The organism is Haloplanus sp. GCM10025708, from assembly GCF_042663985.1.
Classification (GTDB): domain Archaea; phylum Halobacteriota; class Halobacteria; order Halobacteriales; family Haloferacaceae; genus Salinirarus; species Salinirarus marinus.
Genome location: NZ_JBHSZA010000011.1, coordinates 667,914 through 889,746, shown reverse-complemented (window position 1 = coordinate 889,746; position 221,833 = coordinate 667,914). Strand labels below are relative to the sequence as shown.

The window sequence follows — 221,833 nt, the reverse complement described above, 5'->3', positions numbered from 1 at the left end:
AGCGCTCGACACAGCCTGTTTATCGGCGCCGCGAGGCGTGCAGCGCGCGACAGCGTGCGCGGCGTGATTCAGCATGCCTGGTCCCGATCCGCACGACGACACGAGTGCCAACTACGAACAGTTCGAGCGAGCACAGCTCGCTCAGGACCGCGACGCCGCCGGCGTCGACACGGCGGACGTCGACGACGAGACGGCCCAGCGCCTGGTCAGCGACCTTGTCGACGCGGACGTCGTCACTCCGGTTCCCGAGGATCAGGTTCTGGTTCACGAGCCGAGCGGCACCGCGTTGGATTCGACGATACAGCTGGCCGTCTTCCATCGGGGCTGGACGGCCGGTCGCGACGCCGACGGGGAGGGCGAGTGATGCAGCAGACCCTCGTTGGCTGTGCGTTCTGCGATGCGCCGCCCGGTACCGAGACTGGCGAGGCCCACACCTGGGGACAGGACGAGCGGGTTACCCACCCGATCTGCGTCGACTGTGCCATCCAGATGGAGTCGGATCCCGACGAGCGCGATCACGTCGCCTGTGACGGCTGTGGACTGGTCGTCGACACGCGGCGCTCACGCGGTTCCGAGTGGAACTCGGGCATCTTGAAGGTCCGTTGCAGCTGTGCGAACGGTGTAGTCCGAGCGGACTCGCGACGTATTGGACGCGCAATCTCGAGGAGCATCTCGTTGCGACACCGGCGGAGTGACCCTCTCCCGAATCTCTGGCACGTAAACTCGCCCATCCAAAGTAGCAAACATACCAAACAACTATCTTCCAACATCCCCAACACCCGTCTATGTCGAGTGGCACCATCGATATCGAGGAGTTCGAGAACGCCGATGCCGACGACTTTGAGGAGCGGACCGACACCGAGCGGATCGTGGTGTTTCTCGATGAAAACGACGACCGTGCGTGGAAGGCCGCGACGATCGCTGAGCGACTCGGACTGGAGACAGACGCCGTCAGCGCGATCCTCTCACGGTTAAAGGAACGAGGGCTCGTGCGGCACAAGCGCCCGTACTGGGCAATCACGGACGACACGGAACGGCTCCATGCTGCCTACCGGCTCCACCGCCACCACGAGACAGCAGCCGACCAGTACGGTGAGGAGCGTCTCGAAGAGCTCCAGACCGACGAGATGGAGGACGTGCAGTGACGGCGTTCGAAGATCTGGGCGACATCATACCTGCTGAAGCCGATCCGCGATGATTTCGAGGCCCTCCCAGAGAACACCGACCGGCGCCGTCGCTGCAAGCGATACTTCGTCGTAGTCGTACTCGTCGGTTGGTGACGCTCGTTCCTGATAGTGGAGGTGGCCGTCGACGTGTGGGTTCGGTTCGAGATGGACTCCGCAGTCGAATCCCGACGACTCGCTATAATGGATCTTGAAATTCGACGTGAGTGATGTCCGACGACGGTCGTCGAGACTCGTCTCCGGTGGGATGTGCAGATTCGGCTGCCACGTCACCCGTAGCGACGCCGATTCAACATTGCGCCCGAACTGTGCCGGGTCGACGTCCGCCTCGAGTTCAGCATACTGTCCGTCCGGGCTCCCCCACGCGGAGATGATGGCTGGATGGCGTTCGAGTTGCTCGCGCAGCGATCGCAGAATCCGGTGACGTTTCTCAACGTCTTCCTGCGTCGACTCCCAGCCGCCATCTGGTCGCTGTGGCTGACGGCCGGGCCCACGATCGACGGCAGGCTGCACACTACCGTCATCAGTTCCGTCCACGTTAGTCATGCGGACGCGGGCGGCCGGGCAGTATACGTCTCGTAGTGGTCGATCGCGTCCCGAAGCAGCGAGAGTTGGTACTGTGCGGACTCCCAATCTGCCGCGATACGCAACCGCTGTTGGGCGTCCTCGACCGAGACGTCTTCCGTGACGGACGCACGAAGCGACCGCGGTGACTCGACATCATACTCCGCTTTCCAGGACTCGATATCTGCTTGGATGGCTGTTGCCTGTTGGGTGAGGTCGGCTTCGGAGTTCTCTGCAACGAGTTCCTGTATCGCAGTCAGGCGCGTGTAGACCGGGTCCGGATAGTACGTCTTGCCTCGTGCTGACTCGTCGGTGACGAGCACACCGAGGTCGACGAGACGTTCGAGATGATTCCGCGTCGTCGGTTCAGAGACATGTGCTTCACCGGCGATCCAGCCCGCTGTCCGCGGTTCCTCGAGGGACGACGCAACCGACCGTACTCGGTCAAATCCCGTTGTTGCGTCCTTCCACTGCGAGATATATGCCGGTTCGTCTTCCCCATCACGAGAGTCCGCCATACCCAACACCACGCCGCGGAAGAACATAATATTTTCCATAGCCAAAATAATCTACTCTAGATTTCCTGTGGCAGATTTCGAAGAACAAGCCGGTTTGTGGGCCCCAAGGCGGTGAAGGCGTTCGTCCTTCTCCCTATGTTACTCAGCCATCGCCAGCACGACCAGCGCCACATCGCCAAAGACCTCACAGAATACCGAAAGAGCACGTATTTCGACGCAACGGGCCGACCGACACCACGAATTCGTCCTCGGCAGAGTTCTCGTCCCGGTCATCGAATTTCGCCACCGAACCGAAGCAACGCGTTCAGGCCAGCAGTAATCCACGCATCCTTTACTGATTCGCTGTAAACTGTAAGTAAGAACGATCCGTGTCACGTACCTCACATCGCGCCGACGGCGACATCGTCCGCGACTTTCTCGCGGTCGCGGACCTCCTCGAGGAGCCACAGCTCGCCCAGCTGTACGCGTATCTCGCCCGGGAGGGCAAGGCGACTGTCCAGGACGTGATGGCCGACCTCGAGCTCGCCCAGGGGACCGCCTACAGCTACGTGAACCAGCTCGTCGACGCCGACGTCGTCGACGTCACCGACGACGAGCAGCCACGCCGGTACGCTGCCCGGGAGATCGACCTGACCGTGACGACGGCTGCCGGCGACCGCGAGTACACGATCACGCCGGCGCTCATCGACGCCGTCGGCCGCCGAGAGACGGACGCCGACATCGACACGTACATCGACCGCCACGGCGTCGCCGGCCTTGCGACCGCGCTCACCTACGCGGTCGCTCGAGAGCGCGGCGAGGTGACCCATCGGCTGATGGCCGAAGACCTCGATATCTCCCCGCTGGCCGCGGAAATGATTCTGCAGGCGCTCCGGCCCGTCGTCCACGAGCACTACGACATCGAGGAAGCAGGGACGGGACTCGACGAGTTGGATATCGACGACGGCGACGCGGCTGACGACGTGTGAGCGCGCTCCATATCGCCGACACCGGCCTGTTCGTCGCGATGGGGCAGCCCTCGAACAGTCGGTACCAGGCCGTTCGGCGGTTCGCTCGCCGGAACGACGTCACCTTCGTCCTGCCCGAACGGGTGTACGAGGAGCTGACTGTCGACGATCCGGACGTCGAAGCTCCGCGCGTCGACACCGCGATCGACGAGGCTGGGCGACGGTTGCGACGCCGCTGGAGTTCTCCGAGCCTGTCGTCTCGCGGGTGATGGACGGCGTCCAGCGGTACATCGCGAACGCCGACGACCGCCCTGCCGACGAGGTCGAGCGTGCCGACGCGGCCCTCGCTGCGCTGCTGTCCAACATCTCAGCGCGGGGACGGCGACCGAGGTGTACATCTACACGACCGATATCGCGGCCGGCGAGGGGGCCGAAACCGTGCTCGCGAGTGAGGGGTACGGTGACTCGGTGACGTTCGTGAACGGCTTCCGGTTCATCGAGGACCTAGTCGCCGGCAACAGCTGACTGATTGCTAATCTGGTTCGTAGGGGACGATACCCGAAAGCCCTCGGCCGTTCGACGTCCTGTACCGGATGAGACGCCATCTCGTCATCTCTGTGACTGCCCACGTGAGCAGCGAAGGAGCGTAAGTTGTAGGTTCAATTTAACCAATAACTCGATGGGATGCGGTCAATTTGTAGGTTAAGACCCTATTGTTTCAGTATCGCCGGGCTACCTGCATACTGGCTGTCGTGTGAACAACAGCTCGTCCCCAGCCCCGGATATCAGAGAACCGGCGTAACAGCGTCTCTTTCTACAAATGAAATCCGATCTTGTTCACACGAATATCGCCGTCTCGTGTGTACATTTCGGAAACCGTCAGTCAAGACGTGAAACCGAGAGGGGAAATGTGGAGAACTAGATAGCCGCTTCTCCGGCGTAGATGTCCGCAATAAACTCACGGTCGGTGAATGCGGTCGCGTTAAGTTAGTGGATGAGGCGGACGAGTTCCGAGTGTCTATGCCAGAATTCGACCGCCTCAATGGATGTATCGAGTGGATCGACTTGTCGTTTGTGGAGCGAAAGCGGACTCCCGAGTGGGCGATTCGAGTGGGCATCCGGTGTCATCTCGCCGGTATGTCAACGAGGGATGCCAGTCAGTTTCTCGATGAATTGGGAGTCAAACGCAGTCACGTTGCGGTTCATAATTGGGTGCACAAGGCCGATCTACAGCCGATTTCGATGGTGAGTGCGGATCAACTTGCGGTCGACGAGAAGGTGATCCGCATCAACGGCGACGACTACTGGCTGTACGGTGCCGTCGATCCCCAAACGAACGAAATCCTGCAGTTTAGGCTGTTTTCGACGACGACGAAACAGACAACGCGGTGGTTTCTGGCCGAGCTACACCGACGAAATCAACTCGATGGTGTCGAATTTCTCGTCGATGACGCCGATCATCTAGTGAACGTCCTCGACGAAGACGGGTACCGATTCCAGATGATTTCACACGGGAATCGGAATGCCATCGAACGCGTCTTTTGGGAAATAGAACGACGAACTTCCTCGTTTGCAACTAGTTTCAGCCATGTCGAACCGCAGACAGCAGAATCGTGGCTCCAAGCTCTCGCCGTCCGGCACAACTCACGCCAAAGTTAACACGACCTGCGAGAGGGGCCTTGATGATGTACTTGATAGTGCCCGTATTCTTCCCCTATTTCCTGGATCCTGAATCCCACTACAATCCGATATTCCCGAACAAGCATTTAGCCCGACAGGGTTGTCTAATAGGATCCTGTAAGAGACCAACATTGGGTCACTGCTCGGCGAAGCTGCTCTACTCAAACGAACGGCAACTCCCGACATCGAGGAGCATCCTGCAGGCTAATTATTTTCTGGGAGGGCGCTGAGATGCGGATTATGAGTGACAGTTTCGAAGCCGATCTCACCGCCTCGTTAGAAGATCGATTTCCGGAGGGGAACGATGAAGTTTCGGATGTAGTTGAACGAGTCAAAGAGGCTCAAGAATACGAGTATACGTCGCATCTAGACCTCCATGATATTGAGAGCGTCATTACCGGAATCGAGAACTGGTCACAAGATCAGGGAATAACTGCGGGATGGAATCGGTGGATAACCGTCGGAGTCCCAGATACTGATACGAGCCATCTGAAGGTGTAGGTGGTTTTACGGACAGATGGGACCGCGTCTCGCATAACCCCGATAATAGTCACAATTCGAGATCGGCGATAATGGCAGCGTGGTCACTGCAACTCTGGGCATCGTGATCGTAGATGCACGGTGTGCAGTGAACGAGTCGGACGCGAACAAGTGATCGAATCGCTTGGTATTCCAACTCGTCTCCACGACGTCGACAGCTCTGTAGCCGTGCTGTGCTCGAAATACATCGAGCATCCCCCGATGACCGAGTCCGGGAACGTCACGCCAACGACTGTCCGGACACATCACGAGACGTTAGAGAAGCAGGTAGCCTGACAACACCCCTGTACAAGCATTGGCGTTAGATAGTTTTCCCAGGAAATTATTTGTTCTTTGACTGCGTAGCACCCAGTATGACCGAGACGTGGGATGACGTCAACGAGCAGGTCAAAGCGGACTGGAAAGAGGAGACCACGCCGTTCGAGCGGGTGTACGAAATCGTCGAACAGACTCACGACGGGCAGTCGGCCGCCGAGATCGCCGACCGAGCCCTCGTAAGCGAGCCGACGGCACGTCGACACTGCAAGACACTCGTGACCACGGGCTTCGCCGAGACAGAACAGGACGGCCAAACAACGCTGTACAAGCGAAACAGCGATCGGATCTTGATGTCGAGGATCCGCGAGCTCCGTGAGGAAGTCGATCGGCCGGAGTTGCTCGACAGTATCCAGGAGATGAAGGCCGAAATCCGGCGCTTCGAAGACCGATACGGCGTGGTATCACCGGAAGAACTCGCCCAGCAACTTGACGCCGACGAGACGGAGGGCTGGGACGATCTCACGGCATGGCGCACGACGCGGCAGAATCTCGCCGTCGCCCAAGCAGCACTCGCCTACGACGAGGCCAGCCACCAGCTCGCCGTATGAGCGATGACGACCGTGCCGGCGAGTTCGGGCCGATCTATCTCCCGGCGCTCCAGCGGATTCGTGACTTCTGGCTCGAACTTGAGCCGTTAGTCGACGCAACCTCGTACGATGACGCCGTCGCACCCACGGAACTGCAGATCAGTCTCAGCGACGGCCTTGGAGACGCCGACGCTGCGCGACTCGATATCCAGTGGAGCGAACTGGGGATGTATTCGTTTCATTACGTCGATAGCGAAGACGTCAACTGGCGATTCGATCGGCACCCGAATACACACTCTCCCGAGATCCATTTCCACCCCCGTCAGCGGCCACCACGACGGCTGCCGAGCCGTCCTGTATCGACGTGACTGAGGTCTCCCTCGTCACGCGTGCCGTCCATGCGATGTGGCGAGCAGCGTACGAGAACGACGACGTCGAGCAGCTGAATAGCGTATCAAACCCGCCGTGAGGCGGCATTAGCGCATGGTTCGGTCAGCTACGTTGATCCTCTGTTCGCGAGCGGCTTCAACATCCGAGTAGAGTGCCAACGCGTGCTTGATAAGCCGACGGTCTTCCAGATTCTCCTCCCAGCGCGTAATCACGTCGCGGCGGTCGCGGAGCTCGGCACTTGCGAGGTCACCATCGGCGAGCGACTGTTCGAGCTCCTCCCACGTCTCGACGCCGTAGGTCGCCTGCCACTCCTCGATCTCCTCGGTGATTGCGGCCAATTCGTTGCGAAGCTCCTCGCGCGTGTTCTCCTCGATGAGCGTGCGGATTTCCTCGAAGAGCAATCGCGTGTAGTCCGGCTGGTAGCGCGTCGTCTCGCCGGCTTCGACGCGACGCAGCTGGCCCTGCTCGACGAGAGCCTGGAGTTCCTCGTTGGTCGTACTCCAAGCGGCGTCGGCCTGCTCGCTGATCCAGTTGACTGATCGGGGTTCGCGAAGCGCCTCAGCGACCGCCCCAATGCGTTCACGGGCGCTCATCGTGTTAGTCCACGACTGGACGCCATTTCGTGAGGATTCGGACATGCTTGGCACCTCTAGTCACGATTACGATATGGGAGCGTCGTCACGTCGAACGCATCGTAGTGCCGGTCGTACGTGAGGATGTGATCGACCGCCAGCTCATCCATGTGTGCCGCGACGACGAAATCGGTGAACGAGGCATCCAGGTCGGTCCACTCGACGAACGTCGCTTTCGCGTCATCGAAAACGTCCTCGGGAACGGATTCGAACTGATAGAGCGTACTCTCGTCGAGCGTCGTCAGGAATGACGCGGCGTTCCGCATCGACGCCTGTTTTTTCAGCCGCGTGGCCGCCTCGTCAACGATGTGATCGTTGACGATAAGTCGACGATAGGGAAGATCGCCGTCGCGAACGAACGCCATGAACGCCCGCGAGACTGCGTGCATCTGATCCTGGGGATTGAAGAGCGCGTACAGGAACTTCGAACCGACGACGACCTGATGACGGACGTGACCTGGGCGAAAATGCTCGGGTGTGACCGTCCCGGTCGGGGTATCAACTGGTTCAGCCATCCGAATTCAGGATTTCGCGGACGGGTCGTCGGCGAGCGTGAAGGACTCGTCGCTACCGTGCCACTCGTCAACGATATCGTCTTCCTCGCGGGCATCCGTCGCTGCCGACGCTGGAAGCGATTCGTCCTCGAGGTCGTCGAGGACGGTGAACGCCGGGTCATTGGGATCCGCTTGCTGCCGGCGTTCGATCCACTCGATGAGCGCCTCGTGCCCGGCTTCTTTGAGCGAGAGGCCGTGTTCCTGTGCGAACTCCCGGAAGCGTTCGTATTCGTCCTCGGTCAGTTCAGTTTGAACGTACTTGGTGTCGTTACTGCTCATAGGAACCCCAGTTGCTACTCCCGTCTACTTGCTCATGAAGTATAAGATGTTCGCATGGCTTAGTTCATGAACTATGTGCAAGCGGACAACGGGGCGGACTACTGGCCCTGAAATTGAAATACGAACCCGGAACAAACCACGGTCCAATCGATGCATGATCGCTATCTAGATTTCAAGGAACTGCGGCTGACCGGCGAGGCGTCCCACATTCCGGACACGAAGCTGGACAACGAACATGATTGTAACCCCAGACAGCCAAGCGAAATGCCGGTTCTGCCTCTTGACCTCCTCCCCCGTGAGCGGAGGGCATCCCACCACGGGATGTCAGGCCGAGCGAAGCGGCCGATTGGTTTTGGTTTCAAGACGTATCTGTTCCAAGCGTCGCCTGCTGAGTTTCAGCATCGGCTTGGCTATCTTGCGGCCCGGTCAATGAGGCCCCATCCGTAGCCGAGTCATCGACACCAGCCTTCTGCCGGGAAGTCTGGTCGTTTTGGCGGTGACTCTCTCCACTACGGTAGCGATCTGCAATGTTTATCGCCCCGTTCACGTCGGCTTGATACTCACCGACCCAACAGCCGTTATTCGAGCATTTGAACGTCGCCCGTCGTGGCCGGTAGCCGTGTTCACCGCAGGCGTGGCATGTCTTCGACGTGTTCCGGGGATTCACCGTCTCGACGGGAATGCCTTTCTCGGCGGCTTTGTAGCGGATCTGTGCGTGAAGCTTGGCAAAGCCCCACCCGTGTAACCGTCGATTCATGTACTCGCCGTAGTCCAATTCGGAGTGAAAGTGAAATTGAGCGCAACAGAACGCTACGTCTTTGCAGAACTATCGACGATCGAATATTAATTCACTTTACTTTCGCCCGACTAGAGGAATCAATCCTTTCTTCCTATATTTCAGGACTATACCCACCAGCACGGACGGGGCAGCGTCGACGACGCTCCTCGGCATCGTCCACCTGGTCGTCAAGTCGACCACGTTCTACGGCGCCGTGGCGAAGGGCGCCGCGGCGAACCTCCTCTCTGCCAACGAGGCGGAGCCGGCCGTCGACGACTACACGCTCATCTATGACCTCAACGAGGCGCCGGCGCGCCAGCTGGCCGAGCAATGGCCCTCACTCCCCGACGCGGTACAGGTGTCGTCAGCGGAGGAGAGCAGCTTCTCAGAGCCGCCCGTGACCGGACTGGGTGGCACGGGCAGGGAGCGTCAGGAGCAGGGCCCGACGCGGCTCTACGATCAGCGTGGGGACGGCGTCCGCGATGCGTCGCGTCTCGACGCGATCCTCGACGGCGCCGACGACGCGGTGTGGCTGGTTCCAGCGATGGCGCTGACCGAATCTACTGGTGAGGCTGCAGCTGATCGCCAAGTGTCGTCGGTACCGACGACTCAGGAACTCGACCGTCAAAACTGTGGACGAGTGACCGACCATCGGTTCAAGACCCACGAGTCGATCCCGGATGAGGCGTGGACGGGACAACCGATCTGGGAGTACCGGGTGTGTAGCTCGGCTCGCTACGGACCCAGTCTCGAGTAGCTCCGTAGAGGGCGTCGATTAACCAACATCCTGCACGTAGTGCCGAGCTTCGTTGGTTAAGACCGTGACCTCCTCCAACCCCAACGCCAGTCTCGGTGGGGGGACTTTCCGCGTCGGCGAGCGGTGAGGTGCTTCCGATGGACCAACAGTTCAAACAGAGCTACCGGATGCATCGTGTGCTCAGCAATCTCAACCGACTCGACGTCGACCGATTGGACGACGCGGATCGAGAGCGAGTCGGAGACCGACAGGAGCTGCTCATTCCCAACCCCGATCACAATCCGGTTCGACCCGATTAAGGGTTGTACGGTTCGACGACCTCCAGTACAGCGGGGGCTTCATACCGCCGGTTGCGCTGTTGACCGGTTGTCTCTCGCAACACGTCGTCATCCCAGAGACGCCGGATAGCCTGATTGACCGCCGGCTGTGACCGGTCGAGTGCTGTGACTGCCTGTGGTTCGGTGAGATAGGGATGTTCGATGATGAAATCGATAAGCTCACGAATAACTGCACCCTGCCCCTGATACTGTTCTCGATACCGGTCCCGCAGAGCAAGCAGTTCACGGGCGACTGTATAGGCCTCGCGGCCCTGCTCGGCGATCGCCTGCACGAAGAAGGACACCCACTCTGTCCAAGCCCCATCGCGACTCACGGCCAGCAGCCTGTCAAGATAGGCATCCCGGTTCGCATTAAAATATGATGATGGGTAGAGGTAAGGACCGGGCAACAGATCCCATTTGTAGAGCGCCAGCATCACGAGGAGACGACCGAGTCGTCCGTTTCCGTCCTGAAACGGATGGATCGTCTCGAACTGGTAATGGATGAGCGCTAAATCAATCAGCGGTGCGTACGTCGGGCCTGATCGGATGTACTGAAGTAAACTCCGGAGAGCATACGGAATGATTGCCGGTGGAGTCGGCACGAATCGCGCCTCACTAAGCGGCGTCCCTGGTTCGTCGATGCCCACGAGATCAGTGCGAAACTCGCCCGGGTTCTTTTGCTCACCACGGGCCCCCTGCAGCAATATTTCGTGGAGTCGGCATAGCAAGTCCCGATCTAACTCGGCTCCGTTTCGGAGCGCCTCAATGCCGACTGTAATCGCCTCGACGTAGTTTTGTGCCTCGGTAATATCCGCTCGTTCCGTCTCAGTTTGTCCAGGCTCTTCACCGGCTTCTCGCCGATAGATATCTGAGAGCGTAAGCCGCGTCGTCGTCTCGATGTTCGAGGAATCAACAGCCTCACGATGGATGAGCGGGCTCAGAACGACTTCTGGCGAATCAAGCCACCGGTCTAAATCCGAGAGCTGTCCCACAGCGTACATCGCATCCCCATTCTCGGTAAGAAGGTCGTGTGTTGCCTCGAGATCAGGAGGGAGTGGATCCGGGCTGAATGCGAAGATCCCATCAACCATCTCGACCTCGCCGGGTGGATTCTCAGCAAATTTTTCAGGCCGCATTGTTATCCAAGACGCCCGCCCACACAAATATAGATAACGGAAGCAGATACTATCTATCTAATTCGGTCGGAATATCTTCTAAGATAAACCTGGCCGAATTCTCTATCCAAACTATCCAGAGGTTCGTGTGTAGAATTGCGTGGCGTAGCTCACTTCTATATTCGCAGATCGATCTGCGTCGAAGCAGATAGTGGTTTTTCTGGGGCAGAAAGGACTGAGCCCCATCGTAGGCTCTTTGATGCCCGAGAAACCATACGACGACCCGTTTCACGACTGCGAGTTAGGTCCCGACGCGGTCCTCGGGACACACACGTTCGAAGACGTCCTGTTCACCGACGAGATGGAAACTCCGGTGAACGTGCTCACCGGCGAGACACCGGCACATTCGCGAGCGACAGTCGAGGAGGCAAAGGAGTTCGCTGCGAGTATCGACACGGAGACGCCCCAGATCGCGCTTCCGGCTTCCGTCGAGTCGCAGGTCGAAACACAGAGCAAGCCCTACACGGCGGCCGCGTTCTTCCACTTCAAGGCGACTGGCTCGCTCGAACACCACCGCGCCTACCACACCACCTACGAAGCGGACGTGTTCGTTGTCGACTTCGAGGCCGACTACGAATCGGGCGACCTGACCATCACTGTCGAACGAGTGGAGGAGGCCTGAGACTCGGCTGTCGCGAAATGGGGATTTTTCGAGCGCCGGCGATGGGTGCTGGCGCAGCTGGAGCGAGCAACGACACCCAGTGCGTCGGCGTTTCGAGGTGTTCGAAATGCACATGGTGATTTGCGCACTGGTAGAGGCATCGACGCACGACGACGCGCTGGCCACCGGAAAGTCGGTGTTCGACCGCCTGGTCGGCGCGGACCCACGCCGTCTTCGACTACTACGTCTGTTTTGATGAGGAAAACACGACGGTCGCGAGCAAGGCGCGATGGGGTGAGCTCCCGACCGCGGCTCCTGTCGACTCCGATGACGGCCAGGATCTCCTCGAGCGTGGCTGGGAGGCGACGAAGGAGGAATTCGAGCGTAATCTCGATCGGGTGAAAGAGGCCATCGAGGAGCTCTCCGACGAGGAGATCATGCGCGACGAGGACCTCGCCCGGCACGCCTTCCACAAGGTCGGTGCGTACGACGGCCCGACGATCTTCCTGTACACCGAACACGGAACCGGCATTCGCCACCGTGGACAGCTGGATCGACTCCTCGATGCGAGTGAGGAACTCTGGATTGTGCCCGCTGACGTCCACTTCTAACCAATGCCCAGGATTACCAATTGGCAGCGGGAGAGCGGGTCGACGACGCTCGCGTATCGGAACACCGAGACCGGTGCGCGAGCCGTCCTCCATCGAGCGCCGGATTCCTACCGGTACAAGTGGCGTGGAGCAATCATCGCCGACGGCTACCCGGTGTGGTCGCGGGGGTACGAGACTAAAGAAGCGAAGTCATTCCGTGACGAGCTCCGGGAGCGGCCAATCCCGGCACTCAGCTGTCCGGAGTGCCCGAACGACGACGTTCGCGTCGGCAAGAAGGCAGCAGACGGGGCGAAAGTCCAGCGGTGGTACGACTGCCCCGACTGTGGATACGAAGCCCCCTCACGCATCGTCTACGGCACCGAACGGTGAGTGAGAGCTGGGCGCTGTTTTTCGGCCGGGCACGAGGTGGTGGCCCGGGACGGCCGGGTTAGTCAACCAATGAGTCTCGAAGTACTTGACCGACACAGTGAGGCACTGTTCGAGTTCCTCTGGTGTCCCGTCTGCGGGCAGGAGGTCTTCACTCACATCCCCTTCGAGGGGGTGTTCTGCAAGAACTGCAACACCCAGGTCGAACTCCAAGAATCCCGAGAAACACGCGGCTACGAGGAGACCGTGCTCGCCCGCTTCGATTCTACCACGACCTGGAACCTCCACGCCGACGAGAAACTGCGCCGCGACCTGCCTGATGGGTCGGCGCGCGTGAAGATCCTCGGCACACCGGGCGCCTACGAGATCGACTGGTGGAGTCCAGAGCCTGGTGAGGACTGGGAACCTGTGGAGCGTGGAGAGTTCGACGACGTCGAGGAGCCAGACGAGGTGTCGCATCTGGCGTAGTGGCCTTGATATAACGACATGAGATGACAATTCACAGATACCCTACTGAATACAGAGCGCGAATGCAGCATCGGTGGATCGTTCGATTCACACCATAGGAAAAAGTAAAGTTCTTTACACGACATAAATTCAACTTCTCCCCGCTAGCGGACGGCAAGAGTACGACCTGACGGCCGCCCAGCGGACCGTCCTGGAGCTGGCGACCACCCGGGGCTACTTCGGGTCCCCCGTGACGCCACCCAGGACATCGACTGTGTCGTCTCCGATTACGAGATGCCCGGCCGGACCGGCCTCGACTTCCTCGATGACGTCCGCGAAGAGCATCCATCCCTTCCGTTTATTCTCTATACCGGAAAAGGCTCGGAGGAGGTCGCCAGCACGGCGATGTCCAGGGGCGCCACCGATTACCTCCAGAAAGAGCAGTGCACCGACCACTACGAACTGCTGGCCAACGCCATCGAGAACGCCGTCTCGCAGTTCCGGGCCGAACGGCGTGCTGCGACGATAGAGCGCCGCTACCAGGCCCTGTTCCAGCAGTCCGAAGCCGCCATCGCGTGGATCGAATACCAAAACGACGCGCCGATCATCCGAGACGCAAATCCCGCATTCAAAACGATGTTCGGTGCGGCCGGCGAGGAGATCGTCGGTTCGGGTACTCGACCGCAGTTCGTTACAGCGACCGTCACAGCGAGCGGAGAATGATCTCCTCGAGATCGTCCTGATCGACGCGCCGGGGTTCCCCGTGAGGAGTCGCTGGAGGGTGCTGGCTCGCTCGGCAACGTGTTCGACGTCGTCCTCGCTGACGTCGAGCGTCGAGAGGCCGCCCTCGATGCCGACGTCCGCGGAGAGTCGTTCGACGGCGGTCGCGGCCGCCTCCGCCGCCTCGACGCGACTCATTCCGCTCGTGTCCTCACCGAGCAGCTCGGCGACGTCGGCGTACCGGTCGAACGCGCTGGATGCGTTGAACCGCATAACCTCGGGAAGCGTCAACGCGATAGTGACGCCGTGGGGCGTGTGGTGGATCGCTCCGGCGGCCATCGCAATGGCGTGGGTCACACCCAGCCCGGCGTTGGTGAACGCGATACCGGCCGTGAGACTTCCAAGCGACATCTTGCGCCGAGCCTCGAGGTTCTCTCCGTTGTTGACCGCGTTGCGCAGTCCCCCGCCGATACTCTCGATGGCTTTCTCGGCGAACAGGTCGGTGACTGGTGACCGGCCGTTGTAATCGGGTCGGTCCGACCGGCTCTCCGGTGCCGGTTTCGCGTCGTAGCGACGCGTGACGTACGCTTCGATCGCGTGACATAGCGCGTCCATCCCCGACGACGCGGTCGGTCCCGGCGGGAGCGACACGGTCAGCCCCGGATCCACGAGCGCGGCGTCCGGCCGCTGGTGTCGGCTCGAGATCCCGACCTTGAGGTCCTCGTCGGGAAGAGAGATGACGGTCACTGGCGACGTTTCGGAACCTGTCCCGGCGGTCGTGGGGAGACAGACCGTCGGCACGCCGGGACCGGGAACGGCCTGTCCACCGCCGGTGGGCGGTGCGACGTAATCGAGGATATCGCCACCGTGTTCGTGGACGACGCTCGTCGTCTTCGCGACGTCCATCGAACTGCCACCACCGACGCCGACGATAACGCCGGGGTCGACGGCCGCCGCCGCGTCGCGCGCGGCCTCGAAGACGTCCAGTGACGGGTCCGGCTCGACGTCGTGGAAAACGGTGACGCTGTCGGGGTCCAGCGTGTCAGTCACGTCGTCGACGACGCCGGCCTCCATCACGCCCGCGTCGGTGACCACGAGGATCGACTCCGCGTCGTACTCCTCGACGACGTCGCCGAGTTCGTCCGCCGCTCCCAGGCCGAACGTCACGTTCCGTGCTGTGCTGAACTCCCACACCGATTCGGGTTCGTACGCCATACGGTATGATATCGGTTCGCGTAGGAACACTGAAATAGTTTATCGATCGGAGTGCTCCGGCGAAGGGTATGCATCTCGTCGTGTCCATCGGCAGTAGTCCAATATCGATAGCATTTCGTCGATCTATCGACAGAATCTTGTTGCCTCTATCGATAGTACCCCTATGCACGATCCACCTCGCGTGTACGTGACGCGGCAGATTCCGGCTGCTGGGATGGACCGACTCGAGGACGAGTGTGAGGTGTTCGTCTGGGATGATCCGGACGCCCCGCCCCGCGATCATCTCGTCGACCGTCTGGCCGATCTCAAAGCGGACGGCCTGTTCTGCAACGTCGCGGACACGGTCGACGCCGAGGTGATCGACGCGTCGCCGAACCTCCGTTCGATCGCGACGATGTCGGTCGGCTACGACCACATCGACCTCGAGGCCGCGGCTGAACGCGACGTCACCGTCGGTCACACGCCGGGCGTCCTCTCGGAGACGACTGCCGACCTGGCCTGGGCGCTCCTGATGGCCGCTGCGAGACGCATTGTCGAGGCTGACCAGCAGGTCCACGATGGCAAGTGGAACGCGTGGGGGCCCACGATCTTGCTCGGCCGGGACGTCCACGATGCGACGCTCGGCGTCGTCGGTCTCGGACGGATCGGCACAGCCTTCGCTCGACGAACGGCCGGCTTCGATATGGACGTGCTCTACACACACACGAGCCGGAACGAGGCGGCCGAGTCGGAGCTCGCAGCGTACGGAATCGACGCGGAGTACTGCACGCTCGAGGAACTGCTCGACCGCGTGGATTTCCTCTCGATTCACGTCCCCCTCCTGGAGGAGACGAAAGGACTGATCGGTGCGGACGAACTTCGCCGCATGGACGACGAAGCGGTCCTGATAAACACCGCACGCGGGGAAGTCCTCGATATGGACGCGCTCGACACCGCCCTCGAAAACGACAGGATCCGTCACGCGGCCCTGGACGTTACGGACCCGGAACCGCTGCCACCGACTCACTCACTGCTCCGTCACGCTCCCGAGAAACTGACCGTCACCCCGCACATCGGCAGCGCCTCGATCGAGACTCGGGGCGAAATGGCAGCGATGACCGCGAACAACCTGCTGGCCGGCCTCGACGGTGAAACGCCGCCGCATTCAGTGTTCGACGACGCGGGGGACGAGTAGGTTCGAATGCCTTTGGAGCCTCGCGACCGGATCTGCTGGTCAGTCGACCCGATACTTCTCGATGGCGTCCTCGTCGACTCGAGCCCGAGGCCGGGCTTCTCGGGTAGCTTGATGACCAGCCTACACGTAGATATTCTCGCCTAACGGTTCAGATTACAATTTGCTCTACACGGTAAGGGCGGAACGGATCCCGCCTTCCAGTGGGCCATCGAGTGGGCGCGTCACCTTGCGACGGACACAGCCAGCGATGTCGAGCGGTTCGACGCGTACCTCGAGTACCTCGTCACGGTCGACTTCGCTGATGAGAAGGAAGCGCTTCGCTGATCAGAGCTCGTAGCAGGCGACATCCTCAGCCCCACAGCTTGGACACTCTTCGGCGTCCTCTGAGAGTGTCTCCCCACAGTTTCGGCACTCCCACAGGGTCGATGACCCCCTTCGACGGCCCTGCGGAGTGTACTCAAGAGACCCATTCTGGCTTATCTGATGTACTTGCGGTTGTTAACACCATCCCCTGACAGCCACCCCGACTTGAACGAAGTCGCGAAGGCGTGTTTTTCTGCGCCCCTGAGGGGTGCGGCGCGGTCTGAACAGACGCAGTCGCCGTGACCTCGATTCGGTGAACACAATGGCTACGACCAGTGACTCGTCGGTCTCCTTCGAGGAAACCGACACGCGATCAGACGAGATGAACAGCACCATCGAACAATGGATCGACGACCTCGTCGCCGGCGTCGACGACGCGCAGGCCAGCGCGGAATTCCAGGAGTGGCTCGACGTCCAGAGTCGGTTCCACGACTATTCGTATCGGAACACGCTGCTCATCAAGCGGCAGTGTCCCGAGGCAACCCGCGTGGCGGGCTACCGGACGTGGCAGGAGGAGTTCGACCGGCACGTCAAGGAGGGCGAATCGGCCATCTGGATCTGGGCGCCGATCATCACCAAGCAGTGTCCGGAGTGCGAGAATTCGCCGAGCTACCACGAGGACAGTGACTGTGAGTACGACGAGACGTCGCCCGAGGAGTGGTCAGAGGGCCTCGTCGGATTCAAGCCCGCGCCGGTGTTCGACGTCTCTCAGACCGAAGGCGAACCGCTTCCTGATCTCGATACAGAAGCCACCGGGGACGCTGGCGACCTCGTCGGTCGGCTGACTGGAGCCGCCGACGAACTTGGCGTGACGGTTCGGATCGTTCCGGAAGCGGAGTGGACGCACGGCGAGGCGAAAGGCATCTGCGAGCAGCTGAGCCTCGTCGATATGCAACCGCGTGTCGAGGTGCGTGATCGGGAGAACGATGCCGACCTTGCGCGGACGTTGATCCACGAGTACGCGCACGCCCTGCTCCACTTCGACGTCGACGACGACACCGAGCGGTCGAAACGCGAGGTCGAGGCCGAGGCTGTCGCCTACGTCGTCGGGCATTACTGTGGGCTTGACACCAGCGGGTCGGCGTTCTACCTGGCCGCGTGGGAGTCGGACGATCCCGAGGTCGTTCGCGAGCGACTCGGTCGGATCAGTCAGACGGCAGAAGAACTCATCGGCGTCCTCGAAGACGAATCCCCTCGCCAATTTAGTTGACCAACAGAGAGGTGGATTTACTTTGGTCTGTTAGTTAAAAAGTAGAAAGAACGCGGTTTCGTCATTCAATTCTAATCTCGAAACAGAGGGTTTGGATTCGGTAAATAGCTCCTGCGGATTGAGCAGATGTTGACTACAGTGCAAGATAGGGCCCGACGACAATGAGTACAATACCTAGTATCACTTTTAACCTCGCAGGGGTAATCAGGTGAGCCACCTTCCACCCGACGACAACGCCTGTGAGCAATGGGAAGCCAACTAACGCTGCGAGTGGCAACGACACGTTGCCTTGGATGAGGTATCCTGTAGTTGCAAACGCTGCAATGAAGATTGATTGTACCTGAGCGACAGCAAGAGCCAGCAACATTGGGACACCAATTAGGATCAGTGCCGGAACTGCGATCACAGGCCCCCCGACACCTAATAAACCGCTGGTGACTCCGAGAGCGAATCCTAAGACGCCGAGGACGACCTGTCCCTCTCGTCTTGCTACATTTAGCTGGTACAACGGACTGAGATCACGCCGTTCACGATAGACGATAGTGATACCAGTCGCCATCGCAACGATACCCAATAGAAGCCCGAAGATTGTTCTCGAGACGAAGGAGTTCACGTATGCACCGAGGAGGGCCCCAATAATACTCGAGAGACTGAGTAAAAGCGCCATCGCGCGTGCTTCACCGGTTTTCATCTCTCCAGAGTAAACATATGCAGTACTTCCGACGAGACCAGTCGCAATAAACGTAGTATGTGCAGTTCCCGCAACTGTGCCCGACGAAACGGGTGTGAGCGAATATAATACAATCGTCACAAAAATTCCGCCCGGGCCAATTGTCGTAATGCCGATGCCAGAGAGGAATGCGATCACCACTAGCACGATGGTGAGCGGGAAACCTATTGCAAAATCGAACATCCTATTCAACCCGTTTCATTGATACGAGATAGTCTCTGTGAACGTAGTAACAGGGAGATACAAAAAGGCCCATCTATGAGCCAGATATTGGAGATTGTCTGCCACCGCCAAAGTTTACTGGCGTGGGAGGAGATAACACATCAATTCGAGTTTGTATTTTCCGGTTGCTTATCTCAGAGAATAGGACAAAATCCAGAGATACGCGGTTCGAAGTGTACGTTCTGTGTCTATCTGCAGTTCCACAGTTAATTCTGGATGAAGAAAACAGGCTATCAGTTACGGTGAGTTTTTTCTGCACCCGCCGAGGGGCGGAGGCGCATCTCGACCTCCGTCGAACGATGACTGGCCACTATCTCAAATCGGTCCTCGAGGAAACCGAGCACGTTGCCGAGCACCACGACCAGGTCGCTCGTACGACAGACAACCAAGCCCACGAGTACCTCCGATACGCCGTTCTTCGGGTGCTCGAAGGCGAGGCGGACCACCTCCCGGCAGACTGGACGCCGATCGGCGGCGTGACCGTCGGCTACGGGAGCGACGAGGCGATGTTCGATAGCTGGGGCTCAAGCGAAGACTGGTGGGAGACCGTCCCGCCGAAAGAAGCGTGTACCCGGTTCCGGGTGTTCTTCCCGGCCGACCACCAGACGGTTCCCCGCGACATCGTCGACGTGATGGCCGCGCTCGGTGCCTGCCGCGTCTGGGCCGGGAGCGCAGCCGCGTGCGGCTCCTACGACCATCGCAAGCGCCGTGAGGTCCACTACCTCTGGCCGGGAGGCCATCCCGTGGAGGAAGTGCTCCACGAGCGGCTCACTGGCCCTGCGGAAGCCGTCGCTCCGGACGGGGGCCGAACGGGCGACGTTCGCGACCGACTGGTCGTCGACGAGAACGCAGAGTCACAGGACGATCTCGAGCCCCGCACGAAGCGTGCCGTCGCCGAAGCGATGGACGTCTCACTCCTCTCGAAAGGTGGCCGCTACGAGGTACAGTCCGCGTCCGGCAACAGGTACGAAGTCGACGTCATCGACGAGTCGTGTACCTGTCCCGACTGGCAACAGCGCTCACCCGAAGGCGGCTGCAAAAATCTGCGTCGCGTCGACCACGAGATCAAACGGGGCCGTGTTCCTCGACCAGACGGCCGGATCCCAACGATCTCAGGGTAGATTACCATCTTCTTCGTCGGAATCGCTCTTATGCTACGGGGTAGTGTGGCGGCACACAGGCTTTTCACGGCCGATCACATACCGGGAGGTATGAGCAGCGACAGAATCGACGCCGAAAGTAAGGTGTCGGGAAACCAGGCAAACATCCCCGCCCGGATTCGGCGTGAACTCAATATCGACGATGGTGATCAGCTCCGTTGGCATCTCGAAGACGACGGCAGCATTCGGGTCCAAGTCATCCAACAGCAAACGGGCACGTTCGCCGACTTCGACGGCTACGCTGGTGAGGAGTCGACCGAGGTAACGAGCGAGCACGACGCTTGGGGCGTCAACGTCGAGTGAATGCCTCGGACACTCATCGATACGACAGTCCTCTTTGCCGCCGCATACCGGCGGGATGGATCTCACGATGCCGCGCTTCCCGTGCTCCAAGGCATCGACAATGGAACGCTCCCGGAGGCAGTCGTCCTCAACTACGTTCTCGCGGAAACACTCGACGGCCTCACGACCCACGCCGGCCACGACGCAGCCGTTGATCTCCTCGATCGCATCGAAGAAAACGCCCGCTTCCACATCGACTCACTCACCACCGACGCCCTCGCGACGGGGAAGGCCCTCTTTCGCCAACACGAACCCCTCTCCTTCGTCGATGCCTGCACTGTCGCGTATATGCAAACCGAGGGGCTCGGCTACCTGTATGCGTTTGACGACGATTTTGACGCTGTCGAAGAGGTCTATCGGCTCGATACAGCAACGAATCCCTACGACCCAAAGTAAACTACCCCACCCTACTTCGCTCGGTCTGACGACCTCGCTTCGTCGAGGGAGGGGCTTTCGCGTGGACTCCCGCTCTGGCCGGACTCTTCGGCAGGAGGGTTATACTCTCCGTTCGCGTTCAGCGTCCCGCGATTCAAGCGCACGCCTACGGGTGCGCCTCCGCCGTCCCCGGTTTGGTTACGACGGAGATACCGCAGTCCGATGTTCTTGGCCGCGTTGTAGTCGGCGTGGTTCTCGTACCCGCATTTCAGGCACTCGAATTCCTCGCCGTCGCGGTTGTCCAGATGGGTGAACCCACATGTCGAACATCGCCGTGAGGTGTTCTCCGGGTCTACCTGCTCGACGGCGATACCACGTGGCTCGGACTTGTATTCGACATACTCGTACAGTCGATCGAAGGCCCGCTCGTGGCCCCACGACGCACCGGGCAGTCGGTCACGGATGCCGGTCAACTCCTCAAACGCGATGACCGTACAGCCGTTCTCGGCAGCTTCTGCGATGATACCATTCCCAATCCGGTGGAGCATCATCTTGAACCGACCCGTCTCTTTCCGACCGACTGCCTGTATGTTCTCGTGTGCGTGGCGACTTCCACATTGCTGGAGTGATGCCCGCCGCTTCCCGTACTCTCGCCGCCAATGGTCAAACTCGTGACCGCTCCAGAACACCCCCGTCGAAGTGACTGCGAGTTGGTTCACGCCGAGGTCAACGCCGAGGACTGTGCTGTGCTCGGTCGTCGCCTGTTCCGGCGTGTCAGTCTCCATCTCCGCCTTTGTTCGAAGATGAAGGACCCACTCGCTGCCTCTGTGGTGCAGTTCCGCGCCCGTCACTTCGTAGTCGTCGTTATCGAGATACCTGCTGTGTGGCGTGTCACGGTCATCGTCAAGAAGGACGTACTCGACTTCAATACGCCCATCAACGGTTGCCAGCGAGACATACTCGTCGTGGAAGGTAGCACACCGCTTGTCGTACACGGCGGTCAGGGTCGAGAAGTGCGGTTTCCCCGCGTACTCGCCTTGCTTCCAACGGGCGACGACGCTCTGTACGGCGTCTGCGGCCTTGTTGCGAGTGTTCTGGACCGAGATTGGCGTGCAATCGCGTCTGGTCACGCACGTCGTCGTAGGTTTCCTCCTGTAACTGGGCCTTGCTCGTCGTTTTGTATTCGCCCTGCCAAGCGTGGTCAACGACGTAGTCGGCGGCCCACAGAAATTCATCGACGGTTTCACGGAGAAGTGCGGCGTCGTCGCTGTCTACGTCGAGTTTGATCGGGACAGTCCGCCGCACCTCCATATGTCAGATGTGTGCCTGATAGTTTATTAGCGTTGGGAGAAAGGACGGCAACAGTCGGTCGAATGTGGTGGAGTTGTCGGCTTCTTCTCCGGCCTACACGTTCGCTTCGCTCACTCCTTGGGCCGGATATTCCGCCTCGGATACGCTGATCAGGGTACGAAGTCGGCGTACCTTCAGTCTTCGGCGTTGAGAACGGTGCTGTTCGATGACGAACTATCGGTCTGTGCCACCATCAACGGCGTCGAGATCGGGCTCGTCAAATTCGAGTGCTTCCGCGACAGCGTCCGGAAGTTCCGGGCGTGGCGCCGATTCGTGGCGTTCGATTTTCTCGGTTTTACGCGTGTTTTCGTAGAGAGCGCGTGCGACCGGGAGCCCACGGAGATACTTGTAGTCGTGGAGGACCTCGACGCCTCGCTCAGTGAATCCGTAGAACTGAGAGGGGAGATCACGTTTTCCCTCACTTGGGTCGTACGTGTAGCGTGCGAGGAGCCCGGCGTCGATCAGTGTCTCCAGCTGGTCTTTGATGGCCGCTTGACTCTTTCCGGTCATATACTCGAGTTCGGCGAGCGACATCAGATGGGCGGGGTGGCCCAGCAGCTCCTGGATGATGAGATGGCGCGTATCCTGGGACAGCAGCTTGAACAGCCGCTGTTGTTCCGCAAACGGCCCCGCATCGGCCGCGCTAGTGTCAGTTTCGCTCATACGTGATGTTACGAGGAGGGACGCTATAACAGTTAGGGTCGTCCAAGTTGGTTAAATCAGAAACAATCAAAGTGATTCAGAAGGGATAAGGTGTTGTGGTTTGAATCGGCACCTAATGACCGATCCAAGCCCTCCGCCGGAAGCGGGGGCATTATGACAGTCGTTCACGAGGCCGTCGGGGGCATCGAACTTGAACCAGCGGAGAAACGGGAGATCTGGCGGTTCGCCCAGCGTGAATTGCCGTATCTCTGGAGTCAGCGGACATCGTATTTCATCCTGGGGAGCTATCGCGACCCCTATCTCCGCCGGCTCCGCGCCGTCCAGAACGAACTCACGAAGCAACTCGGGGCCTATCCGTTCATCATGGGTGATCTCCTCGGACTCCCGACTGACCGGCTCAATACGTTCGATATCATGTTTTCGTTGCTTGCGACATACAGCGACTACATCGTCGGTGTCTTCGAGAAGGAGAGTGGTGGAGAGGCCCCTGAATTGGGCGAGATCGATGACCCACCGTATTTCGACAAGTCGTACGTGTTCCCGCGTGATTACGCGTGGGTGACTGACGCGAACCTTGACTCGAAACAGCACGTCATTCAGGCCGCCCTCGAGATCGCGTTCGCAGACGATTTGTCGGCGGATGAAGTCCAATCAAAGGTCGAGTCGCTCGTTGATCGCGCCCAAGAGAGAGGTCTTGACATCGACGAACAGGAGGTTTGGGGTGTGATCGACGACCGGGCAGATGAGGGCGAAGAGCCAGCAACGTACAGTTGGGTCCATCTCAACAAGTTCCGCAAATTCGAACTCCACGATCGGTGCTTCCCGTGGACGACAGAGGACGAACTTCGAACTGCGGTTGACGAACTCCCGTCCCCGACGCCACGTCCGGAGTGGGAAGCGAGTGGGGAACGGTGAATTATCCTGCCCTACTCGCTTGGCTATACACTTATCAGAGTGAGTCGGCTTGGTAGTTTACTCTCGGTTAAACTACTTTACTACGCCGGTCAAACACATCGTTATGGACGCTGGTTCGAGTGTCGGCGACGCCACGACATCACGTGAACTCATCCACTTCATTACACAGCAGACACGGTTTTCGCTTATCACCGATATTCTCGCTCACCCCCAACAGCTCCCATCGATGTACAAACTCGAAGAGTTGAATCCCAGTGTGAGCGATGCGACCGTCTACAAGCACATCCAGAAGCTGATCGATGCCGGCATCGTGAAGGAAGTCACCCTAGATGACGACCAGCGCCGACAGGGCTACCCCTGGAAGTTCTACGGCCTCACCGAAGACGGCCGCGAATTCTTGGAGACGCACAATCTGCTCGCCGCGGAGAAGACGCTCCAGCAGATCTACGAGGCCATCTCGGACAAGCCCGAGAAGATGGTCAAGTACGAGAACGCACCTCGGCCTGACGGCGTCTAGCGGCACGTTCTATTTTGAATAGTTTGCTATTCGTACTCTTCAGAGGGTGATAAGCCAATATACGATTAACCAACAAAACTAAGCATTAGGCACTTTGTTGGTTAACACGAAGGACCCCTGATGTCCTACGAGCCACCGACGCCGCCGGCGGAACTCCCGACAGACCTCGTCAATACGCTCAACGGGTACTCGTCAGAGCAGCTCCAGCACGTCGCACGCTACGCCGAGGAGCTGGCAGAGCACAAAGCTCGCGAGGCCCGTCTCGAAGAGGATTCGGAGGAATACGAGATCGATAAGCGGCCCGACGACTTCCCGGACGACGTCCCCTCAAAGGCCACGATTACGATCAAGGAGATCAACGACAACCGTTACTACTACTGGCAGTGGCGGGATGGCGAGAAAATACGATCCAAGTACAAAGGACCAGTCAGTCCGGACGAGTAGCCGCTTCCTCGCAGTATTATCAGTGACAGGGTTGCCATCATGGGAGGCTGGTGGACCAGGCAGAACCCGGGCTGAGAGACGATGAGTCCTGATCGAGAATGTATCATGACAAGCCTCAACCCGAAAACGGGTTTCGACCTTGCTGAAACCCTCAATCAGAGATAGGTTACAGTTTGCGTGCTGAATACAGGGCGCTTAGCTTGTAGATGTCTTTTCGAGGGATTTGCTGTTTAGGAGTTGTACGTATATATCGACATCAGATCGGGTGGGTGATCGTACGGGTGTTCAAGATAGTCCTACCGATAAGCAGCCCTACTGTTATCCGCCTGGCCCCCTACCGTGGTATATGGCAGATGATAAACAGGGCCGAGATGAGCAAGCGGATCGTGAAGAAAAGCGCCAGCGTGAGCGGGAGGTAGAGGAGGCCCGAACCCGCGGCGATGAAAAGGAACCGATGGGCGATGATCCAAGCGAGCGGCTTGGTGATCTTGACGAAGCGCTCAAATCTCACGACTATCCAGCCACGACAAATGAGTTGGTTGAGGCCTATGGCGATTATGAACTTGAAACTCAGGGCGGCAAGAAATCCCTGGAGGACGTACTCTCTGCAACTGATGATCAAATATATGACTCAGCCGATGACGTTCGCAGACGGATACTAGGACTCATAGGCCGATAGCACAACGGCCCAACACACTCATCTCGCAAATTGGACCGCCCGTGCTGAGATAAACTTCGTCTGTAGTTACCTCTCTGCCGAATCCGTTCTCTATATTCAGTACTCGGATCCTTCCAGAGTCCGGATAAGTCTTTGAGAGCGTGCTGAATATAACGCGCGTATCTGGTATCGTAGTAGTCCATCGATTCGCTTTTATGCGAATCTCATACTCTGCCGGTCGAGGGTCTCTGGACCTCCGACCGGCTACCATAATCCCGATTAGTCCACCCCTGAATCATCCTCTTCGCGTTCGTGGACCCTGACTGTCGAAATTCGGGTCCCCTCAACGCTCGTCACCTCAACGACGTACCCGTCGACCTCAACGCGATCGCCACGTTCTGGCGCACGGTTGAGTTGCTCGAGTACCAGTCCACCGATCGTTTCGACCTCTTCACTTGTGAACTCTCCCTCAATCATGTCGTTGATTTTCGACAGCGGGACGCTCCCGTCAATGTCGTACCCCTCATCGCCACGGCTTCGAATCGAGGGTTCACGCTCGTCCATATCAAACTCATCTCGGAGGTCTCCAACGAGCGCCTCGACGACATCTTCAACCGTTGCGATCCCTTCAAATGCCCCCACTCATCGATAACTGCGACCATTTGCTGTTGATCTTCCCTGAACTGTCTCAGGAGATCGCTCAGTGCCATCGTCTCGGGAGCGATGACGATCTCGCGGGCGATGTCGCCGACTACCTCGGCGTCCCCGCCTTCCACCTCAGCTCGTAACACGTCCTTGACGTCCACGAATCCGATCACCTGGTCGCCGTCGTCGGCATCAAGAACTGGATAGCGCGTATGACCAGCCTCGAGGATGATCGACTGGAGGTCGGAGAGGGGGCATCCGCCGGAACGCTCACCACGTCCGGTCGTGGAACCATGACCTCTCGCACCACGATGTCGTCGAGATCGAAGACCCGCTCGATCATCGTCACTTCCGCAACGTCGATGTCCCCTCCCTCGCCCGACCGTGTTAGTACTCGTAGGAGCTCTCGCTCACCGAGTGTCTCATCCGTTTCGGAAGCGGGCGGCACACCGAGCGACCGCGTGAACGCGTTGGCTGCCCCGTTGAAGACCACAATTCCCGGATAGAGTACGTAATAAAAGAACTTCATTGGCGGGGCGAGAAACAGCGAGAGTCGCTCGGTCTGGGCGATCGCGAGCGTCTTCGGTGCGAGTTCACCGAAGACGACGTGGAGGAACGTGATGAGACTGAAGCCGATTGCGAACGCGACGAGATGGATGAGACCCGCCGGGAGAATCGGTTCCAGTACGGGTTCGATGAGCGCCGCCACGGCTGGTTCGCCGACCCACCCCAACCCGAGCGATGCGATGGTGATGCCGAGTTGCGTCGTGGCGAGGTAGTTATCGAGATTGGTCATCACTCCTTGGAGTGTCCCCGAACCCGGGCGCCCCTCCTCGACGAGCTGGTCAACCGATGTCCCCCGAATCCGAACGAAGGCGAACTCTGCAGCGACAAAAAAGCCGTTGAGAACCACGAGAAACAGCGCTAAGACGAGTTGTCCCACGGAGAGCGCGACGTTTACCATCGGTACTCCCAGAACGGACTGCCGTTCGATTGTAGTGTGTCCATAGCTATGCATCTCGTTCCGTTTACTAAAACCATCTACAGGAGTCGCGGGTGATCGACTACTGTCAATAGGACCTCGACATTCAGTAGGCAAATTAGACGTCGGGGTTCGAGTTCGAGGACGTGATGGACTCTATCTCGGCTACGAGAACGCCCGATGGGCCGAGTGAACGGCCGACGTCCGCGTTACCCACCCTCGTCGCCGACCCCTCGCTCTCTCCGCTCTTCGCTTCGGGTTCGCCCCAGTCGAGATCGCGGGATCGGTCGGTCTCTCGGAGGATGAACGGCCCGATGGAGAGCGTGCGCTTCGTCACGGTGACGATGCGGAGGATGTAGGATAATAGGAACGCGAACGGTAGCAGGGAGACGGCGACGCCCGCGCTCACCACCACGACGAGCGTGCGCACGCCGAACACGGTCTCCGGGAACAGCGCCGGTTCGAGGTAGACGACGCCCGCGACCGCCGTGAGGAGCGCGGGGATGGACGCGTACAGCATCGTCCGGGAGAGGTCGATAAGCGCCCACTGGAAATACAGCGTCTTGAAATGCTCGCGCGCCGGTCCGAACAGTTCGAGCGCGTTGATGAGTTCGTCGAACGCGTGGTGCGCTTCCTCGGTGAGCACGTCCTTGTTCTCTGCGCGAATGCGGCGCGCCGCGTACAACTTCCACGAGTAGTTGTAGTTCAGCGCGGAAAACACCACGTCAAACTCGCCGAACTGGGAGCCTTCGAGATTGCTCTGGACGGCGTCCGCGTTCCGCTTCACGTTCTCTGTGAACGCGGCCACCTGGTCGTTCAGGTTGTCGTCGTCGATGTCTGCGATGGCGTCCTGGAGGGCGTCCGTGTGGCGCTTCGTGAGTTTCACGAGCGACCGGAGGAACGCCGAGGGTTGGGCGGGACTCACAGGCTCCTCGATGACATCCTCGACGTCCTTCCGGAACGCCATCGCGCCCTCCATGCGTTCGCGCTGGTCCCCGACCGGCCCCTGTTCCTGGGAGAGGACGAGTTGGCTGAGCGTGAGCACGAGCGTGACGCCCGTGATGATGGACGTGAGCAGCCCCTGGAACAGCGTCTCGATAGGGTCCGCCTGGCTGAACAGCGCCGGCGTCCCGGTCGGGTGGAGGTGCCCGATGATGGCGAGCGCGAGGAACACGCCGCCCGCGATTCCAGCGGCGACCAGCCACCGATTCGCGTTCAACAGCAACCAGAACTTCCGACTGCTCTCCGGCACGCGCTCCCGCATCGTGTCGCTCGGACGACTTCCATCACTGTCGCTCATACCGGCCGTACTCCGCTCACGATTGAAAAACTGGCTGCCGAACTCGGGTCAGGCCAGGTCGACGAGCAGGGACTCGGCCGCGATCCGCCATCGGTCCGGCACGCGTCCACGTCCTGAGACGGATAACCCGTCGGTCGTCGAACCTCCTGGCATACAACAGGAGACCGTACTGGTTCCTGGCGGCCACGACGTGGAAACGCCCTTCGACGCGCCCGCCGTCTCGCCCGCGTAAATAGACAATCACCGGAGAAAACAGCTGTTCGGAAGATCTTACAGTAATGCAAGGCGAAAGCCCACGGCTTGAGTCCTGTCTCTTACCCATAAGTCTCAGGAGTTCAGTTCGTATCCCTCTGCCCAGGTCTGAAGTTTCTTGAGGCCTTTCCACATCGTCTTCCAGCCGGGCGGTGGATCGGAACTTCGGTCAAGGTAACCGCCGATCTTCGCAACCGCAATTGCGTACGTTTGAGCCTCGTTGTCGGTCAATTCTGGAAATTTGGATTGGACTCTGTCTCCTTGGATTCGGCATCCTCTATGTGCGCCAATAAGATGTCCCGAAAGGGTGCTGGATAGGTACTCGCCGTGTTCACGCAGTCATTCTCCGTCGCTACTTCCGAAGAGAATCACCGAGGATAACGAATCGAGCTACGATCCACGCCACCGGGCAAGCACTCCCACAAGGAACACCACTATTCCAGCAATAAACGTTCCGGGAACTGGGAGCAAGAATAGGATCGCACCGACCACAAAGATAAGTGTTGAGAGTTTCATCTGACAGTACTTTGAGATTCAAGTGGTTACGTGTTACGCCCATTCATGTTCGGTTCTGCAGGAAAGAGGGAAACCAACCGGCGTCGTATGAGCGTTGGAGAGAATCCAGGTAGCACAACCTCTCTCTACGCGGTTTTTGAGATAAGCTCATCAAGACGTCGGCGTCTGTCGGATTCGCCCTTTAACCGAACACGGATGCTGCTGCAACCTAACGGCTATCGCATCATCAGCTAAGCCGTCGACTGGGATTAGTCGTGAGCGACAGTTGTGTTTCGCAATGGCCCACCACAGTCGGGACACTCATCTTCATGTTCCGGGTTTTCGACACCAGCTCCACACTCTTGACACACATACAAAGTAGACTCGGCGGGGTCAGGATCAGTTTCTACCATTATCAATAGTTATGTTTGCGGGCAGATAAAGTATGGGGTCTAATCATCGCGATACCTTAGCGACGGAGTATCAATCCATACAACGTTGGGATAAGTTGGTGACTGCTCACACTACATCTAACGATTAGCTACACCAGACCTGTTCGCGACTGAGGAATTCAACAGAGCTACCGAAACCGCTATACAGGTAAGTTAGATGGACTCTTGAGTATGTCCGGGATATCCATCCGTAGTGGTCGCGACTCGCGAGTCTCGATGCAGTGTCTTTCGACGAATCGCACACCAGCAGCACGTCGAGTGGCCCGCATATGACTCGACACCGCTGTACGATCGAACCTCGCTCGCCGGGGTAGAATCGGACATCCGGGTCGTCTCGGAAGTCTGGTTTACTCACCACGAACACGACTCACTCGAGCAGTTCGTCTGCGAACTCCCAATAGCCTACTTCAGATTCGAGGCTCACGATCGCTACGGGAATTCGACACGCTACGAGATGGATACCCTCTTTCGCGTGTTCGTGTTGAAAGAACTCCACGGATGGGACCACGAAACAGCACTACTCAAGTACCTCGATAGCTACTCCGACCTCTGTGAGCGCTTAGAGTTGGGGACGGTCCCTAATCAATCGACATTGTGGCGCACCTGGAACGAGCGCTTCACCGATGAGCTTCGGGAGACGGTCCAGAAAGCCGCTCGAGCAATTCTGATCAAAGCCCAGAATGCGGATGTCGTCGTGCCACGCGAACCAGAACGGAGTCTCCCGGATCGAGGCGACGCCGCCGCTGAATCGGACCCAAATGATCAAGCCATTCTCGACAAGGTAGGGACGATTACCAAGCACGTCAATCGAGTCGTGTTCCCCGAGTTCTCGCTCAATCGTGGCGAGGACTGGGAGATACACGAGAACGCCTACTGGGGCTTACAGACCTATCTGGGGCTCCGTGAGAACTTGGCGGCTAACGAGGGCGCTCGGAGCTTCATTCACGAATCAACGCGTGATCGAACACCCCTCGGGCACGGTCATCGCGACCAGATTCGTGATATCCCTGTCGAGCAAACTCGCGAGATGTACCGACAGGCGGTCCAGCAACTCATCGACGAGCTCGCGGAGACGGAGGAGTTCTTCCGGGCGGGTATTGTCGCGATCGACATCACCGAGGACGATCCCTTTACGGGCGACCGCACGGGCCACGAAGACGAAATCATCGGGACGAAGGAGAAGAACGACGAGTACGCCTACCAGTGGGCGACAGTCCAGCTCGTGGACAACGCTGTCCCACTTGTGCTTGATGCGCGGCCAGTTCGACGAGGCGAGTCACGCAAAGAGATCGTCGAGGACTTGCTGGATTCGGCTGAAGAGCTCGTTCACGTCGATAACGTGCTAATGGACCGGGAGTTCGACAGCCAGCACGTTCTGGAGATGATCAGCCAGCGTGGGCTCTCCTACGTCGTGCCGAAGCGGATGCAGACTAGCGAGAAAGCTCAGGCGAAGCGGTTGCTCCAGCGCGATCAAGACCGGTACGAGACCGATCGGAAGCTCCATCTCGGGAAGAACGAGTGGCACGAGACGACTCTGATCTACCGCCGGAAAGACGATTCTGAGCATGACGACCATCGTCAGTACTCGGTGTTCATGTCCAATCGGGGCGGTAGTTTCCTCAGTGAGTACGGCTATCGGTGGGAGATTGAGAGCGGCTATCGGTCGATCAAGCGATTCATGGCTGCGACAATCTCGACAGATTTCGGGCTCCGGTTCTTCTACTTCGCGTTCGCCTGTTTGTTGTACTCGATTTGGCGAGCGGTCAATCTACTCGTGCAGGTAGATTTGACCGGGGAATACGAACGGTCACCGATGGTGACTGCCGATAATACGCTCACGCTGTTGAAGAAGGAGACAGGAATCGGGTAGTAAGGTGCTCTCCCCGTGATAGAGCGTCGTCTGAGTGGCAACGCTACCGAAAGTTGCAGAAAATCGCCCATATGATAGGAGTTTCAACAAGAATGGACGTTCGGAGAGCGACCTGCAGCAGTTTCCACTCATCGATTCGGTCGAAATAACGCATCACAGCCCCGCTAAACCCGCCGTAGTCTCAACTTCCCAGGCCCGACAGTAGTTGAGGACGGTCATCTCAATGCATATGCCTCAAGCCCTCTCTGCTCAGTCGTTCAGAGTTGGTCGATCGGCCTGTTGATGATCTGGAAGACTTCGCTCGCCCGGTAGAACCGATTCCGACCTTTCCCGGTGAGTTCTTCGAGTATTCCGTCATTTTCGAGCTGTCCGTTCAGTCGGTTGGCTGTGCTGTATTCGACATCCAACCAGTCGGCTGCTGTGTTCACGTCCAAGTACGGATCTTCGAAGAGCCGCATCACCAGTTCGAGGATATTCTCAGACCGCTCGCTCTGATAGCGCTGTTGATAGTCTTCTCGGGGTCGACTAGCAGGCCCCTTCGATGTCGTCGTGGGAACGATCTCTCCGGGCGCTGCCTCGTCGAAGTCATCTCGTTCCATTAGTGGTAACCCTACGAATACGCCCACCACTATTGGTATTCGTGGTACTAAATCAAAATAACAGCCTGGCTGATTGCACCGTCACAACTACTCTGGATCTCTGGGGACAGGTTTGGAGACACATATTTTTCTTCGCTGGTTTTGCGGGGGAACACCTGCTCAGTGTGTCTGCGGACTCGTCATCCTTGTGCCCGTGTTTTGATGCTGTGATATCAGGCAAAAATATATTATCAAGAGTGTTATCCCTCTGTTCGTAACAATGTCGCGCACGACGGATCGTCGTTCGGTACTCAAATTCCTAGGCGCAACAGCTACCGCCGGTCTGGCGGGCTGTTCCGGAAACAGCACCAATACTGAAAACACCACCGAAGGTGGGGAAACCGGGACCGCGGAGCCCGGGACAGAGGAAGAGACGACAGAGGGCCCGACTTTTGTCGAGGACACCCCATCGGATCTCCTCCACGATGCAACAAGCGTGGAGGGCGATCTCGTCTATACTGAAGGAGCTTCTGACGAGTTCGAGGAGAAACGGGCCGTCTTCAACGGCGAGACACACCCATTCTTCTCTGAGGTCGGTAACTTCCATCTTGGGGACGATGGTCTCATCTACAAGGCCCTCGACGGGAGAGGACCCAATAGCGAGTCCGTCCTGATTGACGGCGGCGAGGAACTGGCACGAGGAGACGAGCCGATCATCCTCGAAGATATTGCCGATGATAAGCCCGTATGGCGAGCCGATGAAGAACCATCTGTCTTCTACCACGGAGAGGAAGCGATCGAGACGGATTACCAGCGGTTGAAGGAGGTCGAATACATCGATGATGGTTTCGCCTTCATCGGCCGGTTCCAGAACGATCAAGGCCGGTTCCAGGAAGAGGTCGTCCACGACGGCGAGGTGATCGATGAAGGTGGTCTGTTCGAGAACCTCACAGATCTCGATGGGACCCCGATGTACAGTGCAGCCAAAGGCAACGGCGAGCAGGTCACCATCGGCGACCGGACGGTTGGAACGCAGTACACGCATCTGTCCGGCGGTGAGGTCAATGAGGTAGCTTCCTTGAGGGCCGCTCGATGTTCGTCACCACCGTCCACCCCGACGAGCAAGAGCGTCCTGACCTCCAGGAAGAGAAGGTCCTGTGGTTCGATGGGGACGAGATCGGCCGCTATTCCATGGTACCTGAAGCCGATGTCGTTGGCGGCGAGTTCGCCTACCTCTACATCGGCCCTGAGGAAGACGAAGACGGTATCAACTGCCGCTACGGTGGGGAAGAGGTCGGCCAGGAATACGAGAACGTCAGCAAGCTTGGGGACATCGACGGCGAACTTGCCTACCGGGTCAAACTCCCTGATGATCGGGTCGAGGGTGAGAAAGACGCCGCCATCGTCTACCAGGGCACAGAGACGGACGCCTACAGGTCCATCCATGATGTGTTCGAGGTGGACGGATCGGCCACCTTCCTGGCCCAGACGGGTACAAAATTTACTTCGAACGTCCTCGTCCGGGAGGAGTAGCGGGGTACACATCCCGCCTCCTTTTTTGCTGTGTTACAACCGGGGACTCCAGTGACAGCGTAGATCGCGTAGGGGTACACGGTCAAAGCACATTGTTCCCCGCCAAACCGGATGAACCCCGATATATCCGATACGACGGTGAAACATACCGATATAATGGAGAATTTGAACAGGCATGATCTGAGAGAAAACGCTCAATAAACGGACTGCACTGACCGACTGTCAGGCAGTAACCAGACGCGATCTCTAACTGCTCAGTGTGGATGCGAAAGTACCGTCTACGATTTGGACTCGACAGTTGAATCGGGGCGAGAACGGTATCCTGTGTATGCGTAGTATGAGACGATTCCGATGAATACTGCCAGAGCGATGAGTCCAACAGTATACACGGGATCAACACCCGCTATTGGCTCACCGAACACGAGATCGCCCGTGGCAAGAAGTGCTAGTAGTTGACCGACAAGTCAGCGATAATCCACACTTGGAAATCTTTGTGATTGTGAATATACTTTTTGGTCAAACGGTGACCTGTATCGAGCAGTTAGACGAATACTCGAGCATGTCGTTGGCACCGTCCCTCCGTGACCCCGACACGTGAGTCTCGCCGCACCGTCTTCCGGCAGATCGCCCACCTATCCGACGTCGACTGGCCCACCTACGAGTCGAGCCCGCTGTTCGATCGTACGTCACTCCCCGGATTAGAATCGGATGTTCGCCTCGTTGCGGAAACATGGTTTCAGCATGACGATCACGAGGGTGTTGATCAATTCGTCCACGCAGTGCCGCTCGCATACGTCCAGTTCGATGCCCACGACAGGTACGCAGGCTCGACGAGCTACGAGATGGAGACACTGTTTCGCCTGTTCCTGCTGAAAGAATGCCATGGCTGGGACCATGAGACTGCCCTCGTCGAATACTTCTCTCAGCACCCCGATCTCTGCAATCGACTTGGCCTGGAGTCGGTGCCAAATCAGTCCACACTCTGGCGCAGCTGGCACCATCGGTTCACTGCTGATCTCCAAGATACTGTTCAGACCGCAGCGCGAACCATCCTCATCAAAGCCCAGAACGCGGGCGTTACAGTCCCGCGCGAGCCAGACCGACAGAGCCGCAGACACGGTAGCGAGAGTCCGAAATCGGACCCTGACGACCAGACCGTATTGAAACAGGCCGAGACAGTCACTGGTCGCGTCAGCGATGTTGCGTTCCCAGCGTTCGCACTGGACCGAGGCGAGGGCTGTGAAATTCACGAGAACGCCTACTGGGACCTCCAGACGTACCTCGGACTTCGAGAGAACCTCGCCGTTAATGAGGGTGCCCGGAGCTTCATTCACGAATCGAATCGAGATCGAACACCGCTCGGCCACTCCCATCGCGAGCATGTGCGGGACCTCTCCATCGAACAAATTCGGGAGATGTACCGGCAAGCCGTAAGTCGCCTTTTAGATCGGGTCGCAGAGACTGAGGAGTTCTTTCGGGCCGGCATCGTTGCGATCGACATTACCGAATCTGACCCCTTCACAGGCGATAGAACGGGCTACGAAAACGGGATCATCGGAACCAAAGAGAACACCGACGAGTATGCCTATCAGTGGGCGACAGTCCAGCTGGTCGGGAATGCTGTCCCAATCGTTATAGACGCACGGCCAATACGCAAAGGCGATACGCGTAAGGAGATCGTCGAGGACCTCTTGGACTCGGCTGAAGCGGCTGTTCACGTTGATAATGTGCTGATGGATCCGGAGTTCGATAGCCAACACATCCTGGAGATGCTCAGCCAGCGCGGGCTGTCCTATGTCGTTCCGAAGCGAATGCAGACCAGCGAGAAAGCCCAGGCCAAGCGATTGCTCCAGCGCGACAAGGATCGGTACGAGACCGACCGGAAGCTCCATCTCGGCGATAACGAGTGGCACTCAACGACGCTAATCTACCGGCGGAAAGAAAACTCCGAATACACCGATCATCGGCAGTACTCGGTGTTCATGACGAATCGGAAGAGTGGCCTTCTCACTGAGTACGGGTACAGATGGGAGATTGAGAGCGGGTACAAGTCGATCAAGCGGTTCATGGCCGCGACAACCTCGAAGAATTTCGGCCTGCGGTTCTTCTACTTCGCGTTCGCGTGCCTATTGTACTCGATTTGGCGGGCGGTAGACCTACTTGTGCAGGTCGAATTGACTGGAGAATACGAGCACTCGCCGATCGTGACGGCTGATAACACGCTGACGCTGTTGAAGAAAGAAACGGGAATCGGATAGTAACGGAACTCTCCCCTGGTAGCCCGGCGTCTGAGTGGCGACACTATCCGGAGTCTCGGAAAGTCCCCGAATTAGTTGTCTGGGGAACAGGAATGGCCGTTCAGAAAGCGATCTGAAGCAGATTCCGCTTATCGATTCGGTCGATACCACGCATTACAGGCCCGCTATACCCGCTGTAGTCTCATCTTCCCAGCCCCGAGATTTTGTATAGCGTTATACGATATCTAATTTCCCATAGTGCGGTATTCCGGAGCTAAGAGACTCCAGATCCCCGAATTCTTCCGATGGGTCGAATACAGCAAGTGGTCGTGATTACCCCAATAATCACGACCACTTTAGGGTACCCCGTCGCCGTCGGTGAAGCACGAATGCTGCAACCGCCGCACGTTGTCGCTTTCCCGAGGTAGAGTCGCTGCAAGCGACTGTCCCTCCCTGACTATGTTTTGGTTGCGAGGTTCGATCCATCGCCGGAAGTCTTATAACGAATTATCGATAATTCGTAATTGAGATGGCGCAATCACCTCCCCGGTCGGGCCAGCCACCAATTCAGCAGCTTCAGACGGTGGCTGACCTTCTCGAGACGCCGGCACTCGCTCGGATTTATGCCCACATCTTGCAACACGGTCCGGTCACTGTGTCCGATCTCGTCGGCAAACTCGACGTTCCACAAGGAACTGCCTACGACTACGTTCAGAACCTCGAAACCGCGGGCTTGGTAGAGAAAACCCGTGAGCAGCGTCCGTATGAATACGACGCCGAGTCGATCGTACTCACGCTCTCGACGGACGGCGAAACCCAAACGATCACGCCTGCACTTATCGCTGCCGTTGCCCGCCGTGATGAGGACGAGGATATCGACGTCTACATCGAGCGCCACGGTCTCGACGGCCTTGCTGTCGCTCTCGAGTACGCCTACGAATACGTTGACGGCACGGTCAACCATCGGATTGCGGCTCGGGAACTTGATCTTTCACCACTTGAAGCTGAGATCATTCTTCAGGCACTGGAGTCGGTTGCTACCGAATATGCCGACGCGGCTGTATGACGACTGTCTATATCGCCGATACCGGCGTCTTCGTCCGGTGTGGTGGGCCGGACAAGGACAAATTTCAACGACTACGTCGATCTCTCCGACAGGGTTAGAACGGGGTTTCCGTCTTTTCACTGGCCCCACTGTCCGTGGGATTCTCGGCCTTCCCGATTAGCACTCTGAATTCGTCCGGATCGCGCTGGCGGTACGCCCAGCGGAATTCCGGTCCCGCCTCGGCCTCGAACTGATGATACAGCGGCTTCGGGTCGTGATCGTTCACCAGCACGAATCCCGTCCCGGTATCTAATTCGTCGTATGCCTCGTATACGCGTCCGTGGCGCTGAGCCGGTGGGAGATCCCTGACATCGTGTTCCTCGACGATTTCGATTCGCTCCTCGTCCGACGGCGATGCCGTCACGTCGTCGCCGGGGTCGGTTTGATTGGTGTTTTCTTCGGTGCTATCGCTGTTCGTGATTTGGACTCGGCAGCGCCCCGGTTCTGATTCGACAACCTCCCAGACGAACGAGTCGCCGTAACGCTGGCTGAATTCCCGATGCAGCGGCTTTGGTTCGTGGGGAGCGATGAGTTCTAACGTCCCTCCTTCGGGAAGCATCCCATACCGATGGTGAATCGTGGGGTGGCGTTCCTCCTTGGGGATGTCGCGGACATCGTACCGCGTGACGATATCCTCATCAGTGACCTTGGAATCGCCAGTTTTGATGATTTCGACCCGCCAGTCTCCGGACCCGCGACTTATGTATTCCCAGTCGACAACTTCACCGTGCATCGATCGGAGTTCGTGGTATAGCGGCTTCGGGTCGTGATCGTTCACCAACACGAAGCCTTCGCCTACCCCCAGTTCATCGAATATCTCGAGGAGGGCCTCGTGTCGCCGCTGTGGCTTCAGGTCACGGACGTCGATAGTCCCGAGCGAGTCGTCGAGGGATTCCCCGACAGTCACCTGGAGTTCCCTGGGTTCCGCGTCGGGATCCGCGTACTCCCAGTCAACTGCGCGGTCGTGTTCGATCTGGTAGCGAACGAGGTGCGTATCGATGTCATCGTCGGCCACGACCCCGAAATCGTCCCCTGGTTCGGCTTCATCCAACGTATCGAAGAGTTGTGTGCGATGGTCTTCTTTCGATCGGTTACGTAGGTCGAGTTCGTCGATCATCTAGTAGAGGGTATTGGAGCAGATGGAAGACCTCTGTGCCGAAGCGATTCGGGCGTTCCACGAGATGCCCGGCCCCGCCCCCGCCAGCTTGGACGATGACAGACTGATCGAATTATGCCTGTGGCCCTCACTCACGTAGTGAGACACCCGTAGACCGAATTATACCCACCATCGTACCCGTCCAACGTAAAATGGAGTTCGGGATATTATTCGACTGAGTATTCATACGTCTACACCACGGCTTACTAGATCCTATGGACGTAGTCGACCCGTCGACCGGCACTCGGATCGAAACGTACGAAGAACACACCGAGAGCGACGTAACGGAAGCGTTGGACCATTCGACCGAGGCGTTTGATGACTGGCGTACTCGCTCGATTCGGGACCGCGAGCAACTCCTCGAAACTGCAGGTGAGGTCCTCCGAGATAACAAACGGGAGTACGCCGAGACGATGACTCGGGAGATGGGCAAACCGATCACGCAGGCTATCGCGGAAGTCGAGAAGTGTGCCTGGGTCTGTGACCACTATGCGGAGTATGCGAGTACCTATCTTGATTCGAACCCACATCCGAGTCCCCCCGGATCGACGGTCAAAACCGAATATGAACCGCTTGGACCCGTCCTCGCGGTGATGCCTTGGAACTTCCCGTTCTGGCAGGTGTTCCGGTTCGCCGCCCCTACCTCACGGCCGGGAACGTCGGCCTACTCAAACACGCCTCGAACGTACCGGGGTGTGCGCTCGCGATCGAAGACGTGTTCCGAGAAGCCGGTTACCCGGAGGGGTCTTCCAGCCGCTCCTGATTCCGTCGGAACTCGTCGACGACGTCATCGCAGACGATCGCGTCCGGGCGGCGACACTGACTGGGAGTGGTCCGGCCGGGCGAGCTGTCGCCGCAACAGCCGGCGAACATCTCAAGAAGACAGTGCTGGAACTGGGCGGGAGCGACCCGTTCATCGTTCTGAACGACGCCGATATCGTATCTGCTGCCGAGACCGGCGCGTGGGCACGGAACTTGAACGGCGGTCAGTCGTGTATCGCTGCGAAGCGCTTCATTGTCCATACGGACGTATACGACGATTTCCTCGATGCGTTCGTCGACGAAGTCGAGTCGCTCGTAGTCGGTACCCCGATGGACGAGGAGACCGATATCGGCCCTCAGGCCCGGCAGGATCTCATGGATGAGTTACACGAACAGGTTGCGGAGAGCGTTGCTGCTGGGGCAACGGTCGTTACTGGCGGCGAACCGATCGACCGTAAAGGGATCTTTTACCCACCCACAGTTCTGACCGACGTTCCCGAGGGATGTCCTGTCGACAGCGAGGAGACGTTTGGTCCCGTCGCCACGGTCTACGAGGTGGCTGATGAGGATGAAGCGATTAGCAAAGCCAACGACACGAACTTCGGGCTCGGGGCGAGCATCTGGACCGAAAACCGCGACCGTGGTGAACGGATTGCTGGCCACATCGACGCTGGCTGTATCTACGTGAACCAGCTGGTAAAATCGGACCCCCGAGTTCCATTCGGTGGCGTCAAAGACTCGGGCTATGGACGTGAACTCTCCGAAGCAGGAATCAAGGAGTTCGTCAACCGCAAAACGGTGTGGGTCGAATGATGAAAGCCTCGGACCTGCTGGTCGCTTGCCTCGAACGCGAGGGCGTCGACCACGTGTTCGGCGTCCCCGGCGAGGAACTAGCGGATCTGCTGTTCTCCATTCGGGACTCCGGAGTGACGTTCATCCCGGTCCGTCACGAACAGGGAGCCGCGTTCATGGCCGACGTACACGGCCGCCTGATCGGTGATGCGGGTGTCTGTCTCGGGACGCTCGGTCCGGGTGCGACGAACCTCCTGACGGGCGTCGCAGACGCCCATCTGACAAAAGTCCGTTGGTCGCGATAACTGGGCAGGGCGGGCTCGAACGGCTCCACCAGGAGAGCCACCAGGCTATCGACGTGCTCCGGACGTTCGAACCGGTGGCCAAGTGGAACACACAGCTCGATAGCCCGGATATCGTCCACGAATCCGTCCGGAAGGCGTTCAAGGTCGCCGAGTACGAGAAACTCGGTGCGACCCATCTGGAACTCCCCGAAGACGTCGCTGCTGAAGAACTCGAGATGCGTCCGCTGGCTTCTCGGGACCGAGTTCCGTTTGCTGCGCCGAATCCCGATACGCTGGCTCAGGTCCAAAAACACCTCCGAAAGGCAGAACGACCAGTCGTGATTGCTGGAAACGGGGCCGTCCATACGCAAGCCGCGACGCAACTCCGCGAGTTCGTCACGGAGACTGGTATCCCGGTCGTCTCGACGTATATGGGGAAGGGAGCGGTATCGGATGCCGATGAGCAGACACTGATGACGCTTGGATCCGGAACCGGTGGTGAAGCCGCAGTGGCCATCTCACGAGCGGATCTTGTCATCACAATCGGTTACGACATCGCCGAACACGACCCGGCCGATTGGGACGGGACAGCGCCGCTCGTCCACTTGGACAGCAAACCCGCAGAGGTGTACGAAGCGTATGATCCCGATATCGAGGTGATCGCGGACAGCGGGAGGACGCTTCGGAATCTCACCGTCTCGCCCGACACGCCTTCCATCAGGTCGGCGCGTACGAAGGGCCCTCGATCCCGATGTACGACCAGCACGCGATGGGGATTCGCCATCGCGATCAGCTCAACCGAGTCCTCGAAGAAGACGAGGACAGCCAGACGCTCTGGATCGTCCCCGCAGACGTCCACTTCTAATCGACGATGCCACGGATCACAAACTGGTCACGAGAGAGTCGTACACCAACACTCGCGTATCGAAACACCGAGACCGGTGCCCGAGCTGTCCTGCACCGGGCTCCAGACTCATACCGATACAAATGGAGAGGAGCGATCCTCGTCGACGGCTACCCGATCTGGTCGCGAGGCTTCGAGACGAAGGAGGCGACAACGTTCCGGGATGTGCTTCGAGAGCGGCCAGCGCCCGAACTGAACTGTCCGGAGTGTCCGAACGACGACGTCCTCATCGGCGAGAAGACAGCTGATGGAGCGAAGGTACAGCGCTGGTACGACTGCCCGGACTGTGGGTACGAAGCCCCCTCGCGCATCGTCTACGGCCCTGAACGCTGAGAACGTACGCACGCAGGGTGTTTTTCGGCCGGGGCGGAGAGAGTGACCCGGTCGAACCGGGTCGGCCCAACAATGAGTCTCGAAGTACTCGACCGACACAGCGAGGCACTGTTCGAGTTCCTCTGGTGCCCCGTCTGCGGGCAGGAAGTATTCACCCACATTCCCTTCGAAGGAGTGTTCTGCAAGAACTGTAACACGCAGATCGTCCTCCGAGAGTCCCGAGAAAACCGAGGCTACGAGGAGGCCGTCCTCGCCTGCTTCAACACTGACTCGACGTGGAACCTTCACGTCGACGAAAAACTGCGTCGCGACCTGCCTGACGGCTCGGCACGGGTGAAAATTCTCGGCGCACCGGGGGCCTACGAAGTCGACTGGTGGAGTCCAGCACCGGGGGAGAATTGGGAGCCGGTCGAGCGTGGTGAATTCGACGACGTGGAGGAACCAGACGAGGTGTCACATCTCGCGTAGCGGATTGCAATCCCGCTACGACTGCGTGGTGTTGTTTCAGCGCCGGCGATGGGTGCCGGCGCACACGCGCCGGCGAGTACCGATATCGACACGGAGTCAACTCCGATTCGTCCAACGAGTCGAACAGACCGATGAGACAGATGGCGGCGCCGATCGCGTCGCGCAGGTGTACCGGCATTCGGACGGCTATCCGGGGAGCGTCCTCCGGGATCTGACACAGCTGAAAGAGCTGCTCGATGCGACCCGCGCAGAGCGCGGACCGGGTTACACGGCGGCGACGTTCGTGTTCCTTGACAAGCTCTCGACAGTCGACCTCTATCTGGATGGCGACCCAGAGCGAACGATCGACGCGGCTCAGCCAGCGGATCTCCTCGAGCCGTCCAATATGGAGCACCTGGACCAGCCGCTGTTCCTGCTGGGCCACGGCGTCGAGAATCCGGCCGACGGCATCCACGGCGACGAGGAGTACCTCTACGTCGTGGAACTCCCGACGGAGAACCCGTTCGACGAGCCGACCGAGTGGACAGTCAAAGTGAGCGGTCACTCCGCATTCCCCGTTGGGACGGCCCGACCGACGAGGCCTTCGAGCGGGCGAGCTGGCAATTCCACGGGTCACTCGAGGACGCGCTCGCAGAACTGGTCCGGGACGAAGCAGTCGTCAAGTAAAAACCCAAATCGTATTTATATAGTTAGGATTTAGAAAGACTCAGATGATTACGAAGGCCGGACTCGCCGTGCTTGACGCGCTGAGTGCCGGCCGTGAAGCAACACCGGAGGAACTCGCGGCTGAAACCGAGTACTCACGAGAACATCTGTACGACGTAATCGACGAATTACTCGCAGCGGGATTGCTCGCAGAAACCCGTGGCCCCAGCAATCAGCGTCGTGTCCGCATCGCGGAACATCCCGTCGCCGAAGCGTATCGAACGCTCCAGCCGGAGTTCAGCCACGTGGACTGGACGGAACTGCTCTCCCCAGCCACCCTCCGCGTGTGTTGGTATCTCGATAGACCACGACACATCGCTGATATCGCCAACCGACTCGGAATTACCCGACAAGGTGTCCACAGCGCGTTATCACCGCTCAAGCACCGAGCACTACTCTCCAGATCCGATTCGAAGTACGCCCTCCGTGACGAAGTCTCGCCGCTGTTGGCGTTCGCCCGGGCTACTGTAGAGCACGAACATCGATCACGAGTCCGGGAAATCGCCCCCAGCGCCACGATCGCGTGGTGCGATCCGAACCGATCCCTCGTCCGCGTACAGACCGCTGAGGATACGGACGCACTCCAAGCAGCTCCGGACTGGGAGATGACCGGACTGGGTCGGTTTGCAGCGTATGGTCTACAGTTTTTCCTCGCCGGCGAGCCTCCGTTCTGGTATGCTCCAGACGAAGACCTAACGCCTGCTGAAGTCGTGTGCCATACGCTCCTTCTCGATACCGGATCCCGGCGAGTCAGTTATTCGATGCTGCTGATCGAGGCGGAGGATGTCGATCAGAGGACACTCATCGAGACCGCAGGGTGGTACGATCTAGAACCTACTGTGAAAGCATTGTATCGGCCACTTCAAGGTGACTTCGACGGGACAGATGATCTGCCCGTCATCCTCCCGAAGAAGGACGAATATATGGCGCTCAAAAAGCAGTACGGTGTCTCGTAACACCAACCCCGCAGCCTGACGGAAGATTGCGACGGGTTAGATGATGCCGCCGATTACGAGAAGGGTGATAACGAACAGCAGCGTCGCAACCACGCTCCCGCCAACCAGCAGTGTATTCTCCATCGCCTTCTCGTGAATCGGCATATTGGCGTACTCCTCGCGGAACGCTTCGAGGTTCTCCTCGTCGTAGAAGTACTTCGTCTTGAGCGCGAACCGTTCGGTCACTGCACAGCCTGTACAGACCAATTCCCCTTCGAGCCGTTCGGTCTTGATGTGGCTGTCGCAGGCGATCGCCCCGCAGTTCGGACAGTACGTGTAGGTCTCGTCGACGCCACTCGTCTCGCAGTGGACGCACCGATGGATACCGTCCTCTGCGGTCACTCTGGACGGGCCTGCCGCGTAGTACTCGTAGGGATAGGTGTACTCTTGGAGCTCGGTCGTCTGTCGAACCTCGGGGAGGTACACCGGCTCGATCGACTGGACGGAGATGTCCGAGCGGTTCGGCTCGCAGGTCTTGTTGTACGTGACGTTGTTGTCACCGGTGTAGGTCACCGTCGTCGTGTGATAGTCCTGGAGCCGCTCGACGGCCCACTCCTTGTACTCCGTCTGGGTCTGACCGAAGCGGCGCTCCTCGACGTCGTCGAATACCTCCTCGAACTGGTCGAGATCCAAGTCGACCGTCGCGTGGAGATTCTCGGTGACCAAGGTCGCGACGGCTTCATCGGCGATCTGCGGGCGGCCACGCTCGGCGTGGACGACGAACCGCGTGCGGTCGTCGATCCGGTGGATGACGCCCACAGAGGTCTCGAAGACTGCGTTCGTATCGGCGGTGATCGCAACCACTGGGCGGAACGTCACCCGCGAGTGCGGCACCGGGAGATCCGCGGCCTCGATATTCTCGATGTCGCGGAATGCCTCCTGGACAGGTGCGTCGACGTCCGCCGCCGGGTCGTACGGCCGTAGTGTCTCGTCGCAGAGGATCTCGATGCGGCCGTTGTAGAGATCGAGACCGATCTCGTCGGCGATCTCTCGGAGGACCTCGCCATCGAGCAGCTCGATGGGATGGGGATCGTCGTTCTGCTGGAGGCGCTGAGCGTATTCCTGAGCGGGATTCGTGAACCGGCCGGTCGTGACGACCATCCCGCGCTTCGGGCCGTCGAAGTCGAACGTCGCGATGGCCGAGTGGAGTTTCTGGACGACTGGTCGCCCGACCGTGCCCGTGTGCTTGCACTCGACGATGATCGCCCGTCGCGTCCCGTCGACGACCTCCTCCATGATGACGTCTCGCCCCTCGTCGGCCGTGCGTTCGGCCTGCCGGACGTTCTCGTAGCCGAGGTTCCGGAACACGTCCTCCATCAAGTCCTCGAACTCGAACCCCGAGAGGTCGTCCAGTACAGCCATCCGAATGTAATTGGACTGTATCTTGCTACAACCAAATACGTTGCCGACCTCGGCGATGAAAGCGGGGGAGTCGACCGCAGTGGTTGTTTCACGTCCTGCGAGGGTGCGGGACGTCACAACCGTCCCGAGTCACCGATGAATTCTGAGAGCAACAGCGAGGTCGCCCCCGACCACTGGTGGTTGCAACGTCGAACAGACGACGAACATTTCGTGTTCGCCTACGACTTCTCGAATTCTGTTCTCTGTCACGTCCAGCAACCCTCGGACTGGCTGGTTCGTGTCGACCAAGCCGATGGGACGATCCTCTTCAGCCAGCACGATCTCCGGTCGCGAGCAGCGGCGTTGGACCTCGTCGAGAGCGTCATGGAACTCTGTACGATGCTCCATCGGGAGGTCGTTACGGAGCGGAGTCAAGCGCGAAAGCCGATGTACGTCGGATCCCGACCAACCGGGGCCGCGAGCCCGGGGAGTCAAGGGCACGGACGCAGTCCAGATACCGCCCGTCGACCGTCGGATTCCCGGCCTCGCCAACCTCCGGCGCGACCACGAGACCTGGGCCACCGGGAGGGTGAGTTCCGATGACCGATAGCCGAGCGTACCGCGGCGAACGCTGCATGGGCGGACAGTTGGTCTACACCCCGGATGGCGATGTGCTGGACAAGCACCTCCACGTCCTGCGCCGCGCCCCTGGTGGGTTCGACTGGGGATCGGAGGCCGACGAGGCCCGCATCGATCAACTCGCGATCGCGCTGCTGCCGATTTAGCGACGAAGAACATCGCGCTCGACCACTACAAGGAGTTCGCAGAGTACCTGCTTGAAGAGCTCGAGGGCGACGAGTGGCGGCTCCTGACCAGCGACATTTCGGCCGATACCTGGTCGCGATACATCGACGTCGTTGATGAGACGCCGTCACCGGAGGATGTCGACACCACGTCGGTCGATTTTGACGAGATGACCTTCGCGGTCGAGCGAGCGCTCTGCGAGAAGCACGACATCAGCATCCACCAGAGCGTCGACGACCGCCGCGAGGAACTGGAGGACGCCCGCCAGGCTGTCCAATCAGAAACTACCGACACGGAGGAGGCACGGACCGACACCGGCGGCTTCGAGTTCCCCGCAGCTAGCCAGTAGGGACGGCGAGGGCGTTTCCGGATCTGTTTGTAGAACCCCCGAGAGGGGTGCGGAGGTCACCACCCCGCGACGTACCGATGAACGGGAACGCACGACGTCCCACGTCAAGCGGAGTCCAGACAGAACCGCTCGCTCACCATCGCGACGACCCCGTCGAGATCGATATGTGGACGCTGCATTCCGGCGCGACGTACGCGCTGACCCACTTCTTCCAGGGCAAGGAAGGCGCGTCGCTGGACGGCTACGTTCGCACGGCCAACGACATCTTGTTCAACCCAGAGGGTACCATCGAGCGCGTCGAACGCGCCTACGAGGAGGAACTGGAGGCGGACGGCGATGATGGGTCCCAGGCCTCACTCGCCGGCGAGCGGGCGCTCGCGAGCATCGAGCGTGTCAGCGACGATCTACAGGAGAAGGTCGACCAGTTCGAGGAGCGTGAGGATGCGCTCCGTGAGCGGTTCCACGACGCGATGAGCTAAAGGTATTTACTCAGGATTCTATTTCCAAACAGCTGTTAATTGTCCCAATTTAAATCACAATAAGAAGCCAGCCGGCTTCGAGGGTCATTTCAGGCGACATAAGGAAGCCGTGAGAATTAATATACAACCAGAATGTGGGTGTGGTATGAGTGGTTTGTCACGTCGGGAGTTGCTGAAATCAAGTTCTATCCTTCCTTTTTGGAGTTTACAAAAACGGGATAATCAGTCGTTGCGAGCGGGGACCCTCGCCATTTCTACCCCTCCTCAAGGATGGGATTGGACAAGTTATCAATTTGATTCAAGAAATATAGGACAGACTGGAACAGATAATGTGTTATCGAATCCAACAATCCAGTGGCAAGCCCAAACTAGAACAGCATATTCGCCGATTCTTATAGCAGGATCTTTCGGATATGTTGTCGGAGTTGATGAGATTCGCTGTATAAACTTCAACACCGAACAAGAAGAATGGCAAAAGTCCATAACAAGATCAGAGAACACGACTATTTCACACGGACCAGCGATTGATGGGAGATATATTTATGCGGCTGGAGAGGAAGGGCTTCAGAAGTTAGATCGATTTACTGGAGAAAGACAGTGGTTTGCTGGTAGCGAGGACAACCGCGTCCCTCTAACCTCCAAGGACGCAGTAACAGTTGGTTCTGAATCGATTTATTTAGGAACGGGAGAAGCGGTCATTGCAGTTAATAAAGAGAGCGGGACTGTTCGTTGGCGCCATGAGATTGAACGAGGTATTGGCACCGGCACGAGAGGTATGTTTGCACCCGCTATATACCAAAACAGAATTATCGGGTCGTTCAGCAATGGGAAAGTTATATCTTTTAATTCAGATGGCAGTATTGAGTGGGAGACACAAGTGGGAACTGGATGGACAGACTCAGGTAACGAGGCACCTGAACCAATCATTATCGGAGGACCGGCTGTAATACAAGATCAGATACATATTCCGACTATAGGGGAGTCAAGTGGCGGGATTTACGCACTGGACCCGGAATCAGGTGACTCAAATCAACTCTCATCTGTCGACTGTTCTAGTGGTATTGCGACAGGGCTTAATCGTTTATTCGTGTCTAATTATGACCGAGGAATTGTCGGAATAGATCAGGATGATGGAACCGTAGATTGGGAGTATTCAGGTTCAGCAGACGAATACGGAACCCCCGTTTTAGCCAGTGATATGATATATGTTATGGGGTCTGATGGTCATCTCTACGCAATTAACGCTTCTGTAGGTGAAGAACGTTGGACTCTTAGAACAGACTATGATAATTTATTTCCACCAAGTCCAGCGGACCAATTTTTGTTAGCTCCCTCAAACGGAGGAATTGCAGGCATTATCTCTGAGGAATATCCTCCTTCACATCCAACTTCTACTCCAACGGAAACACCACAAACACAGCCACCTGGTTCAACAGCATCCACAACCGATAATCAAGCCACAACTAGTTCTGAGACAGCTTCAGTTGGTTCATCCCCAACCACTACTCCAGCTGGGGGAATCGGACCACTTGGTGGCAGCGGTGATACCTCCTCGCTACGCTGGTTGCTTACGTGGTTGGCATCGCGATGAGTGCGATTGCCGTCGCATTCGCATTTTGGATCGCTTTCAAAGACTACGTTACGAGTGACTCATCTAGCAGATCCTGATCATGTCACTGCCACCAGTTCCCATTTTGGTCGGCAGTGGTGTCATAGTCGTTACCCTCGGTGGGATCGCTGGGTTCATTCTGGCGACCAAGACGCGGTTGACTGCTCGTCAACTGGCAGCGGCTGTTGGGGGCGGGACGGCCATTATCGCCGCCGGAATTGTTCTCAGCCCCCTCATCCGTCGTGCTGTGAACGCTATTGCCTACGGTATTCTTATCGGCTTCCCACTATACGCCCTGTTCTGGACACTACACGACTTCGTCAACCGGGTAGTCCGCTCATGAATAATCTTGTCTCTATTGGCCTAACAGCGCCATCAATACCGTTGCAAGTCTATTTTGAAACGGTCCCTTGGGGGCTTCCCATACTCGTCATCGCCGCTGGCGTCTTCTTGTATGCCATTCCTTATCTCAATCGATTCATCGGCCACCGCCTGTCCGAGTGGCGGTTGATCCCGCTCCTACCTCGGGTTGCTACCATCGGACTGTTAGTTAGCGGTGCTGGACTCGTTGTCTTCACCCAACTTGGCGATTCAGACTGGATGTACGTCCTGTTCCTATTTGCGTACACTCGCGCTATCGAAGGAGCCACGGTCTTACACCTTCTGGGTAAGATCGACAAAGTAGCTGGTTTGATAGCCAGCGGTAGCAACAATGGAGGGTCACTCAGATCCAAGCTTAAACGGCTCGGCTCATGGGCCATCAAACGGTTACTAAGTCGCCTGCCGTTGCTAGTCGTTACGGTGGTCCTGTCCACGCTTGCGTTGATCTTCCTCATAACCGTCCTGTTGGGATTCCCTGGAACGCCGATTACGGTCCGGATCGCGGCTGTGCTTACTATCACGACTTTCGCACTTTCGACCGTGAACACAGCTTGGGTACTACGGAAGGTGCGTACAGAACTCGGGCCACCGGCCTTTCTCGGAGTGATCTGCTGTGTCGTCGGAGGGGAACTCTACAGCGTCCCTGCAGCGTTCAGCCTTTTCCCAGAGGTTCCGGCGCTTGATGGGCCATTTAGCGCTTGGACGACCGTCTTGGTTAGCCTCATCGGCTGGTTGGTCGGCCTCACCCTCGCGGTCCTCTTTTTTGTCCACCGCATCCGCCAGACCAACGCCGAGGTGATGGATTCTATTTAATTTCCAATACTAATTTGAACAGAGATACAAGGTGTATCCAACGAAGTAAAACAAATCATCCAACGTGAAGCCAGGGACCGAGCGCAGAACCCATTTAGCGGGTGAGCGACTACACAGGGTAATGGACGAGTCGCCTTCCGCACAGACCCAATCTCGCATCTACACGGCGCCGCGAACGGATGTCTCGCAGAACCAGGGCAAGTTTCGGATCCACTTCAACTTCCCCGGCCGGGCCGTCCCCGACCACGACGACCACGGGTACGGGCCCTTGGCGACCGTCGTGGAGTCATTCATGGACCCCGGAACCCTGATCCGGATGCACCAGCACAGAAACGAGGAGATCATCTCGTGGGTCCCCGACGGCGTGATGCGCCACGACGACCGCCAGGGTAACCAGTTGGTCACCGATTCCGACCATCTGATGGTGATGAACGCCGGCAGCGGCTTCTGGCATTCCGAGGAGACGCTCGCGGACGACCCGCCGCTACGGATGCTCCAGATTTTCGTCCGCCCACACAGCCTCGACCTCGAACCGGGCATCCAGCACGAGCCGATCCCCAACCCGGTCGCCGGCGAGTGGCGCCACCTGTTCGGCCCCGAGGGGACCGACGTCCCGCTATACGTTCGGAACGACGTCGACTTCTACGACTGTCGACTCGCTGCCGGGGCCACGACCACGATTCCGTCGCAATCGGGCCGCCACACCTACCTGTACGTGTTCGACGGGGCCGTCGAAGTCGGTGATGAGTCGGTCGGGTACACCGAGAGCGCACTCGTGACCGGCGACAACGACGTGGCCGTCACTGCAACCGAGGACGCCACCATCGTCGCGTTTGCCATCAACCCGGACGCGCCGGTCACCCGCCAGGGCACCATCGGTCGCTGAGACATCGGCGGACCGACTGTGGATTGTTTTTCGCCCCCTGAGAGGGTGAGGGCTTCAGCGAACGTCCTCGCAGTCAGGTGATTCCCGTGAGTCAACAACAGTCTCCGAGCGATGTCTCGATCGACGAGATTCCCGTCGATATCGCGAACACGCAGTCCGGCGACATCCACGCAAGCGACGTTCCCGAGGAGATCGGATCGCTGACCCGTGCGCTGGCGAGTACGGAGCCGCCGACGAACCCGCTCGTCGTGCTAAAAGCGGCGCGCTGGTGGTATATCCACGGCAAGGGCGGAGCTGATCCTGCGTTTCAGTGGGCAATCGAGTAGGCCCGGCACCTCGCGACCGACACGCCCAGCGACGTGGATCGGTTCGACGAGTTCCTCGAGTATCTCGTCACGGTCGGCTTCGCGGACGATACAGCCGAGCTTCGATAGCGTTCCTCCGGGGTTGTTCATCCGCCCCTGAGGGGTGCGGCGCGTTCTGAACCGGCGAAATCGCGTTAGTCCGATTTAGTGACTACCATGTCCACGACCAGAGATTCGTCGGTCTCCTTCGACCAGACCGACACGCGAGATGACGAGATGAACAGCACCATCGAACAGTGGATTGACGACCTCGTCGCCGGCGTCGACGACGCACAGGCCAGCGCGGAATTCCAGGAGTGGCTCGACGTCCAGAGTCGCTTCCACGACTACTCCTACCGGAACACGCTCCTCATCAAGCGGCAGTGTCCCGAGGCAACCCGCGTGGCGGGCTACCGGACGTGGCAGGAGGAGTTCAACCGCCACGTCCAGGAAGGCGAGTCGGCTATCTGGATCTGGGCGCCGATCATCACGAAGCAATGTCCGGAGTGCGAGAACTCGCCGCGCTACCACGAGGACAGCGACTGTGAGTACGACGAGACGCCGTCCGAGGAGTGGTCCGAGGGCCTCGTCGGATTCAAGCCCGCGCCGGTGTTCGACGTCTCTCAGACCGAAGGCGAACCGCTTCCTGATCTCGACACGGAAGCGACCGGGGGCGCCGGCGACCTCGTTGCTCGGCTGACTGGAGTCGCTGATGAGCTCGGTGTCACGGTGCAAGTCGTTCCAGAAGAGGGGTGGACGCACGGTGAGGCGAAGGGCATCTGCGAGCAGCTGAGCCTCGTCGATATGCAACCGCGTGTCGAGGTGCGTGATCGGGAGAACGATGCCGACCTTGCGTGGACGTTGATCCACGAGTACGCCCACGCCCTGCTTCACTTCCACGTTGACGACGACACCGAGCGGTCGAAACGCGAAGTCGAGGGCGAAGCTGTCGCGTACGTCGTCGGGCGCTACTGTGGGCTGGACACCAGTGGGTCAGTGTTCTACCTCGCTGCGTGGGAATCCGACGATCCTGAAGTTGTTCGTGAGCGGCTCAACCGGATCAGTTCCACAGCAGAAGAGCTCATCGACGTGCTCGAAGACGGCGCTTGAGTTCTTAACCAACACTCGGTTCTTAGTTTCTATTTCGTTGGTTAAGCCAATTCGTCTCCATCATCCGAGGCATCCGCAAGGCTAAAGCAGGCCCGTGTTTATACTCTATGTAAGAAACGCAGGTATGAATACCATAGAACAAACTCAAAATATACGCCAGGGCCTCTCGACTCGCGAAAGTCGACTCCTTACACGACTCGCTGGGGCGGGTCACCAGATCATCTCCGTCGACGACATCGAGACGACGCTGGAGGTCTCCCCGAACACCGCCCGCGAGATCGCCTCCCGGCTCACCGAGAAGGGCTGGCTCGACCGGCTCTTCCCGGGCACGTATCTCATCATTCCACTCACTGCCGGCGAGGAGGCGGTGTACACCACCCACGAGTACCTCATCGCCGCCCACGTCGCCGAGCCGATGTACATCGGCTACTACAGCGCCCTCAGCCACCACGGGCTAACCGAACAGGTCCCCCGGACGGTGTATGTCGTCACGCCGACCCGAGCGCAAAGCCGAGAGATCCACGGCGTCCCGTACCGCGTCACGACAGTCACCGAGCGGAAATTCTTCGGGTTTGAGCCGACATCTATCGAGGGCACGACCGTTCAGGTCAGCAACCTGGAGAAGACGCTGGTCGACTGTGCGGACCACCCCGAATTCTGTGGTGGCCTTCGGGAACTCGCGACCGCGATGCGCACCGCCGATGAACGGGGTTGCGACTGGGACACTGTCGGCGAGTACCTCGAGCGCCTCGACAATGGCGCTGCGACCAAGCGGATCGTCTACCTCGCTGACCAGCTCGGCATCGACCTCCCCGCCCGCGAGGAACTCGTCGCGTCGTTCACGAGTGGCTATTCCCCACTGGATCCGACGCGGCCCGAAACCGGATCGACCGACAGTACGTATCGCCTCCGGATCAACGTCGAGCCAGCCACGCTGGAGCCGACGGAGTCCTAATTGGATCACTCGCGAAGCAGAGCGCCCACCTGTGTGACGCCGCCACCTATTTATACGTCGTTGCACAAAATCAGATAGTGTCTGAAATGGCAAAACAGGATATAACGGTCTGCATCGATGCGTATCCCGACCGGGATACCGATGTCTTTCGTATCGGTGCCGCGGACGACATCCTCCGACTGCTCGCCGACGCCCACGACACGGAGTTTACGATCCCCGAACTCGTCGACGCTACGGGCGTCACTCGCTCGACGGTCTGGCGGGCTGTCGACCTCCTCGACAGTATCGGTGCTATCCACATTCGTGAGACACCACAACGAAACCACATCGCGATCGACCCCGACCGACTCCAGAAGGACGATCCGATACTTGCCATTCCGCAGTCGGAGTTCCATGCACCGATCCGGGCATTCGTTGACCGCGTGCAAGCCACGCTCACTGACGCCGACGACGTCGACGACCTCCTCGGTATCGTTATTTTCGGGAGCGTCGCTCGGGGCGAGGCTGACCGCCAGAGCGACATTGATTGTTTCGTCGTCGTCGATGGCGACCGGACGACAGCCCGCCGGCGGATTACCGACGTCGTTGCAGATCTTCAATCAGACCGCTTCGACGGTGACCGATTCGCGTTCGAGCCGTATGTTGAATCTGCCGAGAGCGCACGCAGAGCCGGATCAAAACTCCGCGACATCTTCGCGGAGGGCATTACGGTGTACGGCAGCGACCACCTTGACTCACTCCGAAAGGAGGTCGTCGCCGATGAGTAGTACGCGAATCGAGCAACTCATCGACAACGTACAGGCCGCGTTCGACCGCCGCCCAACAAATATCGAGACCGGGCTTGAGGTCGAGGATGCCGCCTTCCTTCAGCTGCGGAAGGCCTGTCGCTTGCTTGCCGGCGCCGAGGCACTTCAGGATGCAAGCTACTACACCCTCGTCATCGAAGCGTCGTTCGTCGCCATCGAACGGACCGTGGAATTCCGGCTCCTCGAACGCGGCATGATGCAGCCGGACGATCTCCCTGGCACGCATCCAGGTGTCTACCGAGAGGCGGCAGCGGCCGGCGTTTTCGGTGAATCGATGGCGGCTGATCTCGCAGATCTCTGGCGCGACCACCGAGCAAAAACGTACTATCAGGATGGGCTCGCCTCAGCAGCGCGTGCTGACGCGATGTACGAGCTCGCCACCGAGATTCATACATACGTTACCGGGCGGTCTCGACAGGGACACGAGTGTCTCTGCGGGGAAACAGCATAGCGAATGCGTCTCTAGCAGTCGAGAGGGAGTAGTCGATCCCTATTAACCAACACGAGATGCGATAAGAGGGGATCTGTTGGTTAAGAAGATTGGGCTATTCGTAGTTTACTCTAGGGTAAACTACATTGTTACTCTCAGTCGAACACACAGCTATGGGTGCCAGTTTGGGCGATGAGGTCGATACGACACCACGCGAACACGATCGTCCTCTCGTACTCGCTGCCGGACCCGGACGACGCCGCCGTCGAAGAGATGATCGACGCCGTCGAACCCCAGATTACGGACGCCCTCGCGACACTCACGGACGAGTACGACGACGCGATTGTGGAGATCGTTGCGGACATGCAGCCTTGTGAGCACTGCCGGACCCAGAAATACGAGACGTACGTCCTCTTGACTGTCCTACGCCGGGCGTTCGTTCGTGCTCACAGAGAGTCCTGAGCGAAAAACCCGGAATCGCCCCGGCTTCATTAGATACAACATAAAAGGACAGGTTGTTGAAAGGTGTGAATGTACCGACCTCACCGATCAGCAACCGCTGGTGTCGTCGAGAGTCCACTCACAGGCATTGCCGGCAGTAAGGTTGTTCTCGTCGATATATGCGGAGAGGCAGGCGTAGTTACAGAAATACGTTGGTGAGCCACAGTCGTCATCACAATTGCGGACGCAGATCGGATCGTGATCGAAGACCAGGGATTCACAGTATGCGCATCCCTCGTCTGCGTCGGGTGTCGAGACGGTCGTAGACATACTTGTGCTGAGGACGCTCTCACAGAAAACGTTTCTTCGGACTGTGATCAGTGGGATAATCTCGATAACACACCCTCGAATCAGCAGTACTACCACCGCGGTTTCTAACAGAGTTGAAAGCAGTCACCTGTCACAGGTCCTCAGGTCGCCGTTCGCGCCGTCCGTCGATATCCTCCGTACAGGGCTGGTAATCCGAGAGGAAGCGCGAGGAATCCAAACCCGAGAAGGGCATATCGGTCTGTATCCTGATGTCGCACAACAAGGAGCGTCGTGACGATGCCGAATAGTGCAATCAGGTACGCTGCGTTGCTCCAGATGACGTCGTAGGTCGAACAGTACAGCCAACAAACGAACGTGTAGGCCGGGGCGTTCCAGGTCGCTGGATGGAGTTTCGGCCAGAAGAACCGGCAGTACGTGGTCAAACCCAGCATCGCGACGGTCGGCAACCCGACGAGCCACATTGCTGCCCCGCGCTTCATATCGCCGTATCGCCGATATCCAGCGAGGAAGAGCGCGGGGAAGCAGAAGACCCACAGCCAAATACCGAGAGTGTAGGTCACCGGCCAGTGCTCGATTCGGGGCTGTGCAATTGGCAGCCGTAGTGACTCAGGAAGCGTCGCCCACGGAAACGAGGGATCAGGAACCGGATTCGTGAGGAACACGACCAGACAGAGTCCCGTTCCGACAAGGAGTCCGTATAATCCCAGCGTAGTGTATCGGTCAAGACATGCTGGAAGTTGCGGCCGGGTCGACTGTTGACGGTGATCGGAGAAGCCGGCCATGCTTCAGCTTTGTATGGTCGTGATCAGGTATCTCGTTCAAGTGCTTCGCGTCGCTGTTCGTATTCCTCGTCGGTCAGCTCCCCGCGGGCGTAGGCGAGCCGAAGCTCCTCGAGTGCTTGGTCTGAGTCACTCGCATCCCCTGTAATTGCGCGATAGATGAGGTACCCACCACCGAGGGGGCGGCAAGGAACAGGAGTTGCATCACGATGCCGACGATGAACATCCAGCCTGGCATCGTCCCATCGGACCACATGTGACCGCCCCACATCCCGCTCATCATCGGACCGAACCCCATCATTCCGAAGCCCATGAAGAACAACGGGAAGATGAATACGGTGCCGATGATAACGAGGAGGAGCGTAACAAGTCGCGTATTGTCTGAATTTGTAGGCATATTGTGATCCCTTCGTGAGTTCAGGTCTCAGGTAATACTACGCACTAACTATTCAATGCGGTTGTGACTTTGACCTGCGTGTTCTTCCCGCCACTATTCTTTTGAATTCTCACCCACCACGGTTCTGACCCGAACTATCTGAAGGAAAACTGCAATAGATGATCCGCTTGGAATGGTACCTATGGTGGCGACGATGATTGATGGCATCTTCGAAGCTCTACGCATCGGTGTGGGCTTCCTCTGGACCGCGGCGTGGGCGATCATCATGGGTCTCACGATCACGAGCCTCGTTCAGGTGTACGTCTCCAAGGAGCGAATGGCACAGGTGCTGGGCGATGGTGATTTGAGTGGACTCACCAAGGCGACTGCGTTCGGCGCGGCCAGTAGTGGCTGCAGTTTCGGCGCTGTCGCCATCGGGAAGGGGCTGTTCAAGAAGGGAGCGCACGCGGTCAACTTTCTCGCGTTTATGTTCGCGTCGACGAACCTCATCGTCGAACTCGGGTTGATGATTCTGATTCTGCTCGGCTGGGAGTTCCTGGTCGCAGAGTTACTCGGCGGGCTCATTCTCATCGCCGTCATGTCCGTCATCGTCCACCTCACCCTCCCGGAGAATCTCTTCGACGAGGTCCGAGAGACGCTCAACGAGCGCGACCGCGAATCAGGCGTCACCGAAGACCCAACCTGTGGGATGGAGGGGAAAAACGAGTACACCCTCACGACTGACGGCGGTGAAACGCTCAAATTTTGCTCAGAGGGCTGTATGGAGACGTACCTGCAGGAGACGTCGAGCCGTGGCGGGTGGCGTGAGGAACTACTCTCGTGGGGTGGCTGGTACAAGGTCGGGAACCAGTACCGCAAGGAGTGGTCGATGATCTGGAAGGACGTCATCGCCGGTTTCCTCATCTCGGGGTTCGTCATCGTCTTCGTCCCCCAGTGGGTCTGGAACACCCTGTTCATCCAAGGGATGGTCTGCTCGTGACTGCCGAGAACGCGATTATGGGTGTCGCCATCGCTGTCGTCAGTTTCGTCGGCAGCATGGGCAACGTCCCGTTCGCGGTCGCACTCTGGGGCGGGGGCATCAGTTTCGCCGGCGTCATTGCGTTCGTCTACGCCGACCTCATCACGATTCCCGTCTTGAACGTCTACCGAAAGTACTACGGCTGGAAGGTCATGCTGTACATCCTCGGCGTCTTCTTCGTCACGATGGCGTTCACCGGCTTCCTCATGGAACTGCTGTTCGACGCGCTCGGCATCGTTCCAGATCTGGCGGGTGGCGAGACGGCGACCGAGCAGACGTACTTCGAGCTCAACTACACGTTCTACCTCAACCTCATCGCCTTCGCGCTCTCCGGGTTCCTCCTGTACGTGTACCGTCGCGGCCTCGGTGCGCCTGGCCAGTACCGCGACCCCGTCTGTGGGATGCGGACCGACGACAGCGAGCCAGCGGCGACACATGACGACGAGACGTACTACTTCTGCTCGCAGACCTGTAAGGAGACTTTCGAAGAGAATCCAGGCGAATACGCCACCGGCCACCCGATGGTGATGGAGGGCCACGACCACTGACGGACATCTCGCCGAGGGTTCAGAGCTTTCAATAGTGTACTTCGTTCGGACATGGACACATCCGCAGACGCGGCCTTAGTGAACACGCTACTGTGACTCTCGATCGGAGGGAATTGGAAGCCGAATTTATGGTACCCGCCTTTGAATATCGACTGAATGTACGACCGAATTCTCCTGTCGACCGATGGAACTGTCGCGTCTGAGGAGGCTGAATCGCACGCACTTGAGCTCGCAGCCGCCCACAACGCAGTCCTTCACGTGCTCTACGTCGTCGACGAGGATGTCGTGACTGCGTACAGCGGGGACGAGTACGTCGACGAGGCCGAAGGTCCTGAACACGGCCTCGAAGAACACGGCGAGGAGACGCTTTCCGAACTCCGACGTCGAGCCTCAGAGACCGATGTCGATGTCGAGATGTCGATGCAACATGGCCGCCCCGCTGAGACTATCGTGGATCACGCAGACGACTGTGACGCGGATCTCCTCGTACTCGGTACCAAACGCCGGCCGGACGAATATCGTGCGCTGCTCGGAAGTGTCACCGACCGCGTCCTCCGATTGACGACTCGTCCGACAACCGTCGTGAAAACTGAAGTCAGCGAGTAGGGAACAGCTGTTCACTACCGTCCATCGTCCGGTGTGAGACGGGCGCGACGGCGGTCGAATTCCTCGTCGTCGATCTCGCCACGGGCGTACCGCTCTTGGAGGACGGCGAGTGCGCTATCCTCGGGGGAGCCATCCGATTGTGATCGCGTTGCCAGCCAGTAGACGAGATAAACCGGGAGGGCGACGAGGAGTGCCATCCACAGGAAACCGAACAGCATCATCCCCCAGCCCCAGCCACTCCATCCGACCATGTGGCCGTCGTTCCACATACCGTCGTGCCACCCCCACATCATTGCATCTGGGACGGTCGCGTCCGTTAGCGCCATTCCGGCGACGACGGCCAGAGTAAGTGCTCCGACGACGATGAGTCCTAGAGAACGAATCCCGCGTGCTTGAATTGGATTTTGCATTGTTGTACTCCCAAAGGTTTGGCGTGGTTAGCCGAGGATGTATTCGAGGACGGGGTAGCGCTCGACGAGCGCCTCGCCGCCAACCTCGTACTGTTCGATGTACTGGTCGAACCCGAGGATGCGGCCTCCAGCGAACGCGGCGACCGCGAGGAACACGAGCATGTACGCGAAGTCCCCGTTGATGAGTCCGTGAGCGACATCCCAGTTGGCGACGTAGAACATTGCCATCATGAGCGCCCCGAAGAACGCCGCGAGGCGGACGAACGCGCCGACGAGGAGGCCGAGACCAATCGCGACCTGACCGTACGGCACGGCGACATCCACGAACGCGAGAAACGCCGGGCTCCCGGCCATCCAGAGGAACTGCTCGACGAACGGGCCGCCGTTCGCCGGCACCGCGTTCGTCAGATAGCCGTACGCGCTGAACGGCTCCGCGCTGAGTAGCTTACTCAGACCTGCGTTCAGGAATGCGACGCCCATCATGAGGCGGAGCGCGAGCACGAACCACGCGCTGAGACTGTGGACCTTCCCGCCGACGGTCAGGCCGCCGATTCTGCTCTCGAGCTGGTTCATGCCGGAGTCGAGTGTGGACATAATTATTGCACCTTCAACTATCAGTAGGCGGGGAGAGACGATATAACAGCGAGCCGGCGTTCTGAGTCAGAAAATCGGCGGGCTATATTACGATCCTGTCACGAGTAGGTGCGTGTGACCGAGGAGCCCGACCCGCCGGAGGTCTTCGCCACGCTCGACGACGAGTACGCCCGCGACATCCTCGTGGCGACGAAGACGGAACGGCTGTCCGCGAAAGCACTCAGCGAGGAATGCGACATGTCACGCCCAACTGTCTCCCGACGCGTCAGCCGCCTCGTCGAGCAAGGCCTCCTCGAGGAGTACACGCACGTCGATCCCGGCGGCCGGCATTACAGCGAGTACGAGGCACGTCTCGAACGCATCGAAGTCCTCCTCCAGGCCGAGGGATTCGACGTCCAGATCGACGTCCGGCCGGACCCCGCCGACCGGATCACGTCCATCTTCGAGGAGATGCGGGGGGACTGACTCATGGAACACACGCTATTCGTCATCGCTAAACTGTTCACGACCGCGTTAGCGCTGGTCATCGCGTACCAGGCCTATCGCGGATACCAACGGCATCACACGCAGTTACTCCTGTACGTCGCCGGCGGCTTCGCGCTGGTCGGGCTTGGCGGTCTCCTCGAAGGCGTCCTCTTCGAAGTCTTCCAGGTGTCGATCTTCGAAGCGGGATTCGTCGCAGCACTCGTCACCGCAGTCGGGATGCTGTCTATCCTCTACGCCCTCTACGCTCCCAATCCCTGAATTCAGGACGGTGTCGTCGGTGCAGCGAGGTCTACGAGGGCTGTCCGGTCGGGGCTTGAGAAACGCTTCTGTGCGATTCGTTCTCGATCTCGCGAACGTTCCGTAGGATGCCAGCCTGTTCAGTGAGTGTGTCGACTCGAAGTGACCTCCACGTTAAAGCGCCCTCGAAGTCATTTGCTCGATAATGGACGACGACCCCCAAAACGCGACCGACGAGACAGATCATATGCATCACGGCGAGGACACACAGGACGGGCACGACGAGTCGCACACCGAGGGGCGGAGTGAGCAATCGCTCCTCGAAACGGAGGCTGAACCCCAGCCGCCCCGCGAAGATCATCACGGCACGCACAGTCAGCACGACGGCCATGACGGTCACGGCGGGATGCACGAGGGCCACGAGCAGATGTTCCGCCGGCGCTTTTTCGTCTCGACGCTACTCTCGATCCCCGTCCTCCTCTACAGCCCAACGCTTCAGGACTGGCTGGGCTTCTCCGTCCCGACCTTCCCCGGCAGCGAATGGATCAATCCGGTCTTCGCAGTGGTCGTGTTCGCCTACGGTGGGATTCCCTTCCTGAAGATGGCTGTCCCCGAGTTGCGAGATCGCTCGCCCGGGATGATGACGCTCATCTCCATGGCGATCACCGTCGCGTTCGTCTACAGCCTGCGAGCGTCGTGTTCCCGACGCAGTCGGCGTTCTTCTGGGAACTGGTGACGCTCGTCGACATCATGCTGTTGGGCCATTGGATCGAGATGCGGTCGGTCCGGCGGGCCTCGAGCGCGCTCGACGAACTGGCGAAACTGATGCCGGACACCGCTGAACGAATCACCGGCGACGGTGACACCGAGGAGGTTCCCGTAAGTGACCTCGAGGAGGGCGACCTCGTCCTCGTCCGGCCGGGGGCGAGCATCCCTGCCGACGGCGTCGTCGAGGAGGGCGACTCCGACGTGAACGAGGCGATGATCACCGGTGAGTCCAAGCCGGTCTCGAAGGAGCCGGGCGACGAGGTGATCGGCGGGACGGTCAACGGTGACGGGAGCCTCCGCGTCCGAATCGCCGCGACCGGCGACGACACCACGCTGGCCGGGATCGTGCGACTCGTCGAAGAGGCCCAGCAGAGCAAGTCGAAGACGCAGATGTTCGCCGATCGAGCGGCCGGCTGGCTGTTCTACGTGGCGGTCGCATCCGCCATCGTGACGGCGATCGCCTGGACTGCCGCCACGACGTTCGACGTGACGGTGATCGAACGCGTGGTCACGGTGCTGGTCATCGCGTGTCCGCACGCGCTCGGGCTCGCAATCCCCCTGGTCGTCGCCATCAACACCTCCCTCGCCGCACGGAACGGCATGCTCGTCCGGGACCGGATCGCCATGGAACAGGCCCGGGAGCTCGACGTGATCGTCTTCGACAAGACCGGGACGCTCACCGAGGGCGAGCAGGGCGTCGTCGACACCGAGACCGTCGAGGGCGTCACCGAGGAAGAGGCGCTGGGGTTGGCGGCGGCCGTCGAGGCCGACTCCGAGCACATGATCGCCGAGGCCATCCGCGAAGCGGCCGACGAACGCGACGTCGCCACCCCCGAGCGACCGACTTCGAGGCGATCAAGGGACGGGGAGTTCGGGCGCGCGTCGACGGGCAAACCGTCCACGTCGGCGGGCCGAACCTGCTTTCGACCGTGGAGAGCGAGGTTCCCGACGAACTTCGAACGTTCGCCGAGCGTTCCGGCGAGAACGCACACACGGTGGTGTACCTCCTCCGCGAGGGCGAGCTCGTCGCGGCGTTCGCCCTGGCGGACGTGATACGAGAGGAGAGCTACCACGTCGTCGACGCGCTCCACGGACTCGGAATCGAAGTAGCGATGCTCACCGGGGACTCCGAGGACGTCGCCGACGCGGTCGCCGACGAACTCGGCATCGACACAGTGTTCGCCGAGGTCCTTCCCGAGGACAAGGACGAAAAGATCCAGGAGCTGCAAGAGCAGGGGAGCCTCGTGGCGATGGTGGGTGACGGCGTGAACGACGCCCCGGCGCTCACCCGGGCCGACATCGGCATCGCGATCGGCTCCGGGACGGACGTCGCGGTGCAGTCGGCGGACATCGTCCTCGTGCAGAACGACCCGACGGACGTGGTTCGGCTCGTGAAGCTGAGCAAGGCGAGCTATCGGAAGATGCAGGAGAACCTCGTCTGGGCGGCTGGGTACAACGTCTTCGCCATTCCACTCGCCGCTGGCGTGCTGGCTCCGTTCGGCATCCTGCTCTCGCCGGCGGTGGGCGCGCTGTTGATGTCGCTCTCGACGGTGATCGTGGCGATTAACGCCCAGTTTCTCCGCCGGGCGGATTTGGAACTCTCGTCGCTTCCGGGCGTATCCGAATCGGGACGTCGATCCACCGAGAGAAGCCCGGGTACCGTGTGACCGGACGTCGGTACGAACGCCGTCGAAAGGGTGTCGACGAACGGACACGGGCCACGAACGCGGAGGCGGTACGGACGGGCGGTCAGGATTCGCTCGACGCGACCGCCCGTCGGATCGTCCGCAGGCCGACGAAACGCGGGACCCGCGCGGCGTAGCGGTCGTACGCGTCGCCGAACTCCGCACGCAAGTGAGGTTCCTCGGCACGGGGCAAGAGCAGGACCCACCCGACGTGGGCCGCGGCGAGCGCCGCCACGAGCGCCGAATCGGCGACGACGGCGAATCCGGTCACGCCGACTATCATGCCGAGATACTGTGGATTCCGGGTGTAGGCGTAAGGTCCCTCCGTGTAGAGGTCGCCCGTTACGCCCATCGTCTCGGCCGAGCGCATCGTCCGTGCACCCCACACGAACACGGCGGTGCCGAGACAGACGAGGACGCCGCCGCCCGCGAGCGCGACGGGACTGAACAGCCCCCACTCGCCCCAGTCGAGGACGGCGGTGGCGACGAGGGAGACGTCGAAGACGGCCACGAGCGTCCAGTGGCAGTAGTAGGCCGGCGTTCTGTCGCCGGGCGGCCACCACTCGTGATCGGTCGACAGCGTTCCGAGAACGAGCACGTACACGCCGGCGGCCGACAGGAGTCCGGCCCCGAACGCGAGTCGTGTCGGTGTCATACAGAACGACGTTGTCCGTGATCCGAGGAGTCGGTGCTGCCTCACGAACGAGGTTTTTATTTATACGCCTCCAACGAGCGGCCGATGAAGTACGCGCACCTGCGCATCCATCACGCCCCGGAACGCACCATCCGATGCACGCCTTCGAGATGGAACACGAGCGCATCGAGCGCGCGGAGCTACGCCACTGGAACATGGTTCTCGACGACACGAACACGTTCGTGTTCCGGGTTCGCGGCGATCCGGATCCGTTCGGTGCGAAACTGGAGTCGCGGGACGCGACGATCTCGTACAGCCTCACCCCGGCTTCGAACGGCGTGTTCTACTGCTGCGTGCGCGAGCGGGCGACGGAGTCCGACGAGGGGTACATCGACGCGTTCGCCCGGGGGACGCTGGTGGTGATCCCGCCGGTCAGGTTCAACCCCGACGGAACGACCGACCTGACGCTGGTGGGGACGCCCGCGGACGTCAACGCCGCCGTCGAGGAATTGCCCGACAGCATGCGGGCGGACGTGCGTTCGATCGGGCCGTACCGACGACGGGTCGGATCGGCGGCTTCCCGACTCACCGACCGGCAGCGGGAGGCCGTCGCCGCCGCCGTCGAGTGCGGCTATTACGACTCGCCGCGCGACGGCAGCGTGTCGGACGTGGCCGCCGACCTCGGCGTCGCTCCGAGCACCGCAGCCGAACATCTCAGAAAAGCCGAAGCGACGGTCATGCGGCAGATCCTCGGCCGGTAGCCCGGAGCGGGACGGGCGGCCCGGTCGCAGAGTCCGGGCTACCCGGCCGGTCAGCCCGCTCCCGAGCCAACGTGTTATGTCCGGGAAGCGCGTACCGGAACGTATGCGCGAACTCGTCTTCGCCCTCGAATACGAGCCCGGATGCAACAGGGTGGCGGACACCCTCGCCGACTACCCGGACGCCCGGATCCGCTCGCTCTCGCTGCACGCCACCGCCGACCGCCTCTGGCGAGTCGACCACGCCACGGGACCGTCCGACTCCCTCGACGACATCGAGGACGCCTTTCTCACGGCCGACTACTACGCCGACTGCCTCACGAACGAGGACTGCGGTGCCACACAGACCACGGAGGTGCTCGACCACACCGACGAGGCGCTCGTCCTCTACTCCTACTGGGTGCGCACCCCCGACTGTTCGTCCGTCCCCCACATCGCTCGCGACCATTTCGGAGAGGGCGTGCTGTTCGAGACGCGTCACGAGGGCCGTCACTACACGTGGCGGGTCATTCACTCCGGCGAGGGCGACGTGGCGGCGTTTTTCGACGACCTCGAAGCGGCGGTCGGCGACTGCGCCCGGATGGAGATGCTGCGGACGACGGACACGCCGACTAGCGGGAGCGGCGGCGAACCGGACGGAATGTCCCCGAACAGGAGGCCGCGCTTCGGGCCGCGGTCGAACACGGCTACTACGAGTCACCCCGCGAAATCGACGCGGGCGAACTCGCCGACCACCTGGACGTACCGCGGTCGACGCTCGCCTATCGGCTCCGGCGAGCGGAAGAGCAGTTGGCGAAAGAACGCGTCTCTCGCGGCCCGAACGCGCGGAGCGCGTACACGCGCTAGTTCGACGGGTCGGCGCGACTGCCGGGTCGGCGCGACTGTCCCGTCGCCGTCCGCGGGCGAACGTCGATCGGCGTTGGAACATTCCAACGAAGGCTTATCGGAACGGTCCCCCTACCCGTAGCCATGACCGACGTGAGTGACGCACGGGGCGGCGACGGCGAACGGACACGAGAGCGGTCCGTCCGGCTTACCGTTCCGGAGATGGACTGTCCGTCCTGTGCACAGAAGGTCGACAAGAGCCTCCGGCGAGTCGACGGCGTGATGGATTCACACCCCCAGCCGACGACCGGCACGGCGACGGTGACGTACGACGCCGACCGCGCCACCGAGGCCGACATCGTCGCGGCCGTCGAGAACGCGGGCTACGAAGTCGTCGACCGCGGCGACGACGCCGAGAGTTCGTCGGGTGACGAGGTCGCGCCGCCGGCCGAGATCTGGACGAGTTCCCGCGCCGTCAAGACGTGGATCGGCGCGGCGTTCGTGGTCGTCGGCCTCCTCTTCGAGTTCGTCCTCACGGGACAGAACCCCGCGATCGCGAGCGTCCTCGACCACCCTCCACCTCGCGGACGGCCTGTTCCTCGTCGCGATCGTCACCAGCGGCTACCCGGTCGTCCGCGGTGGCTACTACTCGGCGAAGAACCTGAGCCTCGACATCGACCTCCTGATGGGGACGGCGATCATCGCCGCGACCGGCATCGGCTACTTCGTCGAGGCCGCGACGCTGGCCGTCCTGTTCAGCGTCGCGGAACTCCTCGAAGAGTATGCGATGGACAGGGCGCGGGACTCGCTGCGCGAACTGATGGAGCTGTCGCCCGACGAGGCCACCGTCCGCCGAGACGGAGCGGAGGTGACCGTCCCGGCCGACGAGGTCGACGTCGGCGAGACGGTCCTCGTCCGCCCCGGCGAGAAGATTCCGCTCGACGGGACGGTCGTCGACGGCGGGAGCGCGGTCGACGAGTCCCCGATCACGGGCGAAAGCGTGCCCGTCGACAAGAGCGTCGGCGACGAAGTGTACGCCGGCAGCATCAACGAGGAGGGCTACCTCGAGTTCGAGGCCGACGCGACGGCCTCCGAGTCGACGCTGTCGCAGATCATCGAGATGGTGCAGGGCGCACAGGAGAACAAGACCGAGAAAGAGCAGTTCGTCGACCGCTTCGCCGGGTACTACACGCCGACGGTCGTCGTCCTGGCGATCCTGACTGCCACGCTCCCGCCGTTGCTCATCGACGGCGGTGCCACCGTCGGCGTCGCCGGCTTCACGCACACGTTCGCCGGGGGCTGGCAGACGTGGTTCATCCGCGGGCTCACGCTACTCGTCATCGCGTGTCCGTGCGCGTTCGTCATCTCGACGCCCGTCTCCGTCGTGTCGGGCATCACCAGCGCCGCCAAAAACGGCGTCCTCATCAAGGGCGGCAACCACCTCGAAGCGATGGGCGAGGTGGACGCCGTCGCCATCGACAAGACGGGGACGCTCACCAGGGGCGAACTCGCGGTCACGGACGTCGTGCCGCTCGGCGGAGCGACCGAAGCGGAGGTGCTCCGCCACGCGGCCGCACTGGAGCGGCGGAGCGAACACCCCATCGCCGAAGCGATCCTCGACCGCGCCGAAACGGCGGCACTCGACGGCGTCCCGAGCGTCGACGAGTTCGAGAGCGTCACCGGGAGGAGTCCGGGCCGACGTCGGCGGCGAGACGTACTACGTCGGCAAGCCGGCGCTCTTCGAGGAGTTGGGCTTCGACCTGTCACACGCCCACCTCCGTCCCGACGGCGGGACGGTCGCCGAGGTCGCCCACGAGCGGTGTGCGCGAGAGGACTGTGCCGACCTCGAAAACGGGACGATCGCGCGGTTCGAGGACGAGGGGAAGACGGTGGTCCTCGTCGGGACCGACACCGCGCTGGTCGGCGTCATCGCCGTCGCCGACGAGGTGCGGCCGGCGGCCGCGCGGGCGGTCGAGCGACTGCACGACCTCGGCGTCGCGCACGTCGTGATGCTGACCGGCGACAACGAGGGGACGGCCCGTGCGATCGCCGAGCGCGTCGGCGTCGACGAGTACCGCGCCGACCTGCTGCCGGGCGAGAAAGTCGACGCCGTGGAGGCGCTGCAAGCGGAGTACGGCGACGTCGCCATGGTCGGCGACGGCATCAACGACGCGCCCGCGCTGGCGACCGCCGACGTCGGGATCGCGATGGGCGCGGCGGGGACCGATACGGCCCTCGAAACCGCCGACATCGCGTTGATGGGCGACGACATCGGAAAGCTCCCGTACCTGTACGCGCTGTCACACGAGGCAAACAGCGTGATCCGACAGAACATCTGGGCGAGCCTCGGCGTGAAGGCGCTGCTCGCGATCGGCGTCCCGCTGGGGCTGGTGAGCGTCGCGCTGGCGGTCGTGGTCGGGGACATGGGGATGAGTCTCAGCGTGACCGGGAACGCGATGCGGCTGTCACGGTTGAAACCCGACCCGTCCCTCGACGTCTGAGGCCGCTCGGCGTGGCACGGAGCCGCCGTCTGTCTCCGACGCCGCTAACCGTCGGCCTCGACGCCCGTGATCTCGAATCGAGCGCCGCCGGCAGCGCTCTCGGTCATGCGGACGTTCCAGTCGTGTGCGTCGGCCACTCGCTCGACGATCGCGAGCCCGAACCCCGTTCCGTCCTCTCGCGTCGAATAGCCCGCCTCGAACACGGTCTCGCGGTCCGCCTCCGGAACGCCGACGCCGTCGTCCTCGACGTAGAAGCCGTCAGCGAGTCCGCCGACCGTAACCGCCACGTCGTCGCCGCCGTGCTCGATCGCGTTCCGGAGGAGGTTCTCCAGCAACTGCCGGAGACGACTCCCGTCGGCCCGGATTTCCCCTCGATGGAGCTGTCGAGCGTCGCCTCCGCGGTAGCGACGTTCTCCCAGCAGGCGCGGGCGAGATCGCCCACGTCCACGGGCTCCGTGTCACTGATGGCCTCGCCCTCGCGCGCGAGCGTCAGGAGGTCGTCGATGAGCACGTTCATCCGTTCGTGCGCTCGAACGACCGTGTCGAGGTGGTCGCTCTCGCAGTCCTCGCGCGCCAGCTCGAGATGTCCGGTCGCGGCGTTCAACGGATTCCGAAGGTCGTGTGAGACGACGCTGGCGAACTCGTCGAGGCGGTCGTTCTGCCGTTCAGCGTTCGCTCGTAACGCTTCCGGTCGGTGATGTCCTGGACCGCACCGCGGAGCGTCACGACCGTCCCGTCTTCCGTCGCCGGCAGCCCCTTCACGCGGAGCCACCGAACCTCGTCGGCCGGCGTCACGAACCGAACTTCCACGTCGAACGGCTCGCCGGTGGCGAGTGCCTCCTCGATGGCGTTTTCGACGATCGACCGGTCGTCCTCGTGGTAGACGTCGAGGGCCTCGTCCAGCGGCGGTTCCTCGTCGTACTCCACCTGGAGGATGTCGAACAGATGCTCCGTCCAGAAGACGTCCATCGTGCTCGTGTCGATCTCCCAGCCGCCCACGTCGGCGATGCGTTCGGTTTTGTCGAGGAGGTCGTGAACGCGTTCGAGCGCCCGTTCGTGCTCTTTTCGCTCGGAGAGGTCACGGCCGACGCCGACGAGTCCGAGAAAATCCCCGTCGGGACCGCTGAGCCGCCGCCCGGTGAACTCGTGGGGGATACGAGTACCGTCGGCCGTCACGAGGTCGGCTTCGACCGTGACGCTCCCCGTCTCCAGGGCCGTCTCGACGGCGTTCGAGAGACGGTCCCGTTCCGCCTCGGGGAAGAGGTCGAGTATGTTCGTTCCGTCAGCTCCGCGCCGGTTCGGCCGGTGACCGCTTCGACGCGTTCGTTCCACCGACTGAGACGACCGTCCGTGTCGAGCACGTAAAAGAGGTCGTCGAGGGCGTCGAGCGCCTGCTCGGTGAACGCGCGCTCTCGGCGGAGTTTCCTCCGGCGTTCCTCGCGTTCGGTGATGTCCTGGAATTTGGAGAAGATGGTCACGACGTCGCCCGTCTCGTCGGTGATGACGCGATTGTGCCACTCGCAGATGATCCGTTCGCCCGCCTTGGTCACGTTTTCGTTCACGCTGTGGTAGCCGCCGTCGTCCGCGAGGAGGTCTGCCGTGATCTCCGTCACGTCGTCGCGATCGGGATCGGGAACGATTCGTTCCCAGGGACTCCCGAGCAGTTCCTCCTGAGCGTATCCGAGGATCTCCTCGGCGGTGTCGTTGAGGCGAACGACTTCGAACTCCTCGTTCCATTCGATCGCCCCGAGCGGTGACTGTTCGAAAAACAGCGCGAGGCGTTCCTGGCTGGCTTCGATCTCGCGCCGTGACCGGTACTGTTCGACGGCGTTTTCGATCCGATGCGCGAGGAGCGCGTACTGACTGGTCCCGCCTTTCTTCTGGAGGTAATCCGTCACGCCGGCAGAGATCGCGTCGCTGGCGATCTCCTCGCTCCCCTTCCCGGTGAACAGGATAAACGGGAGGTCGGAGTGTGATTCACGGACGGCTTCCAGAAACTCGATCCCGTTTTGCGCGGGCATCTCGTAGTCGGAGACGACGCAGTCGACATCGGTTTCTTCGAGGCGATCCAGTCCGGCGGTCGCGCTCGTCGCCGTGTCGACGTCGATCCGGCCGTCTTCGCGCTGGAGGAACTGTGCCACCATGTCCGCGAAGGCGGGCTCGTCGTCGACGTGAAGGACGCGAATCGAAGCGTCGGTTATCATGAGGGGGCTTCTGTAGCCGCAGTGTGGCGATCGCTTACGTAACCGACGGCGCTCGCGTGTAAAAACGTACTGGCTACGCTCGACGGTCGTATCGAGAGAGGCCCGGGAGTAATCCGCCGGCGTTCGAAACGCCTCGAAATCCCCGCCCACGCGGCCCGTCCGGCCGGCGTCGAGCGGGACTGAAGGACCCGTCGGCGACGCGCCGCGGCCATCGGCAACGTTAAAGGCGGTCGTCCGGTTCGAACAGAGCGTACACGACTCCCCCGCCCATGGCAAGCGATTCTCTCTCTCGACGGAAAGCCCAACTGGACAGGGAAGAACGCGAACGCCTCGAAGGCGTCGTCGCGGATATGCGCGAGCGGGTCGAGGACAACGTCAGATTCCAGCTCGCACAGACGGGACTCGACGACGAGCCCGAGGACGTCGACTCGCTGGACGAAGACACCGAAGCGCAGGGCGCTTCGAACCCCGTCCGCACGCTCACGGGAACATCCAGCGACTCGTCGAGGCGATCGAACTCGAGGGCGTCGACGGCGAATCCTGGGGCGAGGCCGTCGAGCAGTACGTCGCCGGCGTGGGTTACACCGTCGTCAACCGCCTCGCCGCGCTGCGCTGTCTGGAGGTGCGCGATTTTATCGGCGAGGAGGTCACCGTGTTCAAGGACAACGGGCTGACCCCCGCGGCCGAGACGCTCGTCCACGAGGAGTTCCTGCTCGAAGACGAGGCCATCCGCCGGGCCTATCACGACGCCTGCGACGACCTCGCCGACGAAATCGGCATCCTGTTCGACCGGTCGTCGGCGTACAGCCTCCTCGAACCCGACGACGACACCCTCGAAGCACTCTGCCGACTCCTCGACGACGTCCCCGACGAACTCTGGCGCGCCGACGACGTCCTCGGCTGGGTCTACGAATATTACAACGTCAAACTGCTCGACGACCTGCGCCGCAAGGGCGACCGCGAGGGCTGGACCCGGAGGACGTCCCGCCGGCGAACCAGTTCTACACGCCCCACTGGGTCGTGCGGATGCTCACCGACAACTCGCTCGGCAAACTCTACCTCGAACACGCGGGCGAGTTGCAGGACGCCATCGAGGCGCAGGCGGGGCTCTCGTCCGCCGAGCGGAAACACCGTCCGCTCTCGCCCGACGAGTCGCCGAGCGTCGCCGACTGCTGTACGTATCTCGTGCCGTCCGACGACGGCGAGCCGACGGCGTTCGACCACCCCGAGGAGCTTCGCGTCGTCGACCCGGCCTGCGGGAGCGGCCACTTCCTCCTCTACGCCTTCGACGTCCTCGAACGCATCTGGTGGGCCGAGACGGACCTCGATCGGGCCGAGATCCCGGCGAAGATCCTCGAACACAACCTCTACGGCGTCGACCTCGACATGCGCGCCTGTCAGCTCGCGGCGTTCAACCTCTATCTCAAGGGGCGGACGCGCGCCGAAGCCGAGGGTGCCGACGGCTTCGACATGCCCGACGCGGGCATCGTCTGTGCCGACGCCGCGGTGGCGGACGTCGATGGCGTCGAGGACGTGTTCGCGGAAGTCGCCGACGGCCGGGACGACGTCGCGGACGCCCTCCGACGGATCCTCGGCGCCTTCGAGGAGGGCCGCGGACTCGGCAGTCTGCTCGACGTCCGGGGCACCCTGGGCGACCTCTTCGAGGACGACGGCGACGAAGCGGGCGTCCAGCTCACGCTGAGCGACGACCCCCGCGAGGAACACACGCTGGGACAGATGCTCCACAGCCTGCGGGACGCGGTCGACGAACACCTGGAGCGCGATTCCTTTCTCGCACAGGACCTGCGGAGTTTCGTCCGGTTGCTGGACGTGCTCGCACAGGACTACGACGTCGCGCTGATGAACCCGCCGTACGGATCACAGAACCGGATGCCGGAGGTCGTGAAAGAGTACGTCCGAGAGCGGTACTCGTACGCGCCGGAGTTCTACATCAACTTCTTCGAAGTGTGCGAGCGGATAACGGAGTCGAACGGTCGCATCGGGATGCTGGTGCCGCGGTCGTTCATGTACAAGCGGACGTTCGAACGGTTCCGAGCCGACTTCCTCGGCGAGCGCGGCGCGTTCGACTATCTCGCCGAGTTCGGGACGGGCGTGCTGGACAACGCGACCGTCAGGACCGTCGGGAGCGTCATCCGGTCGGGCGACAGGCCGGCGTCCGAACGGGGCACGTTTTTCCGCCTCTACGACCTCCCGACCGAGCGCAAGGAGTCGGCGTTTCTCGACGCCCTCGGCGGCGACGGATCGAACGACGGCGTCGTCCGGAAGTTCACAGTTCCGCTGGCGGCGCTGGCGGCAGTTCCCGGGACGCCCATCTGTTACGCGACGCCGCCGGCGGTGCGGGAACTCCACGACACCGATCTGAAACTGGACGCCGAACGCGCGGACGTGGACGGCGAGAGCGTCGCCGAAGCCGTTCAGGGCCTCGCGACGGGGAACAATAGCCGATTCGTCAGGAAACACTGGGAAGTCGCCGATTTCGACGACCATCCGCCGTTCGCGAACGGCGGTGCGGACGCGTGGGTCCTGCCGAGAGTGACGGAAACCGTCGACTTCGGCGCGGACGGCGACGAGCTTCGGAGATCGAGCGGGTCGCGGTTCCAGAACACCCGGTACTACCGCCGTGAGGGGCTGACGTGGACGTATATAAAAGACACCGGACGCCGGTTCGGCTACTTCCCCGCGGACGGCGTGTTCAGCCACACCGGATTCATGCTCTTCCCGCGCGACGACGACCAGTCGCTGTGGCACCTGATGGCCGCGCTCAACTCGGACGTGTATCACGCGCTGTTTCTCTCGCTGACCACCGAACGGCACTGGAACGTCGGTGAAGTCGGCCGCATCCCGTGGCACGACCGGATTTCCGACGTCGACGACCTCGGATCGCTCGGTCGAGAGCAGTATCGCACCCGGGTGGTCCAGCGAACGAACGACCCCACGAGCCCGTTTTACGTCGGCCCCTCGATCCTGCCGGTCGGGGATCGGCCGGCGTTTTTCTACGACCACCCGCACCAGCAGAAGACGACGGACAGGTTCGACCTCGAATACGACGACACCGCGGCGTCGACGCCGATCGAGGAAGCCGTTCGGGACGCCGAACGCGCGGCGGTCCAGCGGCGTCGGACCGTCAGTCAGTTAGCCGACGACGTCGACGACGCGATGTACGACGCGTTCGACATCGACAGCGACACGCGGGAGCGGATACGGACGGAAATCTTCCTCCGCACGGCCGAGGACCCCGAGGATCGCGAACTCCCGACCCCCGACTCCGTCCCCGAGGACCTCGACGCGCAGGTCAAAGACCTCGTCCACCACTTCGCGATGGAGGTGGTCCGCGACGCTGACGACGGCGTCGTCCCCGTCGAGGCGGACGACCGGGAGACGATGCTCGACCGGATCGTCGGGCGCTTCCACGAGGTCTACGGCGACCACGCGGCGGACCGACTCGTCGAAGTCGACGACGTCCTCGGCGCGGCGTCAGCGGCCGACGAGGCCTATCCGAACCTCCGGCGGTTCGTCGCCGACGACCTCTTTGCATACCACGTCGACCGGATGGAGAACACGCCCGTCGTCTGGAAGCTCACGACCGAGCGGCTGGTCGCCGACGCGACCGGCGAGGGCTTCGCCTGCTTCGTCGACTACCACCAGCTCGACGCGGGCGTCCTCGACCGGCTCCAGAACCGGTATCTCGAACCCCGGAAGGCGGCCCTCCGGGAGCGTCGGGATGCGGCGAATCGGCGTCGGAGCGACGACTCGCTCGGCGCGGACGAGCGGGCCGAGGCCGCCGAAGCGTACGAGCGCCACGCGAGCGCGCTCGAACAGATCGCCGTCTTCGAGGACGTGATCCAGGGCCTCGGCGACGCGACCCCGCGCGACTTCGACGCCGACTGCCGCGGTCTCGCCGCCGACCTCGCTCCGAAGGTCGCGGCGTTCCGCGAGGAGACGGCCCGGCGTCTCGGGGTGCTCGACGACCTGCGCGAGGCGCGGAGCGAGGCGTGGTTCGAGGACGCGTTCTCGCCGGGATTCTGGGGAAGGTTCAGGAGTGGCGCGACGAATGGATCGACGCGCTCGAAGCCCTCGAACGCGCCTGCGAGGCGTATGCCCGCCCGGACGACGAGCCGGTCGAAGCGCATCTCGCCGACCTCTTCGACTACTTCGACCGGCGGCTCAAGGGGTCCGACCACTACTCCAGTACCGGCGTCCTGTTCACGACGTACTACTTCGAGCGCGAGGGGTCGGCGTTCCTCGACGCGGACGGCGATCCGAAAGACGGCCTGCAGGACGACTACGCGAAGCACCTCGCGACCCTCGCCGCCGGGCTCGACGAGTACAGGTCGCTGGCCGACGAGATCAGCGACGGTTGCGGGACGCTCGCGAAAGCCGTTCCGTCCGACTGGTCCGACCGCGCGCTCGCGGAGGTCACGACCGCCGGCTACCGGCCGAACCGCGAGCACGGCGTCGAGATCAACGTCACGCCGCTGGCCGACGCCGAAATCGTTCCCGATATCGTCGACGAGGACGTCCTGTAACCACGCTCGCAACGAAAACGACTCACAGACCGCTCGAAACGCCATCGACGAGGCGGCGGCCGAGGACCCCGTCGCGCTACAGGAGCCACTCCGCGCGATCGTCGAGCACACCGGCGTCGTCGAACGCCACATCGGAGCACTCGCGACACGCTGCTTCGAGAACGACCGCTTGCAGGTCGACCTCCTCCGGACGGCCGTGTGCCGATGATCCGTGGACGGTGTGCGCGTCGGCACACCGTATTATCACTATCGAAAGTGGAGAATATCCCCGGCAGACTACCCGACATCGAAGGAACGACCGGGGGTGGGAACATAACAATTATACATCCCACTGGTGTTTGCCAGCGTATGGCACGGATGGCACCGCCGATGCGACGGACCGTCGACGGACGACTGGGTGGTACGAATGAGTGACCGCGACCGGAGCTTCTGGGCGTGGGGGTACGAGGACGAACTCCTCGGCGACTCCGAGCGCGAGGACCTGGCGGCGTTCGTGGAGGAGGAGTTCGATTTCCCCGAGCGACCGCGACTCGACTACCCCGAACTCTCGAACGTCACGCTCCCCGAATCACGCCTCGACGTGCCCGACGAACTGGCCGACTTCTGTGCGGCGGACAAGGAGACGCGCGTCCGCCACACGTACGGTCGGAGCTGGGTCGACCGAGTGCGGGGATTCCGGGAGAACTTCGATTCGGCTCCCGACCTCGTGACCCGCCCCGAAGACGAGGACGAACTACGAGCGGTCCTGGAGTGGGCGAGCGACGCGGGCGCGGCCGTCGTCCCCGTCGGCGGCGGCACGAGCGTCGTCGGCGGCGTCGAGGGCGACGTCGACGGCGACTTCGCGGGCGTCGTCTCGGTCAACCTCCGCGAGTTCGACGAACTGCTGGAGGTAGACGAGACGTCCCGATCGGCGAAGATTCAGGCGGGGAAACTCGGTCCCGACATCAACGACGAACTCGCCGACTACGGCCTCAATCTCCGTCACTACCCGCAGTCGTATCGCTTCTCGACGCTGGGCGGGTGGCTGGCGACTCACGCCGGCGGCCACTACGCGACCAACTACACCCACATCGACGACTTCGTGGAGAACGTGCGGATGGTCGCGCCCGACGGGGAGATCGAAACGCGGCGGCTCCCCTCTTCCGGTGCGGGCCCCGATCCGAACGAACTGGTCCTCGGCTCCGAGGGCATCCTGGGCATCATCACCGAGGCCTGGATGAACGTCGTCCCGCGCCCGCCCTACTCCGCGCGGGCGACGATGCATTTCGACTCCTTCGACGAGGTGGTGACGGCGGCCCGCCGCGTCGTTCAGTCGGGGCTGACGCCCGCCAACTGCAGGGTGCTCGATAAGAACCACGCCAAACTCAACCGCCTCACCGCCGACGCCGACACGCACCTCCTGCTTCTGGGCTTCGAGGCGAACGACGCGCTTCCGGAGGAGGAACTGGACCGGGCCATCGCCCTCGCCGAAGACGAGGGCGGTCGGTGTCCCGCCGGAGCCTTCTACGTCGACGAGACGACGGGCGAGGACGACCGCGGCGCGAGCGAACCCGAGCGCCGCTGGCGAGACGAGTTCTTCCGCGACCCCTACCGAACGGACGCGTTCATCAGCCTCGGCGTCATGCGCCGGACCTTCGAGACGGCGGTGACCTGGGACCAGTTCCCGAGCCTCCACACCGACGTCACCGAGGCGGCGATGGACGCGATGGAGCGCGTCTGCGGGACGGGCTTTCTCGCCACCCGCTTTACCCACGTCTACCCCGAAGGTCCCGCGCCGTACTACACCATGCTCGCACCGGTGGACCCCGACCGGGCCATCGAACAGGCAGAAGAGATCAAGCAGGCGGCGGTGGACACCGTCATCGACCACGGTGGGACGACGACCCACCACCACGCCGTCGGCCGGGCACACAAACCGTGGTACCACCGCGAGACGCCCGAGGACTACCGCGACGCCCTGCGCGCGATGAAACGGTCGCTCGATCCCGAGGGCGTGATGAATCCGGGCGTCCTCGTCGACTGAACGGCCCCGTTCACGAAAACGCTCGCCGTCGGGATTGCTGCTCCCGCTCTCGTACGCATCGATGGCCGGTATCATCCTCGTCGGGGCACTCGTATTTCTCGTCAACGCGGCGTATCTCCTGACGGCCGGGGACTGGCTCGCGCCCGCGCACGTCACTCACCGTAGCGACCTCGAAACGATTCGCGGGGAGGAGTTCCTCACCGAAGTCATCGTCGGCTGCTATAGCTGCGAACATTTGACCGGTTGGTCGACCGTTCCGAGAGGCCACACCGTGACCCGTCGCCCGCGACGACCGGTCGTAACCGTTTGTGGCTCCTCGACGAGTCGAAGACGCCGAGGAGCCGGCGTTTCGCGTCGAAGGCTCACGGAGGCGTTCGTCGATCCCGTCGCCTGGAGCCAGTACATGTCGTATCGCGAAATATAGTTTACGTGTTGCTGTTCGGCGTCCGAAACGTCCCACAGACAGTTCGCCCGACGCGGTCGACGTCGGCCGCGGAGACTCCGGAGCCGCCGCCCTCTGGCCGCTTTCGCCGGTCGTCATCCGATTCGTCGGTGGGGGAAAGGCTAAAGCGATCCCCAGCCTTCCGGTGGTTATGACGACTATCCACCCCCTCGAACTGGAGAACAAGGAGTTCGAGGGCGAGAACAGCGCGTATCTGATCGACGGCGGCGACGAGACGATGCTCGTCGACACCGGCGTCTCGACGCCCGACGTGCGGGTACAACTCGAACGCGAACTGGCGTCGAACGGCTGTGAACCGCGGGACCTCGACCGGATTCTGCTGACTCACTGGCACCAAGACCACGCCGGACTCGCGGGGGAACTCCAGGCCGAAAGCGGCGCGACGGTCCACGTCCACGAGGCCGACGCCCCGATGGTTCGGCGGAACGCCGGCGTCGAGTCGCTCCTCCGCGAGAAGGAGCGAGCGCGATACGAGTCGTGGGGCGTTCCCGCGGGGAAAGACGCCGAACTGTTCGAGTTCCTCGATTCGGCGGCCGGCAAGGAAGAGCGCCCCCTACCGATCTCGTCGAATTCTCGGACGGCGACCGGTTCTCGGTCGGTGACTACACGCTCCGCGTCGTCCACACCCCCGGACACACGGCCGGACTCTCCTGTTTCGCCTTCGAGGGAGACACCGGCCCCGAAGCGTTCGTCGGCGACACCATCCTCCCCGTCTACACGCCGAACGTCGGTGGCGCGGATCCCCGGGTGGACCGACCGCTGGAACGGTATCTGTCCTCGCTCGACGTCCTCCGGGAGCTGGATCTCGTCAGGGCCTGGCCGGGCCACCGACGACCGATCGGCACCCCCGACGAGCGCATCCGGACGATCGAGCACCACCATCGCGAACGGACGGAGCGCGTCGTCGACGTCCTCGAAACCCACGGTCCCGCCGACGCGTGGACGGTGAGCGCACACCTCTTCGGAGAGTTGCACGCCATCCACATCCTCCACGGCCCGGGTGAGGCGTTCGCCCACCTCGACCACCTCGACCGTCACGGCGTGGTCGAACGGGAGGACGGGGAGTACGCCCTCGTCGAAGCCCCGGCGTCGCTCGACGACCTGTTCTGAACGGGGATCGGTTCATTACCCCAGCGGCGTTTCAGGACGTCTCGGGCGGCCCGAACTTCTCGACGACGTCGTCGAGGACGGGGTCGACGTAGTGGACGTCGTCCGCCGCGGCGCGGGCGCTCTCGGTGTCCTTGAGGCCGTTCCCGGTGACTACGACGCAGACCGTCTCGTCGGGAGCGACGATTTCCTCGTCGAGCGCTTTCCGGACGCCGGCGACGGGTGCCGCGCCCGCGGGTTCCGCGTAGATGCCCTCCGTCCGGCCGAGGGTCGACTCGGCGTCGAGTATCTCGTCGTCGGAGACGACGACCGACGTCCCGTCGCTCTCGGAGAGCGCTTTACAGGCTTTCAGCGTGTTTCGGGGGCGCCGACGGCGATGCTGTCCGCGAGGGTGTCGGCGACGTCGTCGACGCCGTCGTGTTCGTGGAACGCGTCGTGGATAGCGCTGGCTCCTTCGGCCTGTACACCGAGCATCCGCGGCGCGTCGTCGACGAAGCCGAGCTCCGAGAACTCGCGAAAGCCTTTCCACCCGCCGTAGATCGTACAGCCGTCGCCCATCGAGAAGACGACCCAGTCCGGCGGATCCGTCCGCGTCTGTTCGGCGAGTTCGTGGCCGACGGTGCGTTTTCCTCCACCTGGAACGGATTTATCGCGGCGTTTCGGTTGTACCACCCGAACGCCTCCGTCGCTTCGAGGCTCAAATCGTAGGCCTCGTCGTAGGTGCCGTTCACCGCGAGGACGTCCGCGCCGTAGACGAGCGGTTGGGCGAGTTTGCTCTCGGGGGCGGCGGCGGGGACGAAGATACGCGCGTCCATGCCCGCACGCGCGGCGTATCCCGCGAGGGACGCGGCGGCGTTCCCCGTCGACGCACAGGTCACGACGTCGCGGCCCGCGCGTCGGGCCTTCGTCACGGCGATCGAACTCGCGCGGTCCTTGAGGACGCCCGTGGGACAGCGGCCGTCGTCCTTGACGACCGTCTCGACGCCGAGTTCCGAACTCAGATTCGGCGCGTCGTAGAGTTCAGTGCCGCCCTCGTGGAGCGTCACCGCTTCGGCGTCGTCGTGAACGGGGAGGAACGCGCGGTATTTCCACTGACTCGGGATACTGCCGTCGAGTTCGGCGTCGAACGCGTCGAGGACGGCGTCGTAGTCGTACTGTACCTCCAGAATCCCTCGCACGCCTTCGTGATTCGGACAGGTGTAGACGATCTGGTCGGCGTCGTACGTCTCGCCGCAGACGATGCATTCGAGACCGGTGACGTGTTTCATGTCCGCAACTGGAATCGCACCACCGTAGACGTTCCCCCGGCGAGTGTAATGTCGCCCCTGATCCCGCTCCGTTCGACGTCGTGAGGAGATCCGGATCGGTATAGCGACATACGATTCATTCGTGGCGGGAGCGACGGCGTCGAGCCTGTCCGTTTACCTACCGGCGGACGAAACGGGGAGACATGTGCGGTCGATATACGCTGTTCACGCCGCCGCCGGAACTCGGCGAACGCTTCGACGTTCCGGCCGACGAGTTCGAACCCCGCTACAACTGCGCTCCGGGACAGTCGCTTCCGGTCGTCACGGACGGCGGGCGCGTCCGGCGGATGGAGTGGGGGCTTACCCCCGGGTGGGCAGACGACGCTATAATCAACGCGCGCGCGGAGACGGTGCGCGAGAAGCCGAGTTTCGGGGACGCCTTCGAGCGACGACGGTGTCTCGTCCCCGCCGACGGCTTCTACGAGTGGACGGACGACGGCCCGTACCGAGTTGCGTTCGAGGACGACCGGCCGTTTGCCATGGCCGGCATCTGGACGCGCTGGACGCCCGAGACGACCCAGGCCGGACTCGACGACTTCGGCGTCGGCGACTCCTCGGCGACGGACGACGCTCGGGAGTCCTTCGCGGTCCTGACGACGGGGCCGAACGACGTCGTCGCCCAACTCCACGACCGAATGGCGGTCGTTCTCGATCGTGACGCGGAGTTGACGTGGCTCACGGGGAGTGGGGACGACGCCGAGTCGCTCCTCAAACCACACCCGAGCGAGGAGTTACACGCGTACCCCGTCTCGACGCGGGTGAACGACCCGCGAAACGACTCGCCGGAACTGGTCGAGGCGGTTCAGCGGTGAGAGGTCCGTGGATGCCGATCATCCGAGGTCGACTCAGGGGGTCAACGGGTCGAAGACGGCCCTTCAGCGGTCCGGCACGGAAGGGGGTCGATCGCGTTACGTTTTCGGAGCGGAGACGGGGACGAACGGAATCGAATCGGACGATTTTCAATATTTGTGTAGGGGGACTACTTTGCCACGGTATGAGGTCCTAAATCCACAAATATTTATTGTGACGCCGTCAGGTTGTGTCCCTACTTGAGAAAATAAGGCCACTTATCTTGGTGTGTAGGACGTATCCTATCGAAGCCATATGCCGTGGGGTGGCCGCACGAGATTCACTCGAGGTGAACGGCGGGATTTCGATTCGACTGACCGCGACGGAGCCGACCCGGCTTATCTGCTCGTCTGGTGCCGTAGGATTCATCGGTTTTCGAAGATCTCCGCCGGCTCGTGGTGATATTTGCGCATGAGCATCGCGGTGGTGCTCGCCAGTTCGACCTTCCGAAACGTGGGGGAGACGTCCCGCGCGGGGTAGTCGGCGAGTTCCGCCAACACGTAGTAGAGCTCGCGGGGCGTGCTCGACGCTACGAGATATTCGACCTGGGCTATCGTCGGCCACTGCTCCCAGTCGCCCGGTAGATGGCGCGGTGGCGTTCATCGCCGCACCCCTGTAAATCGCATTTCGCTATACGTTCGGATCATCTTCGTCCTCCTCGACGGCGTCCTCGTCGTCGGACATGGCGAGTTGCTCGGCGATTCGGGCTGTGTGACTGTTGGGTTCGTCGGTGTCGTGGTCGACGCGGTCGCCGTCGGCGATAGGGCGACACTTCCGATTTACGGCGTCCGAAGAACATTCGAGAACGGTGCGCCGTCCTCACCGACGCGGCGCTCATCGCGCCGTTCTACCACGGGTCGGATGTGTTCGAACTGACGTCGCTCGGCATGATGTATCTCTCCGGCGACCCCGATGCCGACAATCTACCTCGGTATTCAGTGGGATAGATTCTAGTCGTCGCCGTGAAGGTTCGTCACGTCCATGACGGCTTCGAGCGGTTCGGTTTCGAAGTCGCTGTCTGCGACAACGTATTCGTCCCCAGTCGAGCGAGCAGTGGCGGCAATCATCGCGTCTCGATGGGATAATTCGCTTCCGTCCTTGATTGAGGCGTCCTGTAGTCGGGAGGCTTCGAGGGCGAGTTGTTCGTTAAATTCGAGTGCTTGGACGCCGCTGAACTTCTGACGTTCTTCGGTGGGGTCGAAGTTCGGCGACCCCGCGAGGCCGTTCAGAACCTCGAAGACGCAGATCGTCGACGTCCACCACGGTTGGCGCTTGTCGAGATAATCGACGACAGTCCGGTCGTTACGAAGGTATTCGATGATGGTCGAACTGTCGAGGAACGTCATCGCCAGTTCTCCCGCGACTTCCTGATAGACTCTTTTGCCTGTTCGGCCTGTTCATCCGACCAAGCACCCGCTTCAATCGGCTCTTCGGAAGACGTGACCCGCTGTAAGAACTCGTCCCAGGTCTCGTCATCGCGTTTCAAGCGGTCTAATCGCTCTTTGGTGGAGAAGTCGACGGGGATGGACGTTCGGCTCATATGAATTTATTTTGAATTCAGGGGAGGTATGTGTTTCGCCGTTACAGCCAGGCGACTTTTTCGCGTTCCCGAGCGCGGCGACCTCAATGCCGACAATCTACCTCGGTATTCTGTGGGATAGATAAGATTCGAGAGCGGTACAACAGGTTGAAGTCGATGTATATCCGAGTATACGCCATGAGTAAATCAGTCCGTATTTCCGAAAGCCTTCACGAGCGAATCAGGGCGCACAAGCGGGAAGGGGAGACGATGGAGGACACGATTCGGCGACTAATAGGAGGTCCAGATCCGGGAGAAGTGGCGGGGATTCTGTCACCGGAGACCGCGGATGCGATTGAGGAAGGTCTCGAGGAGAAGCGTCGGGAAGACGTGGATTCGAAAGAGGAGCTTCGGGAGTTATTCGAGTGATTATCGACACGACGTTTCTGGTACACCTGTTCCGACAGCGGCAGGACGCTTTCGAGAAGGGTGTGGAACTGACGGAGAATGATGTAGTCCAGCGCGTTCCGGCCCCGGTCGTGATGGAGCTCTCGTATGGCGTCGAGCGATGGGGAGACCGGGATGAGAGACGGAAGTTAGAGAACGCGATGGAGATGTATCCGGTAGTCGAACTGACCCGGGAATTAGCCGATAAGGCGGGAGCGATGGGCGGGAAGGCGGACGATGCGCTCGGAGGGAGAGCGACATCGACAAGGTCGACCCGATGGTGGCGGCCGTCGCGGATTTCTACGGTGAGCCCGTCCTCACGGAGAACGTCGAGCACTTCGAAGCGTTGGGCGTCGAAGTAGAAACGTACTAGAGCCAGTCGATCGGTCTCGACGCCGTCGTGGGCAGCGATTCAGAGATACTCCGCCCAGAGGTCCCGTTCCGGATACCGATCGCCGCGGTCCGGAAGCGGCATCACGACGACGTCGTCGTCGCCGAATCGGCCGTCGGCATCGAGACGGCGGACCAGGGCCGCACACGCCCCGCTCGACGGACCGACCAGGAACTCGTCGTCGATGCGGAGTTCGTCCCGTACGAGCGACGTGGACCACCGCCCGGTGTCTCGGATCCGCAGTTCCGTGCCGGCGTGTCGGCGGCGGAGCCGACGGGCGTGCTCGCGTGCAGTCGCGGTCGAGACGACGGTGCTCGTGTCGAGAGCGGTGGGATCGAACGTCCCCGGAACGTAGGTGTCGGGGCCCGACAGGAACTTGAGGCCGTCGATGTCGTGTCCGTCGCTCACCGGCGTGAATCCGTGTATTTCGACGCCACGGCCCGCGAGGGCGTAGCTCACGCCGGCGACGGTGCCGCCGGTCCCCGCGCCGGCGACGAAATGCGTCACGTTCCCGCCCGTCTGTCGCCAGATTTCCGGCCCGGTCGTCCCCGCGTGGACTCCCGGATTCGCGGGATTTTCGTACTGGTTCGGGTAGTAGCCCGCCCCGGCGTCGACGAGTCGCTGGCACGCCGAGACGAAGGCGTCGTACCCCTCCTCGCTGTCGACGAAGCGGATGTCGCCGTCGGCGGCACGTATCGCGTCGACTTTGCCCACACCGGCATCGTCGGGCATGACGATCTCGACGTCGTATCCGCGCGCTCCACCCACGCGCGCCAGCGCCGCACCGGTGTTTCCGCTGGACGCTTCGACGAGCGACTGACCGGGGTCGAGTTCGCCCACTGCTTCCGCCGCGTCGAGCATCGCGACGCCGATACGCGTTTTGACCGATCCCCCACCGTTCGGTAACGTCGCGAAATTGAACCACTCTACCTTGCCGTAGACGGTAGGGTCGACCCCTACGTCGAGTTCCACCAGCGGGGTGTCCCCGACGGCGTCGGTGTCGACGGCCATGGGGTCCGTTCGTCCGTCGGCGCGAAAAAGCGTTCACCTACGCCGTTCGCCCGTTATATCTGTGTGTCGGGGTATACTTTGATAACGTCGGAACGAGATGGCGACGTATGGAACCGGACGACGACGTCGACACGTCACGGACGGCGGTGAAGACGTACGTGCCAGCCTACCAGAAAGAGCGGTGGCGTGACGACGCCGAACGACTCGACATGAGTCAGAGTGAGTTCGTCAGGACGATGGTTCAGGCCGGCCGGCGGGAGTTCGACGTCCCCGAGACGGCCGACGCGTCGTCGGAGCAGTCGGACGACGGCGACGTCTTCGAACGGCGCGTCCGTGCGGCGCTCTCGGAGAGCGACCACCGGTCGTGGGACGAACTCGTCGACCGATTGACGGGGGAATCGAGGACCGCCTCGAATCGACGTTACAGGAGCTACAGGCGGTCAACGACGTGCAGTACAGCGGTCGGCACGACGGCTACACCCTGGTGACCGATGAGTGACCCGTCCACGGACGAAATCGGCTACTTCCTGCAGGACATGACGTATCACGGGAAGACCGACCGGACGCGCGACTTCTACGAGCGCGTCCTGCGGGAGTTCGAGGAGTTCTTGGGCGAACGACGGGACGTCGACGTGCCGTCGGAGGCGTCACACCGCGACTGCATGGCCTACGTTCACCGACTCCGCGGAACCCTCGCCGAGAGCACCGTCGCGACGTACGCATCCTATCTCCACCGATTCTACTCGTATATGACCGGCGTCGGGAAGTTCGAATCGAACCCGATGACGCTCGTCATGGAGGAGATGGACGAACGGATCAACACGGATCCGACCCGCCGGGAGATCAGCGTCCCGGAGATGCGAGCGTTTCTCGAAGACGTCGGCCACCCGCTCCACCGCGCTCTCCTCGTGACGATGCTCAAGACGGGCGTTCGCGTCGGCGAACTCTGCAACCTCGACCTTCGAGACGTCTCGTTGCCGGAGGTTCGAGATCTAGGCGCGTCCGTCCGCCCCCAACTCGACGGGCGTGGAACGTCGCTGTTCGTCTCGCCCCATCCGAGCGTCGACGAGGCGACGAACGGGGAGCGCCGGGAAGCGTCGAACAAGCGAAAACGCGCCACCGTGGTCCCCGTCGACGACGAACTGCGGGCGGAACTCGTCCGCTGGCTCGCAGTCCGGCCCGATCCAATCTCCTCGGCACACCCCTCTTCGTGAGCACCCGCGACAGCTGGGGCCGCCGGGTGACGCCACACATGGTTCACCACGTCGTCGAGGAACACGCCACACGCCGCGGCTGGTACCGCGAGGGCGGCGGTGCCGAGGAGAACGTCACTCCCCACTACTTTCGGCACTTCTTCACGACCCACCTCCGTGATCGGACCGGCGACCGGGGCATCGTGAAGTACCTCCGTGGCGACGTCGCCGGCGACATCGTCGACACCTACACGCACAACTGGGGCGACCGGGTCAGAGAGACGTACGAACGGAACATATATCAACTTCTGTAGAGGTATGTGCGTTGGGCTGCGAACTAATAAACCGTATATAGCTATACTAAATCTACGGCAGATCGGATCGTACGGGTCGCGCCGAATCATGGGTTTCCGAAAATAGAAATAACACTTCCTGAATCACATTCTCTATTTCAAGATAGCGAAAGTAACGACGGTAATCGGAAAAATATCCGATGTGTTTATGAACTAGCCGGTTCGATAACGGGGTGTCTGTAATGTCCGAAGACGATTCCAAACATCAGAGTGGGGCCGCCGACTACCAGGGCCCCGAACACGAGGCGCTTGCGACGAACTCCGGGGAGGCAGTCCCGGACGACCAGAACGTCCGCAGTGCGAGCGGCGCGAACGGCGAACTCTCGGAGGTTGCACGATGACGCGAAAGCGTAATCACGACTGGTGGCCGAATCTGCTGACTTGGAGATTCTCGATCAGAACGCCTGCGACGTCGGCCCGATGGACGAAGACTTCGACTACGCGGAGGAGTTCCAGGAACTCGACTTCGAGGAGGTGAAGTCGGACATCGAGGAAGTGATGACGACTTCACAGGAGTGGTGGCCGGCAGACTACGGTCACTACGGGCCGCTGTTCATCCGAATGGCGTGGCACAGCGCCGGGACGTACCGCACCAGCGACGGCCGCGCCGGCGCGTCCGGCGGCCTCCAGCGTCTCCCGCCGGAGAGCAGCTGGCCGGACAACGTAAACCTCGACAAGGCGCGCCGCCTGCTCCAGCCGGTCAAACAGAAGTACGGCCGCAAGCTCTCGTGGGGCGACCTGATAGTTCTCGCCGGGAACGTCGCCCTGGAGTCGATGGGCTTCGAGACGTTCGGCTTCGCCGGCGGCCGCGAGGACGAGTTCGCGTCCAACGAGGCCGTCAAGTGGGGACCCGAGGAGGAGTGGGAAACGACCTCGCCCGAGCGCTTCCAGGAGGGAGAGGTAGGCAATCTCAAGGACCCGCTCGCGAACACCGTGATGGGACTCATCTACGTGAACCCCGAAGGTCCGTACGGCGAGCCGGACCTTGAGGGGTCCGCGAAGAACATCCGCGAGGAGTTCGAACGCATGGCGATGAACGACGAGGAGACGGTCGCGCTCATCGCCGGCGGCCACACCTTCGGAAAAGTTCACGGTGCCGACGATCCCGATGAGCACCTCGGCCCCGAGCCCGAGGCGGCGCCCGTCGAGGATCAAGGCCTCGGCTGGAAGCACGACTTCGGCGACAAGGCCGGGATGATCACGAGCGGTATCGAAGGCCCGTGGAACGCCACGCCGACACAGTGGGACATGGGCTACGTCGACAACCTGCTCGATCACGAATGGGAACCCCACAAGGGCCCCGGCGGCGCGTGGCAGTGGCGCCCCGAGAACGAGGAGGAAATCGAGGCGGCACCGGGCGCGCAGGATTCGTCGGAAACCCAGCGGCCGATGATGCTGACGACGGACGTCGCCCTGAAGCACGACGACGACTACCGGGAGGTCCTGAAGCGCTTCCAGGAGAACCCCGGCAAGTTTCAGGAGGCCTTCGCGAGGGCGTGGTACAAGCTCCTGCACCGCGACATGGGCCCGCCGGAGCGATACGTCGGCCCCGAGGTCCCCGACGAGACGATGGTCTGGCAGGACCCCTCCCCGACGCCGACTACGACCTGATCGGTGACAAGGAGGTCGACGGGCTCAAATCGGAGCTCCTCGACTCGGACCTCTCCCGCTCCCAGCTCGTCAAGACCGCGTGGGCGGCGGCCTCGACGTACCGCGACAGCGACAAGCGCGGCGGCGCGAACGGCGCTCGCATCCGTCTCGAACCGCAGAAGAGCTGGGAGGTCAACGAACCCGTGGAGCTGGTGTCCGTCCTCGAGACGTACGAGGAGATCCAGGAGAACTTCAACGGCTCGCGTGACGACGACGTCCGCGTCTCGCTCGCCGACCTGATCGTCCTGGGCGGCAACGCGGCCGTCGAGGCGGCGGCGGCGGACGCCGGCTACGACGTCGAGGTCCCGTTCGAACCCGGTCGCACCGACGCGACGCAGGAGCAGACCGACGTCGAATCCTTCGAGGCGCTCGAACCGAAGGTCGACGGCTTTCGGAACTACCTCGGTGGCGAGTACGACGACCTGTACGACACCCCCGAGGAGCGGATGGTCGACAAGGCAGAGCTGTTGAACCTGTCGGTCTCCGAGATGACGGTTCTGGTCGGCGGCATGCGCGCGCTCGGTGCCACCTACGAGGACACCGACCGCGGCGTCTTCACCGACCGACCGGGGACGCTGACCAACGACTTCTTCGAAACCCTGCTCGACATGGACTACGAGTGGGTGTCGGTCGACGAGGACGACGAGCGCTTCGAACTCCGTGATCGCGACACGGGCAAAGTCGAGTGGGAGGCCACTCGCCTCGACCTCGTCTTCGGCGCGAACGCCCGGCTCCGCGCCACTGCGGACGTGTACGGTGCTGCCGACGGCGAGGAGAAGTTCGTGCGTGACTTCGTGGACGCGTGGGGCAAAGTGATGCACCTCGATCGCTTCGACCTCGAGTAATCTCGGCCGCACGCCTCCGGTTCGGCCTCTCGTCGGCTCGTGTCGGACGCACAAAACGTCGGCTACTCGGAAGAGACACCGAGGCGACGACCTCGGCGATTCTGCAGGGGGCCCGGTCGAAGTCGCCGAAACGGGTCGCGTTCCGTGGATATCCTCCGAAATTTTATAACGGTCGTCCCTGAACGGGACGTATCGTGGCGTGGCGACTCACAGGCCTCTCCGTGGCGCTGTTCGCGGCGTCCGCAGTCGACTTCGGCGTGGCGGCGCTCGCGTGGCGACACCGCGACCGGCCCGCCGCGGACACCGCGATGGCGCTGCTCGTGGCCATGGGCTGCTGGTCGCTCGTCGACGCGATACGGCTCGGATACGACGCGTTCGGGGCCCAGTTGTTCTGGTACCGCATCGGAACCGCCACCGGAGCCGTAATCCCGGCTCTCCTGCTCGTCTTCGCGCTCTCGTACGCGGGCCACGACAAGTGGCTCGATCGACGGACCGTGTTCGCGCTCGCGATCGATCCCCTCGCGTTCGCGGTGTTCGCGGGGACGAATCCCGCCCATCGGCTCGTCTGGGCCGACGTCGCCCTCGTCTCGACGCCGATTCCACACCTCGCTACCTCGTTCGGTCCGGCGTATCTCGTCCACATCGTCTACGCCTACCTCGTGGTGGCGCTCGCGGTCCTGATCTTCGTCCGCGTCTTCGCACGGTCGTCGGTCATCTACCGCCTCCAGGTCGGGTTGCTCCTCGTCGCCATCGCCGCCCCCTCGGCATGAACGGCGCGTTCACGCTCGGCCTGTCGCCGGTGCCGGAACTCGACCTCACGCCGCTGCGTTCGCAGTCTCGGGCACCATCTTCGGCGTCGCGCTGTTCAAGTTCGATCTGTTGAATCTCACCCCGTCGCGCGCGCCGACCTCATCAGCACGCTCGGAAACGGACTCGTCGTCGTCAACGACGACGACCGCGTGGTCCACTGCAACGAGAAAGCGACGGAGATATACCCGTCCGTTCGGGTCGGTGGAAGCCTCCAGACCACCGTCGGCATCGACGCCGTCGACGAACTCGACGGCGAGACGATCGCCGTCGAAACGGACACCGGACAGCGGTTCTACGACGTCCACACGTCCGAACTCTCGGATTTCAGGAATCGCCCCGTCGGCTGGCTCCTGGCGTTACAGGACGTGACCGAGCGCCACGAGTACGAACAGCGACTGGAGGTGACGAACCGCCTCCTCCGCCACAACCTCCGCAACGAGATGAACAAGATCGTCGGCTGGACGTCGAACATCCGGTCGGCGAGCGACGACGACGAGGTACAGGAGACGGCGACCCGGATCGAGGCCGTCGCGAACGACGTCGGGGCGCTGAGTCGGGACGCGAGACACATCGAGACGACGCTCCGCGACCGCGGCGACGGTCGAGTCTCCGTCGACGTCCTCGACGTCCTCCGTTCGGAGCTGGCCGGCGTTCGCTCGCGGTGGCCGTCGGCCGAGGTGTCGCTCGACGCGCCGTCGACCGCGACGGTCAGCAGTCCGAGCGCGGAACTCCTGCAGCTCGCGTTCGAGAACGTCCTCGAAAACGCGATCGAACACAACGACGCCGAGACGCCGCGGGTAGACGTGACCGTCGAGTGCGACGACCAAGTCGTCGTCCGCGTCGCGGACAACGGACCCGGCATCCCCGAGATAGAGCGCAAACCCCTGTCCCGCGGCGGGGAAGACTCGCTCCAGCACAGCAGCGGCCTCGGACTGTGGCTCGTCAACTGGGCCGTCGAGAGCGCCGGCGGATTCGTCACCTTCGCGGAGGGGGACGACGGTGGAAGCGTCGTCGAAATGGCCTTTCCGCCGGCCTAATCCTCCGTTACGGCTCGTTCGACGGCATCCGCTTTCTCGTCGAGGGCGTCGAGTGACGGCCCGGGCGGCGACCGGCGGGGACGTTCCATCCCGAGTTTCCGGCATTCGACGCCGAGTTCGTGGACGCACTGCCGGAGCCGATCGTCCGCGTCCGGCGGGGCCGCGCGCGAGTGTCCCTCGATGCGGTTGGCGAGCGAGACGAGTCGTCGCCGGGCCGTGGCGCGCTCGTCGGCGTCCTCGGCCACCGCACGAACCTCCCGGGCGAGCAAGACGGATCTCGCCTCCCACGGCTCGTCGTGCGAGACGCACAGCAGTCGACGGGCGAGGGAGAGTACCGCGCCCGTCGCAGCGAACACCCCGAGCACGTACGCGACCGCGAACATCGACCCGTCGATAGCGTGCCACGAACAACTGTCTTCCGCTCGTGTCGGATCGCGAACTGATGAATCCTATTTCGCTATATAGAAACTCTGACAGAGGGCGTGCGCGAACCGACGACCTCGGCGACCGGGCCGTCGGAGTCACCTGCGAGACGGACCGATCCGCGCTACCGGACGACGGTCACCGGAATCGACGACCGCTCGACGATGCCCTTGGCGACGCTGCCGATGACGCGTTCGGTCCGTTCGGACCGTCCCTGGTGGCCGACGAAGAGGTTGTCGTACCCCTCGCTTTCGGCGAACGACGGGATGCTCACGACGGGGTCGCCGTAGATGGTCTCGGTCTCGACCTCGACGCCGAGGTTCTCGGCGATGCGGACCGCCTCGTCGAGGACGTCTTCGGCGCGGCGTTCGGCGTCCTCGATATCCTCGATGATGAGTCGCTGGTCGGCGTCCGAGAGGCTGGAAATCGGTTCCATCCCCCTCGGAGTACACCTCCGGGTCGACGGCGTAGACGAGGGTCACCGACGCGCCCGTCGCCTCCGCGAGTTCGACTGCGTACTCGATGGTCTGTTCGCTCTGTCGGGACCCGTCGACTGCGACGAGGAACCTCATGATTTCGAGATGTGTCCGAAGCGTCGTTACTCTGACGGTAGGGAGACGGTCAGGACCGGCACGTCCGACGTGCGCACCACTTTCTCGGTGACGCTTCCGACGAGCGTCCGTTCGAGGCCGGTCCGCCCGTGGGTCCCCATCACCACCAGGTCGACGTCGTACTCCTCGCAGTAGTCGAGGATCGAGCGGTAGGGGACGCCCGTCGCCACCGACGCCTCGATCGTGTCGACGCCCGCGTCCTCGGCGCGCTCGACCACGTCGCGAACGATGCGCTCGCCCTCCGCTTCGAGTTCGTCGAAGACGACGGCCCCGCCGCCTTCCGCCCCCGAGAGTTCCGTGTCGACGACGTAGAACGTGTGTAACGCCGCATCGAACGCCGTGGCGAGTCGAACGGCTTCCTCGACCGCCCGTCGCGCGCAGTCGCTCCCGTCCGTCGGAACGAGGATGTCGTCGTACATACGCGAACGTCCGAGTGCGTGCGCCGTAAATAACGGGGGTAGGTTCGACGGTTCGGAAGCGGGCGGACCGACCCGGCGGTTACTACGCCTCGTCGACGCCGTAGTCGCCGCCGTATCTGATGAAGAAGTACGCCAGTGCGAGGACGGCGACGAGGACGCTCGCCGCGGCGACGGCGATGGACTTCGCGGTGTCGGAGACGGCCGGCGCGCCGCCGCCGGTGGGCGTCTGCGCGCCGCCCTCCTGAACGGTGACGGTGCCCACCATGCCGACGGCCTCGTGGGGAATGCAGAAGTACTCGTAATCACCGGTCACCTCGAAGGTGTGTTCGTAGCTCTCGCCGCCGGCGATGTCACCCTGTTGGGGGTAGGCGTTCCGTGCGGCCTGTTCGCTGTCGAAGCCGCCGCTCGCGAAGTACTCGGCGTCCTCGGGAATCTCGTCCTCGTAAGCGGTGACGCTGTGGCCGACGGTGCCGACGTTCTCCCAGACGACGGTGTCGCCCGGAGCGATAGTGATCTCGTCGGGGTCGAACACGAGCTGGTCGGTCATCTCGACCGTGTGCGTGGTCGACTCCTGTGCCGTCGCCGTCCCGGCTGCGGCGGTCGTCGCCGCCGTGCCCGCCGCCGCAGTGAGGAACCCTCGTCGCGAGACGGAACGAGTGTCGTCTTCCATACCGGGGTTAGCGTACCATCCTACGAAAACTTGACTATCGACGTCGCGTCAGCTCTAATCGTCCCAGGCCGCCCAGATCGACAGTGCGAGCGACCCTACGAGCCAGATCGCCAGTCCAGCGAGGTTCGCGGCGGGGACGGCCGCGCGCACAGACGACGTCGACACCGCGCCCACGACGGTTCGGAGGACGAGCCCCGGAACGCGCTGTTGGGACTGAGCGCGAGCACCCACTGGAGCGAGCCCTCGCCGACGACGCCCGCACCGAGGGCGGCGACGATGCCGACGTCGAGGCCGACGACGAGAACGACCAGAAAGCCCAGACCGAGGGCGATGGCGGCGCGGACGCTGTCGGCCGTCGCCGAGACGGCGAGGGCGACGCCGAGGCCGACCATCGAGAACAGCGCCGTGAGTGTCAGAAATCGGAGGTAGAGAAACGCCGAATCCGCGCCGGCGTGGGTCGCGAGGACGCTCGACTGCGTGCCGCCGACGAACGGAACGACGGCCCCGACCAGGAGGAGCGGGACGAGAACGACCACCAACAGCGCCGTCACGCGCCCGAGGTAGACGCCGAGGACGAACGTGGGCTTCGAGAGCGGGTAAGTCTGCAACACGTCGAGTTCGCCGCGCCGGGCGTCGCCGAGAACGGCGCGGTAGCCGAAGGCGATGGCGAGTGCCGGCACCAGTAGCTCCACGTACGTGAGCAGATCGAGCGTCAGCGGCAGAAACCCGGACGCGCCGCCGGCCCCGCGAGGGCGACGACGAGCGCCGCGTAGCCGACGGCGAGCGCCGCGTACGCCCGCGTCCGGACGACCGTCCGGAGTTCGCGTCCGACGACGGCGAACAACTGGTCCGGATCGGGAAGAGATTCGATCCGAGCGGTCACGGAGCGTCGGTCCGTCTCCGTGGCCGCCTCGCCCCCGTCCGGACGCGCGTCGGTCACTGATCGTCACCTCCGCCGGCCCCCGCGCGAACGGTCAGGTCGGCGTCGCCGGAGACGTAGTGTCGGAACGCCTCGGCCAGCGAGTCGGCGTCGGCGTCGCCGACGAACTCGTCGGGCGGCGCGCGCACGACGATGCCCCCGCGATCGAGCAACGCCACGTCGTCGGCCTTCTCCGCCCCGAGGAGGTTGTGCGTGGCCAGCAGGACCGCCATCCCCGACTCAGCGAGGTCGACGAGCACCTCGAAGACGTATTCGGTCATGCGCGGGTCGAGGTCGCCGGTCGGCTCGTCGAGGACGACGAGCGACGGGTCGCCCAGCGTGGCCTGTGCGATGCCGAGGAGGCGGCGCATCCCGCCAGAGAGGGCGTCGACGTTCCGGTCGCGCGCGCCCGACAGCCCTACCCGGTCGATGGCGGCGGCCACGTCCACGTCCGTCGGCAGGAGGTCGGCGTAGAACCGGAGCGTCTCCTCGACGGTGAACACCGACCGGAACGACGGCTGCTGGGGAGGTAGCCGACCGCGCGCTCGGACCGACGCGTGACGTCGACCGTGCCTTCGGTCGGCGAGAGCAGCCCGGCGACGATGCGGAGCAGCGTCGTCTTGCCGGATCCGTTCGGGCCGACGAGCGTCGTCATCGTCCCCTCGCGCACCTCGAAGGAGACGTCCCGAAAGACTGTGAGGTCGCCGAAGGCGTGTCCCACGCCCTCGACCGTCGCGACTGTTCGTCCGCGCGCCTGCGTCCGTCGTGAGTCCTGGGTCATCGTTGTGTTTCGTTGACAGCGGCCGGTCGCACCGGGCGAGACAGCGGTCGGTTGTCGACGACGCCCGTTCCCCGGAGGCCGGGGACGACGTCCTGCAAACCGCGGAGGGCGGCGACGGCGGGCGACCGGGCGAGCGTCGGCGCTCCGGCTACCCGGTCGATCCGGCTGTCGACCGCTCCCGTCGGCTGGAACGACCGATCGAGGACGCCGTCGCCGTCGGCGTCGCGACCGGGTGCACCCTCCCAGTAATTGCCGCCCTCGTCGCCGGTCCAGACTCTGAGCGGGCCGATGACCGCGACGACGTAGCGGTCGTTGCCGGCGAAGTCGTTGTGGTGGATTCGGTTCGTCGGGATGATCGACGACGCGCGCGCCCCGACGTCGTTGCGGACGAGGACGTTCCGGACGTAGTAGGAACTCCGGGAGACGACGTCCATCCCGTAGCCGTTGTCGACGAGGACGTTGCCGGCGACGTAGGAGGCGCTGCCGGCGACGCTGATGCCCGCCTCGCTCGCCCGCACCTCGTTGCCGACGAGCGCGTTCCCCGTGGGCCGCGTCATCACGACGACGCCGATGTTGGTGTCGACGGCGACGTTGTCCTCGACCAGCGCGTTCGAGGTGTACATCTCGTGGGTGCCAAAGCGCATCCCCTCGAAGTAGTTGTCGCGGACGACCAGGCCGTGTGCGAGGTGGGTGTAGACGCCGTCGCGTCCGCCGTAAAACGACGAGTTCTGGACGACGATCCGCGACTCCATCACCATCACGCCCATGAAGCCGTTCAGCCACTCCTCGCTGCCGTGGACGGTCACGCCGTCGACGACGGCCCCCGCGTCGACCGGACGACGACGCCGTTGGCGGGCGTCGTCACGTCGACGCCGCGGACGTACGACCCGTTCGCGCCGTCGAGGACGACGCCCGCATCGCCGTAGCCGTACCCCATCTGGACGCGATAGTCCCAGTCGCCGGTCCGGTTTCCGGGGATCTCGGACACCGTCGTCTCGTTGCCGACGCCCGAGATGCGGACGTCGACGACGCCGACGCTCGGTGCGCGGGCCTTGACGACGCTCCCGTCGCCGTCGCCGACGAGATGCGTCTCGTTGCCCGCGCCACGGACCGTCAGGGGCTTTTCGACGGTCACGTTGACGCCCTCGTACGTCCCCGATGGGACGCGAACCGTCGTGTTCGGCGGGGCCGCCTCGACCGCCGCCGCGAGCGTCGGGGCGTCCTCGCCGACGACGACGGAGACGGGACGGCGGGCCGTCTCGCGGGCGCGTCGGATGGTCGCGTTCGCCCACGCTCGGCGCTCGGCGACGTCCGCTCGCATCCGGCCGAGGGCGCGCTCGCCCGTCCCGAAGGAGGTCCGCCGAAGCGCGTTCCAGCGCACGACGCGCCCGCCGTACCGATCGGCGAAGGCCGCGGCCGCGCTCCCGTCTCCGAAGGGGACGACCGCGGGGCCGGCGGGCGTCCGTGCGCGACTGCCGACGACGAAGGCGGCGTCCGCGACGGGGATCCAGTCGCCCCGGCCGACGGTCCCCTCGGTCGTTCGGATGTAGCCCTCGTCGGTGAGTTCCACGCCCTCGCCGGCGAAGTCGGTGACGTAGACGACGAGCGGCATGCCGAACTGGTCTCGCGCCGCCTCGCGCCCGAGCTCGTCCACCATCGAAGAGACGCCGTAGTAGCCGACGACGTAGTGGAACTCGGAGTAGAACACCTGCGCCCGCGGAATCTCGTACTGTGACGACCGGGCGCTGACCGTCGCGTTCCCGGTCATTCCGATCTTGATGGCGTCGTCGAACGCCACCGGGTCCGGCCGCTGGCTCCCGGAGACGTCGACGGCGAACGCGCCGCTCGACAGGAGCAAGAGGGCGAACACGACGGCGACTGTGGTTTTCGGATCGAGGCGCATGGGTTCCCGGTGCCGGGGCGATCCCCGCGGCGTCGACGCCGGTAGCGTCGTTCCTACCTCCGCCGGCGAGCGTAGTATACGCTTGTGGTTGGTGTGTCGAATCGGCGCGGGTGTATAATTCGGTGGGGCAACGTAGTAGGAGTATGGATTCCCGGTCTCACGACCACGACTGTTCGCACCGCTTCACGCGTCGGACCGCCCTCCGAATCGGAGGCGGTGTCGCCGTCCCCGCCCTCGCAGGCTGTCTGGGCGGTGGTGGCGGCGACGCCCCCGACCCCGTCTCGCTCACCGGGTCGCTGTCGTGTGACGTCTGTGGCATGGTCATCGGGAATCACCCCGGACCGAACGGACAGCTATTCTACCGTGACGAGCACCCGGAGGGCCACGACAACCCCGCGCGTTTCGACACGCTGAAACACTGTTTCTTCCCGTACAAACTCGAACACGAGCAGCGGGGATGGGGGATAGCCGCGGCGTACGTCACCGACTACTCGTCCGTCGACTACACCGTCTCGGGCGACGACGAGCAGTACATCAGTTCCCATCCCGAGGCGGCGGCGTTCGGCCCCGCCGAGGCGATGTCGTACGTCGTCGGCAGTTCGGTGAGAGGCGCGATGGGCGACGACTTCGTGTCCTTCTCGGCGTCGGCCGACGCGGAGTCGTTCGCGAGCGAATACGGCGGCGACGTCGTCGCCTACGACGACATCGACCAGGGACTCGTCGGCCGGTAGGCGTCGGCGCTGGCCGAGCGTCACGTCGAGATAGAGCATGACGACGACGCCGAGCATCGTACCGAGCGTGGCGACGCGTTCGTGGCCCCGGGAGTGCGTCTCCGGGACGATCTCGTCGCTGATGACGAACAGCATCCCGCCGGCGGCAAAGCCCATCGCGTAGGGGAGTACCGGGCCGGCGACCTGCACCGCGTACGCGCCGAAGACGGCCAGCGGGATCTCCACGAGACCCGAGCGGACGCCGGTGAGCGTGGCGTAGAAGGTCCTGTCGAAGCCGGCGTTGATGGCGGCGACGGAGACGGCCAGTCCCTCCGGGATGTTCTGGATGCCGATGGCGAGCATCAGTGCGAGCGCGTTGCCGAGGTTCCCGGAGCCGAAGCTAACGCCGACGGCGAGGCCCTCCGGCATGTTGTGGAGGGTGATGGCGACGATGAAGAGGACGACCGACGCGGCCCGGGGGTGCGGGTCGGGCGAGTCCGGACGGGTCCGGCCCGTGACGAGGACGTGAACGTGGGGGACCCAGACGTCCGCCCGGTCGAGGAGGACGACGCCGAGGGCGAAGCCGACGAGGACGGGGATGACGCCGCCCGCCTCGATGCCGGGGAGGATAAGGCTGGTGAACGACGCGGCGAGCATGATGCCCGCGGCGAAACCGAGGGCGGTGTCGAGCGCCCGCTCCGTGGGGTCGGTCCAGACGACGACGAGGCTCGCGCCGAGGAGGTTCATCAGCGCGATGACGATGCCGCCGGCGAGCCCCTGCACTACCGGATTCGTGCCCACGAGCCGGACGAACAGGTCCGCAGCATCGGCGGCAACTCTCGCGGTCGCCCACCCCAGCGGCGGGGGATTCGTCACCACCCGATGCCCGCATCACGAACATGGAGGCGATACGCGGACGGCGGACATATAGCTGTGCCCGGCGGCAGATAGCCGTGACCGGCGACGCGGCGGGCGCGGGAATCCCGTCCGCGGCGACGGCGTACACCGGCGCGCTCCGTATCGATACCCCCTACAGTTACGTCGCCGCCCCGCGGTACGTGCGGATATGACGAATCAGATACTGGTCCCCGTCGACGGGTCCGAACCGTCGGAGAAAGCACTCGACTTCGCGCTCGAACAGTTCCCCGACGCCGACGTCGTCGCGTTGACCGTCGTCGATCCGACGGACATCGGCTACGCGTCCATCGAGGCGACGCCGAACACGTTCCAGAAACTCCACGAGGCGGCCCGCAAGGAGGCCGAACGCGTCCTCGGCGAGGCGAGAGACCGCGCGGCCGAACGGGACCGGGAGATCGGGACGGAGACGAGCGTCGGAGCCCCGTCACGGGCCATCGTCGACTACGCCGAAGAACACGACGTCGATCAGATAGTGATCGGCAGTCACGGCCGAAAGGGCGTTACGCGGGTGCTCCTCGGAAGCGTCGCCGAGGCGGTCGTCCGGCGGTCGCCCGTCCCCGTCACCGTCGTCAGATAGGTCGGTCGCCGTCCGGCGGCGAGTCGTCGGACGAGAGGTCGCGAAACGCCGCCACGAAGTCGGTCTGCGTGAATTCCGAGACGGTTTCGTCGACCCGGTTCCGGAGTTCCGTGACGCGCCGTTCGAGGCGGGCGTACTCCTCGCTCGCCCGGAGTTCCTGTTGGCTCTTCGCGCTCTCGAGCGCCGCCTTCTTCTCGACTAGCCGATACGTCTCCAGCAGTTCCTCGTCGAACTGGTCGCGGCGGACCATCCGGTCGACGGCGGCTTCGAGGTCGTCCGCGGTGATGGGTTTGACGAGGTAGTCGTCGATGTTCATGTCGACGATGTCGAAGTCGGGATCGACCGCGGTCACCATCACCACGCGGCAGTCGAGTCCGCGTTCGTCGAAGCGGTCGAGTACCTCGTCACCCGAGAGCCCGGGCATCCGACGGTCGAGCAGGACGACGTCGACGTCCTCGTCGACGCGGTCGAGCGCCTCCTCGCCGTCGTAGGCCGTCCGAACGGTGGCCGCCTCCTCCAACCAGAAGGAGTAGAGGTCTGCCAACGGCTGTTCGTCCTCGACGACGAGCACCGTCGGCTCCGACTCGGAGTCGGTCATCGTCCGCTCGACCCCGCTCCGTGCCGGCCGCCGGCGCTCTCCTCGTCAGCCGTCAGGACCGCGCCGCTCGCCCCGGGGCCCGGACCGACGTGAGGAGCTATCATAGTGGACACCATCCATTATCATCGTATCAAATTTTCGGCCACATCTTCTCTCTCTGACACGATCTGCGGCGGACGGGCGCGGCGTCCGCCGGCGTGACGACTGGATCGACAGCGTCTCCCTGCGGCGGTCCGACCGGAGGCTTCGACGGCGGGCTGATCGGGCCGCTCACGACGTCGCGTCCGAAGTCTGCGAGCGACGCGCTCGCTGGAACGAGGCGAGAACCCGTCGGGATCCACAGGCGACGGCACGCCGGCTCCGACGATGGATCGACCGCCGTTCGCGACGGTACGGCTGCCCTCTGTTTCTCAGCTGTGAGAAAACCGTCGGAGTCTTTATTTCGGTCGTTTCGAAACCAACGACCGAAGAATGACCGGAGTTGTCGCTCGTCGTCGGACGGGGTCGTCCGACGGCGGAGGAGACGAGACGCCCCCGAGCAGGGATGACCGAGACGCTTCCGCGGGAGCGGCCGGCGAGCGTGACGCCGGACGAACGCCACCGCGGCTACTTCGGGATCGACTGATGTCACTCTACCAACTCGAAAAGGACGGCGACACCGACGCCCTCCTCGACTACCTCCACGGCGGGGAGACGGCCGCCGTTCGCCGCCGAGCCGCGGAGGTCCTCGGCGACCTCGGGGTCGCCGACCAGCAGATCGTCGAGAAACTCGTCCGCGCGGCGATCGACGACGACGACGAAGCGGTCCGCGGGGCGGCCATCGACGCCCTCGACCGACTCGGCGAGGACGCCATCGAGCAACTCGTCGTCAGCCTCTCGGGGCAGGACGCTGATTCGGGCCTGGGGCGTGTACGGGCGCGGGCGTTCGTGAAGACGCTCTCGGCCGATCGTCCGGAACTCCGGATGGCGTCGGCCAACGCGCTCGGCCGGCTGGGCGACGAGAAGGCTCTGCCGGCCCTCGTCGGGGCGCTCACCGACTCGGACCCGCGAGTGCGGGCGCGCGCCGCTCGCGCGTGTGGTAAGCTTGGCGACCCGCGGGCCGTCGACGCCCTCCGCGAACGCGTCGACGGCGACGATCGGCGAGTGCGACGGGCCGCCGCGGACGCGCTGGCGGCCATCGGATCGAAACGCGCCCTCGCGGCGCTCGTCGACCAGGTCGAGGACGACAGCCCCGAGGTCAGATACGTCGCGGCGTCGGCGCTTGGCGACTACGACGGCCCGAAACCGATCGACGCCCTCGTCGAGACGCTCACCGACGACGACGACGCGGTCCGACGGGCCGCCGTCTACTCTATCGTGAAGCTCCTGTCGAACGCACCGTCCAAGCGGGGCCACGAGATTCGCCAGACGGTCGTCGAGCGGCTCGGCGAGACGGCCGACGAAAGCGTCGTCGACGCGCTGGCCGAACTCCTCGAAGAGGGGCGACAGGTCGCCCAGCGACGCAACGCGGTGTGGCTGCTCGGCCGCGTCGTCGGCGAGACACACCGGGGCCGCGTCGTCGGCGCGCTCGTGTCGGCGCTCGGCGACGACGACGAGACGACCGCGCAGTTCGCGGCCACGAGCCTCGTCGCCATCGGCGGCGACGCCGTCGTCGACGCGCTGCTGGACCTGCTGGAAGCGCCCGGGTCGGACCGGGCCGCCAAGGCGGTGTTCGTCCTCGGGAAGGTCGGCGGCGATCGCGCCCGGGATCGACTCGAATCGTTCGTCGAATCGACCGACGATCCGGAGGTGCGAAAGCAGGCGCTCTCGGCGCTCTCGAAACTCGACGGCGGACGGTGACCGACGATGAGCGAAGGCGAACGCAAAATCGCGGACGCGCGCGGGCAGTTCGTACGGGTCGTTCGACACGGCCGGCGGCTACCGGACGCCGACTGGACCAGCGGTCGCCTCGTCCTCTCGAACGAGCGCCTCGTCCTCGTCGACAACGACGGGACGCGCACCGTTCCCCTCTCCGACGTTGCCCGTCTCGACGGCCGCTACGACGTCGGCCGGTTCGTCGCGAGCGTCTCCGGCTACGTCAGCCTCTACCTGTCCGGGGAGGACGTCCTGCTGGTCGCTCCCGACGACGACGCCTTCGAGACCGCGATCTACCGCGCGCTGCTGGACCGAACCGTCGTCCTCGCGCGCCACCCGGCCGTCGAGGGCGGCGTCGTCCAGGACACCGAGTGGCTGAAGGCCCGCGTGAAAGTCGAAGCCGAGGCCCTCGCCGTGGCGATGGCAGACGGCTCGTTCGTCGAGGTCGCGCTCGACGACGTCGGCTCGCTGGACCGAACCGAACGCACGGTCCGCGACGGGAAACGGCCGGTCCTCGAGACCGAACACACCGAGGGCGGGGCGAGCGTCCAGACCTACCTCTCGGGCGAGGACCGCCACGTCGCCTTCCTGGAGTCGTTCCTGCGGAACGGCGAGGAGGGGAGCGAGATCGACGTCGAGCTGTCGAGCGGGGAAACCGAGGTGTTGCTGGCGCTCTACTCCGGCGTTTCGCCGTTCGAGATACCGGGCTTCGTCGGCGGGGACGTCGACGAAGTCGAGGCGACGTTCGAACGACTGGTCGACCTCGGCGTCTTGGAGGAGGTGCGCAAGCGCCGCGAGGTGGTGCTCAACGCCCGCGGCCGCAACATCGCCAGCACCGCGATGAACGACCAGTAACCGAGGTCCGACACGGCGACCAGCGATCAGTCGACGGCGTCGAAGCGGTCGGTGACGGCGACGCGGCCTTTCGGCGTCAGCGCCGTCCGTTCGCCGCCTTCGACCAGCCCTTTCTCCCGGAGCGAGTCCAACACCGTCGGCCGACCCGAACCGGCCGTGACGAGGTCCGTCGGATCGGCCGTCTCGCCCGCGGAGTAGAGGCCGACGAGCGCCTGTATCTCTTCGTCGGTCAGCGAGACGTCCTCGAGTTCGGCCAGCAGGTCGCTGTACTCCAGCCGGAGATACCGGCTCAGGAGATTCGTCTTCCGCTGTGTCGGGAGAGCGACGTCAGTCGTCACGGACGTCGCGGACGGGAAATGGCGGATTTCGAGCGTCGGGCGGGCGCTCCCGCGGAGCGTTCGCGACGGCTTCGAGATCTCCGTGACCGTCCCGAGGTCGACCTCGAACGGGGACGGGAGGTCGGCAAAGACCACCCGTCCGCGTTTCACGCGGAGCGTGCCGAGTCGCGTCGGCGCGTCGAGGACGCGACCGCCCCGACGCGCCGGGTGTTCGACCGTCGCCTCGACGCCGTTCAACTGCGCCTTGAAGAGGATGGTAGTGAACTTGTCGACGGCGTCGGAGCCCGCCTCGACGACGGCGAATCTGCGTTCGCCGTCCCGCTCGTACGCGACGCTGACGGAGTCGTTGAAGAACTCCCGCATCGCCGGCGGGACGTGACCCACGGCCACGTCGACGACGGCCGACATCGGGATGGTCCTCCTGTCGTCGCTGCCGGCGAGAACGAGCCGGTGCGGGCTCATGAGGACGCGCCCTTCCTCGGCTCGGTCGCGCCCGATCCGGTGACGAAAAACTCGCCGACGAAGTCGACGAGAATCCGCTCGTCCCCGCTGACATTCAGCAGTCCCTCCACCATGAGCTTGGTGACGACGCCGATGATACAGCCCAACCAGGTCAGTGCGACGAAATGTGTGAGCGCGTTCAGTTTGTGGCCGCCGTCGACGGTCCGGATCATCAGCGACGACATCAGGGCGTTGAACAGGATGACCGCGATGAGCAGAAACTGGATGACCGGGAGGTCGTACACCTCTGTGTGGATGAGTTGGCCGACGTCGAACGTGCTCTGTGCGCCAAGCCCGAACGAGAGGTCCGCGAGGATCTTCACGATGGTGAAGCCGATGAAAAACGCGAAGGTGGAGGCGGCCGTGATACCGTAGAGCAACCCGACGAGCGTGATCGTCGCCTGTCGGCGCTGCTGGCGCAACTGATTGACCGTGTTCATGTTCTCGCTGATGAGTTCGCCGAGCTGTTTCGGTTCTCCCCCATCTGCCGGCCGACGAGATACATCTCGCTGAACTTCTGAATGAGATACGACTGCGCGCTGGCGGCGAAATACTCCCACGCGCGCGTCGGCTCGATGCGCATGTTGAGCCGCTTGAACAGGTCGTCGATGTCCTCGGTGAGCGGGCCGAAGTCCTTGTTCCGGAGCGTCCACAACACGTCCGTCGTGGTGGTCTGTTTCGCGCTCTCGCTGGCACCCAGCGCGCGGATGAACCCCGGGAAACCCTCGTCGCGGGCGACGATCTCCCGTTCCTGGCGGCGAAACGTCTGTCCCGGAATCAACAGCGGCGTGAACGGCAAGGCCGCGTAGAGTGGCGTCGGGACGGAGTCGACCGGCAGGAAGTCGGCGAGATCTATCGGACCGCCGAAGAGACTGCTCGCGACGAGTCCGATCGTGACGAGAGAGAGCGCACCGCCGGCGACGACGCTCGCCTGCATCCGGCGTTCATCGGGTGGGGTGATGTCCTCCGGTTCGTACCAGATGGGGTCGAACGGGGCCATCGTGCGGATGACGAGCAGGAAGCCGGTCTGGATCAGCATGAACATGACGATGACGCCGCTGATGGTCAGCATCGGGTTCGTCCCCGTCAGAATGGGCAGGACGATGGCGAACACCAGCGCGAACGTCATCGAGAGGATCATCGACATGTAGAGGTCTTTCATCACTTCGAGGTTGTCGAGCGCGCTCTCGTAGACGGTGACGTAGTTCTGGAGCATCACCTCCTGTTCGCTCAAGAGGAAGTCGCTCAGGGACTGGCCAGCACCGAGCGTGTACGCGAGCCGGTCGAAAAAGTCGGCGAGTGGCTCGCTCGGGATCTGTTTCGCCCGGCGGCGACAGGCGTCGTCGAGGCTCTGGTTCCACGTGTCAACCAGTTGAACGATGCGGTTTACCTCGTCCGCCAGCGGGCCGTACTCGCGCTCCTTCGAGAGTTCGCGAAACACCTCCATCCGGTCGATGTTCGTCGTCGAGAGCACCGTCATGTGCGTCATCAGCAGGTGGTACTGGTTCTCCATCCGGACTTTCTGCTGGCTGACGCGCAACTGCGGATAGAAGACGCCCGCGCCGACGACCAGTGCACCGAACACCGGGATCGGCAGGCGGACGAACAGGGGTAACTCGAGCGCGAGCGCTCCCACCAGCGTCAGAACGAAAAACGCCGCCGACGGCGCGAGCACGAACAGGGCGTACCGCCGGACGGAGACGTCGAGTCGCTCGTAGGCATCCAGCAGCGACGCCGCCAGTTCGGAGGTGTTGACCTCGAAGTCGGTTTCCGAGCTCGATTCCGAGGACATGTTAGCGGTGGATGTCGAACGGGAGTCCTTCGATGCCGTCGCGCTGGAACGTCTCGATGGTCTCGTTCACCTCGTGATAGCCGAGGATGTTCTCCTGAATCATGCGTTCGATGATGTCCGCCCGGAACTGCAGGTCGTCGTAGATGTCGCGGGTGTCGGCGTATCCGAGCAGGGTGGCGATGCGCTCTTCGAGGACGTAGGAGTTGTTCATTCCCTGGAAGATGATTTCGTCCTCGACGGGGTCCCAGTCGAACACCTGCCGAGTGACGACGCCGTCCATCTCCTTGGAGTAGCCCTCGATCTCCTGGACGCTCGTCACCCGCCGGAGGACGTCGTCGCCCTGTTTGACGCGGTTCTGGAAGAGGGCGACGTCGGCATTGTCCATGAACGTCTCGGGGACGTTGATGGGGTCGCCGGTGAACCGCTGGATCATGGAGACGATGTCGCTGGCGTGGAAGGTGAGCATCACGGGATGACCGGTCTGGGCCGCCTGAAACGCCATTCGCCCCTCCTCGCCGCGGACCTCGCCCACGACGATGTAGTCGGGGCGCGACCGGAGCGCAGTGGCGACCAGGTCGAACATGTCGACGTTCGCGCCCTCCTCGCCCTGGCCATCGCGGGTGAGCAACTGCTGCCAGGTGTCGTGGGGCGGGAGGACTTCGGCGGTGTCTTCGGCGGTGTAAATCTTCGAATCCCGGGGGATGAACGACATGATGCTGTTGAGCGTCGTCGTCTTCCCGGACGCCGTCTCGCCGACGACGAAGACGGTCTGTTCGTTCTCCAGACAGAGCCACAGGTACGCGACCAGTTCGGGCGAGAGCGTCCCCCACTTCGCGATCTGAGTGATCGTGAGGGGCGTCTCGTCGCCCTGGCGGATGGTGAGACTGGGGCCTTTGACGCTCACGTCGTCGGAGTAGATGACGTTCAGCCGCGAGCCGTCCGGGAGCGTCGAGTCGACGATGGGGTTCGAGTCCGAGAGGGGGTCGCCGATGCGTTCGCCCATGTTACGCAGCCAGCTGTCGAACGATTCGGGCGTCCCGAAGTCCACCGTCGTCTCGATGAGGCCGTAGACACTGTGGTCGACGTAACACTCGTGAGGGCCGATGACGTGGATGTCCTCGTTCGCCGGGTCGCGCATCACCGGTTCGAGGGGGCCGAGCCCGACGATGTCGCGGTTCAGTCGATAGCGGATGTTCTCGTAGGTCTTGTCGCTGATCCGGAACTTTCCGAAGTCGAACAGCCGTTTGAACCGGTCGAGCCACCCGCCCGAGCCGTCGTCGATGGTCGTCGCCTCCGAGAGGAGCTCCTCGATGCGGTCGTCGTACTCGGCGTCCTCCTCCGGGATGGCCTTGTTGACGCTCCGGTCGAGGAGCCGGTCGCGGATCTTCCCGAACACCGCTCGTTCGTCGTCCGCGAGCGTCGGCTCGATGGCGTAGTATTTGACGTCCTGTCCCAGATCGCCGTAGACGTGACAGTAGATCGGCCCGCCGACGGAGTAGAGGACGTTCGGTCGGTGGGTTTCGTACTCGGTGGTCGGTTCGTCGATGAGGATCGGGAACTCGCCCGTGATCTGTTTGAACTTCGTCAGGTGGTCCCGCAGGTGGGGGCGACGCGAGGCGAGTCGTTGGAGCTCGTCCGACGGTCGTGCGGTTCCCAGTTCCGTCATGATCCGTTAGGCGATGCTTCTGCTCTCGATGACGATGCCCGTTCCGGAGCGAACCGAGAAGCCGATGGTGTCGCCGACCTGTTCGCCCATGCCCGCAAAGCGCTTGACCGAGATCTGCCGCCGGACGTCGTCGCCGATCTCGATCATCTCGAGTTTGATGTAGACGTCGGCGATAGAGCGGAAGGGACCGATCGCCTCGACGTCCACCGTGGAGGGATCGACGGTGAGGACGACGACCTTCCCCTTCGAGATGACGTCTCGGAAAAACGAGATGATCTCGAGGGCGGCCTGGCGCTCCTCGTTTTGCCGGATGAGCGCCTCGAACTTCGGGTCGTTACGGAGGATGGAGTCGAACGTGTCGATGACGATGGCGTCGGAGTTCCACATCACGTCCGCGTTCATGAGGCGTTTGAGCAGTTCGCGCCGTTCGTCGCCTCCGTCGTCGGAGAAGGTCCCGCCGGTGTCGAGGTCGGCCTGGAGAAAGAGGACGTTCTCGTCGAGGAGGTGATCGACCACGTCGTAGGACATCGAGTGCATCTGGTCGATGAAGCCGCGGACGGTGAGCTCCGTCGAGAGACAGGTGACGGTGAACCCCTCTTCACAGAAGCCGTAGGTGAACCGCTGTGAGAGGGCGCTCTTGCCGGCCCCGTAGTCGCCCTCGACGAGGACGATGCTCCCGCGGGGGATCCCGCCGCCGAGTTCCGTGTTCAACCGGTCGTGATCCTCGAGTCCCAGGGATAGCAGACTGTTTCGGCTCATGTTCGGAACGTAAACACCTCCTCGTCGCCGTTGACGACGAGCTTGACCCGGTGGTCGTCCGAGGGCAGCGACGCCTCGATCTCCAGGCGGACGACGTTCGTCGAGTCCCAGGCGGAGCCGTCGACGACGGTCAACGAGACGTTCGTCCGGTACCGACCGTCGAGGATGACGTCCACGGACGCCGGATCGGCTAGCAGCTGTGACGTGCCCGTGTTCTTCACGTAGAGGGTGACGTTCGTCCCGTCGTAGACGGAACTGCCCGGGTCGCTGATTATTTCGACGTCCGTGCGCACCTCCTCGCTCACGTCGAGGCTCTGGTCGTCGATGCCGGAGCTGATACGGGAGACGCTCTGGGTGAACGTTCCGGCGACGCCCGCCGCGACGACGAGACTCGCGATGAACAACACCATGTGAGACACCGAGACGCTCGCCACTCAGACCACCTCCGAGACGGCGACGCCCGGCCCGGAGACGACCGTCACCCGCGAGGGATCCGACACCGACAGTTCGATGTGGAGCGTCTCGCCCGGTAGCCAGAGGTCCGTCGTCGCGTCGCCGTCGACCTCCCGGACGACGAACGACGTCTGATAGGCGTTGTCGACGAGGACGTCCGTCCCGTTGACGGAGAGTGACGTCGTGCCCGAGTTGTTCACCTCCAGCGTCAGGATCTCGGACGTGGAGTTGTACGTCGCCGTCGTGAGCGAGAGGGCGGTGTTCTGTCGCTCCAGCGTCTCGTCGGCGACGTCGCCCCGGGCGTCCGCGAGGCGCTCGAAGCCGTTCGAGGTGGCGGTGTACATCGTGCCGAACGCGATGAACATTCCGATGAAGACGATGGCGGCCGAGCCGCTGACGCTAAATCCCATCGGACACCTCCAGGCTGCGTTCGAAGAGGAGCGCGTCGGAGGTGCCGCTCGTGAGGCGACTGACGTACCGGAGGCTGTCGACGTGGTGGTCGAGCGTCAGCGACGTGGGGTTCGGACGCACCTCGTCGGAATCCGCGTCGACGTCGCCGAACCCCGGAGGAAGTTCCGCAGACCGTCGGCCACGTCGTCGCTGATCCACTCGACGGTGCGATAGTATTCGACGGCGCGCGCGGCGTCCGTCGGATCCGACTCCTCGACGAGGAACTCGATCCACTCCAACACGAGGAGGTCGACTACGAACCCCGCCGGCAACGCGTCGAGATACGGCTTGGCCCGCGGGCCGGACCCCGCCATGAGCGTGTTCTCAGCGAACTGGAGATCGCCCGCCGACTGTGCCGCTGCGGCCGAGGAGTCGGGGCTCGCGCGAGCAGCGGGGTCCGCCGGCGGTTCCGCGGCGCGCTCGGCGTCGTCCGATCCGGCTTCGGCAGCCTCGGTCGCCCCCGGATCGGGGTCGGTGGCCGCGCCGTTGGCGATGGGGTCGTCCGTCGTGACAGACGCCTCCAGGTCGTCGCCCTCGTCGAAGCCGTCGCGGGCGTCGTCGGTCGCCCAGTCCGCGTCACCGGCGTCGTACTCGTTTTTCAGTTCCTCGAAGGATTTGCCGGAGTCGTCGGCATCACCCGCGTCCGAACCAGTCGCGCCGACGGAGTCGTCGTCGAGGAAGTCGTCGTCGAAGAAGTCCTCGGCGTCCGCACCGGCCAGACTCTCGTCGAGTTGCTCGTCGGCGTCGTCGGCGTCGTCGTCGTCCGCGTCGAACAGACCGAGCGATCCGCCGCCGCCGTCGAAATCGCCGCCCGACTGAACGTCGTCGACGAACGGGTTGACGCCGCGCGTCACCATCTCGTAGATGTCGAGGAGCTTCCGGACGTTCTCCTCGACGTCGTCGACGGTGTTCGCGATCTCCTCGTTCTCGCTCTTTATCGTCCCGACGGTGGAGGACAGACTCGACAGTTCGTTTTCGAGTTCGTCGACGCGGCTCTCGAGTTCGCGCGTGGAGCCACCGGCGTCGTCGTCCTCGCCGAACTCGAGGTCGTCAGCGAATTCGCCGCCCCCGCCGAGTTCGTCGAAGTCGTCACCGTCGTCGAACAGGAGTTCGTCGTCGGCGTCGTCGCCACCGTCGTCGGATCGCAGGAGCCGGTCCAGAATGCTCATCGACGATCCTCCGGTCGAGTGTCCATCCCAGCCATTCTTGTCCCGAGAATCTCGATCACTTCCTTTAATCGTTCCCCTTCGATTACTGATTCTGATAATTCTAAAAACGCGTCCTGACGGTGCTCTCGACGGGATCACACCCGCCGGACGGAGCGGCCGACCGTAGTCGCCGCCGACGTCAGTGACTGCCTGCGATGTCGACTCGCGTCGTCAGTCCACGACATCGCGTATCGCTTCGAGGACGCTCGGTTTCTGGAAGGGTTTCGTGATGTAACCGGATGCACCGGCCTCGACGGCCATCTCCATTTTCTCCTCCTGACGGACGCTCGTACACATGACGACGTTCGCGTCGGGGTCGTCGTCGGTGATCGCCGTCGTCGCCTCGATGCCGTCCCGGATCGGCATCACGACGTCCATCAGCACGAGGTCGGGGTCGTGTTTCCGGTAGAGGTCGACGGCCTCGACGCCGTTTTTCCCCTCTCCGACGATCTCGAACTCTTCCTCCAGAATTTCACGGAGGAGATTCCGCATGAAATCCGAAGCGTCTACGATGAGTACACGTGTCGCCATCTCTTCGGGCGTGGGTTTCGTCAGTGCCCGGATAAAGGCTTGCGTGAAATTATCACCGTTGATGTTACTGCGAGAGGTTGACGCCGCGATCGTCGGCGACGGCGTCGAGCAGGTCTGCGATGGTGTCTTCGTGGCCCAGATCGTGGGTTTCGAGGAGACCGACGAGCGTCTGGACGGGGTAGCGGACCGAGACGTTCGCTTCCGCCAGCAATATTCCGAGGACGTCCTCGACGGGTGTACCGTCGCCGACCTGCTGGGCGTACCAGAGTACGAGCGCCTCGAAACTGGTGACGACGTCGTTCGAGACCACGCGGTGTTGGTCGGTCCGGTCGTCGAACGTGGCGGTGACGTGGAAGCCGTAGTCGGCGTCGGCGTTCTCGAAGTAGTCGACGAGCCAGTCCTCGACCGCGTCTCGATCGACGGAGCCGGTTCGCTCGTCGACGTCGGCGGACGACGCCGTCTCCTCGCTGACGTTCGGCGTCCCGTTGGCCGAAACGACGTATCGGCCTTCGTCGAGCACCTCGACGTTCTCCTCGTCGGCGATGTCGAGTTCGTCCTCGGAGAGGATGGTATCGTCTTGGGAATCGGGTTGGTCGGGAGGCATTGGCCGTCGAATCCTTTGTTTAAGTGACTACGTACGGAGTGATAAACATTCGGACGGAGTCGACCGTTCGAAAACGCGGGTCCGATCCGCTGGCTCGTCGGTAATGTCGTCTCTCCCGACAGCGAACCGTCCACCCGATCGTCGACGCCGCTGGCCGGGGTGTCGAGCGCTCGGACATCCGACGGCGTATTCGGCTTCGCACCGGTAAAAATAGATGCACGGACGGCCAGCCGGTTCAGAGACTGACGACCTGGCCGCTGGAGGTGGGAACCGGACGGGGAGCCACTGCGACGACGGTCGTCGTTCCGCCGGCACCGGTCGTGATCTGGATTTCGACCTGTTCACCTGCGGTGAGACCCGTATCGTCACCGCTGTACGTGCCGGTGGCAGCGGCATCGAGATCCAGCGTGATTTTGACGCGTGCGGTGTCGGTATCGAGGGACGTCTTACTCCCGTCGTTACCGCTTTTCAGTTCCGTGACCTGGCCCGCCGCGATCTGGAACTGTGAGCTGCCGTCCGACCCGCGGAGGTTGGCGGTCGCCCGCGTCAGGTTGATCGCATCCGAGCCGGAGCCGCGAGATACCACGAGCTGAACGTTCTCGATGTTCGTTCCGTCCGAGGCACCGGACGTGCTGATGACGTTGAGGCGCTCGGAGACCTGTTTCGTGCTCTGTTCGCCCGTCTGTTGGGACTGCTGTTGGAGGAAGCCGGCCGTGTTGATCAGGACACCGGCCGCGATCGCCGCGACCAGTACCATCGCGATGAACACGATGAGCGTCCCGATACCGACCTGACCTCGCGATCGACTACGAGACTCGGATTCCGTCGAAGGGAGTAGTTGTTTGAACATCTCACACCTCCGTAATGTACTCGCCGTTGTCGTACTGACTGATCGAACTCGGCACCGTGACGGCGACCCGAGTGGTCGCTCCGGACGGCGTGCTGACCAGGAGCGTGATCTCCTGACCCGCAGTGAGGACCGCGGTCGAGTCACTGCTGGCGAGTGGCAGGATGATCTCGGCGCGGTCACCTTCCTCAGCACCGTGATCGCGGTGCTGCTGCCGTTGTGATACGGTCCGCTTCCGATCTGGCCGCCGAGTTCGTACTGGAAGGCGTCACCCGTACCCGTGTCGATGGATCCCGTCTCACTGGTGCCGTAATAGGTGGCAGTCGCCTGTCCGTTCGGGCCGCGTTTGGTGATGGTGAGATCGGCGAGATCGATCGAATCCGCACCCGGCGATTTCGAGACGACGAGCCGGACGACGTCGACGCCGTCCGGCGTCGTGGTGAACACCTGCGAGTTGTACACACCGAGTGCGCTTTTCACCTGCAGCGAGTTACTGACCTGTTGCGTGCTCTCCTCACCCGTCTGCTGGGACTGCTGTTGGAGGAAGCCGGCCGTGTTGATCAGGACGCCGGCCGCGATCGCCGCGACCAGTACCATCGCGATGAACACGATGAGCGTCCCGATACCGACCTGGCCCCTGTCAGACGAAGCGGTTGCGTCCGCCCGCGTGAAATTAAACATGTGTCGTCACCTTGATTTGATTAGTTACGTTGGCCATCGTTCCGGTTCATTTACAGTCTCACTGCCTCGCCGCTCGGGGGAAGCGGGGTCGGAGCCGCTATTTCGACCATCGCCTGCCCGCCCGAAGGGGTGATAATCGTTATCTGTGCGTCCGCACCGGCGCTCAGCGAGCGCGACGTCACCTCGATGACCGCGCGTTCGTCCGACGTGTCTAAGACGCTGTCACCCGCGCCGGTCACGTCGACGATGTTGGTGTTGCTGCCGCCGAGTTGTTCTTCGAATTTGGTGGTCCCGGACACGTACTGGAGCGTCGTGGTACTGAGGTCGACTGGGTCGGCCCCGGGCGAAATCTTGACAGTCAGCTCTATCGTCGTGATGCTGCTGCTGTCCGTGATTCCGGTTTCGCTGATGACGCTCAACGTGTTACTTACCTCTTGGGAAGCTTGTTCGCCGGTCTGCTGTGATTTCTGTTGGAGGAAGCCGGCCGTGTTGATCAGGACGCCGGCCGCGATCGCCGCGACCAGCACCATCGCGATGAACACGATGAGTGTCCCGATACCGACCTGCCCCCGCTCCGTATCTTTCTCGAACATGGTTCGTTCGTCCACCCGCGGACACAGTCCTCGGGCTCTACCCGGAACTGTCAGAAGGCACTATTAAAGATATGGACCTGAATATCATATATGAAAACCAGATACAGGCGACGTTAACCGTTGATTTAGCGAGCGAGAATTATACTCACTCGTAGATGACGAGACTGTACACGACAGCGATAAATCCGAGCGAGGAGAAGCCGCTGTTGACCAACAGCAGCGACCGGACGCCGCTGAATCCGGTGAGGAACGCACTGAGCACGGTCGCGATCGTCGCGGCGGCGATCAGTGAGAATCCGACGGACACGAATATCATCGACCGACGCTGAGTGCGGACGTACGCCTGGACCGCCATCCCGACCATCGCGAGCCCGGAGACGACCAGGATGGCGCTGAAAGCCACGTAGAGTGATACGATAACGCTCATCTCGGTGTCGTCCTCTGCTCGGACGAACGCGTCGATAAAACTACCCCTCCGAATATCAACTGTGATAGACATCGTCACGGTCGCCGGTAATCGCCAACTCTTTTACGTCGTCTGAACTATCTATGCTGATAACTGATGAGGGGGAAGAACTGCTACAGGTGCTCGGCAACGAGTACAACGCCGACATTCTCGGGTCGACTCACGAACCTCGATCCGCACAGGAGTTGAGCGAGGAACTCGACGTGCCCATCGCGACCTGCTATCGGCGTATCGAGGAGTTGACCGACGCGGATCTGCTCGAACACCACGACCGAGTGCTCTCGGACGAACGACGCCGAGTCAACGTCTACCGCCGCGACGTCGACGAGGTGCGGATCGAGTTCCGCGAAGACGCCTACTCGGTGGAGATCGAACAGCGGACGCAGGTGAAAAACAAACTCGACGAAGCGTGGCGGACGCTCTCGAAGGGTTAAGGCAGCGACGACCCCTGGTCCATCATCGAGAACCCGGCGGCCCGTTCGTGGACGGTGATACCCCCTTCACCGATCTCCATCGGGAAGATGTCCGTCTCGATGTTCTGTTTTCGCATCTTGGCGACCCAGATGTATCGGTTGACGCCCGACTCGGTCGGCGTCTGAATCAGGTAGATGTTCCCGTCGGTGAGGAAGTTCTCCAGGCCGATGTCGGTCTCGGGAAACACCGCCGCCTGTTCGTTGATGAGTAGCGACGTGAGTCCGTTCTCCTTGAGGATGTCAGAGAATTTGAGCAGATACGTGCGCTTTTCCTTTTCCGTCTCGAAAAACAGCTCGAACATGGTGAGCGAATCCAGAACGAGGCGTTCGTACTCCGTCTCCTCGAACGCTTCCAGCAGTCGGTCGAGGGTCCCGCCGAAGTCGGTGTCGCCGAGCAGTTCGCGCTTGTCGTAGACGAGGATATCGCCGTTCTCGACGAGCGTCCCCCACTCGTCGAACCCGATAGATTCCGCCGCCTGTTCGATGTCCGACGCGTTCTCCTCGAACGAGAGATAGATCCCTTTCTCGTCGAACTCCCTGACGCCGTGGTATATGAACTGGAGACCGAGGATGCTCTTGCCAGTTCCCGGATTCCCGCTGACGAGAACCGTCGCATCCTCGATGATCCCGCCGTCGAGTATCGAGTCGAGACCGTCTATCCCCGTCTTCGTCAACTCTGGCATGGCGTTTCCTTCGTACGGAGAGATTGATATATCTGGCCGTATCGGCCGTCTAGACGCGCCCGTTGGCCTCTTTCAGTCGTTCTCAGTGCTGAGAACTCGGTCGAAATGTATTTCCTCCCGCTCGAACCCAGTACGCCAATGAGAGTTTCGACCGGGATCCCCCGTTTCGACTCGCTGGTCGACGGCGGCCTCCTCGAGAACCGCATGTACGTCCTGAGCGGCCCCCCGGGAGCGGCAAGACGACGTTCTCCGCCCACTTCGTGACCCAGGGCGCGCTCGCGGGCGAGCGCTGTCTCTTCTTGAGCATGCACGAGGCCAAATCCGAGCTGAAACACGACATGAGCAGCTACGAATTCGGCTTCGACCGAGCGGTCGAATCCTCGAACCTCGAATTTCTGAACGTGTTCGACACGAACACGAAACGACTGCTCGGCGGCGGCGACAACGCCGACTTCGCCACCGGCGTCAAGAACATGACCAACCGCCTCGTCTCGTTTATCAACTCGCGGGGTATCGACCGCCTGGTCATCGACTCGACGATGATCCTCCAGTACTTCTTCCCGGACAGCGAGGAGGCGTTCATCCAGTTTCTCACCTCCCTGAAGCGCATCGACGCGACGACGCTGCTGATCTCCGAGATGACCGACCCGAGTTCGTACGCCGACGAACATTACATCTCCCACGGCGTCGTCTTCCTCCACAACTACCTGGAGTCGACGGGGATGACCCGGGGAGTCCAGATCATCAAGATGCGCGGCACGAACATCGACAGCGACATCCGCGAGGTGGAGTTCTCCGACGACGGCCTCCAGGTGTTCCCCGACCGAAAACTGCAGGGTTGAGATGTACGACTCCGAATACGGCACCGACTGGACCGACATCGACCGTGAGTCGATACTCGAACGGGCGTTCGCCCTCGGCGTGGCGAGCGTCCTCGACAGTCCGGACGAAGCCGAATACCGGCGTCTCGTCGACGCGGCCGACACGACCTACGACCGGAGCCTCGTCGAACTCGCCTACAACGAGGGACAGCGCAAGGCACGAAACCGGAAGACGTCCGCCGACGATCCGATCGACGTCTGGACGGCGCTCGTCGGCGACGACGCATCGTCCGCGGAGGACGCCGACAGCGTCGCCCGGGGCCTCCCGCCCGCTCTCGACCGCGTCGCTCGCTCACCGTTGCCGGACGACGGGCGCGACCGACTTCGGTTACCCGATTTCCTGACGAGAGAGTGAGCGCGCGAGGTGGACGCAGTGCTCGCTCGTTTCCGTGCCCAACGTTCCACTGGATCGTCCGCAGTGACGAGCAATCACACAGTCGTGCGCCGACCTCGGGAAAACGGATCGGTGAGCCGAATCAGTCTTCGACGCGGATCCGGGGATCGATCACGCCGTACAGCAAGTCGACCAAGAAATTCGAGATGATGACGAACGCGGCGACGACGAAGAAGACGAACTGGACCACCGGGTAGTCGCGCCCCAGCACCGCCTCGACGAGCGCGTACCCGATCCCCGGCCAGTTGAACACGGTCTCGATCAACACCACTCCGCCGAGCGCTCGGGCCAGCGAGACCGGGTAGATGGTGAGCACCGGGAGGCTGGCGTGTTTGGCGACGTGGCGGAGCCGGTTGCCGATCGGTAGTCCTGTCAGTCGGTGGTATTCGGTGTGGTCCTGACCCATCACCTCGACGACGCTGGTCCGCATGATGAGCGAGGGGATAAACAGGTAGCGACAGACCACCGCGGTGAACGGCAGGACGTAGTGGATGCCGAAATCGGCGGTGAGATACGGCCCCCACCACGTCTCCAACTCGGTACCCCCGGCCGACAGCATCCCGGACGTCGGGAACAGATTGAGCCAGCTGGCGAAGACCACGACCAGGACGATCGAGAGGAAGAACGCGGGGAACGACCCGACACCGATGACGGGGATGATGCCCAGTTTCTCCAGGCGGCTCCCCCGCTTGCTCCCCGTTATCGTGCCGATCAACGCCCCCAGGAGGTAGGTGAACGTCATCGCGGGCGCGACGAGGATGAACGTGTTGAACATACGCATCTTGACGAACTCCCAGACCGGAACCCGGTAGACGGGCGACTCGCCGAGGTTGCCCTGTGCGAGGTTCGTAATGTACCGCCAGTACTGAACGTAGAGCGGTTCGTCGAGCCCCCACTGGGCGCGAAGCGCCGCGAGGGCCTCCTCGCTGGCTCCGGCGACTGCCATCTGCGAGGTGAAGTCGCCGGGCATCGACCGGAACATGACGAACAGCGCGGTCAAGACGAGCCACAGCGTGAAGATGGTCTGGAGCCCGCGGACGACGACGTAGCGTTTCATCGACGACATCGGTGATTCACCTCCCGTCCCGGCTGCCGGCCGTCGTCGGTGGTCGTCCCGTTCGATGCGTGCAGGTCGTGGTGCCCGTCGACGACTACGGTCCGGGATCGGCGTCCGGGCTGAACGCCGATCCGAGACTGCAGCCGACGTCGGGGGTCAGTCTGTCGTGATTGCATGATCCTCTTTGGTTCGCCGGTCGTGGTCGTAGTACTGGTGGCAGGCGACGTGCCAGTCGGCCTCGGCCTCTACCGAGAGCGGGGTGTTCTCACAGACGCTCTCGAAGCGGTCTCGGAGTCGATCGGCGGCGGCGTCGAGGTCGCCGTCGGCGACGTCGTCGAGCGCCGCGTCGACCGTCGTCGCGTTCTCGCCCGTCATCTCCCCCGAGAAGTACTCGCCGCGGATGGCGGCCGCGAACGCCTCCTGGTCGCCCGGATCGTCGAGTTCCTTCCGGATGCGCTCCAGCGGGAGGTCGTCGCGCTCGAGCGCCTCGCGGAACGCCATCACCTCCCGATAGGCCTCCTGATCCACGTCGATCCCGTCAGGCGGGATCACTTTCGGGCACCGATCGCGGAACCGGCACCCCTCGCCCAGGTCGATCGGATCGCGCGGCGCGCCGGACATCTCCGTCCGCGCCCGGTCGTGGTGTGGGTCCGGAATCGGGATCGCCGAGACGAGTGCCTCGCTGTACGGATGCTTCGGGTCGTCGAGAATCCACTCGGTCGGTGCCGACTCGACGATCCGCCCGAGATACATCACGTTCACCGTCTCCGAGATGTACGACACCGTCGAGAGGTCGTGGGAGATGTAGATCATCGAGGCGTCGTAGTCGTCGATGAGGTCCTTCAACATCCGCAGGACGGACGCCTGCGTCGACACGTCGAGCATCGACACCGGTTCGTCCGCGAGGATGATGTCCGGCTCCAGCACCAGTGCGCGGCCGATGGCGACCCGCTGTTTCTCCCCACCGCTCAGGTTCATCGGCTTGCGGTGGAGATACTGCTCCGGTGGTCGAAGCTCCACGTCTTCGAGGACCTGATAAACCCGCTCGTCGCGGTTCCCGACGTCGTGGATTTTCAGCGGTTCCTTCAGCGACTCCTCGACGGTCATCTTCGGATCCAGCGAGTTGAAGGGATCCTGGAAAATCACCTGTACGTTGCTCCGGTACTCCTTCCAGCCGGCGTCGTCGAAGTCGCTCATCGGCGTCCCCTTGTACACCACGTCCCCGCCGGTGATGTCGTGGAGTCCGATGAGCGTCAGCAACAGCGTCGTCTTGCCACAGCCGCTCTCGCCGATGACGGCGATCGAATCGTTGGTCTCGAGGGTGAACGAGACGCCGTCGACGGCCTGAATCTTCGACGGCTCGCGGCGCAAGAGCAGATCGAGGATGTTGGTGCTCTGCTCGAAGTGTTTCTCCAGGTCGTCGATCTCGAGTAGCGGTGTGTCGTCGGCCATCTCAGTTCCCCCTGTTCGGCCTCGACCTCGGCGCTGGGGTCGGTCGCGCCGTATCGTTCGTACAGTTCGTACGCCTCGTCGGATCGGAAACACGACGCCGCGTGAGTGGCGTCGTCGTCTCCGACGGGTTCGAGCGGCGGAGCGCTCTGGTGACACTCCTCGACCGCCCACGGGCAGCGGTCGGTGAAGCTACACGAGGACACCTCGCCGATCAGTTCGGGCGGGTATCCCTCGATCACCTCCAGGTCCCGGCTCGGCTCGCGGATGTCCGGAAACGCCTCTTTGAACATGAACGCGTACGGATGGCGGGGGTTGTCGTGGACGGCGGTCGTCGACCCGCGTTCGGCGATCTGGCTGGCGTGCATGATCGCCACGCTGTCACACGACTCGAAGATCACGCTGATGTCGTGGGTGATGAGGAGGAGGCTGATCTCGGCGTCGTCTTTCATCCGGTCCAGATACTTGAAAATCTGGTCTTGCATGATCACGTCGAGCGCCGTCGTCGGCTCGTCGGCGATGACGAGGCTGGGTTCGAGAAACAGCGCGAGCGCGATGATCGCCCGCTGTTGCATCCCGCCGGAGAACTGGTGGGGGTAGTCGTCGATCCGACTCTGCTGTAACCCCACCACGTCGAACATCTCCTTGAGTTTCTCGCGGATCGCCTCGTTCGAGAGGTCGGTGTGGACCCGCCCGATCTCCAGCGCCTGCTCGCTCACCCGCTGGAGCGGATCGAGGCTGTTCATCGAGCTCTGGGGGATCCAGGAAACCTCCTTCCAGCGCAACTTCTCGTTGAGTTCCTTGTCGGTGAAGTCCTGAATCTCCTCGCCGCGATACCGAATCGTCCCCCCATCGATCCAGCCGTTGTCGTCGAGGCCGCCGATGATCGCCTTCGCGGTCGTGCTCTTTCCCGATCCCGACTCGCCAGCGAGTCCGAAGAACTCGCCCTCGTCGACGCTGAACGAGGCGTTCGACACCGCAGTGAGATCGCCGCCGTCGGTCTCGTACCGGATCGTGAGGTCCTCGATTTCGAGTAGTGGTCGGCTCATGTTAGGCAGCTACCGTGTCGGCTTCGACAGACTCGCTGTCGGCCGTGATGAGATCCTCGTACCCGCGTCCGAACATGAACGTCGACAGCACCGTGATGCCGATCAGGAGCCCCGGCGTCAGCGACCACCACCACGCCTGGGACATGTAACCGGAGTTGAACGCGTTGCGGATCATGACGCCCCACGAGGGGTGAACGGGGAGGCGACACCGAGGAAGGTGAGACTCGCCTGGAGCATGATGGCGTAGCCGACGCCGAGCGCCAGGAAGAAAATCGCCATCGGTGCCACGTTCGGGAGGATGTGTTTGATGATGATTCGTCGCCTGCTCGCACCCGTCGCCTTGGCGACTTTCACGAACGGATACTGCTTGATCTGTAGCGTCTGGGCGCGGATCACCCGAGCGCCCCCCGCCACAGGATCAAACCGATGACGAGGATCGAGGAGAGAAAGCCGACGCCCAGGAACGTGATCATGACGATCCCGAACGGGATGAGCGGCACGCCGTAGACGAAGTCGGTAAATCGCATCAGTATCGTCTCCGTCCGGCCGCCGACGTAGCCGGCCGTAATCCCGATCGAGGTTCCGATAGTGAGTATCAGCCCACCCCCGAGGAGGCCCGTGATCACGGTCGGACGGGCACCCACCAGCAGTCGCGAGAGGACGTCGTAGCCGGCGAACGTCGTCCCGAGCGGGTGGTTGATCGAGGGCGGGGCCGCACTCAGTATCTGGCCGGTCTCGCTGTACTGGGTCTGCTCGATACCGTACGGGGCGAGCATCGGTCCGACGACGCCGAGAAACGTGATTCCCACGAGAATCCAGAAGTACGCCGCCGTCGTTCGGTCGTTGAGCATCATCCGCAGCCCACCGACGAAGTTGCGGACGATGTGGTGGTCCGCTATGTTTTCGAACGCCTCCGTATTGGGTAGTGATACCGCGTCACGCGCTGGCATACCGAACCCAATAGGAAGAGAAGAGAAAATGTTGGCATCGGTCGGATGCTCTCGCCGGCGTCGGTCGTTCGGGCACGGCGTCGCACGTGCTCGCCCCAGACGCCGCTCTCCGCATCGCGGGCCGGAAGCGGAGCGTGGTCGGGAGTCCGGTCGACACCTGACCGGGAGAGGAGTCTCGACCCCGCAGGGTGGATCGACGGCCGCGAGGGGTTCGACTCCGGAGCGTAATCACTCCGCCGAGGGGGTGTCCGCTCGCGGAGCGTCTCGATCTCCGAACGGAGTCCCTCGGTCGTCGGAGCGCCGACGAACCGCGAGTCGACGTCGCCGTCGAGCGTGAAAAGCAGGGTCGGAGCGACGCTCACGTCGTACTCGCGCTCCAGCAACTCCGGACAGTCGGGCCCGTACACCGCGAGGGGAGGACGTCGCCCGGCGGTCCGTCGGCGAACAGTTCGTCGAAGTCCTCCCGAATCGCGTCGCACGGCGGGCAGTCCTCGCGCCACGCGTAAACGACACACCGGTCGTGGAGGCTGACGAGGCGTACGAGGTCCTCGCCGTCGACCGGCAGAAACGCCTCGGGCGCTCCCTCGTCGCGCGGTCGTTCCGTCTCGAACTGGCCGATCACGACGGTGAGCGTGAACGCCTGGGTCGGCGAGAGATCCGCTGCTCGTTCCCGGAGGGCGACGTACCGCGCGAGGAAGTCGGGATCGGACACTCCGGCCGCCGCCAGCGCGTTCGCCGTCTCCGGATCCGCGGTCGCGTCCGCGACCGCCTGCGGTCGTTCGTCCTCGTCGCGGTCGGCCAGCGTGCGTCGGCGTCGCTCGACCGTTCGCCCGAACGAGTCCGTGAGGCGCAGTTCGTCGTCGTCGACCGCTCGGAACACGTCGCGTTCGATGAGTCGTTCGACGGCGTCAGTGGACGACATACTGTCACCATCTCCCACGGAGTAATAAATGTGTGCGCAGCCGCTCAGTCGGCGAGCGTCGACGCGGCCGCTTCGGCGACCGCGAGGAGGTGCGCGTCGTCGAACGCGGCACCCATCAGTTGCAAGCCGACGGGGAGGCCGGCGGCCGTCCCGTTCGGTATCGTCACCGCGGGAAGGCGCGTCACGTTCGCCGCACGCGTGTTGCGGGCGTAGTCGTACTCCCACTCGTCGACGTCGTCGAGCGGTGGGGCTACGTCCGGCATCGTCGGCAGGAGGAGAGCGTCGACGCCGTCGAGGGCCGACTCGAACGCGTCGCGGAGTCGTTCGCGTGCGGCCTGCGCGCGGACGTACGGTCGGCCGTCGTGCGCCTCGACGACGCGGGCACCCGCCAGCAGTTTGCTCGCGTAGAAGTCGCTCAGTTCGCCGCTGGCGGCCGCGCGTGCTCGCGCGAACCCGGTCTGGAGCGTCTCGTCGACGCCGCCCCGGCGGTACGGCGCGGCCCCGTCCCGCCAGTGGGTCGCGAGTTCGACGAGGCTCAGCGCGTTCTTGATCGGGCGACCGGCGTGAAACGCGTCGATCGAGACCGATCGGACCTCGGCACCCGCGTCGGCGAGCGCGTCGGTGGCGGCCTCGGTGCGTTCGATCACCCGGTCGGCGACGCCGTCGCCCGTCCCCTCGTCGAGGACGCCGATCCGAACGTCGGCCACCGCGGGCGGGTCCGACGCCGCCTCGCGGTAGCCGCCGACGCGGTAGTTCGCGCGGCCGGCCGCCCCCAGACTCGCCGGGTCGGCGTCGTCGACGCCCGCCATCGCGTCGAGGAGCGTCGCCGCGTCGTCGACGGCGTCGGTGAACGTCCCGACGTGGTCCTGCGTGTACGTGTTCTCGACGACGCCGGTCAGCGGGACGAGTCCGTAGGTCGGCTTGTACCCCACGACGCCGCAGAACGACGCGGGGATGCGGACCGACCCGCCGGTGTCGGTGCCGAGGGCGGCGTCGACCCGCCCGGTCGCCACGGCGACCGCGCTCCCGCCGGAGGAGCCCCCGGCCGTCCGGTCGATGTCGTGGGGGTTGGTGATCGGCGCTCCGTGTCCGGTCGTCCCGCGGGCGCTTCCCGCGAACTCGTCGCAGGCCGTCTTGGCGGTGATCGTCGCCCCCGCCGCCCGGAGTCGGTCGACGACCGTCGCGTCCCTCGCGGGGACGAACCCCCGCATGGTCGCGGACCCACAGCGCATGGGGACGCCGGCGACGGCGATCACGTCTTTCACGCCGACGTCGACGCCGGCGAGTGATCCGCCCGTCGTCGCCGGGGACACCGTACAGTCGACCGCGATCGCGCCGTGCGGGTCGTCGACGGGGTCGGCCCAGGTCCGCGCTCCGGGGTCCGCGCCGGTCGGCGACGGGGCGTCGTCGACGATCGCGAGGTCGTCGAGCGCGTCGAGGTCGTCCAGCATCCCGTTGACCGTGTCCGTGATCGCGCCCGCCCCGTCGGCGTCGACGTCGATCCCGAACCGCTCGCCGAGCGCCACCAGCTCCGCTTCGGTGAGGTTTCGCATGGGTGTCACTCACGGAGCGCGACCTTCAGCCTAACGACGGTCGAGAGTCCGGCGGTAGAAGCGCACGCCGAGCCCGGCCGAGCTACGGATCGAGACCGAGTTCCTCGATACAGGGGAACTGCTCGGCGGACGGCACTTCGCCCTGTGGCCACAGCGGGTCGAGATCGGCGTCCGGCGGATAGTGGAGGTTGCCGTCGCCGTCCCAGCCCCACCCGGCGTCTTCGAGCATCTGCCGGGCCATCTCCGGGTTGCCGCTCGGGTCCTCGGCCTGCCGGTAGAGCATGTCTTCGGGCGGGAACATCGGGTGATTCTGTGAGATGTAAGTGGGGTACATCTCGGGTTCGACCTCGCCGGCCATCGACACGTTGATCATCTTCTGGCGGTTGACGGTCGCGGCGACCGCCTTGCGGAACTCGGTGAACTTGCACGGCGCGGTGTGACAGACGTACTGTAGGTTGTAGGCCGTGTGGGTGGCCGAGAAGTCCGCCTCCGCGTTGCTGAACTCCTGGTTGACGCGCTGGGCGCTGGGCGGCGAAATCTCGGGCGTGATCATGCACTCGCCGGCCTGGAGGGCGTTGATCATCGTCTCCTCGTTGCGGAAGGCCGAGAAGACGATCGGTTGGCTCGCCTCGTAAGTCGGGTGACCGTCGTGGGGTTGGGTGACGACGCGCTGGCCCCGCTGGAGTTCGGTCACCTCGAGCGGTCCGGAGGAGACGATCGGCGTCTCGAACTGGGCGTCACCGGGGTTCTCGATCGCCCCCGCCTCCTCGAAGGACGCCTTGTGAACGATCCCCCACCGCATCAGCGTCGTGCGTGCGAAGGGGATGTACGGCTCCGTGAAGGTAAAGCGGACCGTCTGCTCGTCGGGCGTCTCGATGGTGTCGTACGGGACGGGCGCGGCACCGGGGTACGCGCCGGCCTCGCCACCACGCTGTATCTGCTCGAACGTGAACTTCACGTCCTCCGAGGTGATCGGATCGCCGTTGGTGAACGTGGCGTCGTCGAACAGTTCGACCACGATCTCCTGTGAGTTGACGACCTCGACGGAGCCGAGCAGTTCCGTCAGCTCGAAGTTCTCGTTGTACTTGTGTACCGGCGAGTGGATCATGTGCTGCCACATCGCCTCGGGCATCGAGGCCGAGTGTGTCAGCCAGTTCGAGGTCTCGGTGGCGATCGGGTTGATCGCCACGATCAGGTCCTCGTCGTTGGTGGTGCTGGATTTGAACGCCCACTCGGCGTTCGAGCGGGCGATCCCGGCGGTCCCGATGCCGCCCATCTCGACCATGTCCGTCCGCCAGGCTCCGATGTTGGCGACCGGAGCGAGATTGCCGATGGCGCAGTCCTCGGACATGTACGCGATAGTTTCGTGGATGCCCTGTTCGCGCTCCTCCTGCGATTCGGCGTTGGTCTGTTCGAGGAGCAGTCGCGTGTATTCGCAGTCGGCGTAGTTGGAGTAGTTGCTGTGCCCGTTCGCCCCCGCCCAGTCCAGTCGCATGTTGTTCAGCAGCTCCTGGGGATCGAGCCGGTCGGCCGCGGGCACCCACCACGTGAAGGAGATGTTGTTCTCTCGGTTGGTGTCGTTGGCCATCTGAGAGAGCTGTGTGGTGATGCTCACCGGTACGACTTCCATCTGGACGCCGATCTCGTTGACCCCCTGCGTGATGATCGGGGCCATCTGTTCCTGGGTGGTCGTGAAGCCGCCGTAGTCCGACCAGTACTCCATCTGGAGCGTGGAGACGCGCTCGCCGAGGTCAGCACCGCCGCCACCGCCGCCACCGCCGCCACCACCGCCACCACCGCCGCCGCCACCGCCGCCTCCGTCGCTACCGCCACAGCCGGCGAGGCCGGTCGCGCCCGCGACGCCGACCGCTCTCAGGACCGATCGGCGATCGATTTCGACGTCATTCGTTGTGGTACCTGATGACATACACCACATAACGAAACTAAGTCGAAATAAAACTGTCGGCGCGGCTATGGGTTATCCGCGGGACCCCACCGCATCGAGGATCGTTGCCAATGTATTAATGAACGTGGAGGTCCCACAGAAGGTGGCAGGAAAGGGATCGTGGTTTCACTGGAGTCATTAGATGTCGAAGCGGGAACGAATCTGTTATTCACTGGACCGCCGATGACCGGCAAGTACCAGCTCCTGCTGGAGTTTCTCACCCGGTCGTCGGACGCGGTCATCGTCGTCACGACGAAAAACGGCGTCGAGACGGTGCGCGCGGATCTCGACGCGATTCGCCGCGTCGACCACGTCGGCGTCGTCGACTGTGTGACCCAACAGCGGGACATCGCCGACGTCTCGGGGAAGGAGACGGAGACGACGAAGCTCGTCTCCTCGCCGGCGAATCTCACGCAGATCGGCGTCGAGTTCACGGGCCTGTTCGAGCGATTCAGCGAGCGCGGCCTCCAGGCGAGGGTCGGCGTCCACTCCGCGTCTCAGCTCGTGATGTACTCGGACCTGAAGCAGGTCTACCAGTTCCTCCAGGTGCTGACGGGCAAGCTCCAGAGCGTCGGCTGGACCGGCGGCGTGGTCCTCGAATCGACGGCCCACGACGAGCAGACGCTCTACACGCTGCAGGAGCTGTTCGACGGCGTCGTCGAGACCCGCGAGTCGGCCGAGGGACGACGCGAGATGCGGGTCCGTGGGCTCTCCGCCGAAGCGACGCCCTGGCGACCCTTCAGGTCGACTTCTCGTCGCCGTCGAGCGTCGCCGGGAACGCCCGTCGAGACGCCCGAACGACGCGAGACTGGTCCGGCAGATAGCGGTCCGCGTGGCTGCGTCGTTCGTCGAGAGCGTCCGAGAAAATCGGCCGTCCAGTTATCGGGGTCGGTCTATCGAGGCGAGCAGGCGAACGCCCGGCGGTGGCGAATCACCCGTCGGCGACGACGACTTCGCCGCGTCCGTCGACGAGGACGCGGTAGCCGGCGTAGGCGAACTCGATCCGGCGCTGGTCGAGGCCGGGTGCGTCTCGCTCGAACAGTCGGTCCAGTGCGTCGGGGTCGACGTACTCCGCGAGGGGTGGCAGGTCGATCGGATCGGCGTCTTCGACCGCTGCGACGGCCGTCTGGATCGCCAGACACACCGGCTCGCGGTGCGTCCACTCGATCCGTTCGCGCCGTCTGACCGTGCCGGCCTGCCCGCCGCGGTCCCTCCGTGCCCGGGCCTCGTCCTCGAAACTGGACATACTGTTGGTTGGACGACACCCTCTTAAGAGTATGTCAGACGTGCGGACGCCGTTCAGTACGACTCGTCGGTGGACGCCGGCCCGCGGAACGTGGAGTAGAGAAATACGAAGTAGCCGAGCACGAGCGGAAGGAGGACGGCCGCGAAGACGGTCGTGAGGTTGAGCGCGAGCGTCGAGACGGCGGCGTCCGACGCCGAGAGGCCGACCGCCGGGTCGACGGCCGGGTAGGCCAGCGTCGCCGCGACGCCGACGAAAGCGAAGACGAGGGCCGCGACGCCGGCGAACGCGAGATGATACCGTTCCCGACGGACGCCGACGACGACGACGACGCCGAGACCGGCCGACGCGGCGACCAGGCCGCCGATGGCCGGCGAGACGACGACGCCCCGGAGCGCCGGGCGGGTGAACGCCAGCGTTCCGAGTGCGACGACCACGAGACCGAGATAGACGGCGACCGCCGGGGCGGCGTATCCGGCCAACTCCGCTCGCAGGTCGCCGCGGGTCTTGACGCCGAGATAGGTCGCCCCGTCCGCGACGGTCAACGCGACGGTCGCGAGGCCGACGAGGAGACCGAAGGCGGTGAGCGTCCGGGACGCGCCGGCGACCCAGTTGCCGACGAAGACGCCGAGGAAAAACGGCGCGGCGACGCTGCCGACGACGAACCCCGGCCCCAGTACCGCTGCCAGCGCTCGTCGTGGCGCTGTTCGTAGAACTCGGGAGAGAGGCCGCGGAGGATGAGCGCACCGAGGATGGCGAACATCAGCAGGTAATGCCGGCTGAAGAGGTTGGCGTACGCGGGCGGGAACGCCGCGAACAGCGCGCCGCCGAAGACGACCAGCCAGACTTCGTTGCCGTCCCAGAACGGCCCGATGGCCGCGAGCAGTAGTTCCTCTCCTCCGAACGCTCGCGGGTGGCAAAGAGCGCCCCGACGCCGAAGTCGAAGCCGTCCAGAAAGAGGAACATCCCGAGGATGAAAAAGACGAGTCCGAACCATATCGTCGGCAGCGGCAGTCCCAGAATCGGGTCGGTGGCGAGCGACGCCGGCACGGCGGCGAAGTCAGACATCGGAACCGACCCCCTCGTCCTCGGACCCCGTCGGCGGGTCGCTGACGTGCGACAGGTCCGCCGGGCCCTGCCGCAGGAGTCGGAAGACGACGTAGGCGTACAGCGTGATGATGGTCGCATAGACGGCGACGAATCCCGCGAGTGTCAGCGTCGCCTCCGTCGGCGTGAGGTCGGACGTCGCCTGGCTCACCCGCATGAGCCCCTGTACGACCCACGGCTGTCTCCCCACCTCCGTGACGATCCAGCCGACTTCGACGGCGAGAATCCCCGTGAGCGACGACGCGACCATCGCCTTGTGCAACAGCCGATCCTCGAACAGTTCGCCGACCCACCACCGGTAGCCCGCCCAGAACGCGAGCAGCACGAACCAGAAGCCGAGCGCGACCATGATGCGGAACGACCAGAAGATGATCGCCACGGGCGGCGACCCCTGGAACTCGTTCAGGCCCCGGATGACGGCGTTCGGATTCCCGCCGCTCGCGAGCCACGACGCCCCGCCGGGGATGCCGATGCCGAACAGCTCTTTCGCGCGTGGGTTCAGTACCTGGTCCAGATTCATCGGCACGGCGATGATGTACTCGGGCACGTACGAGTCCGTCTCGTAGACGGCCTCCATCGCGGCGAACTTCTGCGGTTGCGTCTCGTAGACGTGGCGGGCGTAGGCGTCGCCGTGGATCACCTGCAGCGGCGCGGTCAGTATCAACACCAGGACGGCGAGTTTCATCGTCCGTCGCCAGAACGCCGAGTCGTCGCCGAACTGGACGTGGTAGGCGGCCGCTCCCGCCATGAAGAGGGCGACGGAGACGACGGCGGCGTTCTGCATGTGGACGAACATCCACGGGAATCGGGGGTTGGCGTAGGCGGCGATGGGGTCGACCAGCGTGAACACCGGCTGGCCGCTCTGCATCACCATCTCGTAGCCCCGCGGCGTCTGCATCCAGGAGTTGGCGATGAGGATCCACAGCGCCGACAGCCACGTCCCGAGGGCGACCAGCACCGCCGAGAGGAAGTAGACCCGGTCCGAGACGCGCTCGCGACCGAAGACGAAGACGCCGAGGAAGGTCGCTTCGAGCATGAACGCCATCATCCCCTCGACGGCGAGCGGACCGCCGAACAGGTCGCCGGCGGCGGCCGCAAAGCGGGCGAAGTTCGTCCCGAACTCGAATTCGAGGACGAGCCCGGTGACCGTTCCGACGACGAAACTGATGGCGAAGATGGTCGTCCAGAACTCCCGCAACTGCACGTACACCGGGTCGTCAGTCCGGATCTCTTTCCACGTGAAGTAGACGAGGAAGGGCGCGAGCCCCATGCTCATCACCGGGAAGACGATGTGGACGATGGTCGTCAGCGCGAACTGGAGTCGACTGGCGAGCGTCGGGTCGATCATGGCTGGCAGGCTGTGACGGACCGTCCGTCTACGCTATGGGACTGTGTCCCAATAACGTATCCCCCAGCGTCGTTCCAAGAGACTGGGAACGGACGCCGGAACGCCGACCGCCGTCACCGACCCGAGCCCCGCCGTCGTCGGGCGGTCAGATGTCGCGGCCGCCGTCGACTTCGAGCGCCGTGCCCGTGATCATCGCCGCCTCGTCGCTGGCGAGGAAGACGGCGGCGTTGGCGATGTCGCCCGGTTCGGCGAGCCGACCGAGGGGATGGTGTCGAGCATGTCGTCGACGCGCAACTCCTCGCCGGAGAACGAGGGGAGCATCGCCGTGTCCGTCGCCACCGGACAGATGGCGTTGACCCGGATGTCGTCGCTCGCGAGTTCGTGGGCGAGTTGCTTCGTGAGGGTGATCATCCCGCCCTTGGAGGCGCAGTACGCCGACAGCCCCGTCCGCGGGCGGATGCCCGCCGTCGACGCGGTGTTGAGGATGACCCCACCGCCCTGATCGCGCATGTGTGGGACGGCGTACTTCGCGCCGAGGAACGCGCTCTTGAGGTTGACGTCGACGACGCCGTCCCACGTCTCCTCGGTCACGTCCTCGACGGGCGTCGACTGCTGGGGGATGCCGGCGTTGTTGTGGAGGACGTCTATCGTTCCAAACTCCTCGACGGTCCGGTCGACGAACGCCGACACGTCGTCGGCGTCGCTCACGTCGGCGACGTGGGCGACGGCCGAGCCGCCGTCGCGGGCGTCGATGCGGTCGGCCACTTCGGTCGCCGCCTCGCCGTCGACGTCGACGACGACGACGTCCGCGCCGCGCTCGGCGAATCGTTCCGCCGTCGCTTCGCCCATCCCCGACCCTGCGCCAGCCACCGCTACGGCCGTTCGCTCGAGAGACATGTGAAACGGTTCGCCGACGGGGGCTTTGTATCTTGAGTTACGCGCCGGGAAGGTTGCCGCCGTCTCCACCGATATCGATGGCGACGTTTTTCGTCCGGAGGTAGGACTCCAGCGCCTCGAGTCCCTTTTCGCGGCCGATCCCGCTCATCTTGTAGCCGCCGAACGGCGTCTGGTTGGTGTCACCGAACCACTGATTGACGTAGACGTTGCCCGCTTCGAGGTCGCGGGCGAATCGGTGGGCGCGGGTCACGTCGCTCGTGAAGACGCCCGAGGTGAGACCGTACTCCACGTCGTTGGCGAGTTCGAGGGCTTCGTCCGCCGTCGAGAAGGGAACGACGACGAGGACGGGGCCGAAAATCTCCTCCTGGGCGATGCGCATGTCGTTCGAGACGTCGGTGAACACCGTCGGTTCGACGAAGTGGCCCTCGCGGTTCGGCGCGTCGCCGCCGGCCGCCAGCGTCGCTCCCTCCGCCCGGCCGAGTTCGACGTAGTCCGTCACCTTCTCGAACTGCTCTTCGGAGACGAGCGGCCCCATGTCGGGGTCCTCGACGCCCGGGCCGAGGCTGTACGACTCCGCGGCGTCGACGACTCTCTCGACCAGTTCGTCGTGGACGGATTCGTGGACGAGGAGTCGGTCGGCCGCCGAGCAGACCTGGCCGGCGTTGGTGAAGATGGCCGTAGCGACCCAGTCGGCGGCCGAGTCGAGGTCGGCGTCGGGGAAGACGATCGCGGGGTTCTTCCCACCGAGTTCGAGCGTCACCGGCGTGACGGTGTCGGCGGCCGCCCGCATGATGGCCTGGCCCGTCGGGACGCTCCCCGTGAACGTGATGGTGTCGACGTCGTCGTGGCCGGAGAGCGCCGCCCCCGTCGGGTCGCCGTAGCCGGGGACGACGTTGACGACGCCGTCCGGGACGCCCGCCTCCGAACAGAGCTCCGCGAGGTGGAGCGCCGAGATGGGCGTCTGCTCTGCGGGCTTGACGACGGCGGCGTTGCCGGCGACGAGCGCGGGCGCGACGCCGCGGGCGAAGAGGTTCGCGGGGAAGTTCCACGGCGTGATCTGTGCGCTCACGCCGTAGGGTTCGCGGACGGTGTAGTCCACGCCGTCGTGGCCGACGGGGACGCTCTTGCCTTCGAGTTTGTCCGCCGCGCCGGCGTAATACTCGAAGTAGCGCGCCGCCCCCAGCAGGTCGCTCCGCGCCTGTGAGATGGGTTTCCCCTGGTCGCGGCTCTCGATTTCCGCGAGTTCGTCCAGGCGGTCGCGAATCCGCTGGCCGACGGCGTAAACCAGCCGACCGCGCTCGTCCGGATCGACCGTCCGCCACTCCTCGAACGCGCGACGCGCGGTGTCGACGGCGGTGTCGACGTCCGCGGCCGTCCCGGCGGCGACCGTCGAGAGGAGGCCATCCGTCGCGGGGTCGTACGTCGGAAGCGTCGACCCGTCCGAGGCGTCGCGCCACTCGCCGTCGATGTAGAGACCGTACGAATCTCGGATGTGAGTGGACATACTGTATGCCAGCGACGACGGCCTGTTAACGATTGCTATCGGACCGAAGAGAGGCGAGGTGTGTTCATTGAACCCACGAGACACGCCTTCTACGGTGGTTTCAGAAGCCTTTAACCCACCGAGTGACTCGCCCTCAGATATGCCAACGCCAACCAGGCGGACGTTCATCGGCGCGACTGGAACGACTATCCTCACCGGCCTCGCTGGCTGTGCCGGCAGTGGGGGCGGTGGGACGGCGACACCGACGAGCACGGCCGGTGGTTCGAGCGGCGACGATACCTCGACACCGACCAGTACCGCAGGCGACTCCGGCAGCGAAGCCGACATCAAAATCGGCGTCCTCCTGCCCTTTACCGGCGAGTACGACTGGGTCGGCGCGAACGTCTATCCGGTGACGAAGATGCTCGTCGACGAAATCAACGCCAACGGCGGCATCGACGGGCGGAACGTCGGACTCGTCCGCGGCGACACCGAAGCGACGGTGGACGCGAGCGTCTCGGCGGCACAGAAACTCGTCAACGTCGACAAAGTCGATCTCATCGTCGGCCCGACCAGCCTCACGTTCACGGGCGTCAAGGACCTCATCGAGGAGAACGGAATCCCCGTCATCAGCCCTTCGGCAGGAACGACTGAACTCGACGACGTCGGCGGGGAGTTCATCTTCCGGACGGTTCCGAGCGACTCGCTCGGCGGCCGCGCCATCTCGAAAGCCATCCGCAACGAGCAGTACAACGGCATCACTGACTACTCGAAAATGGGGCTGATGGTCGGCAACGCACCCGCACTGCAGTCGTTCAAAGCGCCCATCAAATCCTCCTTCGAGGAGTACGGCGGAACGGTGACGAACACGCTCGACTACGCGACGGGCAAGTCCTCCTACCAGGCCGAGGTGTCGAAGATGCTCCAATCGAACCCCGAGATCATCTGTCTGGTGGGGACGCCGGAGGACTCCGCGAAGATCATGCGCGCGGCGTTCCAGGCCGGCTACGAGGGCAACTGGTTCGTCACGCAGGACCAGACGAACGCGGAGTTCCTCTCGCTGATCGAACCGCAGATCAGCGACGGCATCCTCGGCCTGGTCGAGGCCGACAATCCCGAAGCCGTGGAGGCGGGCCGCATCGAGCAGTTCACGGCCGACGTGAAGGCGGCCACGGGGAGCGAACCCGGCATCTTCGCGAAAAACACCTACGACGGGGTCAACATCGGGACGCTGGCGATGGTCGCCGCCGCACAGGACGGCGACGTCACCCGCGAGTCCATCGCGGCGAACATCCCGACGGTGGCGAAACCGCCCGAACAGGACGTCACTACCTACTCGGAGGGCGCGTCCGCCATCGCCGAGGGGACGGACGTCAACTACGAGGGCCTCGTGGGACCGTGTGACTTCAACGAGTACGGCGACATCTCCTCGCCGTTCGCCATCATGCAGGCCGACGGCACGGAGTGGAACCAGATCGCCACCCTGCCCGCAAGCGAACTCTGAGATGGCTGACTTCGTCGGAGTCGTACAGACGCTCCTGTACGGCCTCATCAACGGGAGCGTCATCGCCGTCGGAGCGGTCGGGCTGACGCTCTCCTACGGCGTCACTCGGTTCATCAACTTCGCCTACGGGGAGTTGCTGACGCTCGGGGCGTACACGGCCCTGCTCCTCGTCGGGATGGGACTGGGCCTGCCCGTCGCCGCCGTCGTCGCCGTCCTCGTGATCGGCGTCGGCGGCGTCCTCGTCGCGCGGGTGTTCTACGATCCGCTGTCGGACCGCGGAGCGCTCCCCTGCTCATCACGAGCATCGGCGTGGCGTTCGTCCTTCGGAATCTCGTCCGCGCGGCCGCGGGCACGGAGGCCCGGCAGCTCCCGGTCCCGTTGATGCGCCCGTGGGTCGTCGCCGGGCTTCGACTCAACCCCGTCGACGCCGGCGTGATGATCGCCGCCGTCGTCGCCATGCTCTCGATTCACCTGCTGTTGCAACGGACCATGCTCGGAAAGAAGATGCGCGCGACCAGCGGCAACGAACAGCTCGCGCGGGTGGCCGGCATCGACACCGACGCCGTCGTTCGGCGGACGTGGCTCATCTCCTCGGTCGCGGGAGCCGTCGCGGGCGTCCTCCTGGCCGTTCAGTTCCCCCATTTCGCCCCACCATGGGGTGGGATTTCCTCATCGTCGTCTTCTCGGCGACGCTCCTGGGCGGGATCGGCAAGCCCTACGGCGCGATGGTCGGTGCACTCGTCGTCGGCGTCGCCATGAGCGTCGGGACGCGCTACGTCGCCACCGAGTACACGATGGCCTACGCCTTCGCCATCCTCGTCCTCGTCCTCCTGTTCAAACCGGAGGGCATCGCCGGGGGTGAACTCTGATGGCGTTCGCGATCCCGGGCGTCGCCTCGTTCCTGCTTTCGATCGGGACGCTGGCGCTCATCTACGCGCTGCTGGCCATCGGCCTCAACGTCCACTACGGCTACACCGGCCTGCTCAACTTCGGTCACGTCGCCTTCTTCGCCGCCGGCGCGTTCACGTCGGCCATCCTGACGGTGCCGCCGCCGGGGCCGAACGCGGGGTACGCCCTCGGATTCGGGTTGCCGATGCCGCTGTCGCTCCCGGTGTCGCTTCTCGCCGCCGCCGTCGTCGGCGGCGTGCTGGCGACGCTCGTCGGCCTCACGAGCGTCCGCCTCGGATCGCATTACCTCGCAGTGGCGACGTTCGCCCTCGCGGGCATCTTCGAGGACGTCCTCGTCAACGAGGAGTGGCTCACGCGCGGGACCTTCGGCCTCAACTCGGTGCCAAAGCCGGGGCGGGCGGTGCTCGGAGCCGATCTCTGGCAGGTGTCGTATTTCGTCTTCGCGCTCCTGCTGACCGGTCTCGTCTACCTCGTCGTCGAGCGACTGATCGACGCTCCCTTCGGCCGACTGCTGAAGGGCATCCGCGAGGAGGAGCAGGCGGCCGGAATGCTCGGCAAAAACACCGACTGGGTGAAGTTGAAGTCGTTCGCCATCGGCGGCATGATCGCCGGCCTCGCCGGCGGCGTCTACGCCCACTACATCGGGAGCGTCGTCGCCGTCACCTTCGTCTCGCTCGTCACGTTTCTCGTGTGGGTGGCGCTGTTGATGGGCGGCGCGGGGTCGAACCGCGGCGCGATCGTCGGCGCGTTCCTCCTGATCGCCTTCCGCGAGGGGACGCGCCTCAGCGCGGTGAACGACTTCGTCGTCTCCGTCCTCCCGTTCGAGGCGAGCGCGACGCTCGTGCCGAGCCTCCGCTTCGTCATCATCGGCCTGTTGCTGGTGCTCGTCGTGCGCTACCGGCCGGCCGGCCTGCTCGGCAACCCCGACGAACTCGTCCTCTCGGAGGGGGTGAACGGTGAGCGACACCGAGAACGTCCTCGAAGTCCGGGACGTAGTGAAGGCGTTCGGCGGCATCACCGCCGTCGACGCGGCGTCGTTCGACGTGCCCGACGGCTCCATCACGGGGCTCATCGGCCCGAACGGAGCGGGCAAATCGACGATGTTCAACCTCGTCACGGGCGTGTTGACGCCGGACAGCGGACGCATCCGCCTCCGCGGCGAGGACGTCGTCGGCGAACCGCCCCACCGTATCGCCGAGGCCGGCGTCGGGCGGACGTTCCAGACGCCGAAGGTGTTCGCGGGCATGAGCGTCCGCGAGAACCTCGCGTTCGCGGCGAAAGACCAGACGGGCGAGTCGGCGCTGGGAGCGCTCCTCCGCCCCGGAACGGTCGCCAAGGAGGAAGCCGAGATCGGCGAGCGGGTCCAGGAGACGCTGGAGTTCCTCGAACTCGACCACGTCGCCGACGAGTACGCCCGCGGCCTCTCGGGCGGCCAGCGCAAACTGCTCGAACTCGGGCGGGTGTTGATGCTCGACCCCGAACTCGTCATGCTGGACGAACCCGCCGCCGGCGTGAATCCCGCCCTCACCGACCGCCTCCTCGAACGCCTGCACGAGCTCAACGACGAGGGGCGGACGCTGTTGCTCATCGAACACGACATCGACCTCATCATGAACAACTGCGACCACGTCGTCGTCATGCACAACGGGAGCAAACTCGCCTCGGGGCCGCCGAGCCGCATTCAGGAGGACGAACGCGTCGTCGAGGCCTACCTCGGAGGTGGCGAATGAGCGAGAAGGACATCGAGAGCGTCGAGCGCTTGGACGACGCCGTCCTCTCGGCGCGCGGCGTCGAGACGGGGTACGGCGACCTGCAGGTGCTCTACGGCGTGGATGTCGACGTCCGCGAGGACGAAATCGTGGTCGTCTTCGGCCCGAACGGCGCGGGGAAGTCCACGCTGATGAAGGCCATCTACCGACTGCTCCCCCTCTGGGACGGGTCGGTGACGGTCACCGGCGACGACATCTCCGGCGTGGCGACCGACGACCTGGTCGAGTACGGCGTCTCCTACGTCCCGCAGACGGACAACGTCTTTCCCAATCTCACCGTGGGCGAGAACCTCGACATCGGCGGCGCGTCCGTCGCGGACAGCGAGGCCCGCCGCGGGGAACTGTTCGACCTCTTCCCGCGACTCGAGGAGCGCGTCGCCCAGCGGGCGGAGACGCTCTCGGGCGGCGAACGCCAGATGCTGGCGATGGCACGGGCGCTGATGCCCGATCCCGACGTGTTGCTCATCGACGAACCCAGTGCCGGCCTGGCACCCCAGCTCATCGACCGGGCGTTCGACCACGTCGAACGCGTCCGCGACGCCGGCACCGCCGTACTCATGGTCGAACAGAACGTGACCGCGGCGCTCCGCGTCGCTGACAGGGGTACGTCCTCGACATGGGCGAGAACCGCTTCGAGGGCGACGCCGACGCGATGCTCGACAGCGACAGGGTGCGCGAACTCTACATGGGGCAGGCATAGAGCGTTCCGTTCCTCCTCGTTTCCCTGATCCATCGCCGAGGACGCCGCCCGCTACGCGGGCGCGAAACTCACGCGATAACTACTGTGCGGCACGCGGAGCGACGTCACTCGACGGATGAGAACGTCCGCCGACCCGGAGGGCGACGCACCGATGGTACGTGATAGCGGGGCGACGCGGTGGAGGGTGGCGGACGACGGAACTACGCGTCGCGATACGAAAAGCGCCCCGGTTTACAGTTCGATGGCCGTCTCGACGCCGCCCGTCAGAACGGATTTGAGCCGGTCGCTCGCGCGCCCGGTTTCGGCGACGTTCTCCATCAACACGGTTTCGCTCGGGAAGAGGTGGTCGCCGAGGACGAGGCCGTGTTCCCGCGCCGTCGATCCGGTCATGGTGAGGTAGACGCCCAGTCCGGCGTCAGCGATGGCGGCTTCCTCCTCTGCCTCCGGCGACGGGTAGACGAAGGAGACGTCCTCGATGGCGCGCGTCCCGAGGACGGCTTCGACGAGGCGTTCGTAGCGCGGCGAGATACAGAGCGGGCCCTCGTAGTCGGCGACGAACGACCGGTCTAACTCCGCGCCGGGCGGGAGGATATCGGGCGTCGCCAGCAGCGTGTGATAGACGGTGTCGCCGAGGCCGGAGACCACCCGAACGTCGGTGTCGCGCGGGTCGATGCGGGCGTTCACGTCGGCGAGGCTGTCGAGGCCGTCTTCGTGGAGGGAGACGACCTCCTCTAAGACGAGGTCGGCGCTGTCGAAGCCGAGGCCGAACTCGTGGGTCCGGAGGGCGCGGAACGGTTCCTCGCGGCCGACGAGTTGGACGTCGAGGCCGTCGACCGAGAGGGTGACGCTGTCGAAGACGATGCGCCGGGGCATCCCCGCCCGGTCGTCGCGCAACAGGGTGTACTCCGGCGCGCCCGGCGAGTCGAGGTCGCTGTACGCGGCGAGACGGTCGTAGACGCCACGCTCCGGACGTTTCTTCCCTTTGGTGACCGCCTTCTCGTATCGGAGCGTCGAACTGATGTCGTCGGCCAACGCCTCCGCACCCGCGGCGTCCGCGAGGCGCTCCAGAACCGCCTCGAGCGGCCGTCCTTTTCGGGGGACGGCGACTCGTACCGTCTCGGTCATTGTCGAATCGAGGGGGCCGTCGCTTTACCGATTGCGCTTCTCTATTCGGTGCCGAACGCGCTACTCAACCGGTCGCGGAACTCCCGGAGGTCCTCGAGTTCGGCCTGAATGTCGTCGAGTTCGGCCCGGACGTCCTCCTCGACGTCCACGAGGCGTTCGTCGAGGCCCGCGATGTCCTCCCGCACCTCGCCCATCTCCTCGTCGAGGGTGGCGACCTGTGACTCGACCGTTTCGACCGTCTCCCGCACGGCCGAGACGTCCTCTCGGAGGTCGGTCCGCTCGGTCGCCGCCGCCGAGAGGAGGCGTCGACGTCCGCCAGCCGCGACTCGAGCGAGTCGAGTTCCCCTGGAACTCGTCGAACACGTCGTCGGCGGTGCCGTGGTCGTCGAGGAAGTCGGCGAGGGCGTCGCGGTACGCGAGGAGGTCCTCGACCTGCGACTGGAGGCGGCCGATGCGGACGTCGACGCTCTTGGGCGCGCCGAAGTCCAGTTTCTCGCGGAGGAGTTCGAGGTCCTCGTCGGCCACGTCGCCTGCGCGGATTTCGTCCGCGAGCGCGGCCGCCACGCCGTCGAGTTCGCTCGCGTGCTCGGGCACCGCTTCGGCGACGGCCGCCGTCTCGGGGGCCGCCGCACCGACGGACGTCGCGCCCGTCTCCTCGGCGGCCTCGACGGATTCGTCCGCAGCGTCCGGGTCGGCCGTCTCGCTGGCCGCTTCGACCGGAGGATCGGCGGCGGGCGACTCGGCGGCCGCCGAGTTCGGATCGGACGCGCGCTCCTCGCGTCGCGTCACAGCGGGCACCGTCTCCGAGTCGATACTCCGGGGGCAGGTGGCTCTTCGTCCTCGCCTCCGCCGAGAAGCGGTTCGTCGTCGAGTCCGGGCAACCCCTGATCGCCGGCGAGGGCGTCGCGGACGACCTGCGTGGTGTCGCGGCCAAGGACGCCGTCCGCTCCGCCGGAGGTCGCGCTCTCGTCGAGCAACTCGACCGTCGGCTCTCGGACGAACTCCTCGACCCGGTCGAGGTCGTCGACGCGGACGCCGTAGACGGTTTCGACCTCCTCGCCCGGCTCGAGCGTTCGGACGTACTCGACCCGGTGGTCGCGGTACGCGGTCCAGTTGTCGCTCTCGTAGTCGGGATGAAAGCCGATTCCTTCCATCGAGAACGAGTCGGGGATTTCGTCGACGAGCCGGAGGTGGACGGGTTCGTCGGCGGCGGACGAGATAGTGAAGGTGATCGCGGGCACCGGAAACCGGTCGGCGGCGAACGACTTCACCACGTCAACGTCGTCCTCCCGAACCGTCACCGGCACGTCGAGGTCTGGTTCCTTCGCCATGCACGGCACATCCAGCAGTGAGCCTATAAAACAACCGGCGAACAGGGATCGGCGGCTACAGATCCACCCGGTCGCCGATCTCCGCGAGTTCGAGTCGCTCCGGATAGTCGAAACTGCGAGCGTGGTGGTGCAGTGCGGTCGGGTCGGCGGTGAGCCCCTTCCACACGTCCCAGTGGCTCGGGAGCAGGCGGGTCAGTCGGAGGTCGCGGGCCGCTTCGACGATCTGCGTTTCGGTGCTGTACCACTGCGTGTACGTCGGTTCGCCCGTCTCCTTGTCGGGGAGGAGTCCGGCGGTGCCAAACGCCAGTATCCCGAGGTCGAGGTCGAATCGCTGCCCAAGGTCCGCGAACGACTCGCACGGGCGCGTGTCGCCGCCGTGGAACAGCGTCCCCGCCTCGTGGTCGAAGACGTAGCCGACGGGGTGGTCGGCGTCGGGGTCGTTCGTCTCGACGACGTGGACGGTGAACTCCCCGACGTCGAAGTCGTCGCCCGCCTCGACCTCGACGAACTGGTCTTCGACGACGCCCCACTCGTCGGTCCAGCGTTCGCGGCCGACCACGGACAGACTCGCGGGCGGCGCGTAGTACGTCGCGCCCGTCGACGCGAGGATCGGGGCCTGCGTCGGGCCGTGGACGTGGTCCGAGTGTTCGTGCGTCGCCAGCACCGCGTCCGCCTCCGCGACGTCCGACGGATCGAAGGGGACGGGGATCGTGCGGACGGTCCGGGGCGGGTCGCCCGTTCCGAGATACGGATCGACGAACACCGTCGTCCCGTCGCGTCCCTTGAGGACGAACCCGTTACAGCCGAGATACCAGACGGCGACGGTGTCGGGGTCGGCGTCCGCGACGGCGCGGGGGAGCCAGTCGCCCCAGTCGCTCTCGCCGAGTTCGTGAGCCATACCCCGAATCGCCGCGTCGTCGTTTACGCGTTGTGGTACGTGACAAAACTGTTGTCGAACGGGGCGCAACCGACGGCCATGCGCGTCAGCGTCATCGGCGGCGGCACGGTCACGGAAGCGACCGCAGAGACGGCGGCCGCGGTCGGGCGTCTGCTCGCCCAGCGGGGCCACGTCGTCGTCTGCGGCGGCCGCGGCGGGGTCATGGAAGCGGCCTGTCGCGGGGCGAAGGACGCAGACGGCGAAACCATCGGTATCCTCCCCGGCGAGGACCGCACGGCCGCGAACGACTACGTCGACGTCGCCGTCGCCACCGGTCTCAACCACGCCCGGAACGCGCTGGTGGTGATGAACGGCGACGCCGTCATCGCCGTCGACGGCGGGGGCGGGACGCTCTCGGAACTCGGCTTCTCGTTCGTCTACGACCGACCCGTGGTGGGCGTCGGAACGCACGACGTGCCGGGCGTCGAGAACGTCGAGTCGGCGGAAGAAGCGGTGGCGTTCGTGGAGCGTGCCGGCAATCAGTGAGACGCTCCGGCCGTCACCACGTCCCGTGGAACGTGTCGAACTCCAGTTCGTCGAGGGGTTTGTTGCCGACGGCGATCTCGTATTCGCCGGGCGTGAGCATCGGCTTGTGGAACTGGGGGCCGTCGTCGGTGGTGATGCGCGGACAGCCGGTGTTGACGAACGCGTCGAAGTCGAAGTTCCGGAGTCTGTCGGGCGTCACTTCGTCCATCGTGACGAGGTAGGCGTCGTCGTTCTCCGCCAGGATTTTCTCGGCGTCCTCCCAGCGGCCCTGGCCGATCTTGGTGCAGTAGATGACGCCCCACCGCTCGGCGTCCATCGCTTTGTGGACCGAGGCGTAGCGCTGTTTCATGAACTTCTCGGGGTCGGCCACCTTCACGACGTTGTTGACGGGGTCGGCGATGACGACGCGTTTGTCCGGGTGTTCCATCGCGAGGCCGAGCGGGTGGAACTTCCCGCCGCCGACGTAGAGCACCTGGTCGGCGTCGATGTCGGCCGAGGCGTAGTTGCAGCCGAGGACCTGTCCCTCGTGAGAGAGGCGTTCGTCGCCGCGGCGGGTGTAGACGGTGTAACCGCGGTCCTGAAGCCACTCGTGCATCTCCTCGAAGCGGTTCATGTGCTGGGCGGTGGTGACCAGCCCCACGTCGTCGCCGTCGAGTTCGTCGACGGCGTCCTCCATGATGGGGAACGGATCGACGTTGGAGAACAGCGGCACGTAGATGATCTTGTCCGACTCCTTCATCGCGGAGTGACCGAAGTGGACGAACACGTCGGAGCGCCGCATGAGGAAGGTGTCGAGGTCGCACGCACCGTAACAGGGCTGACCGGAGATCATGAACGTCACGTCGTCGCCGGCGAGTTCGCGCAGGTCGTCGGCGACGGCCGGTGCGCGACGCTTCAGCCCCTCGGGGAACTGCAGACCGACCGTGGCGGCGTCACGCTCCTCGACGGCCTCGACGATTCGGTCGAGTTCGTAGTCCCACTCGCGGTCGTGTTTGAGGGACATCCCGGTCTTGCGGAGGTCCCCTTCGGAGTACGCGTCTTGGCTCATTGAAACGTTCTGGGGAGGGATCCGTTTAACCCCGACGTTTCGATCGTTTCCCGCGACCAGGAACGTCGCGGGACGAGCGCCGACTGGTTCGGCGGTCAGTCGGTAGGTTGAAACGACGGCAGATCCAAGGGCGCGCCATGAGCATCGAGGCGACACGGCTCGAGGACCTCGGGCGCGAACTCGGCGAGGCCATCGCCGACTGCCCCGAGTATCGGACGTTCGAGGAGGCCCAGCGCGCCGTCGAGGCCGACGACGAGGCACAGGAGATGATCTCGGAGTTCGAACAGCTCCGACAGGAGTTCATGATGGCCCGCGAGACCGGCCAGGCCACACAGGAGAACCTCGAAAAGGTCCAGGAAGCACAGGAGAAACTCCACGCCCTGCCGGTGATGGAGGAGTATCTCGACGCACAGGAGGCGCTGCAGGAACGCCTCGAAACCGTAAACGAGGCGATCTCCGAGCCGCTCGCCGTCGACTTCGGCGGCGAGGCCGGCGGCTGCTGTCACGACTGATTCTACCGGCCGCGTTCGTCCGGAGGTTCATGGCGGGTGACGACGCCAGCCCGTGGTATGCTCGCGATAGCCGGCGGGAAAGGCGGTAGCGGAAAGACGACGACGACGCTCGGACTGGCGAGCGCGATCGACGGCCCCGCCGTGGCCGTCGACGCCGACCGGGACATGCCGAACCTCCACTCGCTCGCGGACGTCGACCGCGAACCCACGCTCGCGTCGCTGGGCGACCGCGACGTCGACGCCCTCGCCCAGTCGGTCCGCGGGCGCGACGACGTCGGCGTCCTCCCGGCACCCCGCGCCGGCGAGCGGCGGAATCTGGACGCACATCTCTCGCGACTCGCCGCGGTCGAGACGTCGGCGTCGATCCTCGTCGACTGCCCCGCGGGCGCGGGGCCGGACGCCGCCGCTCCGCTTCGACTCGCCGACGGCGTCGTCCTGGCGACGTCGCTCTGTGCGCCCGCCCTGCGGGACACCGCGAAGACGGCGGCGATGGCTCGCGCGCTCGGGACGTCGGTCCACGGCGCGGTGATGACGCGGTGTCGCGTCGTCCCCGACGGCGTCGAGGGGCTGCTCGGCTGTCCCGTCCTCGCGGCGGTGCCACCCGCCGATCCGCCGGTGCTGTCGTCGGACGCCGTTCGACGGGCGTACCGGCGGGCGCTCGATCGAGTCGGATAGCCCGAAGGACTATTATCGTCGCCGCTCGTACGTCGTACCGATGGCGGACAGGCTCTCGACGGGTATCACCGTCCTCGATCGACAACTCGACGGCGGGATACCTCCGGGGAGCCTCGTGTTGTTGCTCGCAGAGCCGGCCAGTCAGTCCGAGCTGTTTCTGTACGAGCTGGCGACGACGCGGCGGACGCTCTATCTGACGACCGTCCGGACCGAGCAGGCGATCCGGGACGCCGTCGACCGCTATCGCGGCGGCATCTCTCAGTTGACCGTCCGCGACGTCGACAGCGCCGCCCCGCTCGACACCGCGAACCGCCTCGTCAAGGATCTGCCCGAGGACTCGAACCTCGTCGTCGACGTGCTGGACCCGCTGGAGGCGACGGACACCTCGCGGTATCGCACCTTCCTGAACGAACTCCAGAATCACATGGTGAACACGGGCGGCGTCGCGATGCTGCACGCGATGAAAGACGGCTCGTCGACGGCGACGCGGAACATGTCCGCGCACATGGCCGACGTCGTCTTCGACTTACAGACGGACGTCCGGAGCAACGAGATCGTCAATCGCCTCGCCGTGCCGAAGTTCCGCGGCGGGAAAGCCCTCGAAGAGACGATCAAGCTCAAGCTCACCGAGGACATCACGATCGACACCAGCCGCGACATCGCCTGACGGAGCGGGTCAGACCAGATAGTAGGCGAGGGTCCCGAGCGTCGCGAGCACGGTGAGCGCCTCCCAGAGCCGCGGCCGCTCGACGACGCTGCCCGTGTCGCCCTTCCCGAAAAAGAGGTAGCCGAAGTAGACGAAAAGCGGCGAGAGACGGGAGAGAACGGGCGCGGCGACCTGGAACACGAACTGGAGCGCGAGCGTCAACGCGACGGTACAGACGGCGGCGACGGCCGCGACGCGAAGGTCGTCGACGGCTTCCTGGGGCAGATCCATGCTCGTGGCGTCGGTCGAGCGCTTGAAGAGTCCGTCTCTTTACTCCTCGTCGAGGTCGACGTCGGACTCTTCGAGTTCCTCGGCGAGGTCGTCGGCGTCGACGTCCATATCTTCGAGGTCGACGTCTTCGAGGGCCTCTTCGACGTCGCCGCCGCCGGCACCCATCCCGCCCATCATGCCGCCCATGCCGCCCATCATGCCGCCCATGCCTTCGATGGTCTCCTGGACGATGACGCGGTCGAGGTCGAGACGGTCCATGAGGTCCTGTGCAATCTGCTGTTTCGAGAAGAGCCACTGCTGATTCATCGCCATCTGCGGCGTGGCTTCGATGTACAGCGTCTCCTTCTCGACGGTTTCGGTCACCGTCTCGGGCTCTTCGCCCTCCTCTTCGGGTTCCTCGACGCGTTCCTCCTCGACCTCGTCGGTCTGGATCCAGACCTCGGGGGCTGCTGGAGGTACATCTCGAGGAGGCCCGCGGCCTGTTCCTCGCGGTCCTCGACGACGTCGACGATTTCGTACTCGTACTCGAGGTCCTCGCCGGCGAGGGTGGTTGAAGTCGACGCGGGCGCGCCCGCCGATGACGGTCTCGACGTGGCCCTGCTCCCCGTCGATGGTGACGCGAGCGCCGGGGTAGCGGTCGTCCTCGTCGATCTTCTCGGCGCTGATGGTGCGCACGTCGTCGGGATCGAACTCGCCGAACGCCTCGTCGGCCGGAACCTCGACCGTGCCGGAGTCGCCGACCTCCTTGCCGACGAGTTCCTCGTCGACGGACTGGAAGACGTGGCCCGCGCCGACGATGACGGTGCGCGGCGAGAAGTCGTACTCCTCGTCGTCGATGCCGGCCTCCTCGGCCACGTCCTGTTTCGTCGTGTCGACGACCTGATCGTCGTCGACGGTGCGGATGGTGTAGTCGAGGCGGACGAAGTCGCCGTCCTCGAGTCCCTCCTCGGCCTCGACCGGTTCCTCCTCGGATTCGTCTGCGTCTACCTGCTCTTCTGCGGACTCTGCCTGCTGTTCGTCAGTCATACAGTGGACAACTCCCGTGCGACCCTTAAGAATCACGTTTCGGCCCCGCTGCCAGTTCCCGTCGGATTCGCCGGTCGACCGGGCCTCAGACGGAACGCCTCCCCACCGCGGATTCGAGCGTCGACCGGTTCGCCCTGCGTCGACGCCGAGGCGGGCGTCGAACGTGGCGAGGTCCACATGGCGACAGTCCGACGACGGTCCCGCCGGACGCCGACGGTCCCGCCGGGGGTGAGCAACACCGGGGACGTCGCTCCAGAGGGCTTTTTCTCGTCGCCGCCGTCGTCGGTCGTATGTACGAAGTCGAACTGAAGGTTCGCGCCGCACACGGCCCGGTTCGGGACCGACTCGTCGACCGCGGCGCGGAACACGTCGGACGAGTGACGCAGGTCGACACGTACTACGACGCCCCGCACCGGGACTTCGGAGAGACGGACGAGGCGCTCCGCCTGCGCCGCGAGACGGCCCACGACGAAGCGACGACGGAGACGCGCATCACCTACAAGGGGCCGCTCGTCGAGGCGGCGTCGAAGACCCGCGAGGAGTTCGAGACGGGCGTCGTCGACGGCGAGACGATGGACGCCATCCTCGGCGAGCTCGGGTTCTCGCCGGCGGCCGTCGTCGAGAAGGACCGCGACCGCTACGCGCTCGAGGGCTACACCGTCACGCTCGATTCGGTCGCCGATCTCGGCGAGTTCGTCGAGGTGGAACGCGCGGCCGAGGAAGCGTCCCTCGAATCCGCCCGCGAAGGCGCGTACGACCTCCTCCGCTCGCTCGAACTCGACCCCGACGCACAGATTCGCACCTCCTATCTCGGCCTCCTGTTGGATGCACAGTAGTAATATAAACTCCGGAGATGGTTTCCGCAAGTTATAGCACCCGGTAGCGACTACGACCGGCAATGACCGAGCGGAACGTACGCGTCGATTCGATGGAGCGGCGAGCAGTCGAAGACCAGGACGTCGAGATCGTCGAGCGAAAGGGCATCGGGCATCCCGACTCGCTCTGTGACGGCATCGCCGAGAGCGTCTCCCGCGCGCTCTCGAATCTCTATCTCGACCGGGTGGGGAAGGTGCTCCACTACAACACGGACGAGACGCAGCTCGCGGCCGGCACCGCCGAACCCGCGTTCGGCGGCGGCGAGGTCATCGAACCCATCCACGTCCTGATCGTCGGACGGGCGACCCGTCGGTACGACGGACAGACCCTGCCCGTCGACACCGTCGCCCTCGACGCGGCCCGCGACTACCTGAACGAACACGTCCCGGAACTCGAATTCGGGACCGACGTCGTCGTGGACGTCCGCCTCGGCGAAGGCAGCGGCGACTTACAGGAGGTGTTCGGCGAGGACGGCGCGACGGTGCCGATGGCGAACGACACGAGCTTCGGCGTCGGTCACGCCCCGCTGACCGAGACCGAACAGATCGTCCTCGACGCCGAACGCCACCTCAACGGCCCGTACGCCGCGGACCACCCCGAACTCGGCGCGGACGTGAAGATCATGGGCAAACGCGAGGGCGACCACGTCGACCTGACGGTGGCCGCCGCGATGATCGACTCCTACGTGCCGGACATGGAGGCCTACCGCGCGGCCGTCGACCGCGTCCGCGAGACGGTCGAGACCGTCGCCAGGGAGCGCACCGACCGCTCGGTGTCCGTCCAGGTGAACACCGCCGACGACTACGACGAAGGGGCCATCTACCTCACGACGACGGGAACGAGCGCCGAGCAGGGCGACGACGGCTCCGTGGGCCGCGGCAACCGCGCGAACGGCCTCATCACGCCGAACCGCCCGATGAGCATGGAGGCCACGTCGGGGAAAAACCCCGTCAACCACATCGGGAAGATATACAACCTCCTCAGCACCGAGATCGCCGAGAGCGTCGTCGCCGAAGTCGACGGCATCCGCGACCTGCAGGTCCGCCTCCTGAGCCAGATCGGCCGCCCCATCGACCAGCCCCACGTCGCCGACGCGATGGTCGTCACCGAGGAGGACGTCGACCTCGCCGACATCGCGCCCGACGTGGCGTCCATCGTCGACCGCGAACTCGCGAACGTGACGACCGTGACGCGCCGCACTATCGACGGCGAGCTCTCGACGTTCAGGAACCGAACGAGCCAGTAGGCCCGGCACGTAACCTTCGATTGACCGTGGACCAATCGACGCACGCCGAGACGGCCGTCCTCGTCAGTTTCGGCGAGATAGGAACCAAGAGCCGGCAGGTCCGGACCAAGATGACGCGCCGGCTGCGAAACAACCTCACCGCCGTCCTCTCCGCCCGAGAGATAGCCGCCGAAGTCGACCAGCGCTGGTCCCGGCTGGTCGTCCGCACCGACGACGCCGACGCGGCCGCACGCGCCGTCGCCGACGCGCCGGGGGTCGTCTGGGCGCGGCCGAGCGCGATCGTCCCCGCCACCGTCGACGCCGTCCGTGACGCCCTCGAACGCGCCGCTGCGGACCACGACGAGGGCACCTTCGCCGTCCGTGCCAACCGCGTCGGCGACGCCGCGGAACACGACTTCTCCAGCAGGGATCTCGAAGTCGAGGGCGGTCGCGTCGTCGGCGAACTGACGGGCGCGGACGTCGACCTCGACGAACCCGACCGGACCTACCGCGTCGAGGTCCGCAACGACCGAGCGTACGTCGCCGGAACGACCTACGACGGCCCCGGGGGCTCCCGCTGGGAACGCAAGACCCCGTCGTCGCCCTCGTCAGCGGCGGGCACGACTCCCCCGTCGCCGCCTGGGAACTGATGCGCCGCGGCGCACCCGTGATCCCGGTGTACGTGAGCCTCGGCGACTTCGGCGGCCCCGACAACGAGGCGCGGGCGCTGGCGACCGTCCAGCGACTCGCCGAAGCCGCCCCCAACTTCGATCTGGACCTGCGCATCGTCCCCCTCGGCGGCGTGGTAGAGACGCTGATGAACGAGGTGGACGAGACGCGGATGCTCTCGCTCCGGCGAGCGATGCTCCGCGTCGCCGAGGCGGTCGCCGAACACGAAAACGCCGTCGGCATCGTGACCGGGGAGGCCCTGGGACAGAAGTCGAGTCAGACCGCCGCGAACCTCGCCGTCACGGACGCGGCGGCCACGCTGCCCGTCCACCGGCCGCTCCTCACGTGCGACAAACCCGACATCGTCGAACGGGCGCGCGAACTCGGCACTTACGAGGACTCGTCGATGGCCGTCGGCTGTCAGCAGGTCGACCCCGAGTTCCCGGAGACGCGCGCGACCCTCGACGGCGTGGAGGCGGCCGAACCCGACGGCTTGCTGGCGCGCGCCGCCGACGCCGCCTCCCGGCTGGACGTCGTCGCCGTCGACGCCCGCGACGCGTAGCGAGCGCAACGGCTTTGACGCCGCCCCACGCATCCCCGGTCGTGACGCGGGTCTGTCTCGTCGGCGACGAGGACGTCGACCTCCGGTACGAACTGCTCTCGCGGGAGACGTCGCGGGCGGCGCTCGCGACGTACGACGTCGACGAACCGTACGCGAACACCGTCGCCGTCGGCACCGTCTCCCTCGGGGCGGCCGTCTCGCTCCTCAACGACCTGAACTGGTATCTGGCGCGATTCGCGAGCGACGCGCTCGTCCGCGAACCGAGCGTGAGCGGGGACGAGTGGCTGTCGCGCGACCTCGCGACGGCCATCCGCGACGGCGACATCGACCCGGCGGCGACGGGCGACCTGCTGAAAGTCTACGGCGTCGCGGAGAATCGGCTCGTCGAACCGATGTACGTCACGCGCACGGGCGGCGTGATTCCGGAGTACGATCTGCGCGACGTCGAGGGGACGGTAGTGGTGCGCGTGACGGAGTCCGAGTTCGGCACGTGAACCCTCAGTCGAACAGCCCGGTCGACAGGTAGCGCTCGCCGCTGTCCCAGAACAGCGTCACGACGAGGGGGTCCGCGACCCCCGCCTCGCGGAGGCGTCGCGCAGTCCGTTTCGCGCCGAGCGCGGACGCACCGCTGGACTGGCCGACGAGGATGCCTTCCTCGTGAGCGAGGCGACGGCACTCCGCTTCGGCGTCTTCGAGGGCGACGCTCTCTACCTCGTCGATGAGTTCCGTGTCGACGTTGTCGGCGACGAATCCCGGTCCCATCCCCTGGAAGTCGTCCCGTCCCGGTTCGCCCGTGAGAAACGGGTTCGCCTCGGGCTGGACCGCGACCACCTCGACGTCGGGGAACGCCTCGCGGAGGCGACGCCCCGTTCCCGAAATCGTTCCGCCGGTGCCGACGCCGGCCGCGAAGCCGTCTATTCGTCGGTCGTCCACCTGCTCTAAAATCTCGGGGGCCGTCGTCTCGTAGTGGGCCCGCGGGTTCGCGGGGTTCTCGAACTGGTACATCTGGACCATACCCTCGGCTTCGAGTTCGTCCGCGCGTTCGCGCGCGTCGGTCATGTCGCCGTCGACGAGTTCGACCGTCGCGCCGTAGGCGGCCATGATCTGCCGGCGTTCGGGCGACTTCGACTCGGGCATGACCAGCGTCACGTCGTACCCCTTGGCGGCCCCGACCATCGCCAGGCCGATACCGGTGTTGCCGCTGGTCGGTTCGACGATGCCGTCGCCGGGTTCGAGTTCGCCCGCGCGTTCGGCCGCCTCGACCATCGCGACTGCCGGACGGTCTTTGGCGGACCCGCCGGGGTTCTTGGACTCGATTTTCGCCGCCACGGTCGTCCCCTCGGGCGCGTCGATCTCGACCAGCGGCGACCCGACGGTGTCGAGGATGCTCGAATCCATGGCCCTCGGTATGCAGGCGGTACATAAACACGTGCTGGACTGCGACGAGGGCGGGACTTTACGCCCCACGAGGGCGAACGACCGGTATGTTCGACGCGGACGTCGCCGCCGACCGCGTAACCGCGTTCCTGGACGACCAGCTGAGAAAACGGGAGCCGACGCCTACGTCGTCGGCGTGAGCGGGGGCTCGACTCCGCGCTGGCCATCGCCCTCGCGGTGCGGGCCGTCGGCGCGGACGACGTCGTCGGCGTCCTTCTCCCGGACGACCCGTCCATCGAGGAGAACGTCGCCGACGCCCGCGAACTCTGCTCGGACCTCGGCGTCGAGTGGCGCGAGGCGTCAATCGCCCCGCTCGTCGAGGCCGCACGGGAGACGTACCCCGCCGACTTCGACAAACTCACCGTCGGCAACCTCCGCGCTCGCGTGCGGATGTGCCTCCTCTACGCCGAGGCGAACGAACGCGGCGGCCTCGTCGTCGGCCCCTCGAACAAGTCCGAATACCAACTCGGCTACTTCACGAAGTTCGGTGACGGCGCGGCCGACGTCCGCCCGTTCGCGGACATCTACAAGACGGAACTGTACGAGCTCGCCCGACACACCGGCCTCGACGAGAAGTTCGTCGAGAAGGCGCCGAGCGCGGAGCTCTGGGAGGGACAGACCGACGAGGGGGAACTCGGAGCGTCCTACGAGACCATCGACGCGATACTCAAGGCGCTCCTGGAGGAGGGTCGATCGGTGGCGGAGACGGCGGCGGCGACGGCGACGCCCGTCGGGGAGGTCGAACGGTTCGCGGCGATGCACCGCGAGAGCCAACACAAACGGGAGCTGCCGCCGTATCCGGACGTCCCGCGGTAGTCGGCGGGGTCACTCGATCCGCGAGAGGACGCGGTCGCAAAACTCGTCCGGATCGAGGCGATCGACGCCCTCCTCGTCCGCTCGCTTTTGCTTTCGTTCGCCGGGGTTCTCGCCGACGACGAGGTAGTCGGTGTTGCTGCTGACCGACGAGGTGACGTCCGCGCCGTGGGCCTCCAGCAGTTCGGTCACCTCCTCGCGGGTGTAGTCGGGGAGGCTACCGGTGAAAACCAGCGTGAGACCGGCGAGTTCGTCGCCGCGCTCCGCCCGGGTGGGCGAGACGCCCGCGTCGAGGAGGCGCTCGACCGTCTCGACGTTCGCCTCCGTCTCGAAGTAGGAGACGATGCTCTCGGCGACTTCCGGACCGACGTCGTCGACGGCGCGCAACTCCGCCTCGGACGCCGTCATCAACTCCGCTAAGGTGAACTCGTCGGCGAGGACCCGCGCCCGTTCGGTGCCGACGTGGCGGATGCCGAGCGCGTAGACGAAACTCGCGAGGTCGGTCTCCTTGCTCGCCTCGATCTCGTCGAGCAGGTTGGCGGCCGACGTCTCGCCGAACCCCTCCAGCGCTTCGAGCTCCGACCGGTCGAGTTCGTAGAGGTCCGCCACCGTCTCGACCAGCCCCTCCGACACCAGCTGCTCGGCGACCCGTTCGCCCAGGCCCTCGATGTCCATCGCCGCGCGCGAACAGAAATGCTGGAGCGAGCGCCGGATCTGCGCCGGACACGAGCGGTTGGTGCAGTAGTGGTACTTCCCCTCCTGGAGCACGTCGCTCCCGCAGACGGGGCAGTCGTCCGGCATCTCGAAGCGCCCGCCCTCGCCTTCCTCGACCACCTCCGAGACTTCGGGAATCACGTCGCCGGCGCGTTCGATGCGGACCGTCGCTCCCTCGGAGACGCCCAGATCGCGCGCCAGCGACTCGTTGTGCAGCGTCGCGCGGCTGATGGTGACGCCTTTCACGTCCACCGGTTCGAGCAGGGCGACCGGCGTTAGCTTCCCCGTCCGACCGACCTGGACCGTGATCCGCCGTATCGTCGTCTCGCCGGTCCGCGCGGGGAACTTGTAGGCGAACGCCCACCGCGGGTGGCGGGCCGTCTGTCCCAACTGCTCGCGTTTCTCGAACGAGTCGACCTTGGCGACGACGCCGTCGACGTCGTATTCGAGGTCGGCGCGGCGGTCGAGCAGTTTTTCGCGGTAGTCGACGAAGGCGTCCACGTCGTCGACCAGTTCGTTGAGTTCGTCGAGGCGAAAGCCCAGGTCGGCGAGCAAATCGAACGCCTCGTGCTGGGAGCCGAGCGACGCCGACGTGTCGAGAACGTCGTAGAAGTAGACGTCGAGTGGGCGGTCGGCGACCTTCGAGGAGTCGAGCAGCCGGACGGTGCCGGCGGCGGCGTTCCGGGGTTGGCGAACGGCTCCTTTCCTCCTGGACGCGTCGCTCGTTCAGCGCCTGAAAGCCCGATTTGGGCATGTACACCTCGCCCCTGACGGCGAGCAGGTCGGGCGCCTCGGGGAGGTGGAGCGGGACGCTCCCGATGGTCTTGACGTTGCGCGAGACGTCCTCGCCGCGGGTGCCGTCGCCGCGGGTGACGGCCCGATCGAACTCGCCGTCCTCGTAGACGATCTCGACGGAGAAGCCGTCGAACTTCGGCTCGGCGGAGTAGGAGACGTCGCCCACCGCCTCGCGGACGCGGTCGGCCCAGTCGCGGACCGCGGACTCGTCTTCCGACGACTGCAGGCTCAGCATCTCGGCGACGTGTTCGACCGTCTCCAGTTCGTCGAGTGGTTCGCTGCCGACGCGCTGGGTCGGCGAGTTCTCGGTGTCGAGGTCGAACGCCGATTCGAGCGTCTGGAGGCGGTCGAACAGCTGATCGTAGGCGTTGTCGGAGATGACCGGGTCGTTTCGCACGTAGTAGCGGTAATCGTGGTATTCGATCGCCGCCCGGAGCTTCTCGGCCTGTTCGCGCGCCTCGTCCTCGCTCAGTTCATCGACCGGATCGAACGCCAGTTTCGGATCCCGGACGTAGGGGTTGTTCGTCGGTTCCTCTACCATCGAACTATGTGTCGGACGTCGGCCGGGAGGTACGAATAACCGACGGCTCCTCGAGGCGGCGTCGCCGGCGGTTTGGCCCCACGCCTTTCCGGCGGGGAGCCGTCGGTGCCGACCACCTGGAGGGACCACGATGACGCCAATCAGCGGCCGCGCGACGTGGGAGGAACCGGAAGCTGTCGACTCGGCGGCGAGCGAACTGCGGGAGCGATCACGCCCGGTCGGCGGCCCGACGGACCTCGACGACCTGGTCGACCGGCTCTCGGACGCCCGGTACGTCCTCCTCGGGGAGGCGAGCCACGGCACCTCCGAGTTCTACCGCTGGCGCGCGCATCTCACCGCCCGCCTCGTCGTCGACGCCGACTTCGACTTCGTCGCCGTCGAGGGGACTGGCCGAGCTGTCACGCCGCCAACCGCTACGTGAAGGGCATGGCGAGCGCGCCGGCGACGGTGCGAGAGGCGCTCGACGCCTTCGAGCGCTGGCCGACGTGGATGTGGGCCAACTGGGAGATGGTCGAGTTCTTCGAGTGGCTCGAAGTCCACAACCAGGAGTTCGAGGAGGCGACCGGGTGGGCTTTCACGGCCTCGACGTCTACAGCCTCTACGAGTCGATGGCGGCGGTCGTCGACCACCTCGAAGACGTCGACCCCGAGGCGGCGGAGCTGGCCCGGGAGCGCTACCGCTGTTTCGAGCCGTACGGCGAGGACGCACAGGAGTACGCCCGGTCGACGCGGCTCGTCCCCGAATCCTGCGAGGACGAGGTCGTCGAGGCGCTGCTCGACCTGCGCGAGAACGCGCCCCGGTACGAGGGCGCACACCCCGACGAGCGATTCGCCGCCGAGCAGAACGCGCTGGTGGCGAAAAACGCCGAACAGTACTACCGGGCGATGGTCGGGGGCGGCGAGGACTCGTGGAACGTCCGCGACCGGCACATGGCCGAGACGGCGTCGCGCCTGACCGACCACTACGGCGACGGCACCGGCGTCATCTGGGCGCACAACACCCACGTCGGCGACGCCCGCGCGACCGACATGCCGCGGCGGAACCGCCTCAACCTCGGCCAACTCCTCCGCGAGCAGACCCCCGCCGACGAGGTGGGCGTCGTCGGCTTCGGCACCCACCGCGGGCGCGTCATCGCCGCGGACGAGTGGGGAGCCGAGACGGAGGAGATGCGCGTCCCGGAGGCTCGGGAGGGGAGCTACGGCGACCTGTTCCACGAGGCGGGCGAGACGGACCGCCTCCTCTTTACGGACCGCATCGACGAGGGGAGCGCCCTGGACACGCCGCGTGGCCACCGCGCGATCGGCGTGGTCTACCGGCCGTCGCTGGAGTCGGGCAACTACGTCCCGACCGACCTGCGAGAGCGCTACGACGCCTTCCTGCATCTCGACGAGACGACGGCGCTCCACCCGATCGAACTCCACGCCGAACGGGCGGGCGTCCCGAACCTCTACCCGTCGGGGCTCTGAGCGTCCGTCCCCGCGTCGGCCCCGAACTCCCGGAGGATGGTCCGCGCTTCGGCGTCTGACACCTGTGAGAAGTCGCGGTAGAACTGGCCGACGGCGCTGAACTGCGCCGGCGCGTCGACGACGACCACCTCGTCGGCCTCGGCTTCGAGGTCGTCGATCGTCCGGGGCGACCCGACGGGCACCGCGAGGACGACGTTCGACGCGTCCGCGCGCCGGGCCATCCGCAGACAGGCGATGGCCGTCGCGCCCGTCGCCACGCCGTCGTCGACGACGACGACGGACTTGCCCTCCAGGGGATGGGTTCGCCCTCGCGGTAGTTCTCGGCTTTCTCCGCCGCCGTCTCCGCCGCGTTCGCGCGCTCCTCCTCGATGTACCCCTCGTCGACGCCGAGCTGTTCGATGACTTCCTCGTTGAGGTAGACGCTGCCGTCGCTGGCGGCCGCGCCGATGGCGAACTCGGGATTCCCCGGCGCGCCCAGTTTCTTCGCCACGATGATGTCGAGCGGGGCGTCGAGTTCGGCGGCGACCTCTCGCGCGACCGGGAGCCCGCCACGGGGGATCCCGAGGACGACGTCGGCCTCGACGCCGCGGTCTGCGAGACGCGCTGCGAGCTGTGTTCCGGCGTCGCGTCGGTCGTCGAACATGTGTCGGCGTTTGCCCCGGAGTCGGATAAACGTGTGCGCTACACAGCAGGCCGCGAGCGCGGTCATTAAGCCCGTGGGGAGCCAAAGCGAGGTATGAGCCTCGAAACGATGAGCCCGAACCCCGAGTGGGACGGCGACGTAGACGCCCTCGCCCCCTCGCCGACGACCGACTGACGTTCAAGGTGTGGGGTGGGGACTGGTGTGGCGACTGTCAGGAACGGCTCCCTGACTTCGCCGCCGCTCTCGACGCGGTGGGCGTCCCGGACGAGCGGATCGAACAGTTCCCGGTCGACCGGGACAAGCAGGGCGATCAGGTCGACGCCTACGGCGTCGAGTACGTCCCCACCGTCGTCGTCGAGCGCGACGGCGAGGAACTCGCCCGGTTCGTCGAGGGGAAGACCGACCGATCGCGGAGTATCTCGCCGCGCGGTTGGCCGACGCGCCGTCGGCCTGAGCTCACTGCGATTCGAACCAGTCGAGCGCCGCCGCGAGATCCGTCTGTGGCGGCGAGCAGGTGAACGACTGACAGGCGTAGACGGTCGGCTCCGCGTCGCGGGCCTCGCGATTCGCCCAGATCGGCGGCACCTCGTCGACGCCGAGCGCGGAGAGCCACGAGTCGAGTCCGTCGTCGGTCGGCGGCCGGCGCGAGACGACGGCCGTCGGCAGGTAGCGATCCGCGAGCGTCGCGCGCCAGTCGTCCGGCAGTTCGTCGGCGGCGACGGTGAGCTCAGCGACCCGCGCGCGAGTTCGTCGGCCGCGAGCGTGAGCGAGGCGTGTTCGATCGGACTCCCGCGGATCCGGTCGGCGTGGGTCTCGACGACGCGCTCGGCGACGTCGCCGAACGCCGCATCGGGCGCGAAGTGGTCGAGGCGGAGCAACAGCGACGCCGCGACGCCGAGGCTGGAGGGCGTCGACTGGTCGGTGACCTCCTGTGGGCGGGTCACCAGCGACTCGCCGCCGGCGGGCGTGAAGTAGATCGTCCCCGCCTCCTCGTCCCAGAAGTCGCGCTCGATGGCCCGCGCGAGGTCGAGGGCGAACGCGAGGTGGTCCACCTCACCGGTCGCCTGGTAGCAGTCGAACGCGCCGCGCGCGAGGAAGGCGTAATCTTCGAGGTAGCCCGGGCCCTTGACGTCGCCGTCCTTGTAGCGTCTGTGCAGGCGCTGTGCGTCGTCGTCCCAGAGGCGGTCGCGGACGAACGAGAGCGCCCGCGTCGCCGGGCCGGCGAGCGCCGGGTCGAGGACGCGCGCGCCGGCCGCGAACGCGGAAATCGTCAGCCCGTTCCACCCCGCGAGGACCTTCTCGTCACGGCGCGGGTGAGGGCGGGCGTCGCGCGCCTCGTACGCCCGGACGCGCGCTTCCTGTAGCCGCCGCTCGACGTCCGACTCGTCGAGGCCGTAGGTCTCGGCGAGGTCGGAGACGCTCGCGTCGACGGTCAGGACGGTGGTGTTGCCCTCGAAGTTGCCGCCCGCGGTGACGCCGTAGCGGTCACAGAACAGCTCCGCCGAGGTTTCGTCGCCGACCGCCTCGTGGACTTCCTCGGGCGTCCAGACGTAGAAGGCCCCCTCGCGCTCGTCGGCGTCTCGCCCCGCCGGCGGGTCGCTCTGGGCGTCGAGCGTGCTGTAGAAGCCGTCGTCGGGGTGGGTGAGCTCCCGCTCGAGGAACGCGAACGTCTCCTGTGCCACGCGGGCGTAGCGCGGCGCGCCGGTCACCTGGTAGCCGGCGAGGTAGAGCCGCGGGAGTTCGGCGTTGTCGTAGAGCATCTTCTCGAAGTGGGGGACGACCCACTCCCGGTCGGTGGTGTAACGGTGGAAGCCGCCGCCGACGTGGTCGTAGAGGCCGCCCGAGGCCATCGCGTCGAGCGCCTCGACGGCGACTTCCAGCGCCCCTTCGTCGCCGTCGAAGACGAACGACCGGAGCAACACGTCGAGTCGACCCGTCTGCGGGAACTTCGGGCCGTCGGTCCCGAACCCGCCGTGTTCTCGGTCCGCGCTCCGGAGGGTCGCCGTCGTCGCCGACGACAGCAGATCCGTCCCCGGTGGCTCGCCGGGTTGCTCCGGCGTCTCCTCCAGTTGGTCGCTGATGGCGGCGGTCCACTGGTCGGCGCGGCGTTCGATCTCGTCGCGGCTCGCGTCCCAGGAGTTGGCGATGTCCGATAGCAACTCCCGGAAGCCGGGCATTCCGCGACGGGGCTCGGGCGGGAAGTAGGTCCCGACGTAGAAGGGCTTGCCGTCGGGCGTCAGCCACACCGACAGCGGCCACCCGCCGCCGCCGGAGACGAGTTGGCAGATGGTCTGGTACACCCGGTCGAGGTCGGGTCGCTCCTCGCGGTCGACCTTGATGGGGACGAAGTTGTCGTTGAGAAACGCGGCGACGTCCTCGTCCTGGAAGCTCTCTTCCTCCATGACGTGACACCAGTGGCAGGCGGAGTAGCCGATAGAGAGGAAGATGGGGACGTCGCGTTCGCGGGCGGCGGCGAGCGCCTCCTCGTCCCACGGTTGCCAGTGGACGGGGTTGTCCGCGTGCTGGCGGAGGTAGGGACTCGCCTCCTCGTCGAGTCGGTTGCGGCCGGCGGGCGAACTCATGGCGGACCCTAGACGCCCCCGACAGGTAAATGCAGTCAACCGCGACGGCGGGTCGAGTCGGCGGATCGGACCGGCGGGACTACGTCCGGACGGCGTCCGCCCCGGTATCGACGCTCGTCTCGGCCTCGACGCCGGCGAGGAAGTCGGCGACGGCGTCGTTGAACGCGGCGGGAGCGTCCTGATTGACGAGGTGGGCGGCGTCCGGAATCGACGCGCGACGGGCGTTCGGAATCGCCGACGCGAGGTGGACCCCTTGCCGCTTGAGCGCGGGCGACTCCCGGTCGCCGTAGACGACGAGCGCGGGCGTCGAGACGTGCGAGAGGTCCGGCGGGTCGAACCGGTAGAGCGCGCGGAATATCTTCCGGAACTCCGCGTTCGGGACGTCGGCGACGGCGTCCATCGCCTCGGCTCGGACGTCGGCGTCGGCGGCGAGCCACGGACCCCGTTCGCCGCGCGAATCGACCCGAGGAGCGTCCGGAACGTCCCCGCCGAGCCGACGGCCGAGAGCGACGCGGCGACGGCCGGCAGCGGCGAAGCGAGCGCCTTGAACGCGGGGGCAGTTCGACCGGCGGCATCGACCGGACCGGTCCGGCGAGTATCGCGCCTCGCGCGTCCTCCGGATGGCGGTCCAGATACGACTGGACGACCATCGACCCGAGCGAGAGGCCACAGAGCAGGGGCCGGTCCAGTTCGAGGTGGGCGAGCAGTCGCCGCAGGTCGGCCGCGAAGAGGTCGATGGAGTAGCGCCGTCGGTCGGTCACGCCCGTCCGGCCGTGGCCGCGGACGTCGAACGTCACGACCCGGAAGTCCTCGGCGAACCGATCCATCTGCGCCCGCCACGCGTCGCCGTTCGACCATCCACCGTGGACGAACACCAGCGGCGTCCCCTCTCCCCGCGTCTCGTACCAGAGCGTTCCGTCGTCGAGCGAAAGCGTCGTCACCTGCGGAGACACGGGCCGCTCCTACGTCAACGGTGCGATTCCGCTCGCCGCCGTCACGGCGCGAAGTCGACGTCTCTACCCACGGACGTGTATATCGACGGTCAGCTGAAGGGCAACCTTTACACTTCTATGTGGGGGCCATTCGAACATGACCGAGACAGTGCTCCTGGTCGGCGGCGGCGGCCGCGAACACGCCATCGCCCGCGCGCTGGCCGACGACTGCGTCCTCTACGCCTGCGCCAGCAACCGGAATCCCGGGGTCGCCGGCCTCGCGGACGGCTTCGAGACGGTTGCCGAGACGGACGTCGAGGGGGTCGTCGACTACGCCGAGACGGTGGACGCGGACGTCGCCGTGATCGGTCCGGAGTCGGCGCTGGAAGCGGGCGTCGCCGACGCGCTGGACGAGCGCGGCGTCTACACCTTCGGGCCCCGGGCGTCGGAAGCCCGCATCGAGACGGACAAGGCCTTCCAGCGGCGGTTCATGCGCGACAACGGCGTTCCCGGCTGTCCCGACTTCGAGACGTTCGACGACCTGGAGGCCGCCTGCGACTACATCGACGCCTACGACGGCGACCTCGCGGTCAAGCCGGTCGGCCTCACCGGCGGCAAGGGCGTGAAGGTCATCGGCGACCAGGTGACCGCCGCGGAGGCGAAGGCGTACCTCCGGGACGCCGACTACGACGGCGTGGTCTTAGAGGAGCGACTCGTCGGCGAGGAGTTCACCGTCCAGGCGTTCGTCGCCAACGGCGACCTGCGAACGACGCCCGCCGTCCAGGACCACAAACGCGCCTACGAGGGCGACGAGGGCCCGAACACGGGCGGCATGGGGAGTTACAGCGACGCGACCGCCAACCTCCCCTTCATGACGCCCGACGAGTACGCGGCCGCCGTCGACATCATGGAGGCGACGGTGGCGAACCTCCCCGGCTACAAGGGCGTCCTCTACGGGCAGTTCATGCTCACCGCCGAGGGGCCGAAAGTCGTCGAGTTCAACGCCCGCTTTGGCGACCCGGAGGCGATGAACACCCTGCCCGTCCTCGACACGCCGTTCGTCGACGTGCTGACGGCCGCCCGCGACGGCGACGAACTGCCGGAACTCGGGTTCAGCGACCGGGCGACGGTCTGTAAGTACGCCGTCCCCGCGGGCTACCCGACGGACCCGGACGCGGGTGCACGGATCGACGTCGACGAGGAGAGCGTCGCGGCCGCCTCGCGCGACGGCGGGGAGGCGCTGCTGTTCTACGCCAGCGTCGACGAACGCGACGACGGCCTCTACACGACCACCTCGCGGGCGTTCGCCGTCGTCGGCCTCGCCGACACCGTCACCGCCGCCGAGGCGATCGCCGAAGACGCCCTCGCCGCCGCCGGCGACGGACTCCGCGTTCGCCACGACATCGGCAAGCCGGAACTGGTCGAGCGACGCGTCGACCACGTCGCCAGCCTCCGCGAGTAGCTACCCCTGGTCCCGGTAGGCGTCGAGCGCGTCCCGCAGGTCGGCGAGCTGGTCGGCGTCGAGTTCGACGGGGTCGCCGATAGCCGCCGCTTGGTGAGCGATTCGGGCGCAGTACTCGACGGCGACGGCCGTCTCGAACGCGTCGGCGAGCGAGTCACCTACGGCGACGACGCCGTGGTTCGCCAGCAGGCAGGCGTCTCGGGGCGAGCCCAGCGTCTCGACGACGTTCGCCGCGAGGTCCGTCGTTCCGAACCGGGCGTAGGGAGCGACCGGGACGGGACCGCCCGCGGCGGCGACGAGGTAGTGCACCGCCGGAATCGGCTCCCGCAGGGACGCGAACGTCGTCGCGTACGGCGAGTGGGTGTGGACGACGCCGCCCACGTCGTCGCGCGCCCGACACACCGCGAGATGCACGTCGAGTTCGACCGAGGGCTCCCGCCCGTCGCCGACGCGATCGCCGGCGAGTGTCACCACCGGGACGTCCGACGGCGACATCTCCCCGTAGGGAACGCCGGAGGGACTGACGACGAGGCGGTCGTCGACGCGGGCACTGAGGTTGCCGCCGGTTCCGGTCGTCAACCCCTCGTCGGCGAGCCGACGGCCGTACGCGCAGACGTCGCGTCGGGCCTCGTCGAACCGGTCCGTCATCAGCGCGGCGTCTCCGACCCCCACGTGTCGAGGGCCGCCGCGAGTTCGGGGTGGGAGTCGGCGTACTCGTCGAGGGGGACGTCGTCCACGGCGGCGTCGACGGCTTGCCGGAGCGCCTTCGCACCGGCGTGGGTGCCGTCGGGGTGGCCGTGGACGCCGCCGCCGGCCTGGACGCAGACGTTCGTCCCCACGCGGTCGACGAGCGTCGGCACGAGGCCGGGATGCAGGCCGCCGGAGGCGACCGGGAGGACGTCGTTCAGGCCGTGGCAGTCGGCGTAGAGCCACTCGTTGATGCCGACGGTGTCCTCGTTCGCGAGCTTGCCGAGGTCGGCCGTCCCGGTGTGGATGTGGTCGACGCCACAGAGCCGCGCCACCTGCGCGAGGACGCGCATGGAGACGCCGTGGTCGTCGATCCGGTCGAACGCGGCGTGCATCGCGCGGTGGGCGTGGATGGCGAGGCCGTGTCGCTCACAGCGTCTCCTGACCGATTGCACCGACGCCCATCCCGCCGTCACCACATCGACCATGACGTACTCGCCGCCGGCCTCGGCGACGGCGTCCACCCGCTCTAACATCGTGTCGGCGTCGGCGGTGACGTTGACGAGGTAGCTCTTTCGTTCGCCCGTTTCCTCCTCGGCGCGGTCGCGGGCGGCGAGGCTCTCGGCGAGGCGGTCGGCAAACGGATTGAACGCCTGGTCGGTGAGGTTCTCGTCGTCTTTCAAGAGGTCGATGCCGCCGGTCCAGGCCTGGTAGCCGACCTCGGCGTGCTGGGCCGTCGAGAGGCCGACTTTCGGTTTGGGAACCGTCGCCGTGATCGGGCGATCGCCGGCGCCGAAGATCTCCTCGCGGACGGCCGTGCCGAACTGCGGGCCGGGGAAGCCGTCGACCACGCTCGCCGGCCAGTCGCAGTCGAGGAGGCGGATGCGCTCGACGGCCTTCATGCCCATGATGTTGCCGGCGATACAGGAGAGGATCTGCGCCATGTTCCCCGCCTCGAAGAGGGCGGGGGTACGCCACCCTGGCGCGGCCGTCCTCGGCGTCGAAGGCGGTCGCGCTCAGATCGGCGACGTCGCCGGACACCTGTAGCGTCGCCCACGTCCCGTTCGAACTCTCGGAGGCGACCCGACTCGCCGCGGCGACCACGTCGAACTCCGGCGCGGGCTCGATGGCGAACTCGCAGACGAGTTCGCTCGCCGCCGGTTCGTACGCCGGGTCGTAGAAGTCCTCGTAACTCAGTCCGGTCATGCCTCGAACGGACGGGTGCCGTGAGTTAACGTCTTTTGGTGGGCCGTATCGTCCGGGTTGGCGGATCGCTCAGTCGGTCGGCGTCGCGTCCACTTCCACGTCGCCGCTACCGGTGAGATGGATGTGGAGTTCCTCGACGGTGCGTTCGTACTGCCGGGCGTGTTTACCGGCGGTCTGGATGCGCGTCCGCTCTTCGAGCAGGTTCTCGTCGGTCAGGCGTTCGAGTTTCCGGTACGTCGTCGAGAGGGGGATCTCACACTGGTCGGATATCTCGGCGGCCGTCATGGGTTCGCGGCCCGTCGTATCCAGGATCGCCCGGCAGTCGCCGTCGGCCAGGACGTCGAGAGTTCGTCCGATGTCGGCGGGCGGGATCATGGCTTCGACGGCCCCCGTCGCGTCGGCGACGAAGGATGGCTTCACGCCGTGAGCGTTCGTTCCCGACGCCATTAAATGTCGGCCTAGTTCGACGTTCGACGCCGTCCGTGCCCGGCGCATACGGGCGGTTTCAAGGCGACGCCGATCCAACGGCGGATGTGAGCGACCGCGACCACCGCCATCCGCGACTCGACCGTCACCCGACGCCGGGGCCACTGAACTCCCTCCGGTACTGGACCGAGGCGAAACACCCGCTGCGGGTGATGGTCAACTACGTCGTCGTCCTCCTCGTCCGCGTCTCACCGAGCCTCCGGCTGAAAGCGTGGCTCCTGCGTCGCCTCGGCGCGACGGTCGGCACGGGCGTCTCGTGGGGATTGGAGGCGACGCCGGACGTCTTCTGGCCGGAGCTGATAACGCTCGGCGACCACGTCGTCGTCGGCTACGACGCGACCCTCCTCTGTCACGAGTTCCTCCAGGCGGAGTACCGCACTGGCGAGGTCGTCGTCGGCGAACGGGCGATGATCGGCGCGGGGGCCGTCGTCCTCCCGGGCGTCGAAATCGGCGCGGGCGCGCAGGTGGCGGCCAACTCCTCGTCGTCGAGGACGTGCCAGCGGAGACGACTGTCGCCGGCGTCCCCGCACGGGAGGTGTCGCGGGACGACGTCTCGCCGGACGACGGTGGCGGCGAACCAGCGGACGACGGGGACAGCGGTTCCCCGGACGACCGGTGAGTCAGGACCGAATCCGGACGAATCCGTCCGAGAACACCTTGCTGTTGGGCAGGACGAACTCCTCGTCGTCGCTCTCGACGTGCGTGACGAACAGGTCCATCTCCTGGACGATGCCGCGCGTCTCGCCGACGCGGATTTCGTCGCCGATGGTGTAGGGTTGGCGGAGGAGGAGATAGGTGCCGGCCGCCCCGGACGCGAGCAGTTGGTGAAACGCGATCCCCCCAGAAAGACGAGAGCGAAGACGTACGCCGCGAGGAGGATGAGGAGCGCGCCCGTGGCGACGTCTACCTGTCCGAGGGCGATGAGGGCGGTGAGGTAGAAGACGCTGTATTTCGCCAGCGTCGGGACGACGCTGATCTGCGGGAGTTTGACGCCGCGGAACCGTTCGGCGACGAACAGCTCCACCTTGTCGCCCAAGACGACGCCGATGATGAGGACGAGGACGGCCAGAAACAGCTGCGGGATGAAACTGGCGAGGGCGTCGAGCAAGCGCTGAACGTACGCGATGTCGGTGACGGCGAAAGCGACGGACAACGCGACGCCGAGGACGAAATAGCCCGCCAGGTTGGCGAGGATGCCGACCGTCGAGGTGCCGAAGCTACGGGCGGTCCGGTCGAACGTCGTCCCCTCGATCGCGCCGGGGACGCCCATCGCGTGGAGCAGTTTTCGCGTCGCCCACCGTACCAACAGCCCGACGACGAGGCCGACGAAGAGGACGGCGATGGCTATCCAGAACCGTATCGGAACGCGGGACGCGAGGTCGTCGAACGCCGACCCTTGCATCTCAGTGCTCCTCCGGATCGAGCTCCAGGACCAGGTTCCCCCTTTGAACGCTCTGACCATCCCGTCCGACTCCGAGAGGACGATGGCGATGGCGTTCGTGTCCCGAGTGATCGCACCGCCCGCCATGTGTCTCGCACCGAGGCCCTTCGGGATGTCCACTCCCTCGGCCGACGGTTCGAGGTAGCGATAGGCGGAGACGATCTTGCCCTGGTCGGAGACGACGAACGCGCCGTCGAGGCGGGAGAACTCCTTGAGCATCACGTTCACGATCGGGTCGCCGACGTGGACGTGTGACTTCTCGAAGGGGTTGTAGCTGAGGGGACGGGACTTGTTCATCACCTTTCCCGCGTCGCCGACGACGAACAGCGCGCCGACGGGTTTGCCCTTCTGGCCTTTCTTCCCGAGTTCGATGGCCACCTCGACCACGTCGCGGACGACGCCCGGATCCGCCCGCGAGTGCATGAACAGGCCGTACAGGCCCGACCGCATCGCCTCGTTGACGCGGACACGCACCAGCGAGTCCGGATCGTCGTCGAAGATGGCCGCCGCGCAGGCGAGGACGTCGCCGTCCTCGACGAGGTTACGGTCCATCGACCCTTCGATACCGAATCGGACGCGGTCCTCGACGTCGTCGAACTGGAGCGGGAGTTCGACGAACGTCTCCGCGCCGACGGAGTTCTCGGCGGCGACGACGACCAGTTGGTCGACGTCGGCGTCGGCGAATCGTTCGTAGTACGAACCGCTCGGCGAGAACAGGAAGAGCCCGTCCACGTCCCGAACGAGTTCACCGAGACACTCCGATAACGTCGCCATTACCGCACCCACTCCCGCCGAGCGAAAAAGGTTTGCGGGGTGTCATACGTCCGTCTTGCGGTTCGACGGCCGGGCCGCGGGAAACCGCGTCTCGCGTCGACGAGGGCGCGGCCGACCAGGCCTTAGTTGACGTCGACGATTTGGATCTCGAACTCGAGCGTCTCGCCCGCGAGTTCGGGGTTGAAGTCGACCCTGACGGTCTCGTCGCCGACGTCGACGATCTCGCCGTGGTCGCCGTTCTGCGCCTGGAGGTACGCGCCCTCCGCTAACTGTTCGTCGCCGAGCGCCTGCCGGAGCTCCTCCGTATCGAACTCCTGAACGTGCTCGTCGGTCCACTCGCCGTAGCCTTTCTCCGGCGGGACGGTGACTGTACGGGTCTCGCTTTCCGTCAGACCGGACAGGGCCTCCTCGAGTCCGGGGATGATCTGTCCCTCCCCCATCTCGACCGTCAGCGGACTGTACTCCCGGTCGGGCTGTGCGTCCGCCAGCCCGGTTTCCTCGGCGACCGATTCGATCGAGGTGTCGAAAACGGTGCCGTCGTCGAGTCGTCCGGTGTACTCCAGCGTCACGGAATCGCCAGTTGCAATCGCCATAGGTACGCAAACGGCCTCACACCGATAAGGCCGGGCATTGAGCCGTGGCCGGCGGCTCGAAGCCCCACCGATTTTCGGGCCGACAAACGGACGGCGCTCGGACGCGAACAGGTGCGGATTCCTGGAAGTGGCGTTTTATGACAGGACATCGAAACAACTATTCGGTTTTGCCGTGACCGCGAACGTATGTCCCTGAACGTTGGCTCCGCGATCACCGACGGCCTCCGCCGAGTCGTCAATCGGAACGGACTGGTACTTGTCGTGATAGCCGCGTTGCTCGGCGTCGCGTGGCAGATTACGGTCACCAGTTTCGCCAGTCAGTTTTTCCCGGCCGAGATATCCGGGTCGGTCGGCCTGGCGATCGAGGCACCGCTCGCCGTGCTCGGCGGAAGCGGCGTCGTCCTGTTTTTCCTCCTTTCGTACGTCTCGATCGTCGCTATGAGGACCTTCGTGGCGGGGGAAACAGAACGGTTTCCGCGGGAGATCCTGCAGCGTCGGATTCCGTGGGTCGTGGCTAATCTCGTCGTCGGCGGGATCGTGTACGGGCTTCTCACGTTCATCGGGACGTTACTGCTCGTCGTGCCCGGCGTGATCGCGTACGTCTCGCTGCTCTTCACGTCGATTTACATCGCCGTCGAGGACGAGAACTTTCTCTCGGCCATAGTCGACAGTTGGTATCTCACTCGCGGAAACTGGCTTCGACTGTTCCTGCTGTTACTCGTCATCGTCGTGCCGGTTACGGTCGTGTTCGGAGCCCTCTCGGTCGGATTTACCATCGCATTCGGTGCAAATTCGGCCGCCTCACAGGTGATCTCGGGGCTGATTTCGATGCCGTTCAGCATCTTGATCCTCGGCGTTCTCGCCGAGGCCTTCGTCCAACTGCGAGGGGACTCTCGGGCGCGGCGCTCCGACGACACGAGCGGAGATCCTGTTACTGTGTGAGCGGAGACGGGGGTTCGGAACCCCGGAGCGACTCTTCACGCGGAGTCTCGTCCAGGAAGCGCCACGTCTTCGTCCACGCGTCCCCCGTCGCGTTCGGATGGAAGGCCGCTCGGATTGGCGAAAGCGTGGCCCGCGCCCTCGTAGACGTGGACTTCCCGCTCGATTTCGAGTTCGCCGAGCGTCCGGTCGAACTCGCGGACGGCTTCGACGTCGACGCCGGCCGGAGCGTCGACGTCGTGGACGAGTCCCGGAAGGGGGCCGAACAGCCACCGAGGAGGACGGCTGTGGCGACGGGGACCGTCACGAAGGAGTGGACGTTCGTGTCGATTGATATAGATCCCGTCGGCAAAATCGTCGCGTCGGTGGTACGAGCGCCGAGCGGAAGACGTCCGGACCGTCGCTACGAGTACGCGAGATTCAGTTCGAGTTCGTTGACGACGCTGCGCACGACGTTCGGCAGTTCCGTCTCGAATCGGGCACCCTCGAATCGGTGTATCGGCCCGGCGACGGCGAACGCCCCGAGGACGTCGCCGTCGGCGTCCGTGACCGGGACGCCGACGGATCGCAAACCCGCCGTGCTCTCCTCGCTGTTGAACGCGACGCCCGCCTCGCGAATCTCGTCGAGTTCGGCGAACAGGGCTTCCTCGTCGTCGACGGTGTGGTCGGTCGCCTTCGGCAGGCCGTGTCTGTCGAGGACTTCGCGCACCCACTGATCCGGGTACTGCGAGAGGATGGCCTTGCCCGCGGCCGTCTGGTGCATGTAGAACCGTCGGCCCTCCCGCCCGCGGGAGTAGACGCCGCCATGACTCACTTCCCGGAAGAGGACGACGGCCTGGCCTCGTTCCTCGACGGCGAACTGGGCGCTCTCGCCCGTTTCGGTCGCGAGTTCCCGGAGTTTGTGTTTTATCTCGGTCGCGCCAGGGACCTGCGCTCGCACGTGCGCACCGAGTTCGAGATAGCGCAGGCCGAGGCGGTACTCCTCGCGCTCCTTGACCACGACGTCGTGTTTCATCAGCGAGCGGAGATGCTTGTGGACGGAACTCTTCGAGAGATCCGTCGCCTCGGCCAGTTCCGTCACGCCCGCGCCGTTTCGGTCTCTCAGGGCCGTAACGACGGCGAACGAGGTGTCGATGCTCTTTATCGTGGCCCCCTCCGATTCCGGATCTGTCCCTCCCGATTTCCAGTCCATCGAGCCGACGCTTCGACGACGCGCGTCAAAAGCGTTCTCCATGGCGATCGGTATCTGCATTCTGTTTCTGAACAGCGAACGGGTCGGCGGCGACGCGGCACGAACCAGCGGGCGTTCGCGCCGTTCTGCCGTCCCCACGGGAGCGATCGGTGCGCGGTGGCCGTTCTGGACGCCGCTTCCTAACCACGTTGCTGGGGTTTTGATGCGGGGTCGGTCCCTCACGTAGAGTGTCCCCGAGGCACAACCAATGTCGACGTACGACCCCATCGAGTTGACGTCGCGCGACCTGTTGTACGCTCTCTCACCAGTCGGCTGTCTCGTCGAGGCCGTCTCGATCGGACTGCTGTTTCTCGCCATCGTCGGCTGTACCGCCGCACTCGTCGTCTGAAGCCGTCTCCGAGATCGGGCAGCTCTCCCGGGCTACGCGACGCGAATCCGGACGTCGTACGGATACGGCGTCGCCTCGCCGTCGCTTCTCACGCCGAAGCCGTCGCTGACGCGGTAGACGCCGGCGTCGAGACGGCCGGGGTTTCTCCGGACGGCGTACCGCGTCGTCAGCGTCTCGGGGGTGAGCGCCGTCGAAACTCCCGCCGCCGCGATGCCCGTGACGCGGCCGGCGTGGGTCCCGACGAAGCGACTCTCCTCGTAGGTCGGCGACCAGAGCGGCAGGTCGCCACCGCCGTCCGCCTCGCCGTGCAGGACGCCGAACGGCGTCGGCGGGCCGGTCTGGAGGGTGACCGTCTCACCCCCGACGTTCGTCACGGACAGATCCAGCCACGCCGGGTCGAATTCGCGGGCCCGGGCGTCGGTGACGGCCACGTCGATCCGGACCGGGGCCGCGCCCGGGTGACCGAGGTCGAGTTCGTAGAAGCGGTCGCCGAGACTGACGTAGTCGAAGTCGGCGGCCAGGGCGCGGACGCCGTCGGGGATGGACTGGCGGCGGAGCGTCTCGTCCGCCGCCGCGCGCAACGCCGCCCGCGTCTCCGGGAGGGCGTCGTCTCCGTCGGCGACGGGGGCGTCGATGCCGGCGACTGTCGCCGCCGACACCTCCGTCGCGGTTATCGCGTAGGGGCTCCCCGGGTCGTCGACGTCGACGTGGTAGCGGTAGTAGTCCCCGTCGCCGAGTCGCACGAACCGGTGGCGCTCGATACAGTCGCGCAGTCGCGGGTCGAGGGAGTAGGTTCGCGCGGGGTCGTCTGCCCGTTCGAGCGGCGGGGTGCGAAAGCCGCGCGGGTCGGGATCGGCACACTGCTCCAGTTCGCCCAGGGTCACCGCTCCCGTCGCCGTCGACTCGTCGACGGGTTCCAGCCACACCTCGTAGACGGGGAGCGTCGGGTCGAGGCGGTAGTACGTCCCCTCGACCCGGACGTACGTCTTCCGGCGGACGTCGAACAGGCGGCGGACGGCGGTCGGCGGCTCCGCCGACTCGTAGCCGCCCTCGACGGCGTCGCGTACGGCCCTCCGAACGACCGGGTCGAGATCGGCCAGTTCGGGGACGGCCGGCGGGTCACGGCGGTTCAGCGACAGCACCCAGCGATACGTCGTCAGCGACGCCGAAATCCGGCGCGGCGGGACGGCGGCGACCCCGCCGGCACCGACTCCACACGCGCCGAGGACCGCGAGGACGCGCCGCCGCGTCGGACGGAGGCCAGTCACGTCGCGCCCTCCCGTCGAGCACGCCGTCGCACTCGAATCCACCGCGCAGCGCGGCCGACGACGAACCCCGGGGTTCCGACGACGGCGGCGACGGCGGCGACGAGGAGGAGGCCGAACCCGAGCGTCCGGCCCGGCGTCCCGAAGGGGCCGCGGCCGACGTAGGCGACGAACAGGCCGGCGGCCGTCGGGGCGAAAACGATCGCGTAGCCGACGAGCAGGCCGCCCCGCCAGTAGGCGTTAGCGGCGGTGAGGCCGACGAGCGAGACCGCAGCGAGGCCGAAGAAGGCGTCCCAGACGACGGGGCTGACGACGACGGTGAGGGCTCTCGACAGGGCGGTCGCCGCAGCCACGACGCCGGCGAGGGCGGCGGCGGTACGGAGGTGCGAGCGGACGGCGTCCCGGTCGCTCCCGAGGAGCGCGGGATAGACGCGTTCGTAGAGGACGGTGCGGGCGCGACTGCGGAGGGCGACGAACACGCGCCGGCTTCGGGGACGCGCGGCAAATAGCTTCGGCACACGGTCGGCGAGTCGTCGGCCTTTTGTGGACGCTGCCCGTGCGACGGGGTATGGTCCCCCTCACGAGGCGGCGCGCCCTCCAGAGCGTCGCCCTCGCAGTCGGTCTCGCCGGATGTAACGGGCTCTCCGGATCGGCCAGCCACAGCGACTCGGTCCCGCCGCGGAGCGCGGAGAACGTCGCCGCGAATCCGCCGACGGTGTCGCTACGGAACCCGACCGGCGACCCCGTCTTCCTGGTCGACGAGTCGACGGCCGAAGGCGAGCGAGAACCCCGCCCGGAGTACGGCTTCGTCGCCGACGCCGAGGCGGCGAGCGCCCTCTCGTTCGCGGACCCCGTCGACGGCGTCGACGAGGCGCGGGCGTTCCTCGACGAGACGACCTACGACAGCGAGACGGTCTACTACGTCCAGCAGTCGATAAACGAGTGTTACTGGCTGGAGTTCTGCTACGTCACCTGGTCCGAGACCGACGTCGACGTCCAGTTCAGCCGTCGCCTCCGGGACGCGCAGGCGTCCTGTGACGCCGACAGCGAAGACGGTCACGCGACGTTCGTTCGACTCCCCGAAGCCCTCGACACCGACAGCATCAACTCCTACGGCATGGGCGTCGGCCGCGGCTGTCACCCACCACCGGAGGAACGCGCCGACTCTGGACCGACCGACGGGGAGGGGTCGGCGTGACCGGTCGCCTCCGCCGCCGCGGATTCCTGGGCGTCGTCGCCGCCGCGGCCCTCGCCGGATGTAGCGACGCCCTCGACGACGAACCGACGCGTCTCGACGGCGCGGAACTCACGGCTCTCGCGGACAGCGAGACGCCGTCGGTCCCGAAGTCGGTCCCGGTGTCGATCGCGCCGGCGTACCTCGACCGGTCGGAGCGGCGCGCCCGCGACCTCCTCGACGTCGTTCCCGACCCGCTCGAACCGCGACACGTCCCGAACGAGGCGATACGAGACGACATTTCGCGGGCCCGGGAACGCGCGCGGGAGGCCCTCGACCGGGCGGCGTCGGCGGCGACGCCGTTCGAACGGATGGCCGCCCTCCGGTCGGCCCGAGCCGACGCTGCGAACGCTAGCGGCGCGTGGCGGGCCGTCGACGAGGCGTACGAACGCGCTGACGTGGTGAACGCCGCGCCCGCCCTCGCCGAGGACGTGCACGCCTTCCGCGACCAACTGACGTACGTCGGCGGCGACGCCGTCGACGCGGTCCTCGTCTACGCGCCGGTCGAACGGCGCGTCCGTTCGGCGGCGAACGACGTCTCGCGTCTCACCAACGGCGAGTTCGCCCGCCCGGAGAACGCCCTCACCGTCGGTGAGGCGTCGGAGCGCCTCGAACGGGCGCGGGCGTCGCTCGACGACGCCCACCACCTCGCCGAGCGACACGCCGAGTCGGTCGCGTCGGCCCGCGACCTCGGCGACCGGCTGAGCCGAGCGACGGCGGACCTCGAATCGGCCGTCGACGCCGAGTATCGAACGCTCCCCGAGGAGTCCGCGGAGGGGTCGGCGTACGTGGACCGCGACGTGGGCGACACGCCGGCGGCGTGGGTGCTCCAGCAAGCGTACGGCGATCTCGACTGGATGCGCGAGGAGGTCGCTGAACGCCGGAGTGCGGGCTATCTCGCGGACGCGGTGCTGGCGGCCCACGAGGCGCTCGTCCAGCGACGGGCGTTCGGGCGGCTCAGAGAGCGGGTGGCGTCGGGCGAGAACTTCGCGGTGTCGAGCGTGGCCGACGTCCGGACGATGCGGGCCGACGCGGTATCGGCCGTCGAGTCGACGCGCTCGGCCCCGCCCCGGACGCTGAACCGGACCGCCGTCCACGACCCGGCCCAGCAGCTCGGCTTCGTCGACGACCAGCTCTCGCGCGTGGGCGACGACCCGACGGCCGCGCAGGTCGGCCACGAAGCCGCCGACTACGTCCGCGTCGAGGCCACGGCGTCGTCGATTCCGCCAGCGAGCGAGCGGGTCGTCGAGACGCTCCGCGCCGGCGAGTAGCCGTCCGTCGACGGCGGCAGGTCGGCGACGCCGAGGCCAAACGCACAAGCAGTCGGCGCCAGTCGCGTGTCGTATGGGGCGTCTCACCGTCGCGTTCGCCGTCGCGCTCGTCGTCCTCGCCGGATGCGGAGGGACGCCGTCGCCGACGGACGGGAGCGACACCGACGCGCCGACGACCGGTGCGACGACGCCCGGGGACGCGCCCCACACGGCGACCCCGTCGCCCGGCGGCGGACTCGCGGCCACCGTCGTCCGCGTCGTCGACGGCGACACCTTCGAGGTGCGCTATCGCAACGGAACGACCGACACGGTCCGACTGCTCGGCGTCGACACGCCCGAGGTTCACACCGCGACGGATCCGGCCGAGTTCGAGGGCGTCCCGACGACGGACGCCGGCCGCGCGTGGCTTCGAGACTGGGGCCACAGGGCGAGCGAGTTCGCCCGAACCGAACTCCTGGACGCGCGGGTCCGCCTCGTCGTCGACCCCGCGGCGGACCGCCACGGGCGATACGGCCGCCTCCTCGCGTACGTCGTCGACGACGACGGCACGTTCAACCGCCGCCTCCTCGAACGCGGCTACGCCCGCCTCTACGACTCGTCGTTCGGGCGACGGGACGCCTTCGCCGCCGCCGAATCCGAGGCGCGGGCGAACGGCGTCGGCCTCTGGGGGTTCGCCGGCGAACGGACGGGGTCGGACGCCGCGACGCCGCTGCCGGACGGCGGGACGGCGCTGGTCGTCGCCGCCGTCCACGCCGACGCCGCCGGCAACGACCACGAGAACCGGAACGACGAGTATCTCGTCTTCGAGAACGCGGGGGCGTCGCTGCTCGACCTCTCGAGCTGGCGCGTCCGCGACGCGGCGGGTCACACCTACCGCGTCCCCGACGGCGTCGTCCTCGCGCCCGGCGACCGGGTGACGCTCTACACCGGCGGCGGAACGGACACGGCGTCGGCGCTCTACTGGGGTGCGGACGGCGCGATCTGGAACAACGGCGGCGACACCGTCACCGTCGTCGACGACGACGGCCGGGTCGTTCTGGAACGCTCGTACTGACGGGCGTCGGCGCTCTACTGGGGTGCGGACGGCGCGATCTGGAACAACGGCGGCGACACCGTCACCGTCGTCGACGACGACGGCCGGGTCGTTCTGGAACGCTCGTACTGACGGGCGACGGCGCTGGCGGCGGCGCGGGTCGCTCAGATGACGCCGACGTAGATGAGCGCGAGGAAGAACACGGCGGCGAGGAGGACGAGTCCGAGCAGATATTCGAGCAGTCCGTCCGGGGTCGTCATCGGTGGGAGGCGCATGCGGCGTCGTACGCCGTCGTACCACATGGTTCTGGCGGCTAACTGACACGACTGTGCCCGCCGCGAGACGCCTACGTGTCGACGCGCCAGCCGCCGCCGAGTTCCGCCCGTTCGGCGTCGGCGAAGGTACCGTCCGTGAACACCGTCACCCGGCCGTCCTCCTCGCTGAGCGTGACCGTCGCGACGACCTCGTGTCGGGCGGAGGTGTCGGCGGCGCTCATGTGACGCGACCCCATCCAGCCGGCGTACTCGACTTCGTCGACGTCGTCGAGTCGGTCGAGTTCCTCGTCGGTCAGGTCGCGGAACCGCACCATCTGTCCGTGGATGGCTCCGTCGACGGTGATGACTACCGCCCCGTCTCTCGACGTCGCGACCTCCCGGGCGACCTGATAGAAGAGGTCGATGTCGTCGAACACGTACCGACACTTGTCGACCGGCCACCGGTCGTCGCCCATCGGATCGGCGTAGTCGGCGACGGTACTTCCCGAGACGATGGCGAAATACAGCCCCGGGCCGCGGACGTACTCCTCCTCCCAACGGTCGAACTCGAGGCTGATGCCCTCGAGACAGTAGGTGACGAGATCCAACAGCCGGTCGACGCCGTCGTGGTCGACGTAGTCGATGCGCAGACGGTCGTGTTCGCTCACAGTCACACTCCGGTTCGGGGCGAAATAAACCTCCGGTTCGCCCGCTCGTCCGGTTAGGCGGGGGCATTTATCCGCCCGCCCGTCGTACCGTCGGAACATGACACTCGACGTCGACGTACCGATGCCGCCGGATCTGACCAACCGCGGTGTGCCCGCGGCGTTCGAGGCGTTCGACGTCGCCGGCAGCGAGAGCGACTTCCGGCGCGAGGCCGTGGAGACGGCGCTCCGAGACGGCGCGTGGCGCGAGGGGTTCGACGAGTGGTGCGAGTACACCGACCTCTCGGAGGACGAGTTCCGAGCGCTCGACGAACTCGGCCTGTTCCGGGCGTTCGACTTCTACTGGGGCCCCGAGGACGAACGGCTACAGTACGAAGCGCCCGACTTACCGGCCGACTGGCGCGAGCAGCTGTCGACGGACGCCGTCTCGACGCTCGAATCCGAAGCGGAGTCCGGCGGCGTCGACTCGCGGGTGAACGCGGAACTCGACGAACTCGGCCACACCGTCCTCGAAACCCTGGACGAACTGTACGCGGACTGGAGCGACAGGGGCGAGGACGTCGTCTGGGACGCCGAGTCGTTCGGCCACGGCACGACGGAACGCGAGTCTCTCGAACGCGAGTAATGTCAATTCGGACGGCCAACAGAGCTAATTTCACCTCGAACGACCTACGAACGACCCAACTATGCTACTGACACGGAGAGGCGTTCTCGCTATCGCGGGTCTCGGTGCCTCGGGCGCGCTCAGCGGGTGTTTCGGCGGCTCCGATGACGGGAATTCGGGCTCCTCGAACGGGGACGGAGGCGAAGCGGCGACGTCGACGCCCACGCCGACGCCCACGCCGACGCCCACGCCGGAAGCCGGGACCGAACTGGCCTATCCGACGCTCGCTCAGCGGATGGCCGACGTCTGGTCGGAGCTCGACTGGTTCGCGACGGAGTATTCGAGCACGATGCGATCGTTCGTCATCACCGTCAACCAGTTGCGGACGCGACTCGACGAACTCAACGCGAGCACGGGTATCTCGCTCGAACAGGTCGACGCCGTCGAGGCCGAGTCGACCGACGTCGTCGACTTCGTCGAGGCGAACCTCGCGCCCCACTTCGACGTCCATCCGGCGCTGCTGAAAGCGGACAACGTCTATCTCAACAACATCAGACGCGCGGTCAGACGCGGTGACCGCGAGGCACAGCGGTCGGCGCTCGAACGGGCGCGGTTGTTCTATCGGCGCGTCGTCTCCAGCCCCTACGTCCAGAACGAACTGTCGAAACGCCCGATATACGACACTCTCTACTCGAAACTGCTCGCGCCGGAAGCGGGAGACCACGTCTTCGGACTGCTGTACCCGGACGAGGGATTTCTCTCCGTCGCGCACCCCGATCTCACCGAATCGACGGCCGGCGACGGCGTCCAGCAACACTCCCACGAGTTCCCCTCCGGACACGTCGTCTACGCACACGCCCACGGCCACTCCCAGCCGCACACACTCACCGACCATCAGAACGACCCGGAGAGCAGGGAACTCTACGCGTACAAGGGCGGCGGCATCACGATTCTGGAGGACACCAAACTGTGGCGGAGCGGCCTCGACGACTTCAAGCCGCTCCACGAGGACGTCTTCGGGCCGATTCGCCATCCCGACCGGACGGCCGGAGCCTGCGTGACCGTCAACGGCATGACGGCGAACTTCACCTCTCTGCCGGTGTACATCCAGCGGTTCGACTCGGTGACCGCCGCGCGCCAGGCCCGGGACGAACTGTTCCGGAACCCCGCCGGGACCAGCGGTACGGAGACGCTCGCCGAGCGCTCCTGGCACCGGTTTTTCTATCAGCTGGGCGACGTGACGATGTACGCCTACCTCATCACGGTCGGCGAATTCGTCGTCACGGCGATGCCCCATCCGAATTCGTGGGAACGCCGGACGGAGGAGTTCGCTCGGCTCACCGGCACCTGGCTCGGCCTGTCTCCCGGCCAGCCGGAGTCGGGCTGACCGCGGTCCGCACGGCTCCGTCGCCGTGGTCCTCGACGGCGAAGCCGACGAACACGTCTCCTCGGTGGCGCAGATCGAGGCGGGCGACCGCACCGGAGCGGGCGGCGCGCGGTGAACGACAGTGGCAACAAGAGGCGTTTGACTCTCCACGAAATACTTGCCGCGTCGCCTCCACGGACCGTGTGTCATGCATCGACGCACCCTCCTCGCTGTGGGGCTGGCGACGCTGCTGCTCGTCGCGGGATGTGCGGGCGGCAGTTCGTCGGCCGAGTCGACCGCGACCCCCGACGAACGGACGATTCAGGTCGCAGGCACCGGAAGCACGCAGGCCGAACCGAACCAGGCCGTCGTCGACGTGGCCGTCGTCGCGACGGCGGACGACGCCGCGACTGCCCGCCAGCGGCTCGCGGCGAACGCCTCGCAGATGCGGTCGGCGCTCACGGATCTCGGCCTCGACGACGACCAGATCACGACCATGCGATACGACATCAACCGCGACCGCCGCCGTCCGCGGGAGGAGGGCACGGAGCCACGGGTGCAGTACCGGGCCTCCCACGCGTTCGAGATCACGCTCACCGAGACCGACCGCGTCGGGACGGTCGTCGACACGGCGGTCCAGAACGGCGCGACCGAGATCTACGACATCCAGCTCACGCTCTCGACGGACCGTCGCCGCAGTCTCGAACGGGACGCCAGACGGGCGGCGATGACCGACGCGCGCGAGAAGGCCGAGAACATCGCCGACGCGGCGAATCTCACCGTGACCGGCGTCGAGGTCGTCCGGACCGGGGGCGGCGGCGCGCCGCGGCAGTACGCGGGCGGGGCCGCGTCGGCGACGCCGACCGCCGTCGCCGACGCGGGGACGGACGTCGAGTCCGGCCCGGTGTCCGTGACGGCGACGGTGCGCGTCGTCTACAACGCCGCTCCGGAGAACGAGACAGACACGTAGCCGTCACGACCGACCGCCGCCGGGCCACCTCCGTCACTCGTCGTCGCCGATGTTGACGACAAACACCGGAACGGTCGCGTTCTGGACCACCCGTTCCGTGACGCTACCGAGGTGTGCCAGCCGATCACGGCCCGTCCGGCCGTGGGTCCCCATGGTGATGATGTCGACGTCGTGGTCCTCGGCGTAGCCGAGGATCGCCTTGTAGGGGACGCCCTCCTCGATCGCCGTGACGACGTCGATGCCGGCCTCTCGGGCGGTCGACTCGACGTCGGCCAGCGCGTCCTCGCCACGCGCCGTTAGCTGCTCGACGAGTTCGTCCCGGTCGTCGCCGGCGGCGAGTTCGAACCGCCGGTCGACGACGTAGAGGGCGTGGACCGTCGCGCCGTGGGTCTTCGCCAGTTCGACCGCGTGGCGAACCGTCTCCGCTACCCCCTCGCTACCGTCCGTCGGTACGAGTATCGTCTCGTACATGGTCGTTCGTTCGCGTCCGGCGTACTTCAAAGGGGACCGTCCCTCGGACGCCGCCCGTCCGGTGTTCGAACGCGGTCGACCGGGGCGGATAATCCGGCCGAGATGTCGTCTTCCCAAACTTATACTACAGAGCGAACGAGTAACGCGAACACATGCCGAACTGTCAGAACTGCGGCTCGTTCGTAACTGAGGCGTACGTACGGGTGTTCGCACCCGATGGCATGGACCGTCCACGCGTCTGTCCGAACTGCGAGGATATGGTCCGCGACGGTGCGGACGTCCGCGAAGCCCGGGCGAAACGGACGTGATCTCCTTTTGCCGTGCAGTCGACTCGACGCCGGTCAGGTGACTTAAGCAGTCACCGCTCCCAGTGAGCGTATGCTCACGTTCATCGGGTTGGGCCTGTACGACGAGCGCTCGATAACGGTCGAGGGGCGGGAAGCCCTCCGTGCGGCGGACCGGGCGTTCGCCGAGTTCTACACGAGCCACCTCGTCGGGGCCAGCGTCGCCGACCTCGAAGCGTATCACGGCGTCGACGTCGAGGTGCGCGACCGGGCGGGCATCGAACGGAACCCCGGGCCGATTCTCGACGCCGCCGAGGACACCGACGTCGCCTTCCTGACCGCCGGCGATACGATGATCTCGACGACGCACGTCGACCTGCGCCTGCGGGCCGAGGAGCGGGACATCGAGACGCGCCTGATTCACGGCGTCACGGCGCAGTCGGCCGCCAGCGGGCTGTCGGGGCTCCAGAACTACCGCTTCGGCAAGGCCGTCACGCTGCCGTTTCCGTACGCCCACGGCGGCGACGACGTCCCGGAGAGCGTCGTCGACTCCGTCGAGGCGAACCGCGAGCACGGCCTGCACACGCTGGTCTACCTCGACATCAAGGCCGACCGGGGCGAGTACATGACCGCCGACGTGGCCGCCGGGATGCTCGCCGACGGCTGGCGCGACGCCCTCGCCGTCGCCGTCGCGCGCGCCGGCAGTCCGGACCCCGTCGTCGCCGCCGACAGGCTCTCGGCGCTCGCCGACCGGGCGTTCGGTGACCCGCTCCATCTGCTCGTGATTCCCGGCGACCTCCATCACGTCGAAGCCGACGCCCTCCGCGAACTCGGGGCGCGCCCGAAGCGTTGCTCGACGCGTCCTGACGCCTCACTTCGCCGGCCGCGGTCGCGGACGGAGGTCGTCTCGCTCGGCGTACGGGTAGCCGCGAATCGCGAGTTGCTCCTGCGTGTTCGCGGTTAGCCGGTAGGTGACGGTGTAGGTGAACCCGGTCGGCTGGACGAGTCGGTAGACGTCCGCAATCTCCCCGCGACAGCGGAGCCGAACGCGGAATCGGTCCTCGGTGACCCGTTCGCGTGAGACGGCGGTGCAGTTCGTTCGGACGTCGTCGCCCCCGTCGACGGTGTGGCCCCGCGAACTCAGCAGGTCGTTGTAGAGGCGGGTCCGCTCGTAGTCGACGAGATACGCCGTCGCCGTCGTGCGGTCGAGCGTCGCCGGTCGCTCCGGGGCGAACGGATTCTCCTCGGACTCGACGTTCGAGTCGTACGGGGAGTCCGCGACGAGGACGGAGCTTCCGAGGAGGAGTACGACGACGAGGACCGCGGCGAGCGTTCGCATCAGGTCGCCGTCAGTCCGCCCGCTCGCCGTAGCCCGGCAGATCGAGCGACTCCCGCAGGTCGTACTCCTCGCGGGTGAGCATGTAGAGGACGTCCTCGACGACGGTCAGCAGCTCGGGGAGTTCGCGGACGACGAGGTAGGTCACCCCGATGAGGGCGAACACGGCGAGCACCTGACTGATGATGCGGTCGGAGATGAAAAACGAGACCATGTACGGGTCCGTCGACCCGAACAGGAAGAGGATCTCGTCGACGAACCACTGCATGTACTGCTTGCCGAACACGAGGCTGATGAACGTCGTCCGCAGGAGGTTCAGGGCGTAGATGACGGGGACGGCGACGGCGAGGGCGCGGAGTTTGCGTCCGAGGGGGCGTCGACGGCGGCGATGAGACCGGCGAAAATCGAGATGCTCCCCAGCCCCGTGCAGGCGAGGACGATGGAAAAGAGGATGACGTGGCCGTCGGCGGTGACGAACCGGAACGTGTTGAGCAGGCCTTCGTCGCCGCGGACGAGCGTCGGTTCGTAGCCGAGCAGTTCCATCGACAGGCGGGTCTGATCGGTGACGACGCGGATGAGGACGTCGCGCGGCGCGGGAACCGAGAGGCCGGCGACGGTCAGGGCGGGGATGGTCTCGAAGGGGAGATAGACCAGTCCCATGACGGCGACGGCCTGCGAGAGGACGAGCAGCGAATCACGCCCCTCGTAGAGGAGGTGGCCGGCGTACAGCGACGCCGGCACGGCGGCCAGCGAGAGAACTCCTCGACGTAGCTCTTCTGCTCGAAGGCGAAGTGGGGGACGAGCTGGAGCCAGAAGATGGCGAACGCGACCCACGCCCCGACCGTCAGGCGGCGGGCGAGCGTCCGATCGCGGGCGTCGGCGACGCTCCCTGCGAGAAAGAGCGCGACGACGACCCACGCGAGGGCGTCAGAGATGGCTCCGACCATGGGCGAAGGATGGAGGTCGGCGAATAAATCCCTTGTCGTTCCAGGGGCGACGCCCGCCGAGCCGCGAAACTCGAACACTTAAGCGGGTGCCGACGGAAGCCCCTAATATGATCCCACTCGCAACGGAAGGTGCATCGCTCCCGGCCGCCGAAACCGGAGGCGTCGTCCTCGTCGTGAGCCTGCTGATCACCGCCCTCTGGCTGCTGTATCTCTACCGTTAGTCCTCGGATTCGACACGGTCGCGCAGCCAGTCGGCGGCCGCCTCGACCGTCGCCGGGTCGACGGCAGTGATCTTCAGCCGGACGCCGTCGCCGGGGTAGCTGCCGACCGTCACGTCGAACTCCTCCTGTACGCCCCGAATCCGGTCCAAGAGCTGGCTCTCGGGCTCCGTGGTGTGGACCGTCTCCGAGTAGGTGGGCGTCCCTTCGAACTCCCGGGCTATCGATTCGAACATCGCCTTCATCTCCTCGGGCACGCCCGGCAGGACGTAGACGCTCCCGACGACGGCCCCCGGGGCGACGCCGACTTCGTTCGGGATCATCCGCGCCCCCGCCGGCAGGTCGGTCGTCCCTTCGGTCAGGTCGGCCGCGTGGTACCCCCGTGTTCGGTGAGCCACTCCAGCGCTTCGGTGTGGGGTTCGACGTCGCGGCCGAACGCCGCCGCCACGCCCTCCATCGTCACGTCGTCGTGAGTCGGGCCGAGGCCGCCGGTGACGACGACCGCGTCGTACTCGGCGTGATACTCGTTGACGACGCGGGCGATGTCGGCAATCCGGTCGGGGAGGGTCGTCACCCGCTCGACGTCGACGCCGCGTTCGTCCAGGCGATCACAGAGCCACGTCGCGTTCGTGTCAACCGTGTCACCGCGCAGTAGTTCGTCTCCGACGGTGACCACCGCGACTCGCATACCGCCCCTTCGACGAGCGAGGGTAAAAGTGGCCCGCCCGCGGAGCAGTCGGCTTACCTCTCGGCGACGAGCGTCCAGAATCCATCGCGTTCCGGCGTCGGAGTGCGCCGGGCGTCTCACATCCCCGGCGGCGGATTGCGCCCGAAGTCGTCGTCCTCGGTGTCGACGTCGAGGCCCATCTCCTCGCGCCGTTCCCGGAGCGCCTCGATGGCACGCTTGTAGTAGACCGCGCCCCCGAGGCCGACGACGAGGAGGACGGCGGCGATGGCACCGAATATCAGCAGGTCGCGCTGAAGGTAGTACCGCACGGAGACGGTGTCGGCGGTCACGTTCTCCCAGCGGATGTGCGTCTGTCCGCCGGATCGTGTCACCTCGTGACCGGGGGTGATACTTTCCCGAAGAGGAACGCTTCGACCCGCCTGTTCGGCGGCAACACCACCTCGTAGGAGCCTTTCACGAACGTCGGCAGGCTGAACCGTTTGGGCGTGCTCTCGGACGTGAACGCGAGTTCCCCGACGCGTTCGCGTCGTCGGGGAGTTCGACGGTGACTCGCTCCTGGCTCCGCATCACTGCTCCGCCCCGCGCTTCGAATTCGCTCCCCGTGATGACCGTCTCGTTGGGGTAGCGATAGCGGACCGCCGAGACGGGGATGGCGTTTCGCCCGCCGAGGCCGTCCCGGCGGAACAGTTCGATGGACGACCGATTGAGGTCGTACACCGCAAGAAAGCGAGCCTCCTCGGTCAGCGTGATGTGGACGTCCTCGTCGGCCGTCCACTCGTACGGCTGCGGTGGCTCGGCGTCGAGTTTCTCGTCCGAGATAGGGCTCGATCCGAACAGGCCCATACAGCCCGACGTGAGGGCGAGCGCGGCGAGCGCGACGACGCCGAGGGCCCGTCGGTTCATGGAATGACGCACTTGAGTTCGGCCGGGAGATACTGGCCGATACTCGAGAGCAGTCCCGGCGGATCGGTCGACTCCTTGCAGACGATGCTCTGTTCGAGGAGGCCGAGGCGCTCGACCGTGACGATGTCGCGGGCGTGGCCCGCGCGGTTGACCGTCGCCCGAACCTCGCCGCGGGTGGCGCTGTTGACGTTGACGCGGCCCTCGCCGCGCGTCCACTCGTAGAGGCGATCGCGCTCCTCGTCGGCGAGGCGCGGCGGGTCGCCGGAGACGAATTTCATGGGGAGGTGCTGGACGAGGCCGAACCGGTCGCGAATCTGGGCGGGAGTTCCGGGGTCGAGGCCGAGTTCGGAACGCGGAATCAGCACCTCCTCGCCGGCGTCGAGGACGAACCCGTCGTCGGACCACGATTCGAGCGTGCCGACGTACGTCTCGCCGTCCGCGAAGTGGGACGGGATCTCACCCCACTCCTCGCGCAGGAGGTTGCGGGCGGCCACCGCGTCCGGGCCGTCGACGGTGACGGCGACGAACTCGTCGTCTCGGACGCCGACGACCGATTCGACGTCGAGGTCGCCGAGGTCGTTTTCGACCAGCGACCGGAGACTATCCAGCGCACGCTCGCGAGCGCCCCCTCGACGTAACACTTGGTTGCGAGGACGACCATCAGCGGGTGACGTCCACGTTGAGTTCGTCACGGAGCTCCTCGATGCGCTCTTCTGCCGCGTCGACCAGGTCGTCGTTCTCCATGGGTTCGAGCGGGGCTCCCGTCTCGGGACACTGGAAGTCGAACTCCATCGCTTCGCTGAACTCGAAGCGCAGTCCGGCCGGTTCCGAGAGGTAGAACTCGTGGGTTCGCTCGTATTCGAGGCGCTCTTCCAACGCGTCCAGCAGGCGATACATCTCCTCTTCGAGGTTCTCGGGAATGTTCTCGTACTCGAACGTCCAGAGGTACGTGAGCCACCCCGAATCCTCGTCGCGGACTCGCCGATAGCTGGCGAGATCGTTCTCGTAGAGGATGAACAGCGCTCGCCGGACGTCGTTGAGTTCGAGACCCAACTCCTCGGCGAGTTCCTCGTCCGTCACCTCGCCGTCCGGGGGCGCAGCGGCGACCGGCATCCCCGTCGGTCCGACCAGTTCGTGGAGGTATTTCTGGATGACAGGGTCGCTCAGAAGCTCCTCAAAAGCCATTACGGTACGTTCCGCCCGAACGGCTGTTAAGTCTTTTGAGCGCACACCGTGGCGGTCGGCCTACGCCGACCCGTCCGTCCGATCGTCCCCGTCGACCTCCTCGACGCGTTTCCCCGCCGCCTCCGGGACGACGCGCCGTTTCGCGCCCTCCCACTCCCGGTCGAGTTCGCGCCCCTCGAACAGGCGATCGAGGAAGACGGCGAGCGCCGCCACCTCGGAGTGGGGCTGGTTCGTCACCCCGACGTTCCAGCCGGCGTGGTCGTACACCTCGAAGGGGACTTTCTCGGCCCCGACGACGACCAGGATGGGGTCCGTGCGGTGTCGCTCCCGCACCGCTGACTCGACGTCCTGGACGCGCTCGCCGTACATCGTCAGGTGAACGACACCGCCCTCCCAACCGCGGAGGAGCGGCCGGTACGACTCGCGCACCTCGACGTCGAACGGCCCGCCGAAGCGGTCGACGACGCTCTCGACGGTCTCCGCCGGGCCGTCCGTCTCGCCGACGAGGACGACCCGGTCGGCACCCAACGCGCGGGCCGTCAGGCCGATGTGCGTGGTCATCCGGTCGTCGCGCCCCGGTCGGTGACCGAGACGGAGGACCGTCACCTCGGGAGAGTCCTGCATACCGCTACGTGTGCCGGCGCGCGTTAGGCGGTTTCGCTTTCGGGTGGCGGCAGGTCCACGCTCCCGCGCCGGCGACGACGGTCCGACGAGGCGAGGCGGTGCGACGTTCCGGGATCGACGCCGACCGACGAACGCAGTCCCGCTCCGACGCCAGCGGCGGACACGGGTGTACTCCTCCCGAGAGACGGCCCAGGACGCCCGTTTCTCGATCTCGCCTTTGAGCGCCGCCGCGTCGAAGTCGTGATCCGGACGGATGTTGACGAAATCGAGGAAATCGAGCGCTTCGAGTAACTCTTCGATCGAATACGCCGACAGCGCCGCCTCGACCGTCGCCGCCGTGCCGATGAGTGGCTCCAGTGCCGCCAGCGCGCAGGCCAGATCGTACGATCGGGCGTCGGTCCGGCCGCCCTCGGCGACGTTCGTCACGTCGATGACGTAGAGTTCGCCGTCGAGGACGAGGACGTTCTCGGCCCGGAGGTCGCCGTGCGCGAGGCCGTTGTCGTGGAGCGTCCGCAGGGCCGCGAACAGTTCGGGCGCGAGGTGTTCTTCGACCCCGAGATCGAGTTCGTCGAGCGGCCGGAACTCGGGCAGGTACTCCAGCACGAGGACGCCGAGGCCGTCCACCTCGAACGCCTCGATGGGCCGGGGGCGTTCAGGCCGACGTCGCGCATCTTTCGGGTCGCCTCCAGTTCGTGTTTCGCCATCTCGTAGGGCGTCCCGAAATGCTCGAAAAACCCCTCCGTCCCGCTCGAGAAGACGCCCAGATTTCGCCCCGTCGTGAAGAGGGCGTGGACGAGGGAGTTCTGCTTCGAGACGACCTTCACGAACAGTTCCTCGTCGACGACCATCGGCGTCGAGAGCCAGTTGTCCGCGTCGAGGAATCGAACGCGCATGTTCTCTCGGTCGTACCGCTCACCGAGTTCGTCCAGGACACGTTCGAGCCGCGGCCACTCGACGCGGCCCCGGACCAGCCGACGCAGTTCCATCGGCGACTGGTACGCCGCCGAACGGCATAACTCCCGTGGCTGGCCCGGCCGACGACGCCGTTCGCGACGCCGACGGTAGCGACGACCCCGGGGACGACAAGGATTATTCGTACCCCACGTCTCCACGTCCCATGGCACGCGTCCCGTACGTCACGCAGGACGACATCGACCCCGAGTATCAGGACCTCGTCGTCTCGTCGCTCCAACCGGGCAAGACGCTGAACGTCTACAGCGCGATCGGCAACAATCAGGAGGTGCTCGGCGGCTTTCGCGCCTTCCTCGGTGCGCTCTGGTCCGACTCGGGGCTCACCGACCGCCAGCGCGAGATCGTCATCCTGACCGCGGCCACCGAAGTCGACTCGACTTACGAGTGGCACCAGCACGTCAACATCGCCACCGACGCCGGCCTCGACGAGGCCGAAATCAGCGCCATCGCCCGCGACGACCGCGCCCCGTTCTCGACGGACGAACGAGCGCTCGTCGCCTACGCTTGCGCCGTCGCGCAGGGGCGCGTCAACGACGCGCTCCACGAGGCCGTTTCCGAGCGGTTCGACGCGGAGACGATGGTCGGCGCGGCGGCCACCGCCGCGGGCTACTTCGCCCTCGGACGCGTCATCGACGCCCTCGGCGTCGGGATCGAGGCGAGCGACGAGTTCGTCGGCTGGGACGTCGAGTGATCGCGGGAGGGCACCCTGTCCCGCGTCGACTCTCGGCCGACCCGCCGGAGCCTCGGAGTCACTCGCTCGGCGACGACCGCGCCGCGTCGAGCGCCGCCGTCGCGCGCAAGGTTTCGCCGTCGGAGAGCCACTGGCTCGATCCGGAGTCGCCCGCTGACATCGACGCTCGCTACGACCGGGTGTTACGTCCTCACGCCCCGCGATCGAAAGGTGACCGATTTATATCGGCCTCACCTCTTGCCGACAGCTATGGACGGGAGGGACATGAGCGAGGACGAACCGTCCGGGCGATCCTCGTTCGTCGAGTACGGCATCGAAGACAAGCCGCCGTTCTGGACGTCGGCGTTGCTGGGCGTCCAGCATTACCTGACGATGGTCGGCGCGAACATCGCCGTACCGCTCATTCTCGCACGCGCGCTCGGGATGCCCGAGGCGCTCGTGCCGCGGTTCGTCGGCACGTTCTTCGTCGTCTCCGGCATCGCCACGCTGGCACAGACGACGTTCGGGAACCGATACCCTATCGTGCAGGGCGCGCCGTTCTCGATGCTCGCGCCGGCGCTGGCCGTCGTCGGCGTCGTGCAGGCGACGAACCCGACGGGCGTGGCGTGGCAGGCCGCCCTGCTCCAGTTGCAGGGGGCGATCGTCGTCGCGGCGCTGGTCGAAATCGTCGTCGGCTATCTCGGACTGTTCGGTCGCCTCCGGAAGTTCCTCTCGCCGGTGGTCATCGCACCGACCATCGCCCTCATCGGCCTCTCGCTGTTCGACACGCCACAGATCACGGCCGCGACGGGCAACTGGTGGCTGCTCGGTCTCACGCTCGCGCTCATCGTCCTGTTCTCGCAGTATCTCGGCGACAGCCACCCGGCGTTCCAGCTATTTCCGGTTCTCCTCGGCGTCGTCGTCGCCTGGGGCGTCGCGGCGACGCTCTCCGTCGCCGGCGTCTACCAGCCCGGAACCTCGGGCTACGTCGACCTCTGGTCGGTGGCGTCCGCGCCCGCGCTCCTCCCGATCTACCCGCTCCAGTGGGGGATACCGGGGATCCAGCTCTCGTACGTCATCGGGATGCTCGCCGGCGTCGCCGCCTCGATGATCGAGAGCTTCGGCGACTACCACGCCGTCGCCCGCCTCTCGGGCGTCGGCGCGCCGAGCGAACGGCGGATCAACCACGGAATCGGTATGGAGGGGATCATGAACGTCTTCGCGGGCGTCATGGGAACGGGGGTCGACCTCCTACTCCGAGAACATCGGCGCGATCGGACTCACAGGCGTCGCCTCGCGCTACGTCGTCCAGATTGGGGCCGTCGTTATGCTCTTCGTCGGCTTCGTCGGCTACTTCGGTCAGCTCATCACCACCATCCCCGACCCCGTGGTCGGCGGTCTCTACATCGCCATGTTCGGACAGATCGTCGCCGTCGGTCTCTCGAATCTGAAATACGTCGACCTGGACTCCTCGCGAAACATCTTCGTCGTCGGCGTCGCCCTCTTCGTCGGCCTCGCCGTCCCGGCGTACATGGGGAACGTCGGGAGCGTCGCCGCCTTCCGCGAGGGGATGCGCGGCGTCGCCGTCATCGGGCCCGTCCTCGGGACGCAACTCGTCGCCGACACCATCTACGTCGTCGGTAGCACCGGGATGGCCGTCGGCGGCCTCGTCGCCTTCTTCCTCGACAACACCGTCCAGGGGACGCGCCGGGAGCGCGGCCTGGTCGAGTGGGAAGAAGCCGTCGAGAGGGAGGGGATTTCGCCTCCGCGTTCGACCGGTTCCTGCGCGAGGACTGAGCGGTCGCCACCCCGACACTGGCGTACAGGCCGTCCGAAACCGATGCGCTTTTGTGCTTTTAGGCGGGCCTAAATCCCGTGCAACGCACGAGACGAAAGCTACTCGATCGAACCGACGTCGCCCCCGTCGGAGTCGGGCGAGCGGGCCGTAGCGGCGACGGCGAGGGGCGAACGAACGACGGGACGGTGATCGTCGAGGAGTGAGCTACCCCTTCACGTCTGTCCCAGGTCCCCCTTCCGTGGGCCTTCCCTCCATTTTCGCGCCGTCACCTCGCAAGCGACACTCATTTCCGTCAGCCGACGGCTTCTCCGCCGATGATCGGTCGCAACTCCCGTCGGTGGCTCTTCTGGACGCTCCTCGCCGTGGGCTTTTTCTTTCTCTCCTTCTATCGCGTCTCGTCGGGCGTCCTCGTGGGGGAGTTGACGCAGGCGTTCGACGCGACGGCGACGGAACTCGGCCTGTTGCACGCCTCGTTTTTCTACATCTACGCGGCCCTCCAGTTGCCCGCGGGGTTGCTAACCGACCGCTACGGACCGCGAGCGGTGGCCGGGACGGGCGTCCTCGTGATGAGCGTCGCCGCCGCCGGATTCGCCTTCGCCGGATCGCTCGCGGCGGGCTTTCTCGCCCGTGCGCTCGTCGGCCTCGGCGGGAGCGTCCTCTACGTCGCCATCCTCGGCTTCTGTGCGAACTGGTTTCGCGCCGACGAGTTCGCCACGATGAACGGCGTCACCATCGCCGTCGCCGCCCTCGGCGGCGTCGCCGCGACGACGCCCCTCGCTCTCGCCGTCGACGTCGTCGGGTGGCGGGACGCCGTCCTCGCCACGGCCGGCTGTAGCGCCCTCGGAGGGGTCGCCATCCTCGCGTTCGTCCGCGACGCGCCCGACGGACGCGACACGGGGTCGGCCCCCGACCTGCGGACCGTCCTCTCGCGGTCGCGGACGGTCGTCCGACGGCGGGACACCTGGGTTCTCGGCGGGATTCTCTTTCTCGTCCTCGGGACGAACTTCACCGTCCTCGGCCTCTGGGGCGTCCCCTACATCGTCCACGTCTACGACGCGAGCGTCGCCCGCGCCTCGGCGTACGTGCTGGCGGGCAACGTCGGCCTCCTCCTCGGGTCGCCGTTTATGGGATGGCTCTCCGACCGCACCGCCTCGCGGACGGGCATCGTCGTCGTCTCGACGGCGGCGTTCGCCGCCGCCTACGGCCTCATCGCCGCCCTCGGCAAGCCCCCGCTTCTCGCCGTCGGCGCGATTCTGTTCGGGTCGACGTTCGTACAGGGCGGCATCGTCCTCGTCTACACCGTCGGCAAGGAGCGACACCCCGCCGAGGCGGGCGGCACCATCTCCGGAGCCATCAACAGCATGGGCTACGCCGGTGCCGCCGTCGTCCCCGCCCTGATGGGCGGTGCGCTCGACGCCTTCTGGACCGGCGCGATGGTCGACGGCACGCGCGTCTACTCGCTGCTCGGCTACCGCGTCGCGTTCGGCGTCGCCGCGCTCGCGGGCGGCGGTGCGTTCGCGCTGGCTCTCTTTTTGCACCGTCGGGCGACCCGGTGACCGTCGCGCGTCACTCCGACCGCCGGACGTCGTCGATGTCGTAGGCACCGGGATAGTCGGGCGCTTTCGACCCCCGCTTCCCGCTCCAAGACTCCACGTCGAGGCGATAGACCGCCGTCCGGTCGATGGACTCCTCGGTCATCGGCTCGTAGTCCTCGCCGGGGGCCAGATGCGGCGCGAACTTTTCCATGAACTGTTCGAGGACGCGTCGCTTCTCCCCGGGTCGGCGAGCAAGGAGACGGGGCCGTACGCGACGACGCTCTCGTATTCGACGGTGAAATTCACCGGCTCGTCGGCCGGGATGAACCGACCCCTCTCGCTCGTCGTGAAACACGCCCGTGGCCGTTCGCTCCGATCGACGACGTCGTGTGCACGGCCGTCGCGCGCCCCGTGGACGAAGATCGCGCTCTCCTCGCCGTCGAAGACGAACAGCTGCGTCACGAGATGCGGGGAGTCCTCGTCGACGAGACCGAGCACGCCGGTCTCCTGGCTGGACAGGAAGTCGATGATCCACGCCGAGTCCTCGACCGCCTTCCCCTGATAGCGGATGGATTCGGCGTCGTTTTTCGGGGTGTCCATGGGGAACGATTACGTCGGGCGGTGATAAGGATTCTGCGCCGCCGTCCCCGGCGCGTTTCGGCCGATCGCCGCCGGTCGAATTCGCGTGACGCCTCGGCGAAACAGTTATGTCTCACACGTCTCACGGGTACGGTATGTTATCAATCGACGCAGACAGACTCCGCCGCGCCTTCGACACGTACTCCGAAATCGGGGCGACGGAGGCTGGCGGTCTACACCGACTCACCCTCAGCGAGGAAGACGAGCGCGCCCGAGACCGGTTTCGGTCCGACCTGGAGGCTCTCGGGCTGGACGTGCGCGTCGACGAACTCGGCAACATGTTCGCCCGGCGCGAGGGCACCGATCCCGACGCCGAGCCGGTTCTGATCGGCTCGCATCTCGACTCCCAACCGTACGGCGGCCGCTACGACGGCCAACTCGGCGTCCTCGTCGCGCTGGAGACGCTCCGGGCCATGGAGGACGCCGACGTGGAGACGCGCCGCCCGGTCGAGATCGTCAACTGGACCAACGAGGAGGAGCGCGCTTCCAGCACGCCATGCTCGGGAGCGCCGCGTGGGTCGGCGACACGCCCGTCGACGAGGCGCTCGCCATCACCGACCGCGACGGCGTGAGCGTCGAAGAGGCGCTCGAAGAGACGGGCTACGATGGCGACGAACCGTGCGAACCGCACGGCGTCCACGCCCACGTCGAACTCCACATCGAACAGGGGCCGAAACTCGAATCGCTCGGCAAGAGCGTCGGCGTCGTCGAGGGCGTCTACAGCATGGCGTGGATGGAGGCGACGGTCCACGGCGAGGCCGACCACGCCGGCCCGACGCCGATGCACCAGCGGACTGACGCGCTGACGGCCGCCACCGACGCCATCGACCGCGTCGAGGCGATGCCGAACGACCTGTCTTCCGACGCCGTCGCCACCGTCGGCCGCGTCAGCGTCGACCCCGACGCCATCAACGTCATCCCGAGTCGCGCCGAGTTCACCGTCGACGTCCGGAGCTACGACGACGCCGTCGTGGAGGAGGCCGTCGACCGGGTGCAGTTCGAACTGCAGACGGCCTGTGACCGCGTCGGTGCGGAGCACGAGTTCGAAAAGCTCTGGCACATCCCACACACCGAGTTCGACGAGGGCGTCGTCTCCGTCCTCGACGAGACGGCTTCGGATCTCGACATCGCCCACGAGCGCATGGTGAGCGGTGCGGGCCACGACGCCAAATACGTCAGCGACGTCGCGCCCGCGGCGATGGTGTTCGTCCCCAGCGAAGACGGGAAAACGCACAACGAAGCCGAGTTCACGCCGTGGGAGGACGTCGTCGCCGGAACGCGGGTGTACGCCGAGGCGACTCGCCGGCTGGCGAACGAGTCCTGACGCCGGCCGCCGTCCCGGAAGCCGCCGCACCGACGGCCGTCGAACGCGCCGACTTTTTGTCCGATGCCGACGCATCTCCCCGCATGTACCGGAAGGGCCACTGGGGCGTCTCGCTCCTCCTGTTCGCCCCCGTCGGCGGCGCGCTCCTCGCGCTCGGCTACGGAGAGCTCGCGTTCGTCGGCGGCGCGGTGATGCTCTGGCTCGCGATGCTCCCCGACGTGGACGTCAAAATACCCGGAGTGTCCCACCGCGGCCCGACGCACACGCTCGCTTTCGCCGCCCTCGTCGGGGTTGCGTTCGGCGGCGTGGGATTCGCCGTCGGCACCGGCCTCGGCGTCCCGGGGCAGGTCGGCATCGCGGCCTTCGGGTTCGGTATCGGCGCGCTGACGGTTCTCGCACACCTCCTCGCGGACGCGTTGACGCCGATGGGCGTGGCGTTTCTGTGGCCCCTCTCGAAGCGGCGGTTCTCGCTCGGCCTCGTCCGCGCCGACAGCACCGTCGGGAACTACGCCCTGTTCGCCCTCGGCGTCTTCGCGACGGCGGCGACGGCGGTACTGACCCTCGGACTGAGCTGAACCCTTAAGCCCCGTCCGCGGGAACGTCCGCGCATGTCGGACCCCGAACTGCTCGACGACGCGATGCGCCAGTTCCCCGTCCCGGACTTCGAGGACCTCCCCGAGGACCTGCGGGAGCGAATCGCCGAAGAGGCCGACCGCGCGGGATTCACGCCCAACGTCTTCTCCGCGTTCGCGTACAAACCCACGCACTTCCGGGCCTTCTTCGACTACCACGACGCCCTCGTCGACGACACGACGCTGGACCGCGAGGAAGTCGAAATGATCGTCGTCGCCGTCTCCGGCGTCAATCACTGTTACTACTGCAACGTCGCCCACGGCGCACTCGTCCGCATCTACGCGGAGGACCCGACGCTCGCGGATCAGCTGATCGCCAACTACCGATCGGCCGACGTCAGCGAGAAACGAATGGCGATGCTCGACGTGGCGGTGAAACTCACCGAACACCCGACCGACGTGACCGAAGCCGACCTCGGGCGGCTCCGCGAGGTGGGGTACACTGAAGAGGAGATATGGGACATCGGTGCCGTCGCCGCCTTCTTCAATCTGAGCAATCGGATGGCGATGTTCGCCGAGATGCGCCCCAACGACGAATTCCACGCGCTCGGCCGCGACGGAAAGTGAGTCGGCACCCCCGGAATCCTTATCTGTTAGGTCGCCGTCATAGGAACCGCAATGGCGACTGGTACGGTCGTGTTCTTCAACGACACTGGCGGCTACGGTTTCATCGAGACGGACGAAGCGGACGAGGACGTGTTCTTCCACATGGAGGACATCGGCGGCTCGGACCTCGAAGAGGGCCAGGAGGTCGAATTCGACATCGAGCAGGCCGACAAAGGCCCTCGTGCGAAGAACCTGCAGCGCGTGTAGACGCGCCCCGGCGGCGCTCTGACGCAGGCGACGGCGTCCGTAGGTGTACCTGTCGATTCTTCGTTTCAGCGACGTGCATCTCCCGGAGCGTCGCTTCAGTCGGGAAAGTCCCAGAGAGGGGTTCGACCGGACCGTAGCACGGGCCGCATCGGCGTTATGTGGCCTCGAAAGACGATCCGAGGTCGGCGTCGGGCGAGTCGCCACTGGCGCGTAGATTTTTGTAGCCGGCAGGCGTCCGGCGGGTATGGAGTACACGACGCTCGGCGATACGGGTCTCGAAGTGTCGCGGATCTGCCTCGGCTGTATGAGCTTCGGATCGAGCGACTGGCGCGAGTGGGTCTTAGACGAGGAGGAAGGCCTCGAACTCGTCGACCGGGCCGTCGAACTCGGCATCAACTTCTTCGACACGGCGAACATGTACTCGAAAGGTGAGTCCGAGCGGGTTCTCGGGAAGGCCCTGGAGGGACGACGCGACGAGATGACCGTCGCGACGAAGGTCTTCCACGAGATGGACGAGGACAACCCCCACTCGGGGGGCTCTCCCGCAAGACCATCGAGCAGGAACTGGAGAACTCGCTTGCTCGCCTCGGGATGGAGACGATCGACCTCTACCAGATTCACCGCTGGGACTACGAGACGCCGATCGAGACGACGATGCGAGCGCTCGACGACGCGGTACGGCGGGGAAAAGTCCGGTATCTCGGCGCGAGTTCCATGTGGGCACACCAGTTCGCCGACGCGCTCCACACGAGCGACCGACTCGGTCTCGAACGGTTTCTGACGATGCAGAACCACTACAACCTCGCCTACCGCGAGGAGGAACGCGAGATGCTCCCGCTCTGTGAGAGAGCGGGTGTGGCGGTCATCCCGTGGTCGCCGCTGGCCCGGGGATATCTCGCCCGCCCCCACGAAGACGTCGAGGCGACGACGCGCGGGGCGAGCGAGGAGTACATCCACCGCCACCCCTACCGCGAGGGCGGCGGGCCCGAGGTCAACGCCCGCGTCCAGGAGTTAGCCGACGAGAAGGGAGTCAAGATGGCCCAGATCGCGCTCTCGTGGGTGCTACACAAGGACTGGGTCGACGCGCCCATCGTCGGCACGACGAGCGTCGAACATCTCGAGGACGCCGTCGAGGCGCTCGACATCTCCCTCAGCGACAGCGACGTCGAGTATCTGGAAGAGCCGTACGAACCCGTCCGCGTCTCCGGCCACGACTAGAGGAGGCCGCCGCCGGTCCGCACCGTCTTTAGATCCTGAACGAACCGCTCCTCGCTCGGCTCTCGGCCCCGATACGCGCGTTCGACGTAGCCGTCCGCGTTCACGAGGAGGACGAGGCCGATGTGAGTAAACATGTACTCATCCCCCGACTCCGGTTGGGTCCGCCGGAAGGCGAACCCGAGCTCGCCTTCGAGGACGGCCTTCGCCCGGTCGCGGCCGTCCGGCCGGAGGAAGTGCCAGTTGCCGACCTGTCGGTCGACGTTCATCTGCTCGGCGTAAGTCCGCAGTCGCCCAGCGGTGTCGCGTTCGGGGTCGAAGGAGACGGGATAGAAGGCCACGTCGTCGGCGTAACCGTTCTGAATGCTGTGTATCTGCACCTCTCGGAGGGTGCTGATGAGCCGCGGACAGACGCTCATGCAGTTGGAGTAGAAGAAGGTCACGAACGCCGGCCGGTCGACGTCGCGGAGGCTGACCTCTCGTCCGGCGATCGGGTCGGGGAGCGTCACGTCCGGAATCTGCTCGCCCCACGCCGGATACGAGAGGTCTCCGCTCGTCACGCCGTCTCTCCGGTCTGGCTTCCCGAGCGTCGTGTTGGGGTCGCCGCCGCCGAGACAGCCGCCGACTGCCGCGAGACCGGCAGTTCCGGCAGTTCGTAGGTAGGTCCGTCGCGTTCGCATCGAACGGACGTTACACCTGCGACGACAAGTGTCGTCTGGTGCGCGCGTCGAAATTCGGCGTCCGCTGGTGGCGTCGAGATAGACGTTCGAACTCACACGACGCCGAGATAAAGGTCCGAGGCGCTTACACGACGCCGAGATAAAGGTCCGAGGCGCTTACACGACGCCGAGATAAAGGTCCGAGGCGCTTACACGACGCCGAGATAAAGGTCCGAGGCGCTTACACGACGCCGAGATAAAGGTCCGAGGCGCTTACACGACGCCGAGGTACGAGAGCGACGCCGCGATCTGGGCGATTCCGGCGAGCACCATCACGGCGGCGGCGGCCCGCTGGACCCGGCCGACGTGTGTGCTCGCATCGCGGAGGACGTCGCCGCCGGCGGCAGCGGCGAGCGTCACGCCGGTCAGCGGGAGGGCGACCGCGCCCGCGTAACTGCCGAGGGCGACGGCGGCCTGGCCGGTCGGGAGGGCGAGCGACTGGGCTACGACGCCGAGGAGGACGGGAACGACACAGCCGGCGGCGGCGAGGGCGTAGCCGCCGCCGAACACGGCGAAGCCGGCCACCGACGCCCGGCGTTCGGGGAGTTCGACGTGGACGGCGGGCGTGCGGCCGGTCAGGTAGAGGCTCCCGAGGACGACCAGCGCGAGTCCGATGGCGGGTTCGAGAAGGGGAGGTGCCGGGCGAACTGCTGTCCCACCGCGAGCAACGTCCCGCCGACACCGCCGAGGACGAGGAGTGCGCCTCCGGCGGCGGCGACGCCACGGAGAAGCGCGCCGCCGAGGTCGGCATCGTTACGGCTGAGATAGTAGCCGACGTAGCCCGGAAGGAGCGGGAAGGCACAGGGTGCGAAGAACGTCGCCAGTCCCGCGGCGACGGCGAACGTCAGCGTCCCGAGGAGTCCGGCGTCGGCCATCTACTCGGCTCCGAGAGCCGACTCGACCTGCCGCCCGAGAAGCGAGGCTGAGGCCGTCCCGCCGTGGGTCCACTGCACGTCGCGCCCGGCGTCTATCACCGCGAGGTACGGCAGTCCGGTCGCGTTCAGCTCCCGGTGGAGCGTCCCGTCGGGGTCGTGACCGAGCGTCCAGTCGCCGTCGTTGTCGGCCCACCACCGGACCACGTCTTCGCGGGTGAGGCCGCCGCCGAAGCGCTCGTTGGTGACGGAGACGAACGCGACGCGGTCGGCGTACTCCCCGTGGACCGCCGCAAGGGCGTCCATCTGCTCGACGCAGGGGCCACACCACGTCGCGAAGAGGTCGACGACCGTCGGCGTCCCCGGGACGGGGATTCGCTGGGTCCCCGCGTTCGACCCGCGGGCGTCGAGCGTCTCGACTTCGGCGGCGACGCCGCTCTCGCCGAGGCCGTTCGTCGCCACCCACGCCCCCGCGCCGGCGACGCCCGTGCCGACCAGCCCCGCGAGCAACCGGCGGCGGTTCACCGCCGCTCACTCCCCGCGCGTCCGTGACGACTCGCTACTGGCATCGTCCGCCCGTAACGGACGGGAGAATATAGGCCCGATGGTGCGGTTCTCGAACGCCGGGGGCGAAAGCCCGCCCGTTCACGTCGCGGCGTCGATGGCGTCGGCGATGGACTCGTAGGTCGGGTCGACCGACTCGCCGTTCACGTAGACGGCGGGCGTCCCGCCCGCGCCGAGTTCGACCGCGTACTGCCGGTCGGCTTCGAGGACCGGGCGATACGTCTCGTTGACGGCGTCGGCCTGTATCGCACAGCCGGGCGCGTCCGCCTCGTTCGCCAGCTCGGTGACCAGCGACATGGAGTAGTCGCCCTGGCTCTCGAACATGGCGTGTGCGAACTCGAAGAACGCCTCGTCGCCGACTTCGTCCTGGACGCCGCGGGCGGCGCTGGCGGCCTTCCACGACCACTTCTCGTCGACGGGGATGGGGAGGTCGTGATGTTCGTAGCGAATCGTCCCCGGGTCGGTGTACGATTCGCGGAGTTGTGGGACAACCTCGAGACTGAACGTCGCACAGTGGGGACAGGCGAAATCCTCGAACGCCAGCACCGTCACGTCGGCGTCGGGGTCGCCGAGGACGGGTGCCGGGAGCGACTCGACGGCCGGTTCGTCGTCTATCTCACAGCCGCTCGCTCCGGACGAGCCGCCGCCGAGACAGCCAGCGAGTCCGACTGTCCCCGCGACCCCGGCGAGATACGCGCGTCGGGTAGTGTCCATACGAAAGCCGAAGCGGCGGCCGTATTTATACTGTCGGCCGGCGGGTCGCGGTGTCGTCGGCGCAACCCGAAATACGAAAGCTTTTACGTCCCCGCGTGTATGCTTCAAAGGCAATGGCGAAAGGTACGGTCGATTTCTTCAACGACACTGGTGGTTACGGTTTCATCGATACTGAGGACTCTGACGAGGACGTGTTCTTCCACATGGAAGACATCGGCGGCCCGGACCTCGAAGAAGGTCAGGAAGTCGAATTCGACATCGTGCAGGCCGACAAAGGCCCGCGCGCCGAGAATCTCCAGCGCCTCTGAATCCCAGAGCGAACACACCCGAAACGGACGTACAGGCGGCGAACGAACTTTCACGATTTTCTCACGCTCGGGAGCGACCGCTCCGCGGGCGTATCACTGACTTTTTATCCGGCGGCCGGGAATTTCCGATACCATGAGCTTCGAGAAAGACGACGAAGTCGTCCTCCACGACAAGCACTCGGAACATGACGGCGAAGTCGGCACCGTCACGCAGGTGATGGAGACGATGTTCGGCGACGCCACCTACACCGTTAGCTTCGAGGAAGGACAGGAGACGGGCGTGCCCGAAGGGTCGCTCGAATCCGCCGACGAGGAATAGGACTTCCTCCCCCATCGCATGTCGACCGTTCCATTCCACTACGTCGACCTCCGCGCGTTCTGTTACGCCACGGAGGACGCGAAACGCGTAGAAGCGGCGCTTCGGACGTTCCTGCCCGAGGAGTTCGAACTCGAACGGACGACCAGCGAGGGGTACCACGGCGACCGCATCGTCGTCCTCTCGGCCCGCGTCGAGAACGCCGACGGCGTCCGACACGTCCTCGGAAAGCTCGCCGAACTGCCGGACATCGACGCCGTCCTCGACGAACTCGACGACCGGGTCGACGACAACTGTTCGTTTTTCCTCCGACTCGACAAGCAGACCGCCTTCCGGGGCGAGGTGCGACAGGGCGAGGGCATCACGCTCCGGGCGAAAGTCGAGGCCTACCCCGCGAAGCGCGAGGCGGCCGTCGAGAACGCCCGCGAGGCCTTCGAGTCGGTGCGCGACTAACCCTGATTCTCGACGAAGTCGACGATCGCCTCGGTCCCCTGAAACCCCTCGTCGAGTCGACCGACCTGCGTGCCGTCCTCGAAGAGGATCAGCGTCGGCACGCTCCGAATCGCGTACTCCTCGACGAGCGGCGGGTCGTCGCGGGGGTTGACGGTGACGACGGCGGCGTCCGTCGCACGCGCCACGTTGCCGAGGACGGGGTCGAGACTCGCACAGAGGCCACACCCTCGGTGTAGAACTCCACGAGGACCAGGTCGGTCTCGTCGACGACGGCATCGAGGCCCGCTTTCGTCGCGACGTCGATCGGTTTCGTGGCCGCTGTGGCGTCGGTCATCGGCTCCGTCTACGCCGACGCGGCGGTTATCGCTTTCGCACGGCGTGCCCTACTTCCACTTGATGCTACACCCGCGGGAGGGTCGGTCCGGCAGGGACACGTCCTCGCCGGCGAGGACGTCCTCGACGGCTTCGCGCATCTCGTACTCCGCGGGTTCGCTGTCGGGGTCCATGGCGTCGTCGATGCGGCCGTGATACGCCAACCGGAAGCTGCCGTCGTCGTTGCGAAAGAGGAACGGGTCGGGCGTACAGACGGCGTCGTACGCGCGGGCGACGTCCTGTGACTCGTCGCGCAGGTAGACGTCGTAGGAGACGGTGCCGTCGTCGACGTACTCCCGCATCTTCTCGAAGGAGTCCTCGGGTTTGTATTCGGCGTCGTTGGGGTTGATTCCGACGACCGCGAGGTTGTCGTACGTTTCGGCGAGGTAGTTGAGTTCGTCGAACTTCGCTTTCGCGTACGGACAGTGGTTGCAGGTGAAGACCACGAGGAGGGCGTCGTAGTCGGCGAAGGAGTCGAGCGTGTACGTCTCGCCGTCGGTGCCCGGCAACTCGAAGTCGGGTGCCTCGTCGCCGCGTCGCAACTCGGATTCGGACTGTTCGAGCGTCATGGTCGGGGTTCGGGCGGTGCGAATAAAGGTTTTACCGGAGGTCGCTCCACGCGCCCCAGAATCGCTGGAGCGCGGTCAGGTGGCCGACGAGGGCGAAGACGACCAGCAGCCAGCCGGCGATCGAGTACCACCCTATCGCCGCGGGATACAGGGCCGTTCCGATGGCCGCCGCCCCGACGAGCGCGAGGCGGTCCGCGCGGCCCACCAGGCCGCCGTACTCCCGGCCGAGGCCGACGGCCTGGATCTGCGTTCCCAGGTAGGAGGTCATCAGCACACCCGTCACCGCGAGGAGGCCGAGGACGTACTCGTCGACGCCCGCCGCCAACCCGACGATGACGACGATGTCGGCGTAGCGGTCGAGAACGTGATCCAGCAGGTCGCCCGCCTTCGACTCGACGCCCTGTTTCCGCGCGAGTTCGCCGTCGAGGAGGTCGAGCCATCCGTTGAGAAAGACACAGAGCGCGCCGGCGGCGTAGCCGACGGGCGTCGCGACGTAGAACGCGCCGGCGGCGGCGACGGCGAAACCGAACGCGAGGACGCTGACACCGTTCGGCGTGAGACCGAGGCGGTCCGCCCCCTCGACGAGGGGGACGAGGACGCGGTTGGCGACGGGCCGGAGCCGATCGAGCGTCATAGGTAGCCGGTGAAGTCGACCTCGCCGGCGCTCGGGTCGCGGTCGCCGTCGAGGACGCGCCGAATCCCCTCGGCCACCTCCTCGGGCGTCCGGTCGGTGGTGTCGATTTCGTAGACGTTCTCCTCGCCGTGGGCGTCGACCGCCTCCGACAGAATCACGTCGAGCGCTTCGCTCTCGGCGTTCTCGCGGGCCTTGCGCTCCGGTTCCCCGCGCGCTTCGAGGCGGCGTTCGAGTTCCGCAGGCTGACAGCGCAGGACCACGACCTTGTCGGCGTCGAGGTGGTGTGCGAGATGCGACTCGACGACGCCGTCCCAGTCGCCGAGCCACTCGCGGACGGCCTCCAGATCGGCCACCAGCGAGTCGCGCTCTTCGTCGCGTTCGCTCCAGAGTTCGTGTTCGCGGATGGCGTCGTTGAGGTGGACGACAGGTTCGTCGAGGCGGTCCGTCGCCGACGTCTTCCCCGTGCCGGGGGTGCCGGTGACGGCGACTCTCACGCCTCCACCTCGCTGACGACGTCGTTGAGGACGTCGACGGCCTCGCGGGTCTGGGGTTCGGTGCCACAGGAGACGCGGATACACCCCGGCAGGCCGAAGCTCGAACAGTCGCGGACGATGACGCCGTTTCGCTGACTCGCGTCGGCGACCGCGCTGGCGTCGCCCACGTCCGCGAGGACGAAGTTACCGCCGCTGGCCCACGTCGGCGCGTCGAGTTCGGCGCGGAGGTACGACCGCATCCGGCGGGCGCTCTCGACGACGTCGTCGACGTGTGCCTGATCGTCGATGGCGGCGAGGGCGGCCCGGAGAGCGACCTCGCTGGCGGCGAAGGGGGTGTTGACGCGGGCGTAGGCGTCCGCCCACGGTTCGGGGACGACGGCGTAGCCGATCCGCAGGCCGGCGAGACCGTACGCCTTCGAGAAGGTGCGCGTGACGGCGACGTTGTCGTAGTCGTCGAGGAGGGCGACGCTGCTCGGCCGTTCGGTGTACTCGCCGTAGGCCTCGTCGACGACGAGGAGGGTGTGGTCCGCGACCGACTCCGCGAGTTCGCGGACGTCGGCCCGGGCGAACTCCGACCCCGTCGGGTTGTGGGGCGTCGTCAGGTAGAGTATTCGGTGGTCGTCGTAGGCGTCGAGCACCGTCTCGGGCGTCTGGGCGAAGTCGTCGTCCTTCGAGAGGTGATAGCGGTCGACTTCGCCGTGGTGGTAGCGCGCGCTCATCCGGTAGTACGAGAAGCCGGGTTCGGGCGCGAGCACCCTGTCGCCGGGGTCGAGCATCGCCCGCGCGAGGTAGTCGAGCGCGCCGTCAGCGCCGGGGTCACCCACACCTGCTCGGACGCGACGCCCCAGTGGTCGGCGAGGCGGTCCGTCAGATCGGTGTGTGAGGCCTTCGGATAGACGCCGACGCGCTCGGCGGTGGCTTCGATGGCCTCGACGGCCGCGTCGCTCGGCCCGTAGGGATTCTCGTTCGACGAGAGTTTGGTCAGGTCCGCCGGATCGACGCCGAGTTCCCGCGCGACCTCCGCGGCACCGCGACCGGGTACGTAGGGCGTGAGCGCCGACAGGTCCCGTGGTTGCATGGGAAATCCTTGCGGACGGTGACTCTTAAGGGTGCTCAATGCGTCACCGTTCGAGTCCCAATACTGATACGGACTGCCGTGGTCTGTAATACCATGTCCGAAATCCCGCCGAACGTCAGACCGCCGACGCCGGAGGACGTCCGAGAGATGGCCGCGAAACACCACATGGACCTCTCGGCGGACGAAGTCGAGGATTTCGTCGCCCTCGCGGAGGCGACCCTCGAAGGGTACGAACGACTCGACGAACTGCCCGACCCGTCGCCGGACGTGAAGTACACCGACCGCGATCCGGGCTATCGCCCCGACGCGGACGAGGATCCGTTGAACGCCTTCGTTCGCAAGTGCGAGGTGCGCGGCGCGGACGACGGTCCGCTCTCGGGATACGAAGTGGGACTCAAGGACACCGTCTCGGTGGCCGGCGTCGAGATGACCTGTGGCTCGAAACTGTTCGAGGGGTACGTCCCCCAGATCGACGCCACCATCGTCACGCGGATGCTCGACGCCGGCGCGACGATTACGGGGAAACTGAACATGGAGGACATGGCCTTCTCGGGGAGCGGCGAACTCTCGGCGACGGGGCCGGTGTTGAACCCGCGGAGCACCGAACACGTCGCGGGCGGATCGTCCAGTGGCTCGATCGCCGCCGTCGTCTCGGGCGAGGTAGACGTCGCCATCGGCGGCGACCAGGGCGGCTCCGTCCGCATCCCGGCGTCGTGGAGCGGCGGCGTCGGCCACAAACCGACCCACGGGCTCGTCCCCTACACGGGCGTCGCGGGGCTCGGCCGGTCGTTCGACCACGTCGGCCCGATGACGACGACCGTCGCCGACGCCGCCCTCGTCATGGACGTCGTCGCGGGCAAGGATCCGAAAGATCCCCGGCAGGGATGGGTCCCCGACGACACGTACGCCGACGCGCTGTCCCGTGACCCGTCGGATCTGACCGTCGGCGTCGTCGAGGAGGGGTTCGCCCACGACGAGAGCGACCCCGGCGTCGATGAGGCGGTGCGCGGGGCACTCGATCGGTTCGCCGACGCCGGCGCGGACGTCCAGGAGGTGTCGGTGCCGATGCACCGCGACGGCGTCGCCATCTGGAACGGCGTCGCCATCGAGGAGACGACGGCGACGATAAACGCCGAGGGTATCGGCCATTACGGCGACGGCTACTACGACACCGCCTTCATGGACGCCTTCGGGAGGGCGCGCCGCGCCCACGCCGACGACTATCTGACGACGGTGAAATTCACCCTCGTCCTGGGCCAGTATCTCGCCGACCGGTACCGGAGTCACTACTACGCGAAAGCCCAGAACCTCGGCCGGAAGCTCACCGCCGCCTACGACGAGCAGTTGACGGACGTGGACGTGCTGGCGATGCCGACGACGCCCCAGACCGCCCACCGTCACCGGACCGACCTCTCGCGGCTGGAGGTCGTCGAACGGGCGCTGAACGCGCTAAACAACACGGCACCGTCCGACGTGACGGGCCATCCGGCGCTGTCGGTGCCGTGTGGAACGGTCGACGACCTCCCCGTCGGGCTGATGCTCGTCGGCGAGCGGTTCGCCGACTCGACGGTGCTCGCGGCGGGCCACGCGTTCGAGCGGCACGTCCCCGTCGACCTGCCCGAACCCGTCTGAGGCTCACAGTTCGGCGTCCAGTCGCTCCGCGAGTCGCAGGGTCAGGGCGGCGATGGTCAACGTCGGGTTCATCGCGCCGCTGGTGGGGAAGACGCTGCTGCCCGCGACCCAGAGGTTCCCGTGGTCGTGGGTCCGGCAGTCGGCGTCGACGACGCTCTCGGCCGGGTCGGTCCCCATTCGAGTCGTGCCCATGTGGTGGAACGCCGGCCCGGTCTCCTCGGGGCCGACGACCCAGTCGACTTCGGCGTCGAGTTCCGAGAGAATGCGCCGCTGGATCTCGTTCGCGCGTTCGATGGCCGCCGCCGTCCGGTCGTCAGCGACCAGTGGAGTTCGGGAACGGGGTTGCCGTGGTCGTCCGTCGTCGACGCGTCGAGCGCAACGTGGTTCTCCTCGCGGGGGAACTGCTCGACCAGCGCGCCGACGGCGAGGTGGGTGCCGTACGACTCCCTGAGGGTTTCGAGGAGGTCGTCGCCCCACGTCTCCGAGTCGAGCGCCATCGAGACGGGCGAGGGGCCGGCGTAGTTCAGAAACTCCAGTTTCATCCCTTCGACCGGATCGGCGTCGTCGTAGAAGCCGTGGCACTCGCTGGTGTTGAAACCGACGTGGTTCTGTCGCGTCCGCCGGTCGACGCGCCCGCCGACGCCGGCGAACAGGTGGTCCATGAAGTAGCGCCCGACGAGGCCGCTGGAGTTGGCGAGGCCGTCCGGATGCTGGGGCGAGGCAGAGAGCAAGAGCAAGCGCGGCGTCTCGACGCCGCCGCAGGCGACGACGAACTGGCGGGCCGCCTGTCGGCGCGTTTCCTCCCTGACGTAGACCGCGGCCTCGATCTCGTCGCCGGCGTCGTCGTGGACGAGTCGCTGGACGGGCGCGCGGTCGACGACGCGCACGCCGGCCGTCTCCGCGGCGTCGACGTGGCGTTCGGCGGTGTATTTCGCACCGGAGGGACAGACGGGCTTGCAGGTGCCGTAGCCGACGCAGGCCGACGCACCGTCGTACGGTTCCGAGTTGCGGGCGTTCCCGACCGAATGCATGTCGATGCCGAGTCGTTCGCACGCCTCGGCGAAGATGGAGTCGCTGTAGGAGGGCGGGAAGGCGGGGAGCGGATACGGTTCCTCGCGGGGCGGCGCGTAGGGGTTGTCGTCGGCCCCGGCGACGCCGAGTTCGCGCTCCGCGGCGGCGTAGTACGGCCGCAGGTCCTCGTAGTCGACGGGCCAGTCCGCGCCGACGCCGTGGCGCGTCCGCATCTCGAAGTCGCGTTCGTGCAGGCGCATCACCATCCCCTGCCAGTGGAGCGTCGACCCGCCGACGCCTTTCACTCGCGCCGCGTTCAGGGGGTAGTACTTGCTCCCCGCCGACGTGTAGGCGTCGCGGTCGCCGCCCATCTCCCACACCGACCCGCCGCCGGGACGGACGTGGTTCTCCATCCGTTCGCGTCTGTCGCCGTCGAACCGGGGGCCCGCCTCGAGGACGACCACGTCGTGACCCCGTTCCGCGAGGCGAGCGGCGAGAATCCCTCCCGCCGGCCCGGCCCCGACCACGCAGACGTCGGCGACGTCGCTCATGGGTCGGTCGGCGGGAGATACTGGTGGCTCTCGGTGTCGCCCGCGAACGGCCTCCGTCCACCGACGTCCGTCCCGACGCCGCCCGCGACTCCGTCGCCGCGTGACAGTTTCATCGGCGGGAATTAGGCGAGCCTAAACTTATGGCTTGTCGTTCGGGACGGGGTTACGGTTTTCGGACGTCGAACTCGAGGACGCCGACGCCCTCGACTTCGATCTCGCAGTGATCGCCGTCGTCGAAAGAGCCGATGCCGGAGGGCGTCCCGGTGGAGATGACGTCGCCGGGTTCGAGGGTCATGTACTGGGTAATCTCCTCGATCAGTTCCGGGACGGAGAAGATGAGGTCGGAAACGTCCGATCTCTGTCTGGTCTCGCCGTTGATCCGGGAGACGACGGTGGCATCGTCGGGGACGTGCTCCGGGTCGGCGACGACGGGCCCCATAGGGGCGGCCCCGTCGAAGGCCTTGCCGCGCACCCAGTTCTGCTCGACGCGCTGGTCGTCGCGGTTCGAGATGTCACAGACGCAGGTGTAGCCGGCGATGACGTCCGCCGCGTTTTCCGCGGCGACGTGCCGGCACTGCTCGCCGACGACGACGCCGAGTTCGGCCTCCCAGTCCACCTCCTCCTTGCCCGCCGGGAGGGTGACGGTGTCGCCGTGGGCCGCCACGGTGTTCGGCGGTTTGAGAAAGAGCATCGGTCGGTCGGGGACGTCGGAGTCCGTCTCCGCGGCGTGGGCGGCGTAGTTGAGGCCGATGCAGACGATCTTGTTCGGCTCCGTCGGCGCGAGAATCTCCACTTCGTCCCTGCCGTACGTCTCGCCACAGAAGCGCACCTGATCGCCGTCCCACTCGCCGTTGCGGACCGCGCCCGCGGGGTCTCGGAATCTGACGTGTCGCATGGGGGAGGGGTCGACCGGACGTCGGTTAAGCCTTCCCACCCCGGACGACGCGTCGGGGACGGCGAGGGGCCGGAGAAACATTGACGTGTTTTTCGTGAGAATCGATAGACGAACCATGACGATGGAGCTAACCTGGCACGGCCACTCGACGTGGCACGTCACCGTAGACGAGACGACGCTGCTCATCGACCCCTTCTTCGACAACCCACACACCTCGCTCGACCCGTCGGACGTGGGGACGCCCGACTACGTTCTACTGACCCACAGTCACGCGGACCACATCGCGGACGTGGACGCTTTCGCGGACACCACCGTCGTCGCGACGCCCGAACTGGCGACGTACGTCGCAGCGGAGATGGGTGTCGAGGACACCGTCGGGATGAACCTCGGCGGTACCGTCGAGTGTGGCGACGCCTTCGTGACGATGCACCGCGCGGACCACACCAACGGCATCAACACCGACTACGAGTACGCCGCCGGGATGCCGGCCGGCTACGTCATCAGCGACGTGAAACCGACACAGGAGACCGACGAGGAGTCGCTGACGTTCTACCACGCGGGTGACACCGGCCTGATGACGGAGATGCGCGACGTCATCGCGCCGTATCTCGAACCCGACGCCGCGGCCCTCCCCGTCGGCGACCACTACACGATGGGACCGATGCAGGCCGCCGTCGCCACCGACTGGCTCGACGTCGACCACGTCTTCCCGATGCATTACGACACGTTCCCGCCGATCGAGATCGACGTCGAACGTTTCGAGCGCGAGGTGGCGGGCACCGGGAGCGACGCCGAGGTGCACGTCCTCGACGGCGACGAGACGTACGTCCTCGAGAGACGCTACGACGCGTAGACTGGTGGCGGGCGCGTCCCGATGAGAGACACCGGCTACGTCGTCCCCTTTGGCAATCTTTAGGGCGGTCGCGGCCCACTCGACCGTTGCAATGAGCGACATCCAGACCACGACCGTCAGCGAGGAGGGATACGCGTCTACCAGCCAGGTCGGCGACTTCGAACTGGCCATCGACGCCACCGACGAGACGGGGCCGAACCCGAACGCCACCCTCGTCGCGACGTACGCCTCCTGTTTCCTCCCGGCGTTCCGCGTCGGCGGGCAACAGCGCGACCACGACGACCTGGGCAAACTCCAGATCGACGCCACCGCCGACCTCGACGACGACGACGACCTCGAATCCATTAGCTTCGCTCTCCACGTCGAGGCCGACCTCGACGACGAGGAACTCGCCGAGATCGTCGACCGCGCCGAGGACATCTGTCACGTCCACGCCGCCCTCCGCGAGGGGCTCCACGCGGACGTCGACGTCTACGGCGACGCGTTCTGAGGCCAGCGGTTCCTTCGCGGCCACCGCGCTCGCCCGAGACGGCGACGCCGCGGGGCGTTTCGGGCGTCCGACAGCGCCGCCGCTCGCGGCGATGTAGCGCCGTGAGAATCCACGTCTATCGGCGGTACCAGCGGAAACTCATCGCCTGCCCGTCGACGATGACCACCTCCCGCTCCTCCGGGTCGTATTCGGGCGGGTCCTCTATCTCGTCGCGGAAGACGTACGTCGTGTCACGTTGTTCCATACCGTGGTATAGAATCACGCGGGTATATAAATATTTGCGCGATATCCGGGGTCCGACGGGTGTGAGCGGGCGCTCGTGACAGGAATCAGACCGGTGGAGGGCACGTGCTTGCACAACGCTTTTTGAGGCTACGTTGTAGCCCGTGAAAGTCAGATGAGTGGGGACTCGAGGAGGCCGGTCCTCTACGTCGGTCCGGGTACTGCCGCGAGGCGGGATGCGAGTCGACTCGAAGCCGAACTAAACGGTGACGTCGTCGACGCGGTGACCGACGTCGACGAGGCGCTCGCCCGCCTCGCCGAGGACACCCCCGCCTGCGTCGTCGTCGGCCGAGACGTCGCGACCCGCGAGGGCGTCGACCTGCTTCGGACGGTTCGGGGGCGTCACGGCGATCTGCCGGTCGTCCTCGCGCCGGCGGAGAACGGCGTCGCGGTCGCGCGCGAGGCCGTCGCCGGCGGCGTCGACGGATACGTGCCCTTCGAGGGCGACGACCCGCCGTACGGCGAACTCGCGACCCACGTTCGACGGGCGGTCGACGGACGAGACGACGGCAACGCGGGCCGTCGGGACGCCGCCTTCCATCGCCTCGCCCAACAGATCGCCCCGACGAGCGTTCTCGTCACCGACCGCGACGGGCGCGTCGTCTGGGCGAACGAACGGGCATGCGACCGACTCGACATCGACGAGGCGGACGGGTCGTACGACCTCGACGACCTCGACTTCTACGACGCCGACGGTGACTCGGTTCCGCCGGACGAGCGACCACACGCCCGGGCCATCGCGGACGGCGTCGTCGTCGAGGACCGACTCCACCGGATCGAACTCCCGGAGGGGACCCGCTGGGTGTCCGTTAGCGCCGCGCCGATCGACGTCACCGGCGGGGAGTACAGCCTCGTTCGCGACGGGTCGTCCGGCGAGTTCGAGTACACCGTCGTCGCCTCCGAGGACGTCACCGACCGGCAACATTACGCGCGCCAACTCGAACGGGAGCGCGACGAACTCGCGGCCGAACTCGACGAGATCTACCGGCGCATCTCGCGCCTTCTTCGCCCTCGACGCCGAGTGGCGGTTCACGCACCTCAACGAGCGCGCGGAGGAACTCCTCGACGTCGACGCGGACGACGTGCTCGGCCAGTCCGTCTGGGACGTCTTTTCGGCGGCGGTCGGGACGCCGTTCGAAGACCGGTACCGCGAGGCGATGGAGACGCAGTCCCCGGTCACGTTCGTGGCGCAGTACTCGCCGCTCGACAGCTGGTTCGAGGTTCACGCGTACCCCTCGGAGACGGGGCTCTCCGTCTACTTCCGCGACGTCTCCGAGAAGGTCGAACACGAGCGCGAACTCGAACGGCGGGCCGAACAGCAGACGACGGTCGCCGAACTCGGGCAGATGGCGCTCGAGACGCCGGACCTCGACGCCCTGTTCGAGGAGGCGGTAACTGCCGTCGCGGAGACGCTCGACAACGACTACGCGAAGGTGCTCGACCGCCGCCCCGACCACGACGACCTGCTGCTCCGGGCGGGGGTCGGCTGGCAGGACGGCCTCGTCGGGAACGCGACGGTTCCGACCGACCGCGGATCGCAGGCGGGCTACACCCTCGAATCCGAGGGCCCAGTCGTCGTCGAAGACGTGGCGGCCGAAGAGCGGTTCTCCGGCTCGGACCTCCTCCTCGACCACGACGTGACCAGCGGCATCAGCGTCGTCATCGGCCCCCGGGACGACCCGTGGGGCGTTCTCGGGACGCACGACCGGGAGCGGCGAGCGTACGGCGAGGAGGACGCCGACTTCGTGCAGGGAGTCGCGAACGTGCTGGCGACGGCCATCGAACGCCGGCGTCGGGAGACCAAACTCGAACGCCAGCGCGAGCGCCTCGCGGCCCTCGAGGAGGTGAACACGGTCACGCGAACGATCAACTACGAACTGGCGGGCCAGTCGACCCGCCAGGAGATCGAACGCGTGGTCTGCGCTCGCCTCGCCGACTCGGACTCCTACGAGTTCGCGTGGATCGGCGACACCGAGGAGGGTGCCGTCGTGGCACGGGAAGAGGCCGGCATCGAAGGATACCTCGACAGCGTGACGATCACCGTCGACGGCGAACACGGCACGGGGCCGACCGGGCGGGCACTGCGCACCGGGGATACGCAGGTCGTCCACGACGCCCAGACGGACCCCGACTACGAGCAGTGGGCCGACTACGCCCGAGAGATCGGGTATCGCTCGTCCGCGGCGGTGCCCATCGTCCACCAGGACCGGCAGTACGGCGTGTTGAACGTCTACGCGTCGCGCACCGGGGCGTTCGACGGCCGGGAGCGCGAGGCCGTCACTCAGTTGGGCCGGGTCATCGGGATGGCGATCACGGCCGTCGAGCGCGGCCAGGAACTCCGGGAACGCGAACAGCAGTATCGCACGCTCGTCGAGAACCTGCCCGACGGGAGCGTGGGGATGTTCGACACCGACCTGCGGTACACGCGCGTCGGCGGCAACCTGTACGATCAGTTCCCGCTGTTCTCCGAGGAACTGGTGGGACGGCGCGTCCACGACGTCGAGACGGTTCCCGCGGACCTTCGTGACCGCGTCGCCGACGCCTACGCCGACACGCTCCAGGGAGAGTCTCGGTCGCTGGAAGCCGAGTACGACGGGCGAACGTTCGAGATACGAACCGCGCCCCTCACGGAAGGCGGGTCGGTCAGCGGCGGCATGGCGCTCGTTCAGGACATCACGGCGCGGAAACAGCGCGAGGTGGAACTCGAACGCCAGCACGAGCGACTGGCGTTCGTCAACCGCATCCTGCGACACAACCTCCTCAACGGCCTGAACGTCGTCCAGTCGCGGGCGAGCCTCCTCGACGGGTTCGTCGACCCCGAGGCGATGGCCCATCTCAAGACGATACAGGAACGCACCGAGGAGATGACGGAGTTCGTCGGGATGATGCGGTCGTTCATGAAGATCGTCTCTCCCGACGAGGACCACCAGTTCGAACCCAGGCGACTCGACGACGTCCTCGACGCGTGTCTCCGGAAACTCCGGCGCGACCACGACGATGTCGCGGTGCGCTGTGACGACCTCCCGGCCGTCACCGTCGAGGGCGACGCGCTCCTCGACGCGGTGTTCGAGAACGTCCTGACGAACGCCGTCCAGCACAACGATCGCCCGGTCGCCGAGGTGGACGTCTCCGTCGACGTCCGCGAACGGGAGGTGGCCGTCAGCGTCGCGGACAACGGCCCGGGCATCCCCGCGGAGGAACGCGCCCGCATCTTCGAACGCGGCGTCACCGGCGACACCAACCCCGGGTCCGGATTCGGCCTCTACTTCGTCCGCGAGACGGTCCGCAAGTACGGCGGGGAGATCGTCATCGACGACGAACCCCGCGGCACCGTCGTCACCGTGGTCTTGCCCCTCGCCGACGAGTGAGTCAGTCGTCGAGGACGCGCCCCACGTCGCCGAGGGAGTCGAGGACGTAGTCCGGGGTGACGTCGGACTCCCGGAGCGTCCGGTCGTCGGTGACGCCGGTCCGGACCAGCACCGTCGTCATCCCCGCGCGCTCCCCGAGGGCGATATCGGTGTCGAGTCTGTCGCCGACGACGAGACACTCCGCCGGCGGGACGTCGAGTCTGTCGAGGACCACTCGCTGGGTCTCCGCCGAGGGCTTTCCCAGAACGCGGTCCGGGTCGCGCCCGGCGACGCCGGAGACGGCGTGGATGACGGCCCCCGACCCCGGGACGTCGCGTTCGGCGGCCGGAATCACCATGTCGGGGTCGGTGCCGACGAAGCGAACGTCGTCGTCCGAGAGCGCCCAGAGCGCCTCGCACAGCACGTCGTAGTCGAATCGGTGATCGATGGAGGCGACGACGACGTCGGCGGCGGCGGCGTCCTCGACGACGGCGAGGCCCGCGTCCTCGAACTGGTCGACCAGCGACGGCGCGCCGATGACGTAGAGGCTGTCGTCGGGGTGTTCGTCGGCGAGAAAGTCCGTCGTCACCGAACCGGCGGTGACGACTTCGTCGGGCGTCACGTCGAAGCCGGCGTCGCCGAGACGGGAGACGTACGCCCGCGGTCGCTTCGTCGGGTTGTTCGAGACGAACAGGCGACGGAGGCCGGCGGCGGCGAGTCTGTCGACGCCCTCAGCAGCTCCCGGAATCGGGTCGTCGCCGCGAACCACCGTGCCGTCCACGTCGAGTACCACCCCGCGGTATGTCATCGCCGGAGTCAGGCGACGACGGGTGTTGAATCTCGCGGGTCGGAGCGGGCCGTTCGAGAACCAAAGAGCAATGTGTGTGCCGGCCCCTCCCTACGAACACCGTGACGAACACGCAGTTGACGCTCGTCCAGATAGACAACTACGGGCCGTGGACCGTCACACCGGAACCCCGACGGGAGATGGATCTCCAGACGCTACAGTCCCGCCTGTTCGCCGACCTCGCGCAGTTCGTCGGCCACCGTGACGGCTACGTCTTCTTCACTCGGTTCGACAACATGGTCGCGGTCACCAACGGGATGGACCGGACCGACCACGCCCAGTTGCAAGAGACCGTCGGCAACCGCTACCCGGTGACGGTCAGCCTCGGCGTCGGCGTCGACCCGAACCCGGCCGACGCCCTCGAAGCGGCGACGACGGGTCTCCAGCGCGCCGGGAGCGCCCAAGACGTCGACCGGCGGGAGGTGCTCGCGGGCGACCCCATCGACGATCGGACGGCCGACGACGTCCACGTCGCCCACTTCGACGTCAACGACGCCACCGAGAAGTACACCGACCGCCTCAACGAGTTCGACTCGTTCATCGAGATCGAACAGGGGTACGCGACGCTGATGCGCTACCTCCGCGAGCAGTACGGCGGGCTCTCGTTTTTCGTCGGCGGCGACAACATCATCGCCGCGACGCCCGAGATGAGCGAAGCCGACTACGCGGACGCCATCGCCCACGTCGAGGAGGCCGTCGGCGTCGAACTCAAAGTCGGCGTCGGCCGCGGGGCGACGGCCGCGGCGGCCGGCATGGACGCCAAACACGCCCTGGAGACGTGCCGGCACCACGACACCATCGTCGAGATGCACGCGCCCGCGCCGGAAGTCGGCGACGACTGAAACCGGTCGGATCGACCGGCGAAACCCGGAACGAAACGGGCGTCAGTTGGCGGCCGTCGACGTTTCGCGAACGTCGTAGCCCTCGTCGTCGAGGACCGCCTCCAGCGCGGCCAGCAGATACGTGACGTTCCGGCGGTTCGCGGAGTAGCCCATACAGCCGATGCGCCAGACGTCGCCCGCGAGGTCGCCGAGACCGCCCGCGATTTCGACGTCGTACTCGTCGAGCAATCGGTTGATGACGGTGTCGGCGTCCACCGCATCGGGAACGCGGACGGCGTTCAGCGCCGGGAGCCAGTACTCGTCGGCGGCGTTCATCTCGAGGCCCATGGACTCGACGCCGGCCTTCAGTTCGCCGGCCACCTCGCGGTGGCGGTCCCAGCGCGCCTCGATGCCTTCCTCGGCGACGAGGCGGAGGCCCTCGCGCAGGGCGTAGACGCTCGTGACGGGAGCGGTGTGGTGGTAGGCGCTCTCCTCGCCCCAGTAGTCTTCGAGCAGCGAGAGGTCGAGATACCACGACCGGGGCGGCTCCGGCCGGGACTGGACTTTGTCCACCGCGCGGTCGTTGAGGGTGACCGGACTCGCGCCCGGCGGGCAGGAGAGGCCCTTCTGTGACCCGGAGTAGGCCACGTCGACGTCCCAGTCGTCGACGCGGAGTTCGGCAGTGCCGAGCGAGGTGACGCAGTCCGCGACGACGAGGGCGTCGTGGTCGTGGGCGATGCTCGTCAGTTCGGAGACGTCGGGCTGGAGGACGCCCGTGCTCGTCTCGGCGTGGACGAAGCCGAACACGTCGGGCTGGTGCTCGTCGAACGCCGCCGCGACGTCGACCCGGTCGAGGGCTCGCCCCACGGCGCGTCGACCTGAACGACGTCACCGCCCGCGCGCTCGGCGATCGCGGCCATCCGGCCGCCGAAGTAGCCGTTGCCCGGGACGAGCATCGTGTCGCCCGGTTCGACGAGGTTTCCGACGGCCGCCTCCATCGCCGCCGTCCCCGTCCCGCTGACGGGAAACGTCCACTCGTTTTCCGTGCGGAACGCGTAGCGGAGGAGTTCCTTCACCTCGTCCATGATCTCCAGGAAGTACGGATCGAGATGGCCGACCAGCGGCGTGCTCATGGCGCGGAGGACGCGCGGGTGAACGTTGCTCGGGCCGGGGCCCATCAGGGTCCGGTCCGGCGGCGTCAGCTCTCCGACTTCAGGTCGCTCTGACATGGCCGTACCGACTCCACCTGGCGTAAAAAGACTGTTTATCGGGTGCATGCGAACCGCGCACTTCGTTCCCCGGCTACGGAATCTCGATTCGAGAGAGCGTCGACTACCCTCTGCCGGAATCGGGTCCACCCGCCGCATCGCCGCGGTCCGAACCCGGCGGGTCGACGTCCGCGCTCGGACGACTCCGCGGTCGCCCACAAGGCCCTTTTCGCGTCGGCGAGTGTCGCCGCCCATGCCGACGCGACGAACGCTGTTGCGGGCGGGCGTCCTCTCGACGCTCGGGCTCGCGGGCTGTCTCGCTGCGGACGGATCCGGGACGCCGACGGCGACCGGAACGCCGACCGGGACGCCGACACGGAGCCCGACCACCGCCCGCCCGACCTACCGACCGTCCACCGTTTCGCTCCACCTCGAACCCGTTTCGGTCCCCGACGTCGCCGAGGCGGCCGTCGAGACCTTCGACGACCTGTCCCGGTCACAGCGGGACGCCCTCGACGAAATCCGGGAGACGGGGGCGTACACGGTAACGAACGTCGTCCGGAGCGACCGGCTCCCGTTCGCATCCGAACCGTTCGTCCGCCTCGGCGGGGAGTTCTTCCGCGTCGAGCGCGAGACGCTGGCCCAGCGACCTCGCACCGTCCACCGGTTCCACGTCGAGGTGCTCTCCCGGACGCAGGGGAGGGCGTCCCGTTCTCGGAACTCTCGTCGCGCGACCGGGCGGTGTTCCGCGCGGGCCTCACCGAGGAGTACCGCCAACGCGGGACGCCGTTCGCGGGGACGTTCCTCTACACGTTCGAGAACCGGAGCGTCGCGGCCGAATCGCGGTTCGTCACCGAGAAGACGGTAACCGTCGACTACGAGGACGACGTCTTCGAGGTCACCTTCCAGCGAATCGACGAGGTGACCGAACTCGACGTTCGCTACGCGCTCTCGCACGTCGCCGACGGCGCGGATGCCTTTCGCGACCATCTCCGCTCCGCGTACGTCCGTACCGTCTCGTCGCTGTCGCTGTCGGCGGCACAGCGCGAGCTGCTCCGGCGGGCGATCCGGGAGTCGCGATACGAGGAGGACCGCCCCCTCTCTGCGGCGTTCTCGGGGTTGCTTGACACGCTCGAAACCCTCCCGGCGGTGCCGAACGCGGGCCGATACGTCCGGGACGGCGACGCCATCTACCACGTCTGGAAGACGGCCGTCGAAGTCTGACGGACGCGCAGGGGCCACTCTACGGTGTTTAATGAATATGGCTTCCTCGTAGGTGGGAGTTTCGAACGTCTCGCTCCTGTCTCTACACACGAGCGATCCGGATCCGCCGCCGGCGCGCGACGCGCCGGCCAAGTCGACGCTCTTCTGTCCGGACTGTGGTCATCAGAGTCGATCCGACGGCGACTGGAATCTCGTCGAGTCGGCTCGCGAGACGCGGTATCTCTGTCCCGAGTGTGAATACACCGTCACGTCCCGGCGGTTGGCGGACGGAGACGTTCGACGGGTCCTCGGCCCCTGGTGCTTCGCCTGGCAGACGTGGGAGGAGAGCGTTCGGATCTGGCAACGGTTCCTGAGACGGGCACCCTCGATGGACTGAGCGTCGAGTCGCACCCGACTGTCAGTTCTCGCGCCACAGGAGGAGCGTCGCAGCCACCAGTGCGAGGAGGGTTACCGTGACGCCGAAGCCCACTCCGTCACCCGTCGTCGGGGTGGGCGTCGTGGTCGGCGTGGGCGTCGGCGCGGGAGTTGCCGTCGGCGTCGTGGTCGGCGTCGCCGTCGAGGTAGCGGTCGGCGTTGCCGTCGAGGTAGCGGTCGGCGTTGCCGTCGGCGTAGGCGTCGCCGTCGCCGGCGGCGTCGCGCCACCGCCGACGGTCACTCGGGCCGTCCGCGTTCCGGCCTCGACGTTGCTTCCCTCGACGGTGACGGTGTACGTTCCCCGCCGAACGTCGCCGATTTCGACGACGACGGTTTGCCCGCTGGACGTGATGCGTCGGTTCCCGGCGAGGTCGAGTCCGGACGGGCTGTCGGCGGTGACGTCGAGTCGGTCGGCGTCTTCGAACGTGTAGCGCGCCGTGATCCGGAGTTCTTCGAGGTCGTCGGGCGGGACGGTGTCGCCGGTGACGTTCACCCCGCGTTCGTTCCGGAGCACGAGATCCGTGACCCGGGGCTCGACGACGATCAGTTCGGCTCGTTCGTCGCCGTCTTTCGCGGCGTAGTACGCCCCCTGCTCGATGTCGTCGAAGTCCGCGCTCGGCGGATTGACGTTGAACGTGTGGCCGTCCGCGGTGTCGACGAACGTGGTCGTTTCGGTTCCGATCGTTCCGCCGCCGGTCATCTGCACCGACGAGATATCGAGCGTCTCGCTCACGTAGACGGTCACGGGCGGTGACGTGTTCGCCGGCTCTTGCCGGGGTTCGGCCACGGCGGCTACCGACGTCGCCAGCGACGCCGTGATCGCCAGCGCTAACAGGCAGGTGGCTACCCGCCGAGTCGTCTCGCGAGTCATCGTATCGTACCGTCGACCGCCACCGGCTTAAGCCCGGTTCGAGATACCGACGGCGTCCGGGCCGCTCCCCGGTCGCGACAGCCTCAAAGAGGCACCCCGGGCGATCTATCGGGGGCGGCACACTTAGTTAAGCGCCCACTAACCCGGCGCTGTCGGCCTCGCGTCGGATAGCGACGACCCCGCCATCGGTCTCGAGACGGTCACGCTCGATCGCGCGCCACCACTCGTCGAAGTGATCTCGATTCCGGTCGTCGTCGAGGCAGTCCCCACACCGATACGCGGAGTGGTTCGTGCGTCCGTTCGTCGGGTAGACACGGACGGCAGTCGGGATTCGCACACCTCCACGTCACAGACGAGCGGCGTTCCGCCGTCAGCGACGAGTTCGTGCTCGCGGTCGTCGCTCTCGTCGACGTGAGATGGCTTTAGAACGTCTTCGGGGATGATGTACACGGTCGGAGGTGATCGCTGAAGCCGGTGCAGGGCGTCGCGTGGACACCTCTTCCGCACTGGGGCACTCGGGGAGATCGCCAGGAGTCTCGAAGACGCTCACCGTTTCTCACCTCCGTCGGTGGCGAGAGCATCGTTATTCGGGTTGTACTGCTTTCCTCTACGTGGGAACTCGTCAGGGCGGCGCGGACAGTCGGTCAGATGGCCTAATTCCGTGGCGTCGGGCTGATACTCGGTACACCGAGCGTCGCAGATCGGACAGCGGAATTCACACTCCTTCTCGGTCTCACCGATACCGAACTGTCGGCTTCGAAGCTCCTCGGTGGAGATGTCGACGGGTGATCCACCGTCGGTGAGTAGCCGTCGCTCGCGTTTACGTTTTGTAAGCGTATTGCGGGAGAACAGCGGCAATATTCCCCGCAATACTTTTATACAGTATGGGGTTGGAGGGATTTGAACCCCCGGTCGACTGATATCTCCGGTTCGCCTCGGTACTCCAGAGGGTCGTCAACACGACCGATGATCAGTCGGTCGCTCGGTATATCAGTCTGGAGTTCGTCACCGGGCGCAGCCTCTGGAGTCAGTCGCCATCCCGGGCTTGGCCACAACCCCGCCGTGCGCACCAGTTCGTAACCGGGGTCGTACTAAAGGGATTTCGGTTATCGATCGTCGTCGGCCCAGTCGCAGTCCTGGCATTTGTAGCCGGTGACGAACTCCGTCACTGACGGCATGTATCCGACGGAGAGGACGTCACCGCCACACTCGGGGCACTGTCGATCGGCGTCTTCGATGGACTCCGCCTCCATCGGCCGTTCGCCTTCGATCAGTTCGGCGAGTTTCTCGGGAGTCACCATCCTGCCTTGGACGACGCGGTTGCTCATGGGGAGGTGTGCACGGCGGAGACGGGTAAGCCCTCCGTCACCGGATCACAGCCACGGTGCGCGCGACTCCTCCTCACCGAGGTAGGCGTGACTCGATCCCGCGTCGTCGTCCGCGTCGCCGCCGTCCGCGACCGCCGCCTCTGACTCGGCGGCCGATCGGTCGGCCACCGCGTCGCCAGCGGCGTCGGGGTCGAACGAGAACACGGCGGTCACACAGAGGACGCCGAGCGCGACGGGCGCGTCGGTCGGCATCACTCCGAGCACCGAGAGGGCGAGCATCCCGAGGGCGACGGAACTCCCGAATCGGAACCGATCCAGGTCGACCGCGCCGCGGAGACGGGGGCCGAGCAGGGCCACCAGAAGCGCGAAGCCGACGCCGACGCCGGCGGCAGCAGTCGCCCGGGCAACGAGTGCGGCGTCGGTCGTCAACGCGAGTTCCGCGCTGCCGGGCTGGACGCTGGCGATCAGCCCGAGGCCGATGATGACCGCCGGGCGAGGGAGGTACTCACCGACGCGCGAACTCGCGGTCTTCGCGGCGACGGTCAGAATGACCAGGCCGGCGAACCGGGGGAAGATGGCCATGTCGAGGGCGCTCTGGATGGTCGGCGCGAGCGCAGCCTCCACCGCCGCTGCGGGGAGCAGGACCGCACCCAACACGAGAATGGCCTTCGCTTGCTCGCGTGGGGAGCCGTCCATCTCGGCGAGGATGACCGCCACGGTGGCGGAACCGCCGAAGATGAGCAGTCCCGTCTCGATGATGCCGAACGGATAGGTCAGTGCGCCGGCGATGACGAGCGCCGGGAAGATCCCGTCCACCAGCGGCAGGACCATGACGGTCGCGAGCAGCCTCGTCGCGCCGCCCACCTGCTGCTCGAGTCGAAGTGCTATCGGATGCCGAGAGACGCTCATCTCGTACTGAGGCCGTCACCATCGGCCAAGCGGAGATGTGAGCGCAAGCCAACTGACCCACCGGGGCGGCCGTTGGCGGTGGACTCCGATTTGAATTCCCGTTTGAATGTATCCATCGCTGTAAAAATACTGCCGGCAACCGCGAGGTCGCTCGTCCGACCGGCAATGCGCTGTGCGATGGAACTCTGGGAGTCCATACTCGAACTGTAGCCGGTGAGACTATTAAACGTTGCGTGGGAGCCATCGCCACACGTCTACCGAAATCCACACCCGATACTTAAGCGATGTTGAATATCTACACTAATCGTCGGGAGTTTACAAACGATGACCGAATTCTATCGAGTCGGTCGACACGTCCGTCGGTGAATTCGAGGCGACGAACGGACGCCGTTTCGACGCGTGTTTGCCACTCCCGTGCATCCGCGAAAAGTCTCGCAACGCTTTTTGCTCCGGCTAGAAGACGATTTATATGGCGAACGACGTTCCCGACGCCGAACCTTTCTCGGAGAAACTCCGGGTCCCGGAAGCGCTGACGTTCGACGACGTACTGCTCCGCCCGATGGAGAGCCACGTCGAACCGGACGACGCCGACGTCTCCACGCGCGTCTCGACGAACGTCGCACTCAACACCCCCGTTCTCTCGGCGGCGATGGACACCGTCACCGAGGGCGGCATGGCCATCGGGATGGCCCGACAGGGGGCTCGGCGTGCTCCACCGCAACATGACTATCGACGAGATGGTCGTCGAAATCGAGCGCGTCAAGCGCGCGGACGAACTCATCATCCGCCGCGAGAACGTGGTGACCGCGTCCCCGGACCAGACGGTCCGCGAAGTCGACGCGATGATGGAACGTGAGGGCGTCAGCGGCGCGCCCGTCGTCGACGACAACGACACCGTGCTCGGCATCATCTCGGGGACGGACATCCGGCCGTACCTCGAAGTCGGCGAGTCCGACGAGGTGCGCAAAGCGATGACCGACGAGGTCATCACCGCGCCGGAGGACGTGACCGCTCGCGACGCCCTCGAACTGATGTACGACCACAAGATCGAACGCGTCCCGATCGTCGACGACGCGGACCGACTGGTCGGCCTGGTGACGATGCAAGGCATCCTCCAGCGACGCGAGCACGAGAACGCCGCCCGCGACGCGGCGGGTCGCCTGCGGTGTGGCGTCGCCGTCGGCCCCTTCGAGGACGACCGCGCCGTCGCCGCCGACGAGGCCGGGGCCGACGTCCTCTTCATCGACTGTGCGCACGCGCACAACCGGAACGTCATCGACAGTGCGCGCGAGATCTGCGAGCTCGTCGACGCGGACGTCGTCGTCGGCAACGTCGGCACCCCCGAAGCGGCCGCGGCGGTCGTGGACTTCGCCGACGGCATCAAGGTCGGCATCGGCCCCGGGAGCATCTGTACGACGCGCGTCGTCACCGGCGCGGGGATGCCCCAGATCACCGCCGTGGCCGGCGTGGCCGACGTCGCGAGCGAACACGACGTCCCCGTCATCGCGGACGGCGGCATCCGGTATTCGGGCGACGCCATCAAGGCCATCGCCGCTGGTGCCGACGCCGTCATGCTCGGCTCCTACTTCGCCGGCACCGACGAGGCACCGGGGCGGGTCATCACGATGAACGGCAAGAAGTACAAGCAGTACCGCGGCATGGGCAGCGTCGGGGCGATGCGCTCGGGCGGCGGCGAGCGCTACCTCAAAGACACCGACGAGGGCGAGGAGTTCGTCCCCGAGGGCGTCGAGGCGGCGACGCCGTACAAGGGAACGCTCGAATCCGAACTCCACCAGCTCGTCGGCGGGATGAAAAGCGGCATGGGATACGTCGGTGCCGAGACGATCCCGGCGTTCAAAGAGCGCGCACGGTTCGTCCGCGTCTCGGCGGCCGGTCAGACCGAGGGCCACCCGCACGACGTGATGATCACCGACGAAGCGCCGAACTACAGCCCCGGCGAGTAGGCCGGACGCCGGCGCTCGCCCCGGAGTGTCACTTCGGCGACGGGTTCGCCACAAGGGGTATTTTGATATAGATCCAGAAACCAGTGGGAGCCGTAGATCACCGCCTCGCTCGAATTCATGCGCACCGACACTCCACTCGTCCTCGTCGTCGAAGACGAACCCGATCTCGCCGATCTGTATGCGACCTGGCTCTCGGACACCTACCGGGTTCGGGTGGCCGACGGTGGCGAGGCCGCCCTCGACGCGCTCGACGACGAGGTCGACGTCGTCCTGCTGGACCGGCGGATGCCGGACCTCTCCGGCGACGAGGTGCTCGAAGCCGTCCGCGTACGGGGTTTCGACTGTAGCGTGGCGATGGTAACGGCCGCGGACCCCGACTTCGACGTCCTCGCCATGGGCTTCGACGACTACGTCGTCAAACCCGTCTCGCGGGAGACGCTCGTCCAGACCGTCTCGAATCTCCTGTTGCGCGAGGAGTACGACGACGGCGTCCAGGAACTGTTCGCGCTCGCCTCGAAGAAGGCGCTCCTCGAAACGGAGAAAAGCCCCGCGGCACTCGAAGCGCACGACGAGTACCAGGAGCTCGCGACCGACCTCGAACGGCTCCGGGAGAACCTCGACGATACGCTCTTCCAGCTCGGCGAACAGGACGATCTCTCCGCGCTCTACCGCGACTTCGACGACGAGTCGCTGAACTGAGGCCGCGCTCGACGCTCGTGGCGCTTCGAAGGTCTCCTGTCCGGTAGTTCCGACCCGTTTTCGACGCATCTCCACGCAGTCGTGCGATTAACGCTCGACTGACACTTTCTGTCATTACTATCGTAACTAAATTGATTACAATTTTTATCAGATATTCTCGAAAAATTATATTTTACTGTCGCTCGATCGATCAGTTGCGATGTCAGAGAATGACGACACCAAGGTCGCAACGTACCTGAAAGAGAACCCGCGGATGATGGGCGTCCTGTTCACGGCGATGCTCCTGCTCTCGCAGGCCGGAACCGTGGCAGCGGGCAACGGCGGCGGCGTCGCCGGCCTAGAGTTCGTCTAGATCGTCGCTCCACCGCAGCCGACCGTCGATTTTCACCGGCACCGTCTCGAGCGAGAGAAACTGTTCAGCTCGTCGCGAGTCATCTCGAACGTCTTCGACGCCCCCGACGAGAGGTGGTACTGGTCCTCGTCGTGGATCCACGGCATCACGAGGCTCCCCATCCCGAGACGCGTCGTCGGATAGGTTCGCCAGTCGAGTTCGTAGCCGTCCTCCTGCGGGCGGATGACACAGAGGTTCGGCGGGCCGCCGTCGGTCCGGGCGAGCGAGAGGCCGCTGTCGCCGACGATGGTGTACTGGTCGCCGATTATCGACTCGTCGCGCGCGATTTCGAGGGCGCTGCCGATCGGAAACCCCCGGTTCAGGAGGCGCGCGAGCATCCGCCCCATCCGGATGGCTCCGCTGTTCAACACGTCCGTCAGGGTGACGATGCCCGCGATCGCGCCGGCCTCGACGAGGGCCGCGCCCTGCTCGTAGGACTGACAGGCGTTCAACAGAAACGCGTCGGTTCCGACCCGGTCCAGCGTCGTCGCGTCGAGTTTTCCGTCGGCGCATTCGAATCCCTCGCCGTCTATGTGACCGATGTAGTGGAGAAAGTCCGTCTGGGAGGTCAGCACTTCGCGGAGTTCGGCACAGGTCAGGTCGTGGAACATCCCCACGTCGAACGGGAGGTCCTCCCGCGATCCGTAGACGTCGTCGACGGTGTCCCGTTCCTCCGTCATCCGGTGGTCGTTGCAGACGACGGTGATGCCGATGTCCCCCTCGGCGGGCGAGCGGTCGAGTCGGTTGTGGAACGCTCGACTCGTCGCCTTGCTCGCGCCGATGGGTGCGCCCTCGCCGATCCACGCCTGTTCGAGCGAGTCGGCCGCCTCCGGCTGGACGTACGACCGGTCGCCCCCGTCGTCGGGCGCGGCGCTTCGCGTCAGGGCGTCGCCGCGGAAAAACTCCCCGCGGCCGCCGTCTGCACCTCCGACCGGGAGATGGCGTCGCCTTTCGGCGTGCGAACGATGGCGAGGTCGTCGGTCACGAACGGCAGCAGTTCGACGTTCTCCTGCGTCGGCGAGACGTGCGTCGTCAGTTTCCACTCCGGGAGGTACGGTTCGATGGCACTGAACGGAACGTCGAGATACGTCCGCAGTTGCTCGGCGAGCGGCCATCCGTAGAGGGCGTCGAAGTCGACGTCGACGGCGTCTTCGATCTCGTTTCGTTCGTAGAGATCGACCTCGTAGTAGCCCTCCGTCCGGGTGAGACAGTCGAAGAAGAAGGTCTGTTTGAGGACGCGTTCGACCTCGCCCTCGAATCCGCGAACGGTGTCGAGGCCGTGCTCGAAGCCGCCGGGGGCGACGATGCGCGGGGAGTCGCCCGGAACGAGGTCGGCCCCGAGATAGTACGACAGCGGTGCGGCCACGTAGATCGAGCGGTAGTCGGGAGGGATCTCGATGTCGACGCCGGTGTCCGGCGGCGTTACCCCCGACGGGACGTCGAGGTGGTCCCCCAGTTCGACCAGCGGCGGGTGACCACGGAGCGTCGGATACGACCGCTCCGACGAAGTCGTCTTCAGCGCGGACGAGAACGCCGAGACGGCGGTCATCACGTCGTGTGGATCCGACGTCGTCGTTATCGTCGCCGCCGGGCGTTCGTGGTGGGACCGCGCCCCCACGGACACCGTCGTCTCCTCGCCGAACTCGATGCGGGTCTGGGCCATGTCGGAGGCGACGGTGACCGGTGCGTCGACCCGGAGGTAGAGCTTGATGGGCGCACAGAGTTCGATGCTGTACGTGCCCGCGGGGAACTCCTCGTAGGCGAAATGCTCGGCCTCCGCGAGCATCGACCCCTCGGCGTCGCGTACGTAGACCGCGACGACCGTCGGGAGGGTGATCTTTCGGGCGGAGATCCGCGTCGCGGCGTCGACCGGAAACCGGAACGGCGGCGCGTCCGACGGCGACGGACGGACCGGCGTGTCAGTCAGGAGACGGAACTGGTGTCGCTCGATGGGGTCGCTGATGCGAACGCCCGGTTCCTCGTCGAGCGCCGAGAACGACACCTCCAGTCGGCCGTCGGTGCCGCTCGGTGCGACGTCGCCCCGTCCCTCTGTCCTACTCATCGTCTCTAGTAATTGACGGTGTCACACAAAAACGTATTGTCACGTTCCAGTACTCTCCTCGCGCCGTTCGAGCGGGAGCCAGTCCGAGACGAGGTCGCGGTCCCGGAAGTGCCACTGCTGTTTCAGTTGGGTGCCGTCGAGCCGGAGGTGGATCGTCGCGTCGAACAGGGGAGAAAACAGGCGGACGAGTTCGCTCGACGGATCCCGCGGGAGACGGAAATGCGCCAGCCCGCCGATCCGCCGAATCTGTGTCGTCAGGACGTGAACGAACCGAAACACCGTCTCCCTGTCGTATTCGGTGAGCAGCGTCGAGAGGCAGTCGAACGCCACCCGGAGTTCGGCGGGGTCGAGTCCGTCAGCGAACAGGTCGAACTCCTCGAGAACGTTCGAGATAGTCGTGCCGAGGTCGGCGACGCTACCCTCGACGACGTCGGTCTTCGGGAGCGTCTTCGTCCCCGACGCCGTCGTCGCCGCCGCGCTCCGCGCCGGGCTGTTTCGAGTGACGAGTCGTGCGAAATCGGGCGTCAGCGGCCCGGTCGATCTGAGTTTGTCGTGGGCCGACTGCCGCTCCGACCGGGTGGTAACGACGAGTCGGCGTCGCGGGTCGTCGGCGTCCGGGTCACCGAGCATCTGCGTCGACGCGGAGTCGTACATCTCCTCCGGGACCGTCCCGACGACGAGGAGTGCGCTCCCTTGCTCTTTCAGCGTCGCCAGTGCGTGGGCGAAACTCACGGCCCGATCGTCGTCCGTTCCCATCCCACCACCCGAAGACATCAGTCGGGTAGATGAAACGACAGTAAATAATACTTTTCGTACCGCGGTCGATCGCCTCCGTCAGGGGCGTCAGCGCGGAGTTCCCGACGAGCGGCCTACTGACCGTCGAGGAACGTCTCGATGCGGTTCATCGCCTCTTTCAGATCGTTCATCCCCGTCGCGTAGGACACTCTGAGGTGCCCGTCGCCACCCTCGCCGAACACGCCTCCGGGCACGAGCGCCACCCGCTGGTCTTCGAGCAGGTCCTCCGCGAACCGTTCGTCGTCGTACGGCGCTTCCGGGAAGGCGTAGAACGCTCCCGTCGCCTCGAAACACGAGAGCCCCATCTCGCGGAACCGCGAGAGGACGAACCGGCGGCGGCGGTTGTACTGCGTCCGCATCTCCGCGACCGCGTCATCGCAGGTCCGGAGCGCCTCGACGGCGGCGTACTGCGACGTCGTCGGAGCCGAGAGCATCGTATACTGGTGGATGCGGTTCATCGCGTCGACGGCGTCGGCGGGGCCGAGCGCGTAGCCCAGGCGCATCCCCGTCATGGCGTAGGCCTTCGAGAAGCCGTTGAACACGACCGTTCGCTCGCGCATCCCCGGCAGCGTGGCGATGGAGGCGTGGTCGCCGTCGTAAGTGAGCGCCGCGTAGATCTCGTCGGCGAGAACCTGTAGGTCGTGTTCGCGGACGAACTCGGCGATTTCCGCCAGCTCCGTTCGCGAGGCCGTCGCGCCCGTCGGGTTGTTGGGGTAACAGAGGACCAGCGCCTCCGCGTCGGCCGCCCCCGCGCGGTCGAGGTCCTCGTACGTGAGGACGAAGTCGTTCTCCTGGCGCGCCGGCACCGCGAGCGGTTCGCCGCCGGCGAACATGACGCCCGGGGCGTACGAGATGTAACTCGGCTGTTGAATCGCGACGGCGTCGCCGGGATTCACCAGCGCGCGCATCGCGAGGTCGACGGCTTCGCTCGCGCCCGTCGTCACCAGCACCTCCTCGTCCGGATCGTACTCCTGGTCGTATCTCGTGACGTGGTCGGCGATGGCTTCCCGGAGGTCACGCCGCCCGCGGTTGGCCGTGTAGGAGGTGTGACCCCGCTCCAGCGAGTGAACGGCCGCCGAGCGCGCGGCCCACGGTGCGCTGAAATCCGGTTCGCCGACGCCGAGCGAGATGACGTCGTCCATCTCCTCGGCGAGTTCGAAGAATCGACGGATACCGGAGGGCGGGACCTGCTGGACGCGGTCTGCCGTCCTCATGGCGAGATGGAGAGTCGGTCGTCGTCGTCGCCGCCGGCGAACTCAATGCCGCGGTGCTTGTAGGTGTCCATGACGAAATGCGTCACCGTCTGGGTCACCTCGGGGATCGGCGCGATCTGCTCCGAGACGAACATCGACACCTCGTGCATCGATGCCCCCTCGACGGTGATGGCGAAGTCGTAGTCGCCCGAGATGAGTTTGAGCGACGACACCTCGGAGAACTTGCTGATGCGTCCCGCGATGTCGTCGTACTTCGTCTCCCGATCGAGTTCGACGTTGAGTTCCACCTCCGCCTCGACGTGGTCCCGGTCGGTCCGATCCCAGTCGACGACGGCCTGATAGCCGCGCACGACGCCGTCCGATTCGAGTTCGTCGATGCGGTCCTCGACCGCCGCCTCGGAGAGTTCCGTCTGTCGCGCCAGGTCCGCGGTGCTCTCGCGGGCGTTCTCCAGCAGCAGGTCGAGTAGTTCCCGCTTCTCGTCCATGCGGGAACTGTCGTGACACGGCGTAAAAGGGTTTGCTCACCGCCGCCGCGCCACCGGTCGTCGCGGCGTCGGGGGAAAAGACGGATACGTCACCGACTCGATACGGTCTCTATGGCTCTCTCGGACGGATTCGGCTTTCTGACACCGCTCGGGTTCGTCGCCCTCGCGGCTCTCGTCCCCGTCGTCGTCCTCTATCTCGTCCAGCCCGACCCCCGGAAGATCCGACTGCCGACCCTCCGGTTCCTCCTCGAAGAGGGGAGCGGGACGCGTCGAACCCCTCCTCGAGCGACTCCGACGGAGCCTCCTGTTGCTCCTCCAGCTCGCCGTGCTGGTCTTGCTCGCGACGTCGCTGGCGACGCCCTACGTGTCCGTCTCCGAGCAGACGACCGTCGAAGAGACGGTCGTCGTCGTCGACGGCAGCGCGAGCATGGCGACGCAGGCGGACGGCGCGACCCGGTTCGACCGGGCCGTCGCCGCGGCACGCGACGCGACGACAGGCACCACCTCCGTCGTCTTCGCCGCGAGCGAGAGTCGGATCGTCCTCCGTCAGGGCACCGCCGCCGACGCCCAGGCGGCGCTCGACGGCCTCTCGGTCACCGACACCGAGGGGAACCTCCGGACGGCCATCTCCGAGGCGGCGGCGATCGCCGGCGAGAACGCTCAGGTGCTCGTCTACAGCGACTTCGCCGACGACACCTCGTGGGAGGAGGCCGTCCGGTCGACGCGAGCGCGCGGCCTCCGGGTCGAACTCCAGCAGTTCGCGGGCGGCGGCGCGGACAACGTCGGCATCGTCGACCGGTCGTTCTCGGGCGGGAACGTCACCGTGACGGTCAAGAACTTCGGCGAGAACCCCGCCGATCGGACGCTCGCCCTCGGCAACCAGCGCCGGTCCGTGTCGCTCGCCCCCGACGACGTGACGTCGGCGGCGTTCTCCGTCCCGGCCGGCGGCGGGACGCTCCGCATGACTCCCGGCGACTCCTTCCCCACCGACGACGCGGCCTACATCTCCGCGCCGCCAGACGCGACGGTGGACGTCCTCCTCCTCACGAACGACCGGAACCGGTATCTGACCGCCGCGCTCTCGGTCATCGACGCCGTCTCGCTCACCGTCGAATCACCGCCGACGGCCATCGAGGGCGACTACGACGTGATCGTCTACAGCAACCTCCGGAACGAGCGCCTGCTCCGCGGGAACGTCGAAACGGGGCGCGACACCATCGAGAACGGCGGCGGCGTCGCCATCCAGGCCCAGACCGATATGCCCGACAAGTACGGCGACCTGTCACTGCTCTCGCCGTCGGGGACGGCGACGTCACCGACGCTCTCCCCGGCGGCGTCGGACGACCTGACGCGCGGAATCAACTTCCCGCCGCCGGAGCAGTATCTCACCGGATCGTTTCGCGAGGGTCGCTCCCTCGTGCAGACCCAGGACGGCACGCCGCTTCTCGCCACCTCCCAGCGGGGCGGCGGTCGCGTCCTCTACTACGGGTTCATCGAGGAGTTCTCGACGTTCAAACACAACTACCAGTACCCCGTCTTCTGGAAGCGGGCAGTGTACTACCTCGCCGGCCGCGACCCGCTCTCGGAGTTGAACCGAGAGACGGGATCGCGCCTCCAGTTCGACGACGAAACGACGGTGGAGAGGCCGGACGGGTCGGTCACCACGACGACGCTCGCGCTCGACCGGACGGGGTTTTACGAGGTGGGGAACCGCCGACTCGGCGTGTCGCTCTACAGCGACCGTGAGTCGAGCGTGAACGCCCGACCGCTCTCGACCCGCCGCGACGCCGGCGGCATCCCCGCCCGCGAGGAGGAACGACAGGTCCCCCGGCCGCTCTCCGGTCTCGTCGCCCTCGCGGCGCTCGCGGTGGCCCTTGGCGAAGTCGCCTACCTCCGAGCGCGAGGTGATCTCTGATGTCGTCGGTGACGCTCCCCAACGGAATGGTCGCGGGGCTGGAGACGCCGCTCCTCCTGATACTCGTCCCCGTCGTCGCGGTCGCGCTGTACTTCCTCGTCTTCCGCCGGACCGACGGCGCGGCCACCACCCGGAGCCGCCGGCTCTTCTTTCTCTCGCGACTCCTCGTCGTGACGCTCGTCGTCGTCGCCGCCGCTGGCCCCTACACCGTCGTGACGGCGGAGACCCGGGGCGATCCGAACGTGACGCTCCTCGTCGACCGGTCCGCCAGCATGAACGTCTCGCAGAACGTCGTGTCGCGTCTGGAGGAAGGCATCCAGCAGGCGGGCGTGCCGGTGACGACGGCGACCGTCGCTCAGGGGAACGAGTCCCGAATTGGCGACGGCGTCGCCGCGAATCTCCAGGAGAACGGGAGCGTCGTCGTCGTCTCCGACGGCCAGGTGACCGCCGGTCGAAGCCTCGGCGAGGCGGCGGAGATGGCGGTCGGCCTGAACGCCAC

General features: G+C 65.0%; 203 protein-coding genes, 1 tRNA gene and 68 pseudogenes (1 of these 272 running past the window's edge). 135 read left to right on the top strand and 137 right to left on the bottom strand.

What is annotated here, in order from left to right:
- Nucleotides 1-73 precede the first annotated feature (73 nt).
- The 3 genes and pseudogenes from ACFQJD_RS08060 to ACFQJD_RS08050 all read left to right on the top strand — a co-directional run bounded on the left by ACFQJD_RS08060 (nt 74) and on the right by ACFQJD_RS08050 (nt 1,145).
- Nucleotides 74-364: a hypothetical protein gene (locus tag ACFQJD_RS08060; RefSeq protein WP_379797425.1), complete on the top strand. Its 291-nt coding sequence runs from the start codon at nt 74-76 to the stop codon at nt 362-364.
- A pseudogene (locus ACFQJD_RS08055) lies at nt 364-695 on the top strand (hypothetical protein). The gene ACFQJD_RS08060 and the pseudogene ACFQJD_RS08055 overlap by 1 nt, the downstream one beginning before the upstream one ends.
- 90 nt (nt 696-785) lie before the next feature.
- Nucleotides 786-1,145: a MarR family transcriptional regulator gene (locus tag ACFQJD_RS08050; protein ID WP_379797423.1), complete on the top strand. Its 360-nt coding sequence runs from the start codon at nt 786-788 to the stop codon at nt 1,143-1,145.
- 24 nt (nt 1,146-1,169) lie between these two features.
- Here ACFQJD_RS08050 and ACFQJD_RS08045 read toward each other — a convergent pair whose 3' ends face one another.
- Together ACFQJD_RS08045 and ACFQJD_RS08040 are read right to left on the bottom strand one after the other, a co-directional pair.
- Nucleotides 1,170-1,697, bottom strand: a complete 528-nt coding sequence (locus ACFQJD_RS08045) for a hypothetical protein (protein ID WP_379797421.1) — start codon at nt 1,695-1,697, stop codon at nt 1,170-1,172.
- 29 nt (nt 1,698-1,726) lie between these two features.
- A complete protein-coding gene (locus ACFQJD_RS08040) occupies nt 1,727-2,071 on the bottom strand; it encodes a DUF7342 family protein (RefSeq protein ID WP_379797419.1) in 345 nt (114 codons plus the stop codon).
- A 563-nt stretch (nt 2,072-2,634) separates the two neighbouring features.
- On the opposite strand from ACFQJD_RS08040, the gene ACFQJD_RS08035 reads away from it, so the two are divergent.
- The 6 genes and pseudogenes from ACFQJD_RS08035 to ACFQJD_RS08010 all read left to right on the top strand — a co-directional run bounded on the left by ACFQJD_RS08035 (nt 2,635) and on the right by ACFQJD_RS08010 (nt 6,747).
- On the top strand, nt 2,635-3,234 hold the full coding sequence (locus tag ACFQJD_RS08035) for a DUF7437 domain-containing protein (RefSeq protein ID WP_379797417.1): 600 nt from the start codon (nt 2,635-2,637) through the stop codon (nt 3,232-3,234).
- Nucleotides 3,231-3,738, top strand: a pseudogene (locus ACFQJD_RS08030) (hypothetical protein). Before ACFQJD_RS08035 ends, ACFQJD_RS08030 begins: the two are co-directional and overlap by 4 nt.
- 495 nt (nt 3,739-4,233) lie before the next feature.
- Nucleotides 4,234-4,872, top strand: coding sequence for an IS6 family transposase (locus ACFQJD_RS08025; protein WP_379797415.1), 639 nt, complete (start codon nt 4,234-4,236; stop codon nt 4,870-4,872).
- A gap of 261 nt (nt 4,873-5,133) precedes the next feature.
- Nucleotides 5,134-5,394, top strand: a complete 261-nt coding sequence (locus ACFQJD_RS08020; protein ID WP_379797413.1) for a hypothetical protein — start codon at nt 5,134-5,136, stop codon at nt 5,392-5,394.
- 392 nt (nt 5,395-5,786) lie between these two features.
- Nucleotides 5,787-6,299 (top strand): winged helix-turn-helix domain-containing protein, encoded by a 513-nt coding sequence (locus ACFQJD_RS08015; RefSeq protein WP_379797411.1) that lies wholly within the window; start codon nt 5,787-5,789, stop codon nt 6,297-6,299.
- Nucleotides 6,296-6,747: pseudogene (locus ACFQJD_RS08010) on the top strand (hypothetical protein). Before ACFQJD_RS08015 ends, ACFQJD_RS08010 begins: the two are co-directional and overlap by 4 nt.
- 7 nt (nt 6,748-6,754) lie before the next feature.
- Here ACFQJD_RS08010 and ACFQJD_RS08005 read toward each other — a convergent pair.
- From ACFQJD_RS08005 to ACFQJD_RS07990, 4 genes and pseudogenes are all read right to left on the bottom strand, one after another.
- Nucleotides 6,755-7,306 carry a DUF7342 family protein gene (locus ACFQJD_RS08005; protein WP_379797409.1) on the bottom strand — a complete coding sequence of 184 codons (552 nt, stop codon included), beginning with the start codon at nt 7,304-7,306 and terminating at the stop codon, nt 6,755-6,757.
- Between the two features lie 11 nt (nt 7,307-7,317).
- Nucleotides 7,318-7,815 carry a type II toxin-antitoxin system VapC family toxin gene (locus tag ACFQJD_RS08000; RefSeq protein WP_379797407.1) on the bottom strand — a complete coding sequence of 166 codons (498 nt, stop codon included), beginning with the start codon at nt 7,813-7,815 and terminating at the stop codon, nt 7,318-7,320.
- 6 nt (nt 7,816-7,821) lie between these two features.
- A complete protein-coding gene (locus tag ACFQJD_RS07995; RefSeq protein ID WP_379797405.1) occupies nt 7,822-8,133 on the bottom strand; it encodes a hypothetical protein in 312 nt (103 codons plus the stop codon).
- A gap of 358 nt (nt 8,134-8,491) precedes the next feature.
- Nucleotides 8,492-8,908: pseudogene (locus ACFQJD_RS07990) on the bottom strand (transposase); the annotation flags it as partial.
- 136 nt (nt 8,909-9,044) lie between these two features.
- Between ACFQJD_RS07990 and ACFQJD_RS07985 the strand changes: the two are divergent.
- Both ACFQJD_RS07985 and ACFQJD_RS07980 read left to right on the top strand, forming a co-directional pair.
- A pseudogene (locus tag ACFQJD_RS07985) lies at nt 9,045-9,668 on the top strand (hypothetical protein); the annotation flags it as partial.
- Between the two features lie 95 nt (nt 9,669-9,763).
- On the top strand, nt 9,764-9,967 hold the full coding sequence (locus ACFQJD_RS07980; protein WP_379800595.1) for a hypothetical protein: 204 nt from the start codon (nt 9,764-9,766) through the stop codon (nt 9,965-9,967).
- On the opposite strand, the gene ACFQJD_RS07975 is transcribed toward ACFQJD_RS07980, so the two are convergent.
- Nucleotides 9,964-11,124 carry a Fic family protein gene (locus tag ACFQJD_RS07975; RefSeq protein ID WP_379797403.1) on the bottom strand — a complete coding sequence of 387 codons (1,161 nt, stop codon included), beginning with the start codon at nt 11,122-11,124 and terminating at the stop codon, nt 9,964-9,966. The genes ACFQJD_RS07980 and ACFQJD_RS07975 overlap by 4 nt on opposite strands.
- Nucleotides 11,125-11,362: 238 nt before the next feature.
- Between ACFQJD_RS07975 and ACFQJD_RS07970 the strand changes: the two genes are divergently transcribed.
- From ACFQJD_RS07970 to ACFQJD_RS07950, 5 genes and pseudogenes are all read left to right on the top strand, one after another.
- Nucleotides 11,363-11,785 carry a hypothetical protein gene (locus ACFQJD_RS07970; protein ID WP_379797401.1) on the top strand — a complete coding sequence of 141 codons (423 nt, stop codon included), beginning with the start codon at nt 11,363-11,365 and terminating at the stop codon, nt 11,783-11,785.
- 106 nt (nt 11,786-11,891) lie between these two features.
- Nucleotides 11,892-12,375: pseudogene (locus tag ACFQJD_RS07965) on the top strand (hypothetical protein).
- A 3-nt stretch (nt 12,376-12,378) separates the two neighbouring features.
- Nucleotides 12,379-12,744, top strand: coding sequence for a DUF7568 family protein (locus ACFQJD_RS07960; RefSeq protein ID WP_379797399.1), 366 nt, complete (start codon nt 12,379-12,381; stop codon nt 12,742-12,744).
- Nucleotides 12,745-12,813: 69 nt separating this feature from the next.
- Nucleotides 12,814-13,209 (top strand): DUF7567 family protein, encoded by a 396-nt coding sequence (locus ACFQJD_RS07955; RefSeq protein WP_379797397.1) that lies wholly within the window; start codon nt 12,814-12,816, stop codon nt 13,207-13,209.
- A 273-nt stretch (nt 13,210-13,482) separates the two neighbouring features.
- Nucleotides 13,483-13,911, top strand: a complete 429-nt coding sequence (locus ACFQJD_RS07950; protein ID WP_379800450.1) for a PAS domain-containing protein — start codon at nt 13,483-13,485, stop codon at nt 13,909-13,911.
- A gap of 90 nt (nt 13,912-14,001) precedes the next feature.
- On the opposite strand, the pseudogene ACFQJD_RS07945 reads toward ACFQJD_RS07950, so the two are convergent.
- Nucleotides 14,002-15,123 (bottom strand): annotated as a pseudogene (locus ACFQJD_RS07945) (hydroxyacid-oxoacid transhydrogenase); the annotation flags it as partial.
- 163 nt (nt 15,124-15,286) lie between these two features.
- Here ACFQJD_RS07945 and ACFQJD_RS07940 point away from each other — a divergent pair.
- Nucleotides 15,287-16,297: a 2-hydroxyacid dehydrogenase gene (locus ACFQJD_RS07940; protein WP_379797395.1), complete on the top strand. Its 1,011-nt coding sequence runs from the start codon at nt 15,287-15,289 to the stop codon at nt 16,295-16,297.
- Nucleotides 16,298-16,621: 324 nt separating this feature from the next.
- Here ACFQJD_RS07940 and ACFQJD_RS07935 read toward each other — a convergent pair whose 3' ends face one another.
- The gene (locus tag ACFQJD_RS07935; protein WP_379800448.1) at nt 16,622-16,717 is read right to left on the bottom strand and encodes a zinc-ribbon domain-containing protein; all 96 of its coding nucleotides are present in this window, start codon (nt 16,715-16,717) and stop codon (nt 16,622-16,624) included.
- Between the two features lie 205 nt (nt 16,718-16,922).
- Here ACFQJD_RS07935 and ACFQJD_RS07930 point away from each other — a divergent pair, with 205 nt between their 5' ends.
- Nucleotides 16,923-17,870 (top strand): ArdC-like ssDNA-binding domain-containing protein, encoded by a 948-nt coding sequence (locus ACFQJD_RS07930; RefSeq protein ID WP_379797393.1) that lies wholly within the window; start codon nt 16,923-16,925, stop codon nt 17,868-17,870.
- A gap of 133 nt (nt 17,871-18,003) precedes the next feature.
- Here the strand turns inward: ACFQJD_RS07930 and ACFQJD_RS07925 are convergent, their stop codons facing one another.
- A complete protein-coding gene (locus ACFQJD_RS07925) occupies nt 18,004-18,783 on the bottom strand; it encodes a sulfite exporter TauE/SafE family protein (protein ID WP_379797391.1) in 780 nt (259 codons plus the stop codon).
- A 338-nt stretch (nt 18,784-19,121) separates the two neighbouring features.
- Here ACFQJD_RS07925 and ACFQJD_RS07920 point away from each other — a divergent pair, with 338 nt between their 5' ends.
- The 3 genes from ACFQJD_RS07920 to ACFQJD_RS07910 all read left to right on the top strand — a co-directional run bounded on the left by ACFQJD_RS07920 (nt 19,122) and on the right by ACFQJD_RS07910 (nt 20,720).
- Nucleotides 19,122-19,943, top strand: a complete 822-nt coding sequence (locus tag ACFQJD_RS07920) for a hypothetical protein (RefSeq protein ID WP_379797389.1) — start codon at nt 19,122-19,124, stop codon at nt 19,941-19,943.
- A gap of 90 nt (nt 19,944-20,033) precedes the next feature.
- A complete protein-coding gene (locus ACFQJD_RS07915) occupies nt 20,034-20,285 on the top strand; it encodes an AbrB/MazE/SpoVT family DNA-binding domain-containing protein (protein WP_379797387.1) in 252 nt (83 codons plus the stop codon).
- Nucleotides 20,286-20,720: a PIN domain-containing protein gene (locus tag ACFQJD_RS07910; protein WP_379797385.1), complete on the top strand. Its 435-nt coding sequence runs from the start codon at nt 20,286-20,288 to the stop codon at nt 20,718-20,720.
- A gap of 11 nt (nt 20,721-20,731) precedes the next feature.
- Here the strand turns inward: ACFQJD_RS07910 and ACFQJD_RS07905 are convergent.
- Nucleotides 20,732-22,010, bottom strand: a pseudogene (locus ACFQJD_RS07905) (RNA-guided endonuclease InsQ/TnpB family protein).
- A 213-nt stretch (nt 22,011-22,223) separates the two neighbouring features.
- Nucleotides 22,224-22,712, bottom strand: coding sequence for an ArsR family transcriptional regulator (locus tag ACFQJD_RS07900; RefSeq protein WP_379797383.1), 489 nt, complete (start codon nt 22,710-22,712; stop codon nt 22,224-22,226).
- A gap of 153 nt (nt 22,713-22,865) precedes the next feature.
- Here ACFQJD_RS07900 and ACFQJD_RS07895 point away from each other — a divergent pair, with 153 nt between their 5' ends.
- From ACFQJD_RS07895 to ACFQJD_RS07880, 4 genes are all read left to right on the top strand, one after another.
- Nucleotides 22,866-23,627, top strand: coding sequence for a hypothetical protein (locus ACFQJD_RS07895; protein WP_379797381.1), 762 nt, complete (start codon nt 22,866-22,868; stop codon nt 23,625-23,627).
- Nucleotides 23,628-23,730: 103 nt separating this feature from the next.
- On the top strand, nt 23,731-24,144 hold the full coding sequence (locus ACFQJD_RS07890; RefSeq protein WP_379797379.1) for a PadR family transcriptional regulator: 414 nt from the start codon (nt 23,731-23,733) through the stop codon (nt 24,142-24,144).
- Between the two features lie 120 nt (nt 24,145-24,264).
- Entirely contained in the window at nt 24,265-24,588 is a 324-nt protein-coding gene (locus ACFQJD_RS07885) for a hypothetical protein (RefSeq protein WP_379797377.1), read from the top strand.
- Nucleotides 24,589-24,934: 346 nt separating this feature from the next.
- The gene (locus ACFQJD_RS07880) at nt 24,935-25,267 is read left to right on the top strand and encodes a DUF5789 family protein (protein ID WP_379797375.1); all 333 of its coding nucleotides are present in this window, start codon (nt 24,935-24,937) and stop codon (nt 25,265-25,267) included.
- 258 nt (nt 25,268-25,525) lie between these two features.
- On the opposite strand, the pseudogene ACFQJD_RS07875 reads toward ACFQJD_RS07880, so the two are convergent.
- From ACFQJD_RS07875 to ACFQJD_RS07860, 4 genes and pseudogenes are all read right to left on the bottom strand, one after another.
- Nucleotides 25,526-26,855, bottom strand: a pseudogene (locus tag ACFQJD_RS07875) (hemolysin family protein).
- Between the two features lie 136 nt (nt 26,856-26,991).
- Nucleotides 26,992-28,173: a hypothetical protein gene (locus tag ACFQJD_RS07870; RefSeq protein ID WP_379797373.1), complete on the bottom strand. Its 1,182-nt coding sequence runs from the start codon at nt 28,171-28,173 to the stop codon at nt 26,992-26,994.
- A gap of 327 nt (nt 28,174-28,500) precedes the next feature.
- Nucleotides 28,501-28,677: pseudogene (locus tag ACFQJD_RS07865) on the bottom strand (IS4 family transposase); the annotation flags it as partial.
- Between the two features lie 512 nt (nt 28,678-29,189).
- On the bottom strand, nt 29,190-29,333 hold the full coding sequence (locus ACFQJD_RS07860) for a rubrerythrin-like domain-containing protein (RefSeq protein ID WP_143414393.1): 144 nt from the start codon (nt 29,331-29,333) through the stop codon (nt 29,190-29,192).
- A 232-nt stretch (nt 29,334-29,565) separates the two neighbouring features.
- On the opposite strand from ACFQJD_RS07860, the gene ACFQJD_RS07855 reads away from it, so the two are divergent.
- A complete protein-coding gene (locus ACFQJD_RS07855; protein WP_379797371.1) occupies nt 29,566-31,242 on the top strand; it encodes a transposase in 1,677 nt (558 codons plus the stop codon).
- 257 nt (nt 31,243-31,499) lie between these two features.
- Here the strand turns inward: ACFQJD_RS07855 and ACFQJD_RS07850 are convergent, their stop codons facing one another.
- On the bottom strand, nt 31,500-31,841 hold the full coding sequence (locus ACFQJD_RS07850) for a hypothetical protein (protein ID WP_379797369.1): 342 nt from the start codon (nt 31,839-31,841) through the stop codon (nt 31,500-31,502).
- 298 nt (nt 31,842-32,139) lie between these two features.
- Entirely contained in the window at nt 32,140-32,865 is a 726-nt protein-coding gene (locus ACFQJD_RS07845) for a hypothetical protein (RefSeq protein WP_379797367.1), read from the bottom strand.
- A 47-nt stretch (nt 32,866-32,912) separates the two neighbouring features.
- Here ACFQJD_RS07845 and ACFQJD_RS07840 point away from each other — a divergent pair, with 47 nt between their 5' ends.
- The 3 genes from ACFQJD_RS07840 (at nt 32,913) to ACFQJD_RS07830 (ending at nt 36,656) form a co-directional block, all read left to right on the top strand.
- A complete protein-coding gene (locus ACFQJD_RS07840; protein ID WP_379797365.1) occupies nt 32,913-33,353 on the top strand; it encodes a hypothetical protein in 441 nt (146 codons plus the stop codon).
- 581 nt (nt 33,354-33,934) lie between these two features.
- Nucleotides 33,935-35,611 (top strand): transposase, encoded by a 1,677-nt coding sequence (locus ACFQJD_RS07835; protein WP_379797363.1) that lies wholly within the window; start codon nt 33,935-33,937, stop codon nt 35,609-35,611.
- Nucleotides 35,612-36,119: 508 nt separating this feature from the next.
- A complete protein-coding gene (locus ACFQJD_RS07830; protein ID WP_379797361.1) occupies nt 36,120-36,656 on the top strand; it encodes a DUF7437 domain-containing protein in 537 nt (178 codons plus the stop codon).
- 94 nt (nt 36,657-36,750) lie between these two features.
- Here the strand turns inward: ACFQJD_RS07830 and ACFQJD_RS07825 are convergent, their stop codons facing one another.
- The gene (locus tag ACFQJD_RS07825; protein WP_379797359.1) at nt 36,751-37,812 is read right to left on the bottom strand and encodes a DUF2249 domain-containing protein; all 1,062 of its coding nucleotides are present in this window, start codon (nt 37,810-37,812) and stop codon (nt 36,751-36,753) included.
- A gap of 254 nt (nt 37,813-38,066) precedes the next feature.
- Between ACFQJD_RS07825 and ACFQJD_RS07820 the strand changes: the two are divergent.
- From ACFQJD_RS07820 to ACFQJD_RS07795, 6 genes and pseudogenes are all read left to right on the top strand, one after another.
- A pseudogene (locus ACFQJD_RS07820) lies at nt 38,067-39,426 on the top strand (NAD-dependent succinate-semialdehyde dehydrogenase).
- Nucleotides 39,426-40,384, top strand: a pseudogene (locus ACFQJD_RS07815) (thiamine pyrophosphate-binding protein); the annotation flags it as partial. The pseudogenes ACFQJD_RS07820 and ACFQJD_RS07815, both read left to right, overlap by 1 nt.
- 176 nt (nt 40,385-40,560) lie before the next feature.
- A complete protein-coding gene (locus ACFQJD_RS07810) occupies nt 40,561-40,926 on the top strand; it encodes a DUF7568 family protein (protein ID WP_379797357.1) in 366 nt (121 codons plus the stop codon).
- Between the two features lie 72 nt (nt 40,927-40,998).
- On the top strand, nt 40,999-41,394 hold the full coding sequence (locus ACFQJD_RS07805) for a DUF7567 family protein (protein WP_379797355.1): 396 nt from the start codon (nt 40,999-41,001) through the stop codon (nt 41,392-41,394).
- 82 nt (nt 41,395-41,476) lie between these two features.
- Nucleotides 41,477-42,060 (top strand): annotated as a pseudogene (locus tag ACFQJD_RS07800) (hypothetical protein).
- A 44-nt stretch (nt 42,061-42,104) separates the two neighbouring features.
- A complete protein-coding gene (locus ACFQJD_RS07795) occupies nt 42,105-43,055 on the top strand; it encodes a MarR family transcriptional regulator (RefSeq protein ID WP_379797353.1) in 951 nt (316 codons plus the stop codon).
- Nucleotides 43,056-43,091: 36 nt separating this feature from the next.
- Here the strand turns inward: ACFQJD_RS07795 and ACFQJD_RS07790 are convergent, their stop codons facing one another.
- Complete coding sequence (locus ACFQJD_RS07790; RefSeq protein ID WP_379797351.1) at nt 43,092-44,456, bottom strand: restriction endonuclease; 1,365 nt, start codon at nt 44,454-44,456, stop codon at nt 43,092-43,094.
- A gap of 135 nt (nt 44,457-44,591) precedes the next feature.
- Between ACFQJD_RS07790 and ACFQJD_RS07785 the strand changes: the two genes are divergently transcribed.
- The 13 genes and pseudogenes from ACFQJD_RS07785 to ACFQJD_RS07725 form a co-directional block, all read left to right on the top strand.
- Entirely contained in the window at nt 44,592-45,038 is a 447-nt protein-coding gene (locus ACFQJD_RS07785) for a hypothetical protein (RefSeq protein ID WP_379797349.1), read from the top strand.
- A gap of 32 nt (nt 45,039-45,070) precedes the next feature.
- Nucleotides 45,071-45,220 (top strand): DUF6166 domain-containing protein, encoded by a 150-nt coding sequence (locus ACFQJD_RS07780; protein WP_379797347.1) that lies wholly within the window; start codon nt 45,071-45,073, stop codon nt 45,218-45,220.
- A gap of 188 nt (nt 45,221-45,408) precedes the next feature.
- Nucleotides 45,409-45,588, top strand: coding sequence for a hypothetical protein (locus tag ACFQJD_RS07775; protein ID WP_379797345.1), 180 nt, complete (start codon nt 45,409-45,411; stop codon nt 45,586-45,588).
- 149 nt (nt 45,589-45,737) lie between these two features.
- Nucleotides 45,738-46,067: pseudogene (locus ACFQJD_RS07770) on the top strand (hypothetical protein); the annotation flags it as partial.
- 145 nt (nt 46,068-46,212) lie between these two features.
- Nucleotides 46,213-47,658, top strand: coding sequence for a PQQ-binding-like beta-propeller repeat protein (locus ACFQJD_RS07765; RefSeq protein WP_379797343.1), 1,446 nt, complete (start codon nt 46,213-46,215; stop codon nt 47,656-47,658).
- Nucleotides 47,659-48,276: 618 nt separating this feature from the next.
- Nucleotides 48,277-48,870: a hypothetical protein gene (locus ACFQJD_RS07760; RefSeq protein WP_379797341.1), complete on the top strand. Its 594-nt coding sequence runs from the start codon at nt 48,277-48,279 to the stop codon at nt 48,868-48,870.
- A gap of 121 nt (nt 48,871-48,991) precedes the next feature.
- On the top strand, nt 48,992-49,756 hold the full coding sequence (locus ACFQJD_RS07755; RefSeq protein ID WP_379797339.1) for a pirin family protein: 765 nt from the start codon (nt 48,992-48,994) through the stop codon (nt 49,754-49,756).
- A gap of 86 nt (nt 49,757-49,842) precedes the next feature.
- Nucleotides 49,843-50,190, top strand: a pseudogene (locus ACFQJD_RS07750) (hypothetical protein).
- A gap of 87 nt (nt 50,191-50,277) precedes the next feature.
- Nucleotides 50,278-51,210 (top strand): ArdC-like ssDNA-binding domain-containing protein, encoded by a 933-nt coding sequence (locus ACFQJD_RS07745; protein WP_379797337.1) that lies wholly within the window; start codon nt 50,278-50,280, stop codon nt 51,208-51,210.
- Between the two features lie 124 nt (nt 51,211-51,334).
- Nucleotides 51,335-52,165 (top strand): type IV toxin-antitoxin system AbiEi family antitoxin domain-containing protein, encoded by an 831-nt coding sequence (locus tag ACFQJD_RS07740; protein WP_379797335.1) that lies wholly within the window; start codon nt 51,335-51,337, stop codon nt 52,163-52,165.
- An 86-nt stretch (nt 52,166-52,251) separates the two neighbouring features.
- Nucleotides 52,252-52,932, top strand: coding sequence for a nucleotidyltransferase domain-containing protein (locus ACFQJD_RS07735; protein ID WP_379797333.1), 681 nt, complete (start codon nt 52,252-52,254; stop codon nt 52,930-52,932).
- The gene (locus ACFQJD_RS07730) at nt 52,925-53,422 is read left to right on the top strand and encodes a hypothetical protein (RefSeq protein WP_379797331.1); all 498 of its coding nucleotides are present in this window, start codon (nt 52,925-52,927) and stop codon (nt 53,420-53,422) included. The genes ACFQJD_RS07735 and ACFQJD_RS07730 overlap by 8 nt, the downstream gene beginning before the upstream one ends.
- A 186-nt stretch (nt 53,423-53,608) precedes the next feature.
- Nucleotides 53,609-53,863: pseudogene (locus ACFQJD_RS07725) on the top strand (ArsR family transcriptional regulator); the annotation flags it as partial.
- An 87-nt stretch (nt 53,864-53,950) separates the two neighbouring features.
- Here ACFQJD_RS07725 and ACFQJD_RS07720 read toward each other — a convergent pair.
- From ACFQJD_RS07720 to ACFQJD_RS07710, 3 genes and pseudogenes are all read right to left on the bottom strand, one after another.
- On the bottom strand, nt 53,951-54,172 hold the full coding sequence (locus tag ACFQJD_RS07720) for a hypothetical protein (protein ID WP_379797329.1): 222 nt from the start codon (nt 54,170-54,172) through the stop codon (nt 53,951-53,953).
- A 140-nt stretch (nt 54,173-54,312) separates the two neighbouring features.
- Nucleotides 54,313-54,732: a hypothetical protein gene (locus tag ACFQJD_RS07715; protein WP_379797327.1), complete on the bottom strand. Its 420-nt coding sequence runs from the start codon at nt 54,730-54,732 to the stop codon at nt 54,313-54,315.
- A 245-nt stretch (nt 54,733-54,977) separates the two neighbouring features.
- A pseudogene (locus tag ACFQJD_RS07710) lies at nt 54,978-55,348 on the bottom strand (SHOCT domain-containing protein).
- 181 nt (nt 55,349-55,529) lie between these two features.
- Here ACFQJD_RS07710 and ACFQJD_RS07705 point away from each other — a divergent pair.
- Together ACFQJD_RS07705 and ACFQJD_RS07700 are read left to right on the top strand one after the other, a co-directional pair.
- A pseudogene (locus ACFQJD_RS07705) lies at nt 55,530-56,914 on the top strand (permease).
- Nucleotides 56,915-57,070: 156 nt separating this feature from the next.
- Nucleotides 57,071-57,520: a universal stress protein gene (locus ACFQJD_RS07700; RefSeq protein WP_379797325.1), complete on the top strand. Its 450-nt coding sequence runs from the start codon at nt 57,071-57,073 to the stop codon at nt 57,518-57,520.
- Between the two features lie 14 nt (nt 57,521-57,534).
- Here ACFQJD_RS07700 and ACFQJD_RS07695 read toward each other — a convergent pair whose 3' ends face one another.
- Nucleotides 57,535-57,846, bottom strand: coding sequence for an SHOCT domain-containing protein (locus tag ACFQJD_RS07695; RefSeq protein ID WP_379797323.1), 312 nt, complete (start codon nt 57,844-57,846; stop codon nt 57,535-57,537).
- A gap of 111 nt (nt 57,847-57,957) precedes the next feature.
- Nucleotides 57,958-58,524: a DoxX family protein gene (locus ACFQJD_RS07690; RefSeq protein WP_379797320.1), complete on the bottom strand. Its 567-nt coding sequence runs from the start codon at nt 58,522-58,524 to the stop codon at nt 57,958-57,960.
- A gap of 114 nt (nt 58,525-58,638) precedes the next feature.
- On the opposite strand from ACFQJD_RS07690, the gene ACFQJD_RS07685 reads away from it, so the two are divergent.
- The 3 genes and pseudogenes from ACFQJD_RS07685 (at nt 58,639) to ACFQJD_RS07675 (ending at nt 61,682) form a co-directional block, all read left to right on the top strand.
- On the top strand, nt 58,639-58,989 hold the full coding sequence (locus ACFQJD_RS07685; RefSeq protein ID WP_379797319.1) for an ArsR/SmtB family transcription factor: 351 nt from the start codon (nt 58,639-58,641) through the stop codon (nt 58,987-58,989).
- Between the two features lie 3 nt (nt 58,990-58,992).
- On the top strand, nt 58,993-59,268 hold the full coding sequence (locus tag ACFQJD_RS07680; RefSeq protein ID WP_379797317.1) for a DUF7521 family protein: 276 nt from the start codon (nt 58,993-58,995) through the stop codon (nt 59,266-59,268).
- 385 nt (nt 59,269-59,653) lie between these two features.
- Nucleotides 59,654-61,682: pseudogene (locus ACFQJD_RS07675) on the top strand (copper-translocating P-type ATPase).
- A gap of 82 nt (nt 61,683-61,764) precedes the next feature.
- Here the strand turns inward: ACFQJD_RS07675 and ACFQJD_RS07670 are convergent.
- Nucleotides 61,765-62,355 carry a methyltransferase family protein gene (locus ACFQJD_RS07670; RefSeq protein ID WP_379797315.1) on the bottom strand — a complete coding sequence of 197 codons (591 nt, stop codon included), beginning with the start codon at nt 62,353-62,355 and terminating at the stop codon, nt 61,765-61,767.
- 134 nt (nt 62,356-62,489) lie between these two features.
- Here ACFQJD_RS07670 and ACFQJD_RS07665 point away from each other — a divergent pair, with 134 nt between their 5' ends.
- The 3 genes and pseudogenes from ACFQJD_RS07665 (at nt 62,490) to ACFQJD_RS07655 (ending at nt 66,418) form a co-directional block, all read left to right on the top strand.
- Nucleotides 62,490-63,095 carry a helix-turn-helix domain-containing protein gene (locus tag ACFQJD_RS07665; protein ID WP_379797313.1) on the top strand — a complete coding sequence of 202 codons (606 nt, stop codon included), beginning with the start codon at nt 62,490-62,492 and terminating at the stop codon, nt 63,093-63,095.
- Between the two features lie 103 nt (nt 63,096-63,198).
- Nucleotides 63,199-63,938, top strand: a pseudogene (locus ACFQJD_RS07660) (helix-turn-helix domain-containing protein).
- A gap of 123 nt (nt 63,939-64,061) precedes the next feature.
- Nucleotides 64,062-66,418: pseudogene (locus ACFQJD_RS07655) on the top strand (heavy metal translocating P-type ATPase).
- Between the two features lie 44 nt (nt 66,419-66,462).
- On the opposite strand, the pseudogene ACFQJD_RS07650 reads toward ACFQJD_RS07655, so the two are convergent.
- From ACFQJD_RS07650 to ACFQJD_RS07640, 3 genes and pseudogenes are all read right to left on the bottom strand, one after another.
- Nucleotides 66,463-67,094 (bottom strand): annotated as a pseudogene (locus tag ACFQJD_RS07650) (sensor histidine kinase); the annotation flags it as partial.
- The gene (locus ACFQJD_RS07645; RefSeq protein ID WP_379800446.1) at nt 67,019-67,690 is read right to left on the bottom strand and encodes a PAS domain-containing protein; all 672 of its coding nucleotides are present in this window, start codon (nt 67,688-67,690) and stop codon (nt 67,019-67,021) included. The gene ACFQJD_RS07645 and the pseudogene ACFQJD_RS07650, both read right to left, overlap by 76 nt.
- Entirely contained in the window at nt 67,591-68,622 is a 1,032-nt protein-coding gene (locus tag ACFQJD_RS07640; RefSeq protein WP_379797311.1) for a PAS domain S-box protein, read from the bottom strand. Before ACFQJD_RS07640 ends, ACFQJD_RS07645 begins: the two co-directional genes overlap by 100 nt.
- A 269-nt stretch (nt 68,623-68,891) precedes the next feature.
- Between ACFQJD_RS07640 and pglX the strand changes: the two are divergent.
- A pseudogene (gene pglX / locus ACFQJD_RS07630) lies at nt 68,892-73,169 on the top strand (BREX-5 system adenine-specific DNA-methyltransferase PglX).
- A gap of 76 nt (nt 73,170-73,245) precedes the next feature.
- Here pglX and ACFQJD_RS19350 read toward each other — a convergent pair.
- Nucleotides 73,246-73,416 (bottom strand): hypothetical protein, encoded by a 171-nt coding sequence (locus ACFQJD_RS19350; RefSeq protein ID WP_417448767.1) that lies wholly within the window; start codon nt 73,414-73,416, stop codon nt 73,246-73,248.
- Nucleotides 73,417-73,575: 159 nt separating this feature from the next.
- Here ACFQJD_RS19350 and ACFQJD_RS07625 point away from each other — a divergent pair, with 159 nt between their 5' ends.
- The 3 genes and pseudogenes from ACFQJD_RS07625 (at nt 73,576) to ACFQJD_RS07615 (ending at nt 76,765) form a co-directional block, all read left to right on the top strand.
- A complete protein-coding gene (locus ACFQJD_RS07625) occupies nt 73,576-75,192 on the top strand; it encodes an FAD-binding oxidoreductase (RefSeq protein ID WP_379797305.1) in 1,617 nt (538 codons plus the stop codon).
- Nucleotides 75,193-75,226: 34 nt separating this feature from the next.
- On the top strand, nt 75,227-75,616 hold the full coding sequence (locus ACFQJD_RS07620; protein ID WP_379797303.1) for a hypothetical protein: 390 nt from the start codon (nt 75,227-75,229) through the stop codon (nt 75,614-75,616).
- Nucleotides 75,617-75,794: 178 nt separating this feature from the next.
- Nucleotides 75,795-76,765: pseudogene (locus ACFQJD_RS07615) on the top strand (MBL fold metallo-hydrolase).
- Between the two features lie 31 nt (nt 76,766-76,796).
- Here the strand turns inward: ACFQJD_RS07615 and ACFQJD_RS07610 are convergent.
- On the bottom strand, nt 76,797-77,114 hold the full coding sequence (locus tag ACFQJD_RS07610; RefSeq protein ID WP_379800444.1) for a threonine synthase: 318 nt from the start codon (nt 77,112-77,114) through the stop codon (nt 76,797-76,799).
- Nucleotides 77,111-78,030, bottom strand: a pseudogene (locus tag ACFQJD_RS07605) (threonine synthase). The gene ACFQJD_RS07610 and the pseudogene ACFQJD_RS07605 overlap by 4 nt, the downstream one beginning before the upstream one ends.
- Before the next feature lie 182 nt (nt 78,031-78,212).
- On the opposite strand from ACFQJD_RS07605, the gene ACFQJD_RS07600 reads away from it, so the two are divergent.
- Nucleotides 78,213-78,881 carry an SOS response-associated peptidase gene (locus tag ACFQJD_RS07600; protein ID WP_379797302.1) on the top strand — a complete coding sequence of 223 codons (669 nt, stop codon included), beginning with the start codon at nt 78,213-78,215 and terminating at the stop codon, nt 78,879-78,881.
- 402 nt (nt 78,882-79,283) lie between these two features.
- Here the strand turns inward: ACFQJD_RS07600 and ACFQJD_RS07595 are convergent, their stop codons facing one another.
- The 3 genes from ACFQJD_RS07595 to ACFQJD_RS07585 all read right to left on the bottom strand — a co-directional run bounded on the left by ACFQJD_RS07595 (nt 79,284) and on the right by ACFQJD_RS07585 (nt 80,458).
- Nucleotides 79,284-79,415, bottom strand: a complete 132-nt coding sequence (locus ACFQJD_RS07595) for a hypothetical protein (protein ID WP_379797301.1) — start codon at nt 79,413-79,415, stop codon at nt 79,284-79,286.
- A 453-nt stretch (nt 79,416-79,868) separates the two neighbouring features.
- On the bottom strand, nt 79,869-80,264 hold the full coding sequence (locus tag ACFQJD_RS07590; RefSeq protein ID WP_379797299.1) for a PIN domain-containing protein: 396 nt from the start codon (nt 80,262-80,264) through the stop codon (nt 79,869-79,871).
- The gene (locus ACFQJD_RS07585) at nt 80,261-80,458 is read right to left on the bottom strand and encodes a DUF7557 family protein (RefSeq protein ID WP_379797297.1); all 198 of its coding nucleotides are present in this window, start codon (nt 80,456-80,458) and stop codon (nt 80,261-80,263) included. Before ACFQJD_RS07585 ends, ACFQJD_RS07590 begins: the two co-directional genes overlap by 4 nt.
- A 177-nt stretch (nt 80,459-80,635) precedes the next feature.
- Here ACFQJD_RS07585 and ACFQJD_RS07580 point away from each other — a divergent pair, with 177 nt between their 5' ends.
- Both ACFQJD_RS07580 and ACFQJD_RS07575 read left to right on the top strand, forming a co-directional pair.
- Entirely contained in the window at nt 80,636-80,866 is a 231-nt protein-coding gene (locus tag ACFQJD_RS07580; RefSeq protein ID WP_379797295.1) for a DUF7557 family protein, read from the top strand.
- Nucleotides 80,863-81,042, top strand: a pseudogene (locus tag ACFQJD_RS07575) (type II toxin-antitoxin system VapC family toxin); the annotation flags it as partial. The gene ACFQJD_RS07580 and the pseudogene ACFQJD_RS07575, both read left to right, overlap by 4 nt.
- Before the next feature lie 254 nt (nt 81,043-81,296).
- On the opposite strand, the gene ACFQJD_RS07570 reads toward ACFQJD_RS07575, so the two are convergent.
- A complete protein-coding gene (locus tag ACFQJD_RS07570) occupies nt 81,297-82,286 on the bottom strand; it encodes a PLP-dependent cysteine synthase family protein (protein ID WP_379797293.1) in 990 nt (329 codons plus the stop codon).
- A 107-nt stretch (nt 82,287-82,393) separates the two neighbouring features.
- Between ACFQJD_RS07570 and ACFQJD_RS07565 the strand changes: the two are divergent.
- The 5 genes and pseudogenes from ACFQJD_RS07565 (at nt 82,394) to ACFQJD_RS07545 (ending at nt 87,097) form a co-directional block, all read left to right on the top strand.
- Nucleotides 82,394-82,785 (top strand): annotated as a pseudogene (locus ACFQJD_RS07565) (DUF5805 domain-containing protein).
- Nucleotides 82,778-83,793 (top strand): annotated as a pseudogene (locus ACFQJD_RS07560) (tyrosine-type recombinase/integrase). The pseudogenes ACFQJD_RS07565 and ACFQJD_RS07560 overlap by 8 nt, the downstream one beginning before the upstream one ends.
- 221 nt (nt 83,794-84,014) lie before the next feature.
- On the top strand, nt 84,015-84,173 hold the full coding sequence (locus ACFQJD_RS07555; protein ID WP_379797291.1) for a hypothetical protein: 159 nt from the start codon (nt 84,015-84,017) through the stop codon (nt 84,171-84,173).
- A pseudogene (gene katG / locus ACFQJD_RS07550) lies at nt 84,170-86,327 on the top strand (catalase/peroxidase HPI). The gene ACFQJD_RS07555 and the pseudogene katG overlap by 4 nt, the downstream one beginning before the upstream one ends.
- A 194-nt stretch (nt 86,328-86,521) precedes the next feature.
- Nucleotides 86,522-87,097, top strand: coding sequence for a histidine kinase N-terminal 7TM domain-containing protein (locus tag ACFQJD_RS07545; RefSeq protein WP_379797289.1), 576 nt, complete (start codon nt 86,522-86,524; stop codon nt 87,095-87,097).
- Between the two features lie 45 nt (nt 87,098-87,142).
- Here the strand turns inward: ACFQJD_RS07545 and ACFQJD_RS07540 are convergent, their stop codons facing one another.
- A complete protein-coding gene (locus ACFQJD_RS07540; protein ID WP_379797287.1) occupies nt 87,143-87,295 on the bottom strand; it encodes a hypothetical protein in 153 nt (50 codons plus the stop codon).
- On the opposite strand from ACFQJD_RS07540, the gene ACFQJD_RS07535 reads away from it, so the two are divergent.
- The gene (locus tag ACFQJD_RS07535; RefSeq protein WP_379797285.1) at nt 87,287-88,174 is read left to right on the top strand and encodes a sensor histidine kinase; all 888 of its coding nucleotides are present in this window, start codon (nt 87,287-87,289) and stop codon (nt 88,172-88,174) included. The two genes, ACFQJD_RS07540 and ACFQJD_RS07535, sit on opposite strands and share 9 nt — an antisense overlap.
- Here ACFQJD_RS07535 and ACFQJD_RS07530 read toward each other — a convergent pair.
- The 10 genes and pseudogenes from ACFQJD_RS07530 to ACFQJD_RS07485 form a co-directional block, all read right to left on the bottom strand.
- Complete coding sequence (locus ACFQJD_RS07530) at nt 88,171-88,557, bottom strand: hypothetical protein (protein ID WP_379797283.1); 387 nt, start codon at nt 88,555-88,557, stop codon at nt 88,171-88,173. The two genes, ACFQJD_RS07535 and ACFQJD_RS07530, sit on opposite strands and share 4 nt — an antisense overlap.
- 164 nt (nt 88,558-88,721) lie before the next feature.
- Nucleotides 88,722-89,033 carry a universal stress protein gene (locus ACFQJD_RS07525; RefSeq protein WP_379797281.1) on the bottom strand — a complete coding sequence of 104 codons (312 nt, stop codon included), beginning with the start codon at nt 89,031-89,033 and terminating at the stop codon, nt 88,722-88,724.
- 70 nt (nt 89,034-89,103) lie between these two features.
- Nucleotides 89,104-89,169, bottom strand: a pseudogene (locus ACFQJD_RS07520) (hypothetical protein); the annotation flags it as partial.
- Between the two features lie 26 nt (nt 89,170-89,195).
- Complete coding sequence (locus tag ACFQJD_RS07515) at nt 89,196-89,627, bottom strand: universal stress protein (RefSeq protein ID WP_379797279.1); 432 nt, start codon at nt 89,625-89,627, stop codon at nt 89,196-89,198.
- Nucleotides 89,628-89,709: 82 nt separating this feature from the next.
- Nucleotides 89,710-90,297, bottom strand: a complete 588-nt coding sequence (locus ACFQJD_RS07510) for a plastocyanin/azurin family copper-binding protein (protein ID WP_379797277.1) — start codon at nt 90,295-90,297, stop codon at nt 89,710-89,712.
- A gap of 95 nt (nt 90,298-90,392) precedes the next feature.
- Entirely contained in the window at nt 90,393-90,989 is a 597-nt protein-coding gene (locus tag ACFQJD_RS07505; protein ID WP_379797275.1) for an ABC transporter permease subunit, read from the bottom strand.
- 20 nt (nt 90,990-91,009) lie between these two features.
- Complete coding sequence (locus ACFQJD_RS07500) at nt 91,010-91,237, bottom strand: hypothetical protein (protein ID WP_379797273.1); 228 nt, start codon at nt 91,235-91,237, stop codon at nt 91,010-91,012.
- Nucleotides 91,234-91,845 (bottom strand): ATP-binding cassette domain-containing protein, encoded by a 612-nt coding sequence (locus ACFQJD_RS07495; RefSeq protein ID WP_379800442.1) that lies wholly within the window; start codon nt 91,843-91,845, stop codon nt 91,234-91,236. Before ACFQJD_RS07495 ends, ACFQJD_RS07500 begins: the two co-directional genes overlap by 4 nt.
- Before the next feature lie 148 nt (nt 91,846-91,993).
- Nucleotides 91,994-92,803 (bottom strand): right-handed parallel beta-helix repeat-containing protein, encoded by an 810-nt coding sequence (locus ACFQJD_RS07490; RefSeq protein WP_379797271.1) that lies wholly within the window; start codon nt 92,801-92,803, stop codon nt 91,994-91,996.
- The gene (locus ACFQJD_RS07485; RefSeq protein ID WP_379797269.1) at nt 92,800-93,900 is read right to left on the bottom strand and encodes a nitrous oxide reductase accessory protein NosL; all 1,101 of its coding nucleotides are present in this window, start codon (nt 93,898-93,900) and stop codon (nt 92,800-92,802) included. The genes ACFQJD_RS07490 and ACFQJD_RS07485 overlap by 4 nt, the downstream gene beginning before the upstream one ends.
- 143 nt (nt 93,901-94,043) lie before the next feature.
- Between ACFQJD_RS07485 and ACFQJD_RS07480 the strand changes: the two genes are divergently transcribed.
- Complete coding sequence (locus ACFQJD_RS07480) at nt 94,044-94,631, top strand: nitrous oxide reductase accessory protein NosL (protein WP_379797266.1); 588 nt, start codon at nt 94,044-94,046, stop codon at nt 94,629-94,631.
- 12 nt (nt 94,632-94,643) lie between these two features.
- On the opposite strand, the pseudogene ACFQJD_RS07475 reads toward ACFQJD_RS07480, so the two are convergent.
- Nucleotides 94,644-95,468: pseudogene (locus tag ACFQJD_RS07475) on the bottom strand (ZIP family metal transporter); the annotation flags it as partial.
- 41 nt (nt 95,469-95,509) lie between these two features.
- Between ACFQJD_RS07475 and ACFQJD_RS07470 the strand changes: the two are divergent.
- Nucleotides 95,510-95,680 carry a hypothetical protein gene (locus tag ACFQJD_RS07470; protein ID WP_379797264.1) on the top strand — a complete coding sequence of 57 codons (171 nt, stop codon included), beginning with the start codon at nt 95,510-95,512 and terminating at the stop codon, nt 95,678-95,680.
- The gene (locus ACFQJD_RS07465; RefSeq protein WP_379797262.1) at nt 95,677-96,105 is read left to right on the top strand and encodes a universal stress protein; all 429 of its coding nucleotides are present in this window, start codon (nt 95,677-95,679) and stop codon (nt 96,103-96,105) included. Before ACFQJD_RS07470 ends, ACFQJD_RS07465 begins: the two co-directional genes overlap by 4 nt.
- On the opposite strand, the gene ACFQJD_RS07460 is transcribed toward ACFQJD_RS07465, so the two are convergent.
- Nucleotides 96,098-96,703 carry a response regulator gene (locus ACFQJD_RS07460; protein WP_379797260.1) on the bottom strand — a complete coding sequence of 202 codons (606 nt, stop codon included), beginning with the start codon at nt 96,701-96,703 and terminating at the stop codon, nt 96,098-96,100. The two genes, ACFQJD_RS07465 and ACFQJD_RS07460, sit on opposite strands and share 8 nt — an antisense overlap.
- A gap of 481 nt (nt 96,704-97,184) precedes the next feature.
- Between ACFQJD_RS07460 and ACFQJD_RS07455 the strand changes: the two genes are divergently transcribed.
- From ACFQJD_RS07455 to ACFQJD_RS07445, 3 genes are read left to right on the top strand one after another with little or no spacing between them, the layout of a single operon-like run.
- On the top strand, nt 97,185-97,328 hold the full coding sequence (locus ACFQJD_RS07455; RefSeq protein ID WP_379797258.1) for a hypothetical protein: 144 nt from the start codon (nt 97,185-97,187) through the stop codon (nt 97,326-97,328).
- Entirely contained in the window at nt 97,328-98,542 is a 1,215-nt protein-coding gene (locus tag ACFQJD_RS07450) for a HEAT repeat domain-containing protein (RefSeq protein ID WP_379797256.1), read from the top strand. The genes ACFQJD_RS07455 and ACFQJD_RS07450 overlap by 1 nt, the downstream gene beginning before the upstream one ends.
- A 6-nt stretch (nt 98,543-98,548) precedes the next feature.
- Nucleotides 98,549-99,412, top strand: coding sequence for a CheF family chemotaxis protein (locus tag ACFQJD_RS07445; protein WP_379797254.1), 864 nt, complete (start codon nt 98,549-98,551; stop codon nt 99,410-99,412).
- A 26-nt stretch (nt 99,413-99,438) separates the two neighbouring features.
- Here the strand turns inward: ACFQJD_RS07445 and ACFQJD_RS07440 are convergent, their stop codons facing one another.
- The 14 genes and pseudogenes from ACFQJD_RS07440 to ACFQJD_RS07380 form a co-directional block, all read right to left on the bottom strand.
- Nucleotides 99,439-100,212 carry a CheF family chemotaxis protein gene (locus ACFQJD_RS07440; protein WP_379797252.1) on the bottom strand — a complete coding sequence of 258 codons (774 nt, stop codon included), beginning with the start codon at nt 100,210-100,212 and terminating at the stop codon, nt 99,439-99,441.
- An 89-nt stretch (nt 100,213-100,301) separates the two neighbouring features.
- Nucleotides 100,302-102,043 (bottom strand): annotated as a pseudogene (flaJ, locus tag ACFQJD_RS07435) (archaellar assembly protein FlaJ); the annotation flags it as partial.
- 1 nt (nt 102,044) lies between these two features.
- Nucleotides 102,045-103,709, bottom strand: a complete 1,665-nt coding sequence (locus tag ACFQJD_RS07430; RefSeq protein ID WP_379797250.1) for a type II/IV secretion system ATPase subunit — start codon at nt 103,707-103,709, stop codon at nt 102,045-102,047.
- Between the two features lie 6 nt (nt 103,710-103,715).
- Entirely contained in the window at nt 103,716-104,468 is a 753-nt protein-coding gene (locus ACFQJD_RS07425) for an ATPase domain-containing protein (protein ID WP_379797248.1), read from the bottom strand.
- Nucleotides 104,465-104,902 carry a flagellar protein G gene (locus tag ACFQJD_RS07420; protein ID WP_379797246.1) on the bottom strand — a complete coding sequence of 146 codons (438 nt, stop codon included), beginning with the start codon at nt 104,900-104,902 and terminating at the stop codon, nt 104,465-104,467. Before ACFQJD_RS07420 ends, ACFQJD_RS07425 begins: the two co-directional genes overlap by 4 nt.
- Nucleotides 104,903-105,331, bottom strand: a complete 429-nt coding sequence (locus ACFQJD_RS07415) for a hypothetical protein (RefSeq protein WP_379797244.1) — start codon at nt 105,329-105,331, stop codon at nt 104,903-104,905.
- On the bottom strand, nt 105,321-105,452 hold the full coding sequence (locus tag ACFQJD_RS07410; protein WP_379797242.1) for a hypothetical protein: 132 nt from the start codon (nt 105,450-105,452) through the stop codon (nt 105,321-105,323). Before ACFQJD_RS07410 ends, ACFQJD_RS07415 begins: the two co-directional genes overlap by 11 nt.
- Nucleotides 105,428-106,540, bottom strand: coding sequence for a flagella accessory protein C (locus ACFQJD_RS07405; protein WP_379797240.1), 1,113 nt, complete (start codon nt 106,538-106,540; stop codon nt 105,428-105,430). The genes ACFQJD_RS07410 and ACFQJD_RS07405 overlap by 25 nt, the downstream gene beginning before the upstream one ends.
- 210 nt (nt 106,541-106,750) lie before the next feature.
- The gene (locus tag ACFQJD_RS07400; RefSeq protein ID WP_379797238.1) at nt 106,751-107,110 is read right to left on the bottom strand and encodes a response regulator; all 360 of its coding nucleotides are present in this window, start codon (nt 107,108-107,110) and stop codon (nt 106,751-106,753) included.
- 64 nt (nt 107,111-107,174) lie between these two features.
- Nucleotides 107,175-107,714, bottom strand: a complete 540-nt coding sequence (locus ACFQJD_RS07395; protein ID WP_379797236.1) for a DUF7500 family protein — start codon at nt 107,712-107,714, stop codon at nt 107,175-107,177.
- Between the two features lie 235 nt (nt 107,715-107,949).
- A complete protein-coding gene (locus ACFQJD_RS19345) occupies nt 107,950-108,564 on the bottom strand; it encodes an archaellin/type IV pilin N-terminal domain-containing protein (RefSeq protein WP_417448778.1) in 615 nt (204 codons plus the stop codon).
- A 318-nt stretch (nt 108,565-108,882) separates the two neighbouring features.
- A pseudogene (locus ACFQJD_RS19340) lies at nt 108,883-109,242 on the bottom strand (archaellin/type IV pilin N-terminal domain-containing protein); the annotation flags it as partial.
- Nucleotides 109,243-109,292: 50 nt separating this feature from the next.
- Nucleotides 109,293-109,835 (bottom strand): archaellin/type IV pilin N-terminal domain-containing protein, encoded by a 543-nt coding sequence (locus tag ACFQJD_RS07385; protein WP_417448777.1) that lies wholly within the window; start codon nt 109,833-109,835, stop codon nt 109,293-109,295.
- 145 nt (nt 109,836-109,980) lie between these two features.
- On the bottom strand, nt 109,981-110,262 hold the full coding sequence (locus ACFQJD_RS07380) for a DUF7521 family protein (RefSeq protein WP_379797230.1): 282 nt from the start codon (nt 110,260-110,262) through the stop codon (nt 109,981-109,983).
- A 122-nt stretch (nt 110,263-110,384) separates the two neighbouring features.
- On the opposite strand from ACFQJD_RS07380, the gene ACFQJD_RS07375 reads away from it, so the two are divergent.
- Complete coding sequence (locus ACFQJD_RS07375; protein WP_379797228.1) at nt 110,385-110,735, top strand: ArsR/SmtB family transcription factor; 351 nt, start codon at nt 110,385-110,387, stop codon at nt 110,733-110,735.
- Here ACFQJD_RS07375 and ACFQJD_RS07370 read toward each other — a convergent pair.
- Complete coding sequence (locus ACFQJD_RS07370) at nt 110,732-111,457, bottom strand: RAD55 family ATPase (protein WP_379797226.1); 726 nt, start codon at nt 111,455-111,457, stop codon at nt 110,732-110,734. The genes ACFQJD_RS07375 and ACFQJD_RS07370 overlap by 4 nt on opposite strands.
- Nucleotides 111,458-111,595: 138 nt before the next feature.
- Here ACFQJD_RS07370 and ACFQJD_RS07365 point away from each other — a divergent pair.
- Nucleotides 111,596-112,299: pseudogene (locus ACFQJD_RS07365) on the top strand (RAD55 family ATPase).
- A gap of 1 nt (nt 112,300) precedes the next feature.
- Nucleotides 112,301-112,693: a hypothetical protein gene (locus ACFQJD_RS07360; protein ID WP_379797224.1), complete on the top strand. Its 393-nt coding sequence runs from the start codon at nt 112,301-112,303 to the stop codon at nt 112,691-112,693.
- Nucleotides 112,694-112,814: 121 nt separating this feature from the next.
- Here the strand turns inward: ACFQJD_RS07360 and ACFQJD_RS07355 are convergent, their stop codons facing one another.
- The 16 genes and pseudogenes from ACFQJD_RS07355 to ACFQJD_RS07280 form a co-directional block, all read right to left on the bottom strand.
- Complete coding sequence (locus tag ACFQJD_RS07355; RefSeq protein ID WP_379797222.1) at nt 112,815-113,789, bottom strand: ABC transporter permease; 975 nt, start codon at nt 113,787-113,789, stop codon at nt 112,815-112,817.
- Nucleotides 113,790-113,945: 156 nt separating this feature from the next.
- On the bottom strand, nt 113,946-115,160 hold the full coding sequence (locus ACFQJD_RS07350; protein WP_379800440.1) for an ABC transporter ATP-binding protein: 1,215 nt from the start codon (nt 115,158-115,160) through the stop codon (nt 113,946-113,948).
- A complete protein-coding gene (locus ACFQJD_RS07345) occupies nt 115,043-116,287 on the bottom strand; it encodes an ABC transporter ATP-binding protein (protein WP_379797220.1) in 1,245 nt (414 codons plus the stop codon). Before ACFQJD_RS07345 ends, ACFQJD_RS07350 begins: the two co-directional genes overlap by 118 nt.
- 1 nt (nt 116,288) lies before the next feature.
- Nucleotides 116,289-116,462, bottom strand: coding sequence for a hypothetical protein (locus tag ACFQJD_RS07340; RefSeq protein ID WP_379797218.1), 174 nt, complete (start codon nt 116,460-116,462; stop codon nt 116,289-116,291).
- Nucleotides 116,459-116,701: an ABC transporter permease subunit gene (locus tag ACFQJD_RS07335; protein ID WP_379797216.1), complete on the bottom strand. Its 243-nt coding sequence runs from the start codon at nt 116,699-116,701 to the stop codon at nt 116,459-116,461. The genes ACFQJD_RS07340 and ACFQJD_RS07335 overlap by 4 nt, the downstream gene beginning before the upstream one ends.
- Nucleotides 116,680-117,237: a hypothetical protein gene (locus ACFQJD_RS07330; RefSeq protein WP_379797214.1), complete on the bottom strand. Its 558-nt coding sequence runs from the start codon at nt 117,235-117,237 to the stop codon at nt 116,680-116,682. The genes ACFQJD_RS07335 and ACFQJD_RS07330 overlap by 22 nt, the downstream gene beginning before the upstream one ends.
- Nucleotides 117,183-117,644: a hypothetical protein gene (locus tag ACFQJD_RS07325; RefSeq protein ID WP_379797212.1), complete on the bottom strand. Its 462-nt coding sequence runs from the start codon at nt 117,642-117,644 to the stop codon at nt 117,183-117,185. The genes ACFQJD_RS07330 and ACFQJD_RS07325 overlap by 55 nt, the downstream gene beginning before the upstream one ends.
- A complete protein-coding gene (locus ACFQJD_RS07320; protein ID WP_379797210.1) occupies nt 117,596-118,159 on the bottom strand; it encodes a hypothetical protein in 564 nt (187 codons plus the stop codon). Before ACFQJD_RS07320 ends, ACFQJD_RS07325 begins: the two co-directional genes overlap by 49 nt.
- 44 nt (nt 118,160-118,203) lie before the next feature.
- Nucleotides 118,204-119,712 (bottom strand): amidase, encoded by a 1,509-nt coding sequence (locus ACFQJD_RS07315; protein WP_379797208.1) that lies wholly within the window; start codon nt 119,710-119,712, stop codon nt 118,204-118,206.
- Between the two features lie 82 nt (nt 119,713-119,794).
- Complete coding sequence (locus tag ACFQJD_RS07310; protein WP_379797206.1) at nt 119,795-121,639, bottom strand: ABC transporter substrate-binding protein; 1,845 nt, start codon at nt 121,637-121,639, stop codon at nt 119,795-119,797.
- Nucleotides 121,640-121,822: 183 nt separating this feature from the next.
- The gene (locus ACFQJD_RS07305; protein ID WP_379797204.1) at nt 121,823-122,146 is read right to left on the bottom strand and encodes a hypothetical protein; all 324 of its coding nucleotides are present in this window, start codon (nt 122,144-122,146) and stop codon (nt 121,823-121,825) included.
- A 442-nt stretch (nt 122,147-122,588) separates the two neighbouring features.
- A complete protein-coding gene (locus tag ACFQJD_RS07300) occupies nt 122,589-122,903 on the bottom strand; it encodes a HalOD1 output domain-containing protein (RefSeq protein WP_379797202.1) in 315 nt (104 codons plus the stop codon).
- A gap of 53 nt (nt 122,904-122,956) precedes the next feature.
- A pseudogene (gene cydB, locus ACFQJD_RS07295) lies at nt 122,957-123,968 on the bottom strand (cytochrome d ubiquinol oxidase subunit II).
- Nucleotides 123,961-125,355, bottom strand: coding sequence for a cytochrome ubiquinol oxidase subunit I (locus tag ACFQJD_RS07290; protein ID WP_379797200.1), 1,395 nt, complete (start codon nt 125,353-125,355; stop codon nt 123,961-123,963). Before ACFQJD_RS07290 ends, cydB begins: the two are co-directional and overlap by 8 nt.
- A gap of 145 nt (nt 125,356-125,500) precedes the next feature.
- Nucleotides 125,501-126,204, bottom strand: a pseudogene (locus ACFQJD_RS07285) (SDR family oxidoreductase).
- 85 nt (nt 126,205-126,289) lie between these two features.
- Nucleotides 126,290-127,756 carry an aldehyde dehydrogenase family protein gene (locus tag ACFQJD_RS07280; protein ID WP_379797198.1) on the bottom strand — a complete coding sequence of 489 codons (1,467 nt, stop codon included), beginning with the start codon at nt 127,754-127,756 and terminating at the stop codon, nt 126,290-126,292.
- 139 nt (nt 127,757-127,895) lie between these two features.
- Here ACFQJD_RS07280 and ACFQJD_RS07275 point away from each other — a divergent pair, with 139 nt between their 5' ends.
- From ACFQJD_RS07275 to ACFQJD_RS07250, 6 genes and pseudogenes are all read left to right on the top strand, one after another.
- Nucleotides 127,896-129,239 (top strand): ABC transporter substrate-binding protein, encoded by a 1,344-nt coding sequence (locus ACFQJD_RS07275; RefSeq protein ID WP_379797196.1) that lies wholly within the window; start codon nt 127,896-127,898, stop codon nt 129,237-129,239.
- Nucleotide 129,240: 1 nt separating this feature from the next.
- Nucleotides 129,241-129,621, top strand: a complete 381-nt coding sequence (locus ACFQJD_RS07270) for an ABC transporter permease subunit (protein ID WP_379797194.1) — start codon at nt 129,241-129,243, stop codon at nt 129,619-129,621.
- Nucleotides 129,621-130,108: pseudogene (locus tag ACFQJD_RS07265) on the top strand (branched-chain amino acid ABC transporter permease). The gene ACFQJD_RS07270 and the pseudogene ACFQJD_RS07265 overlap by 1 nt, the downstream one beginning before the upstream one ends.
- A pseudogene (locus ACFQJD_RS07260) lies at nt 130,108-130,980 on the top strand (branched-chain amino acid ABC transporter permease); the annotation flags it as partial. The pseudogenes ACFQJD_RS07265 and ACFQJD_RS07260, both read left to right, overlap by 1 nt.
- A 124-nt stretch (nt 130,981-131,104) precedes the next feature.
- Nucleotides 131,105-131,878 (top strand): ABC transporter ATP-binding protein, encoded by a 774-nt coding sequence (locus ACFQJD_RS07255; RefSeq protein ID WP_379800438.1) that lies wholly within the window; start codon nt 131,105-131,107, stop codon nt 131,876-131,878.
- Nucleotides 131,875-132,617: pseudogene (locus ACFQJD_RS07250) on the top strand (ABC transporter ATP-binding protein). Before ACFQJD_RS07255 ends, ACFQJD_RS07250 begins: the two are co-directional and overlap by 4 nt.
- A gap of 231 nt (nt 132,618-132,848) precedes the next feature.
- Here the strand turns inward: ACFQJD_RS07250 and ACFQJD_RS07245 are convergent.
- On the bottom strand, nt 132,849-133,742 hold the full coding sequence (locus ACFQJD_RS07245; RefSeq protein ID WP_379797192.1) for a hypothetical protein: 894 nt from the start codon (nt 133,740-133,742) through the stop codon (nt 132,849-132,851).
- 41 nt (nt 133,743-133,783) lie between these two features.
- Nucleotides 133,784-133,927, bottom strand: a complete 144-nt coding sequence (locus ACFQJD_RS07240; protein ID WP_379797189.1) for a hypothetical protein — start codon at nt 133,925-133,927, stop codon at nt 133,784-133,786.
- Here ACFQJD_RS07240 and ACFQJD_RS07235 point away from each other — a divergent pair.
- On the top strand, nt 133,914-134,630 hold the full coding sequence (locus tag ACFQJD_RS07235) for a hypothetical protein (RefSeq protein WP_379797187.1): 717 nt from the start codon (nt 133,914-133,916) through the stop codon (nt 134,628-134,630). The genes ACFQJD_RS07240 and ACFQJD_RS07235 overlap by 14 nt on opposite strands.
- Here ACFQJD_RS07235 and ACFQJD_RS07230 read toward each other — a convergent pair.
- Entirely contained in the window at nt 134,528-135,073 is a 546-nt protein-coding gene (locus tag ACFQJD_RS07230; RefSeq protein WP_379797185.1) for a hypothetical protein, read from the bottom strand. The genes ACFQJD_RS07235 and ACFQJD_RS07230 overlap by 103 nt on opposite strands.
- Nucleotides 135,074-135,128: 55 nt before the next feature.
- Entirely contained in the window at nt 135,129-135,971 is an 843-nt protein-coding gene (locus ACFQJD_RS07225; protein ID WP_379797183.1) for an MBL fold metallo-hydrolase, read from the bottom strand.
- Nucleotides 135,972-136,049: 78 nt separating this feature from the next.
- Between ACFQJD_RS07225 and ACFQJD_RS07220 the strand changes: the two genes are divergently transcribed.
- Entirely contained in the window at nt 136,050-136,496 is a 447-nt protein-coding gene (locus ACFQJD_RS07220) for a TIGR00725 family protein (RefSeq protein WP_379797181.1), read from the top strand.
- Between the two features lie 13 nt (nt 136,497-136,509).
- Here ACFQJD_RS07220 and dph2 read toward each other — a convergent pair whose 3' ends face one another.
- Nucleotides 136,510-137,544 (bottom strand): diphthamide biosynthesis enzyme Dph2, encoded by a 1,035-nt coding sequence (dph2, locus tag ACFQJD_RS07215; protein ID WP_379797179.1) that lies wholly within the window; start codon nt 137,542-137,544, stop codon nt 136,510-136,512.
- Nucleotides 137,545-137,681: 137 nt separating this feature from the next.
- Here dph2 and ACFQJD_RS07210 point away from each other — a divergent pair, with 137 nt between their 5' ends.
- Genes ACFQJD_RS07210 through ACFQJD_RS07200 form a run of 3 tightly spaced genes read left to right on the top strand, consistent with a single transcriptional unit; the run spans nt 137,682 to nt 139,398 of the window.
- The gene (locus ACFQJD_RS07210; RefSeq protein WP_379797177.1) at nt 137,682-138,056 is read left to right on the top strand and encodes a YlbF family regulator; all 375 of its coding nucleotides are present in this window, start codon (nt 137,682-137,684) and stop codon (nt 138,054-138,056) included.
- A gap of 57 nt (nt 138,057-138,113) precedes the next feature.
- Complete coding sequence (locus ACFQJD_RS07205) at nt 138,114-138,731, top strand: MinD/ParA family ATP-binding protein (protein WP_379797175.1); 618 nt, start codon at nt 138,114-138,116, stop codon at nt 138,729-138,731.
- A gap of 40 nt (nt 138,732-138,771) precedes the next feature.
- Nucleotides 138,772-139,398, top strand: a complete 627-nt coding sequence (locus ACFQJD_RS07200; RefSeq protein WP_379797173.1) for an RAD55 family ATPase — start codon at nt 138,772-138,774, stop codon at nt 139,396-139,398.
- A gap of 9 nt (nt 139,399-139,407) precedes the next feature.
- Here the strand turns inward: ACFQJD_RS07200 and ACFQJD_RS07195 are convergent, their stop codons facing one another.
- Together ACFQJD_RS07195 and ACFQJD_RS07190 are read right to left on the bottom strand one after the other, a co-directional pair.
- Entirely contained in the window at nt 139,408-139,668 is a 261-nt protein-coding gene (locus ACFQJD_RS07195; protein ID WP_379797171.1) for a hypothetical protein, read from the bottom strand.
- A 39-nt stretch (nt 139,669-139,707) separates the two neighbouring features.
- A pseudogene (locus tag ACFQJD_RS07190) lies at nt 139,708-140,694 on the bottom strand (FKBP-type peptidyl-prolyl cis-trans isomerase).
- A gap of 290 nt (nt 140,695-140,984) precedes the next feature.
- Here ACFQJD_RS07190 and cyaB point away from each other — a divergent pair.
- The 4 genes and pseudogenes from cyaB to ACFQJD_RS07170 all read left to right on the top strand — a co-directional run bounded on the left by cyaB (nt 140,985) and on the right by ACFQJD_RS07170 (nt 144,520).
- Complete coding sequence (cyaB, locus tag ACFQJD_RS07185; RefSeq protein WP_379797169.1) at nt 140,985-141,530, top strand: class IV adenylate cyclase; 546 nt, start codon at nt 140,985-140,987, stop codon at nt 141,528-141,530.
- A 62-nt stretch (nt 141,531-141,592) separates the two neighbouring features.
- Nucleotides 141,593-142,816, top strand: coding sequence for a methionine adenosyltransferase (locus ACFQJD_RS07180; RefSeq protein WP_379797167.1), 1,224 nt, complete (start codon nt 141,593-141,595; stop codon nt 142,814-142,816).
- A gap of 26 nt (nt 142,817-142,842) precedes the next feature.
- A pseudogene (locus tag ACFQJD_RS07175) lies at nt 142,843-144,026 on the top strand (tRNA sulfurtransferase).
- A gap of 41 nt (nt 144,027-144,067) precedes the next feature.
- On the top strand, nt 144,068-144,520 hold the full coding sequence (locus ACFQJD_RS07170; protein ID WP_379797165.1) for a DUF5804 family protein: 453 nt from the start codon (nt 144,068-144,070) through the stop codon (nt 144,518-144,520).
- Nucleotides 144,521-144,524: 4 nt separating this feature from the next.
- Here the strand turns inward: ACFQJD_RS07170 and ACFQJD_RS07165 are convergent, their stop codons facing one another.
- Nucleotides 144,525-145,424 carry a PLP-dependent cysteine synthase family protein gene (locus ACFQJD_RS07165; RefSeq protein WP_379797163.1) on the bottom strand — a complete coding sequence of 300 codons (900 nt, stop codon included), beginning with the start codon at nt 145,422-145,424 and terminating at the stop codon, nt 144,525-144,527.
- 195 nt (nt 145,425-145,619) lie between these two features.
- Here ACFQJD_RS07165 and nadE point away from each other — a divergent pair.
- Nucleotides 145,620-146,279, top strand: a pseudogene (gene nadE, locus ACFQJD_RS07160) (NAD(+) synthase); the annotation flags it as partial.
- Nucleotides 146,280-146,288: 9 nt separating this feature from the next.
- Here the strand turns inward: nadE and ligA are convergent.
- Nucleotides 146,289-148,326: pseudogene (ligA, locus tag ACFQJD_RS07155) on the bottom strand (NAD-dependent DNA ligase LigA).
- A gap of 130 nt (nt 148,327-148,456) precedes the next feature.
- Here ligA and ACFQJD_RS07150 point away from each other — a divergent pair.
- From ACFQJD_RS07150 to ACFQJD_RS07140, 3 genes and pseudogenes are all read left to right on the top strand, one after another.
- Nucleotides 148,457-148,747 (top strand): hypothetical protein, encoded by a 291-nt coding sequence (locus ACFQJD_RS07150; protein ID WP_379797161.1) that lies wholly within the window; start codon nt 148,457-148,459, stop codon nt 148,745-148,747.
- 5 nt (nt 148,748-148,752) lie between these two features.
- Nucleotides 148,753-148,812 (top strand): annotated as a pseudogene (locus ACFQJD_RS07145) (hypothetical protein); the annotation flags it as partial.
- An 80-nt stretch (nt 148,813-148,892) separates the two neighbouring features.
- Nucleotides 148,893-149,792, top strand: a complete 900-nt coding sequence (locus ACFQJD_RS07140) for an erythromycin esterase family protein (RefSeq protein ID WP_379797159.1) — start codon at nt 148,893-148,895, stop codon at nt 149,790-149,792.
- Here the strand turns inward: ACFQJD_RS07140 and ACFQJD_RS07135 are convergent.
- A pseudogene (locus tag ACFQJD_RS07135) lies at nt 149,774-150,435 on the bottom strand (phosphoribosyltransferase). The gene ACFQJD_RS07140 and the pseudogene ACFQJD_RS07135 overlap by 19 nt on opposite strands.
- A 93-nt stretch (nt 150,436-150,528) precedes the next feature.
- On the opposite strand from ACFQJD_RS07135, the pseudogene ACFQJD_RS07130 reads away from it, so the two are divergent.
- Nucleotides 150,529-150,889, top strand: a pseudogene (locus ACFQJD_RS07130) (TlpA family protein disulfide reductase).
- Nucleotides 150,890-150,891: 2 nt separating this feature from the next.
- On the opposite strand, the pseudogene ACFQJD_RS07125 reads toward ACFQJD_RS07130, so the two are convergent.
- Nucleotides 150,892-153,017, bottom strand: a pseudogene (locus ACFQJD_RS07125) (thioredoxin domain-containing protein).
- A gap of 35 nt (nt 153,018-153,052) precedes the next feature.
- Nucleotides 153,053-153,844, bottom strand: a complete 792-nt coding sequence (locus ACFQJD_RS07120) for an alpha/beta fold hydrolase (protein WP_379800436.1) — start codon at nt 153,842-153,844, stop codon at nt 153,053-153,055.
- 262 nt (nt 153,845-154,106) lie between these two features.
- On the opposite strand from ACFQJD_RS07120, the gene purD reads away from it, so the two are divergent.
- A complete protein-coding gene (gene purD / locus ACFQJD_RS07115) occupies nt 154,107-155,411 on the top strand; it encodes a phosphoribosylamine--glycine ligase (RefSeq protein WP_379797157.1) in 1,305 nt (434 codons plus the stop codon).
- Here purD and ACFQJD_RS07110 read toward each other — a convergent pair whose 3' ends face one another.
- The 3 genes and pseudogenes from ACFQJD_RS07110 to ACFQJD_RS07100 form a co-directional block, all read right to left on the bottom strand.
- On the bottom strand, nt 155,412-156,083 hold the full coding sequence (locus tag ACFQJD_RS07110; RefSeq protein WP_379797155.1) for a class II aldolase/adducin family protein: 672 nt from the start codon (nt 156,081-156,083) through the stop codon (nt 155,412-155,414). It lies immediately after the preceding gene.
- Nucleotides 156,059-157,304, bottom strand: a pseudogene (gene rbcL, locus ACFQJD_RS07105) (type III ribulose-bisphosphate carboxylase). Before rbcL ends, ACFQJD_RS07110 begins: the two are co-directional and overlap by 25 nt.
- A gap of 69 nt (nt 157,305-157,373) precedes the next feature.
- Entirely contained in the window at nt 157,374-157,751 is a 378-nt protein-coding gene (locus ACFQJD_RS07100; protein ID WP_379797153.1) for an ArsR/SmtB family transcription factor, read from the bottom strand.
- A gap of 86 nt (nt 157,752-157,837) precedes the next feature.
- Between ACFQJD_RS07100 and ACFQJD_RS07095 the strand changes: the two are divergent.
- Nucleotides 157,838-158,409 (top strand): annotated as a pseudogene (locus ACFQJD_RS07095) (acyltransferase).
- A 1-nt stretch (nt 158,410) separates the two neighbouring features.
- Here the strand turns inward: ACFQJD_RS07095 and ACFQJD_RS07090 are convergent.
- The 3 genes and pseudogenes from ACFQJD_RS07090 to ACFQJD_RS07080 all read right to left on the bottom strand — a co-directional run bounded on the left by ACFQJD_RS07090 (nt 158,411) and on the right by ACFQJD_RS07080 (nt 160,598).
- A pseudogene (locus tag ACFQJD_RS07090) lies at nt 158,411-159,192 on the bottom strand (mechanosensitive ion channel domain-containing protein).
- Nucleotide 159,193: 1 nt separating this feature from the next.
- A pseudogene (gene dacZ, locus ACFQJD_RS07085) lies at nt 159,194-160,005 on the bottom strand (diadenylate cyclase DacZ).
- Nucleotides 160,006-160,127: 122 nt separating this feature from the next.
- Nucleotides 160,128-160,598 (bottom strand): FKBP-type peptidyl-prolyl cis-trans isomerase, encoded by a 471-nt coding sequence (locus ACFQJD_RS07080; RefSeq protein WP_379797151.1) that lies wholly within the window; start codon nt 160,596-160,598, stop codon nt 160,128-160,130.
- Between the two features lie 273 nt (nt 160,599-160,871).
- Between ACFQJD_RS07080 and ACFQJD_RS07075 the strand changes: the two genes are divergently transcribed.
- Nucleotides 160,872-161,540: a hypothetical protein gene (locus tag ACFQJD_RS07075; RefSeq protein WP_379797149.1), complete on the top strand. Its 669-nt coding sequence runs from the start codon at nt 160,872-160,874 to the stop codon at nt 161,538-161,540.
- On the opposite strand, the gene ACFQJD_RS07070 is transcribed toward ACFQJD_RS07075, so the two are convergent.
- On the bottom strand, nt 161,530-161,844 hold the full coding sequence (locus tag ACFQJD_RS07070; protein ID WP_379797147.1) for a hypothetical protein: 315 nt from the start codon (nt 161,842-161,844) through the stop codon (nt 161,530-161,532). The genes ACFQJD_RS07075 and ACFQJD_RS07070 overlap by 11 nt on opposite strands.
- A gap of 96 nt (nt 161,845-161,940) precedes the next feature.
- Complete coding sequence (locus tag ACFQJD_RS07065; RefSeq protein WP_379797145.1) at nt 161,941-162,729, bottom strand: IclR family transcriptional regulator; 789 nt, start codon at nt 162,727-162,729, stop codon at nt 161,941-161,943.
- 247 nt (nt 162,730-162,976) lie between these two features.
- On the opposite strand from ACFQJD_RS07065, the gene ACFQJD_RS07060 reads away from it, so the two are divergent.
- Complete coding sequence (locus ACFQJD_RS07060) at nt 162,977-163,117, top strand: hypothetical protein (protein ID WP_379797143.1); 141 nt, start codon at nt 162,977-162,979, stop codon at nt 163,115-163,117.
- A gap of 32 nt (nt 163,118-163,149) precedes the next feature.
- On the opposite strand, the gene ACFQJD_RS07055 is transcribed toward ACFQJD_RS07060, so the two are convergent.
- On the bottom strand, nt 163,150-164,385 hold the full coding sequence (locus ACFQJD_RS07055; protein ID WP_379797141.1) for a hypothetical protein: 1,236 nt from the start codon (nt 164,383-164,385) through the stop codon (nt 163,150-163,152).
- A complete protein-coding gene (locus ACFQJD_RS07050; protein ID WP_379797139.1) occupies nt 164,382-164,861 on the bottom strand; it encodes a hypothetical protein in 480 nt (159 codons plus the stop codon). Before ACFQJD_RS07050 ends, ACFQJD_RS07055 begins: the two co-directional genes overlap by 4 nt.
- 89 nt (nt 164,862-164,950) lie before the next feature.
- Here ACFQJD_RS07050 and ACFQJD_RS07045 point away from each other — a divergent pair, with 89 nt between their 5' ends.
- The 3 genes from ACFQJD_RS07045 (at nt 164,951) to ACFQJD_RS07035 (ending at nt 167,941) form a co-directional block, all read left to right on the top strand.
- A complete protein-coding gene (locus tag ACFQJD_RS07045) occupies nt 164,951-165,580 on the top strand; it encodes a hypothetical protein (protein ID WP_379797137.1) in 630 nt (209 codons plus the stop codon).
- Nucleotides 165,577-166,887, top strand: coding sequence for a hypothetical protein (locus ACFQJD_RS07040; protein WP_379797135.1), 1,311 nt, complete (start codon nt 165,577-165,579; stop codon nt 166,885-166,887). Before ACFQJD_RS07045 ends, ACFQJD_RS07040 begins: the two co-directional genes overlap by 4 nt.
- Before the next feature lie 73 nt (nt 166,888-166,960).
- Complete coding sequence (locus tag ACFQJD_RS07035) at nt 166,961-167,941, top strand: lamin tail domain-containing protein (protein ID WP_379797133.1); 981 nt, start codon at nt 166,961-166,963, stop codon at nt 167,939-167,941.
- Between the two features lie 325 nt (nt 167,942-168,266).
- Here the strand turns inward: ACFQJD_RS07035 and ACFQJD_RS07030 are convergent, their stop codons facing one another.
- Nucleotides 168,267-168,842, bottom strand: a complete 576-nt coding sequence (locus ACFQJD_RS07030; protein WP_379797131.1) for a hypothetical protein — start codon at nt 168,840-168,842, stop codon at nt 168,267-168,269.
- A gap of 97 nt (nt 168,843-168,939) precedes the next feature.
- Here ACFQJD_RS07030 and ACFQJD_RS07025 point away from each other — a divergent pair, with 97 nt between their 5' ends.
- From ACFQJD_RS07025 to ACFQJD_RS07015, 3 genes are all read left to right on the top strand, one after another.
- Nucleotides 168,940-169,464 carry a hypothetical protein gene (locus ACFQJD_RS07025; protein ID WP_379797129.1) on the top strand — a complete coding sequence of 175 codons (525 nt, stop codon included), beginning with the start codon at nt 168,940-168,942 and terminating at the stop codon, nt 169,462-169,464.
- A gap of 61 nt (nt 169,465-169,525) precedes the next feature.
- Complete coding sequence (locus ACFQJD_RS07020; protein ID WP_379797127.1) at nt 169,526-170,830, top strand: hypothetical protein; 1,305 nt, start codon at nt 169,526-169,528, stop codon at nt 170,828-170,830.
- A gap of 187 nt (nt 170,831-171,017) precedes the next feature.
- Nucleotides 171,018-171,779, top strand: a complete 762-nt coding sequence (locus ACFQJD_RS07015; protein WP_379797125.1) for an SIMPL domain-containing protein — start codon at nt 171,018-171,020, stop codon at nt 171,777-171,779.
- 33 nt (nt 171,780-171,812) lie between these two features.
- Here the strand turns inward: ACFQJD_RS07015 and ACFQJD_RS07010 are convergent, their stop codons facing one another.
- Complete coding sequence (locus ACFQJD_RS07010) at nt 171,813-172,250, bottom strand: universal stress protein (RefSeq protein ID WP_379797123.1); 438 nt, start codon at nt 172,248-172,250, stop codon at nt 171,813-171,815.
- A 378-nt stretch (nt 172,251-172,628) separates the two neighbouring features.
- Between ACFQJD_RS07010 and dph5 the strand changes: the two are divergent.
- Nucleotides 172,629-173,378, top strand: a pseudogene (gene dph5 / locus ACFQJD_RS07005) (diphthine synthase); the annotation flags it as partial.
- A 27-nt stretch (nt 173,379-173,405) separates the two neighbouring features.
- Here dph5 and ACFQJD_RS07000 read toward each other — a convergent pair.
- From ACFQJD_RS07000 to ACFQJD_RS06965, 8 genes and pseudogenes are all read right to left on the bottom strand, one after another.
- Complete coding sequence (locus tag ACFQJD_RS07000) at nt 173,406-173,873, bottom strand: hypothetical protein (RefSeq protein ID WP_379797121.1); 468 nt, start codon at nt 173,871-173,873, stop codon at nt 173,406-173,408.
- Nucleotides 173,874-173,883: 10 nt separating this feature from the next.
- A pseudogene (artA, locus tag ACFQJD_RS06995) lies at nt 173,884-174,817 on the bottom strand (archaeosortase A).
- A gap of 217 nt (nt 174,818-175,034) precedes the next feature.
- A pseudogene (locus ACFQJD_RS06990) lies at nt 175,035-175,723 on the bottom strand (competence/damage-inducible protein A).
- A 116-nt stretch (nt 175,724-175,839) separates the two neighbouring features.
- A pseudogene (locus tag ACFQJD_RS06985) lies at nt 175,840-176,626 on the bottom strand (DUF5803 family protein).
- Nucleotides 176,623-177,287 (bottom strand): annotated as a pseudogene (locus tag ACFQJD_RS06980) (DUF2110 family protein). The pseudogenes ACFQJD_RS06985 and ACFQJD_RS06980 overlap by 4 nt, the downstream one beginning before the upstream one ends.
- Nucleotides 177,287-177,811: a transcription factor gene (locus ACFQJD_RS06975; protein WP_379797119.1), complete on the bottom strand. Its 525-nt coding sequence runs from the start codon at nt 177,809-177,811 to the stop codon at nt 177,287-177,289. Before ACFQJD_RS06975 ends, ACFQJD_RS06980 begins: the two are co-directional and overlap by 1 nt.
- Before the next feature lie 60 nt (nt 177,812-177,871).
- Nucleotides 177,872-178,435, bottom strand: a complete 564-nt coding sequence (locus ACFQJD_RS06970; RefSeq protein ID WP_379800434.1) for a tRNA (cytidine(56)-2'-O)-methyltransferase — start codon at nt 178,433-178,435, stop codon at nt 177,872-177,874.
- Nucleotides 178,436-178,627: 192 nt separating this feature from the next.
- Nucleotides 178,628-179,421 (bottom strand): annotated as a pseudogene (locus tag ACFQJD_RS06965) (RIO1 family regulatory kinase/ATPase); the annotation flags it as partial.
- 131 nt (nt 179,422-179,552) lie between these two features.
- Here ACFQJD_RS06965 and ACFQJD_RS06960 point away from each other — a divergent pair.
- The 4 genes and pseudogenes from ACFQJD_RS06960 to ACFQJD_RS06945 all read left to right on the top strand — a co-directional run bounded on the left by ACFQJD_RS06960 (nt 179,553) and on the right by ACFQJD_RS06945 (nt 183,431).
- On the top strand, nt 179,553-180,098 hold the full coding sequence (locus tag ACFQJD_RS06960; protein WP_379797117.1) for a carboxymuconolactone decarboxylase family protein: 546 nt from the start codon (nt 179,553-179,555) through the stop codon (nt 180,096-180,098).
- 264 nt (nt 180,099-180,362) lie between these two features.
- Nucleotides 180,363-181,874: pseudogene (locus ACFQJD_RS06955) on the top strand (uracil-xanthine permease family protein).
- Nucleotides 181,875-181,952: 78 nt separating this feature from the next.
- A complete protein-coding gene (locus ACFQJD_RS06950; RefSeq protein ID WP_379797115.1) occupies nt 181,953-182,078 on the top strand; it encodes a hypothetical protein in 126 nt (41 codons plus the stop codon).
- 111 nt (nt 182,079-182,189) lie between these two features.
- Complete coding sequence (locus tag ACFQJD_RS06945; RefSeq protein ID WP_379797113.1) at nt 182,190-183,431, top strand: MFS transporter; 1,242 nt, start codon at nt 182,190-182,192, stop codon at nt 183,429-183,431.
- A 10-nt stretch (nt 183,432-183,441) separates the two neighbouring features.
- Here ACFQJD_RS06945 and ACFQJD_RS06940 read toward each other — a convergent pair whose 3' ends face one another.
- Both ACFQJD_RS06940 and ACFQJD_RS06935 read right to left on the bottom strand, forming a co-directional pair.
- On the bottom strand, nt 183,442-183,573 hold the full coding sequence (locus ACFQJD_RS06940) for a hypothetical protein (RefSeq protein WP_379797111.1): 132 nt from the start codon (nt 183,571-183,573) through the stop codon (nt 183,442-183,444).
- Nucleotides 183,570-184,010: a pyridoxamine 5'-phosphate oxidase family protein gene (locus ACFQJD_RS06935; protein WP_379797109.1), complete on the bottom strand. Its 441-nt coding sequence runs from the start codon at nt 184,008-184,010 to the stop codon at nt 183,570-183,572. The genes ACFQJD_RS06940 and ACFQJD_RS06935 overlap by 4 nt, the downstream gene beginning before the upstream one ends.
- Nucleotides 184,011-184,144: 134 nt before the next feature.
- Between ACFQJD_RS06935 and ACFQJD_RS06930 the strand changes: the two genes are divergently transcribed.
- The 6 genes and pseudogenes from ACFQJD_RS06930 to ACFQJD_RS06905 all read left to right on the top strand — a co-directional run bounded on the left by ACFQJD_RS06930 (nt 184,145) and on the right by ACFQJD_RS06905 (nt 188,036).
- Complete coding sequence (locus tag ACFQJD_RS06930) at nt 184,145-184,621, top strand: M20/M25/M40 family metallo-hydrolase (protein ID WP_379797107.1); 477 nt, start codon at nt 184,145-184,147, stop codon at nt 184,619-184,621.
- Entirely contained in the window at nt 184,546-185,373 is an 828-nt protein-coding gene (locus ACFQJD_RS06925) for a Zn-dependent hydrolase (protein ID WP_379797105.1), read from the top strand. Before ACFQJD_RS06930 ends, ACFQJD_RS06925 begins: the two co-directional genes overlap by 76 nt.
- A gap of 83 nt (nt 185,374-185,456) precedes the next feature.
- A complete protein-coding gene (locus ACFQJD_RS06920; protein WP_379797103.1) occupies nt 185,457-185,948 on the top strand; it encodes a metal-dependent hydrolase in 492 nt (163 codons plus the stop codon).
- A 33-nt stretch (nt 185,949-185,981) separates the two neighbouring features.
- Nucleotides 185,982-186,572, top strand: coding sequence for a peroxidase-related enzyme (locus tag ACFQJD_RS06915; RefSeq protein WP_379797101.1), 591 nt, complete (start codon nt 185,982-185,984; stop codon nt 186,570-186,572).
- Between the two features lie 51 nt (nt 186,573-186,623).
- Nucleotides 186,624-186,818 (top strand): cold-shock protein, encoded by a 195-nt coding sequence (locus tag ACFQJD_RS06910; protein ID WP_379797099.1) that lies wholly within the window; start codon nt 186,624-186,626, stop codon nt 186,816-186,818.
- Between the two features lie 244 nt (nt 186,819-187,062).
- A pseudogene (locus ACFQJD_RS06905) lies at nt 187,063-188,036 on the top strand (aldo/keto reductase).
- On the opposite strand, the gene ACFQJD_RS06900 reads toward ACFQJD_RS06905, so the two are convergent.
- The 4 genes and pseudogenes from ACFQJD_RS06900 to ACFQJD_RS06885 all read right to left on the bottom strand — a co-directional run bounded on the left by ACFQJD_RS06900 (nt 188,033) and on the right by ACFQJD_RS06885 (nt 190,902).
- Entirely contained in the window at nt 188,033-188,713 is a 681-nt protein-coding gene (locus tag ACFQJD_RS06900; protein WP_379797097.1) for an SCO family protein, read from the bottom strand. The pseudogene ACFQJD_RS06905 and the gene ACFQJD_RS06900 sit on opposite strands and share 4 nt — an antisense overlap.
- Nucleotides 188,714-188,965: 252 nt before the next feature.
- Nucleotides 188,966-189,627 (bottom strand): annotated as a pseudogene (locus tag ACFQJD_RS06895) (cytochrome c biogenesis CcdA family protein).
- Nucleotides 189,628-190,149: a TlpA family protein disulfide reductase gene (locus ACFQJD_RS06890; protein WP_379797095.1), complete on the bottom strand. Its 522-nt coding sequence runs from the start codon at nt 190,147-190,149 to the stop codon at nt 189,628-189,630.
- A gap of 120 nt (nt 190,150-190,269) precedes the next feature.
- Nucleotides 190,270-190,902, bottom strand: coding sequence for a DsbA family protein (locus tag ACFQJD_RS06885; protein WP_379797093.1), 633 nt, complete (start codon nt 190,900-190,902; stop codon nt 190,270-190,272).
- A 113-nt stretch (nt 190,903-191,015) separates the two neighbouring features.
- Here ACFQJD_RS06885 and ACFQJD_RS06880 point away from each other — a divergent pair, with 113 nt between their 5' ends.
- The 3 genes from ACFQJD_RS06880 (at nt 191,016) to ACFQJD_RS06870 (ending at nt 191,979) form a co-directional block, all read left to right on the top strand.
- The gene (locus tag ACFQJD_RS06880) at nt 191,016-191,210 is read left to right on the top strand and encodes a cold-shock protein (protein WP_379797092.1); all 195 of its coding nucleotides are present in this window, start codon (nt 191,016-191,018) and stop codon (nt 191,208-191,210) included.
- A gap of 133 nt (nt 191,211-191,343) precedes the next feature.
- Nucleotides 191,344-191,529, top strand: coding sequence for a DUF1918 domain-containing protein (locus tag ACFQJD_RS06875; RefSeq protein WP_379797091.1), 186 nt, complete (start codon nt 191,344-191,346; stop codon nt 191,527-191,529).
- A gap of 18 nt (nt 191,530-191,547) precedes the next feature.
- A complete protein-coding gene (locus ACFQJD_RS06870; protein WP_379797089.1) occupies nt 191,548-191,979 on the top strand; it encodes an RNA-binding protein in 432 nt (143 codons plus the stop codon).
- Here ACFQJD_RS06870 and ACFQJD_RS06865 read toward each other — a convergent pair.
- The 5 genes and pseudogenes from ACFQJD_RS06865 to hisC all read right to left on the bottom strand — a co-directional run bounded on the left by ACFQJD_RS06865 (nt 191,976) and on the right by hisC (nt 195,126).
- Nucleotides 191,976-192,313 (bottom strand): annotated as a pseudogene (locus ACFQJD_RS06865) (thioredoxin family protein). The gene ACFQJD_RS06870 and the pseudogene ACFQJD_RS06865 sit on opposite strands and share 4 nt — an antisense overlap.
- A gap of 49 nt (nt 192,314-192,362) precedes the next feature.
- Complete coding sequence (locus ACFQJD_RS06860) at nt 192,363-192,920, bottom strand: thioredoxin family protein (protein WP_379797087.1); 558 nt, start codon at nt 192,918-192,920, stop codon at nt 192,363-192,365.
- Nucleotides 192,921-192,951: 31 nt separating this feature from the next.
- Complete coding sequence (locus tag ACFQJD_RS06855) at nt 192,952-193,554, bottom strand: CDP-alcohol phosphatidyltransferase family protein (protein ID WP_379797085.1); 603 nt, start codon at nt 193,552-193,554, stop codon at nt 192,952-192,954.
- Nucleotides 193,551-194,048, bottom strand: a complete 498-nt coding sequence (locus ACFQJD_RS06850) for an adenylate kinase family protein (RefSeq protein ID WP_379797083.1) — start codon at nt 194,046-194,048, stop codon at nt 193,551-193,553. Before ACFQJD_RS06850 ends, ACFQJD_RS06855 begins: the two co-directional genes overlap by 4 nt.
- Nucleotides 194,045-195,126, bottom strand: a pseudogene (gene hisC, locus ACFQJD_RS06845) (histidinol-phosphate transaminase). The gene ACFQJD_RS06850 and the pseudogene hisC overlap by 4 nt, the downstream one beginning before the upstream one ends.
- A 93-nt stretch (nt 195,127-195,219) precedes the next feature.
- Between hisC and ACFQJD_RS06840 the strand changes: the two are divergent.
- Complete coding sequence (locus ACFQJD_RS06840; protein WP_379797082.1) at nt 195,220-196,758, top strand: amidase; 1,539 nt, start codon at nt 195,220-195,222, stop codon at nt 196,756-196,758.
- A 3-nt stretch (nt 196,759-196,761) separates the two neighbouring features.
- On the opposite strand, the pseudogene ACFQJD_RS06835 reads toward ACFQJD_RS06840, so the two are convergent.
- Together ACFQJD_RS06835 and ACFQJD_RS06830 are read right to left on the bottom strand one after the other, a co-directional pair.
- A pseudogene (locus tag ACFQJD_RS06835) lies at nt 196,762-198,320 on the bottom strand (GMC family oxidoreductase).
- 163 nt (nt 198,321-198,483) lie between these two features.
- Nucleotides 198,484-199,215, bottom strand: a complete 732-nt coding sequence (locus tag ACFQJD_RS06830) for a fumarylacetoacetate hydrolase family protein (RefSeq protein ID WP_379797080.1) — start codon at nt 199,213-199,215, stop codon at nt 198,484-198,486.
- 121 nt (nt 199,216-199,336) lie between these two features.
- Here ACFQJD_RS06830 and ACFQJD_RS06825 point away from each other — a divergent pair, with 121 nt between their 5' ends.
- Nucleotides 199,337-200,068: a metal-dependent hydrolase gene (locus ACFQJD_RS06825; RefSeq protein WP_379800432.1), complete on the top strand. Its 732-nt coding sequence runs from the start codon at nt 199,337-199,339 to the stop codon at nt 200,066-200,068.
- Nucleotides 200,069-200,159: 91 nt separating this feature from the next.
- Nucleotides 200,160-200,558, top strand: coding sequence for an OsmC family protein (locus ACFQJD_RS06820; protein ID WP_379797078.1), 399 nt, complete (start codon nt 200,160-200,162; stop codon nt 200,556-200,558).
- Nucleotides 200,559-200,673: 115 nt separating this feature from the next.
- Here the strand turns inward: ACFQJD_RS06820 and ACFQJD_RS06815 are convergent, their stop codons facing one another.
- Nucleotides 200,674-200,802 (bottom strand): hypothetical protein, encoded by a 129-nt coding sequence (locus ACFQJD_RS06815; protein ID WP_379797076.1) that lies wholly within the window; start codon nt 200,800-200,802, stop codon nt 200,674-200,676.
- A gap of 153 nt (nt 200,803-200,955) precedes the next feature.
- Between ACFQJD_RS06815 and ACFQJD_RS06810 the strand changes: the two are divergent.
- Nucleotides 200,956-201,621: pseudogene (locus tag ACFQJD_RS06810) on the top strand (PAS domain-containing protein); the annotation flags it as partial.
- Nucleotides 201,536-204,208, top strand: a complete 2,673-nt coding sequence (locus tag ACFQJD_RS06805) for a GAF domain-containing protein (RefSeq protein WP_379797073.1) — start codon at nt 201,536-201,538, stop codon at nt 204,206-204,208. The pseudogene ACFQJD_RS06810 and the gene ACFQJD_RS06805, both read left to right, overlap by 86 nt.
- A 1-nt stretch (nt 204,209) precedes the next feature.
- Here the strand turns inward: ACFQJD_RS06805 and ACFQJD_RS06800 are convergent, their stop codons facing one another.
- Nucleotides 204,210-204,995 carry an HAD-IIA family hydrolase gene (locus ACFQJD_RS06800; RefSeq protein WP_379797071.1) on the bottom strand — a complete coding sequence of 262 codons (786 nt, stop codon included), beginning with the start codon at nt 204,993-204,995 and terminating at the stop codon, nt 204,210-204,212.
- Nucleotides 204,996-205,096: 101 nt separating this feature from the next.
- Here ACFQJD_RS06800 and ACFQJD_RS06795 point away from each other — a divergent pair, with 101 nt between their 5' ends.
- The gene (locus tag ACFQJD_RS06795; RefSeq protein WP_379800431.1) at nt 205,097-205,876 is read left to right on the top strand and encodes a GTP cyclohydrolase III; all 780 of its coding nucleotides are present in this window, start codon (nt 205,097-205,099) and stop codon (nt 205,874-205,876) included.
- Between the two features lie 42 nt (nt 205,877-205,918).
- Here the strand turns inward: ACFQJD_RS06795 and ACFQJD_RS06790 are convergent.
- Nucleotides 205,919-207,084: pseudogene (locus ACFQJD_RS06790) on the bottom strand (pyridoxal-phosphate-dependent aminotransferase family protein).
- Nucleotides 207,085-207,316: 232 nt separating this feature from the next.
- Here ACFQJD_RS06790 and ACFQJD_RS06785 point away from each other — a divergent pair.
- Together ACFQJD_RS06785 and ACFQJD_RS06780 are read left to right on the top strand one after the other, a co-directional pair.
- On the top strand, nt 207,317-207,931 hold the full coding sequence (locus tag ACFQJD_RS06785) for a hypothetical protein (protein WP_379797070.1): 615 nt from the start codon (nt 207,317-207,319) through the stop codon (nt 207,929-207,931).
- 408 nt (nt 207,932-208,339) lie between these two features.
- Nucleotides 208,340-208,663, top strand: a complete 324-nt coding sequence (locus tag ACFQJD_RS06780; protein ID WP_379797068.1) for a hypothetical protein — start codon at nt 208,340-208,342, stop codon at nt 208,661-208,663.
- Between the two features lie 21 nt (nt 208,664-208,684).
- Here the strand turns inward: ACFQJD_RS06780 and ACFQJD_RS06775 are convergent, their stop codons facing one another.
- From ACFQJD_RS06775 to ACFQJD_RS06755, 5 genes are all read right to left on the bottom strand, one after another.
- Nucleotides 208,685-209,572 carry a hypothetical protein gene (locus tag ACFQJD_RS06775; protein WP_379797066.1) on the bottom strand — a complete coding sequence of 296 codons (888 nt, stop codon included), beginning with the start codon at nt 209,570-209,572 and terminating at the stop codon, nt 208,685-208,687.
- A 546-nt stretch (nt 209,573-210,118) separates the two neighbouring features.
- Nucleotides 210,119-210,430, bottom strand: coding sequence for a hypothetical protein (locus tag ACFQJD_RS06770; protein ID WP_379797064.1), 312 nt, complete (start codon nt 210,428-210,430; stop codon nt 210,119-210,121).
- 27 nt (nt 210,431-210,457) lie between these two features.
- Nucleotides 210,458-210,631: transfer RNA gene (locus tag ACFQJD_RS06765), tRNA-Trp, on the bottom strand.
- Between the two features lie 47 nt (nt 210,632-210,678).
- Nucleotides 210,679-210,900 (bottom strand): DUF5795 family protein, encoded by a 222-nt coding sequence (locus tag ACFQJD_RS06760; protein WP_379797063.1) that lies wholly within the window; start codon nt 210,898-210,900, stop codon nt 210,679-210,681.
- 45 nt (nt 210,901-210,945) lie between these two features.
- Nucleotides 210,946-211,809: a DUF5794 domain-containing protein gene (locus ACFQJD_RS06755; RefSeq protein WP_379797061.1), complete on the bottom strand. Its 864-nt coding sequence runs from the start codon at nt 211,807-211,809 to the stop codon at nt 210,946-210,948.
- Nucleotides 211,810-212,278: 469 nt separating this feature from the next.
- Here ACFQJD_RS06755 and guaB point away from each other — a divergent pair.
- The 3 genes and pseudogenes from guaB to ACFQJD_RS06740 all read left to right on the top strand — a co-directional run bounded on the left by guaB (nt 212,279) and on the right by ACFQJD_RS06740 (nt 214,824).
- A pseudogene (gene guaB / locus ACFQJD_RS06750) lies at nt 212,279-213,773 on the top strand (IMP dehydrogenase).
- A 117-nt stretch (nt 213,774-213,890) separates the two neighbouring features.
- Complete coding sequence (locus ACFQJD_RS06745) at nt 213,891-214,472, top strand: HalX domain-containing protein (protein ID WP_379797059.1); 582 nt, start codon at nt 213,891-213,893, stop codon at nt 214,470-214,472.
- A 199-nt stretch (nt 214,473-214,671) separates the two neighbouring features.
- The gene (locus ACFQJD_RS06740; protein ID WP_379797058.1) at nt 214,672-214,824 is read left to right on the top strand and encodes a DUF7503 family protein; all 153 of its coding nucleotides are present in this window, start codon (nt 214,672-214,674) and stop codon (nt 214,822-214,824) included.
- 919 nt (nt 214,825-215,743) lie between these two features.
- On the opposite strand, the gene ACFQJD_RS06735 is transcribed toward ACFQJD_RS06740, so the two are convergent.
- The 4 genes from ACFQJD_RS06735 to ACFQJD_RS06720 form a co-directional block, all read right to left on the bottom strand.
- Nucleotides 215,744-216,925, bottom strand: coding sequence for a hypothetical protein (locus tag ACFQJD_RS06735; protein ID WP_379797055.1), 1,182 nt, complete (start codon nt 216,923-216,925; stop codon nt 215,744-215,746).
- A 39-nt stretch (nt 216,926-216,964) separates the two neighbouring features.
- Entirely contained in the window at nt 216,965-217,699 is a 735-nt protein-coding gene (locus ACFQJD_RS06730) for a DUF7504 family protein (protein WP_379797053.1), read from the bottom strand.
- A 95-nt stretch (nt 217,700-217,794) separates the two neighbouring features.
- The gene (locus ACFQJD_RS06725) at nt 217,795-218,934 is read right to left on the bottom strand and encodes a pyridoxal phosphate-dependent aminotransferase (RefSeq protein ID WP_379797051.1); all 1,140 of its coding nucleotides are present in this window, start codon (nt 218,932-218,934) and stop codon (nt 217,795-217,797) included.
- Nucleotides 218,931-219,419, bottom strand: coding sequence for an Lrp/AsnC family transcriptional regulator (locus tag ACFQJD_RS06720; protein ID WP_379797049.1), 489 nt, complete (start codon nt 219,417-219,419; stop codon nt 218,931-218,933). Before ACFQJD_RS06720 ends, ACFQJD_RS06725 begins: the two co-directional genes overlap by 4 nt.
- A 111-nt stretch (nt 219,420-219,530) precedes the next feature.
- Between ACFQJD_RS06720 and ACFQJD_RS06715 the strand changes: the two are divergent.
- Both ACFQJD_RS06715 and ACFQJD_RS06710 read left to right on the top strand, forming a co-directional pair.
- A pseudogene (locus tag ACFQJD_RS06715) lies at nt 219,531-221,334 on the top strand (BatA domain-containing protein).
- A pseudogene (locus ACFQJD_RS06710) lies at nt 221,334-221,833 on the top strand (VWA domain-containing protein) (it continues 1,866 nt past the right edge of the window). Before ACFQJD_RS06715 ends, ACFQJD_RS06710 begins: the two co-directional pseudogenes overlap by 1 nt.

Coding starts and splice junctions, on each gene's coding strand:
- ACFQJD_RS06930 (WP_379797107.1), top strand. CDS start 184,145: ATGTTATCAATCGACGCAGACAGACTCCGCCGCGCCTTCGACACGTAC.
- ACFQJD_RS07290 (WP_379797200.1), bottom strand. CDS start 125,355: ATGATCGACCCGACGCTCGCCAGTCGACTCCAGTTCGCGCTGACGACC.
- ACFQJD_RS07345 (WP_379797220.1), bottom strand. CDS start 116,287: ATGAGCCGACCACTACTCGAAATCGAGGACCTCACGATCCGGTACGAG.
- ACFQJD_RS07775 (WP_379797345.1), top strand. CDS start 45,409: ATGACCTTCGCGGTCGAGCGAGCGCTCTGCGAGAAGCACGACATCAGC.
- ACFQJD_RS19345 (WP_417448778.1), bottom strand. CDS start 108,564: ATGTTCAAACAACTACTCCCTTCGACGGAATCCGAGTCTCGTAGTCGA.
- ACFQJD_RS07745 (WP_379797337.1), top strand. CDS start 50,278: ATGTCCACGACCAGAGATTCGTCGGTCTCCTTCGACCAGACCGACACG.
- ACFQJD_RS06800 (WP_379797071.1), bottom strand. CDS start 204,995: ATGACATACCGCGGGGTGGTACTCGACGTGGACGGCACGGTGGTTCGC.
- ACFQJD_RS07360 (WP_379797224.1), top strand. CDS start 112,301: ATGTACGACTCCGAATACGGCACCGACTGGACCGACATCGACCGTGAG.
- ACFQJD_RS07780 (WP_379797347.1), top strand. CDS start 45,071: ATGGGCGGACAGTTGGTCTACACCCCGGATGGCGATGTGCTGGACAAG.
- cyaB (WP_379797169.1), top strand. CDS start 140,985: ATGTACGAAGTCGAACTGAAGGTTCGCGCCGCACACGGCCCGGTTCGG.
- ACFQJD_RS07440 (WP_379797252.1), bottom strand. CDS start 100,212: ATGAGCCCGCACCGGCTCGTTCTCGCCGGCAGCGACGACAGGAGGACC.
- ACFQJD_RS07375 (WP_379797228.1), top strand. CDS start 110,385: ATGCTGATAACTGATGAGGGGGAAGAACTGCTACAGGTGCTCGGCAAC.
- ACFQJD_RS08050 (WP_379797423.1), top strand. CDS start 786: ATGTCGAGTGGCACCATCGATATCGAGGAGTTCGAGAACGCCGATGCC.
- ACFQJD_RS07220 (WP_379797181.1), top strand. CDS start 136,050: ATGCGCGTCAGCGTCATCGGCGGCGGCACGGTCACGGAAGCGACCGCA.
- ACFQJD_RS07755 (WP_379797339.1), top strand. CDS start 48,992: ATGGACGAGTCGCCTTCCGCACAGACCCAATCTCGCATCTACACGGCG.
- ACFQJD_RS07395 (WP_379797236.1), bottom strand. CDS start 107,714: ATGCCTCCCGACCAACCCGATTCCCAAGACGATACCATCCTCTCCGAG.
- ACFQJD_RS06940 (WP_379797111.1), bottom strand. CDS start 183,573: ATGACCGAGGAGTCCATCGACCGGACGGCGGTCTATCGCCTCGACGTG.
- ACFQJD_RS07445 (WP_379797254.1), top strand. CDS start 98,549: ATGAGCGAAGGCGAACGCAAAATCGCGGACGCGCGCGGGCAGTTCGTA.
- ACFQJD_RS07640 (WP_379797311.1), bottom strand. CDS start 68,622: ATGATAACCGACGCTTCGATTCGCGTCCTTCACGTCGACGACGAGCCC.
- ACFQJD_RS07180 (WP_379797167.1), top strand. CDS start 141,593: ATGACCGAGCGGAACGTACGCGTCGATTCGATGGAGCGGCGAGCAGTC.
- ACFQJD_RS07210 (WP_379797177.1), top strand. CDS start 137,682: ATGAGCATCGAGGCGACACGGCTCGAGGACCTCGGGCGCGAACTCGGC.
- ACFQJD_RS07670 (WP_379797315.1), bottom strand. CDS start 62,355: ATGACACCGACACGACTCGCGTTCGGGGCCGGACTCCTGTCGGCCGCC.
- ACFQJD_RS07950 (WP_379800450.1), top strand. CDS start 13,483: ATGCCCGGCCGGACCGGCCTCGACTTCCTCGATGACGTCCGCGAAGAG.
- ACFQJD_RS07585 (WP_379797297.1), bottom strand. CDS start 80,458: ATGAGCCGAACGTCCATCCCCGTCGACTTCTCCACCAAAGAGCGATTA.
- ACFQJD_RS06910 (WP_379797099.1), top strand. CDS start 186,624: ATGGCGACTGGTACGGTCGTGTTCTTCAACGACACTGGCGGCTACGGT.
- ACFQJD_RS07960 (WP_379797399.1), top strand. CDS start 12,379: ATGCCCAGGATTACCAATTGGCAGCGGGAGAGCGGGTCGACGACGCTC.
- ACFQJD_RS07080 (WP_379797151.1), bottom strand. CDS start 160,598: ATGGCGATTGCAACTGGCGATTCCGTGACGCTGGAGTACACCGGACGA.
- ACFQJD_RS07320 (WP_379797210.1), bottom strand. CDS start 118,159: ATGTCGTCCACTGACGCCGTCGAACGACTCATCGAACGCGACGTGTTC.
- ACFQJD_RS06830 (WP_379797080.1), bottom strand. CDS start 199,215: ATGCGACACGTCAGATTCCGAGACCCCGCGGGCGCGGTCCGCAACGGC.
- ACFQJD_RS07100 (WP_379797153.1), bottom strand. CDS start 157,751: ATGGCGTCGGGAACGAACGCTCACGGCGTGAAGCCATCCTTCGTCGCC.
- ACFQJD_RS07195 (WP_379797171.1), bottom strand. CDS start 139,668: ATGGATCTGCCCCAGGAAGCCGTCGACGACCTTCGCGTCGCGGCCGTC.
- ACFQJD_RS07415 (WP_379797244.1), bottom strand. CDS start 105,331: ATGGGATTTAGCGTCAGCGGCTCGGCCGCCATCGTCTTCATCGGAATG.
- ACFQJD_RS07065 (WP_379797145.1), bottom strand. CDS start 162,729: ATGGACTGGAAATCGGGAGGGACAGATCCGGAATCGGAGGGGGCCACG.
- ACFQJD_RS07380 (WP_379797230.1), bottom strand. CDS start 110,262: ATGAGCGTTATCGTATCACTCTACGTGGCTTTCAGCGCCATCCTGGTC.
- ACFQJD_RS07890 (WP_379797379.1), top strand. CDS start 23,731: ATGGACGCTGGTTCGAGTGTCGGCGACGCCACGACATCACGTGAACTC.
- ACFQJD_RS06785 (WP_379797070.1), top strand. CDS start 207,317: ATGCCGACGCGACGAACGCTGTTGCGGGCGGGCGTCCTCTCGACGCTC.
- ACFQJD_RS07340 (WP_379797218.1), bottom strand. CDS start 116,462: ATGATCCGCAACGCGTTCAACTCCGGTTACATGTCCCAGGCGTGGTGG.
- ACFQJD_RS07460 (WP_379797260.1), bottom strand. CDS start 96,703: ATGACCGACTCCGAGTCGGAGCCGACGGTGCTCGTCGTCGAGGACGAA.
- ACFQJD_RS06755 (WP_379797061.1), bottom strand. CDS start 211,809: ATGAGCGTCTCTCGGCATCCGATAGCACTTCGACTCGAGCAGCAGGTG.
- ACFQJD_RS07915 (WP_379797387.1), top strand. CDS start 20,034: ATGAGCAGCGACAGAATCGACGCCGAAAGTAAGGTGTCGGGAAACCAG.
- ACFQJD_RS07680 (WP_379797317.1), top strand. CDS start 58,993: ATGGAACACACGCTATTCGTCATCGCTAAACTGTTCACGACCGCGTTA.
- ACFQJD_RS07150 (WP_379797161.1), top strand. CDS start 148,457: ATGACGCCAATCAGCGGCCGCGCGACGTGGGAGGAACCGGAAGCTGTC.
- ACFQJD_RS07810 (WP_379797357.1), top strand. CDS start 40,561: ATGCCACGGATCACAAACTGGTCACGAGAGAGTCGTACACCAACACTC.
- ACFQJD_RS07225 (WP_379797183.1), bottom strand. CDS start 135,971: ATGGCTCACGAACTCGGCGAGAGCGACTGGGGCGACTGGCTCCCCCGC.
- ACFQJD_RS07010 (WP_379797123.1), bottom strand. CDS start 172,250: ATGTACGAGACGATACTCGTACCGACGGACGGTAGCGAGGGGGTAGCG.
- ACFQJD_RS06960 (WP_379797117.1), top strand. CDS start 179,553: ATGGCACGCGTCCCGTACGTCACGCAGGACGACATCGACCCCGAGTAT.
- ACFQJD_RS07430 (WP_379797250.1), bottom strand. CDS start 103,709: ATGACGGAACTGGGAACCGCACGACCGTCGGACGAGCTCCAACGACTC.
- ACFQJD_RS07740 (WP_379797335.1), top strand. CDS start 51,335: ATGAATACCATAGAACAAACTCAAAATATACGCCAGGGCCTCTCGACT.
- ACFQJD_RS07230 (WP_379797185.1), bottom strand. CDS start 135,073: ATGGCGAAGGAACCAGACCTCGACGTGCCGGTGACGGTTCGGGAGGAC.
- ACFQJD_RS07510 (WP_379797277.1), bottom strand. CDS start 90,297: ATGGAAGACGACACTCGTTCCGTCTCGCGACGAGGGTTCCTCACTGCG.
- ACFQJD_RS07930 (WP_379797393.1), top strand. CDS start 16,923: ATGGCTACGACCAGTGACTCGTCGGTCTCCTTCGAGGAAACCGACACG.
- ACFQJD_RS07690 (WP_379797320.1), bottom strand. CDS start 58,524: ATGTCCACACTCGACTCCGGCATGAACCAGCTCGAGAGCAGAATCGGC.
- ACFQJD_RS07205 (WP_379797175.1), top strand. CDS start 138,114: ATGCTCGCGATAGCCGGCGGGAAAGGCGGTAGCGGAAAGACGACGACG.
- ACFQJD_RS06775 (WP_379797066.1), bottom strand. CDS start 209,572: ATGACTCGCGAGACGACTCGGCGGGTAGCCACCTGCCTGTTAGCGCTG.
- ACFQJD_RS07995 (WP_379797405.1), bottom strand. CDS start 8,133: ATGAGCAGTAACGACACCAAGTACGTTCAAACTGAACTGACCGAGGAC.
- ACFQJD_RS06935 (WP_379797109.1), bottom strand. CDS start 184,010: ATGGACACCCCGAAAAACGACGCCGAATCCATCCGCTATCAGGGGAAG.
- ACFQJD_RS07165 (WP_379797163.1), bottom strand. CDS start 145,424: ATGGATTCGAGCATCCTCGACACCGTCGGGTCGCCGCTGGTCGAGATC.
- ACFQJD_RS08020 (WP_379797413.1), top strand. CDS start 5,134: ATGAGTGACAGTTTCGAAGCCGATCTCACCGCCTCGTTAGAAGATCGA.
- ACFQJD_RS07315 (WP_379797208.1), bottom strand. CDS start 119,712: ATGCGAAACCTCACCGAAGCGGAGCTGGTGGCGCTCGGCGAGCGGTTC.
- ACFQJD_RS06815 (WP_379797076.1), bottom strand. CDS start 200,802: ATGGAACAACGTGACACGACGTACGTCTTCCGCGACGAGATAGAGGAC.
- ACFQJD_RS07860 (WP_143414393.1), bottom strand. CDS start 29,333: ATGGTAGAAACTGATCCTGACCCCGCCGAGTCTACTTTGTATGTGTGT.
- ACFQJD_RS07790 (WP_379797351.1), bottom strand. CDS start 44,456: ATGGCTGTACTGGACGACCTCTCGGGGTTCGAGTTCGAGGACTTGATG.
- ACFQJD_RS07840 (WP_379797365.1), top strand. CDS start 32,913: ATGTTCGTCACCACCGTCCACCCCGACGAGCAAGAGCGTCCTGACCTC.
- ACFQJD_RS08060 (WP_379797425.1), top strand. CDS start 74: ATGCCTGGTCCCGATCCGCACGACGACACGAGTGCCAACTACGAACAG.
- ACFQJD_RS07470 (WP_379797264.1), top strand. CDS start 95,510: ATGGAGGCGATACGCGGACGGCGGACATATAGCTGTGCCCGGCGGCAG.
- ACFQJD_RS08025 (WP_379797415.1), top strand. CDS start 4,234: ATGCCAGAATTCGACCGCCTCAATGGATGTATCGAGTGGATCGACTTG.
- ACFQJD_RS06875 (WP_379797091.1), top strand. CDS start 191,344: ATGAGCTTCGAGAAAGACGACGAAGTCGTCCTCCACGACAAGCACTCG.
- ACFQJD_RS07580 (WP_379797295.1), top strand. CDS start 80,636: ATGAGTAAATCAGTCCGTATTTCCGAAAGCCTTCACGAGCGAATCAGG.
- ACFQJD_RS06760 (WP_379797063.1), bottom strand. CDS start 210,900: ATGAGCAACCGCGTCGTCCAAGGCAGGATGGTGACTCCCGAGAAACTC.
- ACFQJD_RS07485 (WP_379797269.1), bottom strand. CDS start 93,900: ATGCGCCTCGATCCGAAAACCACAGTCGCCGTCGTGTTCGCCCTCTTG.
- ACFQJD_RS07665 (WP_379797313.1), top strand. CDS start 62,490: ATGCACGCCTTCGAGATGGAACACGAGCGCATCGAGCGCGCGGAGCTA.
- ACFQJD_RS06825 (WP_379800432.1), top strand. CDS start 199,337: ATGGAGCTAACCTGGCACGGCCACTCGACGTGGCACGTCACCGTAGAC.
- ACFQJD_RS07885 (WP_379797377.1), top strand. CDS start 24,265: ATGTCCTACGAGCCACCGACGCCGCCGGCGGAACTCCCGACAGACCTC.
- ACFQJD_RS08015 (WP_379797411.1), top strand. CDS start 5,787: ATGACCGAGACGTGGGATGACGTCAACGAGCAGGTCAAAGCGGACTGG.
- ACFQJD_RS07120 (WP_379800436.1), bottom strand. CDS start 153,844: ATGGATCGGTTCGCCGAGGACTTCCGGGTCGTGACGTTCGACGTCCGC.
- ACFQJD_RS07330 (WP_379797214.1), bottom strand. CDS start 117,237: ATGCCAGCGCGTGACGCGGTATCACTACCCAATACGGAGGCGTTCGAA.
- ACFQJD_RS06720 (WP_379797049.1), bottom strand. CDS start 219,419: ATGGACGAGAAGCGGGAACTACTCGACCTGCTGCTGGAGAACGCCCGC.
- ACFQJD_RS07830 (WP_379797361.1), top strand. CDS start 36,120: ATGGCGCAATCACCTCCCCGGTCGGGCCAGCCACCAATTCAGCAGCTT.
- ACFQJD_RS07245 (WP_379797192.1), bottom strand. CDS start 133,742: ATGACCGAGACGGTACGAGTCGCCGTCCCCCGAAAAGGACGGCCGCTC.
- ACFQJD_RS06730 (WP_379797053.1), bottom strand. CDS start 217,699: ATGTCTTCGGGTGGTGGGATGGGAACGGACGACGATCGGGCCGTGAGT.
- ACFQJD_RS07805 (WP_379797355.1), top strand. CDS start 40,999: ATGAGTCTCGAAGTACTCGACCGACACAGCGAGGCACTGTTCGAGTTC.
- ACFQJD_RS07015 (WP_379797125.1), top strand. CDS start 171,018: ATGCATCGACGCACCCTCCTCGCTGTGGGGCTGGCGACGCTGCTGCTC.
- ACFQJD_RS07785 (WP_379797349.1), top strand. CDS start 44,592: ATGAATTCTGAGAGCAACAGCGAGGTCGCCCCCGACCACTGGTGGTTG.
- ACFQJD_RS07000 (WP_379797121.1), bottom strand. CDS start 173,873: ATGCGAACGCTCGCCGCGGTCCTCGTCGTCGTACTCCTCCTCGGAAGC.
- ACFQJD_RS07300 (WP_379797202.1), bottom strand. CDS start 122,903: ATGTCCAGTTTCGAGGACGAGGCCCGGGCACGGAGGGACCGCGGCGGG.
- ACFQJD_RS07730 (WP_379797331.1), top strand. CDS start 52,925: ATGAGTAGTACGCGAATCGAGCAACTCATCGACAACGTACAGGCCGCG.
- ACFQJD_RS07825 (WP_379797359.1), bottom strand. CDS start 37,812: ATGATCGACGAACTCGACCTACGTAACCGATCGAAAGAAGACCATCGC.
- ACFQJD_RS07555 (WP_379797291.1), top strand. CDS start 84,015: ATGTCCGAAGACGATTCCAAACATCAGAGTGGGGCCGCCGACTACCAG.
- ACFQJD_RS07270 (WP_379797194.1), top strand. CDS start 129,241: ATGGCTGACTTCGTCGGAGTCGTACAGACGCTCCTGTACGGCCTCATC.
- ACFQJD_RS07880 (WP_379797375.1), top strand. CDS start 24,935: ATGGCAGATGATAAACAGGGCCGAGATGAGCAAGCGGATCGTGAAGAA.
- ACFQJD_RS07975 (WP_379797403.1), bottom strand. CDS start 11,124: ATGCGGCCTGAAAAATTTGCTGAGAATCCACCCGGCGAGGTCGAGATG.
- ACFQJD_RS07870 (WP_379797373.1), bottom strand. CDS start 28,173: ATGAGCGACAGTGATGGAAGTCGTCCGAGCGACACGATGCGGGAGCGC.
- ACFQJD_RS07735 (WP_379797333.1), top strand. CDS start 52,252: ATGGCAAAACAGGATATAACGGTCTGCATCGATGCGTATCCCGACCGG.
- ACFQJD_RS07720 (WP_379797329.1), bottom strand. CDS start 54,172: ATGTCTACGACCGTCTCGACACCCGACGCAGACGAGGGATGCGCATAC.
- ACFQJD_RS07035 (WP_379797133.1), top strand. CDS start 166,961: ATGGGGCGTCTCACCGTCGCGTTCGCCGTCGCGCTCGTCGTCCTCGCC.
- ACFQJD_RS07970 (WP_379797401.1), top strand. CDS start 11,363: ATGCCCGAGAAACCATACGACGACCCGTTTCACGACTGCGAGTTAGGT.
- ACFQJD_RS07045 (WP_379797137.1), top strand. CDS start 164,951: ATGGTCCCCCTCACGAGGCGGCGCGCCCTCCAGAGCGTCGCCCTCGCA.
- ACFQJD_RS07955 (WP_379797397.1), top strand. CDS start 12,814: ATGAGTCTCGAAGTACTTGACCGACACAGTGAGGCACTGTTCGAGTTC.
- ACFQJD_RS06820 (WP_379797078.1), top strand. CDS start 200,160: ATGAGCGACATCCAGACCACGACCGTCAGCGAGGAGGGATACGCGTCT.
- ACFQJD_RS07925 (WP_379797391.1), bottom strand. CDS start 18,783: ATGTTCGATTTTGCAATAGGTTTCCCGCTCACCATCGTGCTAGTGGTG.
- ACFQJD_RS06880 (WP_379797092.1), top strand. CDS start 191,016: ATGGCGAAAGGTACGGTCGATTTCTTCAACGACACTGGTGGTTACGGT.
- ACFQJD_RS07020 (WP_379797127.1), top strand. CDS start 169,526: ATGCTACTGACACGGAGAGGCGTTCTCGCTATCGCGGGTCTCGGTGCC.
- ACFQJD_RS07515 (WP_379797279.1), bottom strand. CDS start 89,627: ATGTACGACGACATCCTCGTTCCGACGGACGGGAGCGACTGCGCGCGA.
- ACFQJD_RS07025 (WP_379797129.1), top strand. CDS start 168,940: ATGACACTCGACGTCGACGTACCGATGCCGCCGGATCTGACCAACCGC.
- ACFQJD_RS07760 (WP_379797341.1), top strand. CDS start 48,277: ATGTACGTCCTGTTCCTATTTGCGTACACTCGCGCTATCGAAGGAGCC.
- ACFQJD_RS06840 (WP_379797082.1), top strand. CDS start 195,220: ATGTCCGAAATCCCGCCGAACGTCAGACCGCCGACGCCGGAGGACGTC.
- ACFQJD_RS07765 (WP_379797343.1), top strand. CDS start 46,213: ATGAGTGGTTTGTCACGTCGGGAGTTGCTGAAATCAAGTTCTATCCTT.
- ACFQJD_RS07405 (WP_379797240.1), bottom strand. CDS start 106,540: ATGAGCATTCTGGACCGGCTCCTGCGATCCGACGACGGTGGCGACGAC.
- ACFQJD_RS07385 (WP_417448777.1), bottom strand. CDS start 109,835: ATGTTCGAGAAAGATACGGAGCGGGGGCAGGTCGGTATCGGGACACTC.
- ACFQJD_RS07920 (WP_379797389.1), top strand. CDS start 19,122: ATGACTGGCCACTATCTCAAATCGGTCCTCGAGGAAACCGAGCACGTT.
- ACFQJD_RS07900 (WP_379797383.1), bottom strand. CDS start 22,712: ATGAGCGAAACTGACACTAGCGCGGCCGATGCGGGGCCGTTTGCGGAA.
- ACFQJD_RS06900 (WP_379797097.1), bottom strand. CDS start 188,713: ATGCGAACGCGACGGACCTACCTACGAACTGCCGGAACTGCCGGTCTC.
- ACFQJD_RS06885 (WP_379797093.1), bottom strand. CDS start 190,902: ATGGACACTACCCGACGCGCGTATCTCGCCGGGGTCGCGGGGACAGTC.
- ACFQJD_RS06870 (WP_379797089.1), top strand. CDS start 191,548: ATGTCGACCGTTCCATTCCACTACGTCGACCTCCGCGCGTTCTGTTAC.
- ACFQJD_RS07310 (WP_379797206.1), bottom strand. CDS start 121,639: ATGTCATCAGGTACCACAACGAATGACGTCGAAATCGATCGCCGATCG.
- dph2 (WP_379797179.1), bottom strand. CDS start 137,544: ATGAGCCAAGACGCGTACTCCGAAGGGGACCTCCGCAAGACCGGGATG.
- ACFQJD_RS07200 (WP_379797173.1), top strand. CDS start 138,772: ATGGCGGACAGGCTCTCGACGGGTATCACCGTCCTCGATCGACAACTC.
- ACFQJD_RS06740 (WP_379797058.1), top strand. CDS start 214,672: ATGTCAGAGAATGACGACACCAAGGTCGCAACGTACCTGAAAGAGAAC.
- ACFQJD_RS07625 (WP_379797305.1), top strand. CDS start 73,576: ATGAGTGACCGCGACCGGAGCTTCTGGGCGTGGGGGTACGAGGACGAA.
- ACFQJD_RS06725 (WP_379797051.1), bottom strand. CDS start 218,934: ATGAGGACGGCAGACCGCGTCCAGCAGGTCCCGCCCTCCGGTATCCGT.
- ACFQJD_RS06925 (WP_379797105.1), top strand. CDS start 184,546: ATGCTCGGGAGCGCCGCGTGGGTCGGCGACACGCCCGTCGACGAGGCG.
- ACFQJD_RS06855 (WP_379797085.1), bottom strand. CDS start 193,554: ATGACGCTCGATCGGCTCCGGCCCGTCGCCAACCGCGTCCTCGTCCCC.
- ACFQJD_RS06860 (WP_379797087.1), bottom strand. CDS start 192,920: ATGACGCTCGAACAGTCCGAATCCGAGTTGCGACGCGGCGACGAGGCA.
- ACFQJD_RS07850 (WP_379797369.1), bottom strand. CDS start 31,841: ATGGAACGAGATGACTTCGACGAGGCAGCGCCCGGAGAGATCGTTCCC.
- ACFQJD_RS06920 (WP_379797103.1), top strand. CDS start 185,457: ATGTACCGGAAGGGCCACTGGGGCGTCTCGCTCCTCCTGTTCGCCCCC.
- ACFQJD_RS06745 (WP_379797059.1), top strand. CDS start 213,891: ATGCGCACCGACACTCCACTCGTCCTCGTCGTCGAAGACGAACCCGAT.
- ACFQJD_RS07480 (WP_379797266.1), top strand. CDS start 94,044: ATGGATTCCCGGTCTCACGACCACGACTGTTCGCACCGCTTCACGCGT.
- ACFQJD_RS07425 (WP_379797248.1), bottom strand. CDS start 104,468: ATGAGCCGAAACAGTCTGCTATCCCTGGGACTCGAGGATCACGACCGG.
- ACFQJD_RS07895 (WP_379797381.1), top strand. CDS start 22,866: ATGACAGTCGTTCACGAGGCCGTCGGGGGCATCGAACTTGAACCAGCG.
- ACFQJD_RS07355 (WP_379797222.1), bottom strand. CDS start 113,789: ATGAAACGCTACGTCGTCGTCCGCGGGCTCCAGACCATCTTCACGCTG.
- ACFQJD_RS07465 (WP_379797262.1), top strand. CDS start 95,677: ATGACGAATCAGATACTGGTCCCCGTCGACGGGTCCGAACCGTCGGAG.
- ACFQJD_RS07530 (WP_379797283.1), bottom strand. CDS start 88,557: ATGTTCGCGGTCGCGTACGTGCTCGGGGTGTTCGCTGCGACGGGCGCG.
- ACFQJD_RS07400 (WP_379797238.1), bottom strand. CDS start 107,110: ATGGCGACACGTGTACTCATCGTAGACGCTTCGGATTTCATGCGGAAT.
- ACFQJD_RS07695 (WP_379797323.1), bottom strand. CDS start 57,846: ATGGCGCTAACGGACGCGACCGTCCCAGATGCAATGATGTGGGGGTGG.
- ACFQJD_RS07235 (WP_379797187.1), top strand. CDS start 133,914: ATGTCCTCCCGCACCTCGCCCATCTCCTCGTCGAGGGTGGCGACCTGT.
- ACFQJD_RS07275 (WP_379797196.1), top strand. CDS start 127,896: ATGCCAACGCCAACCAGGCGGACGTTCATCGGCGCGACTGGAACGACT.
- ACFQJD_RS07590 (WP_379797299.1), bottom strand. CDS start 80,264: ATGACGTTCCTCGACAGTTCGACCATCATCGAATACCTTCGTAACGAC.
- ACFQJD_RS07570 (WP_379797293.1), bottom strand. CDS start 82,286: ATGGCCGTCGACACCGACGCCGTCGGGGACACCCCGCTGGTGGAACTC.
- ACFQJD_RS08000 (WP_379797407.1), bottom strand. CDS start 7,815: ATGGCTGAACCAGTTGATACCCCGACCGGGACGGTCACACCCGAGCAT.
- ACFQJD_RS06975 (WP_379797119.1), bottom strand. CDS start 177,811: ATGGCTTTTGAGGAGCTTCTGAGCGACCCTGTCATCCAGAAATACCTC.
- ACFQJD_RS07845 (WP_379797367.1), bottom strand. CDS start 32,865: ATGCGTGTACTGCGTTCCAACCGTCCGGTCGCCGATGGTGACCTGCTC.
- ACFQJD_RS06945 (WP_379797113.1), top strand. CDS start 182,190: ATGATCGGTCGCAACTCCCGTCGGTGGCTCTTCTGGACGCTCCTCGCC.
- ACFQJD_RS06970 (WP_379800434.1), bottom strand. CDS start 178,435: ATGCAGGACTCTCCCGAGGTGACGGTCCTCCGTCTCGGTCACCGACCG.
- ACFQJD_RS07600 (WP_379797302.1), top strand. CDS start 78,213: ATGTGCGGTCGATATACGCTGTTCACGCCGCCGCCGGAACTCGGCGAA.
- ACFQJD_RS06735 (WP_379797055.1), bottom strand. CDS start 216,925: ATGAGTAGGACAGAGGGACGGGGCGACGTCGCACCGAGCGGCACCGAC.
- ACFQJD_RS07280 (WP_379797198.1), bottom strand. CDS start 127,756: ATGTCCACTCACATCCGAGATTCGTACGGTCTCTACATCGACGGCGAG.
- ACFQJD_RS07370 (WP_379797226.1), bottom strand. CDS start 111,457: ATGCCAGAGTTGACGAAGACGGGGATAGACGGTCTCGACTCGATACTC.
- ACFQJD_RS07525 (WP_379797281.1), bottom strand. CDS start 89,033: ATGGAACCGATTTCCAGCCTCTCGGACGCCGACCAGCGACTCATCATC.
- ACFQJD_RS08005 (WP_379797409.1), bottom strand. CDS start 7,306: ATGTCCGAATCCTCACGAAATGGCGTCCAGTCGTGGACTAACACGATG.
- ACFQJD_RS07700 (WP_379797325.1), top strand. CDS start 57,071: ATGTACGACCGAATTCTCCTGTCGACCGATGGAACTGTCGCGTCTGAG.
- ACFQJD_RS06915 (WP_379797101.1), top strand. CDS start 185,982: ATGTCGGACCCCGAACTGCTCGACGACGCGATGCGCCAGTTCCCCGTC.
- ACFQJD_RS07450 (WP_379797256.1), top strand. CDS start 97,328: ATGTCACTCTACCAACTCGAAAAGGACGGCGACACCGACGCCCTCCTC.
- ACFQJD_RS07795 (WP_379797353.1), top strand. CDS start 42,105: ATGATTACGAAGGCCGGACTCGCCGTGCTTGACGCGCTGAGTGCCGGC.
- ACFQJD_RS07910 (WP_379797385.1), top strand. CDS start 20,286: ATGCCTCGGACACTCATCGATACGACAGTCCTCTTTGCCGCCGCATAC.
- ACFQJD_RS07940 (WP_379797395.1), top strand. CDS start 15,287: ATGCACGATCCACCTCGCGTGTACGTGACGCGGCAGATTCCGGCTGCT.
- ACFQJD_RS07060 (WP_379797143.1), top strand. CDS start 162,977: ATGTCGACGTACGACCCCATCGAGTTGACGTCGCGCGACCTGTTGTAC.
- purD (WP_379797157.1), top strand. CDS start 154,107: ATGACCGAGACAGTGCTCCTGGTCGGCGGCGGCGGCCGCGAACACGCC.